The organism is Paenirhodobacter sp., assembly GCF_047600745.1.
GTDB lineage: Bacteria > Pseudomonadota > Alphaproteobacteria > Rhodobacterales > Rhodobacteraceae > Rhodobacter.
Map to the genome: position 1 here is coordinate 224,263 of NZ_JASGKI010000001.1, position 223,874 is coordinate 448,136.

General features: G+C 65.1%; 222 protein-coding genes, 7 tRNA genes and 18 pseudogenes (1 of these 247 running past the window's edge). 133 read left to right on the plus strand and 114 right to left on the minus strand.

Annotated features, from left to right (window positions below; all coding sequences use genetic code 11):
* Entirely contained in the window at nt 1-615 is a 615-nt protein-coding gene (locus tag QM789_RS01190; protein WP_420350157.1) for an enoyl-CoA hydratase/isomerase family protein, read from the plus strand.
* A 1-nt stretch (nt 616) separates the two neighbouring features.
* Here the strand turns inward: QM789_RS01190 and QM789_RS01195 are convergent, their stop codons facing one another.
* Nucleotides 617-958: a DUF2853 family protein gene (locus tag QM789_RS01195; RefSeq protein WP_420350158.1), complete on the minus strand. Its 342-nt coding sequence runs from the start codon at nt 956-958 to the stop codon at nt 617-619.
* Between the two features lie 198 nt (nt 959-1,156).
* On the opposite strand from QM789_RS01195, the gene QM789_RS01200 reads away from it, so the two are divergent.
* Nucleotides 1,157-2,035: a hypothetical protein gene (locus QM789_RS01200; RefSeq protein WP_420350159.1), complete on the plus strand. Its 879-nt coding sequence runs from the start codon at nt 1,157-1,159 to the stop codon at nt 2,033-2,035.
* Nucleotides 2,036-2,092: 57 nt separating this feature from the next.
* Here QM789_RS01200 and ahcY read toward each other — a convergent pair whose 3' ends face one another.
* Nucleotides 2,093-3,484 (minus strand): adenosylhomocysteinase, encoded by a 1,392-nt coding sequence (gene ahcY / locus QM789_RS01205; protein ID WP_420350160.1) that lies wholly within the window; start codon nt 3,482-3,484, stop codon nt 2,093-2,095.
* Between the two features lie 115 nt (nt 3,485-3,599).
* Between ahcY and QM789_RS01210 the strand changes: the two genes are divergently transcribed.
* From QM789_RS01210 to QM789_RS01225, 4 genes and pseudogenes are all read left to right on the plus strand, one after another.
* Entirely contained in the window at nt 3,600-4,199 is a 600-nt protein-coding gene (locus QM789_RS01210; RefSeq protein WP_420350161.1) for an HD domain-containing protein, read from the plus strand.
* Nucleotides 4,200-4,403: 204 nt separating this feature from the next.
* Nucleotides 4,404-4,889, plus strand: a pseudogene (locus QM789_RS01215) (LysR family transcriptional regulator); the annotation flags it as partial.
* Nucleotides 4,890-4,953: 64 nt separating this feature from the next.
* Nucleotides 4,954-5,268 (plus strand): hypothetical protein, encoded by a 315-nt coding sequence (locus tag QM789_RS01220; RefSeq protein ID WP_420350765.1) that lies wholly within the window; start codon nt 4,954-4,956, stop codon nt 5,266-5,268.
* 59 nt (nt 5,269-5,327) lie between these two features.
* Nucleotides 5,328-5,864: a flavin reductase family protein gene (locus QM789_RS01225; protein WP_420350162.1), complete on the plus strand. Its 537-nt coding sequence runs from the start codon at nt 5,328-5,330 to the stop codon at nt 5,862-5,864.
* A 3-nt stretch (nt 5,865-5,867) separates the two neighbouring features.
* Here the strand turns inward: QM789_RS01225 and QM789_RS01230 are convergent, their stop codons facing one another.
* Nucleotides 5,868-6,518 (minus strand): RluA family pseudouridine synthase, encoded by a 651-nt coding sequence (locus tag QM789_RS01230; protein ID WP_420350163.1) that lies wholly within the window; start codon nt 6,516-6,518, stop codon nt 5,868-5,870.
* A 3-nt stretch (nt 6,519-6,521) separates the two neighbouring features.
* Complete coding sequence (locus QM789_RS01235) at nt 6,522-7,142, minus strand: LysE family translocator (protein WP_420350164.1); 621 nt, start codon at nt 7,140-7,142, stop codon at nt 6,522-6,524.
* A gap of 160 nt (nt 7,143-7,302) precedes the next feature.
* Between QM789_RS01235 and QM789_RS01240 the strand changes: the two genes are divergently transcribed.
* Nucleotides 7,303-7,650 (plus strand): STAS domain-containing protein, encoded by a 348-nt coding sequence (locus QM789_RS01240; RefSeq protein WP_420350165.1) that lies wholly within the window; start codon nt 7,303-7,305, stop codon nt 7,648-7,650.
* Nucleotides 7,640-8,143 (plus strand): ATP-binding protein, encoded by a 504-nt coding sequence (locus QM789_RS01245; protein ID WP_420350166.1) that lies wholly within the window; start codon nt 7,640-7,642, stop codon nt 8,141-8,143. Before QM789_RS01240 ends, QM789_RS01245 begins: the two co-directional genes overlap by 11 nt.
* A 1,088-nt stretch (nt 8,144-9,231) precedes the next feature.
* On the opposite strand, the gene QM789_RS01250 is transcribed toward QM789_RS01245, so the two are convergent.
* From QM789_RS01250 to QM789_RS01260, 3 genes are all read right to left on the minus strand, one after another.
* Complete coding sequence (locus QM789_RS01250) at nt 9,232-9,681, minus strand: MarR family transcriptional regulator (RefSeq protein ID WP_420350167.1); 450 nt, start codon at nt 9,679-9,681, stop codon at nt 9,232-9,234.
* 403 nt (nt 9,682-10,084) lie between these two features.
* The gene (gene hrpB, locus QM789_RS01255) at nt 10,085-12,478 is read right to left on the minus strand and encodes an ATP-dependent helicase HrpB (protein ID WP_420350168.1); all 2,394 of its coding nucleotides are present in this window, start codon (nt 12,476-12,478) and stop codon (nt 10,085-10,087) included.
* On the minus strand, nt 12,475-13,188 hold the full coding sequence (locus tag QM789_RS01260) for a DUF3108 domain-containing protein (RefSeq protein ID WP_420350169.1): 714 nt from the start codon (nt 13,186-13,188) through the stop codon (nt 12,475-12,477). Before QM789_RS01260 ends, hrpB begins: the two co-directional genes overlap by 4 nt.
* Before the next feature lie 121 nt (nt 13,189-13,309).
* On the opposite strand from QM789_RS01260, the gene meaB reads away from it, so the two are divergent.
* From meaB to QM789_RS01315, 11 genes and pseudogenes are all read left to right on the plus strand, one after another.
* Nucleotides 13,310-14,308 carry a methylmalonyl Co-A mutase-associated GTPase MeaB gene (gene meaB / locus QM789_RS01265; protein WP_420350170.1) on the plus strand — a complete coding sequence of 333 codons (999 nt, stop codon included), beginning with the start codon at nt 13,310-13,312 and terminating at the stop codon, nt 14,306-14,308.
* A gap of 113 nt (nt 14,309-14,421) precedes the next feature.
* On the plus strand, nt 14,422-15,072 hold the full coding sequence (locus tag QM789_RS01270) for a protein-L-isoaspartate O-methyltransferase family protein (RefSeq protein ID WP_420350171.1): 651 nt from the start codon (nt 14,422-14,424) through the stop codon (nt 15,070-15,072).
* Nucleotides 15,073-15,149: 77 nt separating this feature from the next.
* Nucleotides 15,150-16,517, plus strand: a complete 1,368-nt coding sequence (locus QM789_RS01275; RefSeq protein ID WP_420350172.1) for a TolC family outer membrane protein — start codon at nt 15,150-15,152, stop codon at nt 16,515-16,517.
* A 97-nt stretch (nt 16,518-16,614) separates the two neighbouring features.
* Entirely contained in the window at nt 16,615-17,601 is a 987-nt protein-coding gene (locus QM789_RS01280; protein ID WP_420350173.1) for a hypothetical protein, read from the plus strand.
* Between the two features lie 92 nt (nt 17,602-17,693).
* Nucleotides 17,694-18,110 (plus strand): hypothetical protein, encoded by a 417-nt coding sequence (locus QM789_RS01285; RefSeq protein ID WP_420350174.1) that lies wholly within the window; start codon nt 17,694-17,696, stop codon nt 18,108-18,110.
* A 506-nt stretch (nt 18,111-18,616) separates the two neighbouring features.
* The gene (locus QM789_RS01290; protein WP_420350175.1) at nt 18,617-18,907 is read left to right on the plus strand and encodes a transposase; all 291 of its coding nucleotides are present in this window, start codon (nt 18,617-18,619) and stop codon (nt 18,905-18,907) included.
* 26 nt (nt 18,908-18,933) lie between these two features.
* Nucleotides 18,934-19,119, plus strand: a complete 186-nt coding sequence (gene tnpB, locus QM789_RS01295) for an IS66 family insertion sequence element accessory protein TnpB (protein ID WP_420350149.1) — start codon at nt 18,934-18,936, stop codon at nt 19,117-19,119.
* 206 nt (nt 19,120-19,325) lie between these two features.
* Nucleotides 19,326-20,895, plus strand: a pseudogene (tnpC, locus tag QM789_RS01300) (IS66 family transposase).
* 451 nt (nt 20,896-21,346) lie between these two features.
* Nucleotides 21,347-22,387: a dihydroorotase gene (gene pyrC, locus QM789_RS01305; protein ID WP_420350176.1), complete on the plus strand. Its 1,041-nt coding sequence runs from the start codon at nt 21,347-21,349 to the stop codon at nt 22,385-22,387.
* A gap of 3 nt (nt 22,388-22,390) precedes the next feature.
* Complete coding sequence (locus QM789_RS01310) at nt 22,391-23,068, plus strand: orotate phosphoribosyltransferase (protein ID WP_420350177.1); 678 nt, start codon at nt 22,391-22,393, stop codon at nt 23,066-23,068.
* Between the two features lie 211 nt (nt 23,069-23,279).
* Nucleotides 23,280-24,776 (plus strand): replicative DNA helicase, encoded by a 1,497-nt coding sequence (locus tag QM789_RS01315; protein WP_420350178.1) that lies wholly within the window; start codon nt 23,280-23,282, stop codon nt 24,774-24,776.
* Here the strand turns inward: QM789_RS01315 and QM789_RS01320 are convergent.
* The 11 genes and pseudogenes from QM789_RS01320 to coxB form a co-directional block, all read right to left on the minus strand.
* On the minus strand, nt 24,770-25,120 hold the full coding sequence (locus QM789_RS01320; RefSeq protein WP_420350179.1) for a hypothetical protein: 351 nt from the start codon (nt 25,118-25,120) through the stop codon (nt 24,770-24,772). The two genes, QM789_RS01315 and QM789_RS01320, sit on opposite strands and share 7 nt — an antisense overlap.
* Nucleotides 25,117-26,493, minus strand: a complete 1,377-nt coding sequence (locus QM789_RS01325) for an FAD-binding oxidoreductase (RefSeq protein ID WP_420350180.1) — start codon at nt 26,491-26,493, stop codon at nt 25,117-25,119. The genes QM789_RS01320 and QM789_RS01325 overlap by 4 nt, the downstream gene beginning before the upstream one ends.
* Nucleotides 26,490-27,074: a GNAT family N-acetyltransferase gene (locus QM789_RS01330; RefSeq protein ID WP_420350741.1), complete on the minus strand. Its 585-nt coding sequence runs from the start codon at nt 27,072-27,074 to the stop codon at nt 26,490-26,492. Before QM789_RS01330 ends, QM789_RS01325 begins: the two co-directional genes overlap by 4 nt.
* A 2-nt stretch (nt 27,075-27,076) precedes the next feature.
* Complete coding sequence (locus QM789_RS01335) at nt 27,077-28,336, minus strand: M16 family metallopeptidase (protein WP_420350181.1); 1,260 nt, start codon at nt 28,334-28,336, stop codon at nt 27,077-27,079.
* The gene (thrC, locus tag QM789_RS01340; protein ID WP_420350182.1) at nt 28,333-29,730 is read right to left on the minus strand and encodes a threonine synthase; all 1,398 of its coding nucleotides are present in this window, start codon (nt 29,728-29,730) and stop codon (nt 28,333-28,335) included. The genes QM789_RS01335 and thrC overlap by 4 nt, the downstream gene beginning before the upstream one ends.
* Nucleotides 29,731-29,740: 10 nt before the next feature.
* A complete protein-coding gene (locus QM789_RS01345) occupies nt 29,741-30,406 on the minus strand; it encodes an SURF1 family protein (protein WP_420350183.1) in 666 nt (221 codons plus the stop codon).
* Nucleotides 30,407-30,411: 5 nt separating this feature from the next.
* A pseudogene (locus QM789_RS01350) lies at nt 30,412-31,214 on the minus strand (cytochrome c oxidase subunit 3).
* Between the two features lie 13 nt (nt 31,215-31,227).
* The gene (locus QM789_RS01355) at nt 31,228-31,776 is read right to left on the minus strand and encodes a cytochrome c oxidase assembly protein (protein WP_420350184.1); all 549 of its coding nucleotides are present in this window, start codon (nt 31,774-31,776) and stop codon (nt 31,228-31,230) included.
* Nucleotides 31,773-31,931 (minus strand): hypothetical protein, encoded by a 159-nt coding sequence (locus QM789_RS01360; protein ID WP_420350185.1) that lies wholly within the window; start codon nt 31,929-31,931, stop codon nt 31,773-31,775. Before QM789_RS01360 ends, QM789_RS01355 begins: the two co-directional genes overlap by 4 nt.
* Nucleotides 31,932-32,861: a heme o synthase gene (gene cyoE / locus QM789_RS01365; RefSeq protein WP_420350186.1), complete on the minus strand. Its 930-nt coding sequence runs from the start codon at nt 32,859-32,861 to the stop codon at nt 31,932-31,934. It lies immediately after the preceding gene.
* 8 nt (nt 32,862-32,869) lie between these two features.
* Nucleotides 32,870-33,745 (minus strand): cytochrome c oxidase subunit II, encoded by an 876-nt coding sequence (gene coxB, locus QM789_RS01370; RefSeq protein ID WP_420350187.1) that lies wholly within the window; start codon nt 33,743-33,745, stop codon nt 32,870-32,872.
* Between the two features lie 152 nt (nt 33,746-33,897).
* On the opposite strand from coxB, the gene tldD reads away from it, so the two are divergent.
* Together tldD and QM789_RS01380 are read left to right on the plus strand one after the other, a co-directional pair.
* Nucleotides 33,898-35,319, plus strand: coding sequence for a metalloprotease TldD (tldD, locus tag QM789_RS01375; RefSeq protein ID WP_420350188.1), 1,422 nt, complete (start codon nt 33,898-33,900; stop codon nt 35,317-35,319).
* A 39-nt stretch (nt 35,320-35,358) separates the two neighbouring features.
* Nucleotides 35,359-35,685 carry a DUF2794 domain-containing protein gene (locus QM789_RS01380; protein WP_420350189.1) on the plus strand — a complete coding sequence of 109 codons (327 nt, stop codon included), beginning with the start codon at nt 35,359-35,361 and terminating at the stop codon, nt 35,683-35,685.
* Here the strand turns inward: QM789_RS01380 and QM789_RS01385 are convergent.
* Both QM789_RS01385 and QM789_RS01390 read right to left on the minus strand, forming a co-directional pair.
* On the minus strand, nt 35,666-36,463 hold the full coding sequence (locus QM789_RS01385) for a C40 family peptidase (RefSeq protein WP_420350190.1): 798 nt from the start codon (nt 36,461-36,463) through the stop codon (nt 35,666-35,668). The genes QM789_RS01380 and QM789_RS01385 overlap by 20 nt on opposite strands.
* Nucleotides 36,460-37,833, minus strand: coding sequence for a leucyl aminopeptidase family protein (locus QM789_RS01390; protein ID WP_420350191.1), 1,374 nt, complete (start codon nt 37,831-37,833; stop codon nt 36,460-36,462). Before QM789_RS01390 ends, QM789_RS01385 begins: the two co-directional genes overlap by 4 nt.
* Before the next feature lie 149 nt (nt 37,834-37,982).
* On the opposite strand from QM789_RS01390, the gene QM789_RS01395 reads away from it, so the two are divergent.
* Nucleotides 37,983-38,633, plus strand: coding sequence for a carbonic anhydrase (locus QM789_RS01395; RefSeq protein WP_420350192.1), 651 nt, complete (start codon nt 37,983-37,985; stop codon nt 38,631-38,633).
* Here QM789_RS01395 and QM789_RS01400 read toward each other — a convergent pair whose 3' ends face one another.
* The 5 genes from QM789_RS01400 to QM789_RS01420 form a co-directional block, all read right to left on the minus strand.
* Nucleotides 38,634-40,139 carry a DUF4139 domain-containing protein gene (locus tag QM789_RS01400; protein WP_420350193.1) on the minus strand — a complete coding sequence of 502 codons (1,506 nt, stop codon included), beginning with the start codon at nt 40,137-40,139 and terminating at the stop codon, nt 38,634-38,636.
* A 175-nt stretch (nt 40,140-40,314) separates the two neighbouring features.
* The gene (locus QM789_RS01405; protein ID WP_420350194.1) at nt 40,315-41,337 is read right to left on the minus strand and encodes an aspartate-semialdehyde dehydrogenase; all 1,023 of its coding nucleotides are present in this window, start codon (nt 41,335-41,337) and stop codon (nt 40,315-40,317) included.
* Between the two features lie 67 nt (nt 41,338-41,404).
* The gene (locus QM789_RS01410; RefSeq protein ID WP_420350195.1) at nt 41,405-42,022 is read right to left on the minus strand and encodes a glycosyltransferase family 29 protein; all 618 of its coding nucleotides are present in this window, start codon (nt 42,020-42,022) and stop codon (nt 41,405-41,407) included.
* Nucleotides 42,019-43,038 carry a glycosyltransferase family 4 protein gene (locus QM789_RS01415; RefSeq protein WP_420350196.1) on the minus strand — a complete coding sequence of 340 codons (1,020 nt, stop codon included), beginning with the start codon at nt 43,036-43,038 and terminating at the stop codon, nt 42,019-42,021. Before QM789_RS01415 ends, QM789_RS01410 begins: the two co-directional genes overlap by 4 nt.
* 9 nt (nt 43,039-43,047) lie before the next feature.
* Nucleotides 43,048-44,244 (minus strand): MFS transporter, encoded by a 1,197-nt coding sequence (locus QM789_RS01420; RefSeq protein ID WP_420350197.1) that lies wholly within the window; start codon nt 44,242-44,244, stop codon nt 43,048-43,050.
* A 107-nt stretch (nt 44,245-44,351) separates the two neighbouring features.
* Here QM789_RS01420 and QM789_RS01425 point away from each other — a divergent pair, with 107 nt between their 5' ends.
* From QM789_RS01425 to modC, 4 genes are all read left to right on the plus strand, one after another.
* Nucleotides 44,352-44,711, plus strand: coding sequence for a winged helix-turn-helix domain-containing protein (locus QM789_RS01425; protein WP_420350198.1), 360 nt, complete (start codon nt 44,352-44,354; stop codon nt 44,709-44,711).
* Between the two features lie 63 nt (nt 44,712-44,774).
* Nucleotides 44,775-45,518, plus strand: a complete 744-nt coding sequence (gene modA / locus QM789_RS01430; RefSeq protein ID WP_420350199.1) for a molybdate ABC transporter substrate-binding protein — start codon at nt 44,775-44,777, stop codon at nt 45,516-45,518.
* Nucleotides 45,519-46,214, plus strand: coding sequence for a molybdate ABC transporter permease subunit (gene modB, locus QM789_RS01435; RefSeq protein ID WP_420350200.1), 696 nt, complete (start codon nt 45,519-45,521; stop codon nt 46,212-46,214). It begins immediately after the preceding gene.
* A complete protein-coding gene (gene modC / locus QM789_RS01440; protein ID WP_420350201.1) occupies nt 46,211-47,293 on the plus strand; it encodes a molybdenum ABC transporter ATP-binding protein in 1,083 nt (360 codons plus the stop codon). Before modB ends, modC begins: the two co-directional genes overlap by 4 nt.
* Before the next feature lie 102 nt (nt 47,294-47,395).
* On the opposite strand, the gene QM789_RS01445 is transcribed toward modC, so the two are convergent.
* Nucleotides 47,396-47,845: an Hsp20 family protein gene (locus QM789_RS01445; RefSeq protein ID WP_420350202.1), complete on the minus strand. Its 450-nt coding sequence runs from the start codon at nt 47,843-47,845 to the stop codon at nt 47,396-47,398.
* 226 nt (nt 47,846-48,071) lie between these two features.
* On the opposite strand from QM789_RS01445, the gene QM789_RS01450 reads away from it, so the two are divergent.
* On the plus strand, nt 48,072-48,779 hold the full coding sequence (locus tag QM789_RS01450) for a DUF599 domain-containing protein (RefSeq protein WP_420350203.1): 708 nt from the start codon (nt 48,072-48,074) through the stop codon (nt 48,777-48,779).
* Nucleotides 48,780-48,812: 33 nt separating this feature from the next.
* On the opposite strand, the gene QM789_RS01455 is transcribed toward QM789_RS01450, so the two are convergent.
* Together QM789_RS01455 and QM789_RS01460 are read right to left on the minus strand one after the other, a co-directional pair.
* Nucleotides 48,813-50,525 carry a TRAP transporter large permease gene (locus tag QM789_RS01455; RefSeq protein ID WP_420350204.1) on the minus strand — a complete coding sequence of 571 codons (1,713 nt, stop codon included), beginning with the start codon at nt 50,523-50,525 and terminating at the stop codon, nt 48,813-48,815.
* On the minus strand, nt 50,525-51,091 hold the full coding sequence (locus QM789_RS01460; RefSeq protein WP_420350205.1) for a TRAP transporter small permease subunit: 567 nt from the start codon (nt 51,089-51,091) through the stop codon (nt 50,525-50,527). The genes QM789_RS01455 and QM789_RS01460 overlap by 1 nt, the downstream gene beginning before the upstream one ends.
* 459 nt (nt 51,092-51,550) lie before the next feature.
* Here QM789_RS01460 and QM789_RS01465 point away from each other — a divergent pair, with 459 nt between their 5' ends.
* From QM789_RS01465 to QM789_RS01480, 4 genes are all read left to right on the plus strand, one after another.
* On the plus strand, nt 51,551-53,296 hold the full coding sequence (locus tag QM789_RS01465) for an acetolactate synthase 3 large subunit (RefSeq protein ID WP_420350206.1): 1,746 nt from the start codon (nt 51,551-51,553) through the stop codon (nt 53,294-53,296).
* A 10-nt stretch (nt 53,297-53,306) separates the two neighbouring features.
* Nucleotides 53,307-53,867 (plus strand): acetolactate synthase small subunit, encoded by a 561-nt coding sequence (ilvN, locus tag QM789_RS01470; RefSeq protein WP_420350207.1) that lies wholly within the window; start codon nt 53,307-53,309, stop codon nt 53,865-53,867.
* A gap of 234 nt (nt 53,868-54,101) precedes the next feature.
* Nucleotides 54,102-54,177, plus strand: a tRNA-Trp gene (locus QM789_RS01475).
* 573 nt (nt 54,178-54,750) lie between these two features.
* Nucleotides 54,751-54,826: transfer RNA gene (locus QM789_RS01480), tRNA-Ala, on the plus strand.
* A 229-nt stretch (nt 54,827-55,055) separates the two neighbouring features.
* On the opposite strand, the gene QM789_RS01485 is transcribed toward QM789_RS01480, so the two are convergent.
* The 5 genes from QM789_RS01485 to QM789_RS01505 all read right to left on the minus strand — a co-directional run bounded on the left by QM789_RS01485 (nt 55,056) and on the right by QM789_RS01505 (nt 64,622).
* Nucleotides 55,056-57,026, minus strand: a complete 1,971-nt coding sequence (locus QM789_RS01485; RefSeq protein WP_420350208.1) for a UvrD-helicase domain-containing protein — start codon at nt 57,024-57,026, stop codon at nt 55,056-55,058.
* A complete protein-coding gene (locus QM789_RS01490; protein WP_420350209.1) occupies nt 57,023-59,257 on the minus strand; it encodes an ATP-dependent nuclease in 2,235 nt (744 codons plus the stop codon). Before QM789_RS01490 ends, QM789_RS01485 begins: the two co-directional genes overlap by 4 nt.
* Nucleotides 59,258-59,356: 99 nt before the next feature.
* A complete protein-coding gene (locus tag QM789_RS01495) occupies nt 59,357-61,909 on the minus strand; it encodes a DEAD/DEAH box helicase (protein WP_420350210.1) in 2,553 nt (850 codons plus the stop codon).
* On the minus strand, nt 61,906-63,666 hold the full coding sequence (locus QM789_RS01500; protein ID WP_420350211.1) for a site-specific DNA-methyltransferase: 1,761 nt from the start codon (nt 63,664-63,666) through the stop codon (nt 61,906-61,908). Before QM789_RS01500 ends, QM789_RS01495 begins: the two co-directional genes overlap by 4 nt.
* Nucleotides 63,667-63,905: 239 nt before the next feature.
* Complete coding sequence (locus QM789_RS01505) at nt 63,906-64,622, minus strand: hypothetical protein (RefSeq protein WP_420350212.1); 717 nt, start codon at nt 64,620-64,622, stop codon at nt 63,906-63,908.
* Between the two features lie 633 nt (nt 64,623-65,255).
* Between QM789_RS01505 and QM789_RS01510 the strand changes: the two genes are divergently transcribed.
* The 7 genes from QM789_RS01510 to QM789_RS01540 all read left to right on the plus strand — a co-directional run bounded on the left by QM789_RS01510 (nt 65,256) and on the right by QM789_RS01540 (nt 72,522).
* Nucleotides 65,256-65,492 (plus strand): helix-turn-helix domain-containing protein, encoded by a 237-nt coding sequence (locus QM789_RS01510; protein ID WP_420350213.1) that lies wholly within the window; start codon nt 65,256-65,258, stop codon nt 65,490-65,492.
* A 31-nt stretch (nt 65,493-65,523) separates the two neighbouring features.
* Nucleotides 65,524-66,219, plus strand: coding sequence for a hypothetical protein (locus QM789_RS01515; protein WP_420350214.1), 696 nt, complete (start codon nt 65,524-65,526; stop codon nt 66,217-66,219).
* On the plus strand, nt 66,216-68,351 hold the full coding sequence (locus tag QM789_RS01520; protein ID WP_420350215.1) for a hypothetical protein: 2,136 nt from the start codon (nt 66,216-66,218) through the stop codon (nt 68,349-68,351). Before QM789_RS01515 ends, QM789_RS01520 begins: the two co-directional genes overlap by 4 nt.
* The gene (locus QM789_RS01525; protein WP_420350216.1) at nt 68,344-69,291 is read left to right on the plus strand and encodes a TniB family NTP-binding protein; all 948 of its coding nucleotides are present in this window, start codon (nt 68,344-68,346) and stop codon (nt 69,289-69,291) included. Before QM789_RS01520 ends, QM789_RS01525 begins: the two co-directional genes overlap by 8 nt.
* Nucleotides 69,288-71,093: a TniQ family protein gene (locus QM789_RS01530; RefSeq protein ID WP_420350217.1), complete on the plus strand. Its 1,806-nt coding sequence runs from the start codon at nt 69,288-69,290 to the stop codon at nt 71,091-71,093. The genes QM789_RS01525 and QM789_RS01530 overlap by 4 nt, the downstream gene beginning before the upstream one ends.
* A 581-nt stretch (nt 71,094-71,674) precedes the next feature.
* On the plus strand, nt 71,675-71,902 hold the full coding sequence (locus QM789_RS01535) for a hypothetical protein (RefSeq protein ID WP_420350218.1): 228 nt from the start codon (nt 71,675-71,677) through the stop codon (nt 71,900-71,902).
* Nucleotides 71,899-72,522 carry an IS630 family transposase gene (locus tag QM789_RS01540; protein ID WP_420350742.1) on the plus strand — a complete coding sequence of 208 codons (624 nt, stop codon included), beginning with the start codon at nt 71,899-71,901 and terminating at the stop codon, nt 72,520-72,522. The genes QM789_RS01535 and QM789_RS01540 overlap by 4 nt, the downstream gene beginning before the upstream one ends.
* Here the strand turns inward: QM789_RS01540 and QM789_RS01545 are convergent.
* Nucleotides 72,494-72,886, minus strand: coding sequence for a transposase (locus QM789_RS01545; RefSeq protein ID WP_420350219.1), 393 nt, complete (start codon nt 72,884-72,886; stop codon nt 72,494-72,496). The two genes, QM789_RS01540 and QM789_RS01545, sit on opposite strands and share 29 nt — an antisense overlap.
* Nucleotides 72,887-73,010: 124 nt before the next feature.
* Nucleotides 73,011-73,087, minus strand: a tRNA-Arg gene (locus QM789_RS01550).
* 274 nt (nt 73,088-73,361) lie between these two features.
* On the opposite strand from QM789_RS01550, the pseudogene QM789_RS01555 reads away from it, so the two are divergent.
* Nucleotides 73,362-74,218 (plus strand): annotated as a pseudogene (locus tag QM789_RS01555) (transposase); the annotation flags it as partial.
* 1,276 nt (nt 74,219-75,494) lie between these two features.
* On the opposite strand, the gene QM789_RS01560 reads toward QM789_RS01555, so the two are convergent.
* Nucleotides 75,495-76,262 carry a hypothetical protein gene (locus QM789_RS01560; RefSeq protein ID WP_420350766.1) on the minus strand — a complete coding sequence of 256 codons (768 nt, stop codon included), beginning with the start codon at nt 76,260-76,262 and terminating at the stop codon, nt 75,495-75,497.
* Between QM789_RS01560 and QM789_RS01565 the strand changes: the two are divergent.
* The 3 pseudogenes from QM789_RS01565 to QM789_RS01575 all read left to right on the plus strand — a co-directional run.
* A pseudogene (locus QM789_RS01565) lies at nt 76,183-76,485 on the plus strand (hypothetical protein); the annotation flags it as partial. The gene QM789_RS01560 and the pseudogene QM789_RS01565 sit on opposite strands and share 80 nt — an antisense overlap.
* Nucleotides 76,452-76,598 (plus strand): annotated as a pseudogene (locus QM789_RS01570) (transposase); the annotation flags it as partial. The pseudogenes QM789_RS01565 and QM789_RS01570, both read left to right, overlap by 34 nt.
* 349 nt (nt 76,599-76,947) lie before the next feature.
* Nucleotides 76,948-77,165 (plus strand): annotated as a pseudogene (locus QM789_RS01575) (transposase); the annotation flags it as partial.
* Between the two features lie 374 nt (nt 77,166-77,539).
* Here QM789_RS01575 and QM789_RS01580 read toward each other — a convergent pair.
* Nucleotides 77,540-77,728, minus strand: a complete 189-nt coding sequence (locus QM789_RS01580) for a hypothetical protein (RefSeq protein ID WP_420350220.1) — start codon at nt 77,726-77,728, stop codon at nt 77,540-77,542.
* Nucleotides 77,729-78,149: 421 nt separating this feature from the next.
* On the opposite strand from QM789_RS01580, the gene QM789_RS01585 reads away from it, so the two are divergent.
* A tRNA-Asn gene (locus QM789_RS01585) sits at nt 78,150-78,224 on the plus strand.
* A 138-nt stretch (nt 78,225-78,362) separates the two neighbouring features.
* Here the strand turns inward: QM789_RS01585 and QM789_RS01590 are convergent.
* From QM789_RS01590 to QM789_RS01645, 12 genes are all read right to left on the minus strand, one after another.
* Nucleotides 78,363-80,519 (minus strand): topoisomerase DNA-binding C4 zinc finger domain-containing protein, encoded by a 2,157-nt coding sequence (locus tag QM789_RS01590; protein WP_420350221.1) that lies wholly within the window; start codon nt 80,517-80,519, stop codon nt 78,363-78,365.
* Nucleotides 80,520-80,521: 2 nt separating this feature from the next.
* Nucleotides 80,522-81,268, minus strand: coding sequence for a PP2C family serine/threonine-protein phosphatase (locus QM789_RS01595; protein ID WP_420350222.1), 747 nt, complete (start codon nt 81,266-81,268; stop codon nt 80,522-80,524).
* A gap of 5 nt (nt 81,269-81,273) precedes the next feature.
* Complete coding sequence (locus tag QM789_RS01600) at nt 81,274-81,951, minus strand: vWA domain-containing protein (RefSeq protein ID WP_420350223.1); 678 nt, start codon at nt 81,949-81,951, stop codon at nt 81,274-81,276.
* 222 nt (nt 81,952-82,173) lie between these two features.
* Complete coding sequence (locus QM789_RS01605) at nt 82,174-82,512, minus strand: hypothetical protein (protein WP_420350224.1); 339 nt, start codon at nt 82,510-82,512, stop codon at nt 82,174-82,176.
* A 609-nt stretch (nt 82,513-83,121) separates the two neighbouring features.
* Nucleotides 83,122-85,548, minus strand: coding sequence for a phage/plasmid primase, P4 family (locus QM789_RS01610; protein ID WP_420350225.1), 2,427 nt, complete (start codon nt 85,546-85,548; stop codon nt 83,122-83,124).
* A gap of 38 nt (nt 85,549-85,586) precedes the next feature.
* On the minus strand, nt 85,587-86,006 hold the full coding sequence (locus QM789_RS01615; protein WP_420350226.1) for a hypothetical protein: 420 nt from the start codon (nt 86,004-86,006) through the stop codon (nt 85,587-85,589).
* A gap of 1 nt (nt 86,007) precedes the next feature.
* A complete protein-coding gene (locus tag QM789_RS01620; RefSeq protein WP_420350227.1) occupies nt 86,008-86,250 on the minus strand; it encodes a hypothetical protein in 243 nt (80 codons plus the stop codon).
* Complete coding sequence (locus QM789_RS01625) at nt 86,247-86,783, minus strand: hypothetical protein (RefSeq protein ID WP_420350228.1); 537 nt, start codon at nt 86,781-86,783, stop codon at nt 86,247-86,249. Before QM789_RS01625 ends, QM789_RS01620 begins: the two co-directional genes overlap by 4 nt.
* On the minus strand, nt 86,780-87,409 hold the full coding sequence (locus QM789_RS01630; protein ID WP_420350229.1) for a hypothetical protein: 630 nt from the start codon (nt 87,407-87,409) through the stop codon (nt 86,780-86,782). Before QM789_RS01630 ends, QM789_RS01625 begins: the two co-directional genes overlap by 4 nt.
* Nucleotides 87,406-87,597, minus strand: a complete 192-nt coding sequence (locus tag QM789_RS01635; RefSeq protein ID WP_420350230.1) for a helix-turn-helix transcriptional regulator — start codon at nt 87,595-87,597, stop codon at nt 87,406-87,408. The genes QM789_RS01630 and QM789_RS01635 overlap by 4 nt, the downstream gene beginning before the upstream one ends.
* 104 nt (nt 87,598-87,701) lie before the next feature.
* Nucleotides 87,702-88,406: a hypothetical protein gene (locus tag QM789_RS01640; protein WP_420350231.1), complete on the minus strand. Its 705-nt coding sequence runs from the start codon at nt 88,404-88,406 to the stop codon at nt 87,702-87,704.
* Between the two features lie 128 nt (nt 88,407-88,534).
* Nucleotides 88,535-89,893 carry a tyrosine-type recombinase/integrase gene (locus tag QM789_RS01645; RefSeq protein ID WP_420350232.1) on the minus strand — a complete coding sequence of 453 codons (1,359 nt, stop codon included), beginning with the start codon at nt 89,891-89,893 and terminating at the stop codon, nt 88,535-88,537.
* Between the two features lie 155 nt (nt 89,894-90,048).
* On the opposite strand from QM789_RS01645, the gene QM789_RS01650 reads away from it, so the two are divergent.
* A tRNA-Asn gene (locus tag QM789_RS01650) sits at nt 90,049-90,117 on the plus strand.
* Between the two features lie 129 nt (nt 90,118-90,246).
* On the opposite strand, the gene QM789_RS01655 is transcribed toward QM789_RS01650, so the two are convergent.
* Entirely contained in the window at nt 90,247-90,507 is a 261-nt protein-coding gene (locus QM789_RS01655; protein WP_420350233.1) for a hypothetical protein, read from the minus strand.
* Between the two features lie 294 nt (nt 90,508-90,801).
* A complete protein-coding gene (gene murD / locus QM789_RS01660; protein WP_420350234.1) occupies nt 90,802-92,202 on the minus strand; it encodes a UDP-N-acetylmuramoyl-L-alanine--D-glutamate ligase in 1,401 nt (466 codons plus the stop codon).
* Nucleotides 92,203-92,409: 207 nt separating this feature from the next.
* Here murD and QM789_RS01665 point away from each other — a divergent pair, with 207 nt between their 5' ends.
* A complete protein-coding gene (locus tag QM789_RS01665; RefSeq protein WP_420350235.1) occupies nt 92,410-92,559 on the plus strand; it encodes a hypothetical protein in 150 nt (49 codons plus the stop codon).
* 34 nt (nt 92,560-92,593) lie between these two features.
* On the opposite strand, the gene mraY is transcribed toward QM789_RS01665, so the two are convergent.
* From mraY to QM789_RS01710, 9 genes are all read right to left on the minus strand, one after another.
* Nucleotides 92,594-93,676, minus strand: coding sequence for a phospho-N-acetylmuramoyl-pentapeptide-transferase (gene mraY, locus QM789_RS01670; protein WP_420350236.1), 1,083 nt, complete (start codon nt 93,674-93,676; stop codon nt 92,594-92,596).
* Complete coding sequence (locus tag QM789_RS01675) at nt 93,676-95,121, minus strand: UDP-N-acetylmuramoyl-tripeptide--D-alanyl-D-alanine ligase (RefSeq protein ID WP_420350237.1); 1,446 nt, start codon at nt 95,119-95,121, stop codon at nt 93,676-93,678. The genes mraY and QM789_RS01675 overlap by 1 nt, the downstream gene beginning before the upstream one ends.
* 1 nt (nt 95,122) lies before the next feature.
* Entirely contained in the window at nt 95,123-96,610 is a 1,488-nt protein-coding gene (locus QM789_RS01680) for a UDP-N-acetylmuramoyl-L-alanyl-D-glutamate--2,6-diaminopimelate ligase (protein WP_420350238.1), read from the minus strand.
* A gap of 83 nt (nt 96,611-96,693) precedes the next feature.
* The gene (locus tag QM789_RS01685; protein WP_420350239.1) at nt 96,694-98,484 is read right to left on the minus strand and encodes a peptidoglycan D,D-transpeptidase FtsI family protein; all 1,791 of its coding nucleotides are present in this window, start codon (nt 98,482-98,484) and stop codon (nt 96,694-96,696) included.
* On the minus strand, nt 98,481-98,861 hold the full coding sequence (ftsL, locus tag QM789_RS01690) for a cell division protein FtsL (protein ID WP_420350240.1): 381 nt from the start codon (nt 98,859-98,861) through the stop codon (nt 98,481-98,483). Before ftsL ends, QM789_RS01685 begins: the two co-directional genes overlap by 4 nt.
* A complete protein-coding gene (rsmH, locus tag QM789_RS01695) occupies nt 98,858-99,841 on the minus strand; it encodes a 16S rRNA (cytosine(1402)-N(4))-methyltransferase RsmH (protein ID WP_420350241.1) in 984 nt (327 codons plus the stop codon). The genes ftsL and rsmH overlap by 4 nt, the downstream gene beginning before the upstream one ends.
* Nucleotides 99,838-100,344 carry a division/cell wall cluster transcriptional repressor MraZ gene (gene mraZ / locus QM789_RS01700; RefSeq protein WP_420350242.1) on the minus strand — a complete coding sequence of 169 codons (507 nt, stop codon included), beginning with the start codon at nt 100,342-100,344 and terminating at the stop codon, nt 99,838-99,840. Before mraZ ends, rsmH begins: the two co-directional genes overlap by 4 nt.
* A gap of 796 nt (nt 100,345-101,140) precedes the next feature.
* The gene (locus tag QM789_RS01705) at nt 101,141-101,488 is read right to left on the minus strand and encodes a hypothetical protein (RefSeq protein ID WP_420350243.1); all 348 of its coding nucleotides are present in this window, start codon (nt 101,486-101,488) and stop codon (nt 101,141-101,143) included.
* Nucleotides 101,489-102,955: 1,467 nt separating this feature from the next.
* Nucleotides 102,956-104,086, minus strand: a complete 1,131-nt coding sequence (locus QM789_RS01710; protein ID WP_420350244.1) for an IS110 family transposase — start codon at nt 104,084-104,086, stop codon at nt 102,956-102,958.
* Nucleotides 104,087-104,334: 248 nt separating this feature from the next.
* On the opposite strand from QM789_RS01710, the gene QM789_RS01715 reads away from it, so the two are divergent.
* The 3 genes and pseudogenes from QM789_RS01715 to QM789_RS01725 all read left to right on the plus strand — a co-directional run bounded on the left by QM789_RS01715 (nt 104,335) and on the right by QM789_RS01725 (nt 106,343).
* Nucleotides 104,335-104,424 (plus strand) — tRNA-Ser (locus tag QM789_RS01715).
* A gap of 307 nt (nt 104,425-104,731) precedes the next feature.
* Nucleotides 104,732-105,024: pseudogene (locus tag QM789_RS01720) on the plus strand (transposase domain-containing protein); the annotation flags it as partial.
* Nucleotides 105,025-105,308: 284 nt separating this feature from the next.
* Nucleotides 105,309-106,343: a hypothetical protein gene (locus QM789_RS01725; protein WP_420350245.1), complete on the plus strand. Its 1,035-nt coding sequence runs from the start codon at nt 105,309-105,311 to the stop codon at nt 106,341-106,343.
* Here QM789_RS01725 and QM789_RS01730 read toward each other — a convergent pair.
* The 5 genes and pseudogenes from QM789_RS01730 to QM789_RS01750 all read right to left on the minus strand — a co-directional run bounded on the left by QM789_RS01730 (nt 106,323) and on the right by QM789_RS01750 (nt 112,717).
* Entirely contained in the window at nt 106,323-107,975 is a 1,653-nt protein-coding gene (locus QM789_RS01730) for an Eco57I restriction-modification methylase domain-containing protein (protein ID WP_420350246.1), read from the minus strand. The two genes, QM789_RS01725 and QM789_RS01730, sit on opposite strands and share 21 nt — an antisense overlap.
* A 395-nt stretch (nt 107,976-108,370) precedes the next feature.
* Nucleotides 108,371-110,470: a DnaJ domain-containing protein gene (locus tag QM789_RS01735; protein WP_420350247.1), complete on the minus strand. Its 2,100-nt coding sequence runs from the start codon at nt 110,468-110,470 to the stop codon at nt 108,371-108,373.
* A gap of 94 nt (nt 110,471-110,564) precedes the next feature.
* Nucleotides 110,565-110,948 carry a hypothetical protein gene (locus tag QM789_RS01740; protein ID WP_420350248.1) on the minus strand — a complete coding sequence of 128 codons (384 nt, stop codon included), beginning with the start codon at nt 110,946-110,948 and terminating at the stop codon, nt 110,565-110,567.
* Nucleotides 110,945-112,265, minus strand: a pseudogene (locus QM789_RS01745) (recombinase family protein). The gene QM789_RS01740 and the pseudogene QM789_RS01745 overlap by 4 nt, the downstream one beginning before the upstream one ends.
* On the minus strand, nt 112,262-112,717 hold the full coding sequence (locus QM789_RS01750; protein WP_420350249.1) for a DUF2924 domain-containing protein: 456 nt from the start codon (nt 112,715-112,717) through the stop codon (nt 112,262-112,264). The pseudogene QM789_RS01745 and the gene QM789_RS01750 overlap by 4 nt, the downstream one beginning before the upstream one ends.
* Before the next feature lie 363 nt (nt 112,718-113,080).
* On the opposite strand from QM789_RS01750, the gene QM789_RS01755 reads away from it, so the two are divergent.
* The 26 genes and pseudogenes from QM789_RS01755 (at nt 113,081) to QM789_RS01880 (ending at nt 132,045) form a co-directional block, all read left to right on the plus strand.
* Nucleotides 113,081-114,316 carry a hypothetical protein gene (locus QM789_RS01755; protein WP_420350250.1) on the plus strand — a complete coding sequence of 412 codons (1,236 nt, stop codon included), beginning with the start codon at nt 113,081-113,083 and terminating at the stop codon, nt 114,314-114,316.
* Nucleotides 114,285-114,932 (plus strand): hypothetical protein, encoded by a 648-nt coding sequence (locus tag QM789_RS01760; RefSeq protein ID WP_420350251.1) that lies wholly within the window; start codon nt 114,285-114,287, stop codon nt 114,930-114,932. The genes QM789_RS01755 and QM789_RS01760 overlap by 32 nt, the downstream gene beginning before the upstream one ends.
* The gene (locus QM789_RS01765) at nt 114,910-115,224 is read left to right on the plus strand and encodes a hypothetical protein (RefSeq protein ID WP_420350252.1); all 315 of its coding nucleotides are present in this window, start codon (nt 114,910-114,912) and stop codon (nt 115,222-115,224) included. The genes QM789_RS01760 and QM789_RS01765 overlap by 23 nt, the downstream gene beginning before the upstream one ends.
* A 112-nt stretch (nt 115,225-115,336) precedes the next feature.
* Nucleotides 115,337-115,930 carry a hypothetical protein gene (locus tag QM789_RS01770; RefSeq protein ID WP_420350253.1) on the plus strand — a complete coding sequence of 198 codons (594 nt, stop codon included), beginning with the start codon at nt 115,337-115,339 and terminating at the stop codon, nt 115,928-115,930.
* 28 nt (nt 115,931-115,958) lie between these two features.
* Complete coding sequence (locus QM789_RS01775) at nt 115,959-116,297, plus strand: hypothetical protein (protein ID WP_420350254.1); 339 nt, start codon at nt 115,959-115,961, stop codon at nt 116,295-116,297.
* The gene (locus tag QM789_RS01780; protein WP_420350255.1) at nt 116,297-116,689 is read left to right on the plus strand and encodes a hypothetical protein; all 393 of its coding nucleotides are present in this window, start codon (nt 116,297-116,299) and stop codon (nt 116,687-116,689) included. Before QM789_RS01775 ends, QM789_RS01780 begins: the two co-directional genes overlap by 1 nt.
* Nucleotides 116,689-117,207, plus strand: coding sequence for a hypothetical protein (locus tag QM789_RS01785; protein ID WP_420350256.1), 519 nt, complete (start codon nt 116,689-116,691; stop codon nt 117,205-117,207). Before QM789_RS01780 ends, QM789_RS01785 begins: the two co-directional genes overlap by 1 nt.
* A gap of 103 nt (nt 117,208-117,310) precedes the next feature.
* Nucleotides 117,311-117,985, plus strand: a complete 675-nt coding sequence (locus tag QM789_RS01790) for an ATP-binding protein (protein ID WP_420350257.1) — start codon at nt 117,311-117,313, stop codon at nt 117,983-117,985.
* Entirely contained in the window at nt 117,960-118,169 is a 210-nt protein-coding gene (locus QM789_RS01795) for a hypothetical protein (protein ID WP_420350258.1), read from the plus strand. Before QM789_RS01790 ends, QM789_RS01795 begins: the two co-directional genes overlap by 26 nt.
* Nucleotides 118,170-118,265: 96 nt before the next feature.
* Complete coding sequence (locus QM789_RS01800) at nt 118,266-118,961, plus strand: hypothetical protein (RefSeq protein WP_420350259.1); 696 nt, start codon at nt 118,266-118,268, stop codon at nt 118,959-118,961.
* Nucleotides 118,954-119,244 (plus strand): hypothetical protein, encoded by a 291-nt coding sequence (locus tag QM789_RS01805; protein ID WP_420350260.1) that lies wholly within the window; start codon nt 118,954-118,956, stop codon nt 119,242-119,244. Before QM789_RS01800 ends, QM789_RS01805 begins: the two co-directional genes overlap by 8 nt.
* Before the next feature lie 140 nt (nt 119,245-119,384).
* The gene (locus QM789_RS01810) at nt 119,385-119,612 is read left to right on the plus strand and encodes a DUF6511 domain-containing protein (protein WP_420350261.1); all 228 of its coding nucleotides are present in this window, start codon (nt 119,385-119,387) and stop codon (nt 119,610-119,612) included.
* 9 nt (nt 119,613-119,621) lie between these two features.
* Nucleotides 119,622-120,419, plus strand: a complete 798-nt coding sequence (locus QM789_RS01815) for a hypothetical protein (protein WP_420350262.1) — start codon at nt 119,622-119,624, stop codon at nt 120,417-120,419.
* Nucleotides 120,416-121,165: a hypothetical protein gene (locus tag QM789_RS01820; RefSeq protein ID WP_420350263.1), complete on the plus strand. Its 750-nt coding sequence runs from the start codon at nt 120,416-120,418 to the stop codon at nt 121,163-121,165. Before QM789_RS01815 ends, QM789_RS01820 begins: the two co-directional genes overlap by 4 nt.
* Nucleotides 121,166-121,204: 39 nt before the next feature.
* The gene (locus QM789_RS01825) at nt 121,205-122,329 is read left to right on the plus strand and encodes an ATP-dependent DNA helicase (protein WP_420350264.1); all 1,125 of its coding nucleotides are present in this window, start codon (nt 121,205-121,207) and stop codon (nt 122,327-122,329) included.
* Between the two features lie 10 nt (nt 122,330-122,339).
* On the plus strand, nt 122,340-123,650 hold the full coding sequence (locus QM789_RS01830) for a toprim domain-containing protein (protein WP_420350265.1): 1,311 nt from the start codon (nt 122,340-122,342) through the stop codon (nt 123,648-123,650).
* A gap of 32 nt (nt 123,651-123,682) precedes the next feature.
* Nucleotides 123,683-124,714 carry an AAA family ATPase gene (locus QM789_RS01835; RefSeq protein ID WP_420350266.1) on the plus strand — a complete coding sequence of 344 codons (1,032 nt, stop codon included), beginning with the start codon at nt 123,683-123,685 and terminating at the stop codon, nt 124,712-124,714.
* 73 nt (nt 124,715-124,787) lie between these two features.
* Nucleotides 124,788-125,741: a hypothetical protein gene (locus tag QM789_RS01840; RefSeq protein ID WP_420350267.1), complete on the plus strand. Its 954-nt coding sequence runs from the start codon at nt 124,788-124,790 to the stop codon at nt 125,739-125,741.
* Nucleotides 125,742-125,941: 200 nt separating this feature from the next.
* A complete protein-coding gene (locus tag QM789_RS01845; RefSeq protein ID WP_420350743.1) occupies nt 125,942-127,189 on the plus strand; it encodes a S8 family serine peptidase in 1,248 nt (415 codons plus the stop codon).
* Between the two features lie 604 nt (nt 127,190-127,793).
* A complete protein-coding gene (locus tag QM789_RS01850) occupies nt 127,794-128,315 on the plus strand; it encodes a crossover junction endodeoxyribonuclease RuvC (RefSeq protein WP_420350268.1) in 522 nt (173 codons plus the stop codon).
* Nucleotides 128,312-128,512 (plus strand): hypothetical protein, encoded by a 201-nt coding sequence (locus QM789_RS01855; protein ID WP_420350269.1) that lies wholly within the window; start codon nt 128,312-128,314, stop codon nt 128,510-128,512. Before QM789_RS01850 ends, QM789_RS01855 begins: the two co-directional genes overlap by 4 nt.
* The gene (locus QM789_RS01860; protein WP_420350270.1) at nt 128,505-128,930 is read left to right on the plus strand and encodes a DUF6362 family protein; all 426 of its coding nucleotides are present in this window, start codon (nt 128,505-128,507) and stop codon (nt 128,928-128,930) included. The genes QM789_RS01855 and QM789_RS01860 overlap by 8 nt, the downstream gene beginning before the upstream one ends.
* 432 nt (nt 128,931-129,362) lie before the next feature.
* The gene (locus QM789_RS01865) at nt 129,363-130,715 is read left to right on the plus strand and encodes a site-specific DNA-methyltransferase (protein WP_420350271.1); all 1,353 of its coding nucleotides are present in this window, start codon (nt 129,363-129,365) and stop codon (nt 130,713-130,715) included.
* A gap of 1 nt (nt 130,716) precedes the next feature.
* A pseudogene (locus tag QM789_RS01870) lies at nt 130,717-131,223 on the plus strand (DNA cytosine methyltransferase); the annotation flags it as partial.
* A gap of 319 nt (nt 131,224-131,542) precedes the next feature.
* The gene (locus tag QM789_RS01875) at nt 131,543-131,827 is read left to right on the plus strand and encodes a hypothetical protein (RefSeq protein WP_420350767.1); all 285 of its coding nucleotides are present in this window, start codon (nt 131,543-131,545) and stop codon (nt 131,825-131,827) included.
* The gene (locus QM789_RS01880; RefSeq protein WP_420350272.1) at nt 131,824-132,045 is read left to right on the plus strand and encodes a DUF7220 family protein; all 222 of its coding nucleotides are present in this window, start codon (nt 131,824-131,826) and stop codon (nt 132,043-132,045) included. Before QM789_RS01875 ends, QM789_RS01880 begins: the two co-directional genes overlap by 4 nt.
* Here the strand turns inward: QM789_RS01880 and QM789_RS01885 are convergent.
* The 3 genes and pseudogenes from QM789_RS01885 to QM789_RS01895 all read right to left on the minus strand — a co-directional run bounded on the left by QM789_RS01885 (nt 132,042) and on the right by QM789_RS01895 (nt 133,527).
* Nucleotides 132,042-132,596 carry a hypothetical protein gene (locus tag QM789_RS01885; RefSeq protein WP_420350273.1) on the minus strand — a complete coding sequence of 185 codons (555 nt, stop codon included), beginning with the start codon at nt 132,594-132,596 and terminating at the stop codon, nt 132,042-132,044. The two genes, QM789_RS01880 and QM789_RS01885, sit on opposite strands and share 4 nt — an antisense overlap.
* Nucleotides 132,597-132,711: 115 nt before the next feature.
* Nucleotides 132,712-133,279 (minus strand): annotated as a pseudogene (locus QM789_RS01890) (DUF3489 domain-containing protein).
* 95 nt (nt 133,280-133,374) lie between these two features.
* Nucleotides 133,375-133,527 (minus strand): hypothetical protein, encoded by a 153-nt coding sequence (locus QM789_RS01895; RefSeq protein WP_420350274.1) that lies wholly within the window; start codon nt 133,525-133,527, stop codon nt 133,375-133,377.
* A gap of 228 nt (nt 133,528-133,755) precedes the next feature.
* Here QM789_RS01895 and QM789_RS01900 point away from each other — a divergent pair, with 228 nt between their 5' ends.
* Together QM789_RS01900 and QM789_RS01905 are read left to right on the plus strand one after the other, a co-directional pair.
* The gene (locus tag QM789_RS01900) at nt 133,756-134,316 is read left to right on the plus strand and encodes a hypothetical protein (RefSeq protein ID WP_420350275.1); all 561 of its coding nucleotides are present in this window, start codon (nt 133,756-133,758) and stop codon (nt 134,314-134,316) included.
* A pseudogene (locus QM789_RS01905) lies at nt 134,264-135,570 on the plus strand (phage terminase large subunit family protein); the annotation flags it as partial. The gene QM789_RS01900 and the pseudogene QM789_RS01905, both read left to right, overlap by 53 nt.
* A 20-nt stretch (nt 135,571-135,590) precedes the next feature.
* On the opposite strand, the gene QM789_RS01910 reads toward QM789_RS01905, so the two are convergent.
* Nucleotides 135,591-136,748 carry an AIPR family protein gene (locus QM789_RS01910; protein WP_420350744.1) on the minus strand — a complete coding sequence of 386 codons (1,158 nt, stop codon included), beginning with the start codon at nt 136,746-136,748 and terminating at the stop codon, nt 135,591-135,593.
* Between the two features lie 149 nt (nt 136,749-136,897).
* Here QM789_RS01910 and QM789_RS01915 point away from each other — a divergent pair, with 149 nt between their 5' ends.
* The 28 genes and pseudogenes from QM789_RS01915 to QM789_RS02050 all read left to right on the plus strand — a co-directional run bounded on the left by QM789_RS01915 (nt 136,898) and on the right by QM789_RS02050 (nt 158,335).
* Complete coding sequence (locus QM789_RS01915; RefSeq protein ID WP_420350745.1) at nt 136,898-137,500, plus strand: phage portal protein; 603 nt, start codon at nt 136,898-136,900, stop codon at nt 137,498-137,500.
* Nucleotides 137,452-138,126, plus strand: coding sequence for a phage portal protein (locus tag QM789_RS01920; RefSeq protein ID WP_420350276.1), 675 nt, complete (start codon nt 137,452-137,454; stop codon nt 138,124-138,126). The genes QM789_RS01915 and QM789_RS01920 overlap by 49 nt, the downstream gene beginning before the upstream one ends.
* A 3-nt stretch (nt 138,127-138,129) precedes the next feature.
* Nucleotides 138,130-138,741, plus strand: a complete 612-nt coding sequence (locus QM789_RS01925; protein ID WP_420350277.1) for a hypothetical protein — start codon at nt 138,130-138,132, stop codon at nt 138,739-138,741.
* Nucleotides 138,742-138,799: 58 nt separating this feature from the next.
* Complete coding sequence (locus QM789_RS01930; protein ID WP_420350278.1) at nt 138,800-140,191, plus strand: prohead protease/major capsid protein fusion protein; 1,392 nt, start codon at nt 138,800-138,802, stop codon at nt 140,189-140,191.
* A 76-nt stretch (nt 140,192-140,267) separates the two neighbouring features.
* Nucleotides 140,268-140,603 carry a DUF2190 family protein gene (locus QM789_RS01935; protein ID WP_420350279.1) on the plus strand — a complete coding sequence of 112 codons (336 nt, stop codon included), beginning with the start codon at nt 140,268-140,270 and terminating at the stop codon, nt 140,601-140,603.
* Nucleotides 140,603-140,914, plus strand: a complete 312-nt coding sequence (locus tag QM789_RS01940) for a head-tail joining protein (protein ID WP_420350280.1) — start codon at nt 140,603-140,605, stop codon at nt 140,912-140,914. Before QM789_RS01935 ends, QM789_RS01940 begins: the two co-directional genes overlap by 1 nt.
* A complete protein-coding gene (locus tag QM789_RS01945; RefSeq protein ID WP_420350281.1) occupies nt 140,911-141,492 on the plus strand; it encodes a DUF6441 family protein in 582 nt (193 codons plus the stop codon). The genes QM789_RS01940 and QM789_RS01945 overlap by 4 nt, the downstream gene beginning before the upstream one ends.
* Before the next feature lie 200 nt (nt 141,493-141,692).
* A complete protein-coding gene (locus tag QM789_RS01950) occupies nt 141,693-142,289 on the plus strand; it encodes a DUF3800 domain-containing protein (RefSeq protein WP_420350282.1) in 597 nt (198 codons plus the stop codon).
* Nucleotides 142,204-142,815, plus strand: a complete 612-nt coding sequence (locus QM789_RS01955) for a hypothetical protein (RefSeq protein ID WP_420350283.1) — start codon at nt 142,204-142,206, stop codon at nt 142,813-142,815. Before QM789_RS01950 ends, QM789_RS01955 begins: the two co-directional genes overlap by 86 nt.
* A gap of 122 nt (nt 142,816-142,937) precedes the next feature.
* Nucleotides 142,938-143,357 carry an acyl-CoA transferase gene (locus QM789_RS01960; protein ID WP_420350284.1) on the plus strand — a complete coding sequence of 140 codons (420 nt, stop codon included), beginning with the start codon at nt 142,938-142,940 and terminating at the stop codon, nt 143,355-143,357.
* Between the two features lie 24 nt (nt 143,358-143,381).
* Complete coding sequence (locus QM789_RS01965) at nt 143,382-144,638, plus strand: phage tail tube protein (RefSeq protein ID WP_420350285.1); 1,257 nt, start codon at nt 143,382-143,384, stop codon at nt 144,636-144,638.
* A gap of 2 nt (nt 144,639-144,640) precedes the next feature.
* A complete protein-coding gene (locus tag QM789_RS01970; RefSeq protein WP_420350286.1) occupies nt 144,641-145,078 on the plus strand; it encodes a hypothetical protein in 438 nt (145 codons plus the stop codon).
* Between the two features lie 98 nt (nt 145,079-145,176).
* A complete protein-coding gene (locus QM789_RS01975) occupies nt 145,177-145,305 on the plus strand; it encodes a DUF7697 family protein (protein WP_420350287.1) in 129 nt (42 codons plus the stop codon).
* Nucleotides 145,298-147,356, plus strand: a pseudogene (locus QM789_RS01980) (phage tail tape measure C-terminal domain-containing protein). Before QM789_RS01975 ends, QM789_RS01980 begins: the two are co-directional and overlap by 8 nt.
* Nucleotides 147,357-147,365: 9 nt before the next feature.
* Nucleotides 147,366-147,992, plus strand: coding sequence for a phage distal tail protein, Rcc01695 family (locus QM789_RS01985; protein WP_420350288.1), 627 nt, complete (start codon nt 147,366-147,368; stop codon nt 147,990-147,992).
* Nucleotides 147,989-148,339: a hypothetical protein gene (locus tag QM789_RS01990; protein ID WP_420350289.1), complete on the plus strand. Its 351-nt coding sequence runs from the start codon at nt 147,989-147,991 to the stop codon at nt 148,337-148,339. The genes QM789_RS01985 and QM789_RS01990 overlap by 4 nt, the downstream gene beginning before the upstream one ends.
* Nucleotides 148,332-148,463, plus strand: a complete 132-nt coding sequence (locus QM789_RS01995) for a hypothetical protein (RefSeq protein ID WP_420350290.1) — start codon at nt 148,332-148,334, stop codon at nt 148,461-148,463. Before QM789_RS01990 ends, QM789_RS01995 begins: the two co-directional genes overlap by 8 nt.
* 4 nt (nt 148,464-148,467) lie before the next feature.
* Entirely contained in the window at nt 148,468-149,121 is a 654-nt protein-coding gene (locus QM789_RS02000; RefSeq protein ID WP_420350291.1) for a lysozyme, read from the plus strand.
* 5 nt (nt 149,122-149,126) lie between these two features.
* The gene (locus tag QM789_RS02005) at nt 149,127-149,357 is read left to right on the plus strand and encodes a hypothetical protein (protein WP_420350292.1); all 231 of its coding nucleotides are present in this window, start codon (nt 149,127-149,129) and stop codon (nt 149,355-149,357) included.
* 86 nt (nt 149,358-149,443) lie between these two features.
* Complete coding sequence (locus QM789_RS02010) at nt 149,444-149,674, plus strand: hypothetical protein (protein ID WP_420350293.1); 231 nt, start codon at nt 149,444-149,446, stop codon at nt 149,672-149,674.
* 126 nt (nt 149,675-149,800) lie between these two features.
* Entirely contained in the window at nt 149,801-150,685 is an 885-nt protein-coding gene (locus tag QM789_RS02015) for a DUF2163 domain-containing protein (RefSeq protein ID WP_420350294.1), read from the plus strand.
* A complete protein-coding gene (locus QM789_RS02020) occupies nt 150,682-151,116 on the plus strand; it encodes an NlpC/P60 family protein (RefSeq protein WP_420350295.1) in 435 nt (144 codons plus the stop codon). The genes QM789_RS02015 and QM789_RS02020 overlap by 4 nt, the downstream gene beginning before the upstream one ends.
* A 9-nt stretch (nt 151,117-151,125) precedes the next feature.
* Nucleotides 151,126-155,166: pseudogene (locus tag QM789_RS02025) on the plus strand (baseplate multidomain protein megatron).
* 53 nt (nt 155,167-155,219) lie between these two features.
* Nucleotides 155,220-155,600 carry a hypothetical protein gene (locus QM789_RS02030; protein WP_420350296.1) on the plus strand — a complete coding sequence of 127 codons (381 nt, stop codon included), beginning with the start codon at nt 155,220-155,222 and terminating at the stop codon, nt 155,598-155,600.
* Between the two features lie 75 nt (nt 155,601-155,675).
* Complete coding sequence (locus tag QM789_RS02035; RefSeq protein ID WP_420350297.1) at nt 155,676-156,752, plus strand: DUF2793 domain-containing protein; 1,077 nt, start codon at nt 155,676-155,678, stop codon at nt 156,750-156,752.
* A gap of 49 nt (nt 156,753-156,801) precedes the next feature.
* Nucleotides 156,802-157,179, plus strand: a complete 378-nt coding sequence (locus tag QM789_RS02040) for a hypothetical protein (protein ID WP_420350298.1) — start codon at nt 156,802-156,804, stop codon at nt 157,177-157,179.
* 57 nt (nt 157,180-157,236) lie between these two features.
* Nucleotides 157,237-157,896 carry a hypothetical protein gene (locus QM789_RS02045; RefSeq protein WP_420350299.1) on the plus strand — a complete coding sequence of 220 codons (660 nt, stop codon included), beginning with the start codon at nt 157,237-157,239 and terminating at the stop codon, nt 157,894-157,896.
* A 52-nt stretch (nt 157,897-157,948) separates the two neighbouring features.
* Entirely contained in the window at nt 157,949-158,335 is a 387-nt protein-coding gene (locus QM789_RS02050) for a DUF1036 domain-containing protein (protein ID WP_420350746.1), read from the plus strand.
* Nucleotides 158,336-158,381: 46 nt separating this feature from the next.
* On the opposite strand, the pseudogene QM789_RS02055 reads toward QM789_RS02050, so the two are convergent.
* From QM789_RS02055 to QM789_RS02080, 6 genes and pseudogenes are all read right to left on the minus strand, one after another.
* Nucleotides 158,382-159,125 (minus strand): annotated as a pseudogene (locus QM789_RS02055) (IS5 family transposase).
* 82 nt (nt 159,126-159,207) lie between these two features.
* Nucleotides 159,208-159,564, minus strand: coding sequence for a hypothetical protein (locus tag QM789_RS02060; protein ID WP_420350300.1), 357 nt, complete (start codon nt 159,562-159,564; stop codon nt 159,208-159,210).
* 155 nt (nt 159,565-159,719) lie between these two features.
* Entirely contained in the window at nt 159,720-160,502 is a 783-nt protein-coding gene (locus QM789_RS02065; RefSeq protein WP_420350301.1) for a peptidoglycan-binding protein, read from the minus strand.
* A 17-nt stretch (nt 160,503-160,519) separates the two neighbouring features.
* Entirely contained in the window at nt 160,520-160,849 is a 330-nt protein-coding gene (locus QM789_RS02070) for a hypothetical protein (RefSeq protein WP_420350302.1), read from the minus strand.
* A gap of 1 nt (nt 160,850) precedes the next feature.
* Nucleotides 160,851-161,306: a hypothetical protein gene (locus QM789_RS02075; protein ID WP_420350303.1), complete on the minus strand. Its 456-nt coding sequence runs from the start codon at nt 161,304-161,306 to the stop codon at nt 160,851-160,853.
* A gap of 494 nt (nt 161,307-161,800) precedes the next feature.
* Entirely contained in the window at nt 161,801-162,064 is a 264-nt protein-coding gene (locus QM789_RS02080; RefSeq protein WP_420350304.1) for a hypothetical protein, read from the minus strand.
* Between the two features lie 138 nt (nt 162,065-162,202).
* Here QM789_RS02080 and QM789_RS02085 point away from each other — a divergent pair, with 138 nt between their 5' ends.
* Nucleotides 162,203-163,021, plus strand: a complete 819-nt coding sequence (locus QM789_RS02085) for a recombinase family protein (RefSeq protein ID WP_420350305.1) — start codon at nt 162,203-162,205, stop codon at nt 163,019-163,021.
* On the opposite strand, the pseudogene QM789_RS02090 reads toward QM789_RS02085, so the two are convergent.
* Together QM789_RS02090 and QM789_RS02095 are read right to left on the minus strand one after the other, a co-directional pair.
* Nucleotides 162,999-163,777, minus strand: a pseudogene (locus QM789_RS02090) (IS5 family transposase); the annotation flags it as partial. The gene QM789_RS02085 and the pseudogene QM789_RS02090 overlap by 23 nt on opposite strands.
* Nucleotides 163,778-163,837: 60 nt before the next feature.
* Nucleotides 163,838-164,611 (minus strand): phage virion morphogenesis protein, encoded by a 774-nt coding sequence (locus QM789_RS02095; RefSeq protein ID WP_420350306.1) that lies wholly within the window; start codon nt 164,609-164,611, stop codon nt 163,838-163,840.
* A 1,184-nt stretch (nt 164,612-165,795) separates the two neighbouring features.
* On the opposite strand from QM789_RS02095, the gene kdpA reads away from it, so the two are divergent.
* The 7 genes and pseudogenes from kdpA to QM789_RS02130 all read left to right on the plus strand — a co-directional run bounded on the left by kdpA (nt 165,796) and on the right by QM789_RS02130 (nt 174,854).
* The gene (kdpA, locus tag QM789_RS02100; RefSeq protein WP_420350307.1) at nt 165,796-167,481 is read left to right on the plus strand and encodes a potassium-transporting ATPase subunit KdpA; all 1,686 of its coding nucleotides are present in this window, start codon (nt 165,796-165,798) and stop codon (nt 167,479-167,481) included.
* 55 nt (nt 167,482-167,536) lie between these two features.
* Nucleotides 167,537-169,558, plus strand: a complete 2,022-nt coding sequence (kdpB, locus tag QM789_RS02105; protein ID WP_420350308.1) for a potassium-transporting ATPase subunit KdpB — start codon at nt 167,537-167,539, stop codon at nt 169,556-169,558.
* Between the two features lie 11 nt (nt 169,559-169,569).
* Nucleotides 169,570-170,148, plus strand: a complete 579-nt coding sequence (gene kdpC, locus QM789_RS02110) for a potassium-transporting ATPase subunit KdpC (protein ID WP_420350309.1) — start codon at nt 169,570-169,572, stop codon at nt 170,146-170,148.
* A gap of 8 nt (nt 170,149-170,156) precedes the next feature.
* The gene (locus tag QM789_RS02115; protein WP_420350310.1) at nt 170,157-172,844 is read left to right on the plus strand and encodes an ATP-binding protein; all 2,688 of its coding nucleotides are present in this window, start codon (nt 170,157-170,159) and stop codon (nt 172,842-172,844) included.
* Nucleotides 172,841-173,533 carry a response regulator gene (locus QM789_RS02120; RefSeq protein WP_420350311.1) on the plus strand — a complete coding sequence of 231 codons (693 nt, stop codon included), beginning with the start codon at nt 172,841-172,843 and terminating at the stop codon, nt 173,531-173,533. Before QM789_RS02115 ends, QM789_RS02120 begins: the two co-directional genes overlap by 4 nt.
* Nucleotides 173,534-173,755: 222 nt before the next feature.
* Nucleotides 173,756-174,000 (plus strand): annotated as a pseudogene (locus QM789_RS02125) (IS110 family transposase); the annotation flags it as partial.
* 53 nt (nt 174,001-174,053) lie between these two features.
* Nucleotides 174,054-174,854, plus strand: coding sequence for a hypothetical protein (locus QM789_RS02130; protein WP_420350312.1), 801 nt, complete (start codon nt 174,054-174,056; stop codon nt 174,852-174,854).
* Here QM789_RS02130 and QM789_RS02135 read toward each other — a convergent pair.
* The 7 genes from QM789_RS02135 to QM789_RS02165 all read right to left on the minus strand — a co-directional run bounded on the left by QM789_RS02135 (nt 174,749) and on the right by QM789_RS02165 (nt 183,123).
* A complete protein-coding gene (locus QM789_RS02135) occupies nt 174,749-175,393 on the minus strand; it encodes a PEP-CTERM sorting domain-containing protein (protein WP_420350313.1) in 645 nt (214 codons plus the stop codon). The genes QM789_RS02130 and QM789_RS02135 overlap by 106 nt on opposite strands.
* A 374-nt stretch (nt 175,394-175,767) precedes the next feature.
* Nucleotides 175,768-175,844: transfer RNA gene (locus QM789_RS02140), tRNA-Met, on the minus strand.
* Nucleotides 175,845-176,237: 393 nt separating this feature from the next.
* Nucleotides 176,238-177,347 (minus strand): ABC transporter permease, encoded by a 1,110-nt coding sequence (locus tag QM789_RS02145; RefSeq protein WP_420350314.1) that lies wholly within the window; start codon nt 177,345-177,347, stop codon nt 176,238-176,240.
* Between the two features lie 3 nt (nt 177,348-177,350).
* Complete coding sequence (rbbA, locus tag QM789_RS02150; protein WP_420350315.1) at nt 177,351-180,059, minus strand: ribosome-associated ATPase/putative transporter RbbA; 2,709 nt, start codon at nt 180,057-180,059, stop codon at nt 177,351-177,353.
* A gap of 2 nt (nt 180,060-180,061) precedes the next feature.
* Nucleotides 180,062-181,129, minus strand: coding sequence for an HlyD family secretion protein (locus tag QM789_RS02155; RefSeq protein WP_420350316.1), 1,068 nt, complete (start codon nt 181,127-181,129; stop codon nt 180,062-180,064).
* Between the two features lie 696 nt (nt 181,130-181,825).
* Nucleotides 181,826-182,329 (minus strand): VPLPA-CTERM sorting domain-containing protein, encoded by a 504-nt coding sequence (locus QM789_RS02160; RefSeq protein WP_420350317.1) that lies wholly within the window; start codon nt 182,327-182,329, stop codon nt 181,826-181,828.
* A gap of 605 nt (nt 182,330-182,934) precedes the next feature.
* Entirely contained in the window at nt 182,935-183,123 is a 189-nt protein-coding gene (locus QM789_RS02165; RefSeq protein WP_420350318.1) for a hypothetical protein, read from the minus strand.
* A 255-nt stretch (nt 183,124-183,378) separates the two neighbouring features.
* Between QM789_RS02165 and QM789_RS02170 the strand changes: the two genes are divergently transcribed.
* Together QM789_RS02170 and QM789_RS02175 are read left to right on the plus strand one after the other, a co-directional pair.
* Nucleotides 183,379-183,504 carry a hypothetical protein gene (locus tag QM789_RS02170; protein WP_420350319.1) on the plus strand — a complete coding sequence of 42 codons (126 nt, stop codon included), beginning with the start codon at nt 183,379-183,381 and terminating at the stop codon, nt 183,502-183,504.
* A gap of 30 nt (nt 183,505-183,534) precedes the next feature.
* Nucleotides 183,535-184,044, plus strand: a complete 510-nt coding sequence (locus QM789_RS02175) for a hypothetical protein (RefSeq protein ID WP_420350320.1) — start codon at nt 183,535-183,537, stop codon at nt 184,042-184,044.
* Nucleotides 184,045-184,079: 35 nt separating this feature from the next.
* Here the strand turns inward: QM789_RS02175 and QM789_RS02180 are convergent, their stop codons facing one another.
* From QM789_RS02180 to QM789_RS02205, 6 genes are all read right to left on the minus strand, one after another.
* Complete coding sequence (locus tag QM789_RS02180) at nt 184,080-184,568, minus strand: RidA family protein (RefSeq protein ID WP_420350321.1); 489 nt, start codon at nt 184,566-184,568, stop codon at nt 184,080-184,082.
* Between the two features lie 63 nt (nt 184,569-184,631).
* Nucleotides 184,632-185,036 carry a c-type cytochrome gene (locus QM789_RS02185; protein ID WP_420350322.1) on the minus strand — a complete coding sequence of 135 codons (405 nt, stop codon included), beginning with the start codon at nt 185,034-185,036 and terminating at the stop codon, nt 184,632-184,634.
* An 11-nt stretch (nt 185,037-185,047) separates the two neighbouring features.
* Nucleotides 185,048-186,634 (minus strand): flavin monoamine oxidase family protein, encoded by a 1,587-nt coding sequence (locus QM789_RS02190; protein WP_420350323.1) that lies wholly within the window; start codon nt 186,632-186,634, stop codon nt 185,048-185,050.
* Between the two features lie 441 nt (nt 186,635-187,075).
* A complete protein-coding gene (locus QM789_RS02195; RefSeq protein ID WP_420350324.1) occupies nt 187,076-187,933 on the minus strand; it encodes an oxidoreductase in 858 nt (285 codons plus the stop codon).
* 25 nt (nt 187,934-187,958) lie between these two features.
* The gene (locus QM789_RS02200) at nt 187,959-188,081 is read right to left on the minus strand and encodes a hypothetical protein (RefSeq protein ID WP_420350325.1); all 123 of its coding nucleotides are present in this window, start codon (nt 188,079-188,081) and stop codon (nt 187,959-187,961) included.
* A 35-nt stretch (nt 188,082-188,116) separates the two neighbouring features.
* The gene (locus QM789_RS02205; protein ID WP_420350326.1) at nt 188,117-188,278 is read right to left on the minus strand and encodes a hypothetical protein; all 162 of its coding nucleotides are present in this window, start codon (nt 188,276-188,278) and stop codon (nt 188,117-188,119) included.
* Nucleotides 188,279-188,376: 98 nt separating this feature from the next.
* Between QM789_RS02205 and QM789_RS02210 the strand changes: the two genes are divergently transcribed.
* Nucleotides 188,377-189,270, plus strand: coding sequence for a LysR family transcriptional regulator (locus tag QM789_RS02210; protein WP_420350327.1), 894 nt, complete (start codon nt 188,377-188,379; stop codon nt 189,268-189,270).
* 17 nt (nt 189,271-189,287) lie between these two features.
* Here QM789_RS02210 and QM789_RS02215 read toward each other — a convergent pair whose 3' ends face one another.
* Nucleotides 189,288-189,749 carry an Lrp/AsnC family transcriptional regulator gene (locus tag QM789_RS02215; protein ID WP_420350328.1) on the minus strand — a complete coding sequence of 154 codons (462 nt, stop codon included), beginning with the start codon at nt 189,747-189,749 and terminating at the stop codon, nt 189,288-189,290.
* Nucleotides 189,750-189,898: 149 nt separating this feature from the next.
* Between QM789_RS02215 and QM789_RS02220 the strand changes: the two genes are divergently transcribed.
* The 5 genes from QM789_RS02220 (at nt 189,899) to QM789_RS02240 (ending at nt 193,918) form a co-directional block, all read left to right on the plus strand.
* The gene (locus QM789_RS02220) at nt 189,899-190,219 is read left to right on the plus strand and encodes a DUF2849 domain-containing protein (RefSeq protein WP_420350329.1); all 321 of its coding nucleotides are present in this window, start codon (nt 189,899-189,901) and stop codon (nt 190,217-190,219) included.
* Complete coding sequence (locus QM789_RS02225; protein ID WP_420350330.1) at nt 190,212-191,870, plus strand: nitrite/sulfite reductase; 1,659 nt, start codon at nt 190,212-190,214, stop codon at nt 191,868-191,870. The genes QM789_RS02220 and QM789_RS02225 overlap by 8 nt, the downstream gene beginning before the upstream one ends.
* Complete coding sequence (locus QM789_RS02230; RefSeq protein WP_420350331.1) at nt 191,845-192,615, plus strand: phosphoadenylyl-sulfate reductase; 771 nt, start codon at nt 191,845-191,847, stop codon at nt 192,613-192,615. The genes QM789_RS02225 and QM789_RS02230 overlap by 26 nt, the downstream gene beginning before the upstream one ends.
* A complete protein-coding gene (locus tag QM789_RS02235; protein WP_420350332.1) occupies nt 192,612-192,983 on the plus strand; it encodes a DUF934 domain-containing protein in 372 nt (123 codons plus the stop codon). Before QM789_RS02230 ends, QM789_RS02235 begins: the two co-directional genes overlap by 4 nt.
* 62 nt (nt 192,984-193,045) lie before the next feature.
* Nucleotides 193,046-193,918, plus strand: a complete 873-nt coding sequence (locus tag QM789_RS02240; protein ID WP_420350333.1) for a ferredoxin--NADP reductase — start codon at nt 193,046-193,048, stop codon at nt 193,916-193,918.
* A gap of 75 nt (nt 193,919-193,993) precedes the next feature.
* Here the strand turns inward: QM789_RS02240 and QM789_RS02245 are convergent, their stop codons facing one another.
* Nucleotides 193,994-194,596 carry a glutathione S-transferase N-terminal domain-containing protein gene (locus QM789_RS02245; protein ID WP_420350334.1) on the minus strand — a complete coding sequence of 201 codons (603 nt, stop codon included), beginning with the start codon at nt 194,594-194,596 and terminating at the stop codon, nt 193,994-193,996.
* Nucleotides 194,597-194,698: 102 nt separating this feature from the next.
* Nucleotides 194,699-195,112 (minus strand): large conductance mechanosensitive channel protein MscL, encoded by a 414-nt coding sequence (mscL, locus tag QM789_RS02250; protein ID WP_420350335.1) that lies wholly within the window; start codon nt 195,110-195,112, stop codon nt 194,699-194,701.
* A 276-nt stretch (nt 195,113-195,388) separates the two neighbouring features.
* Between mscL and QM789_RS02255 the strand changes: the two genes are divergently transcribed.
* From QM789_RS02255 to QM789_RS02270, 4 genes are all read left to right on the plus strand, one after another.
* Complete coding sequence (locus QM789_RS02255) at nt 195,389-195,589, plus strand: twin transmembrane helix small protein (protein ID WP_420350336.1); 201 nt, start codon at nt 195,389-195,391, stop codon at nt 195,587-195,589.
* A 7-nt stretch (nt 195,590-195,596) separates the two neighbouring features.
* Entirely contained in the window at nt 195,597-196,169 is a 573-nt protein-coding gene (locus QM789_RS02260; RefSeq protein WP_420350337.1) for a cob(I)yrinic acid a,c-diamide adenosyltransferase, read from the plus strand.
* Nucleotides 196,170-196,323: 154 nt separating this feature from the next.
* A complete protein-coding gene (locus QM789_RS02265) occupies nt 196,324-197,082 on the plus strand; it encodes an electron transfer flavoprotein subunit beta/FixA family protein (protein ID WP_420350338.1) in 759 nt (252 codons plus the stop codon).
* A complete protein-coding gene (locus QM789_RS02270; RefSeq protein WP_420350339.1) occupies nt 197,082-197,978 on the plus strand; it encodes an electron transfer flavoprotein subunit alpha/FixB family protein in 897 nt (298 codons plus the stop codon). Before QM789_RS02265 ends, QM789_RS02270 begins: the two co-directional genes overlap by 1 nt.
* Nucleotides 197,979-198,278: 300 nt before the next feature.
* On the opposite strand, the gene QM789_RS02275 is transcribed toward QM789_RS02270, so the two are convergent.
* A complete protein-coding gene (locus QM789_RS02275) occupies nt 198,279-198,482 on the minus strand; it encodes a hypothetical protein (RefSeq protein WP_420350768.1) in 204 nt (67 codons plus the stop codon).
* A gap of 62 nt (nt 198,483-198,544) precedes the next feature.
* Here QM789_RS02275 and QM789_RS02280 point away from each other — a divergent pair, with 62 nt between their 5' ends.
* A complete protein-coding gene (locus tag QM789_RS02280; protein ID WP_420350340.1) occupies nt 198,545-198,829 on the plus strand; it encodes a hypothetical protein in 285 nt (94 codons plus the stop codon).
* A 10-nt stretch (nt 198,830-198,839) separates the two neighbouring features.
* Here the strand turns inward: QM789_RS02280 and QM789_RS02285 are convergent, their stop codons facing one another.
* The gene (locus QM789_RS02285; protein WP_420350341.1) at nt 198,840-199,103 is read right to left on the minus strand and encodes a hypothetical protein; all 264 of its coding nucleotides are present in this window, start codon (nt 199,101-199,103) and stop codon (nt 198,840-198,842) included.
* Between the two features lie 48 nt (nt 199,104-199,151).
* A complete protein-coding gene (gene cysK, locus QM789_RS02290; RefSeq protein ID WP_420350342.1) occupies nt 199,152-200,123 on the minus strand; it encodes a cysteine synthase A in 972 nt (323 codons plus the stop codon).
* A 273-nt stretch (nt 200,124-200,396) separates the two neighbouring features.
* Between cysK and QM789_RS02295 the strand changes: the two genes are divergently transcribed.
* The 3 genes from QM789_RS02295 (at nt 200,397) to QM789_RS02305 (ending at nt 204,943) form a co-directional block, all read left to right on the plus strand.
* Entirely contained in the window at nt 200,397-201,524 is a 1,128-nt protein-coding gene (locus QM789_RS02295; protein WP_420350343.1) for an efflux RND transporter periplasmic adaptor subunit, read from the plus strand.
* Nucleotide 201,525: 1 nt separating this feature from the next.
* Nucleotides 201,526-204,621: an efflux RND transporter permease subunit gene (locus QM789_RS02300; protein WP_420350344.1), complete on the plus strand. Its 3,096-nt coding sequence runs from the start codon at nt 201,526-201,528 to the stop codon at nt 204,619-204,621.
* An 82-nt stretch (nt 204,622-204,703) separates the two neighbouring features.
* Nucleotides 204,704-204,943 carry a YdcH family protein gene (locus QM789_RS02305; RefSeq protein WP_420350345.1) on the plus strand — a complete coding sequence of 80 codons (240 nt, stop codon included), beginning with the start codon at nt 204,704-204,706 and terminating at the stop codon, nt 204,941-204,943.
* A gap of 32 nt (nt 204,944-204,975) precedes the next feature.
* Here the strand turns inward: QM789_RS02305 and QM789_RS02310 are convergent, their stop codons facing one another.
* From QM789_RS02310 to QM789_RS02325, 4 genes are all read right to left on the minus strand, one after another.
* Nucleotides 204,976-206,370 (minus strand): helix-turn-helix domain-containing protein, encoded by a 1,395-nt coding sequence (locus tag QM789_RS02310; RefSeq protein WP_420350346.1) that lies wholly within the window; start codon nt 206,368-206,370, stop codon nt 204,976-204,978.
* 95 nt (nt 206,371-206,465) lie between these two features.
* Nucleotides 206,466-207,233: an enoyl-CoA hydratase-related protein gene (locus QM789_RS02315; RefSeq protein WP_420350347.1), complete on the minus strand. Its 768-nt coding sequence runs from the start codon at nt 207,231-207,233 to the stop codon at nt 206,466-206,468.
* Between the two features lie 66 nt (nt 207,234-207,299).
* Nucleotides 207,300-207,746, minus strand: a complete 447-nt coding sequence (locus tag QM789_RS02320) for a cytochrome c-type biogenesis protein (protein WP_420350348.1) — start codon at nt 207,744-207,746, stop codon at nt 207,300-207,302.
* A complete protein-coding gene (locus tag QM789_RS02325) occupies nt 207,747-209,699 on the minus strand; it encodes a heme lyase CcmF/NrfE family subunit (protein WP_420350349.1) in 1,953 nt (650 codons plus the stop codon).
* Nucleotides 209,700-209,978: 279 nt separating this feature from the next.
* Between QM789_RS02325 and QM789_RS02330 the strand changes: the two genes are divergently transcribed.
* From QM789_RS02330 to QM789_RS02340, 3 genes are read left to right on the plus strand one after another with little or no spacing between them, the layout of a single operon-like run.
* Complete coding sequence (locus QM789_RS02330) at nt 209,979-210,386, plus strand: META domain-containing protein (protein WP_420350350.1); 408 nt, start codon at nt 209,979-209,981, stop codon at nt 210,384-210,386.
* Nucleotides 210,387-210,417: 31 nt separating this feature from the next.
* Complete coding sequence (locus QM789_RS02335; protein WP_420350351.1) at nt 210,418-210,732, plus strand: hypothetical protein; 315 nt, start codon at nt 210,418-210,420, stop codon at nt 210,730-210,732.
* Between the two features lie 56 nt (nt 210,733-210,788).
* Entirely contained in the window at nt 210,789-211,514 is a 726-nt protein-coding gene (locus QM789_RS02340) for a rhomboid family intramembrane serine protease (protein ID WP_420350352.1), read from the plus strand.
* On the opposite strand, the gene QM789_RS02345 is transcribed toward QM789_RS02340, so the two are convergent.
* Genes QM789_RS02345 through QM789_RS02375 form a run of 7 tightly spaced genes read right to left on the minus strand, consistent with a single transcriptional unit; the run spans nt 211,508 to nt 218,076 of the window.
* Nucleotides 211,508-212,248: an HAD family hydrolase gene (locus tag QM789_RS02345; RefSeq protein WP_420350353.1), complete on the minus strand. Its 741-nt coding sequence runs from the start codon at nt 212,246-212,248 to the stop codon at nt 211,508-211,510. The two genes, QM789_RS02340 and QM789_RS02345, sit on opposite strands and share 7 nt — an antisense overlap.
* Entirely contained in the window at nt 212,245-213,270 is a 1,026-nt protein-coding gene (locus QM789_RS02350; RefSeq protein ID WP_420350354.1) for an aminotransferase class V-fold PLP-dependent enzyme, read from the minus strand. The genes QM789_RS02345 and QM789_RS02350 overlap by 4 nt, the downstream gene beginning before the upstream one ends.
* On the minus strand, nt 213,267-214,010 hold the full coding sequence (locus QM789_RS02355) for an ABC transporter ATP-binding protein (RefSeq protein WP_420350355.1): 744 nt from the start codon (nt 214,008-214,010) through the stop codon (nt 213,267-213,269). The genes QM789_RS02350 and QM789_RS02355 overlap by 4 nt, the downstream gene beginning before the upstream one ends.
* Nucleotides 214,007-214,726 carry an ABC transporter ATP-binding protein gene (locus QM789_RS02360; protein ID WP_420350356.1) on the minus strand — a complete coding sequence of 240 codons (720 nt, stop codon included), beginning with the start codon at nt 214,724-214,726 and terminating at the stop codon, nt 214,007-214,009. Before QM789_RS02360 ends, QM789_RS02355 begins: the two co-directional genes overlap by 4 nt.
* The gene (locus tag QM789_RS02365) at nt 214,726-215,514 is read right to left on the minus strand and encodes an ABC transporter permease (RefSeq protein WP_420350357.1); all 789 of its coding nucleotides are present in this window, start codon (nt 215,512-215,514) and stop codon (nt 214,726-214,728) included. Before QM789_RS02365 ends, QM789_RS02360 begins: the two co-directional genes overlap by 1 nt.
* A complete protein-coding gene (locus QM789_RS02370) occupies nt 215,504-216,487 on the minus strand; it encodes an ABC transporter permease (protein WP_420350358.1) in 984 nt (327 codons plus the stop codon). The genes QM789_RS02365 and QM789_RS02370 overlap by 11 nt, the downstream gene beginning before the upstream one ends.
* Nucleotides 216,487-218,076, minus strand: a complete 1,590-nt coding sequence (locus tag QM789_RS02375) for an ABC transporter substrate-binding protein (RefSeq protein ID WP_420350359.1) — start codon at nt 218,074-218,076, stop codon at nt 216,487-216,489. Before QM789_RS02375 ends, QM789_RS02370 begins: the two co-directional genes overlap by 1 nt.
* A 186-nt stretch (nt 218,077-218,262) precedes the next feature.
* On the opposite strand from QM789_RS02375, the gene QM789_RS02380 reads away from it, so the two are divergent.
* Complete coding sequence (locus QM789_RS02380; protein ID WP_420350360.1) at nt 218,263-219,123, plus strand: L,D-transpeptidase; 861 nt, start codon at nt 218,263-218,265, stop codon at nt 219,121-219,123.
* Here QM789_RS02380 and QM789_RS02385 read toward each other — a convergent pair.
* The 7 genes and pseudogenes from QM789_RS02385 to gatC form a co-directional block, all read right to left on the minus strand.
* A complete protein-coding gene (locus QM789_RS02385; protein WP_420350361.1) occupies nt 219,117-219,329 on the minus strand; it encodes a YgaP family membrane protein in 213 nt (70 codons plus the stop codon). The genes QM789_RS02380 and QM789_RS02385 overlap by 7 nt on opposite strands.
* Nucleotides 219,330-219,484: 155 nt before the next feature.
* Nucleotides 219,485-219,670: pseudogene (locus QM789_RS02390) on the minus strand (transposase); the annotation flags it as partial.
* 294 nt (nt 219,671-219,964) lie between these two features.
* On the minus strand, nt 219,965-220,537 hold the full coding sequence (locus QM789_RS02395; protein ID WP_420350362.1) for a CAP domain-containing protein: 573 nt from the start codon (nt 220,535-220,537) through the stop codon (nt 219,965-219,967).
* A gap of 65 nt (nt 220,538-220,602) precedes the next feature.
* A complete protein-coding gene (locus QM789_RS02400; RefSeq protein WP_420350363.1) occupies nt 220,603-221,277 on the minus strand; it encodes an N-acetylmuramoyl-L-alanine amidase in 675 nt (224 codons plus the stop codon).
* Nucleotides 221,277-221,555: a hypothetical protein gene (locus QM789_RS02405; RefSeq protein WP_420350364.1), complete on the minus strand. Its 279-nt coding sequence runs from the start codon at nt 221,553-221,555 to the stop codon at nt 221,277-221,279. Before QM789_RS02405 ends, QM789_RS02400 begins: the two co-directional genes overlap by 1 nt.
* A 1-nt stretch (nt 221,556) precedes the next feature.
* Nucleotides 221,557-223,035, minus strand: a complete 1,479-nt coding sequence (gene gatA, locus QM789_RS02410; RefSeq protein ID WP_420350365.1) for an Asp-tRNA(Asn)/Glu-tRNA(Gln) amidotransferase subunit GatA — start codon at nt 223,033-223,035, stop codon at nt 221,557-221,559.
* A complete protein-coding gene (gatC, locus tag QM789_RS02415; RefSeq protein WP_420350366.1) occupies nt 223,032-223,319 on the minus strand; it encodes an Asp-tRNA(Asn)/Glu-tRNA(Gln) amidotransferase subunit GatC in 288 nt (95 codons plus the stop codon). Before gatC ends, gatA begins: the two co-directional genes overlap by 4 nt.
* 109 nt (nt 223,320-223,428) lie before the next feature.
* On the opposite strand from gatC, the gene QM789_RS02420 reads away from it, so the two are divergent.
* Nucleotides 223,429-223,874, plus strand: the 5' portion of a protein-coding gene (locus QM789_RS02420; protein ID WP_420350367.1) for a metal-dependent hydrolase. The gene runs 247 nt beyond the window's last position; 446 of the gene's 693 nt are visible here — the first part of the coding sequence; the start codon lies at nt 223,429-223,431; its stop codon lies beyond the right edge, outside the window.

Genomic DNA, 223,874 nt, shown 5'->3' on the forward strand with positions numbered 1-223,874 from the left:
ATGATCCATGTCGAGACCGCGCAGCACATCCGCACCGTCACCATCGACCGCCCGGAGAAGGCGAATTCGCTGACCCGCGACATGCTGGCCACCATTGCGGAGGCCGCCGAAACCGCCCCCGCCGCCGGGGTGAAGGTCTTCGTGCTGACCGGCCGGGGCAAAGTGTTTTCCGCCGGGGCCGACCTCGACGAAGCGCGCGCGGGGCTGGCAACGGATCCGGTCTGGGAACGGTTGTCGGGCGCCATCGCCGCCCTGCCCTGCCTGACGATCGCCGCGCTGAACGGCACTCTGGCCGGGGGCGCGATGGGGATGGTTCTGGCCTGCGACCTGCGGCTGGGAGTGCCGGGTGCGAAATTCTTCTATCCGGTGATGAAGCTCGGCTTCCTGCCGCAGCCTTCGGACCCGGGCCGGATGGCGCGGCTGATCGGCCCGGCGCGGGCGAAGATGATCCTGATGGGCGGACAGAAGATCGAGGCCGAAGAGGCCCGCGCCTGGGGCCTGATCGATCGCATCGTCCCGCCCGAGGCGCTGGCCGAAACGGTCACCGCCCTTTGCGCCGACACGTTGGGGGCCACCCCCGCCCATGCCGGCGCGATCAAGGCGATGATCGGCTAGGTCAGGCGTAGACGGCTTCCTTGCCGAAATGCTTGACCAGCAGGTAATAGACCACCGCGCGATATTTGCTGCGCTCCGACCGGCCGTAGGTCTCGACCACCGCGTCGATGGCATCCATCAACTCCGGCCCGTCGCTCAGCCCGAGCTTCTTGACCAGGAAGTTGTTCTTCACGGTTTCCAGTTCGCCCTTGTCCGAAGCGGCGACGGTTTCGGCATCGGCGTTATAGATCGCCGGCCCGCAGCCGATGGTGACCTTCGTCAGCAGGTCCATATCCGGCGTCATGCCGCATTTCGTTTTCAGATCCTCGGCATATTTGGCAATCAGCTCGTCGCGTTTGCTCATTTCATTCTCCTGCTTTACCTCCAAAGGAGGATAGGCGATGCACGCTGCGGCGCAATCGAAAACACCGCCATTAACCTTTTTCGCGTTAACCTTTTCGCAACATTTAGGCCCGCGCGGTTCGGTTTTCCCTTGATCCGGAGGGCATAATTTTCGCAGATAACGCTACGAAATGTGTAAGTAACCAGTGGAACCTCCCAAATGTATCGCAATGTTTTTGCAAGCGTGCTGGCCACGCTGCTTCTCGGAACTTCTTCCCAGGCCGCCGCGATCCTGACCGATAGCTGGTCGTTCAATGGCGGCAGCGTTCAGACCACCGGCAACAGCTCGGTGACGGGCAACGCCGCGGTGGGGGATTACATCACCTATCACAACATTCTCGGCGACGGGCTCTATGACTGGCGCCTGACCATCGACTACCTGCACACGGCGCCCAATGCGAAAAGCGTCATCGCCGTCAACGCGCCGGTGGCGGCGGTCGCGGCGGCGCCCTTCGTTCTCAACCTCAACGCCGTCCGGGATGCCTCCGTCACCGGGCCGTCGTCGATCTATGCGCTGATCCGGAGCGAGTTCGTCTCGGTCGCGACCGGGGAACTGGTCACGCTCAAGAACGTGAGCTTCGAGGTCTCCGATCTCGACGGCGACAAGGGGGCGAGCTACGCTGACTTCGTGGCCGTCGGCGCGGATGCAACGCTCGGCACCAAGAAGCCGGACACCACCGCCCTCGTCACGTCGTCCTCTGACATCGTGGGCCCGGGCGGCATGACCGCCGTCGCGGCAAAGACCGATGGCAGCTGGAAGAATGTGCCCAATATCAACGGCGACGCGAACTATCAGGCCTATCTGCAATATGAAAGCCTGAGCTCGACCACCTTCGCCGTCGGCACCTACTTTGACAGCATCCAGCCCAACGCACACCGCGGCACCGGCATCTTCAACGCGGAATATGACGCGGTGGTTCTGCCCGAGATCCCGCAGGATCCGGAACAACTCTCGGCGGTTCCGCTTCCGGCGGGCGCGCTGCTGCTGCCCTCGGCTCTGGCGCTTGCGGGGCTGCTGCGCCGCCGCAAGAAGGCCTGATCCCACTGGATTGGACGATGCCGGAAGCCCTGCTTCCGGCATCGGTTCCCGCACCGTTCAGTAACGGTAATGGTCGGGCTTGTACGGGCCTTCGACCGTGACGCCGATATAGGCGGCCTGATCCGGGCGCAGTTGGGTCAGCTTCACGCCGATCTTCGCCAGATGCAGCCGCGCCACCTTCTCATCCAGCGCCTTCGGCAGGATATAGACGCCGGGCTGGTAGTCCGCGCCCTTGGTGAACAGTTCGATCTGCGCCAGCACCTGATTGGTGAACGAGGCCGACATCACGAAGGAGGGATGCCCCGTCGCATTGCCCAGATTCAACAGACGCCCCTCCGACAGAAGAATGATCCGGTTGCCCGAGGGCATTTCGATCATGTCCACCTGGTCCTTGATATTGGTCCATTTGTGGTTCTTCAGCGCGGCGACCTGAATTTCATTGTCGAAATGGCCGATGTTGCCGACGATGGCCATGTCCTTCATCGCGCGCATATGCTCGAGGCGGATGATGTCCTTGTTGCCGGTGGTGGTGATGAAGATGTCCGCGCTGTCCACGACATCTTCGAGAACGACGACCTCGAACCCGTCCATCGCCGCCTGAAGCGCGCAGATCGGATCGACCTCCGTCACCTTCACCCGCGCGCCCGCGCCGCGCAGCGAGGCCGCCGAGCCCTTGCCCACGTCGCCATAGCCGCAGACCACGGCGACCTTGCCCGCCATCATCACATCCGTCGCGCGACGGATGCCGTCGACCAGCGACTCCTTGCAGCCATATTTGTTGTCGAACTTCGACTTGGTGACGGAATCGTTGACGTTGATCGCCGGGAAGGGCAGCAGGCCGTTCTTGTGCAGGTCATACAGCCGATGCACGCCGGTGGTGGTTTCTTCCGAAACGCCCCGGATCGCGTCGCGCTGCTGGGTGAACCAGCCGGGGGTTTCCGCCATCCGCTTGCGGATCTGCGCAAAGAGCGCCTCTTCCTCCTCGGATTGCGGGGTGGCGATCAGCGCGTCCTCGCCCGCCTCGACCCGCGCGCCGAGCAGGACATAAAGCGTCGCATCGCCGCCATCATCGAGGATCATGTTCGCCGTGCCCTCCGCGAAACGGAAGATCCGGTCGGTATAGGACCAGTATTCCTCAAGGCTTTCGCCCTTGATCGCGAAGACCGGCGTGCCGGTGGCCGCGATCGCCGCCGCCGCGTGGTCCTGCGTCGAGAAGATGTTGCACGAGGCCCAGCGGACATCCGCCCCAAGCGCCTTCAGCGTTTCGATCAGCACCGCGGTCTGCACCGTCATGTGCAGCGACCCGGCGATCCGCGCGCCCTTCAGCGGCTGCGCCGGTCCGAATTCCTCGCGGCAGGCCATCAGGCCCGGCATCTCGGTTTCGGCGATGTCCAGTTCCTTGCGCCCGAACTCTGCCAGCGCGATATCCCTGACGATATAATCCTTCATGACAGCTCCTGCGTCCTGTTTGCCCGGAGATAGCACCGTGACGCGCAAACGACAACGGAGGCCCCTTGCCAACGCGCCCCGCCCGCCCTACCGACACCACAACACGGAGCCTTTGATGACCAAGCCCCCCAGAGCCTGGCAGCGGATGCTGTCCGGGCGCCGCCTCGACCTGCTGGACCCTTCGCCCTTCGATATCGAGATCGAGGACATCGCCCATGGGCTTGCCTTCGTCGCCCGCTGGAACGGGCAGACGCTGGGCGATTTCGCCTATTCGGTGGCGGAGCATTCCCTGCTGGTGGAACAGATCCACGCCCGGATCGCACCCACCGCGCCGGTGAAATGGCGGCTGGCCGCGCTGCTGCACGACGCGCCGGAATATGTGCTGGGGGATATGATTTCGCCGGTGAAGGCCGCGATCGGCGCGGGTTACGGCGAGTTGGACGCGCGATTGGCGGCGGCGGTCCATATCCGCTTCGGCCTCCCCGCCGCGCTCCCGGCGACGGTGAAGAAGGCGATCAAGAAAGCGGATGTGATTTCGGCCCGGCTGGAAGCCGAGCAGATCGCGGGATTTTCACCGGAGGAAGCGGATCGGATCTTTGGCCGCCCCGATCCGGGGCTGATCGAGGGGCTGGCGATCCGCCTGCGCCCCCCCGCCGAAGTGCGCGCCGCTTATCTGGCACGCCACCACGAGCTGCTTGCGCAGCTCAGCGGTTGAATTTGTATTCGCCCTTGTGCGCGCTGCGCGGAGCATAGCCACCCATTGCCAGGGTCATGATTTCAGCCAACATGCGGATCATTTTTCGATCCCCCTTTCCATCTGATGATGCCTATTTGTGCGTTCCGAGAACATTTTGCGAGTCAGGAATTCTTCCGGATATGTTAGACTGCCTAACAGATGAGTGACATCGACTGGAAACATATGCCGCCGCTGACGGCCTTGCGTGCCTTTGCCGCCACCGCGCGCGAGGGTGGCTTCAGCGCGGCCGCCCGTCGGCTGAATGTAACCCACGCTGCGGTTCAGCAGCAGGTCCGCGCGCTGGAGGCCGATCTGGGCGTGGCGCTGGTCTGGCGCGATGGGCGGGTGCTGCATCTGACGCCCGAGGGTGAACGGCTGGCCGCCGCGCTGTCGGACGGGTTCCTGATGATCCAGACCGCGGTCGAGGGGCTGCGCGCCCATCACGCGGAAAAGCCGCTCACCGTCACCCTGCCCCCGGCCTTCGCGGCGGAATGGCTGATGCCGCGGCTGTCGCGGTTCTGGAAGCGGCACCCGGAAATTCCGCTGTCGCTCCTGCCTGAACAGCGGGTGATCGACCTGCGGGAGGCGGGGGCGAATCTGGGTATCCGTTTCGGCAACGGGCATTGGCCCGGCGTCACGGCGGAATATCTGACCGATGCGCCGCAGGTGGTGGTGGCGGCGCCCGAGCTTCTGGGTGGGCGCCAGAAGCTTCTCGCTGCGCGAGATGTCCACCATGCCCTGGATCCGCGAGGGCGACTGGCCCGAGCAGATGCAACTGCTGGAATCCATCGGGCTGAAACCCGCCGCGCTGAAATTCGTGGATTTCCCGAACGAGGAACTGGCGCTCTCGGCGGCGCGCGAGGGGATCGGGCTGCATCTGGAAACCGAGGCGCTGATCGAGGAAGACGTCCGTCTCGGCTGGCTGCTGAAGATCCACGCGCTGAAGGACGAAAGCCTGGGCTACTACATCATCCGCCCGCCGGGGCCGCTCAGCGCTCCGGCGCGGATCTTCATCGACTGGCTCAAGGGCGAGGTCGCCACGGGCTGATCGTGCTGGCACTCGCGCGCCGATAGTGGTCTAACCCCGTCAGGACAAAGGAGGTGCCGATGCGGGAAAGTCAGGACATCACCGGGGCCGTCGAAGCGGCGGAGCACCACGCCGGTCCGGTCCCCCTCGACCCGCGCGCCCTGCGCGACGCCCTTGGGCAATTCGCGACGGGGGTGACGATCGTGACCACCCGCACGGCGGAAGGCCAACCCGTCGGCCTGACGGCCAACAGCTTCGCTTCGGTGTCGCTCGATCCGCCGCTGGTGCTGTGGTCGGCGGCGCGGGCGTCGATGCGGCATCAGCATTTCGCCGCCGCGCAGCAGTTCGCCATCCATGTGCTCGGCGCGGAGCAGGAAGAGCTTGCGCGCCATTTCACCCGCAACGGGATGGATTTCACCGGGATCGGCTGGCAACCCGGCGCCGGGGGCGTGCCGCTTCTGGACGGGGTTCTGGCCCGGTTCGACTGCGTGACCGAGGCCACACATGAGGGCGGCGATCACACGATCATCATCGGCCGCGTCACCCGCTTCATGCAGGATCCGCAATCCCGCCCGCTGCTGTTCTGCGCCGGTCGCTTCGTCCGGATCGCGCCCTGACCCTCAGAACGGGCAAGGCGCGGAGAAGGTGAGGAACTGCCCGCCGTCCGGGTGCCGCAGCCGCAGGCTTTCGGCATGCAGCATCAGCCGTGGAAAGTCGCGCGCCGGACCCTCCGCATACAACGGATCGCCCAGGATCGGGTGGCCCTGCTCCTTCATATGCACCCGCAGCTGATGGCTGCGCCCGGTGAGCGGCGTCAGCCGCACCCGCGTCGTGTCCCCCTCATAGCGCATCACGCGCCAATCGGTCTGCGCGGGCCTGCCGTTTTCAGGGTCCACATGCTGGCGCGGACGGTTCGGCCAATCGACGCAGAGCGGCAGATCGACCCGCCCCTGTTTCGGCTCCAGATGCCCCCAGAGCCGGGCGACATAGTGCTTCTTCGTCTGCCGATGCTCGAATTGCAGGCCCAGATGGCGCTGCGCATGCGGCGTCAGGCCAAAGACCATCACCCCCGAGGTATCCAGATCCAGCCGATGCACCAGCAGGATCGTGGGAAACGGCCCGCGCAGCCGGTTGATCAGGCAATCCTCCCGCTCGGGCCCCTTTCCGGGCACGGACAGCAGCCCGGCGGGCTTGTCCACCACCAGGATCTCATGATCGGCATGCAGGATGCGGGGCTGCTCCGCCGTGGGGGTATAGACGAAATCGGTCATCGCTCAGTCCAGAGCCAGCCGGACGGCAAGCCCGCCGAACAGCACCGCCGCAACCCGGTTCAGCGCCCCCATCCGCTGTGCGATCCGCGCGCCCAGCCAGCCCGCCAGCGCGCCATAACCCGCCGTCACCACCGTTCCCGTGCACAACACGATACCGCCAAGGATCAGCATCTGTTGCCAGACCGGACCCCAGGCGGGGTTGGTGAACTGCGGCAGGAAGGCCAGCATGAACAACATCACCTTCGGGTTCAGCACATTGGTCAGCACCCCACGCCGGAAGGCCGCGCCTGGCGTCGGCACGCCCCGCCCCGCCCCGGGCGCCCCCGCGCGCCAGCTTTTCCACGCCAGCCACAACAGATAGCCCGCCCCGAACCAGCGCACGGCGTCCAGCGCCCCGGGATGTGCCGCAACCAGCGCGCCCAGACCGAAGGCCGTGACCCGCGCATGGAACAGCCCGCCCACGCCGACGCCCAGCCCCGCCGCCGCGCCGACCTTCGGGCCGCCCTGCACTCCCGAAGCGGTGGCGAACAGCACATCGGCCCCGGGCGTCAGGTTCAGCACGACCGCCCCCACGGCAAAGGTGGCGAGCGTCGCGCCCGGCATGGCGATGAATGTTTCCCACATGATGCGGCTCCCTTTCCGGTTCCGTCCTACCCTATGGCGCGGCCGCCGTCACCTCGGCCTTCACCGGGAATTCTGGGCGGGATATCCCCTGTCGCCGCAAACCAATTGGTAAGTATTCGCCGATAGGGTCACCCGGATGTCAGGTGGTGGAGTTCAGTCGATGATCCTCAATGCAGAAGCCATTGGCGATGCGCTCGTCGTTCATGTCGGAGAAGAACGGCTGGATGCCGCTATCGCCCTGCGCTTCAAGGACCGCATGCGCGAGGTGACGATCCAGCCCGCGGCACGGGTGATCCTCGACATGTCGCGGGTGTCCTTCCTCGACAGTTCGGGCCTCGGGGCGCTGGTCGCGGTGATGAAGTTCCTGGCCCCGACCCGGCGGCTGGAACTCGCCGGGCTGAGGCCGAATGTCGAAAAGGTGCTGCACCTGACCCGGATGAACACGGTCTTCCTCATCCATTCCGACATCAAGAGCGCAGTCTCGGATGGGCTGAGAAATGCGGGATGAGAGGTCATCTCCTCTGCGAGAGCGACCGGAGCCGGACAGTCTGGCGGCGATTCAGCACAGTTTCGAGGCTCACCCGCAAGCCGTCCGCCTTGCGCTGAAACAGACGCTGGAACGGCTGGTCTCGAAGCTGAGCCCCGAGGAGGCGGGCGCGCTGGAACTCGTTCTGGCTGAGGTCTGCAACAATATTGTCGAGCATGGATATGCGAACCACGCCTCCGGAACGATCGCGTTGTCGATCTACCCGGAAGGCGAATCGCTTCTCTGCACGGTCGGGGATCGGGGCAACGCGTTGCCGCGCCGCTGCCTCGACGCCCCCGATCGCGCGCGCCCCTGCCCTGAGGAATTGCCCGAAGGGGGGTTCGGCTGGTTCCTGATCCGCGACCTCGTGCAGGATCTGCATTACTGCCGCGACGGCAATCGCAACCTCCTCGTCTTCCGCCTGCCGCTGAGACAGGGACCGACCGCGCAGGTCTCGGCTCCGGCAGGGCGCTGAACCGGGCTTGACGTCGATGCCCGATCTGACAGGCCGCCAAGAGGGTGAGCCTCTGCGCCGTGGAGGTCAGGCAGGGTTTTGGCATGCCCACATCCATCACGTCGGGGAGTGGGGGTCAGGGTTTCCGGCAGCGGATCGGCGCTGCCAAAGGGGATGGAGAAACTACAGCCAAGGTCTTGCGGCGGACGGATCCGCCATGGGGCCAACAGGCCACCAATGATTTGCGGGGGAGGTCGGTGCCCCCAGTCCCGTCTTGCCACGCCACCAAGGTTCTGCGGAAGAGCGCCATGACGCCGAAAATCATCAGCGAAAGATGCCGCCAACGGCGAATGGGAACGGGCCGGTTGCGACATCGCGCACAGCAGGGAGCAGCCGACGATCCACAGGACCATGTGCGGCAGGTGACAGGGTTTCTGCATCGCGCGCGAACAACGGCGGGGATGCTTTCGCTCGATATTGTTCTGCGTCGCACCCGGGAACAGCGCCGCAGCGCCCTCCGAACAGGGCGGAATGGTCATTTCTACATCGCGCACGCGGGAACAGCGCAAGCCCGCTCAGGTCAAGACCAAGGCTCTGCCGTTTCCGCGTCGCCCGCACGGGATCAGTTCGGGGTCAACCAAGTCTAGCTCTCCCTCTGACGTTTCCGCATCGCCCGCGCGGGAGCGGCGCTGTCGGCAAGGCCCGCACCCTGCTCGGCTGGGTTTTCGCGTCACCCGCGCGGGAGCAGTCGGTGACACCCAAAGGGAAACTCTGGTCTGACGTTTCCGCGTCGCGCGCGGGGAGAGCAGCGACCCGCTGTCTTGGCGGAATGTTTGACTGGCAGTTTCCGCATCGCGCGCGGGAGCGGCTTCTACAGAGACAACACACACCCAAGATCATGTTTCCGCGTAGCGCGCGCGGGAGCGGCAGCTTGCCAGACAATGCGGCGGCGGGAGTGTTGGTTTGAGCGTCGCGCACAGGAGCAGCTGGGGGGGCGCCGACCGGTAATATCGACCCCGAGTTAATTCCGCGTCGCGCACGGGAGCAGCTTTACCTTGTTCTCAAGCGTTTCCGCTTGGGTGGCGCGGGGCTTGCGCACCCGACGCCCGTCAGCCGTCGTTAAGTCGGTCAGCCACCCCCTTCCTCGTTGTCGCGCCATCTCGGTCTCTTTTTAGGACGCGCGCCAGAAGGGCAGCCAATTCCTCTCCCGCCGGGGAAGCCGGGGTGAGCAGTTGATACTTGGCGTTGTTGGGGTCGGGGGTGGAGTAAATCAGGCCGTATCCCGCCATCGGCTTACCGTCCGCCGCGCGGCGGTAGTGCCGGTTCGACAGGATACCTACATTGCGGGACATGGTGGAAGTTGTCAGGCCCAGTTCCTCGCGCAAATCATGCGCAGAGACACCATATTCAGGGCTGGTAAGGACATGGAACAGAATCATTACCTGCCAAACGTCTAGGTCCGGGTATCGGCGCAAGAGAAGGTCTAGCGCCCTCCGCATTCGCACTAGGCCTGCGCGTTCTTCTATCGTCAGGTCCACTGGTGTTCGCCCCCTTGGCATTAGGGGGCGTTCTGCGGCCCCCGGATCAGGTATGGGCGTGTTCTGCCGCCTCGGCAACGGGCGCGGACAAGCGCATCGTCCGTTCGATCCGGTGGACCTCTTCAGTTTCTGCGTTGCGCGTTCGGGAACAGCCGAGCGAGGGAGACGGTGGTGTCGTTTCTCCGTCGCGCGCGGAACCAGCCCCGCCGCGCAACACGTCTCCACGCTGCTGCGTCGCGCGCAGGAACAGCGCGCGACGCGATCGACTTGGGGGCACGCTGCCGAGGGCCAGCCGAGGGAACACCCACAGCGGAAGCCGATGACAGCGAACAGGCCCTAAGGCGCCCGATCCGGCGGAAGCGGTTCCCGCACGCCCATCGGCGAGCGCCCGTTGCGATTGCCTCGGGCGCACCGTTTGCGGGCCTCAGGTGCCGCGCGGCTTGGCGCGGGTGGTCGGGTCGGCCTCGCGCGGGTTTTCGGGCCAGGGATGGCGCGGGTAGCGGCCCCGCATTTCCTTGCGGACATCGGCATAGGAACCGTCCCAGAAGCCGGGCAGATCCATCGTCACCTGGATCGGCTTCATCCCCGGGCTGAGAAGTTCGATCCGCAGCGGATGGCGCTTCGGCCCGACGGTCGGATGGGTGGTGACGCCATACATCTCGGGCAGTTTCACCTCGATCGAGGGCGCTTCGCCAGAATAGTCGATCGGCACGCGGCGACCAAGCGGCGTGACGAAATGGCTGGGCACGAGGCGGTCCAGCTCGGCCATCTGCTCCCAGGACAGTTGCGCGCGCAGGGCTTCGGTCAGATCGAGGCCGCGCAGGTCGGCGTCGCTGCGCTTGCCCGCCAGATAGGGCAACAGGGCCTCCCCCGCCAGCAGCGCCGCATCCGACAGATCCGGCATCCCGGCGCCGTCCGACCGCAGGATGTCGACCCGGGCCCGGAACCTTTGCGCCGCCGGGGTGAGCGTCAGGCCGATCTGCCGCAGCCCGTCGAGCGCGCCGCGCGCCATCGCTTCGGGCGGGGCGTCGGTCCAGTGCCGGTCTTCGAGCACCAGCGCCCCGAACCGTTCCTGCTTGCGCGCGACCACCCGGCCCTCGCGCTTCGACCATTCGCAAACGTCGTGCCAAGCGATCTGCGGCCCGAACAGCCGCCGCAATTCGGCATCCGCAAGAGCGATCCCTTGCCGCACGCGGGCTTCGCGCGGATCGCCGTCGAGGTCTGTCGCCACGATCAGGCGGTTCTTGCCGAGGGCATCAGTTTCCGCGACCACGGCGCCCTTGCCACCCGACAGGACATAGCGCGGGGCATCCCCCTTCCGCCGCAGGCCGATCCGGTCGGGATAGGCGAGCGCCGCCATTTCGGACAGGCTGAAGCCGCCGCCTTCGGGCACCAGCCGGGCCAGACGTTTCGCTTCGCTGCGGATCCGTTCGACCGTACCGCGATGGGCGGTGTCGAACCGGGCGGGGTTGGCCACAGCCGCGATCCGCAGCGCAAGGTCCGCGGGCGCATCGCGCAGCGGGTCGCGTTCGGCCAATGTCGCCGCCAGCGTCGCCGCCCCTGCCCCGGCGGTGATCAGCATATGGCCCAGCCGGGGATGCAGCGGCAGCGCCGCGAGCGCCCGGCCATGCGCCGTGATCCGCCCGTTGTCGAGCGCGCCAAGGTCTTCGAGCAGGGCCCGCGCCTCGGACAGCGCCGGGGCGGGCGGCGGCGTCAGGAAGGCCAGATCGGACGATCCCCATTGCGCCAGTTCCAGCGCCAGCCCGGACAGATCCGCCACCGCGATTTCCGGCGGCGCAAAGGCCGGGAGGGCGCCCTCCTCCCCCTTCGTCCAGAGCCGGTAGCAGATGCCTTCGGAGACTCGGCCCGCCCGGCCCCGGCGCTGTTCCGCCTCGGCGCGCGAAACGCGTTCCGTCACCAGCCGCGCCATGCCGGAGGCCGGATCAAAGCGCAGCCGCCGGGCGCGGCCCGCATCCACCACCACCTTTATGTCGGGGATGGTCAGCGAGGTTTCGGCGATGGAGGTCGCCAGCACCACCTTGCGCCCCGGCGCGGGGGCCAGCGCGGCACGCTGCGCGGCGAAATCCATCGCGCCGAACAGCGGGCGGAGGGTCACCGGCTGGCCGCGCAGCAGCGCCTCGACCCGCCGGATTTCGCCCTCGCCGGGCAGGAAGACCAGCACATTGCCCTCGGTCTCGGCCAGCGCCTGTTCGACCAGTGCGGCGGTGGCGGGTTCCAGCCGCTGCGTGGCGGGCTTCGCGAGCCACCGGGTTTCGACCGGATAGGCCCGCCCTTCGGAGACCACCACCGGCGCATCGTCGAGCAGCGCGGCCACCGGTTCGGCGTCGAGCGTCGCCGACATCACCACCACCTGAAGATCGGGCCGCAGCGCGCCGCGCGCCTCCCACACCAGCGCGAGACCGAGGTCGGCGTTCAGGCTGCGTTCATGGAATTCGTCGAAGATCACGCAGCCGATGCCGCTCAATTCCGGGTCCGACTGGATCATCCGGGTCAGGATGCCTTCGGTGACGACCTCGATCCGGGTCGCGCGGGAGGTCTTCGCCTCGCCCCGGATGCGATAGCCGACGGTCTGGCCCACGGGTTCGCCCAACGTTTCGGCCATGCGCTCGGCGGCAGCGCGGGCGGCCAGGCGGCGCGGCTCCAGCATCACCACCCGCCCGGTAACCTGGGGCAGAACGGCCAGCGGCACGCGGGTGGTCTTGCCCGCCCCGGGGGGCGCCATCAGCACCGCCCGCCCCTCGGCCTCCAGCGCCGAAAGCAGCCCCGGCAGGGCGGCGTCGATCGGCAGGCCGGTCATTGGCGGGTCAGCCGCCCCCGGCCGATGATCGTATCCGTCTCGATCGACACCACCTGCAAGCGCTTGCCATCCGGGCCGGGCGCATAGGTCAGGGTGAAGGGGAACACGGCTTTTTCCTGCATCTCCCTGGCGGAGAACCCGGCGATTCGGCGGTATTCGCCCGCGCAGACGACACCATTCCCCGAAGGCTTCGGATGCGACAACGTGACCTGCGTCCGTTTCGAGCCGTCATACATATAGGCCGAGAAGGTGCAGGCCTCCGAACGGTCGACGTCGCGCAGCACGGCATAAAGCGCGGTCAGCGGATCGACCGTGCCACCCTGTTTCGCCGGGTCCACATCGGTCGCGCGGGGTTTGCGCGGGGGATTGCGGCTGACGGAAACAGGCACGCCGCCCTTGTAGACCGTCACATATTGATAGCGGTCCGATCCGCGCTGCGCGGTCTCGTCAAAGCGCATCGGGGTGAAGCGGCCGCCGGAAAAGCCGCCGCTGACCTGCGCGTCATAGCGCAGCTTGCGCAGCGCGCCCAGAAGGCCGGTCGTCTCCATCACGCCATTGGCGCCATAACTGCCGCCCTGGATCTTGCCGTTGATGCTGAGCTGTCCGGCGGGGATGCCTTTCAGGCTGAAGCCGAAGACGATTCGGTCGCTCTGGTCGGCAGCGGCAGGCAGCGCGAAAGCGATCAGGGCGGCGGTGAGGATGCGGAGCATATGCTTCTCCGGGATGGGGTTCGGGCTGGACATACACCCTCGGAAGAGGGCATGAAACCGGAACGAGATGCAATTTCAGGTGACCCGCAGGTTACCCCGTCCTTTCAGCGAAGGCCCGCCGATGAACGCTCCCGCCCCCCGTGACACCGCAGAGGATCTGGCGCCGCGCATTCTGGCCGGAGAGCGGAGGGCGCTGGCGCGGGCGATCACGCTGGTCGAATCAATCCGGACGGATCACCGGGCGGCGGCCGTCGCGCTGCTGGAGGCGGTGGGACAGCCGGGGCGGCAGGCGCTGCGGATCGGGCTGTCGGGGACACCGGGGGTTGGGAAATCGACCTTCATCGAGACCTTCGGGCTGATGCTGACGAAGCAGGGGCTGAAGGTCGCGGTGCTGGCGGTGGATCCGTCCTCGACCCGTTCGGGGGGCTCGATCCTGGGCGACAAGACCCGGATGGAGTTCCTGTCGCGCGATCCGAACGCCTTCATCCGCCCCTCGCCGAGCCAGACCCATCTGGGCGGCGTCGCCCGGCGCACGCGCGAGGCCGTGGCGCTGTGCGAGGCGGCGGGCTTCGATGTGATCCTGATCGAGACGGTGGGCGTTGGACAATCCGAGACGCTGGTGGCGGAGATGGCCGATCTGTTCATCCTGCTGATGGCGCCCGCAGGCGGCGACGAATTGCAGGGCGTCAAGCGCGGCATCATGGAAATGGCCGACATGATTCTGGTGAACAAGGCGGATGGCGATCTGAAACCCGCCGCGATGCGCACCGTCGCCGATTATGCCGGGGCGCTGCGGCTCTTGCGCAAGCGCCCGCAGGATCCGGAGGGTTTCCCGAAGGCGCTGGCGGTGTCGGCGCTGGAGGATCAGGGGCTGGCGAAAGCCTGGGAGGAGATGCAGGCGCTGGCCAACTGGCGCCGCGAGACCGGCCATTTCGCCGCGCGGCGGGCCGAACAGGCGCGGCATTGGTTCGAGGCCGAAGTCCGCGAGGGGCTGCTCGCGCGGCTGGAGACCGATCCGGAGGCGCGGGCGCGGATGCGCGCGCTCGGGGCTTCGGTGGCCGGGGGGCAGAAGGCGGCATCGGTCGCGGCTTCGGAAATGCTCGCCACGCTCGGCATTTGAGCTTTTGCACGCGGCAAGGGGGTGCATGTCTTTCCAACCGTTGGGATCTGTTGCTCCCTTCGATTTTCTGTGGCAGAACTCACGCAGGCACACCAGACCGAAGAGTTCAGAAGATGCAAGATTTCGTCACGCGCCGCACGTTGATGGTTGATACTCAGGTCCGGCCAAATGACGTGACGAAGTTCCCGATCATCGAGGCCATGCTGGCGATCCCGCGCGAGGATTTCGTTCCCGCCGCGCTGCGCGAGGCCGCCTATGTCGGGGAAACCCTGACCGTCGCGCCCGGCCGGGTTCTTCTGGAAGCGCGCAACTTCGCCAAGATGCTGGACGCGCTGGACGTGCAGCCCACGGATCTCGCGCTCGATCTGGGATGCGGGCTTGGCTATTCCGCTGCGGTGATCGCCCGGATGGCGGAGGCCGTGGTCGCGGTGGAGGAAGGCGATCTTGCGACTTTGGCCGAGGCAACGCTGTCGCAGGCGGGCGCCGACAATGTTGCCGTCGTTCAGGGAAAAATCAGCGACGGATCGGCCAAGCATGGTCCGTATGACGTGGTGATGATCGAAGGCGGGGTCGAGATCGTGCCGCAAGCGATCCTCGATCAGGTCAAGGAAGGCGGCCGGATCGCCGCCATCTTCATGGAAGGCGCCCTCGGCACCGTGCGCATCGGTCGCAAGATCGACGGCGTGATCGGCTGGCGGGATGCCTTCAACGCCGCGGCTCCGGTCCTGTCCGGGTTCACCGCCGCGCGGGAATTCGTGCTCTGACGCGATCAGCGTCTTGGCGAAATGACGATACCGGCCGCCGGAAGAAGCGGCCCGACGATATTCGGTAAGGACCAGGCATGACGCGCAAGATGAAGCAGCTCTTTCTCGCCTCCGCAGCGGCGTTCGCCCTTTCGGGGGCCGGAGTTCTGGCGGAAACCTTCGCGGATGCCCTGGTGTCCGCCTATCGCAACTCGAACCTGCTGGAACAGAACCGCGCGACCCTGAGGGCGGCGGATGAAGACGTGGCGCAGGCGCTGGCCGCGCTGCGCCCGGTTCTGGGCTGGTCGGCGGGTTACAACTACTCGAACAGCGACATGACGATGTCGCGGGATCTGCAAACCGCATCGGCGCAACTGACCGCTTCGATGACGCTGTTCGATTTCGGCCGCAACCGGCTGGCGGTAGAGATCCAGAAGGAGGCGGTCCTTTCGACGCGGGAATCGCTGCGCAACGTCGAACAACAGGTGCTGCTGAATGCGATCCAGGCCTATACGTCGGTCAAAAGCACGGCCGAGCAGGTCGCGATCAACCAGAATTCGGTGCATGTCTATGGTGAGGACCTGAAGGCGACGCGCGACCGGTTCGAGGTCGGCGAGGTCACCCGGACCGACGTGTCGCAGGCCGAAGCCGCCGAAGCCGCCGCACGCGCCGCATTGGCCGCGGCGAAGGGCAATTACGAGATCGCGCGGGAAAACTACAAGGCCGCGGTCGGGCACTATCCGGTGAACCTCGCCCCGCTGCCGAAGGCCCCGCTCCTGCCGAAAAGCGTGGATACCGCGCGCACGACCGCGCTGCGCAACCACCCGCTGCTGAAATCCGCCCAGCATTCCGTGTCGATGGCGGAACTGTCGGTGAAGGCTGCGGCAGCGCAGCGCCTGCCGGAGGTGGGGGCTTCGGCCGGTTTCGGGAATTACGAGGGCGGGCGGAAGAACACCTCCGCGGGCATCAGCCTGAGCCAGACGCTCTATTCCGGCGGTCAATTGTCCTCGATTCACCGCAAGGCGATCGCGAATCGCGATGCGGCGCGGTCGGGTCTGCAACAGACCGGCGTCGAGCTGGCAAATTCCGTGGCGCAGGCCTGGGCGCAGATCGACGTCTACCGCGCGCAGATCCGCGCCTATGACGAACAGATCGCGGCCGCCCAGATCGCCTATCAGGGCGTGCGGGAGGAGGCGACGCTCGGTTCGCGCACCACGCTGGACGTTCTGGACGCCGAGCAGGATCTGCTGGATGCGCGCGCCTCGCGGATCACGGCTGAAGCCGATTTGCAGGTAGGATATTATCAACTACTTTCCGCTATGGGTTTGTTGACGGTAGAAGACCTCAAGCTCGGGATCCCCACCTACGACCCGGCTGCCTATTACAACGCGGTCAAGAACGCTCCCTATACGAGTGTTCAAGGCAAAAGCCTCGATCGCGTCCTGAAGGCCATCGGCAAGCCCTGAGGGCTGCGATGCGACCGGCTGCGGAGGTGGGAGTTGATTCCTCCGGCGAAAACGCCGGATCCGCAGTGCGAGGTCAGGCGCAGGAGCTGGGAGCACCATGAAGGAAGCGGAAATCGACTTCGAAATTGAGGATGTCCTGTCGTCGATCCGGCGGCTGGTGTCGCAAGACAGCAGACCTGCGCGGGCTCAACGTCTGGCACTGATGCAGCCCGCAGTGCCCCCCCTGGTCGAAGAAGAGTGCCTCGTCCTGACGCCCGCGCAGCGAATCGCCGCCGCCGATGAGGTCGCAGAGGCCGATATTTCCGAAGAACTGAGTCGCCTGGAAACGACGATCGCCGAAATGGAGGCGGCCGTCGCAGACGCAGACGCAGACGCAGACGCAGACGCAGACGCAGACGCAGACGCAGACGCAGACGCAGACGCAGACGCAGACGCAGACGCAGACGCAGACGCAGACGCAGACGCAGACGCAGACGCAGACGCAGACGCAGAGCAGGATCTGCGCGCCGAGGTTGAGGCAACAGAAATCTGTTCTTCCGTGGATCTAACGGATGAGTCGGGGGATGCTGAACCTCCGGCAGAGGTATTGTCGGTTCAGCCTGCGGTCGATCTGCCGGATCTTGATGGCGCCCTGGCAACCGAGGGGGACTCCCCCAGGATGGAAATACCGGATGTGTCTTCGGAATGTGCGTTGCCCGAAGCCGCCGAGGATCCGGAGCCGGAAAGCGCCGCCGAGGAAGATCAGGAACGTTTTGAAGCGTTGAGCGATATCTCCGCCGGGTTCCTGATGGACGAAGCCGCGGCCCCCGAGGTTGTTCCTCCCCGGGTCAGGGAGAACGACGCATTGCGCATTGTACGCCCGGACCGGTTCCGGCATGCCACGCAGCCGGTTCACGATGACCCCTCCCCGCTTTTCGGCGAGACCGAGCCAGCGCATCAGGACGAGGAGGCCCTTCGGCTTCTGGTTGCCCAGTTGATTCGGGAAGAGTTGCGCGGTGTGCTGGGAGAGCGGATCACGCATAATGTGCGAAAGCTGGTCCGGAGAGAGATTCAGCGCGCTTTGGCCGGGCACCAGTTCGACTGATCCATCAGTTGTCGAACGGCATTGTCTCGCTAATCGGGCCAGAATGGTGCTTGGGCGGGCCAAGGCCCGTCATGGCCAGACGGTTTGTGAATATGGACGACCTTGGATCCGCGACTGTCAAGGAAGGCAGTTCGGAGGTCATGGCGCAGCAAGCCGAGTCACTCGCAGATCCCCGGAAGATACGCGCGTTTCACCCCGTCACTTCCACCCGGAGAGAGCACCGTCGAGGGCAGCAGATCTTGGATACCGACCATCTGCCGGAGACGGAGACGGAGACGGAGACGGAGACGGAGACGGAGACGGAGACGGAGACGGAGACGGAGACGGAGACGGAGACGGAGACGGAGACGGAGACGGAGACGGAGACGGAGACGGAGACGGAGACGGAGACGGAGACGGAGACGGAGACGGAGACGGAGACGGAGACGGAGACGGAGACGGAGACGGAGACGGAGACGGAGACGGGAGGATACTATATCTCGGCTGACAAGGCAGTTTCGCCCGATTGAGAACATGCCGACGCGGATCACCCGGGCGCCATCTTCGCGCCTCTCCCTCCCCGGCGATATTCGGAGGGCCGCGGTCAGGCATCTTTCTGCGGCGGCGACAACGCCGAGGACGGGAACAAAGGTCCGCGCGTCAAACCCTGTGAATATGGAGACGACGCCCCGAACGTCCGCATCCCGATCCCGGTCTGGACCCGGGTACTCCTCTGCGCCCACATGGATTCTGTCAAAGCACCCGCCAACACATCACGCACCCGAGTACCCTATCGGTCAGCCTGCGCTGGGTCCTTCCAGACAATGCAAGGCTATCCGCGATGAACGGTAAGCGGTGTGCTCACCCCCCCTTCCTGCTGTTCGGTAAGCTGGGATGCGGCTCCAGGTGGAGATTTGCACGGGAGGTGTCATTGGGCGTCCATCGTGAGCGCCCTATGGAGGCGGTTGGGTTTGTGGAGCTTTTGGCGGCTCCGGCAGCCAAGCGGCGGTGGTCTGACGAGGCGAAGGGGCGGATCGTGGCCGAGACGCTGGTGGCTGGAGTGTCGGTGAACGAGGTGGCACGACGCCATTCGTTGCAGGCGAACCATTTGTCCGCGTGGCGCACACTGGCCCGGCAGGGCAAGCTGGTCGTGCCCGAGAGTGCAGGAGCGGAGTTTGGCGCGCCTGTGGCTTTGCCAGAGCCGTCCGGAACGCCGGTCACGACGCCGATCGATCTGATCATTGGCGCTGTCATGCTGCGTCTGGATGCGGCAACGCCCGCAGCCCGGGTTGCGGAACTGGTTTTGGCGCTGCAGGCCCGCACGTGATTTTCCCGTCGAACCGGGTTCGGATCATGGCGGCGACGAAGCCCATCGACTTTCGCAAGGGCCATGACAGCCTGGCCGCGATGGTAAAGAGCGCGTTGCGCAAGGATCCGTTCACCGGCACCGTCTTTGTGGTCCGCGCGAAGAAAGCCGATCGGCTGAAGCTGCTCTACTGGGACGGCACCGGGCTGGTGATGGCTTGCAAGCGGCTCTAAGAGCACAGCTTCCTCTGGCCTGCGGTGAAGGACGGGCGGCTGACCATGAACCACGCACAGTTCGGGGCGCTGTTCGCCGGGCTGGACTGGCGGCGGGTTCGAGCCATCGAAGCGAGGGCGCCAGAGGCGGTGGAATAGCCCTGTTTTTATGGGGCTCCGCAGCACTTTTTGCGGGTGTTGGCCATGGTGGGCGATAGACTGCGGCGATGCCGGAGACCGCTGAACTACTTGAGGAAATTGCCACGCTGAAGGCGATGCTGATCGCCTCGGAGGCGCATAACCTGCGCAAGGACGCGCGTATCGAGCGGCTGGAAAAGCTGGTCGCGGCCTTCAGACACGCAGCCTTCGGGCGGCGATCCGAGAAGAGCGATCCGGCCCAGTTCGAACTGGCACTTGAAGATCTGGAGACGGCCATCGCCGCGATCCATGCTGAGGAAGATGCGGAGGATCGCGCTGCCAGACGCCGCGACAAGTCGCGCGCTGCCAAGCGCGGATCGCTGCCCAAACATCTGCCGCGCATCGAAGAGGTGATCGAGCCCGAGAGCCTGATCGCATGCGGCGGATGTCTGCATTGCATCGGAGAGGACCGGGCAGAGCAGCTTCTCCATCATCCCGGCCCAGTTCCGCGTCATCGTCACCCGTCGTCCCCAATATGCCTGCCGGTCCTGCACCGACGGCGTGACGCAGGCTCCGGCCCCAGCACGGCTGATCCCCGGCGGCCTGCCGACCGGGGCGACGGTCGCGCATGTGTTGGTCAGCAAGTGAGGGGCGGATGCGCCACCGGTTCGAGCGCCACCCCGAACGCGGACCACCTTCCGTTGTGTCGCCAAAGCCAGATCCTGGCGCAGGCGGGCCTTGAGCTGCACCGCGCCGTGCTGGCCGACTGGGTCGGCGAGGGCGCGTTCCATCTGAGGCCCGTCGTCGACCGGCTGGCCGGGCAGCTGACACGTTCCGGCAAGCTGTTTATGGAGTTCGCAGGGGACCGTGGCGCCAGTGGCGCCGCCTAAGCCCCGAAAAACACCATCGCCCCGGTGCTGGACCCGGGGGCTCGCAAGACCAAGACCGGATACTTCTGGGCGCTCGCCCGCGATGACCGCCCTTGGAGTGGCGCGGCACCACCGGGCGTGGCCTTCACTTATGCGCCCGGTCGGGGCCGAACGGATATTGCAGGGCTTCGGTGGCATTCTGCAGGTCAATGGCCATGCAGGATACAACCGGCTGATTGCGCCAGACCGGATCGGCCCTGGCATCCAGCTTGCCCATTGCTGGGCCCATGCCCGCCGCAAGCTGATCGAGATCACCCGCAACGGTTCCGCGCCAATTGCAGAGGAAGGTGTGGCACTTATCCGCGATCTCTATGCCATCGAGGCCGACATCCGCGGCAACGACCCCGCTACGCGCCTCGCCGTACGGCTGGAACGCTCCGCCCCGATCCTTGCCCGTATTGGTGCCTGGCTATGTCACTACCGCGCCCGCACGTCCGCCAAATCCCCCTTGGGTGAGGCGCTGGCCTGCATCGCCAAATACCGCGACGGTCTCTCCTGACCGATGGCCGCGTCGAGCTCGACAGCAATACCGTCGAGCACACGATCCGCCCCATCGCCCTGAACCGTCTTTGCAGGCCATGACGCAGGTGCCGAAAACTGGGCCGTCGTTACCTCGCTCAGCGAGACCTGCAAGATCAACGCTGTCGATCCGCACGCCTGGCTGACAACCACGCTCACCGCCATCGGCAAAGGCAACAGACAGAGCAAGATCCAAGACCTGCTCCCGTGAAATTACGCACTCACCGTGCGATCAGCATACCGATTACGATGAACGACATCGGGCAAAATGCCCACTGGAATGGCGCAGCCCGCCGCGCAACGCTCTACGGGTGGCTTGACCGGAGAGGGAACCAGATCGTCGCTGCTGAAGTCACCCGCGCGCATGGCTTCGGTAAAGCATGGCCGACAAGCGCCTCTGACCACAGGCGCCATCCCCCGGTCAGAATCATCTCAGGCGCATCGGCGGGGCATCCAAGTATAGGCGACGCGATCAAAACATAGGCCGCTCAATGGGCCGGAACGCGGTCAAACCATTGCTCGCACACCCGCGCCGGGCAGCAGTCGACCACCTCCGGCTATCAGTCGGACCGGCAATCCCAACATCATGAAAGGAAAGGGAAGAACCGGACAGGCGCGAATCCCCGCTGGATTCGTGCGCAGAGGCGGTGTAGGCGGAACCCATGACCCAGATCACTCTTCCCCGCCCGGACGACTGGCACCTGCATCTGCGCGATGGCGCGATGCTTGCGGGTATCGCGCCGGAAACCACGCGCCATTTCGCGCGCGCGATCATCATGCCCAATCTGGTGCCGCCGGTGGTGACCGGCGCTCAGGCCGCCGCCTATCGAGACCGGATCCTTGCCGCCCTGCCCGAGGGTGCGGATTTCGAGCCGCTGATGACGCTTTACCTGACCGAGGAGACCGATCCGGCGGATGTCGCTGCGGCGGCGGCTTCGGGGTTGGTGAAGGCGGTGAAGCTCTATCCCGCCGGGGCGACGACCAATTCTGCTTCCGGCGTGCGGGATTTCGACAAAGTGCGGGGCGTGCTGGAGAAAATGGCCGAAATCGGCCTGCCGCTCTGCGTCCATGGCGAAGTGACCGATCCGGCCGTGGATATCTTCGACCGCGAGGCGGTGTTCATCGACCGCGTGCTGGATCCGGTGCGGCGCGCGACGCCGGGCCTGCGGGTGGTGATGGAACATATCACCACGAAGGACGGCGTGGACTATGCCCGCGCGCAGGGCGATGATCTGGGTGCGACGATCACCACCCATCACCTGATCATCAACCGCAACCATATCCTGGTCGGCGGGATCAAGCCGCATTACTATTGCCTGCCCGTCGCGAAGCGTGAAACGCACCGGCGGGCGCTGGTCGAGGCGGCGACCTCGGGCGATGCGCGGTTCTTCCTCGGCACCGATTCGGCGCCCCATGCGGATCCGGCGAAGGAATCGGCCTGTGGCTGCGCGGGCTGTTTCACCGCGACGAACACGATGCAGCTTCTGGCGCATGTGTTCGAGGCAGAAGGGCGGCTGGAGAATCTGGCGCGGTTCGCCTCGGAAAACGGTCCGGCCTTCTACCGGCTGCCGGTCAACGTCGGCACGATCACGCTGGAAAAGACCGCAGACCCCGCGCAATGGCCCGCGAAAATCCTCACCGGCGCCGGCCCCGTTACCGTTTTCGACCCGGGTTTCCCGGTCTACTGGCATGTGAAAGGCTGATCCATGATCCCGAGTTCCTACCCCGCCAAGGAAGAGATCGCCCGGCTGACGGCGCGGATGCTGCTGGAAATCAAGGCGGTGCATTTCAACGCCGACGAACCCTTCATCCTGGCGTCGGGCCTGCCGAGCCCGACCTATATCGACTGCCGCAAGCTGATCAGCTATCCGCGCATCCGCTCGACGCTGATGGATTTCCTGGCGGTGACGGTGCTGCGCGAGGCCGGGTTCGAGGCCTTCGACAATATCGCGGGCGGCGAAACGGCGGGGATCCCGTTTGCGGCGATGGTGGCCGAACGGCTGGCGCTGCCGATGACCTATGTGCGCAAAAAGCCGAAGGGTTATGGCCGCAACGCCCGGATCGAGGGCGCGATGACCGAGGGGCAGCGCGTGCTGCTGGTCGAGGATCTGACCACCGACGGCGGCTCGAAACTGTCCTTCGTCGATGCGATCCGCGAGACGGGGGCGAGTTGCGCCCATACCGCGGTGATCTTCTACTACGGCATCTTCCCGGAAACGGTGGGCAAGCTCGCCGATCACGGCGTCGCGCTGCATCACCTCTGCACCTGGTGGGACGTTCTGGCCGAAGCCCGGGCGCAGGGCGCCTTTGACGCCGCGACGCTCGACGAGGTGGAGAAGTTCCTGAACGCCCCCCGCCCCTGGCAGGACGCGCGCAAGAAATAATCTGTGGACAACCCTGTGGGCAGGCTGTGGACCAGTCTGCCCGCGAACTCGGCGCCCCTCGCGCCGCAGCGCAATCCATGGTAGGGTTGCGGATCAAGAACCACAACAAAAGCTGTAAGTGCGGCCGCCGCAGGCAAGTTATCCCCAAGGTTATCCCGATTGGGTTTCGCCACGGGATCGGCTATGCGGGCCGCTCATACATGAGGCCGAGATGAACCAGACGACTGCGATCCGCGACGGCGCGGCCCTGCCCGCCGAGGCAGAGGTGGACGCCCTGCCCCATAATATCGAGGCCGAGCAGCAGCTTCTTGGCGCGATCCTGACGAACAACGACATTTTCGACCGGATCGCCTCGGTGCTGCGGCCGGAGCATTTCTTTGAGCCCGTCCACCGCACGATCTATGAAACCGCGATCGCGCGGATCCAGAAGAACGCGCTGGCCTCGCCGGTCACGCTGAAGGCCTATCTGGAGGATGACCAGGGGTTGCAGGCGCTTGGCGGGGCGGCCTATCTGGCGCGGCTGGCGGGGGCGGCGATCTCGGCCTATGCGGCGCGGGATCTGGCACAGATGATCCACGATCTGGCGCTGCGACGCGAACTGATCCGGCTGGGCAAGGATCTGTCGGCTTCGGCGCAGAAGGTCGATGTCGGCGTCGAGCCCGAGGAGTTGATCGTGCGCACCGAGGGCGCGCTTTACAAGCTCGCCGAAACCGGCACCACCGAAAAGGGATTCGTCAGCTTTCTCAAGGCGGTGACCGAGGCGGTACATTCCGCCAACGCCGCCTATCAGCGGGATGGCGGCATGGCCGGGGTCTCCACCGGGCTGCGCGATCTGGACAAGAAGCTCGGCGGGTTGCACCCCTCCGACCTGCTGATCCTCGCCGGGCGACCGTCGATGGGGAAGACCTCGCTCGCCACCAACATCGCCTTCAACATCGCCAAGGCCTACAAGCGCGGCCTGCGCCATGATGGGACCGAGGGCGCGGTGGAGGGCGGCGTGGTCGGGTTCTTCTCCCTCGAAATGTCGGCGGAACAACTCGCGGCGCGGGTGCTCTCCGAGGCGTCCGAAGTGCCCTCCGAACAGATCCGCCGGGGCGACATGACCGAGGCCGAATTCCGCCGCTTCGTCGAGGCGGCAAAGGCGCTCGAAACCTGCCCGCTCTATATCGACGACACCCCCGCCTTGCCGATCAGCCAGGTCGCCGCGCGCTGCCGTCGGCTGAAACGCACGCATGGGCTCGATGTGGTCTTCGTCGACTACCTGCAACTGCTGCGCGGCACCGGGCGGACGGACAACCGGGTGCAGGAAATCGCGGAAATCTCGATGGGCCTGAAGGCGATCGCCAAGGAGCTGAACATCCCCGTCATCGCCCTGTCGCAGCTTTCGCGGACCGTCGAAAGCCGCGAGGACAAGCGCCCGCAACTGTCGGACCTGCGCGAATCCGGCTCGATCGAGCAGGACGCCGACGTGGTGATGTTCGTCTACCGCGACGAATATTATCACGAACGGACGAAGCCGCAGGAAGACGATCCGAAATTCGCCGAATGGATGCAGAAGGCCGAACGCGTCCACGGCAAGGCCGAAGTCATCCTCGGCAAGCAGCGCCACGGCCCGATCGGCACCGTCGAAGTGGCCTTTGAAAGCCGCTTCACCCGGTTCTCCGACCTGGCGAAACCGTGGCAGGGCGAGGCGGTCGAAGGCTACTGACGCAGATCCATGGCAAGGCGCCGTTCCGCATCAATCCGGAGCGTCGCCCCCGTACCAATCGGCAGGCGAACCCCGCGCCGGATCGCATCGGCGACATTTTCGTGGTTCCGGTTCTCGACAAAGAAGAAGGTCGCCTCAGGGTCCGCCGCGACGGAGCGGATATCGTCGATCCATTCCGGCGAAATCTGCACCCGGTCCCGCTGCCGCCTGCCCAAAAACCGCGAATTATGCTCTTCGCGGACATAGCCGAAGGCGCCATCGAGCGGGTATTCCTCATAGCCACAGCGCCGTTGCGACAGATGCGGCTGCCGCCGTTTCGAGAAAATCACATAAAGCCCCGTCATCGCGCAAGCACTGCGCCGGGGTTCAGGATGCCCTTGGGGTCAAGCGCCGCCTTTACCGCACGCATCAGCATCAGCTTCGCGGGATCGGCGTAACGCTCCAGATCGCCGACCTTCAGCCGCCCGATCCCGTGTTCAGCGGAGACCGAGCCGTTGAAGGCCACCACCAGATCATGCACCGCGCGCTTCACCGCCGCGCTGTCATAGCTGTCGCGGCTGCGGCCTTCGGCGGGGAAGGCATTGTAATGCAGGTTGCCATCGCCGACATGGCCGAAGCAGTTCACCCGCACATCCCACCCCGCCAGATGCGCATCCGCTTCGGCGATGAACCGGGGCAGATCGGCGATTGGCACGGAAATGTCATGGCTGCTGATCGCGCCGATCCGGCGGTTGGCATCGGGGATGCTCTCGCGCAATTCCCACATCTGCCGCGCCTGCACCCCGGATTGCGCGATCACCGCATCGCGCACCAGATCGCCCGCCGCCTCGAACAGGGCGCCAAAGGCCGCCTCGATCTCCATCCCAGCCGGAAGGCCGAGTTCGACCAGCACCATCCACTCCGGATCCTCGGCAAAGGGGAAATGCACCTCCGGCCCGACCGCGCGCAGGAAGCGCAGCCCCTGCCGCGAGATCAGTTCAAAGGCCGAGACGCAGCCCGCGAACATCCCCTGCGCCAGCCCCAGAAGCTCCACCGCCGCCGCGGGCGAGGGCACCGCGAACATCGCCACGCCCTCGACCGCAGGCGGCTCGAACAGCCGCAGCGCCGCCGCCGTGATCACACCCAGCGTCCCTTCGGAGCCGATCAGAAGGTCGCGCAGATCGTATCCGGTATTGTCCTTGCGCAGCCGGGTCAGCCCGTTCCAGACCGTGCCATCGGCAAGCACCGCCTCCACCCCCAGGCACAGTGCCCGGGCGGAGCCGTAGCGGATCACATTCACCCCGCCCGCATTGGTCGCCAGACAGCCGCCGATCTGCGCCGTCCCCTGCGACGCGAGCGTCAACGGGAACCGCCGCCCCACCGTTTCGGCGGCCCGATGCACCGCTTCCAGCGTCGCGCCCGCCTCGATCACCAAGCTCTGGCTGTCCACTGCGCGCACCAGTGTCATCCGCTCCAGGCTCAGCAGGATCCGCCCCGGCTCCGGCGTCACCTGCCCGCCGACAAGGCCCGTGCCGCCGCCATAGGGCACGACCCCCACGCCCGCCGCATGGGCCGCGCGCAGCACCAAAGCCACCTCATCCGTGCTGCGCGGCCGCACCACCGCCACCGCCACGCCGGGCCAGCGTCCGCGCGGCTCCTCCAGATAGCGCGGTTCGGGTGGGGCGATGTCGATCCCCTGCCCGCGCAGCCCGTCCAGAAACACCGCATCCGCCATCATCCGACATCCGTCTTACCGCGCCGATCCGCGCGCAGATTGGAATACAGCACATGGTTGCGCCAGCGTCCATTGATCTGCAAATAGGCCTGCGCCACGCCTTCGTATTTGAACCCGGATTTTTCCAACGCCCCGCGCGAGGCGGCGTTTTCGGGCAGGCAGGCGGCCTCGATCCGGCTCAGGTCCAGCGTGTGAAAGGCGTAATGCACCACCGCGCCGATCGCCTCGCGCATGTAGCCCTGCCGCGCGTGGCGCGCGCCGACCCAATAGCCGACCGATCCCGCCTGCGCCGGGCCGCGCCGGATATTGTCGAGCGTGATCGCCCCCAGCACCCGGCCATCCTCGCGCCGGATCATGAAGAACGGCACCGCCGTCCCCGCCGCCTCGGCCCGCTGCGCCCAATAGACCCGGTTGGTAAAGGCTTTGCGCGTCAGGTGATCGGCGGACCAGGCGGGCTCCCAGGGCAGCAGGAAATCGCGGCTTTCCTCGCGCAGCAAGGACCAGTCGCGGTAATCGCCATGCTGCGGCAGCCGCAGCGTCATCCGCTCGGTCTCGACCACGGCCTTGCGGCGGCGCCCCAGCAACATCAGGCGGCGAGCCTCCGCCGCAGCCCCTCCAGATCGGGGGCGTCCTGCGCCGGACCGTAAAGCGCGAGCGCCGTGTGGTCCTGCGAAATCATCTTCTCGGCATAGGCGCGGACGGCGGCGGTCGACACCGCGTCGATCTGCGCCGAAACCTCGTCCAGCCCCGGCACCCGGCCCCAGACCGCCAGATTGCGCGCCAGACGCTCGGCCCGGCTCGATGCGCTTTCCAGCCCCATCAGCAGCCCCGCCTTCATCTGCGCCCGCGCCCGGGCGACCTCGGCCTCGGTCATATCCTCCGTCGCGCGTTTCAGCTCGTCGATGGTCAGGGCGCCCAGTTGCGCCACCTCATCCTCCGACGTGCCGGCATAGATGGTGATCATCCCGGTGTCGTCATAGGCCCCGGCCTGCGCGAAGATCGAATAGCACAGGCCGTTTTCCTCGCGGATCTTCTGGAACAGGCGCGATGACATGCCGCCGCCCATCGCCGTGGCATAGACCTGCGCGGTATACAGATCGGCATCGGTATAGCACGGCCCCTCGAAGGCCAGCGCGAAATGGACCTGTTCGAGCGTCTTGATCTCGCGCCGCTCGCTGCCCTGCCAGCGGGCGACTTGCGGCGCGGGCTGCCGCACCGGGCTGAGCCCGCCGAAGATCGCCTCGGCCTGCTTCACGATGGCATCGTGATCCACCGCACCGGCGGCGGCAAGGATCATCTGATCCGGCCCGTAATGTTCCGCGACGAAGCCCGACAGATCCTCGCGCCCGAAGTTCGCCACCTTCTCCGCCGGGCCGAGGATGGTGCGGCCCATCGCCTGATCCGGATAGGCGGCCTCCTGCAACCAGTCGAAGATGATGTCGTCGGGCGTGTCCAGCGCCTGCCCGATCTCTTGCAGGATCACATTGCGCTCGACCTCGATCTCGCGCTGATCGAAGACCGGATTCAGCACGATGTCCGACACGACATCAAGCGCCAGCGGCACGTCATCCTTCAGCACCCGCGCGTAATAGGCCGTCATCTCGCGCGAGGTATAGGCGTTGATATAGCCGCCGACATCCTCGATCGCCTCGGCGATCTGGAGCGCGCTGCGCGTCTTCGTGCCCTTGAACGCCATATGTTCCAGGAAATGCGCGATGCCGTTCTGTTCCGGGCGTTCGTGCCGCCCGCCCGCCATCACCCACACCCCCACCGAAACCGAAGCGAGGCTCGGCATCGTCTCGGTGATGATCCGCAGGCCGTTCGGCAAGGTGGTGATGCGGATCATGCGCGGCGTTCCTTGCGGATCAGGGTTTCGAGCGCGGCGAGGTCATTCGCCACGCGGGTCACGCGCTCGGGCCGCGTGAACAGGTCGGCCATGCGCGGCGGCAGACCCGGACGCACGCCGGTGGCTTCCTCGACCGCATCGGGGAATTTCGCCGGATGCGCGGTGGCAAGCGTCACCATCGGCGTCGCCGGATCGCGTTCCAGCGCCGCCTGCGCGACCCCGATGCCCACCGCGCTATGCGGGCAGACCAGTTCGCCCGTGGTCTTCAGCGTCTCGCCGATCACCTCCAGCGTGCGGGCCTCGCCCACGCAACCGCTGTCGTAAACGGCCCGCAACGCGCCGATGGCATTGGGCGAAACGGTGAAGCTGCCCTTGGCCTTCAACTCGTCCATCAGCGCGGCAATCGCCGCCCCGTCGCGGCCATAGGCCCAATACAATGCGCGCTCGAAATTCGACGACACCTCGATATCCATCGACGGGCTGATCGACGGCTTCACCCCGTGTTTCGTGTAATCGCCGCCCCGGATGCAGCGGTCCAGAATGTCGTTCTGGTTCGTCGCGATCACCAGCCGCTCGACCGGCACGCCCATTTCCTTCGCCAGGAACCCGGCGAAAATATCGCCGAAATTGCCGGTGGGCACGGTGAAGCTGACCTTGCGCGCAGGCGCGCCCAACGCCACCGCCGAGGTGAAGAAATAGACGATCTGCGCCAGAACCCGGGCGAAGTTGATCGAATTGACCCCCGCCAGCCCCACGTCGTCGCGGAAGGCGAAATCGTTGAACATGTCCTTCAGCCGGGCCTGACAATCGTCGAAATCGCCATCCATGGCGAGGGCGTGGACATTGCCCTCGACCGGCGTGGTCATCTGCCGGCGCTGCACCTCGGACACCCGGCCATGCGGGAACAGGATGAAGACATCGACATTATCCAGGCCCCGGAACGCCTCGATCGCCGCCGATCCGGTATCACCCGAGGTCGCGCCGACGATGGTGACCCGCTTGCCCTGCTTCGCCAGTTCGATCTGGAACAACTGGCCGATGACCTGCATCGCGAAGTCCTTGAAGGCCAGCGTCGGCCCGTGGAACAGTTCGAGCAGGAAATGGTTCGGCGCCAGTTGCACCAGCGGCGCCCGCGCGACATGGCCGAAGCCCGCATAGGCCCGGGCGATCGCGCCCTTCAGCTCGTCATCGGTGAAGGTCTCGCCGGTGAAGGGCTTCATCACCCGGAAGGCGACCTCTTCATAGCTCAGCCCGGCCAGCGCGGCGATTTCTTCGGCTGTGAACGTCGGCACGGTTTCCGGGACGTAAAGGCCACCGTCACGCGCAAGGCCCGTCAACATCGCCTCGCCAAAGCTCAGGACCGGGGCCATCCCCCGGGTGGAAACGTATCGCATCCGTCATCCTTCAGGTCTGTTGCCGCCTGATACGCCAGATCAGGAAGGCTGTCATCCCCGCCCAGACCGCCGCCAGCGAAAACCAGGTGATCGCATAGCCCAGATGGTCGTTCGGGATCCCTTCGGTGCCCAGCGGCACCGGCGAAACACCCTGCGCATCGCCCTCCACCCGCCGCGCGACGATCAGCACCGGCTCCGTGCCGAGCGCCTCGGCCATCGCCCTTGTGTCGCGCGCGAACCAGATGCCGGTGCGCAGGTCGGGCGGCGGGGTATAGCGGTCGGTCTCCTCGGGCCAGTGCAGGTTGCCGGTGACGGTGAGCGGCGTCGCGGGCCGGGGTGTGGCGCGGTCGGCATCGGGGACAAAGCCGCGGTCGACCAGCACCCGGCGGCCCCCGGTCTCGAAAGCCGAAATCACCTCATAGCCCGGCCCCACACCCTTGCGCCCGGTCAGGACCAGGATCTCCTGCCCCGTCGTCCGACCCTCGACCCGGACGGGGGTATATTTCCGCTCGGGCGCGCCGGGCGCAGGCAGGCCCCCGGGCGCGGCGGAAATCCGCGCCTCGATCTGCGCCAGCATCGCCTGTTTCCAGTGCAGCCGCTGCACCTGCCAGATGCCCAGCCCGATCAGCACCGCGCAACCGAGCACGCCCAGAGCCAGCGCGAACAGATACCGCAATCGCCCTACCGCCCCCAGATGTAGATCGAGGCGAACAGGAACAGCCAGACCACATCGACGAAATGCCAATACCAGGCGGCGGCCTCCAGCCCGACATGCTGATCCTGCGTCATCTGCCCGCGCTTCAGCCGGATCATGCAGACCAGAAGGAAGATCGTGCCGATGATCACATGCGCGCCGTGGAACCCCGTCGCCATGAAGAAGCTGTCCCAGTAGATGTTGCCGGTGCCGATCGCCTGCTGCGCATGGGTGTATTCGTAGAATTGCAGCACCGAGAAAAATACGCCAAAATCACCGTCAGCGCCAGCCCGTTGATCGCATCCTTGCGGTTGTTCTCATGCACCAGCGCGTGATGCGCCCAGGTCAGCGTGCAGCCCGACAGCAGCAGCACCACCGTATTGATCAGCGGCAGGTGCCACGGATCGAAGACCTCCGTCCCCGCCGGCGGCCAGATGCCATCGACCAAAGGATATTCCGGACCAAGGGGATACATCGCGTTCTTGATGAAGTTCCAGAACCAGACGACGAAGAACATCACCTCGGACATGATGAACAGGACGAAGCCGTAGCGCAGGCCGATCCGCACCACCGGGGTGTGTTCGCCATGCTCGCCTTCGCGCACCATGTCGGCCCACCAGCCATACATGCAGTAAAGCACCACGATCAGCCCGGCGAAGAACGGAAAGGGCGAGACCTTGTGGATCCACAGCACCGCCCCGAACAGCATGATGAACGCGCCAAGCGCGCTCAGGAACGGCCAGATCGAGGGCGGCACGATCTGATAGTCGTGGTTGCGGACGCCGGACATGAAGCTCCTCCTCTCAATTGACCGTCGCTGTCGTCTCCTCCTCCGGCAGCGGGGTCTCAAAGAACGTATAGGACAGGGTGATCGTTTGGATCCGCGCCGTATCCGGGTTGCGGGCCATGTCGGGGTCCACGAAGAAGGACACCGGCATCTCCACCCGCTCGCCGGGTTGCAGCACCTGTTCGGTGAAGCAGAAACACTCGATCTTGTCGAAATAGGCCCCGGCGGTATCGGGCGCGACGTTGAAGGCCGCAGTGCCCGCAATGGGCCGGTCGGTGGGGTTGAACGCTTCGTAGAACGCCAGCTGCGGCTCGCCGATGCGGACGGTCATGCGGTTCTGCTTCGGGCGGAACTGCCAGGGCATATCCTTGGCGACATTGGCGTCGAACCGGATTTCCACCATCTGGTCGAGCACCTCGCCCGCCGCCTCTGCCCGCTGCGGGGTGCCGCCGTAGCCGGTGGTGCGGCAAAACCAGCTGTAGAACGGCACCGCCGCCCAGGCCGCCGCGCCCATGAACACGACGAGCGCGAGCAGGCGGGTGACGATGCGGCGGTTCGCGCTCATGGCTGCCCCTCCGCCGTGGGGTGATGCGGGGGCACCTTCACCTTGACGATGGTCAGTGCGAAAACCAGCACCACGAAAGCGGCCAGCACCAGCCCAAGGCCCAGATTGCGCGAGAATCGCCGCCGATGAAGCTCGTGTTCCCGCGCGATCGCCATTCAGCCCCCCATTGCGTGCAACACCCGCTCGACCAGCAGGGCGAAGAAATGCCCGAACAGGTAGAGGAGCGAGAACCAGAAGAATTTCTTCTCGGCGCGGTAGCCATCGGCGGCGGCGGCCTCATCAGAGCGCCGCAGCAGCCGGAACGCCCCCGCGATGAACAGCGCGTTCAGCACCACCGCCACCGCCAGATAGACCGGCCCGCCGATCGACGTGACACCGAGGCCGACGGCCACCGGCGCCAGCACCAGCGCATAGCCGAAGATATGCCGCCGCGTGACCCGCCGCCCGTGGGTGACGGTCAGCATCGGCACCCCGGCCTTGGAATAGTCATCCTTCATGAACAGCGCCAGCGACCAGAAATGCGGCGGCGTCCACAGGAAGATCAACAGGAACATCGCCACCGATTCGACGCTGATCCCGCCCGTCGCGCAGGCCCAGCCGATCATCGGCGGAAACGCCCCCGCCGCGCCACCGATGACGATGTTCTGCGGCGTGCGCCGTTTCAGCCAGATCGTATAGACCACGGCATAGAAGAAGATCGTGAAGGCCAGAAACGCCCCGGCGAAGGGATTGGCGGCGAGCGTCAGCATGACGACCGACAGCACCGAGAGCAGCAGCCCGAAGCCGAGCGCATCGCCCTCGGTCACCCGGCCCGAGGGCACCGGACGCGAGGCGGTGCGCCGCATCACCCGGTCGATGTCGGCATCATACCACATGTTCAGCGCGCCCGAGGCGCCGCCGCCCAATGCGATGAACAGGATCGAGGCGAACCCCACCACCGGATGCACCGGCACCGGCGCCACCACCAGCCCGACAAAGGCCGTGAACACGACAAGCGACATCACGCGCGGCTTCAGCAGGGCGAAGAAATCGCCGAACCCCGCCTCGCCCTGGCCCTGCTGCTGGGTGAAGGAAATGTCGCTCATCGCTGTCCTCAGTTCGCCGCCGTCTTGATGGCGCCCGTCAGGCCCGCGTTGATCGTCTCACCGTCCGGGAAGCCAGCCTTCGCACGTTCAAGCCAGCGCGCATAGATGTCTTCGGGAACCACCTTGACGACGATGGGCATATAGGCATGCCCCTGACCGCAAAGCTCCGAACACTGGCCGAAGAAGACGCCTTCCCGCTCGGTGTCGAACCACAATTGCGCGATCCGTCCCGGCACGGCGTCCTGCTTAACCGCGAAGGCGGGAATCGTCCAGCTATGGATGACGTCGAGGGCAGTCAGTTGCATCACAATCGTCTTCCCAACCGGCAGCACGACCGCATTATCGGTGGCGAGCAGGTATTGATCGGGCGTATAGCCATGGCTGGCAAGGTCCGCCTTTTCCAGCGGCATGGCGTCGAAGCTGATCTCCTCGTCGGGGTATTCATAGGTCCAGAACCACTGGTTGCCGGTGACCTTCACCACGATGTCGCCCTTCGGGATTTCCTGCTGCTTCCACAGGGTGGGCAGCGAGAACGCCCCGATCACCACCAGAATCAGGATCGGCACCAGCGTCCAGGCGATTTCCAGCGGCGTGTTGTGGGTAAAGCGCGCCGGGCGCGGGTTCGTCTTCGCGTTGAAGCGGATCATCACATAGATCAGCAGGGCAAAGACAAAGAGGCAGATCGCGGTGATGATCGTCAGCAGCATATGGTCCAGCCATTGCTGATCCTGCGCCAGCACGGAGGACGCGGGCTGAAACCCCACCCCTTTCGCATGCGGCTGCCCGACGGTGGGCAGGCCGAAGATCATGTCCTGCGCGCGCGCCGCACCCGGCAAGGCGATGGCAAGCGCCGCGACGCCGCGGCACAGCTTCGTGATACGCATTTTCCCTCCCTCATGCGGCTCTCCCTGCCGCATTGTCCGATCCGGTGCTTCCCTTCACCGCAGGGGACATTATGTGTAGGGAACAGCATTCGCCCCGATCCGGCAAGAAAAAGCTTCGCTGTGGCGCAGCATAGGCGGGGGGCCAGGAGGACATGATGGACGACCGCTTCGACCCCTTTGCCACTCAGATCGACGAGACCGAGGCGCTGGCCACCTTGCGCGCCGCCACCGCCGGGGCGGAGGATGGCGAATTGTATCTGGAGCGGCGGCGCTCCGAATCGCTGGTCTTCGATGACGGCCGGGTAAAGAACGCCTCCTATGACGCCTCCGAAGGGTTCGGGCTGCGCGCGGTGAAGGGCGAGGTCGCGGGCTATGCCCATTCCACCGAGATTTCCCAGGCGGCGCTGAAACGCGCGGCGGAAACCGCGCGGCTCGCGGTGGGCGATGGCGGCGGCACGATGGCGCCCCCGCCCGCGGGCACGAACCAGCGGCTTTATACCGATGCCGATCCGCTGGCGGATGCGTCCTTTGCCTCGAAGATCGACATTCTGGGCGAGATCGACGCCTTCACCCGCGCGCTGGATCCGCGTGTGGTGCAGGTGACGGCCTCGATGGCGGCCTCGCATCAGGAGGTGTTCATCCTGCGCCCCGAAGGTGGGCTGGTGAGCGACATCCGCCCGATGGCGCGGCTCAACATCAGCGTGATCGTCGAGGACAGGGGCCGGCGCGAATCGGGCGGCCATGGCGGCGGCGGGCGGTTCGGCCTGTCGGGCCTCATCGACCCCGCGCATTGGCAGCCCGTCGCGCGCGAGGCGCTGCGGATCGCCTTGGTGAACCTTGATGCCGAACCCGCCCCGGCGGGGCAGTTCGATGTGGTGCTCGGCCCCGGCTGGCCGGGCGTGCTGCTGCACGAGGCGGTGGGCCACGGGCTGGAGGGTGATTTCAACCGCAAGAAGACCTCGGCCTTTGCCGGGCTGATGGGGCAGCAGGTGGCGGCGAGAGGGGTGACGGTGCTGGATGACGGCACGATCCCGGACCGGCGCGGCTCGATCACCGTGGACGACGAGGGCACGCCTTCGGGCAGGAACGTGCTGATCGAGGACGGGATCCTCGTCGGCTATATGCAGGACCGGCAGAATGCGCGGCTGATGGGCGTTGCCCCCACCGGCAACGGGCGGCGCGAAAGCTATGCCCATGCGCCGATGCCGCGGATGACGAACACCTACATGCTGGGCGGCGACGCGGATCCGAAGGCGATTCTGGCCGACCTGAAGGACGGGATCTATGCCGTGGGCTTCGGCGGCGGACAGGTGGACATCACCAACGGCAAATTCGTCTTCAACTGCACCGAAGCCTATCGCGTGAAGAACGGCGTGGTCGGCGCCCCGGTGAAGGGCGCCACCCTGATCGGCGACGGGCCGACGGCGATGCGCCACATCCGCGCGATCGGCAATGACATGGCGCTCGACCCCGGCATCGGCAATTGCGGCAAGGCCGGGCAATGGGTGCCGGTGGGCGTGGGGATGCCGACGCTGATGATCGGCGGGCTGACGGTGGGCGGTTCCGCCGCCTGAGCCCTTGATTTGCGGGCGGGGCGGTGTCACCCTTTCGTCATGACGATGCAGACGCCCTTCTCCGCCCCTCAGGTGGCCTTCGACCGGTATGAGCTGGGTGTGATCCTGTCGCTTTACGGTCGGATGGTCGCCGCCGGGGAATGGCGCGACTATGCCATGAGCTTCCTGCGGGAGCGGGCGGTGTTCTCGATCTTCCGCCGCGCGGCGGAAAACCCGCTCTACCGGATCGAGAAACACCCCGCGTTGCGCAACCGGCAGGGGATGTATGCGCTGTTCGGCATGGATGGGCAGGTGCTGAAACGCGGCCACGACCTGCCGACCGTGCTGCGGGTGCTGGAACGCAAGCTCATCCGCCCGGTCGACTGATCCCCAGGAACGGCCCCTCTCCCGCCGCCGCGATCCGCGCATGGCAGGCGGCGATGCCCTCATGCGCCACGCTCATCGTATGGCCATTTGCATGGATCAGCCGTTCCGCATCGCAGGCCATCGCCACATGCCCCTTCCAGAACAGCAGATCGCCGCGTTCGGGCCGCGTCCCCTCGGGCAGGCGCGGGAAGGCCGCCGCCTGAAGGTCGCTGTCCCCCGGACAGGCCCGCCCGCACAGCGCCAGCGCCAGTTGCACCAGTCCCGAACAGTCGATCCCATCGCGCGAATTGCCGCCCCACAGATAGGGCGTACCCAGCAGCCGCTCGGCCACCGCGACCGGATCGGTTTCCGGCTGCCCCAGCGGGCGCAGGTGCTGCGCGGGGATGAACCCTTCGGGGGTGACGGCAAAGCCACCCTCCGCCCCGGTCACCGCCACCCGGGCGCCCAGGCTGAGCCGCATCACCTCGCCCCGCTTGATCGAAGCCTCGCGATAGACATGCGTCGCCGGGGCCGAAACCACATGCGTCGCGGGCACGGGCGGCGACAGCGCGGGCTCCACCACCCAGCCGCAATAGCCATCCGCCCGCGCCTGAACAAAGGCCCAGCCGCCACGCCGGTCGATCACCCCCACCTCGGCGCCGAACAGCACCTGCCGGTCGCGCAGCGCGCCGGGTTCGGGGCACAGGTCACAGACCGGCAGGCCGATCCGCGCGGGCTCCTGCCGCGACGGGTCCAGCATCACGCGGCCCGAAAACGGCGTCAGGCGGCGGTCGCTCATTCCGCGATCTCCTCCAGAACCGACAGGATCGCCCGCGCGCCCTGCCCCACGGCGCCCTTCGGCCGCCCGGGCCTGGCGGTGGGCTGCCAGCCGTAGATGTCGAAATGGGCGAACCGCTCCGCCTCTGTCACGAAGCGGCGCAGGAACAGCGCGGCGGTGATCGAGCCCGCCATACCGCCCGAAGGCGCATTGTCCAGATCGGCGATCCCGGGTTCGATCAACGGCTCATAGGGCTCCCAGAACGGCATCCGCCACAGCGGATCGGCCAGCGCTTCGGCCCCGCGCGCAAGGCCCCCGGCCAGATCGTCGCTGTCGGTGTAGAACGGCATCACGTCGGGGCCAAGCGCCACCCGCGCCGCGCCGGTGAGCGTCGCCAGGCACAGGATCAGGTCGGGCGCCTCCTCATCCGCCGCCGCCAGCGCATCGGCCAGAACCAGCCGCCCCTCGGCATCGGTATTGTTGATCTCGACCGTCAGCCCCTTGCGCGAGGTATAGATGTCCTGCGGCCGGAAGGCATTCCCGCCCACCGCATTCTCCACCGCCGGGATCAGCACCCGAAGCCGCAGCCGCAGCCCGAGCGCCATCACCATATGCGCAAGGCCCAGGACCGTCGCCGCCCCGCCCATGTCCTTCTTCATCAGGCCCATCGAAGACGGCGGCTTGATGTCCAGCCCGCCGGTATCGAAACAGACGCCCTTGCCGACCAGCGCAACCTCCGGCCCCACGTCACCCCACCGCAGATCAATCAGCCGCGGCGCGCGCGGCGAGGCCCGCCCGACCGCATGGATCAGCGGATAGCCCTGCGTCAGCAGGTCGTCCCCCGTTACCACCGCCACCGTGGCCCCATGCCGTTCCGCCAGCGCGCGGGCGGCGGATTCGATCTCCTCCGGCCCCATGTCGTTCGGCGGGGTGTTGATCAGGTCGCGGGTCAGGGCCTCGGCCTCGGCCATGATTTCGATCCGCCGGGCATCCAGCCCCTCGGGGCAGACCAGCCGCGCGCCCGGCGCCTTTTGCGGCGCGTAACGGTCGTAGCGGTAGCCCTCCAGCAGCCAGCCAAGCGCCTCCGTCTCGGAACAGGGGCGGCTCAGCGCCCAGTCCCCGGCGGGCAGCAATGCCCGCCCCGCCGCCAGATGAAACCGCCCGCGCCGCCGCGCCGCCTCATCGCCCAGCCCGATCAGCGCGCCCGCAACGCCATCAGCCCCCGGCAGCAGGCAGACCGCGCCAAGCGCCCCCGTGAACCCCGCTGCAAAGGCCCGCTGCGCCGGGCTCAGTGCCTCGGGCAGTTCCTCGCCCGCGGCCAGCGGGTAAAGCGGCAGCCCGGGGCCCGGGGCGAAACGCAGGGCGGGGCGGGGGGGAAGGATATCGGTCATCTCGGTCTCCGGCTGTTCCGCCCGACCCTAGCGCCGCCACCGGCACCCGCAACCCCGTGCAGACGCAGCGGCAGATTTCGCAACCGCAAAAACCCCTCGCGCTGCGGGCCGAGACAGCCTATCACGGGGCGAAAGCCATGGGGGACAGGATGCAGGAACACGTTCGGCCTCTGCCATCGTATCTGGTGAGCCGCTATCACGGCTGGAAAGCCACGACCTATGCGGAAAACAAAAGCTGGTATCGCCGCCTTGCCGAGGACGGACAGCGCCCGCGCGCGATGATCATCTCCTGCTGCGATTCGCGGGTGCATGTCACCTCGATCTTCGGCGCGGATTCGGGCGAGTTCTTCAGCCACCGCAACATCGCCAATCTGGTGCCGCCCTACAACCCGGACGGCGACCACCACGGCACTTCGGCGGCGGTGGAATATGCGGTGAAGTCGCTGAAGGTCGCGCATCTGATCGTGCTGGGCCATTCGCAATGCGGCGGCGTCGCGGGCTGCCATGCGATGTGCACCGGGCACGCGCCGGAGCTTGAGGAAAAGACCTCCTTCGTCGGCACCTGGCTCGACCTGCTGCGCCCCGGCTATGAGCGGGTGAAGGATCTGCCCGATGACGGGCAGGTCCGCGCGCTGGAAAAGGAATCCGTCGTCATCAGCCTCGAAAACCTGATGAGCTTCCCCTTCGTGCGCAATGCGGTCGAGGCCGGGGACATGACGCTGCATGGCCTGTGGCACGACATCGGCACCGGCGGGCTTGAACAGTTCAACCCCGCCAACGGTGGTTTCGATCCGGTCTGATCAGCGCAGAACCTGCCCGGTGGGCCATGACAGGCTGGTTTCCAGCGTGACGGTCCGGGTCTCCCCCGCGGGCAGGTCGAATTCCCAGGCCAGAAGCCCGCGTTTGTCGTCCCAATCCTTTGCCGTGGGCGTGGGGTCGGCCTTGAAGCTCACCGTCAGATCATCCTGTTCCGAATAGGGTACCCGGTCGATCAGCCGCAGCGGCCAGTCCTGCCCGGTCAGGTTCTCGACCGTGATCTCGGCCCGCTCGACCCGCGCGTTGGATTTCATGATCACGCCGCGCCCGCCCGCCGAAGCCTCCGGCACCACGCGTTTCAGCCGCAGCCCCTCGACCGGCCCCATGCCCAGCCGCAGCCGCTCGCCCCCCGCGACGAAGGGCAGCGCCCCCTGCCCCACCAGCGCGCCATTGACGAACAGCGCCGCCGGCCCGGGCAAAAGCGGCTCCGCGCCATTCGTGCCCTCCGCCACGCGATAGGCCGTGTCATCAAGCATCGGCACCGCCTCGGCACGCAGGGTCACCGGGCGCGACAGCGTGTCGAGCCGCAGCCGCAGATCCTCCGCCCCGTCGCGAATATCGACCGGCGCGGGATAGTGCCAGACCAGCACCGGCCCCTGCATCTGCGGCGCGGCGAATTCGGCCATCGTCGCCTTCGGCGCGGCGGCATCCGCCATCCGCATCAGCCGCTGGTCATCCGGCGCCCCGGCGCTCACCAGTTCCGGCCAAAGGTCGCCCGGCGCCGTCTGCCCCGAGGGCCGCGCGGTGGAAAGCGTCACGTCAACGCCGGTCCAATCCTCCCCCGTCGCCTGCCGCACCGTGACATAGCGCCCGATCGCCAGTGCCCCCGCCGCGCTGTCGAGCGCCAGATCATAGGAAGGCGTCCACCCCGCATCGGCCACGAAAGTGGTGATCGTCAGCTCCCCCGCCCCGTCGGTCCGCAACAGCAGCGCATCGGATTTTTCCTGCGCCGCCAGATCCTTCCGCGCGCGGTCGAGCGCCTGTTGATCGGGTTTCAGCGCCGCCTCCGCCACCCGTGCCTCGGCCTCGATCCGCAGCGCCTCTTGCAAAGCGTCGCGCACGCCATCGCCCACCACCTGCGCGAGCCGGGGCAGATCCGCGCCCTGTGTCGAGGCCCCGCGCAACAGATTGGCCCGCGCCCGCGCCGCCTCCGCCCCGGCGCGGATCGCGGCCACGGCATCGGTTTTCTCCGCCAGCGCCCGTTCCAGCTCCGCCACCCGATCCCGTGCCGGACTGTCCGCCGTCTCCCGCGCGCCGATCAGCGTCATCGCGCCGACCGCCACCCCGGACACCCGCAGTTGCGCCGGATCGGTGTTGTCGGGCAGGTTCGGCACCAGAACCTCGCCCCCCGGAACGGTAACGGTGCGGGTCACCTGCGCGCCCTCGGGGAACAGGGTGACGGACACCACCTTCGCGGGGGTCTCGACAGGCGCCGCCAGCACGGCCATGGGCGCCGCCGACAGCAGCAGGGACATCAGGACAGGACGCATGAACTCCTCCGGGTTTTGGCCCGAGGGTCACAGGGTTGGCGGCCAAAGGCAAGGCCCGCCCCCTCACGTTCCGGTCAGCCCCGAAACGGAAACCCCGGCCGCGAGGGGCCGGGGTCGATTAGCAGGCCGAATGCCGAAGCGGATCCCCGACCAAAACCGGAAACCCGGCGATAGCTCAGCCCTTCTTCAGGCAGCGGTTGCCCAGCGTTTCGGCGATCTGCACCGCGTTCAGCGCCGCGCCCTTGCGCAGGTTGTCCGAGACGCACCACAGGTTCAGCCCGTTCTCGATCGTGCTGTCCTGCCGGATCCGACTGATGAAGGTGGCGTAATCGCCCACGCATTCCTTCGGCGTGATGTAGCCGCCGTTTTCGCGCTTATCCACCACCATGATGCCGGGCGCCTCGCGCAGGATGTCGCGCGCTTCGTCCTCGTCGAGGAATTCCTCGAACTCGATGTTCACCGCCTCGGAATGGCCGACGAAGACCGGCACGCGCACGCAGGTCGCGGTCAGCTTGATGTTCTTGTCGAGGATCTTCTTCGTCTCCGCCACCATCTTCCACTCTTCCTTGGTCGAACCATCGTCCAGGAAAACGTCGATATGCGGGATCACGTTGAAGGCGATCTCCTTCGTGAACTTCTTCGGCGGCACTTCGGAGGTCGGGTTGTAGACGGATTTCGTCTGCTCCCACAGCTCGTCCATACCTTCCTTGCCCGCGCCGGAGACCGACTGATAGGTCGAGACCACCACCCGCTTGATCTTCGCGCGGTCATGCAGCGGCTTGAGCGCCACGACAAGCTGCGCGGTCGAACAGTTCGGGTTGGCGATGATGTTCTTCGCGGTATAGCCTTCCACCGCCGCCGCGTTCACTTCCGGAACCACCAGCGGGACCTGCGGATCGTAGCGGTAGAGCGACGAATTGTCGATCACCACACAGCCCTGCGAAGCTGCGATCGGGGCATACTTCTTCGTCGGCTCCGAACCGATCGCGAACAGCGCGATGTCGTAGCCGGTGAAGTCGAAGCCCTCGATGTCCTTGGTTTTCAGGGTTTTGTCGCCATAGCTGACTTCGGTGCCAAGGCTCCGGCGCGAAGCCAGAGCGACAACCTCATCCGCAGGAAACTCGCGCTCGGCGAGAATGTTCAGCATTTCGCGGCCCACATTGCCCGTGGCGCCCGCGACGACGACCTTATACCCCATAGGGACCTCCATGCTCAAAAGCAGACAGCCCTTATCGGAAATACGCCCGGTTGGAAAGGGTTTCCGCTCAAATCACCCGGATGATGCGCGAATCCCGCGCCATCAGCCCGGAAACCCAGTCTGCCTCGGCGCTGAAATCATGCGGCACCTGCTGCGCCGTGCGGCTGCCCGAGAGCGAGAGCGAGGCGAAGAAGTCGAACCCGAACAGCGTCAGCCCCGCCATTTCGGACCGCGCGATCAGGTCGATCAGCATCGCGCCGGTGGTGGGTGGCGCGCCGATCCGGGCCTTCAGCGCGGCGTAATCGGCCTGCGGGTGCAGGTAGAAACCGGGGCTGGTCGCGGTGGCCCAATCCAGCCGCTTGCGCTTGTGGCTCATCCACAGGATGCGGCCCGGATGCAGCCGCGCCCGGTCCTCCGCCCCCAGCCGCACCGCGAGCGCGAGCCAATCCGTCCGCCGCCCGTGGCTTTCGGGCGAAGGCATCGGCGCGCGGTTGATCCGTACCACCACGTCATGCGCGTCGATTTCCGCCCCATGCGCGGTTCCGGCCAGCGACCGGGCATTGCCGACCAGCGCGACCCGTTTGCCCTTCATCCCCGCCAGAAGCTCCGCCTGCGGCACCGACAGCGCGGCGAGCGGCGCCTCCTGCCGCAGGGTCCGGGCGATCAGGAACCCGAGCCGGGTCACGCCAGAAGCCCGCGATAGATCCGCACCAGCGCGGCGGCTTCGTCCTCGATCCGGAACTGTGCCAGCACCCGCGCCCGCGCCGCCTGCGCCGCCCCGGCCCGCAGGCCAGCATCATCCAGAAACGGCACGCAGGCCGCCGCCAGCGCCGGAATATCGCCCGGATCGACCAGCGCGCCGGTTTCCGGTGTCACGATTTCCTCGAACGCGCCGACCCGCGTCGCCACCACCGGCACGCCGCAGGCCATCGCTTCCAGCGGCGTCAGGCCGAAGCCCTCCCACCGTTGCGGCGCCACATAAAGATCGAGCACCCGATACCAGTCCGCCATCCGGTCCACGGTGACCTCGGGCGGGAACAGGATCCGCTCGGACAGGCCCGCCTGCGCCACCTTCGCCTTCAGGCCCGACAGGAATTCCCCCTGCCCCTCCGTCGCGCGGCCCATCACCAGCGCAGTGACCCCGGGGCGCGTGGGCAAAAGCGAAATCATCGCATCGACAAAGGCATCCGTGCCCTTCTGCGCCCGGATCCGGCCATAGCAGCCGACCAGAACCCCATCCGGAAGCCCCAGCCGCGCGCGCAACGCGGCGCGGTCCGTGGGCGGCGAAAACCCCTCGGTATCAATGCCGTGGTGGATCACATGCGCGGGCCGTTCCAGATAGCCCGCCGTCCTGGCCGAGGTCGCCACCACATCGTCCATCTTCGAAATCAGCCATTTCGTATAGCCGGTGTGGCGGCGCTGGCTGGCCGAGGTGAACAGCAGCCGCAGGTCCATCCCCGTCGCCCGCAGCACCAGCCCCAGCAGCATCTCCGTATTGCGCCGCGCGTGCCACACCCGCCTGCGCCGCGGCAGAAACCGCAGCCGCCACAGCGCCACATGCGGCAGGCTGTCGGGCAGGCCCGGCCCGGTGGTGACGATGCCGATCATCCGCGCCTGCACCGGCACCAGCCGGACGATGGTGGCGGTGACGCCCGACAGGCGGCGTTTCAGGTTCGGGGCGATGACGTCGATCTGATCCATGGGTTCGGTTTAGCTCTCCGCGGCGGGCTTGTCTGCCGAGAACAGGTAGAAAACCAGCGAAACCACCACCGGCAGCAGGAAGAACAGGAACAGCATCCGATAGGCGAAGACCGGATCGCCCCCCGCCGATACCGCGCGGAACAGCGGCGCGGAGCCGAACTGTGCCGCCGCCACCCCGCCGATCGACATCAGGTTCAGCACCGTCATCCCCCGCCCGATCATATGCGGCGCGAAATAGCCCCGGCCATGCGCCAGGATCACCGGATAGGAACTGCCGAAGGCCCCCACCGCCGAGAGCGCCACCGCCCCCCACAGGACCGACATCGCGGGCGCCGCCACCAGACAGGCCAGCGCGATGCACAGGCAGATGTTGCCCCACAGCACCACGCGCTTGTGGCTGCCCAGAACCCGATCCGCCGGGCCATAGGCGAAAGTGCCCACCACCATCGCGAGGCTCATCGCCAAAGTGATATGGCCGATCGTCAGGCTGTCCGCGCCATGCACCTGATCCGCCCAGAGCCCCGCCCAGGCGCCGCGGATGCCCGAGGACGCCGCCTGTCCGGTGAAGGCGATCGGCAGGATCAGCAGAAAGGCCGGGTTGCGCAGCACATCGACCAGCCGCCCCTTCCCCTTCGGCCCCGCCGGGACGGGCGCGCGCTCCGGATCGCGGGCAAAGATCCACAGGCCCACGGCGATCACCACCGTCACCGCCATCAGCCCCCACATCGCCGCGCGCCAGCCCCAGGCCTCGACCGCCGCCGCCATCGGCGCCGCGCCGAGGATGTTGCCCAGGCTGCCGCCCCCCAAAAGCGCCGCCGCGAGGATCGAGAACATCTGCGGCCGGAACGCATGCGCGACGACGTAATAGCCCGCCATCAGCACCGGTGAACAGCCAAAGCCCAGAAGCGCCATCGCCAGATAGACACCCCCCGGCCCCTGCGCCAGCGCAAAGGCCGCCGCGCCCCCGGCCCCGCCAAGGCCCAGGAGCAGCGCCGTGGTCCGGCGCGGCCCGTGCCGGTCGAGCGCATTGCCCACCGGGATCTGCATCGCCGCGAAGGCCGCGAACCACAGCCCCAGTGCCAGCGCGAGCTGCTCAGGCGTCATGCCGAGCGCCTGCCCCAGAACCGGGGTCAGCACGGCCAGGAAAACCCGGTAGAACTGGCTCAGCACATAGGCCGCCAGCAGGAACACGATCGTCAGGCGCATGGCTTCCCTCCCCTGCCGGGCCAAGCTGCCCGTTCGGGCGCAAAGGCGCAAGGGGCCACCTTGCCCCCGCGCCGAAGACAGGTCAGGATGGTGTGAAGGAGACCGACATGACCCTGACCCGGATGACGCTGCGCCTGTATTTCGGCGACCTGGCCTTTGGCCCCGGCAAGGCCGATCTGCTTGAAAACGTGGCGGGAGAAGGGTCGATCTCCGCCGCCGCGCGGAAAATGGGGATGAGCTACAAACGCGCCTGGAGTCTGGTCGAGGAAATGAACGCCGCCTTTGCCGAACCGCTGGTGGACAGCACGCGCGGCGGCGCGCATGGCGGTGGCGCGCACCTGACCCCGGCGGGCGAAGCGGTGCTGGCGGATTATCGCGCGCTGACCGCCCGGCTGCTGCGCGACGGTGCGACGGAAATCGACGCGATCGCGGCTCGGCTGCGCCCCGATATATCTGGCGGGAAATAACACTTGCCGCGACGGCGCCGGGCTGGTTATGTTCGCCCGAACATAAGGATCCGGAGCTTTCCCATGCGTCTCGCACCCCTGTCCCTCGGGCTGATGCTCGCCCTCGCCCAGCCCGTTCTCGCCGATCCGGTGATCTTCGCGGCGGCCTCGCTGAAGACCGCGCTGGACGAAATCGCCACGGATTTCACGGCGGAAACCGGGGTGAAACCGCTGATTTCCTATGACGGTTCCGGCGCGCTGGCAAAGCAGATCCTGGCGGATGCCCCGGCGGACATGTTCATCTCGGCCGCGACCGACTGGATGGATAAGGTCGAGGCGGGCGGCTACGTCCTGCCCGGCACGCGGGTGGACCTGCTGGGCAATACGCTGGTGCTGATCTCGGACAAGGACGCGGCGGTCGACCTGCCCGACCTGCCCGCGAAGATCGGCGACGGGCATATTGCAATGGGCCTGCTGGATTCGGTGCCCGCCGGGCAATATGGCAAGGCCGCGCTGACCCATCTGGGCCTGTGGGACAAGATCGAACCCACCGTCGCGCAGGCGCAGAACGTGCGCGCCGCGCTGGCGCTGGTGGCCTCTGGCGAAGCCTCCTATGGCATCGTCTATAAAACCGACGCCGCCGCCGAGCCGAAGGTCCATGTCGTCGCGACCTTCCCGGCGGACAGCTATCCCGCGATCACCTATCCGGTGGCCCTGCTCAAGGCCGGCCCCGATGCCGCCGATGCGCAGAAGTTCTACGACTATCTGACCACGCCCAAGGCGGTGAGCGCGCTGGAAAAACAGGGCTTCGCCGTTCTGAAGAAGTAAGTGCAGATCCTCAGCCCCGATGAATGGACGGCGCTGCTGCTGTCGTTGAAGGTCTCCACCATCGCGGTGGGGGCCTCTCTGCCGCTGGGCGTCTGGGTGGCACTGGTGCTGGCGCGGTCGCGGATGCCGGGGCTGTGGCTGCTGAACGCGCTGGTGCATCTGCCGCTGATCCTGCCGCCCGTGGTTACCGGCTATGCCCTGCTGCTGACCTTCGGACGCAAGGGGCTGGTGGGCGCATGGCTCGACCGGCTGTTCGGCTTCACCTTCGCGTTCCAATGGACGGGCGCGGCGCTCGCGGCGGCCATCATGAGCTTCCCGCTGATGGTGCGCGCGATCCGCCTGGCGATCGAGGCGGTGGATCCCAAGCTGGAACAGGCGGCCTCCACGCTCGGCGCCGGGCGGCTGTGGGTGTTCCTGACGGTGACGCTGCCGCTGATCGCGCCCGGCATCATCGCGGGGATGATCCTCGCCTTCGCCAAGGCGATGGGCGAATTCGGTGCCACGATCACCTTCGTGTCGAACATCCCGGGCCGGACGCAGACCCTGCCCTCCGCGATCTATTCCTTCCTTCAGGTGCCGGGGGCCGAACTCCAGGCCGCCCGCCTTGCCGGGGTATCGGTCACCGTCGCCGTCGGCGCGCTGATCGCCTCGGAATTCGTCGCGCGCCGGGTGGCGAAGCGGATCGGAGGGGCGTGATGCTGGACGTGTCGCTGCGCCACGATTTCGGCAGTTTCGCGGTGGATATCACCTTTACCGCGCCCCCCGGCGTGACCGCGCTGTTCGGGGCCTCTGGCGCCGGGAAGACGACGGTGATCAACGCGGTCGCGGGCCTCTTCACCCCGCGCGAGGCCCATATCGCGGTCAACGATCATACCCTTCTCGACACCGCGAGGGGCATCAACCTGCCGCCACCCCGCCGCCGCGCGGGCTATGTGTTTCAGGAACCGCGCCTGTTCCCGCATCTCACGGTGCGCGCGAATCTCCTCTACGGCGCCCGCTTCGCCCCGCGCGATGCAACGGGGCCGGAGTTCGGGGCGGTCGTCGACATGCTGGGCATCGGCGCCCTGCTCGACCGCCGCCCCGGCGCGCTCTCGGGCGGCGAAAAGGCACGGGTGTCGATCGGCCGGGCGCTGCTCTCAAAGCCCCGCTTGTTGTTGATGGACGAACCGCTGGCTGCGCTGGACACCCCCCGGCGCGAGGAAATCCTGCCCTTCCTCGAAAGCCTGCGCGATGCCGGGCTGCCGGTCCTTTACGTCAGCCATACGCTGAGCGAAGTGGCCCGCCTCGCCTCGACCATCGTGCTGCTGGAACGGGGCGGCGTCCGGGCAGCGGGCCCGGCGGAACAGATGCTCTCGGACCCTTCGCTCGCGCCGCAACTCGGCGGGCCGGATGCCGGGACCACGCTCGCGGCCCGCGTCGCCGGAACGGATCCCGACGGGCTGGTCCGGCTCGACACCGCAGGCGGGCCGATCTGGCTGACCGATGCGCCCCGGACCCCCGGCATGGCGCTGCGGCTGCGGATCCATGCCTCGGACGTGATCCTGTCGCGCAACCGGCCCGAAGGGCTCTCGGCGCTGAACATCCTCACCGGCACCGTCCAGCGCATCGAAGCCGAAAACGACCGCGCCTTCGTGCAGATCCGGATCGGCGAACAGATGCTCCTCGCCCGGATCACACAACGCTCGGTCGCGGCCCTCGGCCTCGCCCCCGGCATCGCCTGCCATGCCATCCTGAAATCCGTCGCCGTCAGCGCGGCCGATCTGGGCCGGGCCTGAACCCGGGGTCCGCGGTGGCAACCGCCCGACCGGGCGCAGCCATGCCACGCGGAGCCCCCGAACGGAAAAAGGCGCGGGACCCCCCCCCCGCGCCCCCGGCCCTCAGGCCTCGATATGCTCCACGGCCCGGCTGCCCGCGATCTCGATCCGGCGCGGCTTCAGCGCCTCGGGAACCTCCCGCACCAGGTCGATGTTCAGCATCCCGTCCCGATGCGACGCCCCCGTCACCTTCATATGGTCGGCCAGCGCGAAGCGGCGCTCAAAGGCGCGGGTGGCGATGCCCCGGTGCAGATAGGTCTTCTCGCCCGCTTCCTCGGTCTTGCGGCCGGAAATGACGAGCGCCCCCTCCTTCACCTCGACGTTCAGCTCATCCGAGCCGAACCCGGCAACGGCGATCGAGATGCGATAGGCATCCTCCCCGAGCTTTTCGATATTGTAGGGCGGATAGGTCGGCTGCGCCACATCGGCGGCCACGACACGATCCATCAGATCCGCCACACGGTCAAACCCGACGGTGGCGCGATAAAGCGGCGAAAAATCAAAACTGCGCATGAGTAGCATCCTCTCTTGAGCGATGTCCGCTGTGCCCTCCCCAAAGGGGCCGGGCGGTTGATCGGCGGGGCCCGTCATGGCACCCCGTGGCCTGAATCTGGGAAGCCCCCGCCCCGCTTTCAAGACTGCTCCCTTTCAAGACTGGCCGCTTTCAAGACCCCGAAACCGGCTCTGGCGCCGCATCCCCGGCCCGGCTATCCTGACCGCCCCTCAACAAGCCGTTATCATGAACCTCCTCACATCGTTCCACGTCGGGCCGCTGGCCCTCGCAGATTTCGCCGCCCTCGTCTTTCTTGTCGGCTCCTGGCTCTGGATCGGCTGGCTGACCGAACATCCGCCGCCGCACCGCCCCTCGATGGGCAAGCTGATGGAGGGGTACCGGCGCGAATGGATGCGCCAGTTCGTCACCCGCATGCCCCGGCTGTTCGACGGTGCGATGATCGACGGGCTGCGGCAATCCACCACCTTCTTCGCCTCCACCGCGCTGATCGCGATCGGCGGCGGCCTCGCGCTGATCGGCAATCCGGAACAGATCACCTCCCTCGCGCAGGAATTCGCCCTCGCCTCCGGCCCGCGGCTGCTGTGGGAGACGCGGATCCTGACGGCGGTGCTGTTCGGCGCCAATGCCTTCCTGAAATTCGTCTGGTCGCACCGGCTGTTCAGCTATGCCGCGATCGCCATGGCCGCGGTGCCGAACGATCCGGCGGATCCGCTGGCCTATCCCCGCGCCGAACAGGCCGCCCGGGTGAACATCAATGCCGCGAAGAGCTTCAACCGGGGTCTGCGCTCGGTCTATTTCGCGCTGGCGACGCTGGCTTGGCTGCTCGGCCCGCTGGCGATGTTCGGGGCGACGCTGTTCACGCTCGGGGTGCTGTGGCGCCGGGAATTTGGCTCCAGTTCCCGCCGCGCGCTTCTGGAAAACCCGCCGCAGTAAAGGAAACGGCGGCCCTTGGGCCGCCGTTCGTCATCAGTTCGCCGGGGCCGGCGTGGGCGGTGTGCCCAGGGGCGGCAACCCACCCAGCGGCGGCAGGCCCATTCCCCCCGGCGCACCCAGACCACCGCCCAGGCTCGGCATGTCGGGCAGCTTCATCTGGATATTCGAGGTATCGACCGGCTTGCCCTTGTAGTGCATCACCATCGAGGGGAAGGCGATGACCGCGACCACCATCAGAAGCTGGATCACCAGGAAGGGCACCGCACCCCAGTAGATCTCCGAGGTCTTGACCGGCGCCATCTTCTTGCCGGTCACCTTGTCGATATAGGGCACCTTCGGCGCGACCGAGCGCAGGAAGAACAGCGCGAAACCGAAGGGCGGGTGCATGAACGAGGTCTGCATCATCACCCCGAGGATCACCCCGAACCAGATCAGGTCGATGCCCAGGCTTTCGGCGGCGGGCGCCAGCAGCGGCACGATGATGAAGGCCAGCTCGAAGTAATCGAGGAAGAAGGCCAGGAAGAACACCAGCAGCGACACCACGATCAGAAAGCCCGTCTCGCCCCCCGGCAGCGAGGTCAGCAGATGCTCCACCCACAGATGCCCGTTCACACCGTAGAAGGTGAGCGAGAAGAACCGCGCCCCGATCAGGATGAACATCACGAAGGCCGAGAGCCGCGTCGTCGCCGCCAGCGCATCGCGCACCACGGCGAAGTTCAGCCGCCCCTTCACCGCCGACAGGATCACCGAGCCCACCGCGCCCATCGCGCCGCCTTCGGTCGGCGTGGCGATGCCGAGGAAGATCGTGCCGAGCACCAGGAACACCAGCGCCAGCGGCGGGATCAGCACGATCACCACCTGTTGCGCCAGCCGCGACATCAGGTTGATCTTCATGGATTTGTCGAGCAGCGCCAACACATAGGAGAAGATCACCGCAGCGCAGAACGCCAGCATCTGCGAATCCTTGCCGTGGTTCTTGTCGATCAGGTTCTCGGCCAGGAAGAACACGCCTACACTGAGCGCGATGGTGACGAGGAGCGAGGTCACGCCCGACCCGAGCGTGCGCGCCTCAAGCGGCAGCGCGGGCATCGACTTCGGCTTCACGATCGACATGATCAGGATGTAGACCGCATAGGCCGCGGTCAGCACCAGCGCCGGGATCATCGCGCCCGCATACATGTCGCCCACCGAACGGCCCAACTGGTCGGCCAGAACGATCAGCACCAGCGAGGGCGGAATGATCTGCGCCAGCGTGCCCGAAGCCGCAATCACCCCCGCAGACAGCGCCCGGTCATAGCCGTAGCGCATCATGATCGGCAGCGAGATCAGACCCATGGCGATGACCGAAGCCGCGACGACGCCGGTGGTGGCGGCGAGCAGCGCGCCCACGATGATCACCGCATAGGCAAGACCGCCCCGGATCGGCCCGAACAACTGCCCGATGGTATCAAGCAGATCCTCGGCCATGCCGGATTTCTCCAGCACGATGCCCATGAAGGTGAAGAAGGGGATGGCAAGCATCGTGTCATTCGACATCACCCCCCAGACCCGATCCGGCATCGCCGTGAGCAAGGGCCAGCTCAGGTTGATCGACCCGCCCGAAAGCGGCGCGAGCTCCACGCCCACGAAGAAGAACAGCAACCCGTTCGCGGCCAGCGCGAAGGCCACCGGATAGCCCAGGATCAGGAAGATGATCAGCGAGGCAAACATGATCGGCGCCATGTTCTGCGCGATGAGTTCCAGCATCAGCGCTTCTCCTCTTCGGTCAGGTCCATCTCATGGCTTTCGGTCGGCGGGAACGGATCCTCGATCAGGCCCATCATCACCGCGATCTTCTTGATGATTTCGGAAATGCCCTGGAAGAACAGCAGCACGAAGCCCGCCAGCAGCAGCGCCTTCGCCGGCCACAGCAGCAACCCGCCCGAATTGTTCGACAACTCGCCCGAACGGAACGACGTCAGCGCATAGGGCACCAGCAGCCAGATCATCAGGCAGACCATCGGCATCAGGAAGAAGACATGGCCGAACAGGTCGATCCAGTGCTGTTTGCGGCGGCTCAGCGCGCCATACATGATGTCGATCCGGATGTGTTCGTTCTGCTTCAGCGTATAGGCGGCGGCGAGCAGGAAGGCCGCCCCGAACAGATACCATTGCAGTTCGAGCCAGGCATTCGACGATGTGTTCAGGATCTTCCGCACCAGCGCATTGCCCGCCGCCACCAGAATGGCGATCAGGATCAGCCAGGACACCGCCTTGCCGATGGTCTCGTTGATGCGGTCGATCAGACGTGAGAGGGCAAGCAGGGCGCCCATCAGTCTTCCTCCCATTGAAATGTGATGCCCTGTCGGGCGGTGCGCGCTCCTTGGCGGCTATTGCCCGAAACGTCAAGAAAATAGGGCTTCTGGGTCAGTTTCGCTGACGGTTCTGGCCGATTCCGGGCCCGAACCGGCCCGCGCCTGCGGCAAAACCGCCCAAATTTCGTTAAATTATCCCGGGATCCCGGTGCGGCGTAATTTTCGATCCGTTTTTCGCGACTCACGGACACTTTATTTTCATTTTTGGCGTTGACGCCCGTTTTCGCCGCCCATAATGTCCGGACCAACGCAAGGAAAGGGACCAGCGATGCTTTCGCTTATCGTCATCGTAGAGGTTTGGCGCATGGGCCGGTGACGGTTTGACCATGATGGTTCCCATGCGCCCCCGCCCGACAGCGGGGGCTTTTTGTTGCGGTTTCGGACGCCCGGACAGCGGGCAAGGGAATGGAGAGACGGATGCAACGGCAGATGACCGGCGCGCGGATGGTGATACAGGCGCTGAAGGATCACGGGGTCGATACGATCTTCGGCTATCCGGGCGGCGCGGTGCTGCCGATCTATGACGAGATCTTCCAGCAAAACGACATCCGCCACATCCTCGTGCGCCACGAACAGGCCGCGGTGCATATGGCGGAAGGCTATGCGCGCTCGACCGGCAAGCCGGGGGTGGTGCTGGTGACCTCGGGGCCGGGCGCGACCAATGCGGTGACCGGGCTGACGGACGCGCTGCTGGATTCGATCCCGCTGGTGGTATTCTCGGGCCAGGTGCCGACCTTCATGATCGGCACCGACGGCTTTCAGGAGGCGGATACCGTCGGCATCACCCGCCCCTGCACGAAGCACAACTGGCTGGTGAAGGACACCGACAAGCTGTCGGAAACGATCCATCAGGCGTTCCATGTCGCCACCTCGGGCCGCCCCGGCCCGGTGCTGATCGACCTGCCGAAGGATGTGCAATTCGCGACCGGCACCTATACCGGGCCGAAGACCGCGAAGGTCAGCCATTACCAGCCGAAGGTGAAGGGCGACGTCGAGGCAATCACCAAGCTGGTCGAACTGATGGAAACCGCCGAGCGCCCGGTGTTCTACACCGGCGGCGGGGTGATCAACTCCGGCCCCGGGGCGTCGCTGCTGCTGCGCGAACTGGTGGAGGCGACGGGCTTCCCGATCACCTCGACGCTGATGGGGCTGGGTGCCTATCCGGCGTCGGGCAAGAACTGGCTGGGCATGCTGGGGATGCACGGGCTCTATGAGGCCAATCTGGCGATGCACGGCTGCGACCTGATGATCAATCTCGGCGCCCGGTTCGACGACCGGATCACCGGGCGGATCGCGGATTTCTCGCCGGGCTCGACCAAGGTGCATGTCGATATCGACGCCTCCTCGATCAACAAGATCATCCGCGTCGACCTGCCGATCCTGGGCGATGTGGGCCATGTGCTGGAAGATGCGCTGAAGATCTGGAAGGCGCGCGGGCGCAAGGTCAACCGCGAGGCGCTGGCGAAATGGTGGGCGCAGATCGACGGCTGGAAGAAGGTCAACTGCCTCGCCTATTCCGGGTCGGAAAAGACGATCAAGCCGCAATATGCGCTGCAACGGCTGGAGGAACTGACCAAGGGCCGCGACCGCTACATCACCACCGAAGTCGGCCAGCATCAGATGTGGGCCGCGCAATACCTGCATTTCGACGCGCCGAACCGCTGGATGACCTCGGGCGGGCTGGGCACGATGGGCTATGGGTTCCCGGCCTCGATCGGGGTGCAGATCGCCCATCCCGAGGCGCTGGTGATCAACGTCGCGGGCGAGGCATCCTGGCTGATGAACATGCAGGAAATGGGCACTGCCGCACAGTTCCGCGTGCCGGTGAAGCAGTTCATCCTGAACAACGAGCGGCTGGGCATGGTGCGGCAGTGGCAGCAACTGCTGCATGGCGAGCGCTATTCGCAAAGCTGGTCCGAGGCCCTGCCCGATTTCGTCAAGCTGGCCGAGGCGTTCGGCTGGAAGGGCATCGTCTGTCACGATCCGAAGGATCTGGACGATGCGATCATGGAAATGATCGACCACCCCGGCCCGGTGCTGTTCGACTGTCTGGTCGAAAAGCACGAGAACTGCTTCCCGATGATCCCCTCGGGCAAGCCGCATAACGAGATGCTGCTCTCGGCCGATGCCGAGGCGTTCAAATCCGGCGCCGTGCTGGTCTGAGGAGGAAGACATGTCCGCTCTGAACATCAAGATTGGCGCGACCTCGCACTCCGCCTATGACCTGCGCGACCACCACCCCGAGGTGGAGCGCTCGCATACGCTGACGGTGCTGGTGGACAACGAATCCGGCGTGCTGGCGCGGGTGATCGGCCTGTTCTCCGGCCGGGGCTACAACATCGACAGCCTCACTGTGGCCGAGGTGGACCACAAGGGGCACCGCTCGCGCATCACCATCGTGACGCGCGGCACCGAGGCGGTGATCGACCAGATCAAGGCGCAACTGGGCCGGATCGTGCCGGTGCATGAGGTCATCGACCTGACCGTGGAATGCACGCCGGTGGAACGCGAGCTCGCGCTGTTCAAGGTCAAGGGCACCGGGGACAAGCGCGTCGAGGCGCTGCGGCTGGCCGACATCTTCCGCGCCAATGTCGTCGATTCGACGCTGGAGAGCTTCGTGTTCGAGATCACCGGGGCGCCGGAGAAGATCGACGCCTTCGCCGAACTGATGCGCCCGCTCGGCCTGTGCGATGTGGCCCGCACCGGCGTCGCTGCCCTGCCCCGCGGCGTCTGAAACAGGAGGCCCGCCCGCATCCGCGCGGCGGGCAACCCCTTGATCCGGATTGGAAACGCAGGGCGGCAGCTACGTTCCCGACGGCCATGCCGGCACTCCGGTCACGGCGAGGCTCCTTTCCCCTGCCCGGCTCAGGTCACGCCTGACCCCATCAAACGCGGGCACCTTCCTTCGGACGAAGCCGCATTCCCCGCTTGACGGCAGAAGTTGAAAACCCTAATGAGGCCGTGGCCTAGGGGTATAGCTCAGTTGGTAGAGCATCGGTCTCCAAAACCGAGGGTCGTAGGTTCGAGTCCTACTGCCCCTGCCAGATGGAATTGAACAACAATTCCGACCGAAATCAGCAAGATTTATCGGATCGCGGATGGCTCAGGCCGTTATGCGGTTTCGCCACGGACCAACGCAGGGCCTGTTTTCGTTGGCCCCTCGGGAGAGACGTCGCCCCGCCCCGCAGAGGGGCTATGCGTCGCCCGAAGGTACCCCCTGCCCGCCGCCACTGCGGATTCGCGTTCTGGGCGTCCTCGAAAACTGTTGGCAAGGCGGGCGCCACCGCATGGCGCATCGACGGGACTCATCCGCGCTGTTCGTGCCCTGCGGGAATTCCGGCGCGCTGGAACATGCGGGCAGCCGCACCCCTCGGCCAGCATCGGTGGATATGCAACTCCCGCCCCGTCGCTCATGGGCCGCTCTGCAACGGCTTGAAAAGGCCGCCCGAACCTGCGGCCAGCGCGGAAAACGTCACGAATACCCACTTCTTCACCCGGCCGCCGTCACCTCGGGATCAGCGCAACATATTTATCCTGTTTCGCGCGAAAAGCCTCTTGCACTCGAATGACGCGCCCCGTATACGACCGGCATCGCGACGATGTCGCCGATATGCAGTGGGGCCATAGCTCAGTTGGGAGAGCGCTTGAATGGCATTCAAGAGGTCAGGGGTTCGACTCCCCTTGGCTCCACCAATTATCATTTGGCAAGTGCCAGATAGATCTTCCATTAATGACAGCGGTTTGTCCATTTTATTGGAAATCTGCGTCTGTGGGCGAGTACGAAGCCGGTAGAGCTTGCTCTGCTGGATTTTTTTTCTGCGCTTTAGCGTGGTCAAGACCCAGCCTCCTCGCCCCCCATCACTAGCCAGCCACGCATCGCCGTGCGACAGATTCGGCTTATAGCGTTCTTTACTGAACTAGTTCAGCGCTTCAGTGTAGCTTCCTGATATGACCCGTGGGTCTCAGCCATCACGATCTCGTCCTCGGTCATCCATTTTTTGGAGATCAAAGAACTGCGGATCGCGTCGGGGGCCTCGGAATAGAGCACAAGCGCGAGGCTCTCTTCTGCGCGAGTACAGGTGACATAGAGCAAGCGGCGGGTGCGCTCGATCGTGGTTTCCTCGCCATTGTCCGCCTTTTTCTGGGAGGCGGCGCTCAGGCGCTTCACGCCAAACAGCGTCTCATACGAGGCAAAGCCTTTGAAGCGCGTGTGGGCGTCGTCGGCGATCACCATGACCCGGGGAAATTCGAGCCCCTTGACCCCTTGGTGGGTGCCATAAGAGCTGCGGTCTTCGACATAGGCGAGGTAGCGCGCCACCTGGGAAAACGGGGCCTCAAGCGCCTGCGTCCAGGCCTCGGTGATGGTGGTTTCGGTGGGTGGCGTGGCCTCGGGCGTGGTCAGGTCGAACTCGTCCAAAAAGGGACCAAGCTCGGCAAGGGTGCCGACCATGTCCTGGGACACGGGACTGTCGTCAGGCAAACAGGGCCGAAGCTGGTCGGGGATTGGGAACAGCCGGTGCTCGGCCACGACCGCTAACACTTCGGCACAACTCGGATCCCGCTCGTCCTTAAATAGCGTCATCAGCGCTGCGACGCCCGCCCGCGCCGCGTCGAGGCCAGTGGCCTGGCCCCCGCGCCCAGCCCGGATACCTCTCTTATCGACCAGCGGTGAGCCGTCGCGCAGCACCGCCATTGCGGCAAAGGCATCCCCATTCCTTTGTGCCGTCACCAAAGGTAAGATCCGGTGGGTGAAAAGCCGCATCGCGGGCAAGGTGCCATCGCGAAACCCGTCCTTGAGCTTGTCGGGCTTGCTCAGGGGCTCAAATAGCTCACTAAAATGAAGACGCGCGGCGGCCATGTGACGCTCGATCGTGAGGGTCTTGATCGCCTCCGCGTTCTGCCACGCGGCATCTCCGGTGATGCGGGCCATCTCCGCCCGGGTGGAGGCTTCAAAGGCTGCGCGATCCGTGCCCTCGCTTGGCGCAAGAAAGACGCGCACGGTGCCACCCGGTTTGTCTTCGCGTGCTCGCTGCTGGCGGCCATCATCGTCGCGCCGGATCGCATTCGCCAAGTCTACGATCCGCGCGCGGCTGCGGTGGTTCATCTGTTTGGCCGGTTGCGCGAAATCCCCAACCCGTTGGTCGAGATCGCGCAAACCATCGGTGTAGATGCGCTGCATTGTGTCCCCGAGCAGCCCTAGGGCGATGCGGCCGCGATGGCGCGCCTCGAAGGTCAAAAGCGCCTCCATCAGTGGTTTCATCGTGTCCTGGCTCTCGTCGATCAGGATGAACGGGTAGCGCGCCAGAACAATGTTCTGGAACGTCTCGCTTTCAGTCAGGAAATGCGCGGCGAGCGCAATGACTTCGGTATGTTGCAGCGCATCGCGGCCAAAATTGTCCCCTACGGGCGCGTAGGTGAAGGCGCGGATCTCGGCCAGGCGCTCCAGCCGCTTTTTCTTGGAGGCCATCTTCTTGGCGCGTTCGTCATGGGCATTGCCCGCCCGGCCATTCGCGTGGTCTGCCTGAATCTTGGCAATCTCTGTCTGCAGGTTGCTCTCCAGCCAGCCCCTAATATCCGCCGTGCGCCCCTCGATGAGCGACCAAGCGAAGCTGTGGATGGTCTGCACCTGAAACACCGGATCGGCCTTGACGCGGCGCGTGATCTCATCTGCGGCGGCGTTGGTATAGGTGATGACGGCGATCTTACGGCTGTGTTTGCGCAAGGTGGTCAGGGTCTGCGTGTCCAACCCCTCCAGTGCGTCCTTGAGAGAGCGCGTCTTGCCCGATCCCGCCCCGGCAAAGAGAAAAAAGCTGCGCGGCTGATCGAGGGACAGGCACGCGCGGATCGTCGCGTCAGCGCCAGCGTCGCGGGTGGCGTCGGTCAGTTCTGTCACGCCGCGCCCTCCCCGCCCGTCAGCGCGCCCGCAAGCCAGATCAAGCCCTTCTCGATATAGGGGGGCGCGCGCAACACCTTGATGTCTTCGATGTACAGAAGATCCAGGGCAAAGGCGGCCTTCTCCGGGTATTTTGCCAACCTATCAAAGAGCGCTGTGGCGAGGTCCTCAGGTGTGGACGCGGTGGAGATCGATTTCGCAAAAGCACGGGTCATACGGCAAGCGAGTTCTGCCTTTGCGGCGTCCGTCACGGCCTCCGCGTTGGCCAGAGCAAGAGCATCCTCGAACGTGCTGGGCGTGATGGTTTGGGTCTGCGCACCCTGCGTCACCTCTTGCGGGGTCTGATAGGCGACGGCAATAGCGCGGGATGCATCGGTATGACAAAGCGTATTTGGCGGCGCGGCCATCAGCTTATCGACCTCCTCAATCCCGGGGAGCCAGGTTTTCAGAACCTGGTTCACGATGGTTTGAGCAGCCCCCGAGCGCGGTCGTGCCGATTGCGTGACATTCTTTCCGTCTATATCAACCTTCGCCACGGCATCGAGATCGGTGATGATCAGCGTCGGCACCTCCAGCGCCTCGATCAAGGGACGCATGCGGTGCGCGTGGCTGCCTCCCAGCTCCAGGAAGGATAGATAGGCCACGGCAAGGTCAGGGTAGTGATGCTGGATCAGATGCGGCAGCAGGATCCGCTCTGCAGCACCCTCGATCACGATGATGGCGTCGGCGAAGAATAGATCAAAATGTGTGCTCAGCAAATAGCGCGTCACGAAGCGACGAGTTTGTGTGTCCGCACCAAAGAGCCCCGTCATATTTGCCACTGTGGCCGTGGGCACAACTCCGTGACTTGGCAGCTCGCGCTTGAAATAACGCAGTTCTTCAAACACGGCGGCGTGCGCGATATGGCCTGAATGGGTACTCACGACCAGCTGCGTGGTAAAAGCCGATCCCTTCTTTTCCAGATCTTCATGGTTGCGCAATACCTTATAGGCCCTAGCCATGAAGACCTGCTGCACCTGCACATGAAGATGCGCCTCGGGTTCCTCGATCAGCACCAGTTGCAGGGGTTCGATGCCCCTGTCGTCTGGGTTCAGCACCTGCGATTTGAACTTGCCTACCTGCATCCAGTCATCGCGGAAACGCATGAGCTGAAATACCATCGAGATCAGGTTCTGGAAGCCCAGCCCATTGTAGCCTTCAGGCAGCTTCACTCCGGATGCGTCGCCCGAGATGTCGTATTGCACCGCCGCTGGGTGATCGAGCCCGTCAACGGGTTTGATCTGCGTGGCAATTGAGATTTTGGGATTGTTCAGTCCGCCTGGGTAGCCGAGATCTTCCAGTTCCTTGATGGCATTGGCGAAGCCATCCTTGAGGCGGTCATTAAAGGTGGTCTCGGCATCATACATCGCCCTGAGCGCTTCGACGTCGTTCGGCGTGGGCGCCGTTTCGGGGTCAATATGTTTACGGAAATAGGGCTGTATCTGGCTTGCAAGCTTGCGGTTGGCGGCATGGACGAGCTTACCATCATCGTCTTTCCCATCACCGACATCGGAGAACCCGCGCTGCGCGTTTATTTCACAAACATGCAGAAGTCCGGCGAAGGGGTTGGGGCCAATCCCCACGGACAAGGGAGGCAAGGGCGGTGGCGCAACCTCTCCGGAAGCTGTGTAAGTTGAAGGGTCCAAGAGATGGGCGTTCAGCTCAAACAGATCCTTCATCCGTTTGTCGAGAAACTCCCGAAAGTCGCGCGGCCATAGCGCAAAACCTTTAGCCGATGTGCCAACCGGCTGAAGCGCTTCGGCGGCCTGGCGCGCGGCAAGGTACCCCGCTTTGATGTCAGCCCCTTTTTTTGGCTCAAGGCGCAAACGTACGCCGAGCAGGCCGCCAGTCCAGGTAAGTGTCGGGATCAGATGAGCGACATGGTGGAAGTCTGACGCCTCAGCATGGAGCCAGACGTCGATGAACGGAAGCTGGGCCAGAAGGGGGGTGAGATCCGCCTCGGCCTCTTGTGTCCAGGCGCCCGCGATCTGTTCTATCTCTTCCCAGTTTGAGGCTGTCACATCACGCGTGTCGATACCGCCGCGATCCTTGAGGAATTTGCGCAGCGCTTTCATGGCCGATGTCTTGCCGCTGTTGTTCGCCCCAACGAGCAGAGTCTGCTTATCCGACATGTCGAGCCGAGCGCCACGCAATTTGCGGAAATTGAAAATTTCAATGCGTGTAAATTTCATAATATGGGTGCCCCCCTCGCAGAAATTGCTGCGCTGTTTTTTATATCCACTTAGCCTACGTTTTTTGTAGATGATCTCAATCGCTAACGACTTCCAAACTTACTGGATCAACACCATGTCCTCGATCTCAAACGGTCCCGCGCCGAAAATTCGATTGTAGGACTGGTTCCAGACAGCTTTCAAGAAAATGCCATCCGTCTCGCGGAACGACCAAAAGACCTTTTTGTACTCGCTGTGCTCGGATCGGATTTTGATCGCATTGCTGTCGGAATGCAGTCGCCCTGTTTCGCCGTCATCCTTGATCTCGACCAGTGCGATGCTGTCGCGGGTGCGTCGCCCGCTGACACCCACGACGAAATCAGGGAAAAACCGCTTGCCGGTCGGCAAGATCAGCCTCGTTGCCCATTTCTCGCTTTCGGGGTTCCGCAGCCACCATTTGATCCGGCCCGTGTCGTCATTGTCGAGCATTTCAACAAAGGCCCGCTCGGGACGGTTATAACGACCGATGAAGGCCCCATAGGCCCCCTTTCTGGCCTTGGCGGCATCCTTCGGGCCGAACTGTTCTGTCGGGATCGGCTCGTTGCTCTCCAGGCGGATGTGATGGCTCTGTGCGATGCGGACGGCCTCTTTCAACGCCTGCGGTTGACGCAGGATGGCCAGGTTGATCGTCCTGCGGATATCGCGACTCGTCGCGGCGATCCCATCCTTCTGGCACAAACGGGCAAGCTCGGCTTCCACCGCGTCACGGATGCGGCGAGGGTCGATGCCGTCATTGAACATAAGTTGCGCCTGCGCCTGTTCCGCGATCCGGGCCGCCGACATCCTGACACTCAGATTACGCTGGTCAGTCTGGTCTGCGTTGAATAAGTCGCGCATCGACAGTTCGGCGTTGCTGTTCACCCTCAGCAACATCGGGGTCATGGGCACCATCCGGCAGAACTCGCGGGCGATCTGCGGGCAAAGGTCGCCTTCGATGTCGAAGAGGTTTGGCAGTTCCTCCCGCACCAGCGCGGACGGAATGCCCAAGTCCATCCGCAGCAGATACTTCACCTGATGCTCTTGCGGCACGGGCTGCGCAGGCGTCACGCGCGGCGACAGGACATCGGGAAGGTTTGGGAACAGCGGTGGGGTAGCCGGTGCCGAAAACCCCTCAACAGCACTCAGGGCACTTTGCTGACGCAGGGGCGAGGCGGTGACATAGTTTGGGTTTAGCAAACCCATCGACACCTGCCGTTCAACACGGTCGGCCTCGGTCTCACCCGGCATGGTCTGCACCGGCGGGGGCGGCAAGGGCGTTGCACCATAGCTTTCAGCCGCCCGCGTATCGTTGCCCAATACATTAACGTCGAGTGTATCGGTCAGAACCGCTATCCCCTCGCGCACCGCTTTCAGATCGGCGGCGGCTTCATCGAGACCAACCTGCAACTCCGGGTCCGACATGAAGACATAGCCCCGGTCCAGCAGTGGCTCTGTCCCATGCAGCGGGCGCACCAGCGGGTGCACCCGCATGATCCGCCCCACGATCTGCAACCCGAAATCTCGCCCGCGCGACGGGCGCACGGAAACCAGCGTCCACGCTCGCGGTGCGTCGAACCCGGTCGCAACCGCCAGCTTGAACACCAGCACTTCAATCTCGGGATCATAGGCCAACGTGTGAAAGGCGGGGTCCGGCTCGCCCGAGGTGTGAACAGCAATCGCCTTCTCGGGCACCCCGATCTCGATCAGCCGCTCCCTCACCCGCGCAACTGGGTCTTCCTTGCCCTCTTGCTGATCCTCGACCTGCACCAGCATCAGGGGCGTCAGGCTGATCCCTTTCTCGGCCAGCTTGTCCTTGATAAACGAATGCTGCGACCATCCCGCCGTCAGAGTCGCCACTTCGGTGTCGATCAGCGCACGGTCCTCTTCCTTGAACCGCAGAACGCCAACCATCAGGCCGATCTTGTTCAGCCCCGCCTTGACGACCGCATCGCGCGAAACCGTCACACGGCTGGCGACCTTCAACCCGGCATCGCGTTCGAACTTTTCCAGCTTGGCATCGTTCGGCGTGGCCGTTGCCAGCACCGTGAAATCGGGCGACAGCACATTGAGGAAGAAATCTGCCGTCGCTACCGCTCCCGAGCCGAAATTCAGGTGTGCCTCGTCGATCACCACGCCGATACGGAACCCGCGTTCGCGCAACTCGGCAATCATGCTATCCACCGACAGCGACGCCTCCTTGTCGGTGCGGACCTTGCGGCTCTCCTTCTTGACCACCGCGACCGAGGCCCAAGTCTGCACGAACACATCGCCATCCCGCGCGGCACTGGCCTCGCGGTCGGCATAGACATCGCGTTGACGCAACGCACCGCATTGCGCTGTCAGGGCACTGCGGGTCTGCATCACCAGCCCGGCATACGGGGCAAACCAGAACCACACCGTCTTCGCGGAAAGCTGCCCTCGCACGGCTTCCAGCGCACGGCCCAGCATCAGGGTCTTGCCCGATCCGGTGGGGGCTTGCAGCAGAATCACCCCCAGCTCGCGCGAAATCCGCTCCCGATGTTCGGGTTCGCGGTCATGCAGGGCGGAAACCGTGCGCAAAGTCTCGGCTATCGCATCGACAGCGTTTTGCTGGTATGGGGCCAGCGACAGACGGAAATCGGCGTCTCCGGTCATTGGCGGAACCTTCCGACCAGTTCAGTGCGGACTGATCGTACGTCCAGCGCATCGCCAAGGGCAGCGGTGATCTGGCCCGGTGCCCAGGCATAGACAAAGGCATTTTCGCGCCGCTCGGCCACGCCTCGCAGGTGCTCAAGCAGCTCCGTGCTAACCCGATCCGCAAAGATCAGGGTCTGTTGCTCTGTTTTGTGCTCCTGCCATGGCGCTTGGGTGTAGCGGGTCATAGGCAGGCGGTGCAGCGTTTCCAAAGCCGTCCAGACCTCGGCAGGTGCAAGGTCTTGGTCCAGGTCTTCAAACTCGATCTCGCGGCAGCGCAGATAGGCGAAATCGGCGGAAAGGTCTGCGAATTTCTTGTCGTCAGAGGCATTCAGGCGGCGGATGCGTTCCGCCGTCACGTCGCGGCACAAGTTCTTGTCGGGTTCATCGGCGGTCGCCTCGGTGGACGACACCATGATGAACCGCCGATCCCCGCCATCCTCGGCGTTCAATTCCATGACGGCTTGGGCCGTGGTTGCGGAACCTGCGAAGAAATCCAGCACCGCGTCGCCAGGTCGGGTTGACTGTTCCACTAAAAGCTTGAGCAATGAGACAGGCTTGGGGTATTCGAACACCGACTGACCAAAGATGTTTCTGATTTGCCGAGTGCCTTCGGCAGTCTGACCAACTTCTTCCGAGTAACTTTCCTCCGAAACAATACCATCGAGCATACTGGAGAGGGGGTTGGGTTCTTCAGTTTTATCCTTGAGGAACTTCTTTATCCGAACGCTCCCGAGGCCGATTTTCTTTCCGATCCATTCCTCAAGGTTGGGGAGGTCAATCCGTGCAAACTTGTGTGCTGACCGATCAGCAATCGCCGCAAGCAATTCTTTCATGGAATCGTAGACGACATATTCGCCCTTTCGCTTAAAAATTATAAGATTTTTAGCGATTAGGTCTTCAATTGTCGGACCAGTAAGTCCCTTGTCGCCTTTTCTACCGACCGACCACACTCGATTAGGATTTGGCGGGTAGAATATACCTGTCTCTTTGTCTTCAATGAAGTAAACGCCGTTCTTTCGCTGCTTATAACTCTTGGGCTGTTGGAGGGGGTCGTCTGTCCAATCGCCACGCCCATCACCGTCCGGGTTACTGTAGTCATCTCGCTGCTTTGCAGAGCCTGCGAATTCGAACTCCGCATTCCTGTAGACCAAGACAAAATCGTGATCCTTCGAATAGTTGCCGCTGTCGTAACCGCCTTTCCTTGTTCGCCAGACAAAGCAGCCAAGCCGCATGCCGGGCAGGACTTCATCCATCAACAGCTCAAGACGCGCCCGCTGCTCATCATTGATAGAAACCAAGATAACGCCAGACGGCGCAAGAAGATCGCGGGCCAGCGCGAGACGCCGGAACATGAACTCCAACCATGTCGACTGCCGATACGCATCCTCAGGATTGATGTAACGGTCATTGTAGACCCAGGTCGTTGTGCCTGTGTTATAGGGAGGGTCGATGTAGATACACTTGATCTGCCCTGCCATCGTCATGCGCAGCCAGCGCAGGGCGTCGTAGTTGTCGCCCTCGATCACCATGTTCCGCCACGGCGCGGGCTTGTCCGACAGGTCGGGGATGATCGTCGCCGCCACGAAGTTGGCGTCCACGGCGTTGTCCGCCTCGATCTCGTCCCGCTCCCAGACCAGACCCAGCTTCTTGGTGCGGTCCCGCTTCTTCAACAGTTCGATCAACTGCTCGCGGGGAAGATCGTCATATTTGCTCATGCCCTGTCCCGTATTCTTGGGGCGAGTATGAGGCCCCGGTCGGCTTGCGGCTGGCGAAGGTGGCCCGCCGTCCGAAGCCACCGCATACACTGCGGCCGCTCATGTCTCAACGCCGAAAGCCATTCCGCGCGCGCGAAAATCTAACTGTAACTACAGGCCTTTCCCCTACACCGCTTTGTACCACATTTCCGAATTAGCGCTTCACCTTCAGTTATGGAAGCAACGTGGGAATCCATTGTTCAGCCTTGCGGCCCATGGTGCGCAGCGGCGGTCATGGCGACGGCCTCTGTCTGGAACGGCAGATGATCGCGGGGGATCGGCTCGGGGCTTTGCCAATCGATCTCGCCAAGCTCCTGAAACCGTAAGATGGCTCCTTCGATCACGGTATGATCGATGAATGGCGCATCGACGATAATTTCCAGCCCGATGCCGTATTGGTATGAGTTGTCCAGCCGGAAAGATTCATGGATCACCGGCGGGGTCTCGCGCAAGATCTCCGAGGCGACCTTCTCCTCATACTCCCTGACGGTCAGGCCATCGAGCGCGGCATGACGGCGCGGTTCGGGCCGGATCACCCGATAAAGTTTTTGCCTGCCGTCATAAAATGCAGGACTGAATTTCCAGCGATATTCCTCTTCCAGTTCTGCCTCCGTCAGGCGGGACCGGGTCTGCTCCGTGGCGAGATCCTCGGCGCATTCCCAGAAACGCAGGTTGCCGGTGGTTATGCTGGCGTTCCAGATGCTGTGACCGTCAAGGCCCAGAAACAGGAAATCGAACCACTGCCTGTAGATATCTGGGCGGCCCGGTTCGTCCAGCACCAGATGGCTGGTGAACAGCCCACCATAGATCGACTTGTCACCCAGAATTTTCCAACGCAAACGCACGAAGGCATCACGCTGCCGGTATCGCGACAGGGAGGAGAAAGGGGTGAAGCGACGGCGGTTCCCGCGTCTCATGGCTGTCATCCTTTTTGCTGCTGCACAGTGATACTATCCAGCGTTGCGGAGAATCTACGCCAAGGCTTGGCATGGACCCACCGGCTATTCCTTCATTGAGGGGTATCATGGCATGCCATGGGCTACGAGCAGCACTTTCAGCGCATTCTGGTCGCATGCAGAGTTTTGTGGCCCGGGACCTTCCTGCCGCCTGAGGTTCAGCATATCATGTATCTCGATACCGCGCCGGGGAGATGACCACCGCCCCGGCCGATCTTGGCGGCACTAGTGCATATGGGGGAACGGTGCCGATTTTTATAATCGGTCATGATTGCACAGTCCTCCTGATACGGCAGAATCAACTTTGCTGGAGCCGAACAGTCAGAGTTGTGGGATTCTGCACGGAGTTCACCAGACGGCTTCCCTTGTCCTGCCGTCGAGCCTTGATCGGGATCACAGCGTAATCGCACGGGTGTTGGGTGATGCCCCAAAACACCGCGCACATGAATCAATCTAAATTCAATTTGATAATTCAAAGGCTTGCGAGACCTTTGTTATTGATTCGCCGAATCACTTGATCCATTTGTGGGACGGGTGATTCGCAAATTTCGTTTCCCAGTTCGCCTGGAACCCCTAGTCTAGCATGGAGTAACAATGACTGTTGATCTGGCGCGCCACGCAGACATCCGCAAACGCTTGAGCGCAGTCGGTCTTTCGATCAGCGCACTGGCAAGAGAGGTTGGGGTAGCGCCTGAGACAATCACGATTGTCAGCCAAGGCTACCGCCGGTCGCGACGAATCGAATCGGAACTAGCATCCGCCTTAGGGACTACGCCAGAACAGCTGTTCCCGGAACGATACACTGAGGAGGAGGGCTCAACCGAAAAATAGCATACCGTCACAAAGGGAAAAGGCCCTCCTGGTGGAACAGGAAGGCCCTTCAGAATTAGGTGTCGATTTCGAGCCGACCCCTATTCTCTCCCCCGAGACGCAGAAAAAGTCAACCCGCCGGAATGGTTTCGGCGGGATCGCCCCTGCATTTTTGAAAGAAGGCGGAAGCGCTTCTTCCCCCGTGCCGAAAGGCAGGGGCATGGATGACCACACGCTCCGAAACCATATGAACCAGACCCTAATCCACCGCGCGCCGGAACCGAGTCGCGCCAGTCGGGACGTAGTGCGTCACTCCAAGGCGAGCCTACGCGGCAGCATGATCGCCAAACTTCCGGCCTACGAGCGCCCGCGCGTCATCCAATTCGAAAGCATGTTGGAATACCGCTTCCTGTGCCTGACGCTGCTGCGCCCGGAGGTACATGACATTCTGGAACAGCCACCTGCGATTCTGTACCGCCGCGCCGATGGCCGCACTGCGAGTCGTGTCTTCGATTTTCTCGTCACGCTGACCAGCGGCGAGCGGATCGCGGTCGCCATCAAGCCGGCGGACCGGGTGATCCGACAGGATTTCATCACCGAGTTGCGCCATATCGCTGCCGACATGCCAAAGCATTTCGCGCATCGGGTCAAACTCGTGACCGACGAGCAGCTTGACCGGAGGGCGGCGGCCGAAGCTGCGCGGCGGATCATGTGGAACCGTTCCGCTTTGACGGAGGTCGCAGCATGAACATGCGCCTCCGTCTCTCCCGCTCAGACCTGCTAACGGCGGGTGGCGTTGCTTATCATCCCATTGAGGTTCAGGCTGAAACCATCACGCTTGAACGCACCGACCAGCCGGGAATCACCGAGAGCTTCACCCATGCCGAGGTTCATGATCTGCTGCAATCCTCCGATACCCGCTACCAAGCCGGGTATTTCGACTTCGCCCGTAGCCGCGACAGGAAAAGCCGTCCGGCTGATATGCTGGCCGAACTCGATGCTGAATCCAGGTCTATGGTCCTCTGGCGGCAGGCGATCTGCGACAGCTTCCTGATGTTCGAACAGGGAGGCAAGGTTGCCAGAACCTATTCATCGGTCACGGCTATCCTGCCTTCACTCGACTACGAGGTTCGGCGGAAATCGGGGCAGATTGCCAATGCCGCCGGTGGACGCCGCGCGGGCGCAAAATTCGTTACCCGCAAGCTCCCTTGCGCCAAAACCATTCTGCGCTGGCTTCGCGCCTATGAGGAAGGCGGCTATGATCCGCTGGCACTTCTGCCCCGCACCCATCGCAGCGGCAATCGCGGCTTGCGCTGGTGCCACCGGACCGAGGCGATGGTGTCAGATGTGATCGAAATCTATGCCAGCACGCAACGCCCGACCAAACGGCAGGCGGTGGTCGAGGCCCGCAATCGGATCAAATCCGAGAACCAGCACAGGCAGGGCGAGGGCATGGCCGAACTGGCACTGCCATCTGAGCGCAGCCTGCTGCGGCGGCTTTCCGAGGCCGACCCCTATTATATCCATGCACGACGCTGGGGCATCGATGCGGCGAACCGGAAATTCAATCTGTTCGAGACGGGTGTCGAGACGCTGTTCCCCGGCGAGCGGGTTGAGATGGATGAAAACCGCCTCGACGTGATTTCGCTGCTGACCCCATCCGGGATTCTAGACCACTTGCCTGCGGAACAGATCGAGCGGCTCAAAGGGCGACGCTGGCTCTATGTCGCCAAGGATTGCGCCACGAAGTGCATCCTCGCGCTTCGGCTGGCGGAAACCCCGAACGCGCAGGATGCGATCCGCACCCTGCGGGATGTGTTCCACGACCGGACGCCCTATGCGCAGGCCGCAGGCTGCGAGAGCCCCTGGGATCAGGTTGCAGGTGTCGGCACGCTCGTCACCGATCAGGGATCAGCTTTCATTTCCGAAGATTTCCGGACAGTCGTGGCCTCACTCGGCGTGACGATGCACTTCCCCCCGGCGGGTCTGCCGCAGATGCGCGGCAATATCGAAAGCTTTTTCCGCACGGTCGGGCACAAGCTTATGCCGCTTCTGTCGGGCCGGACGTTCTTCAACCCGGTCGAACGCGCCGACTACCCCTCCGAACAGCTGGCCTGCCTGGATGACGATGATCTCATCCGCATCCTGCTGACCTTTGTCGTGGATATATACCACAACGAACCCCACGGGTCGTTAAAAGGCGAGACCCCGGCGAATTGCTGGAAGCGGCTGGCATCTGAACAGGGTTTACTACCGGTGCCAGACGGGCTGGTGCTGCGCAAGGCGTTCGGGCGCCCCATGACCCAGCGTTTGCGCGGTGACGGTGTTCTCTTCGCTGGCCTTTCCTACCGCTGCGATGCCCTGCGCGAGGCGTTCCTGCACTCGCCCGAGCGCGATATGGAAATCCGCGCTGACCTTTTCGATCTAGGTTGGATCGCGATCAAGGTCGGCGGGGCCTGGCACGCCGCGACCTGCAACCATCGTGGCTTTGACGGAATGTGCTATAGCGACTGGCAGGAGGCCTGCCGGGCGCTTCGCATGCAACATCGTCGCGCGGCCGCCCTGTCGGAAAATCTCGTGCAGCGGGCCATCGCCCGGATTTCTGAAACCAACCGCGCCGCCGCGCTGCGGATGCAGTTGACACCTTTCCATGTCACCGATGCTGAAATCGCCCGGAACGAAGAAGCCCTGCATTTCTCTCTGACCTCTTCCGGCATCAAGCTGGCTGACGGCGGCCATTCCGGTGATCCGCTGACAGACGGCATCGAAATCCGGCCCCCGGAAGACGCTGAGAAATCCTCGTTCGAGACGCGGGAAGAGACGTTGCCCGCCAATCCCGATGTGCGGCGCGGCAAGACATGGAGGTTTGACGATGAGTGACATCCCCTCAACCATCGCAAGCAAGATTGCCGATTTGCGCGCAAGGTTCATCCTTCACGAGCGGTTCGAGCCCTTGCAGGCGCGGTTCCGCATGCTTTTGGAAAAGCGTCTTGCGGATATTGCCGCCGGGCGCAGCGCAGATGCGCATGGCATTTCCCTTTCAGGCGCATCTGGCACCGGAAAGAGCTGCGCCATGGCGCAGCTCGTCGCACGGGCAAGGGTGGAACTGGCGCACTCATCCTGCACCGAAGCAACGATCATCAGCCTGCGCGTGCCGTCCCCCGCCACGTTGAAATTCCTTGGGCAGATGATCCTGCGTGCACTCGGCTACAACCTCTCGGCCGAACGGCAGGCGTGGTACATCTGGGATCTGGCACGGCATCAGCTGCGGCAGCGCCGCGTCTTGTTCCTGCATCTGGACGAGGCGCAAGACCTCAGTTCCCGTGGCACGACGAGTGAACTCAACGCCGTCGCCTCGATGCTGAAAACCCTAATGACCGATCCCGACTGGCCGGTGGGCATTCTGCTTTCGGGCACCGAGGAGCTTGAACGCATCCTCAACCACGATCCGCAGCTGGCCCGGCGCATGGATGCGGTGCATTTCGCACCGCTATCGCCGGTGGCTCATGCCCCTGATATCGTCGGCCTGATCGGGGATTACGCCACTCGCGTCGGTCTGACTGCCGCCCCAGACAGTCAGACCATCGCTTTGGCGGAACGGCTGATCCATGCGAGTGCCTTTCAGTTCGGGCTGGTGATCGAGATCATCATTGCTGCAATCGAAGTGGCGCTGCTGGAACAGACCCCGGCCTTGCAGGCGCGCGATTTCGCGCTGGCCTATGAGCATAGGTCGTCTTGTTGGGACGCGTTCAACCCCTTCATCGTCACAGATTACCACAGGATCGACGCCCGCAAGGTGTTCATCCGGGAGGCCCAATGATGTTCACCATCGCTGCCCTGCCGCTATCCGTCGAGCCGATTATCGGCGAAAGTGCCACTTCGCTCACCTCGCGCCTCGCTTGGCGGAACGGCGCCCCCCGGCTCATCACATTCTGCTCCGACCTCGGGATAGACCATCGCGAGCTGACCAATGGTGCGGAAAGGGAAATCCGCCGCGTTGCAGCCTTGGCGGGGCTAGACCCAAATCCGCTTCTGTTTTGGACTCCACGTCTGATCGAGCCGGGCTGGTTCCAGGTCGGTCAGGAGCGGATCAAGTTCACCGCCCTGTCAAGAACCCAGATCTATGCCTGCCCGCTATGCCTGGATGAACAGGCGCAGAATGGTCCTCTTGGCATCGGACATCCGGGGGCGTGGCAATTGAACAGCATCCGAAGCTGCGCCCTGCATGGCTGTGCTCTGGTCCCAATGCCGCCCGCGCCCAGCAACAAGGATGTGTTCGATTTCGCGCGGATCATAGAGCGGCACGTTTCAATCCCACCAATGCCGGTTTCTGAAACCAATATGGTGTTGGAGCACTATCTGATCAGCCGCATCTCAGGGGAAAACGATGATGCGGGCTGGCTGGGCAAGCTACCGCTTCATGTCGTTTCCCAGACAGCGGAAAACCTCGGTATCCTCATGCCCCTTGGCCCCGATCCCAAACGCTCCGACATTACTGACCTGCAATGGATCGCGGCAGGCGCTGCCGGTTTCCCTGTCCTTGCCGCTGGCCCCGAGGCCCTGCATCAGGTGTTGGCCGACATGAAGCGCGGCCATGTCAACGATGCTGGCCGGTATCGGGCACGCTATCGTTTCTTCTTCGAATGGCTGCGCTATCGCGACGACGACCGCGATTTCGATATCATCCGCGATCTCGTCCGCGATTTCATCTGGAAGAATTTCCCGGTCGCCCGAGGTGCATTGGTGCTCGGCAAGGAATGTCCACGCCAGTTTGTGCATTCGCTTCCCACTGCCGTTCGCGCGAGCGGGATCACCAAACGCCAGTTGGGCCGTCGCCTCTGTTCGATGGGGCTGGCAACGCCCAATGGCGAGAAGCTGGGTTTCGATATCCACGACTACATACCGGACGGCGTACTCGCCACCATCGCGGCCGAGTTTTCTGGCCTTTTGAACGCGACTGAGGCCGCAGTCTATCTCGGAATCAAGCGTTTCCTATTGACAAAACTGACGCGGCCGGACTTGATCCCGGTCTTTATGCGCGAAGAAAAGGCGCTGCCGCTCTATCAGGTGTCCGCACTTTCGGGATTCATGGATCGGCTCGACAGGTTGCGCGAAACTGGGGACCCGCAACATGGGTGGGAGGACATCGCTACCGCCGCGCATCGCACGAAAATCACCACAGAAAAGGCCACTGCACTAATCCTGCTGCACAAGCTCCCACTGCGCTGCCGTCACAACGAGGCGGCAGGATTCCGGAGTTTTCTGATTGATCCTGTGGTCTTGCGCGAGGCGATCAGCCTGCCCGAAGAGGGCGCCGTCCATCCAAGGAGGGCTGCGCGGCTTCTGCACCTGCCTGTCGCCACCATCACCGCCCTTATTGCGCATGGACATCTCGACGGGGTTCCCGTCAAACGACCACCACCAGCCCGGCCGCAGGTTTACGTGTGCCCGCACTCAATCGACGTATTTCAGGATTTGTTCATATCGCAACGGGATCTGGTTCGAAAAATCGAAGGCCGGCAGAACTTCGTGGGAAGAGATGATCTTTTGCCTGAACACCAACTCGACCTCGGAGAAAAAACCGAACCGATCTATCGGCGGGAGGTCCTTGACTTCCTTTGAAATCGTCCCACCGGCCTTCGGGCCGGTGTTTTTTTGTCTGCCCCGGGACAAGGTTTATGGCGCAAATGGACAAGCAGCTGCGTGATCGGAAATCAGAGGGACTGATTTCATTGAGTTTTCGTGGCAGAAAATGGAACAACTACGAGGTACTTTTCATCATGCAATGATAATTTCCTATTACAAAACAAGTGGTTGGCGGCGATATGCAGTCAACCCGCGTCCGCATTCCAACTAGGTTTGGCCGACGAGCGGCGACCCGATGAGCGACAACGGGACCACACCCGCTGGTTCCCCGCGAGATGATGGGCCGGATCGTGGCATATGTGGGAAAGTCACCCCCCCGGCACAGGCAGCAAAACCGCCCGCAAGCGCCGGTCAATCCCCTCAGCCATGGGTTAGCTAGAGCGTGTTTCTGCCTTTCGGATTCATGCTTCCCAGCTTGGTTGTGTTGTGATTCCCTTCTGTTGAAGCCGATATGGGGGTCGCCGATGGGCAAATCACATCCGATAGAGTTGCGAACGCGAGTTGTTGGGTATGTCGATGGAGGCCATGGGCACCGCGAAGCGGCGCGTCATTTCCGGGTGTCCCCGAAATTCGTCAACGATCTGGTCCGGCTCCGCCATGAAACCGGGTCGCTGGCGCCGCGGCGGCAAGGCAACGGCGGCGGGCAGGGCAAGCTGACGGGCGCGACCGAGTGGATCGAGGCCCGCGTCGCCGCCAAGGGCGAGATCACGCTCGACGAGTTGGTCGCGGAGCTGGCTGAGACGCATGGCATCGCCGTCCACCGCGCCACCGTCTGGCGGGTCTGACACACAAAAAAGATCTTCAGGCGCTTGAACAGAAGCGCAAGGACGTCGCCGACAAGCGACATATCTGGATTGCCAAACGCCAGACATTCATGGCCAATCATCTGGAACGGCTGGCTTTCGTCGACGAAACCTCGATCAAGACCAACATGGCGAAGCCCACCGGCTGGGCGCCGCGCGGGCAGCGCCTGGTCGATCACGCGCCGTTCGGCCACTGGCGAACCCAGACCTTTGTTGCGGCTTTGCGCCATGACCGGCTGGACGCCCCGTGGGTCTTCGACGGCGCAATGAACGCCGAGGTGTTCACCCTTTACATCGAAACACAGCTGGTGCCGACCCTGCGCCCCGGAGATGTGGTCATCCTGGACAACCTCTCAAGCCACAAAAGCCCCGGCGCAGCGACCGCCCTGCGCGGCATTGGCGCCTGGTTCCTGTTTCTGCCGCCCTATAGCCCCGACCTTAACCCCATCGAAATGGCGTTCTCCAAGCTGAAATCCCTGATCCGAAAGGCAGCCGCACGAACCTACGATCAGCTATGGAATGCCGTCGGACAGCTCTGCAACCTCTTCTCGGAAGAGGAGTGCTACAACTACTTCAGAGCGGCAGGATATGAGGCTGATTGACGGAAACACGCTCTAGGCCAGTGCTGCGAACGCATATTGCAACGCGACACTGACGGGATGAGCCCCCTGTCTTCGACAGGCAGGTATCATCATTGACGACCAGAACAACTGCCTCAGCGATCAGCCTGTCGGTCCCGGCCAGAAGCGCAACCTCCAGCGGCCCGCTGCGCCAGACCCCGTCGGCAACGAAATGATGTAGCTGGTCATGACGACGACCGCATCCCTCGCGACCGTTGGCTGCATGCTCTTGCAATCCCCAGGACCAATCAGTCCGGAAACATGCGCCCGACATATCCGTCCGTACGCCTTGCATCCGGGCGCCGCACCAAACAGCACCCGTCAGATTCCAAGACCAACCTGCCATTTCCCATGATCGGCGAGCTACCCTCAAAGCGGGGCCCTGTGAAGCACCCGAAACGAACCCGCCGAATCCAGAAGTTATCGCGTCAGTAAAAATCTGCCAAAGTAGTGATGAGGGTTGACCCTATTGGTGACCCCGAGTGGATTCGAACCACCAACCTGCCCCTTAGGAGGGGGCTGCTCTATCCAGTTGAGCCACGGGGTCACTATGGATCTTTTGTGAGGAAATGCTTACAAAGGCAAGCACATGAAAGAAAAATCCTGAAAAATTTACAGATTTGGGGGCATGATGCTGTCGGACAGACTGACCTTGCGCCCGGTTCGACCAGTTTCTCAGGCCAGAAGATGGAGGCTTATGCCTGAGCATGTGCTTATGGCTAACGTAGAGATCGGCGCCGCTGGAGCGCAGCGGAGTTGACCTTCCGCGGGGATTTTTCCAGCATCTGCGACTAGAGTCCGGCGCATGGCGAGGAGGGGCGATGAAGACGGCACGCCTGACGGAAGAGCAGATCATCGGGATCGTGCAGGGGCCTGAGGCGGGCGCGACGCGTGCCGATCTCTGCCGCAAGCGCGGGATATCGGAAGGCCCGTGTCTTGGCCTAGAAGGCGAAGTATTCCGGGATGACGGTCTCAGAGGCCAAGCGGCTGAAGGCGCTGGAGGACGGGAATGTCAAGCTGAAGAAGCTGCTGGCCGGGTAGATGCTCGACATGGCGGCGATGAAGGAATTTCTGTCAAAAGTGAGGGCGTTGCGCCACCGGTTCAAGCAAAGCCCGAACGGTGAAGCGCGAAGCTGTCGCGCATCTGAAGGCCCATCTCGGGGTGTCGGAACGGCGGGCGTGAGATTGCCGGAGCGGACCGCAAGATGGTGCGCTACCAGTCGCGGCGCACCGGACACGGCCCAGGCGGTTGCGAGATCTGGCGAACGAGCGGCGCAGGTTCGGCTACCGGCGACTGTTCATCCTGCTCAGGCGGGAAGGCGAAGTGTCGGGGATCAACCGCATCTGTCGGCTCCACCGCGAGGAAGTGTTAACCGTCCGTAAACGCAAAGCGCGCCGCAAGGCCATCGGCACAAGGGCCTGATCCTGATCGAAGCGCGGGCCAATGCCCGTTGGTCGCTGGACTTCGCCCACGATCAGTTCGCCTGCGGGCGGCGGTTTCGGGTGCCGAACGTGGTGGATGATGTCACCCGGGAATGCCTCGCCGCGATCCCGTTCGCCATCGGCCTTGAACCGGTGGCGGCGCGATGGCTCACCATCAATCTCGGGCCGCCGCGTGGCGCGGGAACGGACGACGCTGATTGAACGGCGCGGCAGGCCGGGAAGGATCGTCAGCGATCGACGAAGATCGAAAAACCCGGGGGATCGTTGGGCGGCATACAGCAATGCTAAAAGATACGCAATATCAGCATATTGTCCGGAGACTGTCCACCCATCCGGGGATTGTGTGTGCCCGTTGGTGTAACCCCGAGACCTGCAAGGGTGGCGGACAGGGGGGGCATGGGTCCGGCTTTTCAGGGGAACGTATAAAAAGCCCCACCCCGAGCGTGAACGCGGGATAGGGCTCAAGGGGTTGGCAGGGGGATGATCCCGATTGGGATGATATGGTCTGTGGGGCGCTGGGGACGCAGGCTTCGGAAAACCACGGGATACTTGGCCCTTTTCGGCCTATCCTCTCCGGAGTCAGGCTACCGCCTTCCTCGCACTGGCCTAGGCAGGGGTAGCGCCCAAGGTCAGGTCGATGCCAAAACCCCCCAAGTGTCCCGTGATTTCTGACCGGAAAACGGCGATCCCTTTCCGCAGAGGGCGGGCATCTTTCGTCAGCGTTCCCCAGAACCCCCGAAGCCCTTTATGGCGTTCCTCTGTCGAAGGGTGTCACTCCTAGGCCCCTTCCTCTGCCGGAGTCGGGCCCGCACTGGTGCGGAGGTGGAGAACATGCCCTCAGATTTGAGGGGAACTGTGGAGGGAGAGGGCATAGGGAGAGGGCATAGGGAGAGGGCATAGGTGGGGGAGGCTATGCCTCTTCGGAAGAAACTCTGTCGGCGATGTTCTGTCAGGCTCACGCCCTCCCGTTCCTCTGCCAAGGTCAGGCTACCGCCTTCCTCCCCGGACAAGCAATCCCCTTATCCATTAATGCTCAACCGTCCTTGGCCTGACCGTCTTTCTATTCCTCAAACCTCTCCTTTCAAACCAGATGACGGATACTCAATTCCTTCTATCCGGACCTATCCGCTTGTGCTGATCCGGACATGTCAGGATTAGGGATAGAGGGTAAGAGGATATTAGAATATCGGCATCCCGCATGAATGGGTAGGTTTGAGGTGTAGAAGGCATGTCAGGCATAGCTTTGTGCTACTCATCGACCCTACTCATGGTCACACTTTAGGTAGCACTCTGCTTGCTCTTTCAGATAATGGGAGGTGGATCGGGTCTGATTGCAGCCATTTCAGGCAACAATGACCACATATTCCCCAAGGAGCGGATGAACCGTCCTCGTGTCATCAACGCCCTGATCGCCACCCCCCCCCGACACTGCATCCGGACACCCGCAACCCTATTGGTAGTAATAGTTCCGCCATCCCTTATCCCGTAAAACCCGTGCCAAATTACACCAGTCATGGGGGGGCTTTCTCGGGGACAGGGCCTATCTTCTGGGGTTCTTGCTCCGGGATAACCCCCTGACAGGCATTAACCGCCGCTTGGGCTTGGGCAACAATGGCATCGCATCGGGCAAGGTCGTCTTCTGCCGAAGTCCTGTCGGCACCACCCTTGGCGCGGCTTTTGTTGGCCTGCCGTATTACCCCAAGGGCGGCAAGGAATTCCCCAAGATCGCGTCGGACATAGGGCGGAAGGGATTCCTCTTTGGGAGTCCCAGAGTTGGCCCCAAGTTCCCCGAAGGTCCTACCGGCAGGCTTGCCGTTGTCCAGAATGGTTTCCTCTGTCCCAACGCCCCATTCGCTCCGGCAGAAGGCATTCACCATCTGGGCAACGTTCAGGGCCGAAGGGTCTTTGGCATCCCAAAAGAGCTTGCCGATAGCAGACGGATGGAGCGCCCCAAGCAATTGCGGGTCTGTCAGGGTAGCCCGGAGGGTTGCATCCTCCCCCGAGGCGGCTTCAAGAAGTGACAGGATCATGGCCCGTTGCCGGTCAGGGGGCATCCGGTTCAGATCATAGGACAGCCAGCGAACCCTTTCATAACGGCGGCGGTTGTCTTCGTCGGCTTCTCCCGTCCGGTCCCCCCGTTTCTCCGGCGTCCTTGCGCCGTTCTTCTGGCACTTGGGGCTGCAATAGGTCTGGTTGCGCCGCTTGCGGGACGAGTTCCTGAACGAGACGCTGTTCCGCAACCCGGCCCATGCCCGCAGTATGATCACCGCCTGGGTCACCGATTTGCAACACCGCCCCCCTGCCCTCGGCTACCAGACACTTGCAGGCTGCGCCCTGCACCTGACCACCGCAATTGCCCGACCCGCTGCACGCGATGAGAGTTCCGCGCGCCGGGCGATGGCTCAACCTGCGCCGATGGCCGTAAACGACCGGCTCCGGGCGCATCTGGGTGAAAGACCAGTGACAGGTCAGAGAATCTGCGGATCGTCGAGGAGGTGCTGAAGGATCACGCCCGCATATCTATCGTCGCGCAGCGCAATGGCGTGGCGCCGAACCTGTCGTATCGTTGGCGGCGTCTGATGCTCGAAGGGGGAAGCCGTCCAGGTCGCGAGGACGTCGGAGCGGAAGAGGGCAAGGAGACGTTTGGCGCAACGGTCGTGAGACGGAATCAGAGGAACCAGCCTGCAACAGGATGCCTTCGAGCAAGCGGCATTGATTTGAGACATGATCCGCGAACATCATACAGACCCGCGGCATGACGATGGCCGCATCAGGCCGCATACATGTCAGCACCCGACGGCCCGTGACATTGCCTCGAAAAACCTCTTGCGCAAGCGGCCGTTATTCATGTCGCATAAATTCCGTGAGGGATTCCTCTCTTGTGCTCAGCGTGCCATCTGGGACGCATGAGCATACGGACGCACAACCTAGAAGACCAGGAACTGACCGGCGTATGATGAAACGCTGAAGCGCCATGGCTCGCTGACGATCTGGTTCACTCCCGAGATGAATGGGGTGCCGTGCGGACAGGCAGGCGGGGCCGACCGCAGACCTGCCTGCCGATGAAGGTGCACTTCGGCAGATCGTTCTACAGGAATCGCCACTGGTTCGAGAGATCGGGACGAGGCGGCTTTGCCGAAAGCCTGCTGCATTTGGTTGGCCTCGGTTGGACGGTGCCAGATATGTTTCGGTTTGTCTGGCCAGGTTCCGTGCGTTTTCCAAGTGGGTTTCCGCCTCGGTCACGCCGCCAGGGCTTCGGGCATCGGCTGGTTGGAGCCGGCCTGATCCGGGGTTTTCCCGTCAGGCGATGAATGCGAACGGCGGGTATTGCAGAAGCTCAGCTACCGACGGATCGCGGTGCGGGCTTGCGGGACGCTGGCATAGGTCCGCAGATGGACCGCCTCGTATTTGATGCTCCGCCGGAGGCGCTCGGCAAAGGCATTGCCGCGCCGGGCGCCCTTTCCCTCCCTGCTGATCCTGATCTCGCGGGCAGTCAGTACCTCGATGAAGTCGATAGACGCCCAGGCTGTCGGCTGACACTCAACCCGGCGTGGGATCATTTTCCTGCGCGCGCCAACAGGCCCGCCTTGCCGAACGCGCCGGACATCGCAGCGGGAATCGTGGCGCCAGGGGGGCCGCGCAAGTCCTGCGCAGGATCGTTTTCCAGCGTCAGCGCTCCGATCTTCGCATCCAGGGTCTTCACAGCAGCCGGTTCCGGATCGGCTTTCGGGGCTTCGCCGAACACCCCGGCCGCGCCACGGCTTGATCTGGCCCGGATGAACGTCGAAACTCACTTGTCAACGCTCGTGAGCTAAAGGTCGTGCGGCGGGCAGTTAGCGCAATAGTCCGGTTGGTCTTACACCAGCGCTGTGACTTCGCGACTGCTGCGAACCAGTTTATCAAGCCGCCTCCACGAACCCACCCCGGGCGCCCAAACCGGAAAAGGAACGCAGGGCCTCTCACCGCGCCGCAGACCCTTCCCCAAGTTCCGGAAATTGCAATGAAATCAGATCATTGCCATGCCGATTCACCTTCCCCTTCGGATACGGCCAAGATCAACCCTCTCGCCCTCATGCCGGACAGCAATGTTCTGCGGCATTTGCGGAAGATTTTTCAGCTGAGCCCTTGCGCCCGTTTTCACTCATGGATATACACGCCTCACAAGTTCCGGCGTAGCTCAGCGGTAGAGCAGTTGACTGTTAATCAATTGGTCGTAGGTTCGATCCCTACCGCCGGAGCCAAAATCCTCAAATAATATCAGGATGTTGGCAGATCATTGCCCTGCGGGGCGGTCTGTCATGGAAGCCTGAATCATCACCGAGTCATCACCGTGACGGAAATCGTCGAGGTGTGGCCGTTCCCCGATTGCGGGGGATACGCTAGATTTGTCTCGTGCCGCGACAGGTCGGATAGCGTGAGCATCCCCAGAACGCCCCGTATCGACCGCTCCTGCGGTGCATGGCCGAGCCGCAAATCGGGCAAGATGGGGTCCCGCCAGTCGCGCGAGGTCTGGGCGTTGGCGCGATAGGTGGAATCGCTGCAACGGGCGGCGGCACAGGGCGAGGTGTAGCCGTAACCCTAAGTGCGACCTTGGATGACGGAACACTCGCCCCGAGCAACCTCAAGTCCTGTTCCGCCCGCGCCCGTTCCTCAAGGGCTTGCATCAGCGCCGTATCTCCCCGGACACGCGAGGGCAGCGCATCCAATCGCGGTTTAGCGGTGCGAAGCGTGGTCAGGCCGCCCCGGATAGAGGCTTCGAGCTTCGCCTTCTGGGTCGCATACTTCGACCGAAGCGCACGCTCGTCGGTTACATCCTGTGCGTTCGGCGCGGGATTATAGCGGAACCTTGTCTCGTGCGCGTTCCGCCATTTCACCAACTTTTGGGTCATGACATCGCCGAAGCCCGGCACGGCGCGGACTGCGGACCAATCCACATCGGCAGCGGTCTCAATGCCGAAAGAAATCAGTGTCGCAGTCTTGGCAGGTCCTATGCCGGAGATATTCGCCCGCCGAACCTGAAACTGGTCGAGGTATGCCGCACGCTGGCGAGCCTCACGAGTAGATTTGAAGTTGCGCAGTTCCCGGGCAAGGTCATCGTCGATTCTCTTGTATGCCGTGATTTCCGCATCCAGATCGGCGCGAACCTGCACAATCTCTGTCAGGTTGCTCCGGCGCATGAAGGCGTCAAGCTCGGCCTGCACCCTGCTATCGGCCTTCTCGAACCGATCTACAAAGGGACGCTCCGACACGTTCCGGTCGCCGAATCTCGCCACCCCCCAACCAGCAAGCCCAAGCCAAAGGAACCAGACCGGAGTTGCAAAGATAAGTCCGGCAGCGGCACCCGCGACCATCAGAAGAGCCGTGAGGACATGACCGCGCTTCGCGATCTTTGCTTCTTGCAATGCCGCACTAGGGCCGGGCGGAACAGAAATGGAAAGCGACAGGACTTCCGATGCGGTCGGGAAGTGAAATGCGAGAATCTCCCGTATCGCCTCTTCCGTGCCGCGCACATCGGTCGGAATGTCCGGGGTGACGGAAGACAGGTCCGGGAACATATCGAAGCCGCCTCTCGCGGCCAGACTGCACCAGACGCACCCCTTGGCGTTGCTTGGGTAATAGTGCGACTTCACCTTGCCGCAGCGGCTCAAGGAGCCTTCCAGTTTCGTGAGCGCATCCACCCATTCCGACGCACTCGGGCGGGACGAAGCATTCAGCCCAAAGGCGCGCTCAAAAGCTGAACTGACAGGAGCCCGGAAAAGATCAAGAGGCAGAGCCCCGGGCGGCGGGCTGGTCTGCGTTTCGGATCGGCGAAGCGTGGAAAACGCGAACCTGTTCTGGGCAATAGACTCGCCCATCGACAAATCCGGTCCCTTGTAAACCCCTGCGTAGGGGTGCCGCCCCATGAAGAGAAGGTGAAAGATCGCAACCGCCAGACCGAAATTGTCATGCTGAAGCGTCCGCGTGACGGTGCCGAGGTTGATGCCATGAAGCTCGGGCGGGGTGAAATCCTCCACCCCAACAAGGCAAGGATAGGTCTTGCCGTTCAAGCTGAACTGAAAGCTGTCCGCGTCGATCAGTGCGACGGTCGCCTCCTGCGACACCAGCACCCCCGAGTGGTTCAGATCTCCGATGACACATCCGGTCTGATGCACCTTGCCAACAGCGCGCGCGACATTCAGCGCCGCCCGCACGACGAAGCGATAATCGGCTTTCGGAAAATGGCGCTGCCGAGATTTCGGGCTGTAAAGCTCATGCAGGGGGCGGTATCCCGACACGAGGCGCATCAGGAATCCGAGGAACTTGCCGCTCGGGTCGGTCGCTACCTCTCCCGGATAGGCGACAAGATCGGTCTTGGCGGCAAGGCCACCGAGGACCATCGCCCGCACTTTGCTTTCGCGGGATGCCCGAAGACCGGCACCGTAAATCTTCACCGCTTGCCCGTTCCGGCCAGTGACCGCGAAAACCTCGCCCTCTCCGCCGCCGCCTATTCTTTCGCCAAGCTGAAACCGCGATGTGCCGACCATAATCTCCCGCATGGTCACGCACCCGACAGGAGAACCAGCGTTTTATCATCGTCGGTTCGTTCGCAGACGGACGGTCCTGCGAGATAGCTCCGCAGCTTTCTGGATAGCTCTGGGAGCTTCCCCGAGGCGAGCGCGCTATCGACGGGGCGCATCATAGGATTGAAGAACCCGGGGTGTGCCCGCCTCTCCCTGACAGAAAGCGCCAGATCGCCAACACCATCGGAAAACAGGGCGAAGGCATCATGCTGCCGCTCTTGCCGGATGATGTTCAAACGGGGCTCGGGATCATCGGTGATGAAGAATGTGGTTGAGGCATAGTCCCCGTTTTCAGGCCAGCAGATCGCATTCCATTCCGATCCGCAACGCCCGACAATCGCGCTATCCCCGATGTGCAGAGCAAGAATTTCCGTCGGTGTAATCAGAAGGGCCGCCAATGTCGCGGCGAACTGTCGTGGCGAAGTCTCCCGCCGATCCGCCGCCATCGAAATCCGGTCTCGAATCTCGTCAATCCAATCATTCAGCGTATCGTCATCCGGCAAAGCCGCGTTTAAGGAAAGCCATTCCCGGAATCGAACCTTGAGCACGCGGCACGAAAGCCATGCGCCGGAGAATCCGAACTTCGCGCTACCGGCCCCATCCGACACGACGGAGAGCACGCATCCATTGCCGACGGCCGAGACGGTAAAGGCATCTTGTAGCCTTTCACCTGACCGAATGTGCGAAGTGCCTATCTCGGACGCGGCCGCCCAACGCCACGCCATTCCGATTAACCTGCGACGGCCCAACCGTCCGGTGCGGTCGGATTCGTCAAGGCTACCTGATCCCCGGGATTGGATTGCGACACGGCGCTAAGCGAACTGGATAGCCATTTGAACAGTTCTTTGAAGGCCAGCCCTTTGAGCTTGAGCGGCTGTCGCGTGGCGATCTGTGACAGGATGCCCATATCTGCACCTTCCACACCCACAGCATAGAACATGAACTCCTTGCGCTCTTCGCCGTCATGAACCCGGCGCTTCGCTTCATTCCAACTGTCGGTCGGAGCGCCATCGGTAATCAGGAAAACCCAAGGCCGAAATATCTTGAGACCATTTGCGCGGATATGGTCTTTGCGAGTGCGAAGCATATCCAAGCCTGTGACAATCGCCTCGCCCAAGGGTGTTGCGCCGGTCGGTTGCAGCGTTTCGGGATAGAACTGATCCACGGTGGCGAACTCATGCCGCACTTCCACCGGGCCGAAAGTTACCATCGCCAGTTCGACGCGCTTAGCAGCAAGGGAATCCCCGAGAAGTTCTTGACGAAGGGTGGCGAGCCCTTCGTTCAATTCGGAAATAGGCGCACCGCTCATAGAACCCGATGTATCCAGCAACAGAAGAACCGGACATCTCGGCTCGGGGTTCTCGGCAAGTTGTGCGTCAAAAAACGGTTCTTGTTCAAAATCGGTCATCGGCGATCCCTCGTTCTTGGATGCTCTTCGCTCGTGCGGCATCAACAGCCATAGCATAGCACGGGCAAATATGAAGCCTCCGCACGCGCCTCCCGGACGCGAGATGCAGGATTCCGATTTCGATTTTTCTGCACAGGGCGAGGTGCCGGGGCTCCGCGTCCCCCGCAACGCCAGCCGCCCGGGAAGGACCCGAGCACGGCCGCAAGGGCGCGACAGAGGCCGCTAGAGCCTCCGCCCGCCTTCCCGGCCCCGCCATGTCAGATCGGCCACCCATGCCTCTGCCAGCGCCTTGCGGCGGGCCTCTGTGGCCGGGGCATCGCGCAGGGCCTGCACCTCGGCACGCAAGGCCGCAAGCTCGGCTTGCAGGGCGGCCACCTCGGCCGGATCGACCGAAGGCGCGGCAGGTTCGAGCCGGGCCGCTACGGGCTTCTGTGCGGGCGCTGCGGCCGCCTTCGGACGCGGGGCAGCCGGTGCCGGTCGTGCGCTCGCTTGCCGCCTCGGCCGGGCTACGGGGTCGAAGGTCGAGAGGTCAAACGAGGCAAGGTTTGTCGGGTCGATCATGGCGGATTCTCCTTGTCGGATCATAGCCGGTTTCCGGCTTCGGGTCGAGGATCAGGCGGGCGGCATGGTAGCGCCCCCTTGGCGGTGAAACCGTCCGCCGGGATCGGGCGGGCCGAATTGATCGGCCGCAGGGTCCGGGGCGGCGGGGGCGATCCCTGGCCGCGCGACAGGCGGCCGAAGTGGGGGCAATCCCGAGCCGGTGTCGGGCGACCGATCCCTGTGCGGCGCGGTGGCCGGAGACACGGGCGCGTGCACCACCGGGGAGACAAGCCGGGGCGCGAGACGGGCAGCCGTGCGTGTGTGCTTCCGGTTGTCCGGGTCGCTCGCCAACCTCCGGCACATCGTCGCTCCGGGTCCTTCCCCGAGGGGGTGCCCACCGGGGGGTGCGCGGAGCCCCGGGTCTCCACAGTTCTCGGAGTCTCTATAGCCCATCTTTTCGGATTCCATGCCGTGTTCGGCGGAGGCTTGGGGCGCAATTGGGGCGCATTTACCCCGGAAATATATTAGCTCTAAGGAAATCTCCCTCGCGGGGATTTTGGGAAAAACCTCTGAATGCGCCCCAATTGCGCCCCAAGCTCGATTTTCTGCCGGATCGGGTTTCATGGTGTTTCAGATCAACCGGGAAAAATCGTCCGCATCATCGTCGAAATCCTGCCGCAAACGCTCGCGCAGACGGAATCCCATGAACCTGCGGCCACCCGATCCCTTGTGCGGATCACGCTTCGCCCCGCGCGCCGTCATTGCACGAGAAAACGACATAGCGGTGCCAGCGTTCGCGCCGAGCGAGCGGCAAAACTCCTCGTAGTCCCGGAACGCTTCCGCTACCGGCACCCGCATCTGCGGGTCGCGTTGCGTCCGCTCGGCAATCCACTGGCCGAGCAAATCCGTCTCTTCCCGGTAGGTCTCCACCTCGCCCCGGATCGAACGCGGCACCTGCAACCCGCCGTGCGCCCATGCCACCGCACCGGCCACCGCCCAATTCAGCACGCCAGAAAGCTCGGCCGCGATAATCTGCCGATCCAGATCGGGCACCCGGCTTTCCGCCGGAATCTGCGCCGTGAAGGGGATCGGCACGCAGCGCCGCCAGAATCCGTCACCGGCATCAAGCGAGCCCGGCAAGTGATTGGTCCGAATCCAGAGCTTTGCCGTGGGCGTGAAGTCAAAGGCTTCCTTGTGCAGCAGGCGGGCAGACATGCGCTCGCGCGATGCCAACTCCTTCATGCGGCCGCTATCCCACAGATCGCCGACTCCCGTTTCATTCACGAGGGCCAGCCGCAAGCCCGGCAGACGGGCAACCATGCGGTGCGCCTCGTTCTCGTGCTTTTGCCGTGTGACGAGCGCCGCGCCGAAACTGCCCGAGAACTCGCCGAGCATCGCAGCGATGACATTGGCGAAGACGCTCTTGCCGTTCGCCCCGATGCCGTGCGCGGGGAAAAACACCTCTTCATCCACAGAGCCGGTCAGGGTGTAGCCAACGGCACGCTGCACAAACGCCCGCACCTCGGAGTCGGGGATCACAGTTTGCAGGAACCGTTCCCAGACCGACGCGCGGGCGGCAGGATCGAATGCGGCCCCGGCCAGCTTCGACACGAGGTCATGCGGCCGCGCCTGCCGCAGTAGCCCGGTTCGCAGATCGAGAATCCCGTTCTGGCAGGTCAGGTCCAGCGGGTTCGCATCGAACTCGGCCGGGCTGGCAACGTGCATCTCGCGCTCCGATTGCGCCATCTCGACCATTCGCGCGAGGGCGGCCGCGCTGCCATGCAGGGCCATCGCCTTCGCCATGCGCCCCTTTGCCAGCCCGCCCGGATCACGCCGAGCCTCCCTTGCGACACGGGAAACCATCGCCGCCGATGTGGCCTTGGCATCGCGCATCACGTCTTCGGGCGTCTGCGCCGCCCAACGCGCCCCGGACCATGCTAGCCATTGACGGGTTGCCGAGACATAGCGGCGGCGGCCCCGGACGCGATCCGCATGGGCGGCACCGTTGGCAATATCGCCGAACTCGGCCAGCCGATCCGCCGCCTCGCGCTCCGCAAGCTCCGCCTCCTCCTCGTCGGACGGCATGTCATCGAAGGCGGAGAGGAGGCGTTCGCGCTCGGCTTCAACGCGTGGATCGGTCCAGCCATCGCGCCGGGCATAGAAGATAATTGTGCCTGCGCCCGCACGCGGATCATGGATCGAGTCCCAGACGCGGGCGAACTCGTTCGGGTCGTGATCCCCCTCGGACCACGTTGCGGACCACGCCTCTGCCGCCTCGCGCCCCTCTTCGCCGAGGCAGTTGCGCACGGCGGCGATTACCTTCACCCACGGGTCTCGCACGAAACGCGCATTGTTCTGAATAGCGGTCAGGGCGCAGATCAGCACTTCGCGCGGCACCTCGCCCTCTTCGGCCAGAGCGGGCAGAACCTCGCCCTCAACCGGGAACGCGCCGGGCTCGGGCCACACCTCGGCCGGTTCGCCTTCGATCCATTCGGCCAGAAACTCCGCGCCGGGTGCATGTCGGGGAAGGAAGAAGAGCCGCGCCGGGTCCATTGCCGCAGGGTCGGCAACGAGTCCGAGCCGTTCGGCCAGATCGGCGATCCCGGTCTTGAATGCGCGCGCGGCCGCGCGGGTGTCGGCATAGTCTGTGGCCCGCCACGGCCGAGTCGGGAACAGGATCACCCGCACCTTCGGATGTTCGGGCCGGTGCGAATGCGAGGTGTGCAGGATTGCCGCCAGACCGGCCGCCCGGATGCGTTCGGCTATCTCCGCAACTGGCTGGCCGGAATCGAGGTCAAGAACCGCCACCTGCACCTCCCCGGCGGCCGCGCCGGATCGCCGGTTGCCGGTGAAGGTTGCGGGCATCCAGCACGCCCCGGCCTTCGCACCTTCGGCATGGTCAAGGAGAAGCGCCCGGAAATCGGGCAGCGGCAGCACTTGCCGACGGACCTTGGCGGAGGTCTCCGAACGCCCAAGCGAAAACACAACTTCGACGGGGAGGGAAACAGGATGAAACCCGAGGATGGTCGCAGTTTCTTGATTCATAAGGGATTTCATGCGATCCTCGACTTGCGCAATGACGCGCATTTGTTCGGTCAGTCTTCTTGCGCGGCCCGGGGTTCGGTTCCCCGGGCCGTGACGTGTTCCAGAGCTACCGCATCCGCGATCACCGACTCGAACTCCCGCCAGCACGACGCGCCCGCCGCGACGGCCTCCGGGCACGCCCGCTTCAGCGCGAGATAGCCGCGCAAATCGTCCAGTGTCCTGATTTCCGGTCTCTGCGGGTTGCGGGTATATTCAAAGGCGAAGTCGCCTGCGAAATCGCCGCGCGGATCATCGGTGATCGGACGTGCTGCGACATACTCGGCGAACTCCACCCGTGCCGCCTCCTTTCGCTCGGCGCGAGCAACCGCACGCACGAGGGCGAGCCGCCGCGCCCGGACGTGGGAAAGCCCCGCCGCCCGCAGCACCTGCATCTCGGCCGGATTGGCGGCCGGTTGCTTCTTCCGTGCCATGTCACCCCTCCCGCGCCTTACGGATAGCCTCTTCGGCTGCCTCGCTTCCGGCGGGCGCGGCGGCCCGGTTGCGGATCAGCGCGGCAGCCGTAGCATGATCGGCGGTGAACGCCTCGCCGGGCAGGATCGGGGCGGATTCCGTGCGGAAAATCGGGGTGCCGTTCTCGTCAACGTCGCCGGTGGCAACTTGGGTCGAGCCCTTTTGCCCAAGGATTTCGCCCAGGGCGATCAAGTTCATGGTCATGGTGTTACCTTCCTGCGTGATGAATTCTCGGTCGGGATTTCGAGGAGTCCGCCATTGCGCCAGATATATGCACGGTCGAAACCGTGCGGCGTGGCGAACGAGAAGAGAGGAACGGCGGCCGGATCGGTGGCCCAGATGGCTTCGGCCTCGGCTTTGTCCCGGAAGCGGGCGCGGAAGCCGCCACGTCCCGGCCCGAGTGCGGCGTCAACCGGGCACCAGTAGCCGCCTTCCTGTGTCGCGTGCCACGGCCTGACACCCTGCACCGCAAGCCCGGCCAACGCTGCCGCCAGAGGAGTTTCAGCGGACAAAACGGCAGCCGCCAGCGCCGCGAGCTTGTCGGAGAGGCGCGCCGGTTCGGCAACGCCTTCGGCGATCAATCTGGCCTCGATCTCGGGAGACTCCCGGGCAATCTCGTCCTTGCCGCGCGAAGTCACAGGATGCCGAACGATTGGGGTGCCGTCTTTTCGGGGTCCCTCCACGATAGCGGCTTCGCCGGTCTGGTAGGTCGTGAACCGCTTGAATTTGATGATCATTCGGAACCTCCATTAATCTTTGCCGCAAGCGCGAACGCACCGCGTTCGATTCCTTCGGCCCATCCATGCGGCGTGAACCGTGCAGGCATTGCCGCGACCAGTGCAGAAACAAGGGGATGCGGCTGCCAGAGGTCTGCGGGCGGGTGCCGTGCCGGATCGAACACAAACCGCCGTCCGGTCAGGGCCTCGCGCGCAAGGTCGGCGGCCAGAAGGCGGGCGAGCGCGAACCCGAGAGCATCAACAGCCGCCAGCACTTCACGGTGCTCTGCATCCCGTTCCGAGCGGAAGACGGTCAAGGCCGCATCCACAATCGCGCTCTCCGCACCAGCGAGCGCGCGTTCGAGCACGGGGATTTCGGCTTCGGCCATTTCGGCACCGCGCCGCGCGGCAGCGGCTTCGCGCATGGCGTCGGCACCGGGCTCGGCCTTTCGTGCGGCGGGCTTTCCGCCATCGGCCATCATGCGCGCATCGGCTTCGGCAGCGGCATCACGTTCAGCCTCGGCGCGCACTTCGGCATTGGCGGCGCGGGATTGCAGATCGGCGGCGCGCTTGCGCAAACCTGCGATTTCATGGGCAATGCGATCCCGCTCGGCGCGCTTCGCTTGCAGATCGGTGCGAGGACTCATTGCTCCGACTCCCGATCCGCTGCCCACGCTTCCAAATCGGAGACACGATAGCGAACGGCACGCCCGATCCGCACAAAGGGCGGCGCGTCGGGGACACGGTGAAAGCGATATTTTTCGAGTGTCGAAAGCGACAGGCCAAGCCGTCGCGCGGCCTCGGCGGTGTCAATGAAGATCGGTTCGGCGGCCATTGCCGGGGCTCCTTTCAGGGATCACCCGACGAACATGCGTCCCGCCTTCGCAAAATGATGCACCTCGGCCAGAGCCCATGCCAAAACTGCGGCCGGTGCCAAAATCAGGTGCCGACTTCTTTCAACCACGCGGCAACATACTTCCGCACTGTGTCAAATTTCAGGATTTCGCTTTCAGGTGCATCCTCACCCACAATTGCTTGCATGGCCTCTGTCACCTCTTTGGCGATCTTGCCTTGATGCGGCCGCCCGCTTTTCGTCCGCAACCCCTCGAAACTCGAGTCGCGGGCGGCGATGAAGGCGGTGCGGCCTTCATCGTTCAACAGCTTCACCGCGTCTTCCGTTTCATGCTGTCCCCTGCGGCGCGCGCTTTGTGCGGCTCGCATCCGGGCTTCCTGCCACGGAATCGGAATGCCCTCGCGCTGGACACGATCAATCCAGCGCGAGGGCGGGGCGGTTTTCAGGCCGAGGCCGGTCAACAGGCCAATGTGCTCCTCTGCCGTCACCAGTAGCTGCATCCTTTCGTGCCGATCCCGAGGAAATGAAGAAAAGCCATAGAAAGTAAGAGCCCCGGGCAGAAGCGCCCAACCAGCCGCGTCGGCATCCGCGCTTGCTTCGGGATCAATCCCGGCGAGGATACACACCCCTTCGGGCCACGCCAGCGGGCCAACCGGGTTGCGCGCGCCAGACCAAAGCGGCCTTTCGAGCCATCCTTGCAGCCGTTCCATCGCTTTCCCCTCCCGAGAAAGCGGCAGGCTTGGCTCTCCGGTCAAGGCGGCAATCGGGTCATCATCATCCGGTTTCGTCATTGCAGCGCCTCCCTATGAACTCGAAAGAGTCAGATCATATGGCCCAACGCATCTATCTGCGGGACATGGTGCGATCAGCGGCCCGGATGCGGTGCAACCCGCCAACGCCAGCAGGAAAAGCCCCGTCTTCATGCCCGCCCCCGCCGCTCGGTCATGTCGATCACCTCGCCCCCGATGCCGAGCGCGGCCGCAATCTCGTTCCCGATCAGATCGGCCGCCCGCCGTTGTGGATCGGCGGCAAGGTGTGCATAGCGCCGGGTTGTGCTGGCCTGACTATGGCCGAGCAAGCCGCCAATCTGGTGCAGAGACAGACCAGCCCCGGCCCCTACTGCGGCGTTGGAATGCCGCAGGTCGTGCAACCTCGTGCCCTCTATCTCTGCGACACGGCAGGCCGCGCGCCAGAGGCGATTCACATCCGCGCGGGGCTTCTCGTCCTTCGTCCCGGCCGAGGTGGAGGCAATCACATAGCGACCGATTCGGGGCAGCCCGTCCAGCACCGCCAGAGCCGCGCCGCCGAGCACAATCACCTTGGCCCCCGTCTTGGAGTCCGGCAGTCGTAGCATCCCGCGTTCCCAATCCACACACCACCATTCCAAATCGAGGATTTCGCGGACGCGCGCGCCAGTCAGAAGAAGAAGGCGGATCGCTGCGACCGAATGAACGTCGAACCGCACGCGCCGCCGCTCGGGCGCTGGCAGGTGCTTCGCACCCGGGGCCGCCTCGTCAACCTGCCACGGCAGCCCTTCGCCCTCGGCCAGCGTCAGGGCCTCGCCGAGCCGGGCCATCTCGTCCGATGACAGGAACCGCTCCCGGCCTTTCTCCTTGAACGCCTCAACCCCAACGGCAGGATTCGGCGTGCCCTTCGGGAGCAACCCCAGATCAATCGCCCATCCGAGCATAGCCTTCAGCACGGCCAAGGCCCGGTTGGCGATGATCGGCCCGCCGCGTGTCTTCTGCGCTGCGGTGCGCTTGGCATCAGCTTTCTTGGGACCGCGTGCCTTGCCTGCGATGGCACCGTGCAGTCGGGCCACATCCTGCCGCGTCAGCGTGACGGCCTTCCGAGTGCCGATGGCGGGCAGAATATGGGTATCCAGCACCACGCGGTAATGCTTGGCTGTGGCCGCCTTTCGCTTCGGTTCAACGTGCCGGGCAAGCCATTGGCCTGCGATCTCCTCAACCGTCTCTGCCGCGCGCTCCTCGGCCCGGGCCGCCGCCGGGTCAGCGCCGAGCCGGACCTTGGCGAGCATTTCCTTGGCAGCCGCGCGCGCGGCCTCCGGGGTCATGGTCTCGGGATCACCGATGACCACTTGTCGCAGCGTGCCGGAGCGGCCACCAGCACCGGCCCGATAGCGGACGATCCACGAGCGCGCCCCGCTCGGTCGCACCGTCAAACCAAGCCCGGCAATGTCAGCGTCCCAGAAGGTGACGGGCTTCTCGGCGGGCTGGATCGCCGCGAGCGCGCGACGGGTCAACTTCATGGTCGGCATGTCCGGTCTCCTCGTCGCGTCGGTGATGACTCGAAAGCGGAATCATCACCAAGTCATCACCCTGACGTAAAACCAGACGATACCCTTTGCGGGGAAGTGAGGCAATATGAAAGCAATATCAGTCAGTTAATGATACTCTATCTGGCCCCATGAAACCCGATGAAAGGCCATTTTTATGACTGTTAATCAATTGGTCGTAGGTTCGATCCCTACCGCCGGAGCCAAAATAAAATAAAAGCTACAAGGTGTTGTCAGGTCACCATTTTGATGGCCTTCGTGCTTGCAACGCGGTAGTTTTTTGGCTTGGCTTGCAATGCCCGTAGCCCATTCAGACATCATATTCCTCGCTTGGTTCACGCGTGATTGATGGCACAGCAGAACTCATCGCACTCAGAAGTGGCCTCATGTGCATCAGCGAGCAGCCAACTCGTCAGGTGATCGCAGGTGAGATTCCATGCCATCACGATTGCAGATCTGTATGCCTTCACTTTGTAGCAACTGATCGCTTCGTTCCGGAAGTCGCGCTCCGCATCGTTCGGCGCCTTTGCAGGAAGATCAGACAGCAGCTTCGATACGGCAACAATCGAGGGATTGCCGAGAGTTGGCTGCGTCAATCTGAACACCCTGGGTAAGTGGATTTTGCGAGCAACGGCGGCGTGATGGCGCGAGCGAGGAGAGAAGCATCGGCAGAAGACCGCGCCGGCATTCAGGGCAAAGGTGGCGTCAGCCGCAATCAACGAGAAGACGCTGATCAGGTTGGCACAGGATTCGCGTCAGAAATGGCGTAGACTGCCAGATGCGTGCCCTGCTGCGGCAACGCAGGATATGTGGAACAGACTTCGCCGACCATATCCCCAGCTCCGCTTGCGGGCCAAAAGGCTGCCCGCAAGTGAGAGAGATGTCCGGGATCACTCCGGCAGGGCGACCACCAGCGCGGCGAAATGATCGCCCCGCTTCTCGAAATTCGGATACTGGTCGAAGCTCGCGGCGGCGGGAGCGAGCAGGACGGTATCGCCCGGCTCGGCATCTTCGGCGGCGCGGGCCACCGCGCGTTCCATCGTTTCGCAGATCTCGTGATCGAGACCCTCCAGCTCCAGCGCGAAATCCCGCCCCGAATGGCCGATGAAATAGGCCTTCTTCACATGCTCCAGATGCGGGCGCAGGCTGGACACGCCGCCCTCCTTGCCCAGCCCCCCGGCGATCCAGCGGATGTTGCGGAAGGCCTCCAGCGCCTTTTCGGCACTGTCCACATTGGTCGCCTTGGAGTCGTTGACGTAGCGCACACCGGCTTTGATCGCGACGGTCTGCGAGCGGTGCGGCAGGCCCTGAAAGCTGTGGAACGCCTCCTCGATCAGCTTCGGCGCAAGGCCGAGGCTGCGGCAGGCGGCATAGGCGGCGCAGGCGTTCTGATGGTTATGCGCGCCGGGCAGGCCGGTCACCTCGCGCAGGTCGATCGACGCCACCTGCCGCCCCTTGCGCCACTCCGCCAGGAACCCCTTGCGCGCGAAGACCGACCAGCCGAAATCCCCCAGCTTGCGCGAGACGGAAACCCGGATCACCCGGTCATCCTCGCGCGAGGTCGCGATCTGGTTTGCCAGATAGACCCCCTCTTTCTCGTCCACGCCGATCACCGCGCGATCCGGCCCGCCCTCGGCGAACAGCCGCCGCTTCGCCGCGAAATAGCCTCCCATGCCGCCGTGACGGTCCAGATGGTCGGGCGAGAGATTGGTGAAGACCGCGATGTCGGGCGTCAGCGCGCGGGCCAGATCGGTCTGATAGCTGGACAGTTCCAGCACCACCACCTCGCCATCCCGTGCGGGGTCGATGTCCAGCACACCGCGGCCGATATTGCCAGCCATCTGCGTCGGGCGTCCGGCATGGGCGAGGATGTGATGGATCAGCGCCGTGGTGGTGGATTTGCCGTTCGAGCCGGTGACGCAGACCGTGCGCGGCGTGACCTCGAAATCGTCCCAATCGGCGCTGGCCCAGGAGCGGAAGAACAGGCCGATGTCGTTATCGACGGGGATCCCCTCCTCCATCGCGCGGGCGATGACCCGGTTCGGCTGCGGATACAGATGCGGGATGCCGGGCGAGGTGATCAGCGCCGAAACGCCCGTGAAAGCGCCCTCGCGCATCAGGTCGTGGCAGGTCCAGCCCGCCGCCTCGGCCCGCGCGCGGCTTTCGGGGCTGTCGTCCCACAGGAGCGGCTCCGCCCCCCCCGCCCGGAGCGCCGCAGCCGTTGCCAGCCCCGACCGCCCGAGCCCCAGAACCGCCACCTTGTGACCCGCATAGCCCTGAACCGGAATCATGATGCCCTCGCCTCGTTCCCGGGAATACCCTGCCCCGGGTCATATTTTACGCCTGGCACCGGGGAAAGACCTTTCCGCCGGGTTTGCCGCTGTGCAGCATGGCCGCCCTTGCTTTCTTGCTGCACCGCACTAATCTGAGGAATGCTAGCGGTAACCGCGCGCATGAGGCGCAGCGGTTCCACCATTTTCACAGATGAGGAGAACTGGATGCGCGTCAAAGAGGCTGTCCTGACTTTCGTCGCCATGGGTGGGTTCGCCGTCCCGGTGCTGTTCCAATCCCCGGCTTCGGACACTACCAGCGCCGAGACGCCGAGCGTCACGGTGCCGGACAACCGGCAGCCGCTCCGGAAAGCCTGAAGACAGACGGCCGGGTCACGCCCCGGCCGTTTTCCTATCGGATCTTCAGCGTCGCCAGACCGATCAGCGCGAGAACCAGCGAGATGATCCAGAACCGGATCACGATCTGCGCCTCGCCCCAGCCCTTCTTCTCGAAGTGATGGTGGATCGGCGCCATCAGGAACACGCGCTTGCCGGTGCGCTTGAAATAGGCGACCTGAATGATGACCGAAAGCGCCTCGACGACGAACAGCCCGCCGACCACCGCCAGCACCAGTTCGTGCTTGGTGCAGACCGCGATTGCGCCCAGGGCACCGCCAAGCGCCAGCGAGCCGGTATCGCCCATGAACACCGCCGCGGGCGGCGCGTTATACCACAGGAAGCCCAGCCCCCCGCCGATCAGCGCGGCGCAGAATACCAGCAACTCCCCCGTCCCCGGCACGAAATGCACGCCCAGATATTGCGTGAAGTCCGATCGGCCCACGACATAGGCAATGGCCCCCAGCGTCCCCGCCGCGATCATCACCGGCATGATCGCCAGCCCGTCGAGCCCATCCGTCAGGTTCACCGCATTGGCCGCGCCGACGATAACGATCATCGCGAAGGGGATGAAGAAGACGCCCAGATTGATCAGCGCCGCCTTGAACACCGGCAGCGCCAGTTGCCCCGACAGATCCGCCGGATGCAGCCAGGCCGCCGCCGTCCCGGCGATGGCTGCGACCAGCAGGCCGAGCAGCAGCCGCACGCGGGAACTGACGCCCTTCACGTTCTGCTTCGTCACCTTGGCATAGTCATCGGCGAACCCGATCAGCGCATAACCATAGGTCACGCCCATCACGATCCAGATATAGCCATTGTCGAGCCGCGCCCAGAGCAGCGTCGAAACCAGGAGCGCCGACAGGATCAGAAGCCCCCCCATCGTCGGCGTGCCCGCCTTGGCCAGGTGGGTCTGCGGCCCGTCGGTGCGGATCGGCTGGCCCTTGCCCTGCGTGCGGCGCAGCATGTTGATCAGCGGACGCCCGAAGATAAAGCCGAAGATCAGCGCCGTGAAGAACGCCGCCCCCGCCCGGAAGGTGATGTAGCGGAACAGGTTGAACAGATCCCCGCCGCTCGACAGGTTGGCGAGCCAATACAGCATTACTCTTTTCCCTTGAACAATTCGGCGGCGCCCGGCTGGCCCAGCTTGCGCAGGGCGGTCACGACCAGGCTGACCTTCGAGCTTTTCGAGCCCTTGACGAGGACGACATCGCCCGTGTCGATCAGATGCGGCGCGCGCTCGGCCATATCGGCGGCGGTGGCGAACCATTCGCCCCTTTGCCCCGGCGGCAGCGCCTGCCACAGGTCGCGCATCAGCGGCCCGGCGCAATGCACCACGTCGATCGCGGCCATCGCCGGATGATCGGCGATCGCGGCATGCAGCGCGCGTTCCTCGGGGCCGAGTTCCAGCATGTCGCCCAGAAAGGCCAGCCGGCGCCCGCGCGCGACCCGGCCCACGCCATCGCGCGGCTGCGCCCCGGCCAGCACCTCCAGCGCGGCACCCAGCGAGGCCGGATTGGCGTTGAACGCATCGTCGAACAGATCGAAGCTCTGCGCTTCGTCCAGAATATCCATGTAGATCCGCTCGCGCGTGCCGCGCCCGGCGGGCGGCTCCCAGTTCAGCAGATCCATCGCCGCCATCGCCGGATCCACGCCAAGCGCAGCAACCAGCGCCAGCGCCCCAAGCGCGTTCATCGCGAAATGCCGCCCCGGGGTCAGCACCTTGAACAGCAGCGGCGCACCGTCATGTTCGGCCTGCACCACCGTCACATCGCCCGAAATCGTGGCCGAAGTCATGCGATAATCCGCCCCGGCATCGGCGCCGAAAGTGACGATCCGCTCCGCCCGTCCGCGCGCATGGCCGAGCAGGATCGGGCTGACCGGCAGGTCGGAGGGCAGCACGGCCACGCCACCGGGTTCCAGCCCCTCGAAGATCGCGGCCTTTTCCGCGGCGATGCCCTCGATCGCGCCAAAGGCTTCCAGATGGGCGGCGGCGACGGTGGTGATCATCGCCGCATGGGGCCGTGCCAGACGGGTCAGCGGCGCGATTTCGCCCGGATGGTTCATGCCGATCTCGATCACCGCGAAATCGGTGTCCTCCGGCATCCGGGCGAGCGTGATCGGCACGCCCCAATGGTTGTTGAAGCTGGCCTCGGCGGCATGGATATGGCCCTGATGGGCGAGCATCGCGCGCAGCATCTCCTTGGTCGAGGTCTTGCCGACCGATCCGGTCACCGCGATCACCTTGCCCCGCACCCGCGCCCGGCCCGCCCGGCCCAGATCCTCCAGCGCCTTCAGTACATCCGGAACGACCAGCAGCGGCGCATCCGCGCAGCCCTCCGGCACCCGGCTGACCAGCGCGGCGCCCGCGCCCTTGCGCAGCGCATCGGCAACGAAATCATGCCCATCGCGCACATCCTTCAGCGCGACGAACAGGTCGCCCGGGCGGATCGTGCGGGTGTCGATGGAAATCCCGTTCACCGCGAAGGGCCGGGTGACGCGCCCCGAAGTGGCGGTGGCGGCGGCGTCAGAAGTCCAGAGTGTCATGTCAGATCGTCCCGTCCAGCGCGGCCACCGCAATCGACGCCTGTTCCGCATCGTCGAAGGGGAAGACATCAGTGCCGATCACCTGCCCGCGTTCATGCCCCTTGCCCATGATCAGCAGCGCATCCCCCGGCGCCAGCGCATCGACCCCGCGCAGGATCGCCTCGGCACGGTCGCCGACCTCCTGCGCCCCGAGGCCGGCGCCTTCGAGAACGGCGGCCCGGATCGTCGCCGGGTCTTCGGTGCGGGGGTTGTCGTCGGTGACGATCACCTGATCGGCACAGGCCGCCGCCGCCCGCCCCATCAGCGGGCGCTTCGTGCGGTCCCTGTCGCCACCCGCGCCGACAATGGCCACCAGCCGCCCCATCACATGCGGGCGCAGTGCCTTCAGCGCGGTCTCCACCGCATCCGGCGTATGGGCGTAATCGACGAAGACCGTCGCGCCATTCGCCCGCGTCGCCGCGAGCTGCATCCGCCCGCGCACCGTGGTCAGCCGGTGCAGCGCGTGGAACACCTCCTCCGCCCCCGCCCCGCAGCCGATCACCAGCGCCGCCGCCGTCATCACATTCATCGCCTGGAACCCGCCGATCAGCGGCAGCCGGACCATATGGGCCCTGCCCTCCCAGCTGAACCGCAGATCCTGCCCCGAGGCATCGAACCGCTGATTCATCAGCCGCATCTCGCAATCCGCCGCATGGCCGATGCGGATCACCCGCTGACCACGCGCGATGGCGTAATCGACCAGTTCCAGCCCCTTCGGGTCATCGGTATTGATCACCGCGATCCCGTCTTCGGGCAGGACGCGGGTGAACAGCCCGGCCTTGGCGGCAAAATACTCGTCAAAACTGGCGTGGTAATCCAGATGGTCCTGGGTGAAATTCGTGAACGCCGCCGCCGAAAGCTGCACCCCGTCCAGCCGCCGCTGCGCAAGGCCGTGCGAGGAGGCCTCCATCGCCGCATGGGTCACCCCCGCCCCCGCCATCTCGGACAGCAGCCGGTGCAGGGTGATGGGTTCCGGCGTGGTATGGGCGGAGGGCGCGGTGAAGCTGCCCTCGACCCCGGTGGTGCCGATATTCGCCGCCTCATAGCCCAGAAGCTGCCAGATCTGCCGGGTAAAGGTCGCGACCGAGGTCTTGCCATTGGTGCCGGTCACGGCGACCATTGTCGCGGGCTGCGCGCCGAACCACAGCGCGGCAGCATAGGCCAGCGTCTGGCGCGGATCCTCGACCACCACCAGCGCGACATCGGTGCCGCGCAGCAGCGGCGGGGCGATCTCCTCGCCCGCGCGGTCGGTCAGGATCGCCGCCGCGCCGCGCTCCAGAACCGCGGGCAGATAGGTCGCGCCATGGGCATGGGTTCCGGCCAGCGCCGCGAACAGGTGGCCGGGCCTGACCAGCCGCGAATCGACCGCAAGGCCGGTCACCGCCACATCCCCGCCATGCTGCGCGGTCAGGCCAAGGTCGCTCAGCGTCTTCGTGGTGATCTCGGCCATCGGAGCCCCCTTCGGTTGTCGCCCGCGCTTTACGGGAAAGCCGGGGAAAAGGTCAACGCGGGCCGTTACGCCCGCGTTGATCATCAGTTCTTTTTCGCCGACACGAGCTGAATCCCGGACAGGCTTTCCATCGGTGTCGGATCCGGGCGCAGGCCCAGAAGCGGCGCGACCCGGCGGATCACCTCGGCCGCCACCGGAACGGCGGTCCAGCCCGCCGTGCGGCGGTCCTCGCCCGCGACGAAGGTCGAGGGTTCGTCGAGGCTCAGCACCAGCACATATTTCGGATCGCTCGCCGGGAAGGCACCGGCAAAGGTCGCCATCACCTTGTTGTCGTAATAACCGCCGGTGGGTTTCACCTTGTCGGCGGTGCCGGTCTTGCCCGCGACCTGATAGCCCTTCACATCGGCAAAGGAGGCGGTCCCCCGGGTGACGACCGCGCGCATCATCGCCACCGCGCGCTTCGCGACGGTTTCCGACATCACCTGTTCGCCCGGATGGTGATTGGTGTCATGCACGAGCGTCGGCGTCACCTTGCGCCCGCCATTCGCGACCGTCGCATAGGCCGCCGCCAGATGCAGCGGCGAGGCCGAAAGCCCGTGGCCGTAGCCGATCGTCAGCGACGAAATCTCCGACCATTTCGCGGGCAGGATCGGGCGGCCCGTCGGCGCCTCGGTCAGTTCGACCGCAGTCGGCGCGAGGAAGCCGAGCTTGTTCAGGAACTCCTTCTGCCGCTGCGGACCGATCATCTGCACGATCCGCGCAGTGCCCGGGTTCGAGGATTTGACGATCACATCGGTGACCGAATTCACCTTGCCGTTGTTGTGCATGTCGCGGATCCGGAACCGGCCCCAGACCAGCGGCGTGGTGTCGATCGGCGTCGTCGGCGCCACCAGCCCGAGCTCCAGCGCCTGTGCCACGGCAAAGATCTTGAAGGTCGAGCCGAGTTCATAGACCCCCTGCACCGCGCGGTTGAACAGCGGGCTGTCGGACGGATCGCCCTTCGTCAGCGGGCGCGGACGGTTGTTCGGGTCGAAATCCGGCAGCGAGGCCATCGACACGATTTCGCCGGTGTGCACGTCCATGATGATCGCGGTGGCGCCCTTGGCCTGCATCAGCTTCATGCCGCCCGCAAGGATTTCCTCCACCGCCGACTGGATCGTCAGGTCGAGCGACAGTTTCAGCGGCGCGCCGTTGTTGGCCGGATCACGCAGCCAGCCGTCGAACGCCTTTTCGACGCCTGCGGTGCCGATCACCTCGGCCGAATTCACGCCCTCCTGCCCAAAGCGCGCACCGCCCAGCACATGGGCCGCGATCGCGCCGTTGGGGTAAAGCCGCATCTCGCGCGGGCCGAACAGCAGGCCGGGGTCGCCGATGTCATGCACCGCCTGCAACTGCTCGGGGCTGATCTTCTTCTTGATCCAGACGAATTTGCGCCCGGTGGTGAAATCCTTGATCAGCCGGTCATGGTCCAGATCGGGGAAGATCTTCACCAGCTTGTCGGCCACGCCCTTCGGGTCGATCATCATCGGCGGCTGCGCGTAAAGCGCATGGGTGACGAGGTTCGTCGCCAGCACCCGACCTTCGCGGTCCACGATATCGGCGCGTTGCGCGAGAATCGCGGGGGCATTGCTCCGGCCCTCGGGCTCCTGCGGCTGCGTCGCCGCAAGCGTCCCCATCCGCAGCCCCACCGTCAGGAAAGCCGTCACGAACAGCAGCCCCATGACGAACAGCCGCCCCTCCGCCGTCGCGCGCGCGCGTTCGCGGATGGCTTCGCCCCGGATGCGGATGTTCTCGCGCTCGATCGCGTCGGGGTTTTCGCCCTTGGCGCGGGCAGAGAGGATACGGGCCAGCGGACGCAGCGGCGTGCGGATCATTCCACATCCTCCACATGCGCGACGGGGATCACGCTCGGCCGCTTCGGCGGGGCCTTCAGGCTGCCGGTCAGGGGGGCTTCGGGTTCGGGCGGCGCCGGATAGGCGACCTGCGCGGCGGACCCGAACTGTTCGGGCGCAAAGGGCAGCAGCCCCAGTTGGCCGAAGTTCAGGTTGACCAGTTCGCGCAGCCGGTCCGGTCGGTTCAGATAGGCCCATTCGGCGCGCAGCACGCCCAGCCCCTCCTGCAACGATGCGATCTCGTTCTTCAGGTTGCGCAGGTCCGTCTGCCGCCCCTGCGTCGCATAATTCACATGATAGGCCCAGAAGGCGAGGCCCATGACACAAAGTGCGGTGGCAAGATACAGGATCATTCTCATCGGCTGCGTCCGGTGCTGGGAAGAGTCGGCAGGCCAAGCGCCGAACGGTCGGCGTGGCCCGCAGGGGTATCGGTTCGCCGCGCAACCCGCAACAGTGCGGAGCGCGACCGGGGATTTTCCGCCAGTTCGCGGTCGTCGGGGCCGACGGGCTTGCGGGTCAGCAGGTCGAACGCCGGGGCCTGCGCCGCCTGCGCGGGGGCATAGCGCGACCCGCCCGCGGCCCGCCCGGAACGTTCGAGGAAGAAGCGCTTCACCACGCGATCCTCCAGCGAGTGGAAGGTGACGACCGCCAGCAGCCCGCCGGGTTTCAGCGCGCGCTCCGCCGCCTCCAGCCCTTCGATCAACTGGCCGAATTCGTCGTTCACCGCGATGCGCAGCGCCTGAAAGCTGCGGGTGGCGGGGTGGCTCTGCCCGGGTTTCGGACGCGGCAGGCAGCGTTCGATGGCGGCCACCAACTGGCGGGTGGTCTCGAAGGGCGCGGTCTTTCGCGCCTCGGTGATCGCACGCGCGATCCGGCGCGAGGCGCGTTCCTCGCCGTAATGATAGAGAATATCGGCGATCGTGGCTTCGTCTGCGGTGTTGACGATATCGGCCGCGCTGTCGCCCGACTGCGACATCCGCATATCGAGCGGGCCGTCCTTCATGAAGGAAAACCCGCGTTCCGCCTGATCGAGCTGCATCGACGACACGCCTAGATCCAGCACCACCCCGTCGAGCAGCGCGCCCGCCAGCGTGTCGAGATCGGAGAACGTGCCCTCGACCAGTTCCAGCCGCTCGCCATAGGGCGCGCGCCAGGCGGCGGCCATGTCGAACACCATCGGATCGCGGTCGACGCCGATCACCTTCGCCGCGCCCGCTTCCAGCAGGCCCCGGCTGTAGCCCCCTGCCCCGAAGGTGCCGTCAAGCCAGACCCCAGAGACAGGCGCGACCGCCTGGAGGAGCGGCCGCAGCAGAACGGGAATATGCGGGGCGTCGCTCATGCCGCTGGCCCCTTCGGCGGCAGATGGATCAATGGGTCATAGCGCTCGGGCCGGGTTGCGGCGCGCTCGGCGGCGATCGCCGCCTGATCGGCGGCATAGGTCTCGGGATCCCAGATCTTGAACGACGTACCGGCCGAGGCGAAATAGGCCTCCGTCGTCAGGCCGATCTTCTCGCGCAGCTTCTGCGGCAGGACCAGACGGCCATCCGCGTCAATATCGGTCTGATGCGACTGCGCATACATCAGTTCCTCGATATCCGCCCGCTCCGGCGTGCCGCGCTGCATCGCGTCAATCTGTTCGTCGATTTCGTAGACGGCTTCCATGGTAAAGACTTCGAGGTATTTCCGCTCTGCCCCGCCATAGACGATAAGGATGTTCGGGCGCTGGCCGGGCTGCCAGTCGGGATCACCGGCCTCGATCACGCGGCGGAAGGAGGCGGGGATGGAAACGCGACCCTTCGCGTCCACCTTGAACGTCTCCGAACCTCTGAACCGCCGTGCCAAGACTGGCGCTCCTCTGTCCCGTCCCCCGGTGTCCCGTTGCCGGGGCCCCTCAAAGGAAAACGGCGGATCGGGCTGCTGCCACTGCCCGATCCGCCGCCCTCGTCCCATCACTGGGTGTCCGACTGCGCACGCCACCTGGGGGATGACTGCTCGTCACGCGCCGGATCTCGTTCTTCGTGAAGCGGGTGCCTGTATGAAGCTGCTCTTTTCGCCGTGGGGTCTTGATGCCCCCTTCCCGTCTTCCCGATGACGAAGGGATGCCATGGGAGGACATGGGAAAGCAAGGGAAAAAGCGGGCAAACATCCCCCACCGAGCCCGCAGATCTTGATTAAGAAGGGTTAACGGAACAAGGGCTTGTGGGAAACTCTGTGGATAAGTCACACAGTTTGGGTTATTACCAATGTGTAAACACAAGATATGGGTGTTCGGAATTCCGCCCAGCCATTCCCGGAAAATCCCAGTGCGACTCGGCAGCGTTGCCCTGAATCCACAATCAAGGGAATTTGCCTCTCGAATCACACACCGTCACACGCCCGTGATTCGAGACACCTCCCCACCCGAGTCCCGGCATGGCCAATGGCTTCCGCTGCCAGCAAGGGCGAACGGCTCATCGCCATGCGGAGCGCCTTGCAGGCACCTCCACCGTCACGCGGCGCCCGGACTGCCAAGCGCACGAGATCGTGCCCGGCTTGCGCCCAATGGAGCGGATGCCGCTCGTGCATCAGGCGTGCCGTGCGATGCCGCCCGAACTCATAGCCCTCATCGACGAGATCGCGGTGCAAGCGCGGACGGCCATTAGGCGTCATGCGATAGCGCGACGGTCGTACGGATATGCGCCAGACAAACCAAGTCCTGCCGCTGGCGGCGACAGGCAGGCCGTTCCCGCCAGACGAAAAAGCCGCTCTGGCTGACACCCAGAACATGACACATCCGGCAGATCGGGAAGCTGGCCTTCTCTGCATCAATGAAGGCAAACTCACCGAGTTTCGCCCCTCGCGAAGAAGGCCGTGGCTTTTTCAGGATGTCGCGTTCCTGTTGCAGGGCCGCATTGTCCCGCCGCAGATGCTTCAGCTCGGCATGCAGATCGACAGGTGCCGCACCAGCATCGCACTCCTGGCTCAGCCATCGCATCAATGTCGACAAGCCAACACCCGGATCCTCCGCGTCCAGCCGCTGGTCAAGGCCAGCCGCACCGCTTCACACCGAAACTCGGGCGTCGGTCTGTCACCGTTTCTCCTAGAACACCTTCTGGTTCCTCAGTTCGTGCTCTCCATATTTTCCGGGTAGGTCCAACCGAGATCGCGCAGGGCGAACGGGGTGGCGGGGTCTGCCACTGGGGGATGGTGCCGCTCCGTCCGGATCAGACCCGCAAACTGGTTGAGAAGCTGGAGGCTTTGGGGGCGCAGCTGCATTTTTGCCATGAGTGAGGATCCCCGCGGATATCGCCTGCACCCCCAGCATGTCGAGATGAGGCACGACAGTATCGTGGCGACACCCGCCCAGAAACTGAGAATGGCCGCGTAAATTCCACGTCCAATCCCCCGTAAAAACGGGGGATTACCGCTGCACCAGCGTCCGGCGGGGCGGAATTACCAAGGCGGGCAGCGGTTTTGCCCGGCGCGTGCTGATTGAAGGCACCTGGACCTATCGCATGCAGGCTCGCGTGAGCCCAAATCTCCTTGCCCGATTGGAAGCGTTGCCGCAGGCTGTCCGCGCCATCGCCTGGAAAGGACATCTCAGGATGTGCCAGCGCCACCGCCATCTGGCCGCAGTCGGGAAGGCGAAGGTGGTGGTCATCACGGCCATCGCCCGCGAGATGGTCGGATTCATCCGGGCGATCGCCAGAGCAGTGACGGCGCCACCGGCGCGAGGGCTCACAGCGCCGACCCAAGAAGAACGATCCTGGCCCGATCAGCCCGATGCGCAGGGTTGGGGGCGGAACGCGGCGGGAACCCTCGTCGCCTGTTCTGGGTGACACCTTCGACGCCCGATCCTTGGCGCGAGGCAGCCTCGGGACGAAACCACGGTCATGGGGGTCATCCAACCCGCACATGAGAGCCTGCTCAACTGTCATTCCGGTTCCGTCTCCGACCCTGCGCACCCACATCAAGCAGCGCCCGGTCTTGCCGGTATACCGGTTATGAAACAAAGGGTTGACTGCGATCATGAGAGCAGGCCGCTGAAAAAGTCTTGGACGGCAGCCTACCCATCGTCCCTAGAGGAATATCCTTCCTCGGGTGGAATGTTTCTTGCGACATGGCGGCGTTCCGATGTCTGATCCGGGAAATCGTTCCGCATGAAGCAGGCCCAGAAGACTTTTTCAGCAGCCTGCTCTCATGACCGCTGTCAAGCCCTTGTTCCATAGCAAATACCCTGGCGGGGCCGGGCGTGGTTTGGTGTAGATGCGCAGGGCAGGAGACGGAACAGAGACGACGGTTGAGCAAGCTCTCATGCGCGGGTTGGCTACCGCATGACCGTGGTTTCGTCCTGGGCTGCATCGCTCTAAGGATCGGGCATCGGCGTAGCCGGCCCATAACAGGCGACGAGGGTTCCCCACCGTGTTCCGCCCCCAACCATGCGCATCAGCCTGATGCGGGTGCGTTCTGTCTCTTAGCCTTCGCGGACCTCTGTGTTCCCGGGAGGGACGGCCACTGCCTTTGCGATGGCCCAGAGGAAGCCGACCATTTCGCGGGCGATCGCCGTGATGACCACCACCTTTGCCTTTCCGGCCGCAACCAGATGGCGGTAACGCTGGCACATCCTGAGTTGGCCTTTCCGGGCGATATCACGCGCGCTTTTGGGCAGTGCCTCCAGACGAGCGTAGAGCTTCGGGCTGACACGGGCCTGCATCCGGTAGCTCCATGCGCCTTCGATCAAAGCGCGGCGAGCAAGGCCACTGCCCGCCTTGGTGATGCCGCCCCGCCGCACGCTGGCGCCGCTGGAATGTTCCGATGGGGTCAGCCCCAGATAGGCCATCAGTTGCCGTGGATTGTCGAAGCGCTGGAAGTCCCCGACCTCGGCCACCACCGTCACCGCGACGATGAACCCGACGCCGCGCATCGCCTGAACCGCGTCCACGACCGGGGCGAGGCTCCAGGTTGGCAGAAGATCCGCGATCTGCCCTGTCAGACGCTCGACCCGCGCCTCGGCATCGGCGACGGCATCAATGTAGTCCTGAAGGACGATCTGTTGCGCCGGATGCGTGAACCGCACCATCGCCAGCCAGCGCCGGTAGGCACCCGTCCAGCCCTTCTTGCCGGGATGGATCCGGCCGTGGCGCAGCAGAAAGCCCTGCAAGTGTTGGCGGGCCTTGCCCGTCACGCGCATCGCCGTAGCCCGCGCCCGGACCAGATCGCGCATCGCCTCATGCGCGGCATCCGGAACCCAGACCGCAGTCAGTTCGCCGACCCGGTGCAGCTTTGCCAGCATCACAGCATCGCGGCGGTCGGTCTTCACCCTGTCGCCCGTCTTCACCGAGATCAGCGATGGCGCCACCACGATGCAGTCGTGCCCCATCTCGACAAGCTGGCGGTAGAGGTCATAGCCGCAGGGACCCGCTTCATAGCAGAGATGCAGCCGTGCCCCACTGGCCGAAAGCTTCTCGACCAGTTTGCGGACATGATCGGGACGGTGCGGCACCGTCCCCCAGTGGCGGACCTCGCCGCCACGTTCGCCTTGCGCAACCGCAACAGATATCGTTGCCTTGTGGACATCCAACCCAATGAACGTGCTATCCTGCATGTGGTCTCTCCCCCATTCCTGAGGCTCGGCACCGGCCCGTCCGGCGCAACCCTCGAACGGAGAATGCCGCGGGAGAGGCCACCGGCCCAGTCAGCTCACAACGCGATCATGGGGTCTAGGTCTTTCATCAGCATACCCCCGCCCCTCGCCCCCCCCGCGGAAGCCCCTCCCGGCGCAGGACCCAGATTCGTGCGGACGCCTCCGTTCAGGACTTGCCAACGCCGCACGCATGATAAATAAACAGCGCCGGACGGGTGGCCGAGTGGTCGAAGGCGCACGCCTGGAAAGTGTGTAGGCGGGGAACCGTCTCGTGGGTTCGAATCCCATCCCGTCCGCCACTCGCCCCTGCGAAAGCGTTCTCCCGATCCGGCTGAGGCCGGATTTTTCCGTTGTTTTCGAGGGTTATGCGGGTGGGGCTGAGCACTGGCCCCGGTGCCAGGAGGGCTGGAAGCGGTCTCTCCGGGCCGATATTCTCTGGACCTCATGACTGCGCTGATTTGGTGAATAGCTTGTAACAAACTGAAGTGGCGCTGTTTTGTTCGGCCTTGGCTGAGCACTTCGATGCCAGTGGCGTTCGATTGAACGGGCCATAAATCCAATTTCTCCGCCCACCTTGCCGCCCCGATCGTCGCCGCCTTCCGCCCCGGGCTCACCCCCTTCCTCGAGGACGGCCGGCTCAAGCTCGACACCAACCCGGTCGAGAACCGGATCCGTCCGATCGCGCTGACACGGAAGAACGCCCTCTTCGCCGGTCACGAGGTTGGGGGCTCCACTGGGCAATGCTCGCCTCCCTGATCGCCACCTGCAAAATGAGCGATGTGAACCCCATCGACTACATCGCCAGAACCCTGCGCGCGATCCTCGATGGCCATCCGCAGAGCCAGATTGAGGACCTCGTGCCTTGGAGCTTCGGTCGGCCCTCAAGCATCGCCGCATAGGGCATCGGGAAGGCGCTTACAGTTAATGATGGTCATGTGTCGGTGACACTGGCTGCAATGGCCTCCATGCCGGGACCGCGCCCTTCACGAGCAGGGCTACCATTCCGGTGTTCATCACGGGTGCTGAGGAGCGCCGGATTTCCTGGGCCACAGGAGACGCGCGCGACAAGTGCAGGCACCCCCTTGGGCACAATGTTGAGCCGCCCCGGAGACCCGTAATCTGAATCTAGTAGATCACTAGCCTGGCTGCTAATCTCGACGAAAAGACAGTGGATTGAGGCGAGATGGGCAAGAACTACAGTCAGGCAATCGCGGCAAGCGGGCTCACTATCTATGATCCTATTGAAATGGGCGACCCGGACCTATGGGTCCCGACGCCCGAGCTCGAAACACTCCTTGACGCGCGGCTGCGCGGCATCAGCCTTGCCGGGCTCGCCCTTCGGACGCGCTCAAAGGTCGTCAAGGAGCATGTCTGCCGCGCCCTTGGCTACCCCGTGCCTCGGAGCTTCAGGAAGACGCAACCTCGCTTTGTCGGCCAGATGTTCGATACCTACGCCCAAAAGTCGAACAATCTGCAAGTCTGGAATGAGGAACTGTCGCCGTCGCGTCGGTATGTAATCCTGCGCGTTGACGAGGCAGATCAGATTGCGCGCGTGAAGGTTGTCAACGGTGAGGAACTGGCGCAGCTCGACACTACCGGGACGCTCACCCAGAAGTACCAGGCTCGGCTCATTCCTGGGGATGTCTCGCACGAATTGATTGCGACCGAGGACACCGACACGCTCCTGCCGCATGTCCGCGCTGGGGCGAACCTTGCAGAGAACGTCAGCCCAGTTGGCCACCCGGCGCACGGGCTGCTATTGCCCATTGCGGAAGTGTTCGAGCGGCTGAGTCCCGCTGTGGGCCGCGCTTTCCGGGATGCTGGTTGGGATCAGGAGCGCAACCGTGGCGCTGCGCTTCATCGAATCGTCTGCGAACTTCTGGGCTATGCTGACTACCGCGACGACGGGCGCTTCCCGGACGTCCGGAATCAACTCCTCGAAGTCAAGTTGCAGACTTCCCCGACCATTGACTTGGGTCTGGTGCGCCCCGCTAGCGAGGAGCCGCTGGACGTGCCGCAGATCGCCGGGACGCAGATTCGCCACTGCGATGTTCGGTACGCACTTTTCTATGCAAAGACCGATGGGGTCGAGGTTATGCTGACGCACTTTTACCTGACCACAGGTGCAAGCTTCTTCACGCGCTTTCCTCAGTTTCAGGGCAAAGTCCTGAATAAGAAGCTGCAAATTCCGCTGCCGTCAGACTTCTTCTACAGGTAGCCCGAACGCGCTCCACACCAACTCATCAACGCGATGCTCGGCCTCGGGCTGCGGCCCGTCCTCAATTGCGGCATACAGGTCGCGACAAGCCGCAACGATCTGCCGAGCCACACTGCTCTCCGGGTCCGGGAGCGGGAACTGCTCGACATACTGCGTGATGAAGCGCCGCCGCCCGGCGTAGAGCTTGTTGTTGAAGCGGCGGTCATAGAAGCGCTCGATGAAGGTGGAGTTAGCCACGCCCATGGCGAGCCACAGCAGCTCCTCCTCGCCCGTCAGCCAGTAGCAGTCTCCGTTCACCACCGTCCCCTCCAAGTCCATCCAGAAGGTCGGCTGCTCGGAGATGTCGCGGAACACGAGCTTCGGCGCGGGCCAGTCTCCGGGGTTCTGCGGCACCCAGATCTCATACCATTGCCGCCCTGCCTCGATCACATAGCTCCGCCCCTCAAGGGTCTGGCGGTGCTCTTCAAGGTAGGCGCGGCTGGCCGGAAACTGTGCCAAGTCCACCGCCCGCTTCCTGCCGTCAACTGTGTGGTGAGGGTATAGGACCTGCCGGTTGGGTGGCTCGGGTCGGAAGCGCCGTGCCGTGTGATGCGTAGTCAGTGGCCGGAGCAGCTCAAGCTCGCGGTCCCATCGCTTGGGAAGGAACACCTTGTCGGCACAGGTCTTGATACCGACCCTGATCTTGCCAATGTAGCCGAAGGTTCCCCAGGTGTTCGCGTCAACGGTCGCAAGCCAGCTCTCTACCCCATCAGATGCCAGACGCCAGATGCCCGCCGGATCGCCGCCATTGTCGAGTGACCCGTGTTGAACAAGGAAGGCCCGGCCATCGGGAAGCTTCACAACCCCCTCCAGTCCAAGGGCGGACAGCGGGTTGGTGGCAGAATGCGTCGGCTCTGCCCTAGTCTCGTAGATTGATGAGAATGAGGGCTTAGCGGGCTCTGCTCCCGTTCCCCGCGCAATGATGACTGCGGGCAGGACAGCGACGTCAAACAGTTTGGTGTCACCCAAGTCATAAACCTCGAGCAGCTTGAGCCCCCTGATCATTCCGGCCCTGACTGATGCGCCGCCCTTTGTCGTCATGAAGCGGTTGGAGACAATGAAGCCTGCCGCGCCGTCGGGTGCCAAGACTGTTGCCATGCCGAGGAGGAACGCGTGGTAGAGGTCAACGCGCCCGGTCAGGCCGAACTGTTGGGCGAGTTGTTGCGCGCGGTCGGCACCGATGATTTGCGTCCTTACATATGGCGGGTTGGCGATTATCAGGTCATAAGGCTCTGCTGCGCCGAACAGCCCCCCGGTGAAGTCATCAAGGACATGGTCAAGGAAGCTGCCGAGGCGGAGATTTAACCTCGCGCCGGGATGAGCAGCCGCGATGCGCTGCCTCGCCTCGGCCAGTGCTTCGGCGTCAGTCTCGAAGCCGTGGACCTCAACAGGGCCGTCAAGCCGGGACAAGAGCGCGAGGAGCAATTCGCCGTGCCCAACGGCAGGATCAAGGACGCGCACGGCACGGCCAGATGGCAGGTGTTTGGTTGCGACGATGCGGTCAGCGACGAAATCGGCAAGCGCTCGAGGTGTGTAGGTCACCCCGTCAGATTTGGTCTCGCCAACGTCCCCATACCGCTTCGCAAACCTCACCGCCCCTGTCATCCGCTCGACCCGTTCTGTTATTGTTCGTGTCCGAATCTACCTTCAGTCGATTTTCCCGTCCATTGCCCGTAAAGTCCATACACGGTCTTTTTAGACCTTACTTCGAAGGGCAGCGGAGTATTCGCCCTGCTGGCCACGCCCCCGACAACGGCTCAAACACCCGCGTTAGCGCCACCTCTGGCCACTGTTCGCCGTATAAGATCGCCTCAACCGTGTCAGGCGCCAGAATCGTTATGTGAAGGATAGGGTGATGTCTGAGGGCGCGATCCCTTCGTGCGCGGCCAGTTCGCTTACAGTGGCCAACTCGCTCGATCCCGGCATTTACGGCCTCCGAAACTTACATGAGTGATGCCTCACCGTAACGTGGTTAGCCGTCACAATGATTACCTAGGACTTGGCTGGACCGGATCGCTGCGTCTTTTCGGGGCGGCGTGTATTCCGCGGAAGCTCCCGCGCTGCGTCCGTGTCTCTACGACGACGTCACCTGCATCGACATATGCCCGCCGGATGGGGGCCTTTGTCAATGCGATTCCCAACCGCCGACCATCTTCTGTGAAGACACGAATGCCCTTGCCTTCGACCAATAGAACCATGCCTTCGATGACAAGCAGATCGCATTTGGGTGAACAGTCCTCGATCGCCATCAGGCGGTTGCCATCCAGCACGTAGAGGCGGGTTGTCGTCATCACGTAGAGAAAGGCTTCGGTCTCGACGATCCGGATCGGCATTGAGCCCACGTCGTAGATCGTGATCGGTGTGCCATTTCGATCCACGCGAACCACCCGCCCGGCATAGGTACCGAGCAGAGCGGTTTGCCCGGTCCCGGAAAAGGCTGCGGCATAGATCCAGTCCGCCTCGGCTGCGGGACCGAAGCTGATCACGATTTCGAAGCCGTCGTCACCTCCACCACTTCCATCAAGCTGTTCAGGATCAAGGCCAGTTAGCTGCTCGGATGCGACGTTTACGGCCTTCATCCTCTCTTCGTTTCCAGGATTGACATCGGGGTGCAGTTCCCGAACTAGCTGCCGGTAACGCTTGCGGATTTCGTCGGGCGTAACGGGCATTGCGAGCCCCATCACATCGAGCGCCTGATCGATTTCGATCGCGGTTCCGAAGCTTGCGCCGTCCACCTTGCCGCCCACCTTGATGCGGGTGGGTTCTTTCGCCGGCATCCTGAGGCCCCATAGGCACTCTCCGTCCCGACTGATACACCACGCTTCGTCGACGTGTGTGAAGAGGTAACGATCCCGATCCGGAGTCAGGGCGATGCAGCGCAGTGCGCGATGCGCCTCGCTCTCTGCCAGCCCGAGGCGTTCACGGTTGGCAGCGACTTCCGGGGCGGCCTCGAGGTCGGCCTCGAAGTCGATGCTGAGATCGCCACGATAAACCGTAAGTACACCGCTTTTCGAACGCAGCGCAAAGCCATCGCCCTGTGGGTGAACCGAGATGTTGTAGGCGTCGCGACGAAGGGGCGCTGGCGTCCCGGAGCGTCCTTGCACGTCGCTGAACATCACCGCTCCTGCAGCCCCCAGGCTCTCTTCCGACTTCGCAAGGTCGTCGAACGAGAATGCGCCGCCACGCGTACTGTAGTGCCTTCGAAAGGCCGGATCTGGCCGGTCCGATTTCGCAATCGGCTCGATGACGATCTCGCTCCAGGCACCGTCGGGGTCTGCGAAGGCTTCCTCCGTGACAGGCAATTCGCTCGATCGCTCCCACGCATTCGGTGACGGCGGAAGGGGTACGATGTTCACACGCTTTGGGTCGAGTTCGTGCGGGCGCGCGGTATTGCGGCCGGGCCTGTGCGACCCCGGCCTCGCTGGCTCCTTGTAGATCGTCGCGACCGCAGCCTCGGGCATGTCGACGCCGGCGATGTAGAGTTCATAGGTCTTCCCGCTCTTCGCGCGCCGGACTTCCCCCGACTTCTCGAGGTAGGAGATGAGCCGACTGGCGCGGCGGCCGTCGCCAATGCCCAGTTCGGCCTTAATCCGGTCTTGTAGGACGCCCGGCTTGCTGCGGATCACTTTCCGAAGCCGGTCGAAAAGGTCGAGATCGACGAAATGCTCCTCCGCCTCTTCTCGATAAGCTTTCAGATGGTTGAAGTCATGAACCAACTTACACAACTCGCAGAGTCCGGCTCGGTCCCCGACGATGGCCAGCATCGTTCCGCCTTGCGATAGCGCCGGAATCCGGATGTCGAGCTGTTGCCCATCTCCGCGTGGGTCGTTAAGCCAGTTGCGCAGCAGCGGCAGACTTGCGCGCGCCGCAACAGCAGCCGCCGAGTAGTGCCTTGCTGAAACCGAGGAGGTAAGCCGTTCGAGTTGCGCGAAATAAAGCGGCCCGGGCAGAGAGGGGTTCGCCGCGCGGACGATTTCAGGCTCCGGCTCGGCAGCGGTCTTCCTGCGATGCTCGTCTCGCACGGTCGGCGCGTTCTGAGTATCACGAGCAGAGGAACCGCCGAACAACCACCGAAATATGCCGGCCATGATATGCCTCCAAATACCTGCTTTATCTCAGGGTCTTCTGAAAGCCGCGCCACTGCAATGCCCGAACCGTTGCGAACGCCATGTTACAGGGTTCTCAGGGCCGCAACGCTATCTGTGCGCACCACTCCACCGGGAACCGCTCCAGCGCCCGCGCCAGCGTAACCTCCGGCCCCTGCTTCCCGTCCAGGATCGACTCAACTATGGCGGGCGCAAGCAGGGTCAGGCGCATGACGCGGGTCATGTAGGACGGTACGATCCCCTCCCTCTCGGCCAGTTCGGCGATGGTGGCGAACTCGCCCGAGTCCAGCATGCGCTTCCAGCGGAAGGCGCGTGCAAGCGCCTTGACCAGCGTATTGTCGGCCTTGCACTGCTGAGGCACGCCCTCCGGCAGTTGCATCTCCTTGCGCCCGCTGCGCTTCACGAGACGGAACGGGACATGGATGGTCACGGTGTCGGGGATCAGCGTGGCGCGCGTCATGCGGCTGCTCCCATGTCGGTGGTGATTTCGCGCGCGAGCCCGGCCGCCCGTCCATGCGCAGCCGCACGTTCAGGCCCTCGGTGCCGATCTCGACGCGCTCGACCAGCAGGGTCACGATGCGGGCCTGTTCGGCGGGAACAGTTCGTCCCACAGTGGATCCAGTTGCTGCAGGGCGGCCCGAGCGTCGACTGCGGTGATGTCGCCGTCCTGCATCCGCGCCGCTTTCCACGTCCCCGCCACGATCTCTGGCTGGCGGAACACGGCGCGCAGTTGGTCGATGACAGCGGCCTCGATCTCGCCTGCGGGCACGCAGCCCACGGGGCAAGAACCGGCACCGTGCTTCAGCACTGTCTGGCTGACATAGTAGCGGTAGAGCCTGTCGCCCTTGCGGATGTGCGTCGGCGAAAACGCTGCGCCATCGGGGCCGAACAGCAGCCCCTTCAGCAGCGCCGGTGTTTCAGCGCGGGTGCGGGCGGCGCGCTTGCGCGGGCTTTCCTGCAGGATGGCGTGGGCGCGACCCCACGTTTCGCCGTCGATGATGGCGTCGTGCTCGCCGGGATAGCTCTCGCCCTTGTGGACCGCCTCGCCGATATAGGCGCGGTTGTTGAGCATCCGGTAGAGGTACTTCTTGTCGATCCGGTTGCCGCGCTGCGTGCGGATGCCGCGCGTGCCGACCTCGCGCGCGAGTTCCGTGCAGGACCCAATCTCGAGGAAGCGGGCGAAGATCCAGTGCACATCCGCGGCGGCGGTTTCGTCGACCACCAGCTTCCTGTTCTCCACCCGGTAGCCGTAGGGCGGCACCCCGCCCATCCACATGCCCTTCTTGCGGCTGGCGGCGACCTTGTCGCGGATGCGCTCGGCCGTCACCTCGCGTTCGAACTGGGCGAAGGACAGCAGGATGTTCAGCGTCAGCCGCCCCATCGACGTGGTCGTGTTGAAAGACTGGGTCACCGAGACGAAGGTCACGCCGTTCCGGTCGAACACCTCGACCAGCTTGGCGAAGTCGGCGAGCGAGCGGCTTAGACGGTCGATCTTGTAGACCACCACAACATCTACCAGCCCGTCCTCGATGTCTTCCAGCAACCGCTTCAGGCCGGGGCGCTCCAGCGTGCCGCCCGAAATGCCACCGTCGTCATACTGATCGCGGACCAGTACCCAGCCCTCGGACCGCTGGCTGGCGATGTAGGCTTCGCATGCCTCCCGCTGGGCGTGGAGGCTGTTGAACTCCTGCTCCAACCCTTCCTCGGAAGATTTCCGGGTGTAGACAGCACAGCGCGCCTTGCGGACGACCTTCGACTTTTCTGGCGGCTTCGTCATGTCCGGCCCCTGTGGTTCCTGAGGCCGAAGAACACCCAGCCGTTCCAGCGGGTGCCGGTGATGGCGCGCGCGATGGCGGACAGCGACTTGTACGGCCGCCCCTGCCATTCGAACCCGTCGGCGGTGACGGTGACGATCTGTTCGACGCCCTGCCACTCGCGCAGCAGCCGCGTGCCCGTGATCGGGCGGTCGCGGTCGGCGCGGATGCCGCGCTTCGCCCGGTCGCCGCCATCCAGTTCCTCGCCCAGCCGTTCCAGCCGCCGGATCGTCTCCGGCTTCAGCCCGCCATAGGCGAGTTCCTGAATGCGATAGGCCAGACGGGATTCAAGGTAGCGCCGGTTGAACGGCGGCGGCTCACTGTCGAACAACTCGCGCCACTGCTGCTTCAGCTCGGGCGTCGGCGTGGTCTTCAGCGCGGCGAGGCGTGCGGGGATGGGATCGGGCTTGTTCATGCATTTCTCCGGTGAGTTGGAGTTGCATGACGGCATTGGTCGGGCGGATAGTGTAGGCAATGTTCTCCAATTACGTCAGATACTTCGCCTTCATCCCACATCTGCAACCGAACCAGCGCGAGCGCCAGCAGACCGCACAACTCGGCGCGGCGCTCTGCGGGCGTCATCAGGTCGGGTGAGAGCGGGTTGGGGCGTTTCATGAAGGGCAATTTCCGTGCTGACCTGCCCTGTCTCTACTCACCCGGTTCGTGGATCGTCCCACGATGGCGGACTGCGACAATGTGCGCCGATGGGACTCAACTCACGGTTGTTTGATCGGCTAGAACATAATAAGAACATGCCGGTCGTTTGCAAGGTATTCCCGTGGGTTCCGATCTCAAGAAATTCGTCAATCCGAAGTTTCTGAAAACCGTCGATCCGGAGCTGATGCGGGCCCTGTTCGTCCGTCATTTCGGCAAGGAGGCCAGCCCGGTCGCTTTTGACGGCGATACCGCGGAGGTCCGGGCGGCGCTCGCGAAATATTTCGAGGAGACGATCACCACCTGGAATGAGGGGCTGGTGGCCGATCTGCATCGGGTGGCGGATCTCGGCAGCAACGAGGGGATGCAGATCATCCTGAACAAGGCGCGGCGGCAGGGCGTGGTGCTTTATCCAGATCCGGACCCGGACGAGGACAATCCGGCCCCCGCGAAGCACGACCCGAAGCATGTCGCGCTGCACACCTATCTGCATCACCATCGCGTCTTCGAGGCTGCGGCGGATTTTCAGGCGCTGCGCGCGCCGACAGCGCTGGCCGAGTTCCGCGGTCCCGATCGCGATGTCGGCGCCGATCTGACCAAGGGAATGACGGCGGCGTTCAAGGGCGCGGCGATGAAGCTCTTCGCCCGCGACCTTCAGGGCGAGTACTGCCGCCTCGGGCCCTACGAGGAGGATGGCGAGATCAACCTCGTGGTCAGCCACGGCGCGCCGGTCGCGGCGACCCCGGTGGTGGACGGCGATCGCGAGCGGATCATCCCGCTGCGCGCTGTGAAATACGCCACGCTGCGTTACTCCCCGGCCGAAGCGCGGCTGTTCATCGGCGGGGTCGTGAAGGCTCAGCAGGCCGATCTCGCCGAGATCTTTGCCAACCACGTGCTCGGCCGCCCGGGTTTCTTCTCGGGCAAGGACGCACGCGACCTCTACACGCTGGACCCGATCAGCGACGCGGGCCCGGATTTCGCCTTCGACCATCGCTACGACGAGCGCATCCTCGAAGTGCGGATTGTGGCTGCAGCCGCCGACCACTTCGAATGGGATGATGAGGAGGCGAAGTGGCGCTACGTCCGGACATGGGAGTCGAAGGATGCGGCGGGTGCCCTGCGGCACTTCCGGGGCAGTGAGGTCCAATTCGGCAAGGGCTGGCGCCTCGGCGAGATTACCTTCAGGGCGTTCTTCAATACCACTTCGAAGCGGCCGGCGCGGGTCACCGTGAAGATGAAACCGCCTGGAACACTCGCCTTCCGCCGGACCCGGTTCGAGAAGGCGATTCATACGCTGATCGCGCGCAACGGGCTGGAGAAGGACCGCGATGCTGGCGCGGTTGTGGAAGCGGCTGAGTGACGGCGGCTCGCAGGTCACGATCTCGGGCCGGGCGCTGCGCCGATTTCCAGAGCGTGAGGTCGACGGCCTGCTGCGGGCGCGGGTGCTGATAGAACAGTGGAAGGCAGACAGCTGGTCGGTCTGCCCGCATTGTACCTGCGGCCTCGATGCCCGCCCGATCCGGCAGGTCGGTGGCGAACTGCACGCCTGCTGTCCGCATGACGCCGCCGAGGATCTGGTGCTCGATGAGCAGGACATATCGCGATTCAGCGTCAATCCCGAACGCCTGGCGGCACAAATCGGGGCAAGCGGTGATATCGCTGGCGCGACCGTCCGGATCACCGAAGGCATCTGGCTGTTGGGAAATACCTCTTCCGGCCATGCCGTCGCCCTCTGCCGCGACCCCGACGATCTATGTGCGCCGGGCACCATTCTGGTGATCAAGGCCACCGCCAGACCGTATCCGCTTGTCCTGATCGCCCGTGCGTTCTCGACCGCAGTCTCCATGCGGTTGCGGGAAGCAGGGATCGAAGTCCCGCCAGCTTGGCGACGTTTTTCAGGCGACGCCCGACAGCAGGGGGCCCCTCGTTTTGAACATGGCTTCGACGCCGGCGATGGTGCCGCGTCTCGTTCTTGACCGGTCGGCGCAATCGGCGACTCTCGACGGAATCCGGCTCGATCTGCCGATGCAGATGTTCGCGCTGTTTCGCCTGCTGACCGAGCAGGCCGTCCAGCGCGATCCGCTCTTGAAAAAGCAGGAAATCGAGGCGCAGACGGGCCGGCCCGCCAATGAAATCGTCCGCGACCTGCGCAAGGCACTGGTCTCCGGCGGGTTGCCCGACGCGCAGGCGAAAGCGCTGATCGCAACGGTTCGAGCACGTGGCTATCGACTTGGCCTCGAGCCGACAGAGGTCTCGGTCGAGGGCTGACGCCCGCAGCACACACAATCCGCACACAACAACCACACGCCAAACACACCGGCGTCGGCGGTCCATCCGGCAGTTTCGGAACAACAGCAATGATGTTCCGAGGCTCCACGACATGCATCCCCCGATTACCCCCGCCGACCTTGCCACGCTGATCGACGAGGCTGCGATTGCCGCGCGCCGCCTGCATCGCAAGCTGCTCCTGCCCGCCGCCGATCTCGACGATCTCCGCCAGGACCTGCTGGTCGATCTGATCTGCCGTCTGCCCAGCTTCGACGCCCGGCGCGGCGGCGTCGGCGCCTTCGCCAACATCGTTCTGCGCAACCAATCCTCGCGGATCACGATGCGCCATCACCGTCGGCGGCGGGCGCAGGGCGGGACGGTACTGTCGCTCGATGCGCCCGTTGCCGGCGGGATCGAGCCGCTGGGCTGCCTGCTGGCGGAAGCCGAAGGACTGGCCGCATGGCACGGTCAGGACCGGTGCGCGACCGAGGGTGGGGAGCTTCGTCACGACCTCGCCCGTGTGCTGGGCGATCTGCCCGAGGATGCCCACGAACTCTGCGCGGCGCTCGGCACCTGCGCCATCGCCGAGATCGTCGGCCGAACCGGCATCTCCCGCTCCGCCCTTTACCGCCACATCGCCCGGCTGCGGCTCGACCTCGCGATGCGCGGGCTCGGGGCGCGGTGGGACGGTTCGCGCGCCGCGTGAGTAGAGGCGAAAGGAGGAGACCATGTTCATGCCCGCCACCGCATTCACCTCGATCCGGCCCCGGCCACTTACCGATATCGAGTTTTGCGCCTGGATCGGCCAGGCCGTGCCCGGTGATCGGCTGGAATACCATCGCGGCTTTCTCGGCATCGACACCACGGCGATGATCTCGACCCTGCCGGAACCCGAGCGCCGCCTTGGGGCGCTGGCCAGTGCCGCCTACCGCGCCTTCGACGCCGCATTGATCCATCTGGTGCAGATCCGCGTCGGCCCCGACCGCTTCGCCTATCTCGCCATCGCGCGGACCAAGCCGCGCAATGCGCCGATCTCGTTCACTCAACTCATCGCCACCGAGGAGGCCGCCTGATGCGCGCCACGCTTGCCTGGATCGGGGATCGGCTTCCGCCGTCCCTCTACTTCCTTCTGGCCGGAAGTTCGGCCGAACCCCAGACCGGAGATCCCGTCATGACCGAACTTCCCGGCCCTCTCGCGCGCCTGCGCCAGTCCTTCCACAGCTTCGAATGCCTGCCGGAGGTGATTCCCGCCGCGTGGCGGCCCGGCAATACCACCGAGCCGCTGCCATTCGAGGCTGCGAGCGTTGATGATATCGCGATAGCAATCGTCGCCGCGAATGCCGAACTCTCGGCGGCCATCCAGCGGTCCTCGGCGCTGGAGAAACTGCACCGTCTGGCCCGCGAAGCCGGGGCGGTCGGGACGGACCGCGCCGTGGATGCGGCGCTGACGCGGGAGGGGCACTGATGGCCATGCCGTTCGTCACCACCGATGTTCCGGCCGGACCGCAACTCGGCAATGCGCCCCGCTTCGACGACCTCAAGGGCCTCGCCATCGGCGATATCGCCGCCCTGCCGCCGGACATGTTGCTGACCCTGCAGGAGGCGGCATTGGCGGAGACCGCGCGCGTGAAGCGGCTACGCGACCGGCTGGAGGCCGGCATCGGCCAGCGTTACGAGGCAGCCGCCGCGACCGCACGCGCCGCGCAGGGCAAGACCTCGGGCACTGTACGGATCGAGGACGACGGCATCACCGTCATCGCCGATCTGCCGAAGAAGGTGTCCTGGGATCAGGACCGGCTCGCCGCCATGGCCGCGCGCATCGCTGCGTCCGGCGATGATCCGACCGAATATCTCGAGATCGCCTATCGCGTGTCCGAGCGTCGGTTCGGTGCCTGGCCCGAGGCGATGCGGGAGGGCTTCGCGAGCGCGCGCAGCGAGACCACCGGCAAACCCGTGTTCCGGCTCGAGACCCGAGACCGGTAACGCGCGGCGGCGGGACGCCCGAGCGGCAAAGCCGGGCAGGCTCCCCTTCGGCACCCGGTCACCCCCGCCGCCGCGCAGCTTCACAACCCATTCGGAGAACCCCATGGCCTTCCGCATCATCACCGCCGACGAGCGTCTCTCCTCGGCCGAGAACAAGACCTCGCTGGCGATTTTCGGCCCACCCGGCGTCGGCAAGACCACGCTGCTGAAATCGCTGCCGGCCGAGGAAACCGTCTGCCTCGACCTCGAAGCCGGGATGAAATCGGTGCAGGACTGGCGCGGGGCGTCGATCCCGGTGCGCAGCTTCAGCGATTTCCGCGATCTGGCGGTGCTGATCGGCGGGCCGGACCCGGCGCAGCATCCGCAGTCCTGGTACGGCACCGAACGGCACGCCTGGCTGCAGGCTCAGCACCGCGACAGCGGCATCGAGGCATTCCTTGCGTCGAAGCGCATCGTCTTCGTCGACTCGATCACCGATCTGACCCGGCAGGCGATGGCCTATGCCCGCCAGCAGCCCGAAGCGTTTTCAGCCCGGACCGGCAAGCCGGATGTCCGCGGTGCCTACGGGCTTCTGGGGCGCGAGGTGATCCAGGCGCTGAAACACCTCCAGCATGCGCGCGGCAAGACCGTGATCTTCGTCGGCGTGCTGGAAAAAGGTCGCGGAGGAGTTCGGCACGGTCACCTGGCAGCCGCAGATGGAGGGCTCAAAGGCCGGCCGCGAACTGCCCGGCATCGTCGATCAGGTGGTCTCGATGCAGCTTTTCGCCCGCGATGCTGAAGGTGGCTGGCTGCTGGACGAGACCGCCGCCGAGCGCCGCCTCGTCTGCAAGTCCGGCAACCCCTGGGGCCTTCCGGCCAAGGACCGCTCCGGCCGGCTCGACATGACCGAACCGCCCGATCTTGGCGCACTGCTCGCCCGGATCGACGACCGCACAGCCCTCCAACCCGAACTCGCCTCCTGATCACAAAAAGGAAACTGACATGAGCTACGATCTGAACGACGCCCAGCCGCAGATGGCCCCATCGGCGAGCTGATCCCCGACGGCACCTTTGCCAAGGTGCGGCTGACCATCCGCCCCGGTGGCGTGAACGGCGCGGCCCCGATGGATGCGGGGGTTCTGAAGGCCTCGCAATCCAGCGACGCGAAGATGCTCGATTGCGAGTTCACCGTGGTCGATGGCCCGCACGCCCGGCGCAAGTTCTGGCAGAGCTTCACCGTGGCCGGCGGCAAGGTTGACGAGAAAGGCCAGTCCATCGGCTGGAAGATCTCGAAGTCCACCTTTCGCGCCATGGTCGACAGCGCTCTCGGGCTCGATCCCAGGGACGAAAGCCCTGCCGCCAAGGCCAAGCGGGTGCTGCCCGGGCTCAAGCATCTCGACGGCATCACCTTTGCCGCCCGGATCATGGTGGAGCCCGCCTCCAACCCGCAATACCGCGACCAGAACCGGATCGCCAACGTCGTTCTGCCCGACGATGCGAGCCATGCCGCGATCATGCGTGGCGAAACCGTTCCGCCCGAGCCCGTCAACGCCCCGCCGCGCAAGGCCGCGAGCGTCGCGGCGCCGGGCTGGCAGGCACCGACGCCGGCATGGGGCTCAGCGCAGCCGTCGCCCGCGGCCCCGAACTGGGGCGCGCCGGCCGCCCCCGCGACTCCGGCAGCCTCGGCCCCGGCACAGGCGCCGACACCCGCGCCGCAGCAACCCACCGCTGCCGCTACGGGCGCACCCGCGATGCCCGCCTGGCTCAATGGCTGAGGCGCAACCCGCACGGCAGGCGCGGGGGCCCAAGACGCAGCGCCGCCCGCCCAGCGAGGCAGACCAGTGGCAGGCGCATGTGACGCGCGAGGCCGCGCTGGAGATCGGAAAATGGCTCGAGGCCCGAGGAAGACTGCACCAACCCGTCGCAAGCCTCAGCCTCGGCGACCTCGAGGCCATGGCCAGCAACGCGATCTCGCGCTGGATCGTGCTGCAGTCGGAGCGCCTTCACCGGGAAGATTGGCCGCAAGAGGACCCGATCGCGACGCTCTTGCTCGGGTGACGATCTGCGCCGTCTGCGCGCGGGAAGCCCGGGGCTTCGGCTACGTCCACCGCCTTCAGCACGACCGGTATCCCTATCACCGCTTCTGCTCGCGCCGTTGTCAGGACGCGGGCAGCGCAATCGCCCAAAGGATGAACGGCATGATCGACAAGACCGCCCGCGAGGCACAGGCAATCCGCGATGCGCGGGTGCTCTTTGCCGAAACTCTGACCGACCTGGGGCTGATGGCCCCCTTCTTCGACCGCAGCGCCACCGACATCGACCGGCTGATCGAGGCGGCGGTCACCGGCTACATCGACAGCATGCAGGACCAGGCCGCGCGCAAGGAACGCACCGGCACCGTCCTCGACGACGAGATTCCATTCTGAGGGGCCGCCATGATCGATCTCAACCACGGATCTGGCTGCATCTATGGCACCGGCGCGCCGCGCCCGCCAATCGCGGAAGCCGTGTCCGCCGCCATCGACACCGCTCTTACCGCACGCAATCGCGCTGAACGGCCGCGTACCTATGTCAGTTCCTCGGGCCTCGGACGCGACTGCCTGCGCCAGATCCAGTACGACTTTCTGGCCGTCCCCAAGGACGATGGCCAGGGGCTCGCCCCGAAGACCCTGCGCATTTTCGAGGCCGGGCACCGGGCCGAGGATATCGTCGCGGGCTGGTTCCGGATCGCGGGGTTCGATCTGCGCACCGAACGCCCCGATGGCCGCCAGTTCGGATTCGAGGCGCTGTCCGGCCGGTTCAAGGGCTATATCGACGGCTGCTTCGTCTCGGGGCCCGTGGCCATGGATTATCCGGCCCTCTGGGAGAACAAGGCACTCGAGGCATCGAGCTGGAAGGACGTGGTCAAGTGCGGCGTCAGCATTGCACGCCCCGTCTATGCCGCCCAGATCGCGCTCTATCAGGCCTATCTGGACCTGCCCAACCCGGCGCTCTTCACCGCGCTGAACCGCGACACGATGGAACTGCACAGCGAACTCGCGCTCTTCGACGCCCGGCTGGCGCAGGAGATGTCCGATCGCGCCGTCATGGTCGTGCAGGCCTCCGAGGCCGGCGAGTGGCTGCCGCGCGCGGCAACCGGGCCCACGGCCGTCCTCTGCCGCGGCGGCATGGCGGCGGGCAAGTGGCACGCGCCCTGTGCATGGGCCAGCAGGTGCTGGGGTGAGCGGCCATGATCCCCGATGCTTACGCCCTCAAGCGGATCATCCGCGCGCATCGCGCCCGGTTCTGGGCCGCCGACCAGCTGGACGGCTTCGAGTTCGCACCGGTCTGGCGCTTCGAGGATCAGGAACGGTTCGATGCCGATGACGTCGACGCGCTGGCCCGTCGCCTCGCGGCCGGTCCGCAGCGGCTGCCGCATCCGCAGACGATCTTCGAGTTGCGTGATCGCAGTCCCGACCTGCGCTACCAGATCGTCCATGCCCGCCAACGGCCCGACGGCATCGACGCGGTCTGGCTGGCGCTGTGGCGCAATCCGCGTCGCTGGACCGATGTGCATGTCCGGTTTCGGATCGCCGATGGCGGCATCGCCGAGTTCGAAACCAACCCGGCCATTCCGGACCCCGCCTTCGCCGGGCAATGCGGTGAGGCGGCCGCCGCGATCGTCTGGCGCGCGCTGGCGATCCTCGCCACCTCGGCCGAGGTCAGCGAACGCCGGATCGCCCGGCCCCAGCGCAGGTCGTTCGCCCGCGACGGCGTGCGTGGCTGGGTCTGGCATCATGTCGCCATCGACCCCGAACGGATGCGCAGCGCCTCGGCCGATCCGGGCGGCAGCCATGCCAGCCCCCGCTGGCATCTGCGGCGCGGGCATTGGCGTCAGCTGGCCGACGGTCGGCGCGTCTTCGTGCGGCAATGCGAAGTCGGCGATCCCCCGCGCGGCGGGGTGGTCAAGGATTATGCTGTGGGAGCCCATGCCGAATGACCACCTTCACCCCATCGTAGCGCGAAGGAAGGCTCCTGCGTGCCGGGCGTCGTCACCGCGACCTTCACCGGCAAGGCCGCGCTGGTACTGACCCGCAAGGGCACGCCCGCGCGCACCATCCACAGCCTGATCTATTCGGTGATCGAATCGACCGAGGAGGAGATCGTCGCGGCGGCGGTCAAGGTGCAGGAGGCCGAGGCCGCCGCCCGCAGGCTGACCGGCTTCGACAGGACCGCCGCCGAGGCGGGGATCGAGGCGATGCGCCAGGCGCTTTCCGCCATGAAACATCCCCGCTTCGCCCTCAACCCGCAGAGCGACGCGGCGGATGCCAGGCTCATCGTGCTGGACGAGGTGTCGATGGTGGGCGAGGAGATGGCACGCGATCTCATGAGCTTTGGCAAGCCGATCCTGGTGCTGGGCGACCCCGGCGAGCTGCCGCCGATCAAGGGCGAAGGCGCCTTCACCCGCGATGCGCCCGACGTGATGCTGACCGAAATCCACAGGCAGGCGGCCGAGAGTGCGATCATCCGCCTCGCCACCATGGCGCGGATGGGCGAGCCCATCGGTTTGGGCACCTACGACGCCCATGTCGCCAAGCTGCGCAAGGGCGACATCACGCTGGATCAGGCGCTGCGCGGCGGGCAGCTGATCTGCGGGCTGAACGCGACGCGGCTGCAGATCGACAACGCCATGCGCGCCGCCGCGGGGCTGGGTGGGACGTATCTGCCCACGGGCGCGGCCGAGAAGATCATCTGCCTGAAGAACGAAAATGCCCATGGCCTGATCAACGGCATGTTCCTGACCCTCGAGGATATCGTCGATGAGGGCAGCCTCTACTTCTCGGCCGTGGTCCATGACGAGGACGGACGGCGCGTCGGCCCGCTCGATCGCGATGGTCGCCCGGGTCGGTTGCGCATCTACAAGGGGCATTTCGAGGATCACATCGCCTATGACGGCAAGCGCCATGACCGCGACTGGAAGGAGAAGCGCAAGCTGACCGAGGCCACCTTCGGCTGGGCGATCACCGCCCACAAGGCGCAGGGTTCGCAATGGGAGAATGTCATCGTCTGGGACGACGGGCTTGATCGCAGCGACCTCGACCGCCGTCGCTGGTTCTACACCGCGATCACCCGGGCCGAGCGCGGCCTCGTGCTGCTGGCCTGACGGGGTTGCGATGATCGACCTGAACGATGTCGGCACATCCTCGCCCCGCCATGATCTGGCGGCGGTGCGCGATCGGCTCGCTGTCACGGCCGCCGACTGGCTGCCGGGGATGTTACCCGAGGCGCAGCTTGCCCACGACCGGCGCGCGCTGCGCTGTGCCGATCTGTCGGGTCGCCCGCCGCGCAAGGAGGGGTCCTGCACCATCCATCTCGACGGGCCCTATGCCGGCTTGGGTTTCGATTATGCCACCGGCGAACGCGCGGGGCCGATCGACCTGATCGCGCAGGCGACCGGCCTTTCCGACAGCGCGCTGTTCGACGAGGCCGCGCGGATTGCCGGCATGGACCATCCGGCACCCCGGCCGGCTCCGCGCCCGAAGCCCGACCATTCCGCCGAGATCGCGCGGCTGGTCGCAGGCGCGTTCGCGCTAGCGGGCACGCCCGGCGAGGCCTATCTGCGCGCACGCGGGCTCAGCGACCCGGCATCGCCCGATCTGCTGTTTCATCCGGACCTGCCGGATTTCGACAGCCGTCGCGGCTGGCCGGGACTGATCGCGCTGGCGCGGTTCGCAAACGGTGATCGCGCCCCCGGCATCCACCGCACCTTTCTGCTCGACGACGGCAGCGCCAAGGCCCCTATGGGCAAGAAGATGCTGGGATCGGTCGTGGATGCCGCCGTGCGGCTGTTTGCCATGTCGGAAGATCGCCATATCGGTGTGGCCGAAGGCATCGAGACGGCGCTTGCGGCCCACGCGCTGTTCGGCACGCCAGTCTGGGCGGCGCTCTCGGCCGATGGTGTCGCTCGGTTTCAATGGCCGGAGGACATCACGCGCGTCACTATCTACGCCGATGCGGGAGATGCGGGGCGTCAGGCGGCGGCAACCCTCTCGGACCGGCTGAACCGGGCGGGTATCCCGAACGACATCGTGCTGCCGCTGCATGGCGACGATTTCAACGACGATCTGATGCGCGGGGTGCGCGCCGCAGACTACCCTATTGAGGCGGACCCCGCGCCCATTGCGGATACTGCCCAAGTTCCGATCGTCTCTACCGGGAACGATGCCGAGACACTGATCGCGGCAGCCGAGGCGCTGACCAACCCGCCCGACCTTGCCGCGCTCGGTCAGCTTCTGGGCCGCGCCGCGCTGGCAAAGCTGGACCCGCTGCCCGAACGCCAGATCCTCGCCCGGATCAAGTCCGCCACCGGCATCTCCATGTCGATCCTCGACAAGCAGGTGCAAAATGTCGATGTGTCTTTTGGGCTGCTTCTGGAGATCGTTTTTCGAGAGCAAGAATGCCGTCTTTTTGTGGGCCCGACGTAAAAGGTGGTGCATCGTGGTGGATAAGGTCTGACATGGCGCGGAGCGATCTTCTTGTGTCCTTGATTCGCGCGGGTGCAACCGGCGATCAGGAGATGCTGCGCTCCACCACCGAAGCGATGGTCGCGGAAGAGCGCGCCAAGAAGCATTTCATCGTGGCCGACCGCATGCAGCGAGCCTTGTCGGCTGTCCCGATCACACCTCCTGCCCTTACGGCAAGCTCGCCTCGCCTGGCGGACCCGAACGGGCGCGAGGCCATACTCGAGGTCACGCCGCAGCTCCAGCTCGACGACATCCTGCTTCCTTTGCCAGCGAAAGAAAGTGGCCGCCAGCTTCTTGAAGAGCATCGCAGAGAGGATGTTCTGCGCGCGAACGGCTATGAACCACGGCACCGGGTCTTGCTGTCGGCCCCCCCGGGCAATGGCAAGACGTCGTTCGCCGAAGCAGTCGCTGAGGGCTTGGGCCTGCCCTTCTTCGTTGTCAGATATGACGCCTTGATCGGCAGTTACCTCGGTGAGACGAACGCGCGGCTCCGCAAACTCTTTGACTATGTACGAACAACTCCAAGCGTTCTGTTCTTCGATGAGTTCGATGCCATCGGCAAGGAACGCGGCGACACACATGAAACGGGAGAGATCAAACGGGTTGTCTCTTTCCTGCTCATGCAACTCGACCAGCTTCCCAGCTACGTCATCGTGGTCGCGGCTACCAATCATGGCGAGTTGCTTGATCGCGCTGTCTGGCGCCGTTTCCAGATGCGGCTGGCATTTCCGGCTCCAAAGAAGACCGAGATTACGGTGTTTCTGGACCGGGTCATATCAGGCTGGCCAGATGCACCCAAAATGGCGCTGAGTCGACTGGCCGGCCGCCTCGGAAATGTGAGTTACGCAGAAGCTCTCGACTTCTGCCAGAATGTCAGACGACGGCAGATTCTTGGTTTAGGGGAGGTTTCGGTTGATGCGGCATTGCGCGCGGAACTGGATCTTTGGACTTCGCGCGTCACGCCAGAGTTCATAAATGCCGAGCGATCCAACAAAACCTCTCCTGAGACTGACGCCGAGAGCTGATCAGCCCCGCCCTATAGGTCGCGCCCGACCCATTCCCTCGCCAGATGCCTTTCCGCGAGACCGGCAGACGGGCGTGTTCGGCCCAAAGTTTGCGCGCCTCGCCGAAATTCTCGCGCGTGGTGATGGGGCACTTGAACTGCGCGCAGACCCTGCCGGCCTCGCCCCGGAACGGCTGTTGGTATTCGAAGTCCGCGGCGCCATCAGTTCGTTTGCCCCGTCCATCCGTCAGGTGGGCGGGCTGGAATTGGTGAATGAGGACGAACTCGACGGCGACGAGGAAGATAAGCAACCCGTCGCCTACCTTCTGGTCCCTGACATGGTGGCTTTGCGAAGTCTGGAGTCGCTGTGGCGGCGCTGGCAAGCCGGACAACTGGTCAGAGGGGAAACACCTTGGGCGACTGTGTTCGAACACCTCCGGGACCTGCGCGCGTGGGGGCCGGACGACCGCGTTCAACCATCAGATCGGGCCGTTCTCTCCGCAATCCTCGACGGCCACCGGGACAACGATCTAATCCGACTGGAGATCGAACTGGTTTTCAGGGCCAATGAGGCAGCCGCTCGGCTCAGCGAAGAGGAGACGACACAGGCGCTGACGATCCGCGGGGGTCAGGTTCTGTCTCGCTGCCGCTTACCCGATATTTCCTACCATGCACTCCTTGCCGATATCCCGGCTTGGGCCGTGCACGAAATCATCGAACGGCAGATCGAAGGGATCGCCGGCTTGGATGCCGTAATGCACATCCGTCCGCAATCCGAGGCCACGACCGTCGAGATTGGTGATCCTGAAGACAGCCCACAGGTCGGGGAGCAGATCGAAGAACTCGGTGAGCCGATCCTTGCGGTGCTCGACGGCGTCCCTGTCGGCGGCCACCGGCGCTTGGCTGCCCACATCGACCTCGACGATCCTTTCGATCTTGAGCCGGACGCCCTCGTCGCGTCCCGGGCGCATGGAACGGCGATGGCATCTCTCATCATTCACGGGGATCTCAATCGCGGGAGGCCCCACTGCCGCGAAAGATCCACATGATCCCGGTCTTGGGGAACAATGATGCCTTCCCTCCCGACAGACTGATTGTCGACATTATCTACCTCGCGGTCACCAGGCTTCGCGAACAGCGCCCCGGGATCGTGATCGTCAATCTCTCCATCGGAAATCGCTATCGGCCATTCCACAATCACCTTTCGCCCTAGGCCCGCCTACTGGATCGCCTGGCCTATCGCTTCGGCCTGCTCTTTGTGGTGAGTGCCGGCAATCAGGTCCTCCCGTTCGGCATGCCGGACTATGCAATCAGCCGAGACTACGAGGCTGCAGACGCGGCAAGCCGCGCGAGATCAATGATCGCTACGCTGCATGGCGTCATGGCGGACCGTCGCCTTCTATCGCCGGCAGAAACCGTGAACGGCATCACCGTCGCTGCCGGAAATATCGATGCTGTCGGTCCTGCGGATCGCGCATTGGCGCGAACCTTGATCGATCCCTTTCCGGCTCACGTCGCGGCGAACTCCTCGAGCAGCCTGGGACCGGGCTTCGCCAGATCAGTCAAGCCGGACATTCTGATGCCCAGCGCCAAGGAACATATGACCTGTGTCGGCAATCACAGGCACATCGACGTCCGTCCGGCAGGGGCATCGCGCGGCGCCGGTCTCAAGGTCGCGGCACCACCACGTGCGGGTCGGGAGAACCTTGACGGATATTCGAATGGCACTAGCGCAGCAACGGCGCTTGCATCGCGTACCTGTCACCGCATTCACGATGCCCTTGAGACGGCCTATGGCGAGGCGTTTCTGCAGATCCCACCCGTAGAGCGCGCGGTTCTGCTGAAGGTCCTTCTGGTCCATCCGGCGCAGTGGCCGCAGGAGACTGCCGAACTCATCAAGTCCACACTTGGGCCTACGGGTCGCGGCCAGGCGTCGAAGCAGAAGGACAATATTCGGCGCTTCCTCGGCTACGGCTATGTCAATGCTGATGACGCGCTCGCCTGCGCAGCGGATCGAGCCACGTTCTTCGCGACAGGAGTCCTGAGGGCAGATCGCATCGCAACCATCGACGTGCCGGTTCCGGTTGCAATCGGAGGAAAGGCAAGACCGCACAACCTGTCAGCGACCATTGCGTGGTTTTCGCCGGTCATGCCGGGCCGCAAGAGCTATCGCAGCTGTCGGCTGAAGATCCTCACACCGGCAGAACTCGACGCTCTCGCCGTTTCGGCGGAGCGTTGGCATCCAGACGAGAACCAGAGCAATCGCGGGACTGTCAGCTCGCGGCGCTGGAGCGGAGCAAATGCACCCGTCGTCACGCCCAACATGACGATACCCTTGGTGGTGCAGCGCGATCCCGATCAAGGCGCGCCAGTTGATGAGGCGATACCTTTTGGATTAGCCGTGACAATCTCAATGGCGGGTGAAATCGGCATCTACGACGAGGTGCGTGCCCGCCTCGCACCGCCAGTCCAAGCGCGTCCGGCCGCAGGGGCTTGACGCTACAACTTGGCACAGACGGTTGCCGAATTACGTCCCGCTTCTGCCGGTAGCAGCGCGTCACAGCTCAACGGCGTCGCAGATACGCGAATGACGCAGTTGCCTGCTGAGGTTTGAAAGACAGTATTCTTCCCTCCGCTGCCGATCCTCGGTTTTTCGGTGCCGTCCCGGCTTTCGTCACTGTGCGTCCCAACCTTCGCGTGGTCCCAACCCTGTCCCAACATCCCGAGGGGGTTAGGGACACGAAAAGCCTCGCAAAAACAAAGGTGTCCCCAACCTCACCCCGTGGTCCCAACCTTTTGCTACACATTCATGTGGGAGAACGGAAAAGGTCGGGAACATGCTTTTCTATACGAAAAGAGAAGGATCCCCGTTGGGGACACCGAGGTTGGGACCACATCCGGTCAAGTTATTGTATGGGAAAGATAAAGGGCTGTCCCAACCCCCTCGAAGGTTGGGACCACACGCTTGGAGGTTGGGACTGGGGCGGGTCGAACGTTGATCGCCGCCGCGCTCTTGATCGTTTTCGCTTTGGCGCCGGTCCGCCCGGTGCTAAATGTTGCGGTGACCAAAGCCGAAGGCCCACAGCTTGTGAGCCTTCACGATGAACACACCGATCTCTGCGCAGGACGTCCGCCCCGAGCCGGGCGCAATCTCTCGGTCTTGCATTCTCGCCCTCGACCTCGGCACGACGACCGGCTGGGCCTCGCGTGGCTATGACGGGCTGATCACCAGCGGCACGGTCAGCTTCCGGCCCGGCCGCTTCGACGGCGGCGGGATGCGCTTCCTGCGCTTCACCAACTGGCTGACCGAACTCGACCGGCTGTCGGGTCCAGTCGCGGCGATATGGTTTGAGGAGGTGCGCCGCCACGCCGGCACCGACGCCGCCCATGTGTTTGGAGGTCTCCTCGCGACGCTGACGACATGGGCCGAGTTGCGAGGCGTTCCCTACTGCGGCGTTCCGGTCGGTACGATCAAGAAGCACGCGACAGGCCGCGGAAATGCACCCAAGCAGGACATGATCGTCGCGGCACGCACTCGCGGTTTCTCCCCTGCTGACGACAACGAGGCCGATGCCATCGCCATCCTCCTGTGGGCGATCGAGACGAACGGGGGCTTGGGATGAGATGGTATCCGAGAGGCTATGGCGGCACGTGCCGGGATCCTGATCGCGTCAAGCAGGACGGCTGGCACGACCATGGGTTACTGGCGGTGTCCGTCGACGATGACCGCCTGACATGGCCGGAGCGCGAACTGGTCCGTCAACTCGGCGAGAAGCTGTATGGCCAGCGTACCGATAGCCGAGAGGCCGCCAATGGCTGACTGGACACCCACCATGGTCGAGGACCGCCTAGAGAGCGCTGCCGATGTCTTCCGGACGCTGCCCGAGGTGAAGCCGCACGGCTATTTCAACGCGTGGCCCGAGTACTTTCACAGCTTCGCCGACCAAGTTGGCCAAGAGCCGCAGATGCGTCGTCCGCGTCCGGGTCCGCACCAGATCACAGAGGCCGAGGATACGCTTCTCTGGCTGCGCTGGCTCGACCCGGCCGACGCGCGCGTGCTCTGGCTCCGGGCGAACCGCAAGCCGTGGAAGCCGATCTGCTGGGAGCTGGGCATCAGCCGCGCCACGGCCAACCGGCGCTGGCAGTACGGGATCGCCATGATCGTCTGGCGGCTGAACGGGAAGCGGGTGCCGCGAAAGCGGTCGATGGAATTCGTGGTGGCAAAGGTCACACCCTAGCCCTGTCAAGTATCGTCGCGCAAGCGAGACACTTTCATGCGAGACACCGGACGCCAAGACAACCAGCCACTCCGACGCTATCAATCAGGGTATACTCGGGAGAGGAGCGCGCAGGTAGTAGCCGCGCCGCTGGCCTCCGGGGTCCAGCGAGGGAACCAGTCGGGGTCCGATTTGCCAAGCCTTTGATATCTTGGTTCCTTCCTGGCGATATTCGTATACTGGCGGGCGAAGCGCGGGACATCGCCAGCGACAGGGTCGGATTTTTGGGAAGCCATCCGGAAGCCAGGTCCATCTGACCCCGCGCAAACACCAATGAACGCTGGCCTTCCGATCGGACATCCCTGGTAGCCGCTGGACCCCGCTTGGAGTCCGGCCCGGCATCCGGAGTCCGAAAGCCACCGGCATCCACCTGACCGAGGAACCTTGCCCACCATGACGCTGAGCTTCGCCCCGGATGCGATCGAGACGTGGCCGCTGTCGCGCCTCCAGCCCTACGCGAAGAATGCGAAGGTGCATGGCGCCGACCAGGCCGCGAAGATCGCCGCCAGCATGGCCGAGTTCGGCTGGACCGTGCCGTTCCTCGTCGGCGAGGACGGCGAACTGATCGCCGGCCACGGGCGGGTGCTGGCCGCCACGCAACTCGGGCTGCTTGAGGCTCCGGTGATCGTGCTGGGGCATCTGACCGAGGCGCAGCGCCGGGCCTACCGCCGGGCCTACCGCATCGCGGACAACAAGCTGACTGAACTTTCGAGCTGGGACGAGGCGCTGCTGTCGGCCGAACTGAACGACCTGCTGGCCGAGGATTTCGACCTGTCGCTGGTCGGGTTTTCCGACGGCGAGTTGGACAAGCTGCTGGCCTACGTCGCGGAAGACGACGGTGAAGAAGGTGGCGCCGGGGGCTCCGTGCCGCCGGTGACCATCCCCGAACCGCCGCGTAACCCGGCGTCCCGTACGGGCGATCTGTGGATCCTCGGCGACCACCGTCTGCTCTGCGGTGACAGCACCAGCGCTGCCGACGTGCGCCGCCTGATGAATGGCGAGCGGGCGATCCTTTTCGCCACCGATCCGCCGTATCTGGTGGACTACGACGGCTCGAACCATCCGACCCGGAACAAGGACTGGTCGGCGTCCTACGGCACGACCTGGGACGACAGCTCGCAAGGCGCGGAACTCTACGACGGCTTCATCGCCACAGCCATTGCCGAGGCGATCACCGAGGACGCCGCCTGGTATTGCTGGCACGCCTCGCGTCGCCAGGCGATGCTAGAGGCCTGCTGGGAAAAGGCCGGGGCCTTCGTTCACCAGCAGATCATCTGGGTGAAGGACCGCGGCGTCCTGACCAGGTCCCACTACCTCTGGAGACACGAGCCCTGCTTCATAGGTTGGCGCCGCCCGAACCGCCCGCCGAAGGTGGCGGAAGAGACATTGCCCTCAACCTGGGAGATGCCGAGCTTCGCGAGGGACGAGCGGCCGGATCACCCCACACCGAAACCGCTCGACGCCTTCGGTATCCCGATGCGCCAGCACGTCGCGCGCGGCGGGCTCTGCTACGAGCCGTTCTCAGGCTCCGGCTCGCAGATCATGGCGGGCGAAGCCAATGGCCGGCGCGTCTTCGCGATGGAGATCAGCCCGGCTTATGTTGATGTCGCCGTTGAACGCTGGCAGGCCGAAACCGGCCGAGAGGCGATCCTCGATGGTGATGGTCGGACGTTTGGAGAGGTGAAGGCCGAGCGGCTGGGGGATACCTCAGTCGAGCCCCAAATCCTCCCCGAAACCGCCGTGTGACATGCATGACCTGGCTCTACCTTCCTCCGGATGTGCTTCCGGAGCCGGAGACGCATGCCTGTTCGGCCTCTCCCTCTGTTCCGGCGCGGGTGAGCTCGATCTCGGACTCGCCATCGCCATCCCCGGATATCGTGCTGTGGGCCATGTCGAGCGGGAAACCTACGCCGCAGCCATCCTCGTGGCGCGGATGGAAGACGCGGCCCTGGATCGCGCGCCTGTCTGGGACGATGTTGCCAGCTTCGACGGCCGCCCTTGGCGCGGCACGGTGGATATCGTCACTGCGGGCTATCCGTGCCAGCCATTCTCCGTCGCGGGCAAGCGCCGGGGCGCCGACGATCCGCGCCATCTCTGGCCTCATGTCGCCCGCATCATCGGCGAGGTCGAACCTCCCTTCGTCTTCCTCGAGAATGCCGCCCATCATCTCCGCCTCGGTTTCCCCGAAGTCGCCGCAGGACTGGTCGGCATGGGCTACCGTCTTGCGGCAGGCCTCTTCACGGCGGCGGAAGTCGGCGCGCCCCACAAGCGTGAGCGGCTCTTCATCCTCGCCATCCGCGAGGGCGACGAGCTGGCCGACCCCGCGCGCCTGCTCTGGCACCCGGTCGAGTGGCGGGAACCGGACGGAACTGCTGCGCCTCTGGCCGACGCCGAGGGCCAGCGCCAACGAGAACCGACAGACGAAGCCAACGCCGTCGCAGGAAGCGGGCCAGCACGGCATGAACCTCGCGACCACGGCCGCAATGTGGCCGACGCCGATGGCGAACGATGGCTGCAAGCCGAGCGCGGGCAATCGCCGCTCGGCCGACCTGACCCACTCAGCGGGGATGTGGATGACGCCGACTGCCCGCGATCACAAGGATGGCGCGACGAGCCTTGCCAACACGCCGGTGAACGGCCTGCTTGGCTGCCAGGTCCTTGTGACGCCGATGGTTGGGCGCGATACCTCCGATGCGCGCCGGACCTTGAACCCGCTGTTCGTCGAGGCGCTGATGGGCTGGCCCACCGAGTGGACCGGCGTCGCCTCTGTGGCAACGGCGTTGTCCCCCTGGTTGCGGCGCATGCGCTGCGAACTCTGGCGGCTGAACTGCTGGCCGATGGATGAGGCAGCGGCATGAAGCAGTCCCGCCTCATGTCGCTGGTCGAGTCCGTCGCCAACGTGATCGTTGGCTACGGCGTCGCGGTCGTGACACAGCTGATGGTCATCCCATGGTTCGGTCTGCCCGCGCGTCTCGACGACGCGCTGGCGATCGGGGCGATCTTCACCGTCGTGTCGATCGCGCGTTCCTTCGCCCTGCGGCGCCTGTTCGAGGCAATCCGGATGCGGGGCGACTAGATGGAGTAGGTGCCGAAGGGCTTTCCGAACTTCTCAACGCCCGACTTTCCCAGCAACGTCAGCTTGTTGTGCAGCTTGTGGCCGGGAGAAGCGTTTCGGGCCTCGCGAGCCCAGACCTTGGCGTCAATTTCCCAAACATCGAAGTTCGTTCCGTCCGGGGTGAAAGCACAGAGAACGACATTGATCCGCTCGAGAAGAGTGTTGAGACATCCCCATTGGGTGTTGCGTCCCTTCGCTGTGCGCAGCGTAGCTCGCCGACCGTCAGGTAGTTTGAGTTCTGTTGCCACAGGGCTGACGAGGTCGCCGATTTTGCTCGCAAGTGCCCGGCCAGCTGAGATGCCAAACTCATACCCCTCGCGGCCGGTGAACTCGTCCTGTCCGCCGCCCGGCTTGGAGGGTTTCGTCGATACGACCTTGGGAGCCTTCGGCAGAAATTCGTCCAAGGCACGAACCGCAACGGATGCGGCCGATAGACTAGGGTTCTGAGTCAAGAATTCGCCGAGACGGGATGCCAGATTGGGATCCAGTCTAACCGTGATCGAGTCGACCATGCGCGCCACCTTTCAAGAGGGTTGACGCACATATCTTGCAAGCCAACGATAGGAGTCGTCAAGAGGTATGATTCATACCTCTTGACGTGTTGTAATTCCGCGAAGCTGCGTCCAGTCAAGCGATGCGGTAGACCCGCCCCCGGTTCTCGACCTTCTCCGAGGTCACCTCGAGACCGAGCTTCTTCTTCAGCGCCCCGGCCATCGCGCCGCGCACCGTGTGCGACTGCCAGCCCGTCGCGGCCATGATCTCCTCGATGGTCGCCCCCTCGGGCGCGCGCAGCATGGCGATCAGGGTGGCCTGCTTGGTTCCCTCGCGCGGCGTGCGCGTCTTGGGCGCGGCCTTCCGCTCGGTGGGGGTGTCCCGCGCGGGCTCTTCGGTCGGCGCGTCCGTCGCGCCCGCAGGCGCGGTGTCCGCGTCTTCGGGCTCGATGCCGATGGCGGCGAGGCCTGCGTCGGTGGCGACCAGCGTGACGCCGTGGCCGTCGCCGGTCTCACGCCACATGGGCTCGCTCTTCCGCAGGTCGGCGTCCACCTCCTGCAAAAGGCCCTTGGCGATCATTGCGCCGACCACCTTCGAGGCAGCGCCGCCGCGCAGGCTTCTCGGGCAGCGGCAGGGCGATGCGGTCCTCGCGCTGTGCGGCGGCGCTGAGGATGATAGCTTGGGTGTCAGAAAGCTTGGTCATGGGGTTGTCTCCGTATTCGGGCCCGCATCATGCGGCGCCTTCTACGACCCCGAGCCGCGCAGGGCGCGCGGCGAGAGTTCCGGCGGTGCCGGAGATCAGCGGGCGTGTTCGCCCTCGCCGAAGGCGCTGTCGGTGATGCGCTTGAGCAGGCTGGCGTAGTATTCCAGCGTGCCGACCATCGCCCAACCCGCCTCGTCGGGGGCGCAGTTGAAATGGTTGTCGCTGAGCGTCTGCAGGCGGTCGAGCATCTCGTCGATCTCGGCCTTTCTTGACGATGAAGGCGGCGAGTGCGTTCGCCCGGTTCCTCGAACCGGTGGCGGAATCGGGCTCACCCTTGTTCCGGCGCGCCTTATCTGCGCGGAGCTCAAAGCGCGGGGTGGTGATCGGGTTCAGGCGGGTGGTCATCGTCGTGGCTCCGTGATCGAGGCTTATCAACTCCATAAGATCATGATTCTTAATGATAATCTGAGTTGTCGATGCAGGGCATAAGCGAGCGCCAGTACGCCGCCCATGTCGGGCTGTCGCGCGGCGCGATCCAGAAGGCGAAGACCGCCGAACGGCTGGTCCTCTATCCCGACGGCAGCATCAACGCGACCGCCAGCGATGCGCGGCGGGCGGAGACGACGGACCCGTCCAAGACCCGCAAACCACCCACGTCCAAGCTGAAGCCCGTTCCCGAGGCGGCCGTGGCCGCCGTCGGCGACACGCTGCGCGAACAGGGGCTCGCCGCGCCGCTCGTCGGCGGGGGCACGACCTTCCTGCAGGCCAAGACCGCGAACGAGGTGCTGAAGGCGCAGGAGCGGCGCATCCGGCTCCAGAAGCTGAAGGGGGAGCTGATCGACCGGACCCGGGCGCTGGCGCTGGTGTTCCGGCTGGCGCGGGAGGAACGGGATTCATGGGTGAACTGGCCTGCGCGCGCGGCGGCGCTGATGGCGGCCGATCTCGGCGTGGAGCCTGCCGCGATGCAGAAGGCTCTGGAGAAACATGTACGCGCCCACCTCGACGAACTCGCCGAGGTCCGGCCCGACTTCCGATGATGGCGAGCATGGTGACGATGGGCTGACCGGGTTCGACGGCGCGGCGGAGATCCTGCGTGCCTGGGGCAACGGGCTGCGGCCCGACCCGGACCTGACCGTGTCGGAATGGGCGGACCGGCACCGGATGCTCTCGGGCCGCGCCTCGACCGAACCCGGGCGGTATCGTACGACCCGCACGCCCTACATGCGCGAGATCATGAACCGGCTGTCGCCGGGCGATCCCGTGCAGCGGATCGTGTTCATGAAGGCCGCGCAGGTGGGCGCAACCGAGGCGGGCAACAACTGGATCGGCTTCGTCATCCATCAGGCGCCGGGGCCGATGCTGGCCGTCCAGCCGACGGTGGAACTGGCCAAACGCAACTCACGCCAGCGGATCGACCCGCTGATTGAGGAAAGCCCCGATCTGCGGGAGAAGGTCAAACCCGCGCGGTCGCGCGATGCTGGCAACACGATGCTGTCCAAGGAATTCGCGGGCAGCATCCTGATTATGACCGGCGCGAACTCGGCGGTCGGGCTGCGCTCGACCCCGGCGCGTTACATCTTCCTCGACGAGGTCGATGCCTATCCGGCCTCGGCCGACGAGGAAGGCGATCCGGTCACGCTGGCCGAGGCCCGATCGCTGACCTTCGCCCATCGGCGCAAGGTGCTGCTGGTTTCGACTCCCACGATCCGGGGGCTGTCACGCATCGAGCGCGAGTTCGAGGCGTCGGATCAGCGACGCTACTTCGTGCCGTGCCCGCATTGCGGCGTGATGCAATGGCTGAAGTTCGAGCGGCTGCGCTGGCAGAAGGGCCGCCCGGAAACGGCGGAGTATCACTGCGAGGGCTGCGAGACGCCCATCGCGGAGCATCACAAGACGGCGATGCTGGAGGGTGACGAATGGCGGGCGACCGCCGTGGCCGCCGATACGACCACAGTCGGCTACCACCTCTCGGACCTCTATTCGCCGGTGAGCTCGCTGAGCTGGCTGCGGATCGCACGCGGCTGCGAGGCTGCCCAGGGATCAGACGAGGCGATCAAGGCGTTCCGCAACACGATCCTCGGCGAGACATGGATCGAGGCCGACGAAGCGCCCGCCTGACAGCGGCTCTATGACCGCTGTGAGGCATGGCGGCCCGGAACGGTCCTGCGAGTGGCCTGTTCCTGACCGCCGACGCCGACGTCCAGAAGGACCGGATCGAGATCGACGTCTGGGCCTTGGGCTCGAAAGTTGGCTCATCGATCACATCGTGATCGAGGGCGGGCCATCCGATGGATGGCCCGATAGAGTCGCATTACCCGGCAAGGCGCGCGAAAATGCTGGTGACCTGAAGAATGTGGGAATAGCACGCTTTGCTCTTCCCCATTGTCTGCGGATTGTGATCGGCCATTTCCTTGTAGGCTTGGTCTGCTGCGCGGATCAGTTCATCGTCCGTCAACACCTTGGGCGGCTGCAACTGCCAGCGCAAGCCGTTGTACTTGATGAAAACCGAGTTCGCGGCGATGATCGGGAAGATCAGGCCGTCTGGCACTTCCTTGATCTGCCGCCCTTCCCTTTCAATCGAACGGATACCTGTCCCAACAAAGCCCTGATGCACTTTCCATTTAGCGTAAAGCTCCCAAGCGAGCGGCGCTACGTCAAGGAAGCACTTGTAGACATCCTGATTTTCTTGGTCATCGACCAAGCGCTGAAACAGTTTCAGGCAGCGCGTTTTCTGACTATAGGAGAATACCTTATTTTCGGGGTCAGCCTGCGCGCCGAACTTCTTCATCATTTCTGCGGGCAGCAGTGCGAATGTCACCTGAATGAGTTTCTCCGTGTCAAGGCTGCCGCCCGTGTCGTTCTGGTCGCTCTCGGATTTCTGCAACTCGACGCCCGGGAACTTAGTCCGCATATGGGCTTCCAACTCATCTAGTTGGCCCCGCCGCCCCGCGATAGACAACGCCCGGACATCGTTCTGAAAGTTGCGGGCGATAGAAATGTCCGCAATCAGATCATCATCGTCCGTTACGATGATCTCAAACCGTATGCTCGGCTCGATGTAATCGGCATTGAAGGTCTTGGCGAAGAAGCGACGGAGTTCGCCCTGAGTTTGGGACCCATTGATGATGCTCGGCTTGAGCAACGTCATCTGCTTCACCTTGTCGTCTACCTCTGCATCACGGGCAACGATCACGATGCCGCCGTTGAGGATCGAAAACAACTCGGTGTTCGCCTCCAACGTCTTGCGGATCGCTTGGTGAACAAGCGTCGGGGTCTTCTTCTGCTTTCCTTTAGCCTCGACCAGATACTCGCGGACGTTTTCATTGTCGTCGAGTTCCAGCACCGAACGGGCGGGAGCCGTGCCGGAATAAACTTTACGACCCGCCGATTGATCCTCAGGCGAACTGATATTCCGACAATTATGATAGGGAAACGCGAACAAATTCGTGGCTGCGCTCGCAGACATCATGGTAGTACCTCATTTTCCGCTGTCCGCCACCAAAAGGCGCGTCCACCTGGACGACCCCGACGAGACAACATCACATTGATAGCACAACGGAATATGCAGATCAACAATATCGTCGGCGCGAGGATCATGCCGCAAGCGGCGACGAGGCGCTGGACCGCCGCGTCGACGATCTCTTCGAGCGATGGGCCGAGGCCTGCGATGCGGACGGCCAGCTCGATTTCTACGGGCTGCAGACCCTGATCTGCCGGGAGATGATCGAAGCGGGCGAAGTGCTGGTGCGCCGTCGCCTGCGGCGATCCTCGGACGGTCTGCCGGTGCCGTCGCAGCTTCAGGTGCTGGAGGCCGATTTCCTCGATGCCACGAAATCCGGCGTCCTCGGTGCGGGTCGTCTCGTCCAGGGGATCGAGTTCGACCCGGTCGGCAAACGCCTGGCCTACTGGCTGCACAGCGAACACCCCGGCGATGCCTATAGTGCCCTGCGCGGCGGGTTCGACAGCCACCCGGTCCCGGCGACCGACATCGTCCATGTCTACGAGAAGCAGCGCACGCAGGCACGCGGTGTTCCCTGGGGTGCGCCGGTGATCCGGGCGCTGCGTGATCTCGACGATTACGAGGTCGCCGAAATCGTCCGAAAGAAGACCAGGCCGGCGTCACCGCCATCGTCTTCGGCGACGACGAGGCGCAGCAAGGCATCGCGCCGTCCGTGGTCGATGCCGATGGCAACAAAGTCGAGCAGTTCGAGCCGGGGCTGATCGCCTATGCGCGGGGCGGCAAGGACATCAGGTTCAACCAGCCTTCGGCCACCGGCGGCTACGGCGAGTACAAGCGGGCGAGCCTGCACACGATCTCGGCCGGGTTCCGGGTGCCCCACGAGCTGCTGACTGGCGACCTCAGCCAGGTCAACTATTCCTCGATCCGGGCCGGGCTCGTGGAATTCCGCCGCCAGATCGACGCCGTGCAGTGGCAGTTGTTCATCCCGATGTTCTGTGCGCCGGTCTGGCGTTGGTTCACCGAGGCCGTATGGGCCGCAGGCCAGATCCCGTCCCCGGACGTGCCCGTGGAATGGTCGCCGCCCAAGTTCGACGCCGTCGATCCCTACAAGGACACGATGGCTGACCTGCTGGCGATCCGCTCGGGCACGATGACGCTGGCACAGGCCATCTCGCGGCAGGGTTACAGTCCCGATGCGGTGCTCGAGGAAATCGCCGCGACCAATGCCAGGCTCGACGAATTGGGCCTGGTCCTCGACAGCGACCCGCGCCGTGTCACCAAGACCGGCAGCGCGCAGACCAATGATTCCACGAACGATCCGGCCACCAGCACCACCGCCGATGTGGAAACCGATCCGGCGCAAGCCGCCGCCGACCAACAGGACTGACCCATGGACACGATGATCGAACTGCCGGCCATGCGCCGGTCGGCGGAGCTTGCCCCGAACACGGCCGATGCCGACGCCCGCACCGTCGAGGTGATCTGGTCGGCGGGCGCGCGCGTGCGACGTGCGACATTCTTCGGCGAGCCCTATGACGAGGAGCTGAGCCTTGACCCTGCCCATGTGCGGCTCGACCGGCTGAACGCGGGCGCGCCCTTCCTGAAGGTGCACGAACTCGACACGCTCGACGCGGTGATCGGCTCGGTGGTGCCGGGTTCCGCCCGGATCGAGAACGGCCGGGGCATCGCGCTGGTGCGGATCTCCGAGCGCGCAGACGTCGAGCCGATCTGGCGCGACATCCAGGCCGGGCACATCCGCGCGGTCTCGATCGGCTACCAGGTCCACCGCTTCGAGGTCTCGAAACCCGAAGCAGCCCGCGAACTCTGGCAGGCAGTGGACTGGACACCCTTCGAGGTCTCCGCCGTCGCGGTCGGCGCCGACCCCGCAGCGTGCTTCCGCGCCCAGCATCCCCTTCACGACTGCGTCCTCCACCGCCGGGACGCCCCCACAGAGCAAGGAGCATCCCCGATGACCGATAAGACCGAGAAGCCCGGTGAGTGACGCCGCACCCCCCGCCAGCAACCAACCGACCGAGCCGGTCGAAGCCGAGGACACCATCATGACCGAGCCGAAACCGGCTGCGCCCGACTCGAAGGTCGCCGCCAGCGAGACGCGCAACCAGCCGAAGCTTCCAAAAACTGATGCCCCCGCTGCGCCCGACACCGAAGCCGTCGCCACCCGCGCCCGCGAGGCGGAGCGCGACCGCGTCTCGACCATCTACGATCTCGCGGGCCGTCTGAACCTCGAGCGCAGCTTCGCCGAGGATTTGGTCAAGCGCGGTGTCGGCATCGACGAGTCCCGCCGCCTGATCCTCGATCAGGTCGCTGCGAAGTCGGACGAGACCCGGACCTTCCCGCATGTCTCGATCCCGCTCGGCGGCCAGGATGAACGCATCACCCGCCGTGACGCGGTGGCCAACGCGCTGCTGCACCGCTACAGCCCGACGCTGTTCCAACTCGCGGACGCCGCGCGCCAGTACCGTGGCATGACGCTCCTGGAACTCGCCCGCGAAAGCCTCGGCAATGCCGGGGTGAACACGCGGGGCCTGTCGCGCGACGAGGTGGCGACGCGGGCACTGCATTCGACGTCCGACTTTCCCGAGATCCTCGCCGCTGTCACCAACAAGACGCTGCGGCAGGCCTACGAGGCCTATCCCCGCACCTTCATGCTGTTCTGCCGCCAGGTGCTCGCCACCGACTTCAAGGCGATGCACCGGGTCCAGCTCGGCGAGGCGCCGCAGCTTCTGGAGGTCGGCGAGAGTGGCGAGTTCAAGCGCGGCACGCTCGGCGAGTCGAAGGAGAGCTACAAGGTCAAGACCTATGGCCGGGTGGTCGCCATCACCCGCCAGGTGCTGATCAACGACGATCTCGACGCCTTCACCCGGATCCCGGCGATGTACGGCAACTCCATCGCCCAGCTCGAGTCGGACGTGGTCTGGGGCATCATCACCGCCAACCCGGCGATGGCCGACGGCAACGCGCTCTTCCACACCACGCACAAGAACCTCGCGGGCACCGGCGCGGCGCTGGCCGTCGATGCGGTGGGGGCGGCCCGCGCGGCCATGGCCAAGCAGACCGGCCTCGACAAGAAGACGGTGCTGAACATCCGCCCCGCTTTCCTGATCGTGCCCGCCTCGCTGGAACTGAAGGCCGAGCAGCTGGTCGCGCAGAACCTGGTGCCCGCGTCCAGCAGCAACGTGGTGCCGCAGTCGATCCGGATGCTGGCGCCGATCAGCGAGCCCCGGCTCGATGCCGCCAGCGAAACCGCCTGGTATCTGGCGGCCTCTCCGGCCCAGATCGACACGATCGAGTACGCCTATCTCGAGGGTCAGCAGGGTGCCTACATCGAAACCCGCAACGGCTTCGACGTCGACGGGGTCGAGATCAAGTGCCGCCTCTTCGGCGCCAAGGCCATCGACTGGCGCGGCCTCTACAAGAACCCCGGCGCGTAACCCTAACCCGATGACGAACCCTGACATGCAGGCGGTCCTGACGGGCCGCCCTTCGTCTTTCCACGAGGATTACCCCATGAAAAACTACGTCCAGCCCGGCAACACCATCACCCTGACCGCGCCCTATTCCGTCGCCTCCGGCGATGGCCTGCTCGTCGGCTCCATCTTCGGCGTCGCCGCCGGAGCGGCCGCCCTCGGCGAGAGCGTCGAGACCGCGCTCGTCGGCGTCTTCGACATCACCAAAGTCGGCTCGCAGGCCTGGACCGTGGGCGCCAAGGTCTATTGGGACGACAACAACAAGCGCTGCACCACGGTCGCCACCGACAACACCCTCATTGGCGTGGCGACCGTGGCCGTGGCGAGCGGCGAGGGCGACACCATCGGCCGGGTCCGCCTGAATGCGACGTTCTGATGAGCGCTTTCGCCGCCGCCTTTGGCGCGCTCTTCGCCGATCCGAACATCGGCCGGGACGCTGTCTATATCGCTGACGGCGGCGCGCCCATGCTGGTGCGCCTCGTCGCCCGGCGTGCCGACGCGGTCACCGACTTCGGCGATGCGCGGCTCTGGTCCGAGACCACCCGGATCGACCTGCGCGTGGCCGAGGTGGCGAACCCGCGCCCCGGCGACCGCATCGAGATCGATGGCGACGCCTTCCTCATTCAGGGCGAGCCCGTCCGCGACCGCGAGCGGCTCGTCTGGACGGTCGATCTGAGGCCCGCGTGAAACTGAAGCTCGACATCGATCCCGACATCGTCGCGATGATGCAAGCGGAGGTGGCAGTCGGCGAACGCGCCGTGACCACCGCCATGCGCGAGGCCGGGACCGGGCTGAAATCGGCGTGGCGGCTGCTGATCACCGGCGCGGGGCTCGGGCCTCGGCTGGCCAACTCGATCCGGAGCCAGAACTTCCCGAGGTCGGGCGAGAGCCTGGACGCCGCCGCGCTGGTCTGGTCGAAGGCCCCGGTCATCGTCGGCGCGCACGACACCGGCCCGTTGATCCGCTCCAAGAACGGGTTCTGGCTGGCGATCCCGCTGCCTGCCGCAGGCAAATCCCTGCGCCTGCGCTTCGTCTATCGCCGCACGGGTCCGAGCCTGCTGGTGGCGGAGGGCCGGCTGAACACCAAGGGCCAGGCGGTGGTGTCGCGCTCGAAAACCGGGCGCGGCAAGGTCACCGCGCCGATCTGCCTGCTGGTGCCGCAGGTCAAGCTGCCGAAGCGGCTGGACCTCGCGCGGGATGCAGACCGGGCGTTGGACAGCGTGCCGGGGCTGATCGTGGCGAATTGGGTGGAGGATAGAATGTGATGTCTACTTTCCCAACGGGGTAGTCGTGGTCCGCAGGCGTCAAAAATGTCTCTGGCGAAAAGACATAGGCGTAAACCGGCATCCGGCGATGCCAGGGTTCCAGTGCAACAAGAGCGGCTGTAGTTGACCACGACGGCGTGTTCGGTGGAAGGTCGAAATCTACGGTCTCACGTCTGACGCCTAAGGACAGTTGAACGAAAATGTACTGCTATGTAGACGAAAGCGGCAATACTGGGGCCAACCTATTTGATCCGGCTCAGCCCGTCCTCTATTATGGCTTAGTCACCTCCAAGACGAACCTCGACGTCACGGCCGAGCCTCTCCTGCGGGCGGCTCGCGCGAAGCTCGGCGTCGAACGTCTCCATGCCAACGCACTCGGCGTCGGTCGGCTATCGGAGATTGCCCCAAGCCTCGGCCGCTTCGCCGTGAAGCGCGATGTCCGGTTCTCGCTCTATAAGGTCGTGAAGCCCGATTATGCTGTGATTACCTTCTTCGACCAGGTGTTTGATGCTGGTCTCAACGACGCTGTTCCGTGGCACCACTACTGGACACCACTGCGATATGTCCTCGTTTTCAAGGTCGCCCATCTCTTCGACGTGGAGACGTCGAAGGCAGCCTGGGCGGCGCGGCAGGAGACGAACCCGGCAAGGGCCGCTGAGGCTTTGCGCACAATTTGCACCACCCTGCAGGGGAGGCTTAATCGGCTACCGGATGCTCGCTCTCGAGAAGCTGATCTCCGGCGCTTTAACCTGGGCAGCTGCGAACCCGTTCGAGATCAGCTATGGAGCAGGCAATAAGGACAGCGCACTTCAGATTTCCCCAAATCTGGTCGGCTTCCAGCAGGTCCTACAGTACATCGCTATTCAGGCGCGGAAGCAGTCAAAGCAGGTACGTCAGATCACTGTCGATCGGCAGACGCAATTCAATCGAGCACAAGGTGAGTTGTCGGATATCTATCGTAGGCTACGAGGCCACAAGCAGAGTATGGGGCCGGGGATGCCAGAGATGGACATGACGAACATGCCTGAGGTCCCGCCTGTATTCCGTCCTGGCGACGAGAGTGCCGGCCTTGAGATGGTCGATGTCGTGCTGTGGGTCGCGAAGCGGCACGCGGAGGGCAAGCCGATCTCGGCGGAACTGGCGGAGATGCTCAACGCCTTCGCCAAGCGCGGCAGGACGGACGAGGTCTCACTACGCGGCCTCGAACGTCGGTGGAGCTTCCTCCTCGACCTACCGGAGCCCGAGGTGCCCTTGCCTGAAGACCTGGCAGCTCGGATCGAGAAGTGGGAAGAAGATCGGCGAAGAGCCGTAGAAAGTTGCTGACACTGACGTTGCAGAAGATCGGAGTTTCTCCCTGAACTTGCAGGCTTTCGAAAGCGCATCTCAGCGCCGGGTAATAGGGTTCGAAGCGTTCCTTCTTTGCATGCGCGCGATAGCAGGAAACCATGTCCACCCCTCGTGAAACCATCCTCGCCGCGCTGCACGCGTGGCTCTCGGCGCTGCCCGCGACCGCCCTGCGCGGTGAGGTGCTGCCCGAGCGCGTGCCGGCCGAGGGCCTGCTGATCCTGCGCGACGGTGAGCCGGGCGAGCCGGAGGTGACGCTGTCGCCGCTGACGTACCACTACCAGCACCGGGCCGAGATCGAGGCGGTCGTGCAGGGTTCCGACCGTGACGCCGCCTTCGACACGCTGACCGCCAGCATTGGTGCGGCGCTCGCCGCCGACCGCACGCTGGGCGGGCTCTGCGACTGGGTCGAGGTGGAAGCGCCGCGACCGGTCGATCTGCCGGTCGAGGGCGCGGCCAGCCTGAAGGCCGCCGTGATCCCGGTGGTGCTGCACTATTCCACGGCCGATACGCTCGGCTGATCCCGACAATCCGAGGAGAACACCATGGCGCGAGCCCAGGGGGCGCGGGCGCTGATGGCGCTTGCGTTCGAGACGACCTATGGAACCCCGCCCGCCAGCGGCTTCGCCCGCATGCCCTTCGCCAGCACCTCGCTCGGCGCCGAGCAGCCACTGATGAACTCGGAACTGCTCGGCTACGGCCGCGATCCGCTGGCGCCGGTCAAGGATGCGGTCACAGTTGATGGCGATGTCGTGGTGTCGCTCGACGCCGAGGCTTTCGGCTTCTGGCTGAGAGCCGCCTTCGGCGCGCCGGTCACCACCAGCACGGCGGCGACCGGCACCATCGCCTTCGCGGCCAATCCCACCGAGGGCGATACGATCACGCTGGGCGGCGTCACCTGGAGTTTCGTGGATGACAGCCCCGGCACCGGCGAGACCGCGATCTCGGGAACCCTGTCTGCCACGCTGGCGGCGCTGGTCTCGGACCTGAACGGCTCGGCCGACCCGGAGGTCGGCAAGGCGAGTTACTCCAATCCGCTCGGCACCGATGAGCTGCTGATCACCTTCGACAGTGCCGGGACCAGCGGCAACGCCTTCACCATCGCCGCCTCGGCCGCGACCGCATCCGGGCCGCAGCTGACCGGCGGCGGCAGGATCCACAGCTTCCAGTCCGGGTCCTGGACGCTGCCCAGCATGTCGATCGAGACCGGCATGCCCGAGGTGCCGCGCTATGCCATGTATTCCGGCTGCGTGCTCGACCAGCTGACCTGGCAGATGCAGCGCTCCGGTCTGCTCACCGCCACAGCGCGGCTGGTGGCGCAGGGCGAAACAGTGGGCACGACGACGAGCGCTGGAACACCCGCCGCGCTGGAACTGAAGCGCTTCGGCCATTTCAACGGCGCGATCACGCGCAACGGCTCAGCGCTCGGCAACGTGGTCTCGGCCGAGATCACCTATGCCAACAACCTCGACCGCATCGAGACGATCCGCTCGGACGGCCGCATCGACGGCGCGGACCCGTCCATCGCCGCGCTCACGGGGCGGATCGAGGTCCGCTTCGCCGATCAGACGCTGGTGACGCAGGCGATCAACGGCGAGGCCTGCGAGATGGAGTTCGCCTATGTCCTGCCTTCGGGCGAGAGTTTCACCTTCACCGTCCACGCCGTCTACCTGCCGCGCCCGCGCATCGAGATTTCCGGGCCGCAGGGCGTGCAGGCCAGCTTCGACTGGCAGGCCGCGCGCGACAGCGCGGTCGGCCGGATGTGCACCGCCACCCTGATCAACGACATCGAGGAATATTGAGTATGCTCACGCTCGACCTGACCAACGCGCCCCGCTGGCATGATCTCGCCCCCGGCGTGCGGGTGCAGTTGCGCCCGCTGACCACCGCGCTGATGGTCGGCACGCGCAGCGATCCGGCCGTCGAGGCGGTGCCGGATGAGGCCAGCGACGAGGAACGTGCGGTCGCTTTCGCCAAGGCGCTGGCGCGACGGGCCGTACTCGCCTGGGAGGGCATCGGCGATGCAGACGGCAATCCCATCAACCCGAGCCCCGAGGCCATCGACGTGCTGCTCGATGTCTGGCCGATCTTCGAAGCCTTCCAACTGACCTACGTCTCGAAGGGGCTGCTGCTGGAACAGGAAAAAAACGCCTCCGCGCTCTCGCCGAATGGTTCTTCGGCGGGGGCGACAGGTATTGCCAAGCCTGCGCGCAAGCCTGCCCGGACTGCCCGGCGCGGCTGAACCGTCCGGAAACGCCGGAGGGTTGGCAGGTCTGGGACCTGGTCGGTCGCCTCGGCGGCCAGCTGCGTGTCCTGCCCGGCGCCGTGATCGGCTGGGACATGTCGGCGGCGCTGGCGCTCGGGAACGCGCTCGGCGTGCCGCCGCTCGCCATGGCCGAACTGCTGCCTGTCGTCGAGGCCGTGATGGTCACCAAACTCAACGAACAGATGGATCACTCCCATGGCTGAGAAGAGGGTCAGCGTCCGCCTCGCGGCCGTCGGCGGACGGCAGGTGCGCGCCGAACTGGAAGGTGTGGGCGAAGCTGGGTCGCGCGGCTTCGGACGGCTGAACCGGGAGATGGAAGCAGCCAATACCCGGCTCGCAGCCTTCTCGCGCCGGGCACGGATCGCGCTCACCGCAGCGTCGGCTGGCGTCACCACCGCGCTCGCCGCCATGACCCGCGCGACGATCCAGGTGGCCAATCAGACGCAAGCCTTCGCGCAGGTGGCCAACACCGCTCCCGAGGCGTTCCAGCGATGGGCGGGGGCATCCCGCACTGTCGGAATCAAGCAGGAAAAGCTCGCCGACATCCTCAAGGACGTGAACGACCGGGTCGGCGATTTCCTGAGCACCGGCGGCGGTCCGATGGCCGATTTCTTCGAACGGGTGGCGCCCCGGGTCGGCGTCACCGCCGATCAGTTCGCGCGCCTTTCCGGCCCAGAGGCATTGCAGCTCTATGTCGACACGCTGGAGCGCGCCGGTCTCAGCCAGCAGGAGATGACCTTCTATCTCGAGGCCATGACCTCGGCGCGGTGCTCGATGCCGGCGCCATCCAGGCATTGCAGCGCACCCAGATCGCGCTGGTGGGCGTCGGCCAGGTGTTCGAGGGCATCCGCAACCGGATCGGCGTGGCGCTGGCCCCGGCGGTCGAGGGGCTGGCCAACGCCTTCGTCGGTCTCGCCTCCGAAGGAGGCACGCTCAGGATCGCCAATATCGGCCGGCTCGCCACCTATGCCGCAACCTTCGCCGCCTTCATGGCGGGCCGCTGGGTGGCGAGCCTGGCGGTTGCCGCCGTCTCCGTGCGCGGCCTCGCCACCGCGCTGGTCGTCCTGCGCGGCGCGCTGATCGTCGGCGCGGGAGAACTGATCTACCAGTTCAGCCAGCTCGTCCGGGGTGCTGGCGGGTTCGGTGCCGCGCTCGAGCTGATGGGCAATGTCGCCAGGGCGGTCTGGGACGGGATCAAGGCCACGGCCGGGTCCTTCGTTGATGACTTCCGGGCGCTGCGCGCCGATGTCGAGGCGATCTAGCTGCGGCTGATGGCCTTCCTGTCGAACAAATGGGCCGATTTCCTCGGCAGCATCGGGCCGACCTTCAACGCGGTGGCGGAGACGATCGGTGCGGATGCACAGATCGACTGGTTCGGCGCGCAGTCCTACGCCTCGATGCTCGACCATGCCGCGAGCAACGCGGGTGTGATGGCTGACCGCTATCGCCAGCGCGCGATCGAGACCCGCGCCGGAGCCTTCGACGGTGTCGGCCCGGCGATGCAGGCGCTCAGCGATGCCATGCGCGGCGGAGATGAAGTCGGGGCGGACGCGCTGACCGAAGCCACCGGCGCGGCAGAGCGGTTCGAGACTGCGCTCGAGTGTGCAGGGAGTGCCGCAACGGGAGCAGGTACGGCCGCTGCGGCTGCAGCAGCAACGCCTGGCACCGAAGCCGCCGTACCGGCTGGCAGGCGGTCACAGCAGCACTCTCGGACTACGCCGGCAAGGCCCGCGAGATCGGAGGCGATATCGGCCAGAGCCTCGTCGGCGCCTTTCAGTCGGCCGAGAATGCGTTGGCCGAGTTCGTGAAGACCGGCAAGCTGAACTTCGGCGATCTGGTCACCTCGCTCATTGCCGATCTGGCCAAGCTCGCGGCGCGGTGCTTCATCCTCGGGCCGATCGCCAATGCGCTCTCCGGCGTGCTCGGCGGCGCGGGCGGCATCTTCGCCGACATCCTGCATGCGGGCGGGATGGTCGGCTCCGCCGGTCCCTCGCGGATGGTTCCGGCCATGGCCTTCGCCGCCGCGCCCCGGATGCATGCAGGCGGCATGGCCGGACTTCGCCACGATGAAGTCCCGGCGATCCTGCAGCGCGGAGAACGGGTGCTGTCGCGGCGCGAGGCCGCAAGCTACGGCGCGGGTGGCGGAGTCAACGTCACGATCATGGCCCGCGATGCCGAGAGCTTCCGGCAGTCCCGCACGCAGGTCGCGGCCGACATCGCCCGCGCCGTGTCGCTGGGCCGCAGGGGGATGTGAGGATCCGTCATGGCTTTCCACGAGGTCCGGTTTCCGGACGACATCAGCCGCAGTGCGCTCGGCGGGCCGGAGCGGCGCACCCAGATCGTCGAACTAGCCAGCGGCGACGAGGAGAGGAACGCCAGCTGGGCCAACTCGCGCCGTCGCTACGACGTCGCCTACGGCATCCGCCGCGCCGACGACCTTGCGGCACCGGTCGCCTTCTTCGAAGCGCGCAACGGTCGCCTGCACGGCTTCCGCTTCAAGGATTGGGGCGATCACAAGTCGTACCTGCCATCGGGCATGCCATCGCCAACCGACCAGGCGATCGCCACCGGCGATGGCGCCACAACCGCCTTCCAGCTGGTGAAGCGCTACGCCTCCGGCGCGCAATCCTGGACGCGCGCCATCGCCAAGCCGGTGGCAGGCAGCGTGCGCATCGCGCTGTCGGGCGTCGAGCAGCCTTCCGGCTGGTCCGTCGACACCACGACCGGCGTTGTCACATTCAGCATCGCACCGGCCTCCGGCGTCGCGATCACCACGGGCTTCGCCTTCGACGTGCCGGTCCGCTTCGACACTGACGCGCTCGACGTAACGCTCGACCTCGAGCGGCTCGGCTCGATCACCTCCATTCCGCTCGTGGAGACCCGGCGATGAACGACGAGACCGGCTTCTTCGCGGCAGTCCTGCGCGACCTTCTGGCCTCGACTGCGGTGATCCTTGCCGCCTGGGGCGCCCTCGGCGGCGCGACCAATGCGCTGACCACTCGGATGCGGTTGCGCGATGCGCTGCGGCACATCCTGCTCGGCGGGCTAATCGCGGCGGGGATGGGAAGCCTCTCGATGGCGCTCGTCACCCGCTGGCTCAGCCTGCCGCCCGAGGCCATCCCGGCCGGGGGTGCTGCAGGCTCGGCGGCCTATCTCGTCGGCGTCTTCGGCCCTGCCTTCATCGAACTCGTTCTTGTCCGGCTGCGTGGCGCGAAGGGAGGGACCGACGATGAATGAGCTTCTGCGTTTCGCGCGCACCCTCCGTTGCGACGCGACCGATCCCGGCCAGGCTTTCGGTCACCGCCTGCGCATCGGCCTCGCCATCGCCGCGCTGATCATGATCCTCTCTCTTCTCGGGTAATCCCATGCACATGACCGACCGGGGGCTGCTGGCCCTCACCCGGCACGAGGGCATCGTGCCGGCCCCTTATCGTGACGTGAAGGCCGTCTGGACCTTCGGTATCGGCCACACGGCGGCGGCAGGGCCGCCCGATCCGGCAAGGATGCCGCGTGGCATGCCCGCCGATCTCGATGCCGGGATCCGCGAGGCGTTTCGGGTCTTCAAAATCGACCTCGCGCGCTACGAGGCGGCTGTCCTGCGCGCGGTGAAGGTGCCGCTGGCGCCGCACGAGTTCGATGCGCTGGTTTCGTTCCACTACAATACCGGTGGTATCGCCAAAGCTGCGCTGACGCGTCACCTCAATGCCGGGAATCGCGTTGCAGCAGCCGTCGCGTTTCTGAACTGGCAACGCCCGGCGGCGATCATTTCCCGCCGGGAGGCCGAGCGCGACCTGTTCCGCCATGGCCGCTATCCCAGTGGCACGATCCCGGTCTGGTCCGTGGATCATGCAGGCCGCGTGGATTTCTCCCGGCCGATCAGTCGCCTGACCGAGGATGAGGCGCTGGCCCTTCTGCGGCCGTCGCCGCTGCCGCCTGTCCTCAAACCTGCACTCAACGCGTCGACTAGCTGGCTCGCCCGGCTGACCTCTTTTTTCTCCACCCTGATCCGGAGGGCCTGATCCCCATGCGCTACCTTCGCCCCACCTCGCTCACCTGGTGGGCGGGAGTCCTCGCCATGCTCACCGGCATCGCCTCGCTCGCGCTGCCTGCCACTGGCCCGCTCGGCGAGCTGTCCCGCCTCGTCGCGCTGCTTGCCGGCTCGGGGGATGCCTCGCCGGCGGGGCTCATCTTCCTCGGTCTCGGCCTCATCGGTCTGCGCGACCGGATCGAGCGCGGGTTCCGCGGCGATGCTTGAGTTCTTCACCGGTCTGGTCGCGGGCGGCTGCCTCGGTGTCTTCATCGTCGCCCTCTGCGTCGCCGCCGCGCGCGGGGAGCAGGACGATGGCTGAGATCCTGATCTGGCTGGTCGCGGCTCTGGGCGCGGTCGGGGGCGTCGCATTCGGCCGGGTCTGGGGGCGCGCAGAAGGAGAACGCGCGGGCAAACGGGAGGCGGAACGTGATGCCATGGAAGAGACGATCGGACGCATCGAACGCGGGCGCGACGCGCTTCGCGATGGCTGCGGCGCCGGCGATCCTGCTGACCGGCTGCGCCGCAACGATGGGCGCTGGTGACGCCGGCTGCGCCTCCTATGCCGAGGCCCGGCTCGCCCGACCGCCCGCCGAAACGGTCGCCGCCGTTCCGCCGCACTGGACGAACTGGATCGCCGATCTCGATGACCGAATGACGGGAACCTGCCGATGAAATCCCTCTCGCCAGCCCTGCAGGCCCATCTCGACGAGGGCACGACCAAGCTCGCCTGGTGCTGGCGGATCACGCACGCCGACGGCGTCACCTTCGGCTTCACCGACCACGACCGGACGCTCAGCTTTGACGGGACCGATTTCGAGCCCGAGAGCGGGTTGACCGCCTCGGAGGTCCGTTCTGGTTCGGATCTCTCGGTCGATGCGCAGGACGCCGAGGGCGTGCTGACCTCGGACCGCATCACCGAGACCGACATTCTCGACGGCCGCTGGGGCAACGCCGAGGTCGAGGTCTGGCGGGTGAACTGGGCCGACACCGGCCAGCGCGTGCTGATGCGGCGCGGTGCCATCGGCCAGATCCGGCGCGGCCGGCTGGCGTTTGTCGGCGAAGTGCGCTCGCTCGCCCATGTGCTGGGGCAGACGGTCGGGCGGACCTTCCAGGCGATCTGCGACGCGGCGCTCGGGGATGCGCGTTGCAGCGTCAATCTCGAGGACCCTGCCTTCAAGGGCGCTGGCGCCGTGATCGATCTGCTGCGCGACCGAGCCTTCACCGGCTCGGGCCTCGGCGGTTTCACCTCAGGCTGGTTCACCTTCGGCACGCTGGAATGGACCTCCAGCGCAAATGCGCGGAGACGCACCGAGGTGCTGGGCCATGACGTGACGGACGGGGTGGCGATCCTGACCCTGCTCGAAGCGCCGGTGCGGGCGATCGCCGAGGGCGACGGCTTGACCATCCGCGCCGGCTGCGACAAGCGCATGGAGACCTGCGGTACCAAGTTCGCGAACACCGCCAGTTTCCGCGGCTTCCCGCATATCCCCGGCCAGGACGCGGTGCTGCGCTACGCCACCAAGGATGGCGGGCATGACGGGGGCGTGTTGTGACGCCCGCCAACTCGAACGCGGTGATCGCCGCTGCCCGTGCCTGGCTCGGCACGCCGTACCATGACCAGGCCAGCCTGCGCGGCGTCGGCTGCGACTGCCTCGGGCTAGCCCGGGGCGTCTGGCGCGAGGTCGTCGGCCCCGAGCCGTTCCCGATCCCGCCCTACAGCCGCGACTGGGGCGAGTCCGGGTCGCGCGAGGTTCTCGCCGACGGAGCGCGGCGGATGATGATCGAAGTTGAACCCGCCGCCGCTGGTCCCGGCGCGCTGGTTCTGCTCCGCATGAAGCCGGGCGCCATCGCCAAGCATGTCGGGATCCTGACCGGTCCCGGCTCCTTCCTCCACGCCTACGAGCGGCTCGGCGTGATCGAGGAACCGCTCACCCACGCCTGGCGGCGGCGCATCGCCTTCGCCTTCCTGTTCCCGCAACGCTGAGACCAGACCATGGCCACCCTCGTCCTCGGCGCGGCCGGCGCCGCCATTGGCGGCTCGATCGGCGGCGCGATCCTCGGTGTCAGCGCCGCGACCATCGGCGGGTTCATCGGCTCCACCATCGGCTCGGTCGTCGACAGCTGGATCGTCTCGTCGCTGGCGCCCACGCAGCGCATCGAGGGCGCGCGGCTCGACACGCTGCGCATCACCTCCGCCACCGAGGGCGCGGTCATCCCGCGGCTCTACGGCCGGATGCGCATCGGCGGCAACATCATCTGGGCGACGGATTTCCGCGAGGAGACGAAGACCACCACGCAGGGCGGCGGCAAGGGTGGCGGGGGCGGCAAGGTCAAGACCACCGAGTATCTGTACTACGCCAGCTTCGCCGTGGCGCTTTGCGAGGGCTCCGAAGCCGGTCCCGCAGGGACCATTCTCTCCGGTGGAGAGAATGGAGGCGGAGGAGGCGCGGCAGGGCGGGGAATCACCGGCATCGGGCGCATCTGGGCGGACGGCAAGCCGATGGACCTCTCCGGCGTCACCTGGCGCTGGTATCCTGGGGACGAGGCGCAGAGCCCCGATCCGTTCATCGCCGCGAAGATGGGCGCGGGCAGCACGCCCGCCTATCGCGGCACCGCCTATGTGGTCTTCGAGGAACTGGCGCTCTCGAGCTATGGCAACCGCCTGCCGCAGCTGTCCTTCGAGGTATTCCGGCCGCTCGCGGATCCCGACACCGCCGAAGGGCTGACCCGCGCCGTCACCATGATTCCGGCCTCGGGCGAGTTCACCTACGCAACGCAGGCGATCCGGAAGACCGATGGCGGCGCGACGGTGCCCGAGAACCTGAACGCGCTGCCCGACTCCACCGACATGGTGGAGGCGCTCGACCGGCTGCAGGCGATGGCTCCGGCGGTCGAGAGCGTCAGCCTCGTGGTGGCCTGGTTCGGCGACGACCTGCGGGCGGGATCGTGCAAGGTGCGGCCGGGCGTCGAGGTGTCGGCCAAGTCGACCACGCCCGCCAGCTGGTCGGTCAACGGCGTGAGCCGCGCGGGCGCTTTCATCGTCAGCCGGGACGATCAGGATCGCCCCGTCTATGGCGGCACGCCGTCCGACTTCGCGGTGGTGCAGGCAATCCAGGAGATGAAGGCGCACGGGCTGCGCATCACCTTCTATCCCTTCATCCTGATGGACGTGCCGCCCGGCAACACGCTGCCGAACCCGTATTCCGACAACACCGCCGAGATCGGCCAGCCCGCATTCCCGTGGCGCGGCCGGATCACCTGTTCGCCTGCAGCGGGGTTCGCAGGATCGGTGGACAAGACCGCCACGGCGGCGAGCCAGGTCGCGGCGCTGTTTGGCGCGGCCACGCCCGCGAGCTTCAGCGTCTCGGGTCAGTCGGTTTCGTGGACCGGCGCTCCCGGCGACTGGGGTCTGCGGCGCATGGTGCTCCACTACGCCCATCTCTGCGCGGCAGCGGGCGGAGTCGATGCGTTCCTGATCGGGACCGAGATGCCCGGGCTCACGACGATCCGCTCGGGCGCCAGTACCTATCCGGCGGTGCAGGCCTATCGAGATCTGCTGGCGTATGTGCGCTCGATCCTCGGGTCCGGTTTGAGCCTCGGCTATGCCGCCGACTGGTCGGAATACTTCGGGCACCAGCCGGGCGACGGCAGCGGCGACGTGTTCTTCCACCTCGATCCACTCTGAGCCGATCCGGAGATCGATTTCGTCGGCATCGACAACTACATGCCGCTGTCGGACTGGCGCGACGGGTTCGAACATGTCGACGCGGCCGAGGGCTGGCCCGCGATCCACGACCGAGGCTATCTGCAGGGGAACATCGCGGGCGGCGAGGGTTTCGACTGGTTCTACGCCAGCGCGGCCGACCGAAGCGCGCAGGTGCGCACCCCGATCACGGACGGCAGCGCCGGAAAGCCGTGGGTCTTCCGCTACAAGGATCTGCGCGCCTGGTGGTCGAACCCGCATTACGACCGCCCCGGTGGGGTCGAGAGCGGCACCCCGACCGCATGGGTGCCGCAGTCCAAGCCGATCTGGTTCACCGAACTCGGCTGCCCGGCGATCGACCGGGGCACGAACCAGCCGAACGTCTTCTTCGACCCGAAGTCGTCGGAGAGCTTCACGCCGCATTTCTCGCGGGGCTGGCGGGACGACACGATCCAGCGCGCCTATCTCGAGGCGACCTGGCTCTGGTGGGGCGATGCCGCGAACAATCCGCTGTCCTCGGTCTATGGCGGCCGGATGGTGCATGTGCCGGAGTGCGCCGCCTGGACCTGGGACGCACGGCCCTATCCGTTCTTCCCGGCGCTGACCGACGTCTGGACGGACGGCGCGAACTGGCGGCTCGGCCACTGGCTGACCGGGCGCCTCGGCGCGGTGTCGCTGGCCGCACTCGTCCGGCATCTCTGCCTGCGCGCCGGGCTCCCCGAAAATCGCATCGACGTGACCGACCTCTGGGGTGCAGTCGAGGGCTACGCTATCGGCGCGCTCGAGTCCCCGCGCGCCTCCATCACCACGCTCGCGCGCCACTTCGGGTTCGACGCCGTCGAGACCGAGGGCGTGATCCGCTTCCGTCTACGCGGCCGGGCCTCCGTCGCGACGCTCGCGCCCGACGATCTGGTCGCCGCCCGCGAGGGCGACCTGCTGGAACTCACCCGCGGCCAGGAGACGGAACTCCCGCAGGCGTTGAAATGGCAGGTCGCGCGGGCGGACGAGGATTACGACGCGGCCCTCGTCGAGGCGCGGCGCATCACCGTCGACACGACCCGGATCGCATCGGAGTCCTTCCCGATGGCCGTGCCGCCCGAAGAGGCCGAGCGCCGCTGCCGCCGCGCGCTGATGGAGGCGTGGGTAGGCCGCGAGACGGCGGCCTTCCGTCTGCCGCCCTCGCGGCCCGCGCTCGATCCGGCCGATGCGATCCGGCTCGCCCATGACGGGCGACTGATCGATTTGCGGCTCGTCTCCATCGCCGATTCTGATGCCTGCGGCATCGAGGCGGTCCGCCATGACCGCGCAACCTACGACCTGCCGCCCGGCGATCCCCGCGCCGCAGCCTCGCTGACGCGCGCCGTCGTGTTTGGCGCGCCGGATGCGATGCTGATGGACCTGCCGCAGCTGACCGAGGATCAGCCCGCGCACCGGCCGCTGGTCGCCGCGCACGCTGTACCGTGGCCTGGCGAGATGGCGGTGTTCCGCAGCCCTTCGACGGACGGCTTCGAGCTGCTGACCACCTTTGGCAGCCGCGCCCGGATCGGGGCGCTGGTCTCGGACCTCTACGCCGGGCCCACCTCGCGCTTCGATCTCGGCAATGCTCTGGTGGTCGATCTGCTGACCGGCACGCTGGAAAGCGTCACCGATCTGACGCTCTTCGGCGGCGCCAATGCGCTCGCGATCGAGACCGCTCCCGGCATCTGGGAAATCGTGCAGGCGGGCGCGGCCGAACTTCTGGCGCCGGGGCGGTATCGCCTGACCCGGCTCCTGCGCGGGCAGCGCGGAACGGAAGGCGCCATGGGCAATCCGACCCCCGCTGGCGCACGGGTGGTGGTGCTCGACGACAGCCTCGCATCGCTGCCGATCGCCGAAGCCGATCTCGGGATACCGTGGAACTGGCGCATCGGCCCGGCGAGCCGCCCGGTCAACGACGAGACCTATGTGGCGCAGGCCTTCACGCCTTCAGGCGCCGGGCTGCGGCCGTTCTCCGTCGCCCATGTCGAGCAGCCATGGCGCACGCCGCGCACGCCAGGCGATCTGACCATCCGCTGGACGCGCCGGTCCCGCGCGCTCGCGGCCGACAGCTGGGGCGGGCTGGAAGTGCCGCTGGCCGAGGAACTGGAAGCCTACGAGGTCGAGATCCTCGACGGCGCCACCGTGAAGCGTGTGCTGAGCGCGAACACCACCAGCGCCGTTTACACCAGCGCCCAGCAGACCGCCGACTGGGGCGCGCCGCTCCGCCCCCGCGACACGCTCGACGTCCGCATCTCCCAGCTCTTCGCCCTCATGGGGCGGGGTGCACCCAAGGCTGTCACGCTGAGCTTCTGAGGGGGCGCAATGAGTTCTGGCAGGGCAAGCATCCTACGGCGTAAGCTTGGGACATGCGCCCCGAGGACGAAGACCGGATTGCCGCCCAGCTTGCCAGAGTGATGGCCGTGGCCTGCGTGCGAAACACGCAGCTCGAGACCCTGCATGCCGGCCTCACGCCCGTGTCGCACACGGGTGATGGCAGCGACGTCATCGTCGAGGACGCTGCGGGCAAACGCATTCCGTGGTCCGAGGTCTCGCGGATCAATGACGACGAAATGCGTGCGCTGATGCGCGAGATCGTGGACCGGCTCTACACCTTCCATCTGCGGATCGACGATCCGGCATTCCGGGCGGAGATCGATCGCTGGGCCGCGATGACCGCGAAGTGGGATGCGCCGAAGCCCGATCCGGTTCTCTCGGCCATCCCAGCGAAGACGCCCGAACGCGGGTAGCCCGCCACCGCCAATCGCCGTGCCATTGTTCGCCGCCTGCCATGCAGGCGGCGTTCTTCGTTCTGGAGACCGCCCATGTCCGACGCCACGACCCATCTCCTGCTGCCCTACATCCTGGCGGCGCAGGCCCAGAAGCACGTCACCCACAACGAGGCGCTGCGGCTGCTCGACGGGCTGGTGCAGCTCTCGGTTCACGACCGGAACCTGACGGCGCCACCCGCCAGCCCCGCCGACGGTTACCGCTACATCGTCAGCTCGGGCGCGACCGGCGACTGGGCGGGCTGGGATCTGAACATCGCGATCTGGACCGACGGCGCCTGGCTCCGCCTGCCGCCGCGAGTTGGCTGGCGGGCGTGGGTTGAGGACGAAGGTCTGCTGCTGGTCTACGACGGCTTCGGCTGGGTCGACACAACGCCGGCCGCGCTGCAGAACCTTGCGCTGTTGGGGCTCGGCACAACGGCTGACGCCGCCAATCCCTTCTCGGCCAAGCTGAACGCCGCACTCTGGACGGCCAGGACCATCGCCGAAGGCGGCACGGGCGATCTGTTCTACACCATGAATAAGGAAGCTGCGGGCGATGATCTCGGGCTGACGCTGCAGACCGCCTTTGTGACCAAGGCGCTGATGGGCCTCTTCGGCTCGGACCGGTTCCGCCTCGCGGTCTCCGCCGACGGCAGCAGCTTCTTCGACGGGCTGATCGTCGACAACGCCACCGGCATCGTCGACCAGCCCCGGTTGCCGCGTTTCAAGGCCTACACCAACTACGACAACTACGTCGCCGTCGATACCTGGACGAAGATCGGTATCAACAACACCGACTATAACGATCAGGGCGCCTTCGACGCCGGAAACAACCGTTTCGTCGCGCCGGTCGCCGGCACATATCAGTTCGGTGCAACGCTGCTCTATAAGGTCAACGCCAGTACCAATGCCCGCATGCGCGGGCGGCTGGTGCTGAACGGTGCGACTGAAATCCGGGGATCGCGGGGCGAGATTTCCGGGGCGCATGCCTCCGAGGCGACGACACTCTGGCTGCAGACCATAGTGCTGCTCGCCCCGGGCGACACGGTCGAGCTTCAGGGCACCTTCCGCACGGCCGACGGATATTTCGCCGCCGACCACACCTCCTTCTGGGGCTGCAAGGTCGGCTGAGCAGCGGAAGGTCGTGGCCAGACGAGATGGCGCAGGATAATCTCGTCCCATGAACAAGGACGCCGAAAAACGGATCGCGGCCAAGCTCGCCAAAATCATGGTGATGCTTTGCGTGCGCAACACTCATATCGAAAACATCCACGCAGGTCTCACGCCTGTAACCCATACCGGTGACTGGAACGACGTCACCGTGGTCGATGCCGATGGCAGGCGCATCCCGTGGACTGAGGTGTCACATATCACCGACGAGGACATGCGCGAGCTGATGCGGCAGATCGTCAACCGACTCTACACGTTCCACCTCTGCGCGGACGACCCGGAGCTGCAGGCCGAAATCGAAAAGTGGATGGCTGTCGCGGGGAAGTGGGACGAGCCGGAAATCGACCCGAGGATAGTCGGGCGTCGTGAAATCCAACCCGGAACCTGAAGGCCGCGATCAACCCTCGCATGCGCCGGGCGCATAGATGATCGCGATCGCATCGAAATGTGGTATGTTACTTCCTCGAATCAGGCGCAGTTCGCATGGACTGCATGGGCACGATTTTATGACGGCGCGGGAAGGATTGCGAGAAGATTGAAAGAATATATTGGATCGGCCGTCATTGGGATTTCTATTTTATTGGCCTTTGCGCTGATTTTTGTTTTATTTTTATCTGACAGTATATTTACAAATGAAAGCACTCTCGGTGATAAATCCATCGAGGATTTTAATGATATATCAAATTACCTCGAGCATTATAAAGCGGAGTACATTGTGTGGGCAATGGGCGAGCAGGTGCAACACCATGAGTGGAATCTGAGGAGTACAAAATTTCTATTTTGGCTTTCAACTCTAGTTTCTGTATCTGGAATTGCATTCTCTTTCTGGCAGTTTACAAAGGCTGATGAATACGACAAAAGAGCATCAGAGGCAGACGAGGTCACACTGAAGAATTCTGTCGCCGAGTTATCGTTCAAATCACGCTCGATTGCTTCGTTTATTCTGTCGCTCAGCCTGATATATCTTTTTGTTTACGTTAAATTCCTTTATCCTATTCAGAATCTTCCTGAGCGGCCAAAATTTGAGGCCTCTGTCGACGCCCCACAGGATGACAGTTCGGTTTCTTCCGAAGCAAGGAGCGATGGCGATGTTGCGAGCGACTAGTGGGGCATTGAGTGGCCTTTTGTTCTGCATAATTAAATTTGCAACTCCAGCGATGGCGCAGTCTGGATCCGCAGATTTTCCATCGTTTGCACCTGGCCTTCCAGAGGTTAGTTCTGGCGTTCAGTTTTGCAACAAGAGTCGTGGGAGCGATTTTATCTGGGTCGCAATAGGCCATTACGAAGACGGAAAATGGTTTAGAGAAGGCTGGTGGAAGATTCCATTTAATGATTGCAGGGTGGTGTTATCTGGAGTTGCAAATCGGTACATGTATTACTATGCCCACAATGGCGATGGCAGAATCTGGGGGGGAGATGATAGGCTATGCATCAGGTCAAGTGCCTTCAAAATTGAAAGTGATTCATGTAGCTCCGAGAATATTAGAGGATTCAAGAAATTGGATTTGGCGAACTCAACGTCTTTCCGAATGACATTGGAATAGGCTTACAGGGAGACCTTGTTGCGCAAGGCTCAGGACTCGTTCTGGATCATAGCCAGAACAAGACGGTTGCGGCGAGCATGATCGCAGAGAAGAAGGTTTCCGGGCACCGGTCGTATCGGGTAGCAACGCGCCGCCAGTCTTTGAGCCTGCCGAACATGATTTCGATGCGGTTGCGGCGTTTGTCGTATTTGACGGGCTTCTTTCGGGACTTCCGACCGGGGATGCAAACCTTTATCCCTTGTCTTTCAAGGCTTCCCGGAACCAATCGGCGTCATAGCCCCGGTCGGCCAGAAGCCACCCCGCCTTCGGCAGACTGCCCAGCAGAGCCGCTACGCCGATGTAATCGCTGACCTGGCCGGCCGACATGAAGAACCCGATCGGCCGCCCCTTTGCATCGGCGACCGCGTACAATTTGGTGTTCATGCCACCTTTGGTCCGCCCGATCTGACGTTCACGCCCCCTTTTTCACCCGCAGGCTCGACGCCGTGCGGTGTGCCTTGAGATAGGTCGCATCGACCATGATCGTCTTGTGTTCGGCGCTCTCGGTGGACAGGCCCACCATGATCCGGGCGAAGACGCCATTGTCGCTCCAACGCTTCCACCGGTTGTAGAGGGTCTTGGCCGGGCCGTATTCCTTCGGCGCATCACGCCAGCGCAACCCATTTCGATTGATGAATATTATGCCACTCAGGACGCGACGATCATCGACGCAGGGCTTGCCATGGCTCTTCGGAAGGAAAGGTTTGAGGCGCTCCATCTGGGCGTCGGACAGCCAATAAAGGTTGCTCATCGTTCAGGTCTCCTTGCGGGGCCTGAATCATGCCAAAGGCCTGAAATCAATAGGTCCTGAGTCTAAGCAGCGACCAGTCTGGCTACGGGCCTGACAGGCTGTCGAGCGCGTCGCTGAGCGAACTGTTGAGCTTCGCGAGGCGGCCCGGACTGGCCGAAGCGGAAACGAAAGCGCGCCTGCGCTCCAGAGTCACCCGGTCGTTGCCAGTCATGCTGATAACGTGGCCCACGAAGCCCGCACCGTCGACCGCAGCCCAAACCATGTCCCGCTCGGGGTCGAAGTTGAGTAGGCCCGCGCCGAATTGATGCATCGCATTGAGCAGATCATCCTGCATCGACCGCACGTCTCCTGCCTCACGAAGAACGGGCCAGGAGATATCTTGGTCGGTGACGATCAATACGTCGGGCTGGCCTGCGTCACCAGCGCAGACGATCACCATGGCGTGGAGCGACGCCTCGTCTGGCCGCGCCTCCGCGTTCGCCGGTGAGCACGATAGCGGCGTCAACTTGATATCCGCCGGACCTGCCACCACGCAGCCCGCGCCTAGCGCGAGGAATGTGGTCCCGAAGAGCGCATGGGGGCGGGACATCCAACTCACAGCTTAAGTGCGGCCTTTGTTTTTGGGCCTACAATCCCATCCACTGTGAGGCCATTGACCCGCTGGAACTCCATCACGGCGGCCCGCGTAGCGGGCCCAAAGATCCCATCGACATCCATGTCGAGCCCAAGCAATAAGTTCAGCGCTTTCTGCAAATCCTCGACTATCTGCCCGCGGTCGCCAAAGTCGGTCAGACCGTTGTCGAAGCTGGGACTTCCCTTCGTGAGTTTGCCCTCGTCCGCCCATTTTCGGATCAGCTGCTCGGAGGCTTCAAAATGCATCGAGTCCTCAGTCGGGAAGGCCGCGCCCCAGAAGAGGCCATGATCATTGAAAACCTTATAGATCTTAAGCAGGCCTTTTTGGGTACGTTCGTCGCCGCGCCTGTCGAGTCGTCCCTCGAGTGTGAGGTCGATGGCGGTGCCCCACGAGTGATTCGAGATCGCCGACCGTGAATCACGAACGTAACGGCAACAGAGCATCCCCATATGGCCGAGCGCATCGTAGACCTCGCGCTCCTGCGCGCGTATATCGGCCAAGATCGACCGAAGCGTCTCGACGGCAGGCTTAAGCCCTGAAACTTGGAAAGGGCCGACGTCTTCACTGACGACCTGCGAAAGGATCGCTTGGTTGTTGGGCCATCGGCAGTCGTCGTCGTAAGTGCCACGCGGGCTACCGAGTAGCGACAGCATCGTCGAGTTCCGCGCGCCTGACAGATTTCCGTTGATGCTCCGCCGATCTATCCCGAGCGAGGCGAATGTTACTGTTTGAGAAAGGCTCATCAGTCTCTCCATCAAGTCTAAGGAACTACGTCGAAAGCGCTATCAATTAGGAGGCTGATCAGGCCCGACCGAAACCGCTCGAGCGAGTTTTGCGTTACGCCGGCGGCCTGCAGGGCGTGCATCTTCATATTGCTCCGCCGCGCAGCAATCAGTAACTCAAACTCGTCGCGCTCGAGATCACCCTTGGCAAGCGCTCGAGTCCAGCGCTCAAGCTTTTCACGCGTGTCGCGGAGGAATGTCTCGGTGTCCTTTCCGGCTTGATCTACGGCATCTTTCACTGTCTGTGCAGCTAGGAGGCGCGCGCCATCCAGCACGTGCTTGCTGAAATCATCCCACTGAAAGCTCATGTCATTGGCCCCCTTGGTCGGGCGAACAATCGTCAGCGGCCTTCTTTGTGATCTCGACGCAGATCAGCGTGTCGAAGGCAAAGGCGATCTCACCGGCGAATTCTTCGCGGAAGACGGAACCGAAGCGCTCACGCCGTGCCCATTCCGCAGCGAAGGTGCCGACTAGTCCGGCGTTGGGATCGCGGATCATCCGCCACTGCTCGGTGACTACCTCATTGCGCGGCAGTCCACGGGCATATTCGTAAGCGGAATCAATGTCGGTCAGAAGCGACGCGACTTCCTTACGACGTTCGAGGAATGGTTCGTCAGAGGATACTACCAGTGCTAAACTGCGTGCTTTCAAGCTGGTGGCGTTTCGGTATGCCTGTTCCGAAAACGGACTGGCAAGCGGTGTGCAGGCAAATATAGCAAACGCCAGTCCGAGCGCGAGCCATCGCGTCTTGAACAGTACAAGCAAAGTTGCACCGTCGCAGGTGCAGGTGTTCCTTGACCTCAACTCAACGTCTCCGCGACCCGCTAATCACTATCACGATAGCACAGTTTTGAGCGTGCTGGCTGCAAAACTGCTGCGAGTTCCACTATCACTGGTAGACGCTATCCCACACTCTCACCCCACAGCAGAGCGGTCACGCCGGACGCTTCGAGCAGGCGGCCTGCCGATAAATTAATAAAAACATGGTATTAGCGGTGGAGAAGGTCCGATTTCAGGCCCATCCCCTCCGCCACTTGCCCTCGCGAAAGCGTTCTCCCAATCCGGCTCCGGCCGGATTTTTCCGTTGTTTTCGAGGGTTATGCGGATGGGGTTGTTAACCGGCCTTGGCGGCAGTAAGTCCGAAAGCGTTTTCTGTGGGCCAGTATTCTCCACACCTGTTAACCGCGCGCGTTCCGGTTAAGCACCGAAACTCATTGATAAATCACAAGATATTCTCTGTCATTGTCCGCACAGGTTCGTCAGTCCGTGCGGGAAGAGAATGGAACACATATCGAACCCGTCATTCCGACTTGCGCCACCGTCACCGTAGCGCGGCTTCTCGCAGTCTGCACGCTGGCATCGTCCTCACTGACCAAAGCCGCGAACCGTGCCAGTGCTTCGGTCACGATGCGGCCCTGGTCGTGGATGCTCTGGATGATCTCGGCAGCCGAGCGGTCGTCGAATCTTGCGACGGTGCTTGGATTGACCGCCTTGAGGTCGAAGACGGCGGCGTCAATGGCCAACGCTTGCGCCTCCAGTTCCCGCGCCGCCCCGTCCCGTATATCACCATTGCCCCCAACGAAATCCGGGGGGTGAAGACGGAGGAATCCGTCCGGAAGGTGCCGCTTGTCGGGGAAGCCCTGTGGGCGGTCGGACAGGCCATGACCACCGAAGGCCCCTACCTGTTCCCCGTGTTCCAGCCCAAGCGACCGGGCAAGGCGTTCAATGCCGAGACGGCATCTGCGGCGCTCATTAAGTGGCTCAGGGAAAACAATCTGGCGACGGAGCGGCAGGGGATGCACAGCTTCCACCATACGCTTGCAGACCGCCTCAGGAATGCCGGGGTTCCCAAGGATGTCCGGGAACAGGCCAGTGCCGCCGGACACCGCTCCCAATTGAATGCCTGCCTTGATTACGTCCGGGAAGGGGATGTGCTCGTGGTAACGGCTTTGGACCGGCTGGCCCGGAGCATTCATCATCTGAGCGGCATTGTCCGGACCTTGGAGACCAAGGGAGTTTCCCTGCGCATCCTGAATCTTGGGGTGGATACCTCGACCCCGACCGGGCGGCTTATGCTGACCCTGCTGGGCGGTGTTGCTCAGTTCGAGCGGGAAGTGATGCTTGAGCGCCAGCGCGAAGGGATCGCCAAGGCCAAGGAAGCCGGGAAATACAAAGGCCGGAAACCCCGCCGTGTCCATATCCTCGTGAAGCCCACGCGGCCGGACATTTCCACCAACCTTGTCGTCACCACCGACCGGCGCACCTACATGATCGAGCTGCGCGCGCGGGAATCGCTCTACATGCCGACCGTGGCATGGGCCTATCCGGCACCGCCTGTCGGCCAGCGCCAGACGGTCCCGGCCGCGCCGATCATTCCGGCCGAGGCGGCGCGGAACTATCGTTACGCCTTGCAGGTGCAGGGCGACAGCCCGCCATGGCGGCCGGTTTCCGTCTTCGACGATGGCAGGCGATGTCGATGAAGCCGAGGAAACTGTCTGAGGTTTTGTCGTGGCGGGCTGCCAGGCGGCGACTGTTCTTGAGTTTGTTGAAGCACCGTTCGACCATATTGCGCAGCGTATAGATCGTCATGTCGATCACCTTGCGGTTCTTTTGCATCGGGATCATGGGCGGCGCATTACGGCTCTCGATGTCTTCTCGAATTTCAGCTGCATCATAGCCCCTGCCGGCGACCAACACGGCAGGTTTCCGGCCATCACCAGGTCATGGCCCGTATAGTCTGAATCCTGTCCGGGCGTGTGCTCGGTCCTCATCGGGAGGTCCGCGCCTTTGACGCGGAGTTGGATCCTGGTCGAGAACCCACCTCTTGAACGGCCAAGAGCCTCTTTCGGAGTCCCCGTTATCGGGTCGAAATGCCCACCGGGCGTTTCTTGGCCTCAAACTGCGTCGGCCGCATGATGGTGGCCCTGATCACGGGGCTGTCGATCATCTGGAGCTTGTCGGGCGCAACACCGGCGTGGTTCAAAGCATCCAGGATGTCCTCCCACAGCCCGGCGAGCGTCCCGCGCCGGAACTGCCGGCGGACGGAGGACGGAGGACCACCTGCCAAACTCCTCTGGCAGGTCCCGCCAGGGTGCACTGCTCCGCGCGACCCAGAAATGCCACAGAACGAGTCGATGGTCCGCAGGCTTGCGCCCGTTCGAATGCCGGACGGCTCGGATGAAGCCCCCAAGGAATGCCCATTCGTCGCCGGACATCAGGTTGCATGCCAAGGTCACATCTAGGGATGACCTCGAATCACAGCCGACCGCGCAGGGAAATCCTTTTTCCAACATGACTTACACGCGCCCCTTGCGCGCGGGGATGGCGATTGTGCCCCCGAACTGGTGGATGGCGCCGTATGGGATCCGCTCCATCACGCCCACCCGGGCGCTATCGTCATCTGCCGCCATGGTGTGGAGCCCCGCAGGGCGGATCCGGATTTGATATTCGAGGACAGGATTTATCGGCACCTGCCCCATCGCGGTGCGCCTTCGGATCGTCGCCGCCTTCAGCTTCTTCCAGGGGGTTCCGTCGGGCGCGGCCTGCCGCTTGAAGTTTGTCATCGCCGACGACCGCAGCAGCTCGGCGACAGACGTATAGAACCCGCGCCGCTCCTCCATGCGCCGGATGATCCCGGCCAGTGCCGCGCGGGCCTCCTGGTCGTTGACCTCGATCGTGAACGTGCCTGGCATCTGGAAATTCTCGTGCTGAACGGCTATGATTGAAGCGCGTCGGTAATCCGAAGAACGGTGATGTTCCTGGTAGGCCCCCGACGCTGCCGCCGGATCACCCCGGCGGCTGTATTCTTTCGACCAAACGAGCTTCCCACCGCGCCGCAAAGCCAGCAGGCCCAGATCCGCCTGACGGTTCTTTTTCGTCGGATTGCAGGCCGTAACCGCCTCCCACCACCGTCGGCCCACCTCGAACACGACGATCAGGCCGGTATCGCCATCCGTCCGGATATAGCGGCGATCGACGAGGAGTTTCTCCTCGCCCGATTTCCAAATCGCGCAGGTTGAGCGGGAGCGGCTTCGCCATGAAGGGGCGGAATTTGGAGAGCAGATCCGCAATGGGCTCCGGCGTGTCGATCCTGACCGCATGGCGACCGTCGAGCGTCAGACCGCCCGCATCATCTTCGAGCTTCGGCGGCACGAGGCCGCGCTCCCAGAGGTTCCCGGGCTGATAATCCCAGCCGAAACCCACGCCCTCGGGCTGATCGACCATGCCGCTGGCACGGTGATGATAAGGCCGCGTGATCGTGGCGGGTGCGGGCGCATCCCAGCGGGGTTGCAGCCCGGCGTTCCGACATCGCCCGCACGCCGCAACTGCACATCCAGTCGTTGGGCGGAAAGTGGATGTCCCACCATGGATCGCCCCACCGCAGCACCAGCCTGTCCCAGAAGAGGTGCTGCGGGCGCGGAGCCATCGGCGTCCGGCTCTCGGCATGGATATATTGCCACCAGGGCTGAATCCTGACGACATCCGGATCGCGCATCATCGCGAGGCGTCCGGCCATGTAGCTTGTGCGGCTGTTGGTCGCGAAGATCGTCCGGATCCGCCATTGCAGGACCAGCCGTATCTTTCGACGAGCCGGTCGAAATCCGCTGCCAAGGCGGCATAGCCAGCCATTTCCGGTTCGATCGGTCGGCCTGGAAGTCGCGGTCCCTGGCCTCGTCGGTTCACTTGAGCCGGTGGCGTTCACCGGTCCGATGTCAGTGATGGCCGGGCGCTTTCCACCATTCCCGGGCGTTCCGCCGTACCGTGCGTACCCTCAAAGCATTGATCCACATCGATCTTTCGATCCGAGCCCCTGGGCAGGTCCGTTCTCACCGGCACGGCCAGCCACATCAAGGGCAAGTCGGCGCCACACCCGAAGCCTCACAGCCCCGATCCCGAACCCGCGGTCGAACTTCCGCCTCGCTCCGGCTCCCCACTCACCCACGAAACACGCAGAAGGTCAGGGGCGGGAAATTTATGCGCGCTTTACGCGACATGCGTGGATTCACATAGCCCGTTTACGCCCCGAGGCACGATCATGCCCGCATCGAAACCGTGGGAGACCTGCAATGGCAGACCTCATCTATCTTTCCCTTGGCCTCGGTGGCTTTGCCCTTTTCGCAGGGGCTGCGCGTCTGATCGGCGGATTGTGAGGGAGCGATGTTCGACATTGTTCTGGGGCTCGCCGCAGCGGCGGGCATCTTCGGCTTTCTGATCCTGGCGCTGCTGCGCCCGGGCCGGTTCTGAGGGGGCGGTGATGCAGGTTCTTGCCGGATATATCCTGTTCTGCGCGGTGCTGACGGTGGGGGGCTGGTTCCTTGCTGCGGCCATGATGCGCATCTATTCGGGCGAGCGCACGGTGCTTTCCCCCATCCTCGGCCCGGTCGAGCGCGGGTTCTACGCATTGGCCGGGGTGAAGCCCGATCAGTCGCAGGGTTGGATGACCTATGCGATGGCGGTTCTCATCTTCAACCTTCTGGGTTTCCTCCTCCTTTACGCGATCCTGCGGTTACAGGGCCTGTTGCCGCTGAACCCCGACGGGATTGCAGCCATGGCACCCGATCTCGCCTTCAACACGGCGGTCAGCTTCGTGACCAACACCAACTGGCAGGCCTATTCGGGCGAGGCGCAACTCAGCTATCTCAGCCAGATGGCCGGGCTGACGGTGCAGAACTTCGTCTCGGCCGCCACCGGGATGGCGGTGGGCATCGCGGTGATCCGCAGTTTCACCGGGCCAAAGGGGGCGGGCCTCGGCAATTTCTGGGCGGACATGACCCGTTCGGTTCTTTACATCCTGCTGCCGCTGTCGGTGGTCATCGGGCTGGTGCTGATCGTGCAGGGCGTGCCGCAGACGCTGCTGGGGGCGGCCCATGTCACCACTCTGGAAGGCGCCGATCAGGTCATCGCGCGCGGCCCGGTGGCGGCGCAGGCCGCAATCAAGCAGCTCGGCACCAATGGCGGCGGCTTCTTCGGCGTGAACGCGGCCCACCCGTTCGAGAACCCCACGGTGATCGCGAACATGGTGCAATGCCTGTCGATCCTGCTGATCCCGGTGGGGTTCTGCTTCCTTTTCGGGCGTATGGCGCGCGATGCGCGGCAGGGCTGGGCGATCTTCGCCGCCATGGGGGTGATGTTCCTCGCGGGGCTCGCGGTGATCCATTGGGGCGAGACCGGGGGCAATCCCATCCTCGGCGCGGGCGCGAACCTGGAGGGCAAGGAAATGCGCTTCGGCGCCACCCTCTCGGCGCTCTGGGCCGAGGCGACCACCGCGGCCTCGAACGGCTCGGTCAACGCGATGCACGACAGCTTCATGCCGCTCTCGGGCATGGTCGCGATGCTCAACATGATGATCGGAGAGGTGATCTTCGGCGGTGTCGGCGCGGGGTTGTATGGGATGCTGCTTTATGTCGTGCTGGCGGTGTTCCTGGCCGGGCTGATGGTGGGGCGGACGCCGGAATACCTCGGCCGCAAGATCGAGGGGCGCGAGGTGACGCTGGCGATCCTCGCCTTCCTGTCGATGCCGCTCGGTATCCTGCTGGGCGGGGGGATCTCGGCCACGGTGCCGGCGGCGCTGACCTCGGTGCAGGAGGCAGGGCCGCACGGGCTGTCGGAAATCCTCTATGCCTATGCCTCGGCTACCGGAAACAACGGCTCGGCCTTCGCGGGCTGGGGCGCGGCGACCCCGTGGCAGACCACCGCACTGGGGCTGCTGATGATCCTCGGCCGCTATGCGGTCATCGTGCCGATGCTGGCCATTGCCGGGTCGCTGGCGGCAAAGCAGCCCGCGCCTGTCACGGCGGGCAGCTTTCCGACCCATGGGCCGCTCTTCGTAACGCTGCTGGTGCTGACCGTGGCAATCCTCGGCGCGCTGACCTTCTTCCCGGCGCTGGCGCTTGGCCCCATCGCGGAACAGACGGCGCTGATCGCCGGGCAGCGGTTCTGACCCCTCCGGCGGCCCCGCCCGGGCCGCCCGTTCCCCCCATCGAAGGACAAGGGAAATGTCCACCGCAACGGCCCAAGGCGGCCTCTACCTTTCGGCCTTCAAGGCCGGTTTCGCGAAACTCCATCCGCGCGCGCTGATGGGCAATGCGGTGATCTTCGTCACCGCCGTCACGGCAGTGCTGACCACCCTGCTGTCGCTGCGTGATCTCGCCATCGGGGCCGAGGGCTGGGGCGTCAGCCTTCAGATCGCCTTCTGGCTCTGGATCTGCGTGCTGTTTGCGAACTTCGCCGAGGCGCTGGCCGAGGGTCGCGGCAAGGCCCGCGCCGACAGCCTGCGCGCCACCAAGGCGGAAACCATGGTGAAGCTGCTGGCGCATGAGGGCGATCCGTCCCCGCGCGAGGTGCCCTCGTCCTCCCTGCGCGCCGGGCAGTTGGTGCTGGTCCGGGCGGGCGACCTGATCCCCACCGATGCCGAGGTGATCCGCGGCGTCGCCTCGGTCGATGAAAGCGCCATCACCGGGGAAAGCGCGCCGGTGATCCGCGAATCCGGCGGCGACCGCTCATCGGTCACGGGCGGCACGCGGATCGTTTCGGACGAACTGGTGCTGCGCATCGTCGCCGAACCGGGCAAGAGCTTCCTCGACCGGATGATCGCGCTTGTCGAGGGGGCGGAGCGGCAGAAGACCCCGAACGAGATCGCGCTGAACATCCTGCTGGCGGGGCTGACGCTGATCTTCCTGTTCGTGGTGGTCACGCTGGAGCCCTTTGCGCGCTACTCCGGCTTGGTGATCCCGGTCATCACGCTGGCCGCGCTGTTCGTGACGCTGATCCCCACCACGATCGGCGGGCTGCTCTCGGCCATCGGCATCGCGGGCATGGACAGGCTGGTGCGGGCCAATGTCATCGCAAAATCCGGCCGCGCGGTCGAGGCGGCGGGGGATGTGGATACGCTGCTCCTGGACAAGACCGGGACGATCACCTTCGGCAACCGCATGGCGGATGCCTTCGTGCCCGCGCTTGGCATCGGCGAGCGGCAGTTGATCGAGGCGGCCTTCCGCGCCTCGCTGTCGGACGAGACGCCCGAGGGCAAGTCCATCGTGGATCTGGCGCGGAAACTGGAGCCCGGGCTGGCCGCCGATACGGCGAGGCCGGGGGAACCGATCGCGTTTTCCGCCCAGACCCGGTTGTCCGGTGTGGACCTGTCCGGAATGCGGTTGCGCAAGGGGGCGGTGGATGCGGTCGAGCGCTTCACCGGCACGCAGGCCGACCCAACGCTGCGGGCGCGGGTCGAGGAGATCGCCCGGTCGGGCGGCACGCCGCTGCTGGTCGCGCAGGACGGCACGATCCTCGGCGCGATCCACCTCAAGGACGTGATCAAGCCCGGTGTGCGCGAGCGTTTCGCGGAGCTGCGGGCCATGGGTATCCGCACGGTGATGATCACCGGCGACAACCCCCTGACCGCCGCCGCCATCGCCGCTGAGGCCGGGGTGGACGACTTTCTGGCCGAGGCGACACCCGAGATGAAGCTGGACTACATCCGCCGCGAACAGGCGGGCGGGCGGCTGGTCGCCATGTGCGGGGACGGCAGCAACGACGCCCCGGCACTGGCACAGGCGGATGTCGGCGTGGCGATGAACTCGGGCACGCCCGCCGCCAAGGAGGCCGCGAACCTGATCGACCTCGACAGCGACCCGACCAAGCTGATCGAGGTGGTGATGGTGGGCAAGCAACTGCTGATCTCGCGCGGGGCGCTGACCACGTTCAGCATCGCCAACGACGTCGCGAAATACTTCGCCATCCTGCCGGCGCTGTTCGTGGCGGCCTTCCCCGGCCTCGCGGTGCTGAACGTCATGGGGCTGGAGAGCGCGCAAAGCGCCATCCTGTCCGCGGTGATCTTCAACGCGCTGATCATCGTGGCGCTGATCCCGCTGGCCCTGCGCGGGGTGCGCTACCGGCCTGCGAGCGCTGCGGCGCTGCTGCGGCGCAACCTGACGATATACGGTCTGGGCGGGCTGATCACGCCCTTCCTCGGCATCAAGGCCATCGACATGGCCGTGACCGCCCTCGGCCTCGCCTGAAGGAGAATGCCATGCTGACCCAGCTTCGCCCCGCCCTTGTGATACTCGTTGCGATGACCGTGCTGACCGGCCTTGCCTATCCGCTGGCGATGACCGGCATCGCGCAGGTGATCGCCCCCGACACCGCCACCGGCAGCCTGATCCGGCGCGATGGCCGCGCCATCGGTTCGGCCCTGATCGCGCAGCGCTTCATGGGGGCGGGCTACCTGCACCCGCGCCCCTCGGCGGGCAACTATGACCCCATGTCCTCGGGCGGCTCGAACCTCGGCCCGACCTCGGCCGCGCTGGCGGCCGCGGTCGCCGCGCGCCGCACGGAATGGGAAACGGCCAATGGCGGCACGGCGCCGGTCGATGCGGTGACAAGCTCGGGCTCCGGGCTCGATCCCCATATCTCGCCCGCGAACGCCCGGGGGCAGGCCGCGCGCATCGCCGCGGCTCGGGGTGTGCCAACCGCCGAAGTGCTGCGGATCGTTACCGATCATATCGAAACCCGCTGGCTCGGACTTTATGGCGAGCCGCACGTCAATGTCCTGCTGACCAATCTGGCGCTTGACGCGGCCCTGCCGCTGCGGCCTGCTGGCGGCAGTTGAGGAGTGCCATGCCCGAGCCCCTGCGCCCCGAACCGGAAGCCCTGCTGACCGAGGCCCGCCGCGAGGGGCGCGGGCGGCTCACGATCTTCCTCGGGGCGGCGCCGGGGGTGGGCAAGACCTATGCCATGCTGGAGGACGCCCGCCGTCGCGCGGCGGAGGGTGTCAAGGTGCTGGTCGGCGTGGTCGAGACCCATGGCCGGGCCGAGACCGAGGCCCTGCTGCGCGGGCTGGAGGTGCTGCCGCGCCGGGCGGCCTATCACAATGGCCGTATCCTGCACGAGATGGATGCGGAGACGCTGATCGCCCGTCACCCGGGCCTTGCCCTGATCGACGAGCTGGCGCATTCCAACCTGTCGGGTGGTCGCCACGACAAGCGCTGGCAGGATGTCGAGGACGTTCTGGCCGCCGGGATCGACGTTCATACAACGCTGAACGTCCAGCATGTGGAAACCCTGAACGATACCGTGGCCCGGATCACCGGTGTCCGGGTGCGGGAAACCGTGCCCGACAGCGTGCTGGAGATGGCCGACGAGATCAAGCTGATCGACCTGCCGCCCGACGACCTGATCCAGCGGCTGCGCGCCGGCAAGGTTTATGTGCAGGATCAGGCGGCGCGGGCGGTGGCGAATTTCTTCACCAAGGGCAACCTGACCGCGTTGCGTGAACTCGCCATGCGCACCGCCGCCGACCGGATTGATGCGCAGTTGCAGCAGCATATGGCGGCGAATGCCATCGAGGGGCCGTGGCCGACGCAGGAGCGCATCCTCGTGGTGCTGCCCGAAGGCGCGGTGGGGCGCGACGCGGTGCGCATCGCCAAACGGTCGGCCGACCGGGCGCGGGTCGAATGGCTGGCCGTGGCGCTTGCCAGCCTCAGGGCGGAAACCCATGCCGACGACGGGCGCGACAATGGGGCGGTGGCCCTGCGGCTGGCCGAACGGCTGGGGGCCGAAGTGACCCTGTTGCAGGTCGAGCGCGACCCGGTACAGGAGGTGCTCGAATTCGCGCAGGCCCGCAACGTCCGCCGCATCGTGCTGCCGCGCCCGAAGCCGCGCAATCGTCTGGCCCGCTGGCTCCTGCCCACGCCGCACGAGATCGCGGTGGCGGGTCTCCTGCGCGGGGCGACAAGGTTCGAGCTGACGCTGGTGACCGACGACGAAGGCCCCGCCCGCCAGCGACGCAAGGCCCCTCCGCCGGACGTCCCCGCAGCCCTGCGCAGCTTCGGGATCGTCGCCGCAGCCGTAGCGCTGACCACGCTCGTCGCGATGACCGCCGATCGCCTGATCCCGGTTCTCAGCCTGTCGCTCATCTATATGACGACGGTGGTGGCGGTGGCGGCAAAGCTCGGCCGCTGGTCATCGGTGACGGCCGCGGTCCTGAGCTTCTTTTCCTATAACCTGCTCTTCACCGCCCCGCGCCTCACCTTGCATATCTGGAACCGGGGCGAGTTCCTGACGCTGGCGCTGTTCCTTGCCGCCTCACTCCTCACCGGCAACCTCGCCGCCCGTCTGCGCGACCGGGCCATCGCGCAGCGCACCATCTCGGACCGTACCCGCAAGCTCTATGATTTCTCGCGCAAGGCGGCGGCGGCGGCTTCGGTCGACGATGTGGTCTGGGCCGCGGTCAGCCATGTCGCGGCGGTGTTGGAATGCGAATCAATCCTGCTGATTCCCGACGACACCGGGAATCTGGTGATCGTCGGAGCTTTTCCGCCCGAGGATCGTATGGACACACGCGAGCTTGCCGCCGCCCGCTACGCCTTCGACCACGGCGAACCGGCCGGGCGGGGGTCCGCCACTCTGCCCACCTCGCGCTGGCTGTTCCTGCCGCTTACCGCCGCCGATCGGCGGATCGGGGTTCTCGGGCTGACCTATGCCGACGGGCGCGAGCCCGCCCCCGGCGACCGGGGCCTGGTGGAGGCGCTGGCCGATCAGGTGGCGCTGGCGCTCGAACGGGTGCAGTTGGCCGACGACCTCGCCCAGGCCCGGGTGGTGGGGGAGACGGAACGGTTGCGCTCCGCCCTTCTCTCTTCGGTCAGCCACGACCTGCGCACCCCGCTGGTCTCGATTCTCGGCGCGGCCGAGGGGCTGGAGCGCGCGAACCTGTCGGCGCAGGGGCGCGCGGTTATGGTCGAGACGATCCGCGAAGAGGGGGAACGGCTCGACCGTTACATCCAGAACCTTCTCGACATGACCCGGCTCGGCCACGGCGCGCTGAAGCCGAAGACGGTCGCCACCGACCTGCGCGAACTCGCGGGCGCAGCGCGCAACCGGCTGCGCAGCGTGTTGAAAGGCCATCCGGTCGAGGTGGCGATCCCCGCCGACATGGCGCCGGTCGAGGTCGATCCGGTGCTGATCGAGCAGGTTCTGGTCAATATCCTCGACAATGTTCGCAAATATGCCGGCCCCGGAAGCCCGATCCGCATCGCCGCCCGGATCGAGCGCAGCCGCGTGATCCTGTCTGTCGAGGATGACGGGCCGGGCCTGCCGCCGGGCACCGCCGACCGGGTGTTCGACATGTTCTGGCGCGCGGAACAGGGCGACGGCGGGCAGACGGGCACCGGGCTCGGCCTTGCGATCTGCAAGGGCATCGTCGAAGCCCACGGCGGCACGATCCACGCCGAGCAGGTCCACCCTGATGGCCGTGGCACAAGGATCGTCATCGAACTGCCCCTATGGAACCCCGAGGTATCGCATTGAGCGTCGTTTCCGGCACCCGCATCCTGATCGTGGAGGACGAAGCCCCGATCCGCCGCTTCCTGCGCGTGGCGCTGGAAACCGAGGGGCATGTCGTCTCCGAGGCCGCCACCGCGCGCGAAGGGATCGCGCTTGCCGCGCGCGAGGCGCCATCGGCGATGATCCTCGATCTGGGCCTGCCCGATGCCGATGGGATTACGGTGTTGCAGGCGGTTCGGGAATGGTCGCAGATGCCGGTTCTGATCCTGTCGGTGAGGAGCGACGAGGCGGGCAAGATCGCGGCACTTGACGCCGGTGCGCAGGATTATGTGACAAAACCCTTCTCGACCGGCGAGCTTCTCGCCCGCCTGCGCGGCCTCTTGCGCGACCGGGCGCGCGAGGCCGCCCCCGCGGTGCTGACGCTCGGCCCGCTGGTCATCGACGCCACCGATCACCGCGCGGTTCTCGACGGGGCCGATCTGAAACTGACCCGCAGGGAGTTCGATCTTCTGTGGCTGCTGGCGACCCACGCCGGGCGGCTGGTGACGCAGGCGATGATCCTGAAGGCGATCTGGGGGCCTGCCCATGCCGAGGACAGCCAATATCTGCGCGTCTATATCCGGCAGCTGCGTGCCAAAATGGGCGACGATGCCGCCGATCCGCGCTGGATCTTCACCGAGCCGGGCGTGGGATACAGGTTGTCGGATCAGTGAGGGATGGTGGCGCATAGGGCCGGCTTCCAAGGCCGCCATCGACCTGCCGGGCCGTTTCGGTAACGACGACTGACCGTAGGCCCGACGGGCAGGATGGAATGCCCCAAACCCTCACGGTGCAGGTTTCGCCTGCCGCGCGATGGCGGTGGGTGCTTCGATACATGTTGGAGTGGGTGGCCCCCGACCGGCATCGAAGGTGCCAAAGTGAGTCGTTGAGATTTCATGCAAAGGGAGCCGTCCGCGCACAAGATCATTCGTATCGGCATGGAGACGTCAAGGCACGTTTTTCAACTGCATGGCGTGAACAATCCGGTTTTACGCAGGAAGCTGCGCCGCAAAGAGATAGTCGACGTCTTCACGACCTGCCCGCCGACCGTGATCGCCATCGACGCCTGCGGAGGTTCCCATCACTGGGCCACAGGGTGAGGATGATCGCGCCGCAACCGGTGAAGCCCTATGTCCGGCGGAAATCCTGACCTTCCGGCACAATATCATGCTGTCAACCGCAGCGACGAGCAGCATGATACATATTGCAACCACGAACGCCTTCATCGCCGACAACCTGCATATCATCCCGGATGTGCCGCGTTTTGTCGGAAATGTCGCGTATTCGACATATTTTGATCTGTCGACGCAGGGATCGAGTGGTGGTCCTCCCGCGCCGATCGACCCGTCGATGTATGAGGGCCAGATCTGGATGCAGAACAACACCACGCTCGATCTGCGCCAGAACGTAACGGATTCGACGCGCGCGCCCTATCTGTCGGCAGGTGATGCTGCGGCAGCGCGCGGCATTGCGGTGCATGTCGCGGACAATGCCCTGTTCATTCCGAACCGGTCGCCTGCGGATGTCGGCGGGCCCTATATGGACGATCCGGAGGTCAACCTGGCGCAATCGGCGCTGGCACCGCAGTTCTGGGGCCTGCGGCAGCGATATTCTTCGCGCAGCGTGAAAGATTATCCGGAGGCCCTGAACGATACCCTCGTGCTCGACCCGTCCTATGCCACGCCCGCGGATGCGGTGAAGATCCCGGTGCCCGGCGAGGGTTCCGTCCTGCGCGCGGGCGTCGAACTGACGCCAGCCGAGGCAACCGTGGCGGATCTGTTCGGGGTTCGGAAGACATCGCCGATCAGGGGGCGGTCTCGGCCTAGTCTCGCGAGGCGGTTTCTCGCCTCACGGCCCCGCTCTGTGCGTGGCCGTGAGAGAAATCGGGATTATCCGCGCCGCCGCCGCAGCGCGGCCAGTACAAGGAGCCCGCCCGGCAGCAGCGCCATGGTCGCAGGCACCGGCACCTCGGGGACATCTGGAATCACGGTGTAGCTGTAGCTGAGGGCCGCGAACTCGGATTTGGTATATCCCCACTGCGCCCCTATCAGGCGACCATCCCTGGTCACGAAACCTTGCGGGTCTTCGTACCACTCGTTGAGATCGAGTCCACCTGCGCTGGCGGATATCCCAACTGTCTCCCAGGCAATCATGTCCACACCGCTGCTGGTGACACGGGGGGCATAGGCGTTATCCACGAAATACTCGCACCCGACGCCAGGCAGGTCGCAGGTCAGAATTTTGGTGAAACCGTCGCTGTCCTTAGTTGCGGACAGCCGGAAGGTCGTCACCTGTCCCGGCGTCAGACCGTTGGCCACAAAGGGGATACCCCACGGGTCATCCGCAGCATCCAGCGTGTCAAAAAAATAGTAGGGTATCTCGTCATCCTGATTGTCGAAGACGTAGAGGTGGTTAAACGTCGTCCCGACATACTGGAGCGTCATCTCGATGACCTGAATCGGCGCAGCCAGAGAGGGGGTGGCGGAGACCGCGAGGGCTGCGGCACCCGCGAGGGCGATGGATCTGAGGCTCATGATTTTCCCGAAAAGTTAACGTCTTGGCAAGCATTGTTGCGCAGACCCATGAGAGCAACGATTCGCGGGAAATAGTCCAGATGCCGCACGGCTTTGCGCGTCCATCCCGGTTGGGCAGGTCAGCGATGCAAGGCTCAGGTCGCAATCCGACATGGGGGTAGGTTTACCCGGGTCATAACGGGCGTGTGAGTCAGGGCCGTTCCTGACGGCGGAAAAAATTTGGTCCGGAAGCTGATGCGCCGCCACAGGATCGGCTTGGGTCACGTTGAAACCAAGCCCCGATCGTCTGTCCGCCGGGTCAGAATGCCGATGCGGGTCGACTGCGCACACGGCCAACCGATTGATCCCGTGCAGTTATTTCACATCTGAAAAATTGGTGGCGAGGGGGGGACTCGAACCCCCGACCCCGTGATTATGAGTTACGTGCTCTAACCTGCTGAGCTACCTAGCCACAAGACGGCTTGCTATGCGAATAGGTGTGCGCCGTCAATAGATGATTTGAGACGTTTTCCCGGCGGATCGGGCACCATTCGCCATTCGTGACCTGTTCAAAATTCCCCTGCCTCCAGAGGAACTTGCCCCCGCCTTCGTGCTGCACCGGGCGGAAGCGTTGTCGTGGTAGAACACGACGCCCCGATCAAGAGACGGCAAGCTGACGATCGAACCGGATCATGGCGAGCTTCACTGCCGAAGGGTCTGACCCCAGCCCGCCCTGTTATCGGGCCGGTGGGCTTTCTCTGACTTCGCGGCTCGGATCACGCCCCGGCACATTTGCCCTGCGGTTCAACGCCGAAACCCCACGGAATATCGACGCTCCAACGCCGCGCAAACCGGCCATCCCAGCCTATCGCAAAAACTTGCGGAACCGGTCCAGCGCCAGCCGGAACAGCACCGTGCCGATCACCGCGAGCGCCACGAACTGCGGCCAGACGACATCGAACCCGGCTCCGCGGAACAGGATCGCCTGCGACAGGATGATGAAATGCGTGTTCGGCGCGGCCAGCATCACGGTCTGGATCACCTCGGGCATGGATTCGCGCGGCGTCATGCCCCCCGACAGCACATTGAGCGGCATCAGCACCAGCATCATCAGCAGCGCGAATTGCGGCATGGTCCCGGCGATGGTCGCCATGAAGATGCCGAGTGCCGTCATCGCGAACAGCATCAGCACCACCCCCGCCAGGAACAGCGCGACCGATCCCTGCACCGGCACCGCCAGCAACCCTTGCACCACCGCGATCAGCGCGAAGGACGAGCCGAGCAGCACCACCAGCCCCATCGACCAGATCTTTGACAGCATGATTTCCGCCGCCGTGACCGGCATGACCAGAAGATGCTCGACCGTGCCATGTTCCTTTTCGCGGATCAGCGCGGCGCCGGTCAGGATCAGCGACAGCATGGTGATCGACTGGATCACGCTGTTGATCGCACCGAACCAGCCCGGATCCAGCCCCGGATTGTAGCGTGCCCGCAGGGCGAGCCCCACGGGCAGCGCGCTTTCCCGGCTGCCGGTGACGAATTCCGAGACCTCGCCGCTCACGATCTGCTGGATATAGCCGCTGCCGGTGAAGGCCTGGCTCATCCGGGTCGCATCGACATTCAACTGGATCGCCGGGACGCGCCCCGCCAGCACGTCACGCTCGAAATCCGGCGGGATGTTCAGCGCGAAAGTATCCGTCCCGGCATCCATCCGGCGGTCCATCTCGGCGGTGGTGATCAGTTCGGGCGTCATGAACCACGGCGGATAGAAGGCCAGCGCGATGCGGGAGGACAGATGCGACTGGTCCTCATCGACGATGGCGATGGCGGCCTTGTTCAGCGCCTCGGGCATCGCGCGGGATTCGGTGTAGATCGACAGGCTGAAGGCATAGACGATCAGCACCAGCATGATCCAGTCACGCCACAGCCCGCGCAGTTCCTTCACGCCAAGGGTCCAGACATTGCGCAGGTTCATCGCCTATTTCTCCTGCTTCTTCAGGAAGAACACGGCAAGACCGAGGATCACCGGGACGGCGGCCGCCATCGCCAGCATCGGCCCGACCAGTTCCCACAGACCGAAAGCCTTCGAGAAGGCGCCGCGCGCGGCGGTCATGAACCACGATGTCGGATAGACTTCGCCGATCACCCGGCCAAACCCCTGAAGCGAGGACACCGGGTCGATCATGCCGGAATACTGCGCGGCGGGGATCATGGTCAGCATCGCCGTGGCGAACAGCGCCGCCACCTGGCTTGTGATGAACACCGACACCAGAAACCCGAGCGCCGTCGTCGCCGTGACATAGACCAGCGCCGCCAGCGCGAAGGCCGCCATATCGCCGCTGAACGGCACGCCGAAGAAGGTCAGCGCCAGCACCATCATCAGCACGAAGTTCAGCATCGCCAGAATGATATAGGGCAGTTGCTTGCCCAGCAGGAATTCCAGCCGCGTCACCGGCGTGACGTAGAAGTTGAGGATCGAGCCCAGTTCCTTTTCCCGCGCCACGCTGAGCGTGGTCAGGATCGCCGGGATCATCATCAGCAGCATCGGGATCACGGCGGGCACCATGGCGACGATGCTGCGCACATCGGGGTTGTAGCGGAACCGGGTGACCAGATCGAAGCTGCCGGAGAGCGCGCCGTCGCCGTAAAGCTCGCGCGCCTTGCGCATGATCCAGTCGGCATGCATCCCCTGGATATAGCCCTGCACGGTATTGGCGCGGGTCGGATTGGCGCCGTCGAACCAGGCGCCGATCTCGACGCTGCGGCCGCGTGCGACATCGGCGGCGAAACCGGGCGGGATTTCGATCGCCAGCCCAAGATCCCCCGAGCGCATCCGCGCATCCATATCGTCATAGCCGGTCAGCGGCGGCTGTTCGGTAAAATAGCGCGACCCGGCAATGTCATTGACATAATCGCGGCTGGTGGTGGTCTGGTCGCGGTCCAGCACGGCGAAGCTCAGATCCTCGACATCCATGTTGATGCCAAGACCGATCACGATCATCAGCAGCAGGCTGCCGACCAGCGCCATCGCCAGCCGGATCGGATCGCGCCGCAGTTGCAGGCTTTCCAGCCGGGAATAGCTGAGCAGGCGTTGCAGGCTGAACCCGCCCCGCGTTTCGCTCCGTTCTTCGGAGGTGGCCATTGCCGCCGGGGGCGGTTCCTCGCCGATCGCCTCCCGCAGACAGGCGATAAAGGCGTCTTCCAGCGTTGCGGCGCCCTTGGCGGCGGTGATCGCCTGAGCCGTGTCGCTGACCAGAACCTTGCCCGCATGCATCAGGCTGATCCGGTCGCACCATTCGGCTTCGTTCATGAAATGGGTCGAAACGAAGATCGTCACGCCATCCTTGCGCGACAGCTCCGCGAGGATCCGCCAAAAGCCGTTGCGCGCCACCGGATCGACGCCCGATGTCGGCTCGTCGAGGATCAGGATCTCCGGCCCGTGGATCATCGCGACGGCGAGCGACAGCCGCTGCCGGATGCCGAGCGGCAGCGCATCGGGCAGCGTATCCACCGCTTCCTCCAGCCCGAAGCGCGCGATCATCTCCTGCACGCGGGGGCCGATCCTGGCCGCCTCCATCCCGAACAGCCGCGCGTGCAGATCAAGGTTCTGCCGCACCGTCAGTTCGGGATAGAGCGAAAACGCCTGCGACATGAAGCCGACGCGGCGGCGGGTGTCGATGTCATTCGCATCGACCGGGCGGCCGAACAGCTTCGCAGTGCCCTCGGTCGGCTGCAACAGCCCGGTGAGCATCTTCATCGTCGTGGTCTTGCCGCAGCCGTTGGAGCCGAGAAAGCCGAAGATCTCGCCCTTGCGGATGCGGAAGCTGACGTCATCCACCGCGGTGAAATCACCGAACCGCATGGTCAGGTGTTCGGCCTCGATCGCGATCTCCTCCCCCGCGCTCTGCGGCGGGATGGTGACGGCGGTATCCCCACCCCGGTCAGCCTCCGGCAGCAGCGCGATGAAGGCGGCGTCCAGATCCTTCGCCCCGGTCCGTTCCAGCAGTTCGGCAGGCGTGCCGGTGGCCAGCACCTTGCCCGCGTTCATCGCCACCAGCCAGTCGAACCGCGCCGCCTCCTCCATATAGGCCGTCGCGGTGATCACGCTCATCCCCGGACGGGAGGCGCGGATCCGGTCGATCAACTCCCAGAACTGCCGCCGCGACAGCGGGTCGACCCCGGTGGTCGGTTCGTCAAGGATCAGCAGGTCCGGGTCATGGATCAGCGCGCAGCACAGGCCGAGCTTCTGCTTCATCCCCCCCGACAGGTTCGCCGCCGGACGATCACGGAAGGCGGACATGCCCGTCGCCGTCAGCAGTTCACCGATCCGATGTTCGCGCTCCGCCTTGCCCTGCCCGAACAGGCGGCCGAAGAAATCCGCGTTTTCAAACACCGACAGCGTGGGATAGAGGTTCTTGCCCAGCCCCTGCGGCATATAGGCGATGCGCGGGCAGACGCGGGCGCGGTGTGCCGGGTCGCGCATATCGCCGTCCAGCACCCGGACATCGCCGTCCTGAATCACCCGCGCGCCGGACAGAAGCGCCATCAGGCTGGATTTGCCCACCCCGTCCGGCCCGATCAGCCCGACCATCCGCCCCGCCGGAATCTCCAGCGTGACATCGGCGAGCGCCGCGACCTTGCCATAGCGCAGGCCCAGCCCCTTTACCGAAGCGACGGGCGCGGACATGATCACTTCACCACGTTACCCAGGAAGGCAGGCCAGTCCGCCGCCGGGTCGATCTTCACATAGGCCATCCCCGGCAGGCCGGTCTTCACATAGTCGATGTATTTGCGCAGGATTTCCGGGTCGATCCGGGCGCGGATGCGGAACATCAGCTTGGCGCGCTCGTCGGCGGTTTCCACCGTCTTCGGCGTGAACTGCGCCACATCGGCGACATAGGAAATGGTGGCCGGGATCACCGCATTGGGCGCTGCATCCATCACCAGCCGCGCCTCGGCCCCGGCCTGCACCCGCCCGGCCTGATCGGTGGGCAGGAAGAAGGTCATGTAGACATCGCCCAGATCGACAAGGCTGAGGATACGGCCCCCGGCGGCCACGACCTCGCCCTCCTGCGCGATGCGGTATTGCACCCGCCCGTCGCGCGGCGAGGTCAGCGTGGCATCGTTGATCGAGGCGGTCACGGCTTCGATCGCGGCCTTCGCGGCCTCGACCGCCGCGCGCGCATCCACCACCTGCGCCCTGGCCGAACCGATCCCCGCCTGCGCCGCCGCAAGCGATGCGCGGGCCGAAGCCAGCCCGGCGCGGGCTTGCCGCTCGCGGGCACGGTCATCGTCCAGAACCTGCTGCGACAGAGTGTTGCTACGCGCAAGCTGTTCCGACCGCGCCAGCCGCTGTGCCGCGGCATCCAGCATCGCCTGCGCCTGATCGACCGAAGCCTGCGCCGCATCGCGCTGCGCCTCGGCCTGCACCACCAGACTTTGCGCGGTATCCACGCCGATCTCGGCGCGCTGCAACTGTGCCTCGGCCTGCCGTTTCTGCGCGGTCAGCTGAACGATATCCATCTGCACCAGCACCGCACCCGCGCGGACAAAATCCCCCTCGGCAGCGGTGATTTCGGCGATTCGCCCACTCGCCAGCGCGGCGATGTCGATCTCCGTCGCCTCGACCCGACCATTTCCGGAGGCGATCCCCGCAGGCAGGCCGGGATGCGCCAGCTTGTTCCAGGCGAAATATCCCACGACCCCAAGCACCACCACCGCGGCCACAAGAAACCGCTTTCCAGTCCACCGTTTCATCTTCGCCAATCCAAACCGCGCCGTTCAGTTTTTACAATAGGGCGATAAGCAGGACACGCACAAGGCATATCGGGAAGGGTCCACCCCGTCCGAAGGGGCTGGATCTGATGAGCAGGCAGGGCGGATTGCGCCAAACGCGGCTCCGATCCGGGTGCGGGACGCCAGCCCTTGGCGCAGGGGCGACACTCCGGCAGGTCGCCTTGGGCAATGTTCAGAGCGGCTGAATTTCAGAAAAACATCAATTATTACAGTATGTTTTGTTTTTTCCGGAAATTCTGAATATTTTGGAAGAAAACATCTGTTCATGCTTGCCGCCGCCCTGCCCGATAGAACGGAAGCCATTAGGAAACCCCGGCAGGGCTGAGAAATATTGGGGGCAATGGGCGCGTCAGGCTGCGAGTTGGCGTATCCCACGCCGTTGTTACGATCTTGTCAAAGGGCAGACCTCCGGCATCGGGGACATCGCATTCCGTTCAGGCACCCTATAATTCGAGGTCGAAAGGATCGACCGATAAGAGACGGTGCCAGCCGGGCGTCATTAACCCACAACGGGCACCCGGCGGCGCGCCCAGCTCGCGCCTGAAACGGGTCAGCAGGATCGGCAGGACGAAACCGCCGCGTGTACTGGAACGGGCCGGTTTGTACTGGCCCCTGAAACCCAAAGACGCCGCCCGAAGGCGGCGTCCCGAGGGAACCTTAGCCCTTCTTGCGGCGCTTCGCGGCGCCGAGGCCGGCGAGGGCGGAGACCAGCAGCATACCGGCGGCCGGGACCGGCACGGCGGCGGGGGTCGCGGTGAAGGTATAGGTCGCTTGCAGGTCCTGCGTGCCGGCGGCGTCATAGGCCATCGAAATCGCAAAGCTCTTGCCCGCGTCGATCGCGAATTCGTCGCTGTAGGAGAAGCCGAAGGTCACCTTGCCGCCCGGAACGGTGATATATTCCCAGGTGGTGCCGGTAAAGCCATTGCCCTCGGCCAGGACCTTTTCGATATTCGACTTGACGACCGTATCGAGCCCGGCGCCATTCAGCGTATAGCCGATTTGCGAAATGTCGAAGGCCTGCCCGGCATTCCAGACCGTGCTGTGGGTTTCGCCCGGCTTCAGGGTAAATGCCTCGCCGTTCGAGCCCGCCGTCACCGTGGCCGCATTAACCGCGACCGGAGCCGCCAGAGCCAGAACCGCCGCCGTGAAAGCCATCTTCATGTTCATAACGTTTCCCTCGTTACTGTGCCCCGACCGGGGGCGAACCATTTTCAACTTTGTCCCGATCCGGAGCGAACTCATTCGGAACAAGGGCTTTTTAGCCGGTCCGGGCGGGCTGTGCCATAGGCTTGTTTTATGCCAAAGGGGCGGTAACCAATTCCGTTACGGTTAAAGAAGCGAAATCCCGTTGCGGATCAACGTTGCATTAAAATGGTGTTAAGATTAATGCCACAGGCGGGCGGGGGAGTGATTCCGGCGGGGAATTGGTAAATGTTTTCTTATCAATGACAATGCCGGAAAGAATCAGCAGGAAGACAGGCCGCCTGTCGTCTATGTTCACCACGAATGCAGCCCACTGGATGGTTCTATCCCCCACCAAAAGATTCGCGCGATCGTCAAGGTCATGGCTCCGGCGGATCACTCCCCGATGACATGCGGTTTGCATGCGGGTCACCGGAGCGGCAGGGGGATGTCGCCATGGAAAACGGATCGCGCCGAACGTCCGCGCCTGCCCTGGCAGATCGACGGTTGGGTCGGGCTTGATAAAGTGCCGCTCTCTTCGGGCGGTGCACCGGGCATAGCGAACGCCCGGACAGCTTTTCGCCTCATTCCATGCTATCGCGCTGTTTTAAAACCCATTCCTGAAACGCGACGATATTTGGTTGTACGGTAGGAGCCTGCGGTCGCACCAGCAGGGAATAGCCGAAATCCTTCCGCACGGTCACGCGCGACAGACGAATCAGGTGGCCCGTGCGACGGTCGGGGCGGATCATCGCGCCCGGGCATAGCGCCACGCCCTGCCCCTCCAGCTATCACAACATCAATTACTATCCGGATTTTCTGTATCTCCAATTCGGACGGCGCCATGGGTTGGTGGCCGATCATGATATTGCCACCACAGTCAGCGCCGGAATAGATGGCGGTCAGCCGTGGCGACGGACATTTGGCGGACGGAACCTGACCTACACCGACCAGTGCAAAGATAATTATTTCCACACCATTCGGAAATTGGCAGCAGGATGAAGCGGTTGCGGATAGAATTCAGCCATGTGACTATCGACCTTTTGAATTTTCTGAAGACCGAATTCCCCGGCATGGATTTCGTGGACATCGGCACACCCGCGATGCGACTGTGGATGGTGAAATCCACCGAAGAGATTGCACATAAAAAATGACCCGCATCGCCGATAACGGCGGTGGTCGAAATGCCGGAGCACGCAGTCGCACTGTATTCCGCCACAATAATGGCGCGCGAAATCGCCCGCATCTGGCCGCATGTCGAATTTCTGGGCACCTGGACCTGCCCCCAATCCAGCCTGAACACCGATGGCGCGCAATCCGGTGACCAGCCGGAGGATCGAGCGCGGGGATATCCTGTCGCTCAACTGTTTCCCGATGGTCGCGGGCTATACGTCACGCTGGAGCGCACGCTGTTTGCTGAAACGGCGGCGGAGAAAAACCTGCGTCTGGGGGAGTTCAATTCCCGCGTAGACGGGTCGTTTCCGAGCCCTGTCCCTCACAGATCCGGACGTGCGGATTTCCCGCATCCGGTTCCTCATGGACCAGTTTCGCTCATGCACGGTTCAACGCTCTCGCGCCTCGAACCGGCCCTCCCGAATGACGCGGGCCTCTCAATCCGAAAAACCAGACCGGGACACCCGCATGGGCATCCCGGCCAGAAATGTGTGGAATATCACTGGGCCGAAGGGCAATAGCGCGCGGCACACACTGCGCTGCTATCGTCGGGCTATCAGGGACGGACAGCCGTGACTTCCAGTTCGACCAGCCATGCGGGGCTTACCAGCGCATCGACCACCATCGCCGAACGGACCGGCAGGTTCGGTTGCTCGGCGGTGCCGAAGAACTGCGAATAGCCCTTCATGAAGCCCGCGAAATCCACCGGCTTGCCCTCGGGCGCCACAAGGAATGCCTGCATCTTGATGATGTCGCCGACGGACATCCCCATGCCTTCGAGCTGGGCCTTGATCCGGTTCATCACCGAAACGGTCTGCTCTTCCATGCTGCCATAGGCCTCGACGCTGTTCTTGTCGGCACTTGCGTTGATGACCGCGGGCACGGTGCCGCTGAGATAGACGGTGGTCTTGCCCGCCGGGACTTCCACGGCCTGAAGGATCGGGAAATCCGAATTCGGGATCGGGTGGCGCACCACCTCTTGCGCCATCAGCGGGGTCGCGCCCAGCAGGAGGGTGGCCAGAACGGCGGATTTTGCAAAATTCATCGGTTTATCCTTGTCTTGAGGTCATCGTTTACGGGCGGGCCGCAGCCCACCCATCATGGCGGATCAGCGCGCCGCCGCAACCGACTCCGGCGTGGCCGGATCTTCGGTGTAATTGTTGCCGAAATGCGTGCGGATATAGTTCACCACCGCGGCAACCTGCGCGTCGTCCAGCATCTCGCCGATCGGCGGCATCGCCTTCTGCCCGTGGGTGATGACATGGACGGGGTAATCCGCCCCGGCCAGCATCTCGTTCTTCGCCAGCGCGGGATAATGCCCGGCGCCCACGGCCCCCTGCCCTTCCGGCATGTGGCACGCGGCACAGACAGCGCGGTAGATCGTCTCGCCATCGGTCTGTGTCAGCCGCTCGGGGTCGGCGAACCAGCCGGTGGTGTCGGGGCGGGCCTCGTCGGCCATCACCGGCAGAGAGGTCAGGCCAAGGACGGCCAGCGGATAGAGAATGGCTTTCATCATGGCTCTCCTCAGGCTTTGGTGACGGTGGCGTGCAGGCGTTCCACGGCGTCCAGCGCCGACAGGATCGCGCCTTCCATCCACGCCGGCAGGTAGGAGATATGTTCCCCCGCCATCAGCGTGCGGCCATCCATCGCACAGGCGTCGTCGTAATCGGCTTCGCGGTCCTTCCAGATCCCGTGGCAGCCCAGAACCCACGGCACCCGGTGCCAGCCCACGGCCACGCCGGACAGGAATTCGTCCTTGTATTGCGGGTGGATCTGGCTGCCGTAATCCAGCGCCTTCGCGACCCGCTCGTCCGCCGGAAGGGCGTTCCACTGATAGGCGAACGGCCCCCAGGGATAGGCGCCAAGCAGCACGCCCGGACCATCGCTGAAGAAGCCGGTGTTGGGATAGGCGATCAGCGTGATCGGCAGGTTGGTGTAGCTGATCCCGCCGTAGATGTGTTCGTCCTGTTCCCAGAAGCGGCGCTTGAACTCCAGCCCGACCTTGAAGGCCGATTCATAGGGCATGTTGTCGATGACTTCGGTCATGCGCGGCGAGAAGTCATGCTCGATCTGCCCAAGAACCGAGAACGGGATGGTGCAGATGCAGTAATCCGCCGTCTCGGTGGTTTCCGGGCCTTCGCCATGGCTGGGGATCCAGGTTGCGGTGACCTTTTTGCCCTCGTGTTTGATCTTCGTGACCTTGGCGTTGTAGGTGATGACGTCGCCGACCTGCGACTCGAAACCCTTGGCGATCATGTCCATGCCGCCGATCGGCTGGAAGATCGTCGATTGCATGTGCAGGTTGTCGCCCGCCGTCAGACTGCGCCACAGTTTCGATTGCAGCACGACCGAAAGCGAATGCGGCTCCGAGGGTTCCGGCTCGCCGCTGAGGCCACCGCCTTCGGCCTTTTCAAAGCCGCGGAAAGAGGAGGTCTTCTCGCCCTTGACGTATTTGAAATCGTCATCCAGCGCGCCATAGCGTTTCAGCGCCGCCAGCAGCAGTTCGGCATCCGCCTCGGTCACATCGGCATCGAGCGCCTTTTGATCGACGCATTTCGCCAGCAGTTCGGCGACATGGCCCCGGAAATCGGTGGAGATTTCCTTGAACCGCTGCGGCTTGCCGTCGAAGGCTTCGGTATTGTGCAGATAGGCGTTGTAATTGACCTGAATGAAGGGCTCCAGCTTCACGCCGAAGCGTTTGCAGTAGTCCAGCACGGCGAAGTGGTCGGAGGGGATCCGCCACGGGCCGGGGTTGATGTAATTGCCCTCGGCGAATTTGACTTCCTGCGTGAAGCCACCCAGTTCGGTGTATTTGTCGCCGCCGCGCAGGGTCCAGCAGCGCCCGCCGGCCTTTTCGCGGTATTCCAGGATTTTGACGGTATATCCGGCGTTGCGCAGTTCATAGGCTGCGGTCATCCCGGCAAGCCCGCCGCCGAGGATCAGCACCGAGGTGCCCTTCGGATCGCCTTCCAGCTTCAACCGGCCTTTCCAGGTCGAGGGCTTCGCGAGGCCCATCGAGCCCATGGCGCTATACATGGCGGCCGCCCCCGCCACCGTGCCGATCATCCCGAGCAGGGACCGCCGGGAAATTCCGTCTGGATTGAATGACATAAAGACCTCGCTGCGTGTCCGGCGGCCCATGCGGATCCTCCGGAATTCGTGACATGGCCTTCCTTCCGCCTGTTTTGACCAAAAGGTAAGGGGACGGCAGCGCGCGCGGGATGTCGAAAATATCAACGTATATGAATTGAGCTATATTTTTCATGTATGCACGAAATACCGGCAAAACATGTATCGTTTCACACCAAAACCCGGATTTCCCGCAACATTGCGTCCGTATCGTGAACGACAGACTCACCCCGCCCCGCGCCTGGAGGGTGTTCAGAGTTCGCTATCGCGGCACATTTGCATAGGGTGTGCTTTCCGGCATCCGCGCGTTCGCCCAGACGACCGAAACCGGCGCGCCCGTTCGCCGGGTAAGCAAACCCGGAAGCGGATACCTGCCCTGATGCTGTGTGGCGCCGGGCCGCGATCCACGGCCCGGCACCCTTGTCACAGCGCCTGAACGGGGTTCTTCAGCGCGCCCGGAATCGCCGTATCCTCGCCGCGTGCGCGCCACACCGCCAGATCGCGGCTGCGCGAGGCAACGGCGCTGTCCCACAGCTGATAGGCATCCTCGCCCAGCATCAGCCGCACCGGGGCGGTGTCGCTGTCCACCATGTCGATCAGCACCCGCATGCCCTTGACGGCATCGCCCATCTGCTGACCGTTCTGGGTGGCGTAATACTCCTCCATCCCGGCATCCAGCGGCGCGTAATCCGCGATCCGGCCCTCGGCGCGCATCGCCGCGCTGCCCGCGAAACCGGTGCGGAAGGCGCCCGGCTCGACCAGCGTCACGCGGATGCCGAACGGCTTGACCTCGTGGTGCAGCGCCTCGGTAAAGCCCTCCAGCGCGAATTTCGACGCGTTGTAAAGCCCGCTGCCCGGGAAGGCCACCAGCCCCGCGATACTGGTCAGGTTCAGGATATGGCCCGATTTCCGCGCCCGCATCTGCGGCAGAACCTCGCGCGAGAGTTCCGCGGCGGCGAAGAAGTTCAACTCCATCTGTGCGCGGATCTGCGCCGGGGTGAATTCCTCCAGCGCGCCATAGGAGCCCGCGCCCGCGATATTGGCCAGCACGTCGATCCGGCCGAATTTCGCCGTGGCCTCGGCCAGCGCAGCCTTGCGCGCATCGGCATCGGTCACATCGAGTTGCAGCGCGAGGGCGCGCCCGCCATAACCCGCCGCGATCTCTTGCAGCGGCTCCAGGCGACGCGCGGTCAGCACGGCACTGTCGCCCCGGGCCAGAACCAGTTCCGCAAGCGCCTTGCCAAAGCCGGACGATGCGCCGGTGATGAACCAGATTTTCATGTCAATCTCCTTGATGAGTTTCTGCTCAAAGTTTTGCCCTGAAGAACGGCCCAAGCGCCGCCATCGCCATGTCGGGCCCGTCATACAGCGCGATATGCGAGGCGCCCGGCATAATCAGCAGGCGCTTGTCCTTGCTCGCGGTCGACATAGGGCAGCGTGGCCAGGTAATCGACCGCGGCACTGTTATCCTCGCCCCGCGCATGGGGGGGCGAGGGGCCGCCGCTCGCCCTGATACGACGCGTCAAAGGCGATGGCGGCATGGCGCTTCACCGCATCGAGACCTGCGGGGAGATACAGGTTTGCGGCCATGTCGATGGCGCCATTCCTGAAGGTCACGGATTTCATCGCAATTTCCCTTCCCGCTTCTGAAAATGAGTATAGCGGTCCCGGAGGCTTCCGATTAGGCTGCTCAATCAGCATGCCGCGATTAGCAGGACTTATGAATGCAGAGCGAGAACCTGCGCGATCTCAACGCTTTCGTCGCCGTCGCCGACGAGGGCAACTTCACCCGCGCCGCCGCGCGGCTGGGCCTGTCGCAATCCGCACTCAGCCAGACGGTGCGCAACCTCGAAGAGCGCATCGGCATCCGCCTGCTCAACCGCACCACGCGCAATGTCGCGCCGACCGAAGCGGGCGAGCGGCTGCTCGCCGCCGTCCGGCCTGCGCTGGAACAGATCGACCGGGGTTTTGTCGGGCTGGGCTCGCTGCTCGACCATCCCTCCGGTACGCTCCGCCTTTCCGCCGATGAATATGCGGTGCAGAACCTGCTTTGGCCCGCGCTCGAACGCTTCCTACCCGCCTATCCCGAAATCAACGTCGAACTGGTGACGGATTACGGCCGCACCGACATCGTGCGCGACCGGTTCGACGCCGGGGTGCGGCGCGGCAAGCTGGTCTCGAAGGACATGATCGCACTGCGCATCAGCCCGGATCTCCCCATGGCCGTCGTCGCCGCGCCCGCCTGCCTTGCCGCGCGCAAGCCGCCCCGGCGGCCGCAGGATCTGGCCGATCACGACTGCATCAACCTGCGCCTGCCGACCCATGGCGAGGTCTTCGCCTGGACCTTCAGCAAGGGCGGCAAGGATCTGCGCGTCACCACCACGGGGCGGCTGATCTTCACCAGCATCATGCAGGTACGTGCGGCCTGCCTTGCCGGGTTCGGGCTGGCCTATCTGCCGCGCGGCTATGTGGCCGACCATATCGCACAGGGCGCGCTGATCGAGGTGCTGGCCGACTGGCGCAAGACCTTCGAGGGCTATCACCTCTACTACCCCAATCGGCGGCAGCAATCCCCGGCCCTGACCGCATTGATCGGCGCGCTGCGACACAGGGAATAAGCCACCCCAGGGCGCCCCTACAACGGCAGCAGGGTGGTGGACTTGATTTCCTCCATCGACAGCAGCGCGGTGACGTTGTGGATCTTCACCTCGGAAATCAGGGCCTGATAGAATTCATCATAGGCGCGGGCGTTCTTGACCCGGACCTTCAGGATATAGTCGATGTCGCCCGCCAACCGATGCGCCTCCAGCACTTCGGGCCGGGCGCGCAGCGCGGCGAGGAAGCGGCGCTGCCAGTCGGCCTCATGCTCGGAGGTCCGGATCAGCACGAAGAAACACGCCTCCAGCCCGAGCGCATCCGGATCCAGCAGCACCGTCTGCCGCCCGATCACGCCTTGCTCCTTCAGCCGCCGAATCCGGTTCCAGACCGGCGTCTTCGACGACCCCACCTTGCGCGCGATTTCGTCGAGCGACTGGCTCGCGTCCTCTTGCAGCTGCGAGAGGATTTTCCGGTCAAGCTCATCCAGGCGGACGGTCATTCGCGTATTCTCCGATCCTTGGGAAAAAAGCACATGCACCGCCCAGATAAGGAACAAGGTTACTTATTCGCAAGGGGATATGGTCCTGCCTGGGGAAAATTTCCTATATTGCAGGCTCAAACGCAGCCCGCCAGATTCCGGAGGGAAACATGGCCCGCAAATTCACGCCCAAAGTCCTCACCGCCAACGACCTGCGGATGGGGGATGTAGTCTATATGACTGCCTCCGGGACATGGACGCGATGCCACCGGGAGGCCGAGCTGCTGGAGGACGAGGCCGATGCCGAACTGCGCCTGCTGAGCGCGCAGGGTCAGGCGGATGTCATCGTCGGCCCCTATCTGGCCGATGCGAAGCCCGGGCCGGACGGCCCCGAGCCCGTCCACTTCCGGGAGGCGTTCCGCACCCGCGGCCCCTCGAACTATTCCCATGGCAAGCAAGCGGACAGCAAGCGGGAGACGGCCCATGTATGAGTATTCGGATTTCGACGAAGGCTTCGTGCGCACCCGCGCGGCGCAGTTCCGCCAACAGGTGGAACGCCGGCTGGATGGCTCGCTGACCGAGGAGGAATTCCGCCCGCTGCGCCTGATGAACGGGCTCTATCTGCAACTGCATGCCTATATGCTGCGGATCTGCATCCCCTATGGCACGATCTCGCCCCGGCAGATGCGGCAACTGGCGATGATCGCGGAGCGGTGGGACAAGGGCTATGGCCATTTCACCACCCGCCAGAACATCCAGTTCAACTGGCCGAAGCTGGTGGATGTGCCCGATATCATCGACGCGCTGGCCGATGTGCAGATGCACGCGATCCAGACCTCGGGCAACACGATCCGCAACACCACGACCGACGTTTTCGCCGGTGCCGCCGCGGATGAGATCGAGGATCCGCGCCCGATCGCGGAACTGATCCGGCAATGGTCCACCGACCATGCGGAATTCCAGTTCATGCCGCGCAAGTTCAAGATCGCCATCACCGGCGCCACCACCGACCGCGCGGTGATCCGCGCCCATGACGTGGGGTTGCAACTGGTGCGGCGAGGCGATGAGGTCGGGCTGAAGGTGCTGGTCGGCGGCGGGCTGGGCCGGACGCCGATGCTCGGTCAGGTGATCCGCGACTTCCTGCCGAAGGCCGACCTGCTGCCCTATCTGGAAGCCATCGTTTCGACCTGGAACGTGATCGGGCGGCGCGACAACAAGTATAAGGCACGGATCAAGATCACCGTTTTCGAGAACGGGTTGGAGAATTTCAAGGCGCAGGTCGAGGAGGAGTTCCACCGCATCCGCCCGCATTTCACCGGCGTGGATCAGGAGATCCTGCGCGGGATCGCGGCGCATTTCAACCCGCCCGCCTTCAAGAACACCCCGACGGAGCATCACGAAAAGACGCTCGCGGTGGATCCGGTCTATCGCCGCTGGGTTACGCGCAACGTCGCGCCGCACCGGGTCGAGAACCACGGCATCGTCACGATTTCGCTCAAGGAACACGGGGCGACGCCGGGCGATGCGACGGCAGACCAGATGCGGGTGATGGCCGATCTGGCCGAACGTTACGGCTACGGCGAGCTGCGGATCAGCCATGAGCAGAACGTGGTGATCCCGCATGTCGCGCTGTCCGACCTGCCCACGGTGCATGCCGAACTGCTGCGCGCGGGGCTGGCGACGGCGAATGCCGGGCTGCTGTCCGACATCATCGCCTGCCCGGGGATGGACTATTGCGCGCTGGCGACGGCGCGGTCGATCCCGATCGCGCAGCAACTGGCGGTGCATTTCCGTGACATCGGGCTTGAGGACGAGATCGGCAATCTGAAGATCAAGATCTCGGGCTGCATCAACGCCTGCGGGCACCACCACGTTGGCCATATCGGCATTCTGGGGCTGGACCGCGCGGGGGTGGAGAATTACCAGATCACGCTCGGCGGCGATGCGGGCGATCAGGCCGCGGTCGGCGACAAGACCGGCCCGGGCTTTGCCTATGACGAGGTGGTCCCCGCGATCGAACGGATCCTGCGCGCCTATCTGGCGGTGCGGTCCGAGGGCGAGGATTTCATCGACACCTTCCGCCGTCTGGGCGCCGCGCCCTTCAAGGAAGCGCTGTATGACGAGGCCCGCGATGCAGCATGACGTGATCCCCCGCCCGAGCGACATCGAAACCCGGGTCGCCAATCTCAACGCGCGCTACAAGCATCACGCGGCCTTCGCGGTGATGGAAAAGGCGCTGCGCGACCCGGAGGTGGGCAATGTGGCGCTGGTCTCGTCCTTCGGGGCGGAATCGGTGGTGCTGCTGCATATGGTCTCGGTGATCGCGCCGGGCACGCCGGTGCTGTTCGTCGATACGCTGATGCTGTTTCAGGAAACGCTGGACTATCAGCGGGATGTGTCGCGCTCGCTCGGCCTGACCGATGTGCGCACGATCATCGCGGAACAGGCGGCGCTGGACCTTGAGGATCCGGACGGCACGCTGCATCAGTTCAACACCGATGCCTGCTGCACCCTGCGCAAGACCGTGCCGCTGGAAAAGGCGCTCTCGGGCTTTGACGCCTGGATCACCGGGCGCAAGCGGTTTCAGGCATCGACCCGCGCCGCGCTCGACTTTTTCGAGGTCGAGACGCCGACCCGGATGAAGATCAACCCGCTTGCCCATTGGGGCCGCGAGGATCTTGAGGAATATATGGTCGAAAACCGCCTGCCCCGGCATCCGCTGGTGGCGAAGGGCTATCCGTCGATCGGTTGCGCGCCCTGCACCTCGCCGGTAAAGCCGGGCGAAGACCCGCGCTCGGGCCGCTGGCGCGGCCAGCAAAAGACCGAATGCGGGATCCATTTCATCGGCGGAAAGCCGGTGCGCGTGAAGAAGGACACGGCAGCATGAGCGTGATCGTGCGCGACGACGGCTTCCATGCCGAGGATTTTACCGGAACGGCGGTCGAAATCGCCCCCGAGACGAAGACCGAAGAGGTGCTGCAACTGGCCTCTGGTGCCGATATGGTGCGGATCGTGTTCCCGTCGTTTTCGGACGGGCGCGGCTTCACCCACGCGCGGCGGCTGCGCGATGCGGGCTATCAGGGGCGCATCCGCGCCGTCGGCCCGGTGATCGCCGACCAATATGCGATGGCGCGGCGTTCGGGCATCGACGAAGTGGAAATCCCCGACGCGCTGGCCGCACGCCAGCCGGAGGAACAATGGAAGTTCCGCGCCAATTGGACCGCCTTCGACTACCGCGCGCGCATGAAGGGCTGATTCCCGGTTCCCCGGCACGTCTTATGCGCGTAAACACGCTTCCAGCCGATTGAGCCAGATCCATGACCCCGCCCGTGGGGGACGCAGCGTTGCGCCCTCCCGGCCCCAGACAGAGTTTGCCCGTGACCCAGACCGCAACCGCGCCCGCCCCGAAACACCTGCCCGATGCCCAGACCGTGACTTCGGTCAAACACTGGACCGACCGGCTGTTCTCCTTCCGTGTGACCCGGCCGCAGAGCCTGCGGTTCCGCTCGGGCGAATTCGTGATGATCGGGCTGATGGGGGACAACGGCAAACCGCTGCTGCGCGCCTATTCGATCGCCTCGCCCGCCTGGGATGAGGAACTGGAATTCTACTCGATCAAGGTGCCGGATGGCCCGCTGACCTCGAAGCTGCAACATATCCAGGTCGGCGACGAGATCATCCTGCGTCCGAAGCCCGTCGGCACGCTGGTGATCGACGCGCTGCTGCCCGGCAAGCGGGTGTGGTTCCTCGCCACCGGCACCGGCATCGCGCCCTTCGCCTCGCTGATGCGGGAGCCGGAGACCTATGAGAAGTTCGAGGAAGTGGTGATGATGCACACCTGCCGCACCGTCGCCGAACTGGAATACGGCCGGAAGCTGGTCGAAAGCCTGAAGGACGATCCGCTGATCGGCGAACTGGTGGGCGACAAGCTGAAATACTACCCCACCACGACGCGCGAAGACTTCCCCCAGATGGGCCGGATCACCGACAACCTGTCCTCGGGCAAGGTCTTCGCCGATCTGGGCATCGCGCCGATGGATGCGGAACATGACCGGGCGATGGTCTGCGGCTCGCTCGCCTTCAACAAGGACGTGATGGAAGTTCTGGAAAGCTTCGGCCTGCGCGAGGGCGCGAATTCGGAGCCGAAGGAATATGTCGTCGAAAAGGCCTTTGTCGGCGACGGGATCTGACCCCGCGCGGAGTCGGCTTCGCCATATCCAGCCGATGCCGGACAGCGCCGCCCTCTGTGGGGCGGCGCTATGTGTTCAGACGAGCCCTTCTTCCTTCAGCGCGCGCTGTGCCGCCGGGCGGGCCATGACCTGCCCCCGCAGCGCGGCGGCCTTCGGCCAGCCCGCAAGGTCAACCCCCAGCATCGCCGCCCAGCCCAGCACCACCGCCGCATAGGCATCCGCCTGCGTGAAGGCGCCGAGCCAGTAGCTCTCGCCCCCCGGCAGCATGGCCTCAAGCTGATCCAGCCGACGGGTGATCTTTTCCATCACCCCGGCCTTGGCCTCGTCGCTCAGGTTCGGGGTGAACAGCCCGCCAACGGCGGTGTGCAGATCGCCGCAGAAGCCGAGCGCCTCTTGCAGCCGCGCCCGTTCCAGCGAACCGGCGGCGGGCTTGAACGCCGCGACATCCGAATGATCGCCCAGATATTGCAGGATCGCCGCGTTCTGCGTGATCACCGTGCCATCATCGAGTTGCAGCGCAGGCACCGCACCGCGCGGGTTGATCGTCAGGTAATCGGCGCCGGTCTCGGTCTTCTTGGTGGCCAGATCGACGGCTTCCAGCGTGTAGGGCTTGCCGGTTTCGATCAGCACGATGTGATCGGCGAGCGAACAGGCGCCGGCCTTGTAATAAAGCTTCATGGAATTCCCTCCGTGTTTCGCCCGGACGGGCGATGACCGCGGTGTATCACCCCGCGCCGCCAGGGCAATCGCCCCCGGTCGTCCAACCGGGGGCGCCGTAGATCACTTCTGCAAGGCGTCGCGGATTTCCTTGAGCACGTCGAGTTCGGTCGGCCCGGCGGGGGCTGCCTCTTCCTGCTTCACGGCCGCGTCCTTCACCTTGTTGACCGCCTTCACCAGCAGGAAGACGACGAAGGCGATGATCAGGAAGTTGATCACCGCAGTGATGAACGAGCCATAGGCGAAGACCGGCGCCCCGGCATCGCGTGCCGCCCCGAGCGAGGCATAATCCCCGCTGCCCAGATTGACGAAGAGGTTGGAGAAGTCGATCCCGCCGGTCACCACACCGATGATCGGATTGATGAGATCGGCCACCATCGAATTGACGATCGCGGTGAAAGCCGCGCCGATGATGATCCCGACGGCCATGTCGACGACATTGCCCCGGGCGATGAAATCACGAAATTCCTTGATCATGTTCTGTTCCTTTGCCGCGCGGCATCCGCGCCCTCGCATCCGGCATATAGCAGCCGGACGCTGAAATCCGTCCACGGCGGGGCATTGCGCGGTGGTCGCGCCGGAACCTCGCCGGGCCGCATACTGAAACGTTCCCCGCGCCAAGTCCACATCCCGTTGCCGCCAAATTGCTGCACCTGCATGCCCGCCGAGGCCGCGGCAAAAAGGCGGGCTCCGGCGCGCGGCGATTGCATTCCTGCCCGCGCAGGTTACTGTGCCGCAAAGCCGGGAGGGGGCATGTTCAGGGATCCGTTGTTCATCGTCGCGGCCGTGGCCTGCCTTGCGGTGCTGGCGGTCCTGCTGTTCGGGATCGGCAGCTTCGGCATCGGCGGCGATTTCAACCGGCGCAACGCCAACCGGCTGATGCGCTGGCGGATCGGGGCGCAGGCGGTGGCCATCGCACTGATCGTGCTTTTTGTCTGGCTGCGCGGAAAGTGAGGGGAAGATGGTCGTTCTGAACAGAATCTACACCAAGACCGGCGACAAGGGCGAAACCGCCCTTGGCAATGGCACGCGGGTGCCGAAACATTCCCTGCGCGTGGGTGCCTATGGCACGGTGGACGAGCTGAACGCGACGCTGGGCCTCGCACGGCTGCATGCCGGGGCGGATCTGTCGGAAGCGATCGGCCGGATCCAGAACGACCTGTTCGATCTGGGCGCGGACCTCGCCCGCCCCGAGATGGAGAAGGATCACACGGCGGGCTACCCGGTGCTGCGGATCGTCGAAGCGCAGGTGTCACGGCTGGAGGCGGAGATCGACGCGATGATCGCCCGGCTCGAACCGCTGCGCAGCTTCATCCTGCCCGGAGGATCGCCCTTGGCCGCGCATCTGCATCTGTGCCGCACCGTCGCGCGCCGGGCCGAGCGCGAGGCCGTGGCCCTGGCCGCCGAGGAAGCGGTGAACGACTGGGCGGTGAAATATCTCAACCGGCTGTCCGACTGGTTCTTCGTCGCGGGCCGGATCGCCAATGACGAGGGGCGAACCGATATTCTGTGGGTGCCGGGGGCCAATCGCTGACCGTTAGCGCCCATAATCGCCGCGACGTGACGTAGCCGCATAAAAACATGTCCATTTTGCACTGTCCCTGACGTTTTTGGTCTAGTAACAAAATTGCCGAACCACTGACCCGCCCGCGAACAGGGTGGAATTGCAAGGAAGGGAGACGCCGCCGATGAAAGTCCTGGTGCCAGTCAAGCGAGTTATTGACTACAACGTGAAGGTTCGCGTGAAGGGGGATGGGAGTGGGGTTGATCTTGCGAATGTGAAGATGTCGATGAATCCTTTTGACGAGATCGCGGTCGAGGAGGCGATCCGGCTGAAGGAGGCGGGCGTTGCGAGCGAGGTTGTCGTTGTCTCGATCGGCGTGAAGCAGGCGCAAGAGACGTTGCGGACGGCGCTGGCGATGGGGGCGGACCGGGCGATTCTGGTGGTGGCGTCCGAGGATGTCGCGACGGATATCGAGCCGCTGGCGGTGGCGAAGATCCTGGCGGCGGTGGCGCGGGACGAACAGCCGGGGCTGATCATCGCGGGCAAGCAGGCGATCGACAACGACATGAACGCGACGGGGCAGATGCTGGCGGCGCTGCTGGGCTGGCCGCAGGCGACCTTCGCGTCGGAGGTGGTGGTCGCGGGCGACCGGGCGAAGGTCACGCGCGAGGTCGACGGCGGCTTGCAGGTGATCGAGGTCGCTCTGCCGGCGATCGTCACGGCGGATCTGCGGCTCAATGAACCGCGCTATGCGTCTTTGCCCAACATCATGAAAGCAAAGAAGAAACCGCTCGACGAAAAGACCGCGGCCGATTACGGCGTGGATGTGACGCCGCGGCTGACGGTGGTGAAGACGGCCGAGCCCGCGGGGCGTTCGGCCGGGGTCAAGGTCGGCTCGGTCGATGAGCTGGTCGCGAAACTGAAGGAAGTGGGGGCGCTCTGATGTCGGTTCTTCTGATTGCGGATGTGGGTCTGGACGCGACGGCAAAGGCGCTGACGGCGGCGGCGAAGCTCGGCCCGGTGACGGTGCTTGCGGCGGGGGTGGACCCGGCGCCGGTGGCGGCGCTGGCGGGCGTGACGAAGGTGCTGGCGGTGGAGGACGCGGCCTGCGCGCATGGCCTGGCGGAGCCTCTGGCCGCGCTGATCGTGTCGCTTTCGGGCTACAGCCACATCGTCGCGCCGGCGACGGCGGTGGCGAAGAACGTGCTGCCGCGGGTGGCGGCACTGCTCGACGTGATGGTGATTTCGGACGTGACCGGGGTGGTCGACGGCGAGACGTTCGAGCGCCCGATCTATGCCGGCAACGCGATCCAGACGGTGCGGTCGTCGGATCCGGTGAAGGTTCTGACGGTGCGCACGACGGCGTTCGAGGCGGCGGGCGCGGGCGGCCCGGCGCCGGTCGAGGCGGTGGCGCCCGCGGCGGACACGGGCGTTTCCGCCTGGGTCGAGGACCGGGTGGCGAAGTCCGACCGGCCCGAGCTGACCTCGGCCAAGGTCGTGGTTTCGGGTGGCCGCGGCGTCGGGTCGGAGGAGAATTTCGCGCTGATCGAAGGGCTTGCGGATAAATTGGGCGCCGCCGTCGGCGCGTCGCGCGCCGCGGTGGACAGCGGCTATGCGCCGAACGACCGCCAGGTCGGCCAGACCGGCAAGGTCGTCGCCCCCGAGCTCTATGTCGCCGTCGGCATCTCCGGCGCGATCCAGCACCTCGCCGGCATGAAGGACTCCAAGGTCATCGTCGCCATCAACAAGGACGAAGAAGCCCCCATCTTCCAGGTCGCAGACTACGGCCTGGTCGCGGATCTCTTCACCGCCGTCCCGGAATTGACCGCGAAGATCTGAGGGCCTGCGCCCGGAAAAACAGGCCCCGCCGGAAACGGCGGGGCCTTTTGCATCGCCGACCGCGCGGCACCACAGGCACTGGCGGACCTTTTGCCCGGCCGACCGGGCTGCACGGTATTCCAGGCGCCGGCGGACCTTCTGCCCGACCGACCGGACCGCGCGGCACAACAAACGGCAGGCCGGGCCGGACGCCCAAGGCCCCGCCGACACGGGCGCCCGCACCATCCCGAAACAGGATCCCCCAGAGCGTGAGAGCCAGGAAGCCCCCTCCGCCCGAGACGGAAGGGGCCATATGTGTCCTCAGAAATGCACCGAATGCGAAACCGCGGGCTTTTCCAGCGGCGGCGCAAAACGCGTCAGGTCAATCCCCTCCACCGCAGCCCGATACTCCTCCGCCGTCGGCGTCCGACCAAGAATCGCGGACAGAACAACGACGATCCGCCTGTGATCGCGTGCGGTGCCTGCCGCCGTCCTGATCGGAATGTGATCGCGCCCGGCCTTCACGGAGAAACGTCTTTTCCGATAGACGCGGCCATTCTACACTCGGCCAACGAAAGGACTGACCCATGAAAGCATATCTCATTCCCGCGGCGGCGGCCTTGGCCATTTCCGGTTGCACGCTTGAGGCGGAAAAGACCCCGGACACCACCGCGACCTGCCGTCCGGAGGCTGCCGCGCGTCTGGAAGGGAAAGCGGCGCCGAGCGATCAGGAAATCATGGCACTGACCGGCGCCTCTGTCGTGCGGCGCGCGCCGGAAGGCCAACCGCTGACCATGGATTTCCTGCCGTTCCGCATCACCGTGCTGACGGATGCGTCCGGAAAGAAAATCCTGCGCGCAAGTTGCAGCTGACCGGCGGGTTTCAGCTACCTGGATAGCTGCGCCACCCGCCGTCGGCGGATTTTCTCAGCCGCCAGCGGCGGGCGGTGACGGTATGGTTCCGCGCCGTCCGATAGCCCGGGATGTCGAGCGCGATCTCCGGCCCGTCGCGGTGCCATTCACCGATCACCGTGACGCCATCGCTGAATTCCACCAGACAGGCCGGGGATGGCTCTGCCGATGTGTCTTCGTGCAGGGTGACCCGGCTGCCGGGGAAGACGTGGCTATGGGTGAAGACGAAACGCAAACGAACCTCCCTGCGGTTGTGCCGGGGCACCCTGCCCCGGCCGCCTCCTCAGGCCGGGGCGCCGGCCCCATCGAAAATGCCCTCGAACAGGGCCGAGGACAGGTACCGCTCGCCGGAATCGGGCAGCACCACGACGATCGTCCTGCCCGCATTTTCCGGCAGGGCCGCCAGACGCAGTGCGGCTGCCGCCGCGGCGCCGCCGGAAATCCCGGTCAGGATCCCCTCCTCCCGGCCCAGGCGCAATGCGGTGGCGATCGCCTCCTCATTGCTCACCGTCTCGATGTCGTCGACCAGCGACAGGTCGAGAACCGCCGGGACGAACCCCGCCCCGATTCCCTGGATCTTGTGCGGGCCGGGCTTCGGCGGTTCCCCCGCGCGGACCTGGCTCAGTACCGGGCTTGCCGCCGGTTCGACCGCGACGGAGCGCAGCGGCAGGCCCCGGTCCAGCTTCAGATATTGCGACACCCCGGTGATGGTTCCACCGGTGCCGACACCCGCGACGAAAACGTCGATCTTGCCACCGGTGGCCGCCTCGATCTCGGGGCCGGTGGTGGCACGATGGGCCGCCGGATTCGCCGGATTCGCGAACTGTTGCAACAGAACGTATTTCGGATCCGAGGCGGCGATCTCCTCGGCCCGGGCGATGGCCCCCGCCATCCCCGCCGGGCCTTCGGTCAGCACGAGCTTCGCGCCATAGGCGAGCAGGAGCTTGCGGCGCTCCAGGCTCATCGTCTCGGGCATCGTCAGGGTGATCGGGATACCACGCGCGGCGGCCACGAAGGCCAGCGCGATGCCGGTATTGCCCGAGGTCGGCTCCACGATCTCGGACCCCGGCCTGAGCACGCCGCGCGCCTCCGCATCGCGGATCATCGCCGCGCCGATCCGGTCCTTCACCGAACCCGCCGGGTTGCGGCTCTCGATCTTGGCAAGGATCGTCGCGCCGGTCCCCGCTGCCAGGCGCCCGAGCCTGACCAGGGGCGTGCCGCCGATGCTTTGTGCATTGTCCTCGAAAATCGCCATGACCGCCTCCGTTCGTGCCGCGCCGGGATGCCCGGCGTCCGGAGAAAGGTTAGGCCGACTGGCCGGGCATGACCATGCCAAACTTCACTGGGCCGGCAGAACAATCTGCTCCCGCGCGCGGAACCCGGCCCCCGTGGAATTTGGTCACCGGATCATCGGCTCACGCAAGGGTGAGGGTCGGAAACCGTTTTGCCAACCGTTATGTCCGGAATAAGGGTGACCCGCTCCGCGCTTCGCCCTATCAGTGGACCAAAGGGGCAGGACGGACAGCGGATGAATTTGGCGAAGCAGTTCTGTGTGGCGGTATGGGCGGTTGTGGCGGTTCCGGCGGCGGCGCAGCAGGCAGCCCCGGTCGAGGTTGGCGTCATGACGATGGCGCGGCAGGAGGTGCCGCAGGGGTTCGACCTGCCCGGTCGCGCCGTGGCCTTTGAACAGGTCGCGATCCGCCCCCGGGTCGGCGGCGTGGTGACGAAGATCCTGTACACCCCCGGCACCGAGGTGCAGGCCGGTGACCCGCTGTTTGAACTGGACGATGCCGCCTATCGCGCCGCGGTCGAAAGCGCGCGCGCCACGCTGAGCACGGCGGAAGCCAACCTTCCGGTGAAGCAGGCGGCCTATGACCGGGCGAAGCGGCTGGTGAATCAGGGCTCGACCCGGGTCGATGTCGAAACCGCGGAATACGAATTGCAGGCGGCGAAGGCGGCGCTGAACGCGGCGGCGGCGGCGCTCGACTATGCCCGGACGCAGCTCTCCTGGACCACGATCACCAGCCCGATCCGGGGCATCCCGGAGGTGCAGGCGGTTTCCGTCGGCGATCTGGTCACCGCCGGACAGGCGGGGGCGATGACCACCGTCACCCGGCTCGACCCGATCTATGTCGACATGCTGGAACCCTCGACCCGCCTGCTGGAGATCCGCCGCCGGATCGAGGACGGCACGATGACCCCGAACCAGAGCGTGGACGCGACGCTCGTGCTGGAGGATGGCGAGGTCTACAAGGGCACCGGCGCGCTGGTAACGCCCTCGGCCGTGGTGTCCACCACCACCGGCACCGTGTCGGTACGGTTCCGTTTCGAGAACCCCGACCGCAAGATCCTGCCCGGCATGTTCGTGCGCGGCTTCGTCACCCTCGGCACGATGCAGGCCCATCTGGTGCCGCAACGCGCGGCGGTGCGCGCGGCGACCGGGGCGCTGACCGCCTTTGTCATCGCGGATGGCAAATCGAAGAGCGTGACGCTGACCACGAGCGGCAGCTATCGCAACAACTGGATCGTGACCGGGGGCCTCAGCGATGGCGATCAGGTGATCCTCGACGGGCTGAAGTCGATGAGCCCCGGCAAGGCCGTGAAGGGCGTGCCCGCAAAGGTGGATGCGACCGGCCTCGTCCAGGACGTGGACTGAGATGGCGAAGTTCTTCATCCATCGCCCGGTTTTCGCCTGGGTTCTGGCGATCATCGTGATGCTGGCGGGCTGGTTCGGGCTGTCCACCCTGCCGGTGTCGCAATATCCGCAGATCGCGCCGACCACGGTGCGGATCAACGCGACCTACACCGGCGCCACCGCCTCGACGGTGCAGAACTCGGTCACCACGGTGATCGAGGATGGGCTGACCGGGCTCGACGGGTTGATGTATATGACCTCCTCCTCCTCGCAGGGGCGCGCGGGCATCACGCTCGTCTTCGACGATACGGTCAATCCGGACATGGCGCAGGTGCAGGTGCAGAACAAGCTGCAACTGGTGCAGGGCAACCTGCCTCAGGCAGTGACGGCGCGGGGGGTGTCGGTCACGCGCTCGACCTCCTCGATCCTGATGGTCGGCGCGCTGACCACGGAGGACGGCTCGAAGAGCCAGGCGGAACTGGGCGACCTGCTCGACCGCGTGGTCCGCGACCCGATCCAGCGCACCGAGGGCGTGGGCTCGATCAACCAGTTCTCCTCTCCCTATGCGATGCGGATCTGGCTTGATCCGTCGAAGCTCTACAAATACGGGCTGACGCCGAATGACGTGACGGCCGCCGTTTCGGAACAGAATTCCAACGTCACGGTGGGCAACCTCGGCTCGCTGCCCGCGGTCGAAGGTCAGCAGATCACCGTGCCGCTGAACGCGCAGTCGCAGCTCGGCACGGTGCCGGAATTCGAGAAGATCGCCCTGACCACCGCGAAGGACGGCTCCACCGTCTATCTGGCCGATGTCGCGCGGGTGGAGATCGACTCGCAGGATCTCGCCACCGCCTCGCGCTACGATGGCCGCCCCGCCGCGGGCTTCGGCGTCAATCTCGCTGCGGGGGCCAATGCGGTCGAAACGGCGAAGAATGTGCGCGAAACCATCGCCAGGCTGGGGACGTCGCTGCCCGAAGGGGTGCAGGTGGTCTATCCCTTCGACACCTCCCCCTTCGTGCAGCAGTCGATCGAGCGGGTCTATCACACGCTGGGCGAGGCGGTCGTGCTGGTGTTCCTCGTCATCCTCGTCTTCCTGCAAAGCTGGCGCGCGACGCTGATCCCCACCGTCGCGGTGCCGATCGTGCTTCTGGGCACCTTCGGGGTGCTGTCGGTCTTCGACATGTCGATCAACACGCTGTCGATGTTCGCGCTGGTGCTGGCAATCGGCCTGCTGGTCGATGACGCGATCGTGGTGGTTGAAAACGTCGAGCGGGTGATGGAGGAAGAGGGCCTCGGCCCGGTCGAGGCGACGGAACGCTCGATGGGCGAGATTTCCACCGCCCTGGTCGGCATCGTCCTCGTGCTCTCGGCGGTGTTCCTGCCGATGGCCTTCATGTCGGGCGCGACCGGGGTGATCTACCGGCAGTTCTCGGTCACCATCATCTCGGCGATGGTGCTGTCGCTGTTCGTCGCGCTGATCCTGACGCCCGCGATGTGCGCCGCGCTGCTGCGGCCCAGCCATGAAACGAAATTCGGCCCGGCCCGCGCCTTCAACCGCGGGATCGACCGGCTGACCGGCGGCTATGGCGAGACCGTCCGGCGGCTGCTCCGGCGGCCGTTCCGGATGCTGGTGGTGCTGGCGGCGATCACGGGCGGGATCTGGTGGGTCTATCGCGACCTGCCCGGCTCCTTCGTCCCGCCCGAGGACCGTGGCACGCTGATGGTGCAGATCTCGATGCCCGACAACGCCATGCGCGCCCAGACCGAGCAAGCGGTGAAGGCGGTCGAGGACTATCTTCTGAACGCGCAGGGGGACACCGTTGCCTCGGTCTTCGCCGCGGTGGGGTTCAGCTTCGGCGGCACCGGGCAAAGCCGCGCCATGATGTTCGTGCGGCTGAAGGATTTCGATGAACGCCCGCTAAGCGCGGCGCAGCTTGTCCAGGCGGCCAGCGCGCATTTCCGCGACAACCGTATGGGGCAGTTCGTCTTTCTGCAACCGCCCGCGATCCAGGGCATGGGCTCTTCGTCGGGCTTCAACATGTATCTGGTCGATGGCGCGGGCAACGGCAACGAGGCACTGCACGCCGCCGCCGATACCCTGGTCGAACAGGCGCGTGCCTCGGGGATGATCACCGGGTTGCGCGGCAATGACGCCGCCACCACCAGTTCGCTGCAACTCGACATCGACCTGCAAAAGGCGCAGGCTTTCGGGATCTCGCTCTCGACGCTGAACCGGATGCTGTCCACGATCTTCGCGGGGACATATGTCAACGATTTCACCCTGAACGAAAAGCTGCGCCAGGTGATTGTGCAGGGCGATGCCCGCTGGCGGATGCAGCCCGAGGACATCGGCATGTGGTATGCCCGCAACGAGTCCGGCGAGATGGTGCCCTTCGAGGCGGTGATCACGCAGACCTGGAAGGCGATTTCCTCCACTCTCTACCGCTATGGCGGCACCGGCGCGATCGAGATCACCGGCGATGCGGTCGAAGGCGTCTCCACCGGCGAGGCGATGGCGAAGATGGAAGAGATCGTCGCCGCCATGCCCGGCAATTATTCGGTCGCCTGGGTCGGTCTGTCGCTTCAGGAACGCATCGCCGGCAATCAGGAACCGCTGCTCTATGCCCTCTCGGCGCTGGTGGTGTTCCTGTGCCTCGCCGCGCTTTATGAAAGCTGGACGGTGCCGTTCTCGGTCATGCTGTCGGTGCCGGTGGGCGTGCTGGGCGCGATGATCACGGCCAAGCTCTTCGGCCAGTCGAACGACGTCTATTTCAAGGTCGGCATGCTGACGACGATCGGCCTCGCCGCGCGCAACGCCATCCTGATCGTCGAATTCGCCCAGACCCTGCGGCAGGACGGCATGGGCCTGACCGAGGCGACCGTGATGGCCGCGCGTCAGCGGCTGCGGCCGATCCTGATGACAACCTTCGCCTTCGCCCTCGGGATCCTGCCGCTCGCCATAGCGACGGGCGCGGGCGCGGCGGCGCAGCATTCGATCGGCATCGGCATGCTGGGCGGCATCGCCTTCACCGCGCTCTTCGGCATCGTGATGGTGCCGGTTCTTTATGTGGCGGTGATGCGCGGGGTGGCCCTTGTGCGGCGCGAAAAGGACACCTGACATTCGTCATTTGATTGAGGTCAAAGTTTAGGCAGAATCAAAACGCTAAGGTCATATCGAAGACAAGGAAAGGGAGAGACCTATGTCCAACACCCCGCACACGCTCGATGAGGAATTCCCCTTCGAAATGGACAAGTTGCGCGCGCTGAAGGTGTCGAACGCCCGCTTCGCGAAACTGCTTGAGGATTACGACGAGGCGAACGACAAGGTGCATCGCGCCGAAACGCGCGTGGATGTCGTGGACACGCTGGTCGAGACCGCCCTGCGCAAGCAGCGCACCGCGATCAAGGACGAGATCGCCCGGATGCTCGCCGAGGCCTGACCCCTCCAAAGCCCCGCAAACGCGGGGCTTTTTCATGCGATCTCATAGGGCAGCAGGCCGCGCGCATCCGGATTCACCTCCAGCCGCCGTTCCAGTGGTGGAACCGAACGTTGGTGGCAGTTCCGCCGCTCGCAGATCCGGCAGGAAATCCCGATCGGCTGATAGGCGCGCGGATTGGTCAGTTCCATGTCATCGGCATAGACCAGCCCGCGGGCATGGCTGACCTCGCAGCCCAGACAGATCGCATAGCGCCGCACCGGCGCGGTAAAGCTGCCCCCCCGCTTCGACACATCCCGCGCCAGGCACAGATAGCGCGCCCCGTCCGGCGTTTCGGCCAGTTGGCGCAGGAATTTCGTCGGGGTTTCAAACGCCTGATGCACGTTCCACAGCGGGCAGGAACCGCCGAAACGGGCGAATTGCAACCGCGTGGCGGAGTGCCGCTTGGTGATGGTTCCGGCCTGATCGACGCGGACGAAGAAGAACGGGATCCCCTTGGCGCCGGGCCGTTGCAGCGTGGACAGCCGATGTGCCACCTGCTCGATCGAAGCGCCGAACATGTCGGCCAGTCGTTCCAGATCGTGCCGCGTCTCCTGCGCCGCCTCAAGGAAGGCGCGATAGGGCATCAGCGCCGCCCCCGCGAAATAGTTCGCCAGCCCGATCTTCGCAATCGCACGCGAGGTTTCCGACTGGAACCGCGCAAGGTCCAGCGTCGCTTCCAGCAGGTCGTCCTGCGTCGCCAGCGCAACCTGATGCAGAAGCTGGAACGCCTGGGTCGAGCGCGCCGCATGGCTCGAAATCCGCAGCACGCCATTCGAGCGTTCGCGCAGCGCCGGAATGTCCGCGAACTGCACCGAAACGCCGCGCCGCGACAGCGCCCCCACCGCATTCTGGATCGGGTCCGCCCGCTTGCCCTGCGGACAGGCGAAACGTTCCGCCGAACGGTCCACCGCGTCGATGTAATTGTCGCAATAGTGGAAGAAGTCGCGCACCTCCTCCCACGGGCTGACGACGGTGTGCCCGGTGGTGCGGCCAAGCGCCTCGTCGAGGGAGGCCAGCCGTTCATGCACCTGCCGATAGGCGCGATGCAGTTCGAGGAAGGACCGCGCGAGCGCCGGGGCATTCGACGCCGCCAGCCGCAGATCCGCCAGCGGCGGCGCGCCATCGGCAAAGACCGGATCCGCCAGCGCCTCGCGCATGTCCGAGACCAGCCGCTCCGCATCGCCCGCCGAAAGCTCGGTCACATCGAGCCCGAACTCTCCCGCCAGCGCCAGCACCACCGAAGCGGAAACCGGCCGGTGGTTGTTCTCCATCTGGTTCAGATAGGGCAAAGACACGCCCAGCCGCCCGGCAAATGCCTTTTGCGTCAGTCCCAGCCGCCCGCGCGTTTCGCGCAGCTTCACCCCCGCATAGAGTTTCTGAGTCGCCATCGGCTGCCTCCCTTTGCAAACCAACTGGTAGCTTTGCAATTTGCAGCCGTCAATTTCGCAATAGCCATCCCGCCGGAAAGGCCCCTCCGGGCCCTTCAGTGGTTCCCGAACCGCGCCGCGCGTTTTTCAAGGAAAGCCGCCACGCCTTCGCGGAAATCCTGCGTCGCGCCCAGTTCGCCCTGCAACTGCGCCTCCAGCGCGAGCTGCGTCCCGTAATCGTTCGACGAACTCGCCCGCAGCGCGCGCTTCACCGCGCCATAGGCCCGCGTGGGACCGTTCGCCAGATGCGCGGCGCGCGCCCGCCAATGCGCCGCGAACCCGGCATCGGGGACGGCTTCCCAGATCATGCCCATCCGCGCGGCTTCCTCGGCCTCCACCTTCTCGGCGAACAGCGCAAGGCCCATCGCCCGCGCCGCCCCCACCTGACGCGGCAGCCAGTAGGTGCCGCCCGCATCCGGCATCAGGCCGATCCGGGTGAAAGCCTGTAGGAAGACCGCCGATTGCGCCGCGATCACCACATCCGCCGCCAGCGCGAGATTGGCCCCCGCCCCTGCCGCCGCGCCGTTCACCGCCGCGATCACCGGCAGGGGGCTGTTCTCGATCGCCTGCAACAGAGGTTCGTATTCCTCGGACAGGATCCGCTCCAGATCCAGCGCCTCGACCGACGACGCATCGCCCAGATCCTGCCCCGAACAGAACGCCCGCCCTGCCCCGGTCAGCACGATCACCCGCGCCTCGCCCTCCGCCCGCGCGATCGCGGCGCGCAGATCCCGCCGAAGCTGGCTGTTGAGGGCGTTCATCACCTCGGGGCGGTTCATGGTCAGTACCGCGATGCCATCGGTGCAGTCGTAAAGAACGGTCATCGGCTCCTCCTTGCCTGTCCGCGCCAGACTAGCCGAGGCGCGCGGCAGGGAAAGCGGAACCCCGCGTCACTTCTCCAGCAACTCCTTCAGCCGGGCCTGTTCCTCGGGGCTCAGCGCCTGCACCGGCGCCTCTGCCCGCCGACGGCGCAGCCAGACCGCGACACCCCCGAGCGCCAGCACCAGAACCGCCGGGCCGAGCCAATACAGGATCAGATTCGCGCCCCGGCGCTCGGGCCGGAACAGCACATATTCGCCGTAACGGTCGACCACATAATCCACGACCTGATCGTTGCTGTCCCCGGCCAGAAGCCGTTCGCGCACCAGAAGCCGCAGATCGCGCGCCACCCCGGCGTTGGAATCGTCGATATTCTCGCCCTGACAGACCGGACAGCGCAGATCGCGGCTGATCTCCCGCGCGCGGGCTTCGAGCGCGGGATCGGACAGGATTTCGTCGGGCTGCACCGCCATGGCGGGCGTGGCGAGCAGCAGGCACAGAAGGAAGGCACGCATCATCTACTCCGCCGGTTGGGCCACGGCACGGCGCGCCCCGGCCGCCACGCGATAGCGCCGATCCGTCAGGCTCAGCCCGCCGCCAAGCGCCATCAGCCCCGCCCCGATCCACAGCCAGCTTGCAAAGGGCTTTACATAGGTCCGCACCGCCCAGCCGCCGTTATCCTGCGGATCGCCCAGCACGAGGTAGATGTCGCTGAACAGCCCGTTGCGGATCGCGGCCTCGGTCGTGGGCATCGCCTGCACCGGATAGACGCGCTTTTCCGGATGCAGCACGGTCACCACCCGCTCGCCCCGGCGCACGGTCATCGTGCCCACGGTGGCGGTGTAGTTCGGCCCCGGCACATCGGCCACGCTGTCGAGCGTGATCGTATAGCCCGCGACGGTAAAGGGTTCGCCGACCTTCGCCACGCGAATATCCTCGATCTGCCCCGCCATCAGCAGGCCCACCGCCGCGATCACCACGCCAAAGCCCGCATGGGCCGCGGCCTTGCCCCAATCGGCGCGCGGCAGGCGCCCGAGCCGCGCGGGCGTGCGCCCGGCCCGGACCCAAAGCTCCGCCATCGCGCCGAAGACGATCCACGCGCCCAGCCCCGCCGCCACCAGCGCCAGCACCGGCCGCCCCGTCGCCAGCGTCCAGGTCAGCCCCGCCACGGCCAGCGCCAGCACCATTGCCGGAGCCAGCGGGCGCAGCAGCCGCGACAGCACCGCGCGTTTCCACGGCATCATCGACCCCAGCGGCAGGATCAGCGCGAGGATCACCATGAAGGGCGTAAACGCGGTGTCGAAGAACGGCGCGCCCACCGACAGCTTCCGGTTCCAGAACATCTCCGCCACCAGCGGCCAGATCGTTCCGACAAAGACCACCAGCGCCGCAACCGCCAGCAGGATGTTGTTCATCACCAATGCGCTTTCGCGCGACACCAACCCGAAGATCCCCTTCGCCTGCATCGCCCCCGCCCGCGCGGCATAAAGCGTCAGCGCACCGCCGATGAACACCGCGAGGATCGCGAGGATGAACACCCCCCGCGACGGATCCGACGCAAAGCTGTGGACCGAGGTGATCACCCCCGAGCGCACGATGAACGTGCCGATCAGCGAAAACCCGAAGGCGAGGATGGCAAGCAGGATCGTCCAGCTTTTCAGCGCCTCGCGCTTTTCCACCACGATCGCGCTGTGCAGAAGCGCCGCCGCCAGCAGCCAGGGCATCAGCGAGGCATTCTCGACCGGATCCCAGAACCAGAACCCGCCCCAGCCCAGTTCGTAATAGGCCCACCACGAGCCGAGCGCGATGCCGATGGTCAGGAAGATCCAGGCCGCCAGCGTCCATGGCCGGACCCAGCGGGCCCAGGCGGCATCGACCCGCCCCTCGATCAGCGCGGCGACGGCGAAGGAAAACGCCATGCTCAGCCCGACATAGCCGAGGTAAAGGAACGGCGGATGGAAGGCCAACCCCGGATCTTGCAGCAGCGGGTTCATGTCGCGCCCGTTGAAGGGCGGCTCGGCCAGCCGGGTAAACGGGTTCGAGGTCAGCAGGATGAAGCCCAGAAAGGCCGCCCCCACCGCCGCCTGCACGCTCAGCACCCGCGCCCGGAGCCGCGGCGGCAGCGCACCGCCGAACCAGGCCGCCGCCGCGCCGAAAAGCGCGAGGATCAGCACCCAGAGCAGCATCGAACCCTCGTGATTGCCCCAGACGCCGGTGACCTTATACAGCATCGGCTTGTCGGTATGCGAATTCTCATAGACCAGCAGCAGCGAGAAATCCGAGGTCACGAAAGCCTGCGTCAGCGCCGCGAAAGCCGCCGTGATCAACAGGAACTGTGCCGAGGCCGCAGGTTCCCCCACCGCCATCCAGCCCGCCCAGCCCTTCTGCGCACCGATCAGCGGCACGACCATCTGGATCAGCGCCACGCAAAACGCCAGGATCAGCGCGAAATGTCCAAGTTCTGCGGTCATGGGTGCCTCCGGTGCCTTGCCCGATCATAGGCGAGGCCGCGCCCGGGGCCAAGGCGAATGCGTGTCGCAGGATCGCACGGACCATGCTGGCACCTCCCCCCGCGCATGGGGGCTGCCTTTTGCCGCCTCCGCTGCCCCGGACCCAGCCAGTCGAGCCCTCCCGCACGCACCGGACCGCGCGGGGCACTTGCACCATGTGACACCCGGGCCACGCGGCAGGCACCGCTTGCCACCCGGCGCGCGCGGGGCCACAGTGCGGGCGAATGGAAAGGACCGAAGATGCGTCACCTGACCCTGGCCGCGATGGCCTGCCTGTCGCTCGCCGCCTGCAAGCAGGACGCGGCGGCTCCGCCGGACGTTCTGGGCACCGGCACCGAATGGACCGTGACCGAGATCGCCGGCACCCCCGTGCCCGAGGGTGTGACGGTGACGATGCAGCGCCCTGAGCCCGGAATGCTCGCGGGCACATCCGGCTGCAACCGTTATGGCGGCCCGATCCGGGCCGAGAAGGGCAGGATCCATATCGGCGCCCTCGTCGGCACCCGGATGATGTGCCCCGACCCGCAGATGACGGTGGAAACCGCCTTCCATTCCACCATCGGCCGGGTCACCGGCGCGCGGAAGTCGGGCACGGTGCTGGAACTGACGGATGATGCCGGGACGGTGCTGATCCGGGCGCGGCACTAGGCGGATGCCGGAGGACGCCCCAGCCACACTCATGCACCTGCGTGCCCGCTATGAACAGGCCGTGCGGGATCTGCGTGACCGAGCGGCCGAAATGCAGCGCAACGGCGCATCCGCCGAAACCATCGCGCGCAGCCTGCATGCGGAGCGCCAGAGACTGGCCGCGTTCTTCAAGCAGCAGACGCCCGAGCCGTATCGCCTCCGCATCCTTGAACGGAATGTCAGGGTCTACGGCAGCGAATCCGGCCCTTCGATCGAGTTCCTGCGCGCGGCGGGCCGGTCCTGGGAGAGGATCATCGACGGCGCGACGCGTCCGGGGCCGCCGGTCGGGATGGAACCGGACCCCTGACCGGCCCGACGGACCCCGCGCTTGACGTCCGGGGCGGGTTGGGGAAGGCTGTGCCGATGTTCCCGATCCGCGATCACAACCCTTCGGCGCGACTCCCCTGGGTGACCCGGGGGATCATTGCGCTCAATGTGATCGTCTATCTGCTGACCGCGCCCTGGGCGGGCAATATGGAAGGGCTCTGGGTGCAGAACGCGCTGTATCCGGTGGCGGTGACACAGGGCGCGTGGCTGCATGGGCTGGTCACGCATATGTTCCTGCATGCCTCGCTGATGCACCTGTTCGGCAACATGCTGTTCCTGTGGGTGTTTGGCGACAACCTCGAAGACCAGTTCGGCCATGGCGGCTTCGCGCTGTTCTACCTGCTGGGCGGGCTGGCGGCGGCGGGGGCGCAGATCGCGGCGGATCCGTTCAGCGATGTGCCGATGGTCGGGGCCTCGGGCGCGATCGCGGCGGTGATGGGGGGCTATCTGCTGCTGTTCCCCCGGGCGCGGGTCGATGTGGTGGTGATCTTCGTCATCTTCTTCCGGATTTTCACCATCCCGGCCTTCGTCGTGCTGGGGCTGTGGTTCGGGATTCAGGTCGTCAGCGAACTCGCCACCCCGGATGCCGGGGCGGGGGTCGCCTATCTCGCGCATATCGGCGGCTTTGTGGCGGGGGTGGCGCTGGCCCTGCCGCGCTGGCGCAGGCTGGGGTTTTGGCAGCGCACCCATGGCCTGCCGCCCCACCCCGCCACACACTACAGCCGCAGCACGATCCCGGTGGTCCGGCGCAGGCGCTATTGAATCAGCGCGGGCAGGTCGGTCAGCGCGGCGGCCCGCGCGGCGGCGCCTTCGGGCGTGGGGGCGGCCGCATCCTCGCTGTAGAACACCGCTGTGAGGCCAAGGCGCGCGGGCGCCGTCACATCCCAGACCGGATCGTCCCCCACCATCATCGCCCGGCCCGGCGCCGCCGACAGGGCCGACAGGATGCCGCGATAGGCCGCCGGATCGGGCTTGCCCACACCGGCCTCCTCCTCGATCCGAATCGCGGCGAAATGGCGCGCAAGACCGAAGCGCGCGATCTTGCCCCGCTGCCGCGCCGTTGACCCGTTGGTGAGCAGACCGAGCCGGATGCCTCGCGCGGCCAGCGCCTCAAGCACCTGATGCGCATGGGGTTTCAGGGTGATCGTCTCTTCGAGATAGGTCTCGAACCGGTCGGCGATCCAATCGGCATCGACGCCATGCAGCGGTTCCGTCCCCGGCGGGCGCGCAAGGTTCAGCCGGTGAAAGGCCGAGCGCACCACCCGGCGCCGCGTCGCATCGCCCTCCAGCCGCCAGAGCTTGCGCCCCTCCTCATCCGCCAGAAAGCCCAGAACGCGGGCCAGAACCTCCGCCGTGATCCAGCGCGGATCGTGTTCGCCAAGCGCCCCGGCATGTTCCGCGATGATTGCGGCCCAGGTCGGCCCCGGATTGCGATAGGCCGTCAGCAGCGTATCGTCGAGGTCGAAGATCAGCGCCTCCGGTCGCGGCAGGGTCATGCGTGCCAGGCCCCCTCCGCCGCCGCAAGCGCCGCGCCCGGCGCCACGCCAAGCGCCCGGCCCAGAACCGCGAGGTCGCCCAGAACGGCATCCAGCCGCGCCCGGGGCCCGGTATGGTTCAGCCGGATCAGCCGCTCGCCCCCCGGCCCGACCCCGGCGCTCAGCTCCCCCTGCGCAAGGCCCGCCGCCGACACGCCCTCGGGCAGCGCCACCGCCGTGACCAGATTGGACGCGCGCTCCGGCGCCACCCATTCCCGCCCGGTCAACGCAAGCGCCCCCGCCCGGGCCGCCCGCGCCGCGCGGGCATGACGGGCGCGGATCGCGGCGATCCCCTCCGCCTCGGCGCGCTGAAGCGCCTGTGCCAGCGCGTGAAATTCCAGCGCCGAGGGTGTGCCCGGCAGCGCGCCGCGCCCGGCATCCAGCCACAGCGCCCGCTGATCGGCCAGCGACAGGATCGAGGGCGCCGGGCCGCGCGGCGCCACCCGCGCCCAGGCGGCCGGGGACACAGACACAGCCGACACTCCCGCAGACCCGCCAAGCGCCTTTTGCGGCCCGATCACCGCCACGTCGATGCCCAGATCGTCCACCGCCAGCGCATGCCCGCCGACCGAGGCCACCGCATCCACCACCAAGAGCACCCCCCGCGCCCGGGCCAGCGCGGCGATCTCTTCGAGCGGGTTGAGGATGCCATAGGCGCTTTCGGCGTGGACCAGCGCCAGCATGTCATAGCGGGCCGCGAGCGCCGCCTCCACCGCCCGCGCCGTCACCGGCTGACCGGGTTCGGGCGCCAGATCGGTGACCTCCGCCCCCGCCCGGCGCAGCCATTCCCCCAGCCAGCGCCCGTAAAGCGAGGTCACCACATTCAGCACCCGCGCCCCCGCGCCAAGGGACGCCGCCACCGCCTCCAGCGCGACGGCGGCCTCGGCCTGGATCAGCAGCACATCGTTGCGCGTGCCGAGGATGCGCCCGATGGCATCGGCCAGCGGCGCATAGCCCGTGGGTGGGAAAACGCACTCGCTCATGGTGTTCCTTTCAGCTGCGGCACCGCCGCGATCAGGCGGCGGGTGATATCGCTTTGCGGTGCGGCGAGCAGGCGCTCCGCCGGGGCGGTTTCGACGATCCGGCCCGCCTCCATCACCGCAATCCGGTGCGACACCAGCCGCACCACCGCCAGATCATGCCCGACGAACAGATAGGACAGGCCAAGCTCGCGCTGCAACCGCACCAGCAGATCCAGCACCGCGCCCCGCACCGAAGCATCGAGCGCCGAAGTCGCCTCGTCCAGCACGATCAGCTTCGGTCGGCAGGCAATCGCCCGCGCGATGGCCACCCGCTGCCGCTGCCCGCCCGACAGTGCGGCGACCGGACGCGCCGCAAGATCCGCCGAAAGCCCCACCTGTTCCAGCAGGCCGGGCACTGATCCAGCCGGATTGTGCAACGCCAGCGCCTCGCGGATCGCGCCGCCGACCGTGGCGCGGGGGTGGAAGGCGGCGGCCGGATCCTGAAACACCATCTGCATCGCGCCCCGCGCCCGGCGCAGCGCGGCACCCCGCAGCGACAGCCAATCCCGCCCGTCGAACCGGATCTGCCCGGCATCGGGCGCGATCAACCGGGTCACCACCCGCGCCAGCGTGGATTTGCCGCAGCCCGACGGCCCGATCAGGCCCAGCGTCTCGCCCTCCGCAAGGGTCAGCGCCACATCGTCCAGCGCCGTCCCCTGACCAAACCGCTTCGTCAGGCCGGAGATGTCGAGCAGGCTCATCGCACCAGCCTCGGCGTATCGAGCCCCACCGTCGCCGCCAGAAGCGCGCGGGTATAGGCGTCGCGCGGCGCGTCCACCACCTGCCGCGCCGGGCCGGTCTCGACCAGCCGCCCGCGATACATCACCGCGATCCGGTCCGCCAACCCCGCCGCGAGCGCGATGTCATGCGTGATGAACAGCAGCGCCCGCCCCTCGGTCACCTTGCGCAGCAGGGCGGTAATCTCGGCCTGCACCAGAACATCGAGCGCCGAAGTCGCCTCATCCGCGATCAGCAGGCGCGGCCCGGCGGCAATGGCAAGCGCGATCGCCACCCGCTGCTTCTGCCCGCCCGAAAGCTGATGCGGGTAGCGCTTCATCACGCCGGGCAGCGCCACCTGCCGCAGCAGATCCTCGGGCCGGGCGGGCGAACGGGTGGCGCGCAGCGTCTCGCGCAGATGGGCGCCGATGGTCAGAAGCGGGTCCAGACTGCCGCCCGGATCCTGAAACACATAGCCGATATCGCGCCCCGGCCGTGCGGGCCGGTCCCAGCCGATCCGCCCCGTGACCCGGCTGCCCGCGGGCAGAAGCCCGGCGATGGCGCGCGCGAGCGTGGATTTCCCCGACCCGGATTCGCCGATCAGGGCCAGCCGCTCCCCCGCCTTCAGGTCGAGCGTCACCCCCCGCAGCGCCGGTTGCCCGCCCGGCCATGTCACCGACAGATCATGACAATTCAGCATCAGCGGCGCCTTTCGGTCAGGGCCTCGCCCAGCAGATAGGTCGAGATCACCGTCGCCACCAGCGCCAGCCCCGGGATCAGCGACAGCCACGGCGCGGAGCGCAGCTGGTTCCGGCCCTCGGCGATCATGCCGCCCCAGGTCACCGCATTCGGATCGCCCAGCCCCAGAAAGGACAGCGCCGCCTCGGTCAGCACCGCCCCCGCGACGATCACCGCCGTCAGCGCCAGCACCGGCGGCAGCGCCAGCGGCAACACCTGAACCGCCGCGATCCGCACCGGATGCACGCCCAGCACTCGCGCCGCCGCGACGAATTCCGCCTCGCGCAGCGCCAGAACCCGCGCCCGGGCCAGCCGCGCGGGCGCGGTCCAGGCCCCGAGCGCGATCGCCAGCACCACCATCGGCAGCGACGGCCCCGCGACCGAAACGAAAGCCAGCGCCAGCAGGAAGCCGGGGACGATCTGGAACGCCTCGACCACGCGCATCAGCGCCTCATCCACCAGCCCACCCGCGAAACCCGCCGCCGTGCCGACCACCATCCCCGCCGTGATCGCCACCAGCGCCGTCGCCAGCCCCACGGTCACCGAGGTCCGCGCGCCATGGATCAGCCCCGCCAGCAGATCGCGGCCCAGCCGATCCGTGCCCAGGGGATGCTGGGCGTCATGGAACGGCAATAGCAACGGCCGCCCCACCATCGCCAGCGGATCGCCGGGCGCCAGAACGGGGGCCAGCACCGCCACCGCCAGCAGCGCCAGAAGCACACCGCCCCCGATCCACAGGCTAGGCCGCATCGCGCCCTCCGATCCTCGGGTCGAGCGCATGGCTCACCAGATCCACCAGCAGGTTCGCGATCACCACCATCACCGCCGAGGTCAGGATCACCCCGAGCAGAAGCGCCGCATCGCGCCCGGCCACGGCCTCCTGCGCCAGCCGCCCGAAACCGGCCACGCCGAAGACGCTCTCGATCACCACCGAACCGCCCAGCATCGCCGCCGCCTGAAGGCCCAGCATCGTCACCACCGGCAGCATCGCATTGCGCGCCGCATGGTTCAGCGCGATCCGCCAGCCGGGCACCCCCCGCGCCCGTGCCGCAAGGGTATAGTCCTGCGCCCAGGCCTCGACCATGCCCGCGCGCATCACCCGCAGGAACAGCGCGGTATAGATCAGCCCGAGCGACAGCACCGGCAGCGCCAGATGCCAGGCGATGTCGCGCGCCCGCGCCGCCCCGCTCAGGCCGGAGGCGATCGTCTCCACCCCCGACACCGGGAACCAGCGCAGTTGCACCGCAAAGACCAGCGACAGCACCAGACCCAGCCAGAACCCCGGCACCGAATAGATCAGGATCGAGCCGCCCGACAGCAGCCGGTCCAGCCATCCCCCCGGCCTGCGCCCCGCCACGATGCCGAGCGCCGAGCCCAGCACGAAGGACAGCGCCGTCGCCGAGCCCATCAGCCAGAGCGTCACCGGAAGCCGCTCCCACACCACGGCGCCCACGGGCCGCCCCATCGCCACGGACCAGCCCAGATCGCCCCGCGCCAACTGCCCCAGCACGAACCACAGCCGCGCCAGCACCGACCCGTCCAGCCCGTAATCCGCCCGCAGCCGCGCCGCCAGCGCCGCATCCCCACCGCCGAGCGAGGCGAGATAGGCGTCCACCGCATCGCCCCCCGCCGCATTGAGCAGCAGGAACACCGCCACGGTGACGATCAGCAGCACCGGGATGCTTCCCGCCAGCCGCAGCACGATCAGGCGCAGCACAGCCATCAGGCCGTCAGGCCGATGTCCGACCAGTTCGACACCGCCCACCGCGGGTTCGTCGCGACATGCTCCACCCGGTCCGAGACGACGGAAGTGAAGCTCCAGTCCACGACATTGATCAGCGGCAGATCCGCCGTCACCAGTTGCTGGAACCGATGGTAGATCGCGATCCGCTGCGCCGGGTCGAGCGTCACCAGCCCCTCGTCGATCAGCGCATCCAGTTCGGCATTGGCATAGCCGCCCTGATTGGAAAACGGCACCCCGTCCGGAATCCCCGAGCGCACGAGGATCGTGGTCGAAATCGCCGGATCCGCGCGGAACACCGTCGGCGCGATGGCAAGGTCGAAGGCATGGTCGGTATAGACCGCCTTCTGATGCCCGGCGCTGTCATGGGCGACGATCTTCGCCTCGATCCCCACCCTTGCCAGCGCCTGCCGCAGGTAATCGCCGAACTGCGTGGTTTCGCTGAAATAGGGCGCGGGCAGCAGGGTCAGCCGGAACCGCACGCCATCCGCCCCGGCGGGATAGCCCGCCTCGTCCAGAAGCGCGGCGGACTTCGCCGGATCGAACGCATAGGTGGTGACGTCCGGGGTGTAGAAGGTGGGGTCATTGGCCGGAACCGGCCCGGTGGCCTTGGCCGCATAGCCGAGGAAGATCGCATCCAGCACGAATTGCTTGTCGATCGCATGGGCGATCGCCTGCCGCACCTTCAGGTTCTTCAGGATGTCGTTGCGGTGGTTGATCTCGACCGTCAGCTGATAGGTCAGTGCCTCATAGCCCTTGGTCACCACCTTCAGGCCGGGCACCGCGGCGATCCGCTCCAGATCGGTGAGCGGCACCATCGAAAAGGCCGCAAGCTGCACCTCCCCCGCCTCCAGCGACCCGGCGGCGGCAGCACGGTCGGGCAGCACGCGATAGACCAGCTCCTCCACCCCCGGCGCGCCGCCCCAGTAATCGGCATTCCGGCGCAGCAGGTAATATTGCCCCGCCCGGTATTCGCCCCAGACGAAAGGCCCGGTGCCGACCAGCGCCCCGTTCGCCGGATTCTGGGCGATGTCGGTGCCTTCGTAGATGTGCTTCGGCAGCACCGAGGACACCACCGGCAGCGCATTGGCGATCAACTGCTCCGGCGTCGGCTTCGAGAAGCGGAACACCGCCGTCAGCGGATCGGGGGTCTCGACGGCCTCAAGGTTCGCGAACAGACCCCGGCCGATGTTCTGCAAGGGCTTCCAGACCTCCATCGCCGAGAAGGCCACATCCGCCGAGGTGAAGGGCTTGCCGTCATGCCATTTCACCCCCTCGCGCAGGGTGAAGGTGATCGACAGCCCATCCTCCGACCCCTGCCACCCCGTCGCCAGCAGGGGCCGCAGCCCGCCCGCGTCATAGGAGGCTTCGGCCAGCGGCTCGACCACCTTCGACGCGATGAAGAACACCCCGTTCGTCGCCGCGATCGCCGGGTTGAGCTGGCGCGGCTCGCTGTCCGACGCAACGGTCAGCCGCGACCCGGCGGCCAGCGCCATCCGGGGCACCGCGCCCAGAGCAGCAAGGGCGACCGTGCCGGCCAGAAAACCGCGGCGGGAAACTGCGAAGGGCATCGTCGTCATCCTGTATTGATCTGCGGTTTCAGGCTGTCACCACGGCGGCGCGGACACAAGCGCGTTCCCCGGGACGAAAGGAGAAATATCGTCTCCCGGGCGCGTCCTCTCGCATTCGTGCAATTCGGTCGTTGAGCCCGGAAAACGGCTTGTGCTACCGTGAAGGGAAAGCAACTGGAGTCCGGAATGGATCGTCGATTTCTTCTGACCGTGGCCGCGGTCCTGCATTTCGGAGCCTCGCCTGCGCTCGTCCTTGCGCAAACCGTCGGCGAAACCGCACCCGATACGCCCGCCCCGGCGCCTATCGTGGCCGTCGAACCGCCCCCGCCTGCGGTGGTGCCCGTGGAGCCTGCGCCCGCGGTGGTGCCGGCGGAGCCTGCGCCCGCCGCCCCTGTGGTGGCCGCACCCGAGGCCACGGTTCCGCCGCCGCCCACCGCTGAGCCCGCAACGCCCGATATCCCCGCAACGCCCGACGTCGCCGTGGTCAAACCGCTGGTCGAAACCCCCGCTCCGGTCAAGCCGAAGCCCGCCGCCGCGCGTCCGATCAAGGATCCACCGCCGCAAACCAGCTGGCCGATCGCGAAGCGCTACTACCCGACCGAGGTCAACGTCCGCCCGGATCTGAAGGTGGGCTCGATCATCATCGTGTCGGACAAGTATTTCCTTTACCATATCATCGCCCCGGGCAAGGCGATGCGCTACGGCGTCGCCGTGGGCCGCGACGAGCTGAAGTTCCGCGGACAGGCCGTCGTCGCCCGCAAGGTCCGCTGGCCGAGCTGGACCCCCACGCCCGAGATGATCGAACGCAACCCGAAGGCCTACAAGAAATACGCTGACGGGATGCCCGGCGGGCCGGGCAATCCGCTGGGGGCGCGGGCCCTCTATCTGTTCCAGGACGGGCGCGACACGGCGATCCGCATCCACGGCACAACGGAGCCTTCGTCGATCGGCCGCGCGGTGTCGAACGGCTGCCTGCGGATGGTGAACGATCACGTCATCGCGCTGTTCAACGCGGTGCCGATCGGCACGCCGGTGACCGTTTACTGAGCCCCCCTGAAGGCGCAACCCGCCTTCAGCCCCATCTTCGAGAAGATCCAGGCCGCCGGACAGAAGCGGGTGAAGGCCGCCTGGATCAGGTTCACCCCGACGAACACCGTCAGCCAGACGAACAGCGGCGAAACATAGAGGCTCAGCAGCACGCTGATCAGGATCAGGCTGCCGACAAAGGCAAAAACCGCGCGATCGACACTCATTGGACATCTCCATGCCTCAGGGGTTGATGGAGGGCGTCTTATCATCGCGAGCATTCGCATTCAAGTTATAGAATGTATTTATCCGGGCGGCCCGCCCCGCATCGGCAGGGAACAGACGGAAGACCCGATGGCCAGAACTGCCCTAGAGTCAGGATTCATAACCAGTAAATGACGGTTGCGGCTAGGGCGATGGCGGAGAGGAATACCTTCGGACAGCGGTCATAGCGGGTTGCCTCGCGCCTCCAGTCCTTGAGCCTGCCGAACATGATCTCGATGCAATTTCGCCGCTTGTATCGCCGCTTGTCGTATCTGACGGGTGTCTTGCGTTGCTTTCGCCCGGGGGAGGCATGCGTGTAGCCGCCACCCACAATTTCTCGCAAAACGGATCCTGTCTCAGCCGCAGCAGATGCCCGGCCTCACGCCTGCGGGCCAATACCGTTGAAACAAAAATCCCGACGAAGGCCGGGCACATTCAGAGGGAAATCCGGCGATTTCCATCCTCCGGCATGCCCTCCGCGAAGACTGGGTGCATTCCCTGGCCAAGCCGCCACGCGACCTCGCCACGTTCCGGCAAACCCAAGACCGGGCGGATGCGGCCCAGCAATCGAACGCAGGACAGAGCTCAGATCCTGCCCTCAACGCGGCGCGGCATAGACCGAGGCCCAGAACACCGTCTTGCCATCCGACGCCAGCGCATGGCCAATACCGAATTCACTTACCTGCCCGATCAGGATATTCGCCCGGTGCCCCGGAGACGCCGACCATTCCGCAAGCGTCCGGTCCAGCCCGAACCGGCCCGCCGCGATATTCTCGGCGATCAGGCGCGGGCGGTAGCCCTGCTGCTTCGCGCGCGCCATCGGGCCCTTGGTCGTGCTGCCCTCATGCGTCATCGCCCCGCGCGCGGCCATATCGCAGGCATGCAACTCCGCCACACGCTGCAACACCGGATTGGTCCGCAACGGTGCCAACCCATGCTGCGCGCGCACGGCATTCGTTGCGGACAGCGCTGCCGCCGCATCGCCGCGCGCTGTGGCGGGACAGTTCGCCGCGCCCGCGGCGGCCAGGTTGACCGCCCCGTGACCATCGGTCCAGACCACCCGGCCCGGAAGCGGGGCAATCGCGCCCCCCGGCTGCGGAGCGGTCGGAACCTGCTGCGCGGCACAGCCGCCCAGAATCACCGCAACCATGGCGACAAGAAGCATCCTCATCCGTCGGTCCTCCGCAAAGCCTCGCCATCCTAGGCGCCAATCCTTGCCAATCCGATAACCGCCGCTCATTCCGCCCGCCAGGCGCCACCGTCATCGCCGAACCGCGCCGCCAGATCGGCGACCAGCGCCATGTCCCGCGCGTCCAGCGGCCCCTCCACCCCCGGACGAAACCGCAGCCGGAACGCGGGCAGAACGGTCTCCACATCCAGATCGGGATAGCCAAAGGCCGTTGCCAGCGCCATGAACCGCCCCGGACCGAGGCCAACCGTCCCGGCACCCGGCCAGACCGACAGCCCCTGTTCCGCCAGCCGCCGCCAGTCGAACCGTGGGCCCGGGTCGATCTTGCGCCCCGGCGCCATGTCGGAATGGCCGATCACCCCCTCGGCGGGGATCCGCCAACGGGCCATGATGCCGCGCAACAGCCCCTCCAGCGCGGCCATCTGCGGCTCGGGAAACGGTTGATCGCCCGGACTGGCCAGTTCGATCCCGATCGAGCGGGAATTCACATCGCCCAGCCCGCGCCACGATCCGGCCCCGGCATGCCAGGCACGCATTTCCTCGGGGACCAGCGCCTCGGTGGTGCCATCCGGCGCGATCAGCCAGTGGCAGGACACTTCCGCCGCCGGATCGCACAGCCGCGCCCGGGCGGCGGCGCAATCGGCCATGCCGGTGTAGTGGATCACCACCAGCTCCGGCCGCAGCCCATCCCGGCGCGGACCGTAATTCGGCGAGCCCGGCATCACTGCCCGGCGGTGGGCGCCGTCCGTTGCAGCGCGGCCAGCGTATCGACCGCGATCGACCCTTCGGGCGTGGCCGAAGGCGTCACCACAGGCGCGGCGCCATAGCTGCCGTCCTCGGTCATGACCGGTGCGGGCGGCGCCGTCGGCACCCGCCCCTGCTCATGCGCCTTCATAAAGGCGTCATAGCTGGGATACCCGCCCGTGCCGGTTTCGCGCGCGGACTGGTCACAGCCCGCAAGTGCCAGTATCAGAACCAGAAACGCGCCCCGTTGCATCATCTTACCACCATTTCGCCGGCTTGTGCGTGAACCCTGCCGCGCGCTCCAGAACAAGGGCGTGGTTGAGCAGATCGCCCTCGGCCCAGGGCCGCCCGATCAGTTGCAGCCCCATCGGCAGCCCCTTCGCATCCAGCCCCACCGGAACCGAAATCCCCGGCAGACCGGCTAGGTTGACCGTCACGGTGAAGACGTCGTTCAGATACATCTCCACCGGCGAGGCATCCGCCATCTCCCCCAGACCGAAGGCCGAGGACGGCGTGGCGGGCGTCAGGATCGCATCCACCCCGGCCTCGAACGCGAGGTCGAAATCGCGCTTGATCAGCGCGCGCACCCGGCGGGCCCGGTTATAATAGGCATCGTAGAACCCGGCAGACAGCACATAGGCGCCGATCATCACCCGGCGCTGCACCTCGGGGCCGAAACCTTCGGCGCGGGTCTTTTCATACATCTCGACGATGCCATCCCCGGCGCCCAGCGTCGCGCGGTGACCATAGCGCACCCCGTCATAGCGCGCGAGGTTCGAGGACGCCTCCGCCGGCGCGATCACATAATAGGCGGGCAGCGCGTATTTCGTATGCGGCAGCGAAATATCGACGATCTCCGCCCCCGCATCGCGCAACATCGCCGCGCCATCGGCCCAGAGCTTTTCGATCTCCGCAGGCATGCCGTCCATCCGGTATTCCTTCGGAATCCCGATCTTCTTGCCGCGGATATCGCCGGTCAGCGCCGCCTCGAAATCCGGCACCGGGATCTCGGCCGAGGTCGAATCCTTCGGATCGACCGAAGCCATCGCGCCCAGCATGATCGCCGCATCGCGCACCGTCTTGGTCATCGGCCCGGCCTGATCGAGCGAGGAGGCAAAGGCCACCACGCCCCAGCGGCTGACCCGGCCATAGGTCGGCTTGATCCCGACGATGCCGGTAAAGGCCGCGGGCTGCCGGATCGAACCGCCAGTATCCGTCCCCGTCGCGGCAAGGCACAGATCCGCCGCCACCGCCGCCGCCGAGCCGCCCGAAGACCCGCCGGGGGTCAGCTTGCGGTCGTCGATCTTCCACGGGTTCACCACCGGGCCATAGCAGGCGGTTTCGTTCGACGAGCCCATGGCGAATTCGTCCATGCTGAGCTTGCCCAGCATCACCGCGCCCGCATCCCACAGGTTCTGCGTCACGGTCGATTCATATTCCGGCCGGAACCCTTCGAGGATCCGCGATGCCGCCTGCGTCGCCACGCCCTTCGTGCAGAACAGATCCTTGATGCCCAGCGGAATGCCGCACATCGCCGGGGCCTCGCCCGCCTTGATCCGTGCATCCGCCGCCCGCGCCTGCTCCAGCGCGATCTCCGGCGTCTTCGCGCACCAGGCGTTCAGCGCCCCTGCGCCCTCGATCGCCGCAAGGCAGCTTTCGGTGATCTCGACCGAGGTCACATCGCCCTTGCGCAGCGCGTCGCGGGCTCCGGCAATCGTCAACTGGTTCAGGCTCATTCGACCACCTTCGGCACGGCAAAGAAGCCCTCGCGGGCATCCGGGGCATTCGACAGGATCTTTTCGGGATAACCGCCATCGGTCACCACATCCGTGCGCCGCTTCAGGCGCATCGGCGTGACCGAGGTCATCGGCTCGATGCCCTCGACGTCAACCTCGTTCAACTGTTCCATGAAGGTCAGGATACCCGAAAGCTGACCGGCCAGCTTCGGAAGGTCCTCCTCGGCCACTTTGATGCGCGCCAGATGCGCCACCTTGCGGGCGGTGTCGATGTCGATGGACATGGCGGTCTCCGATTGTCTCGCCTGCGGTTTAACGCCCATGGCCCCGCGCTGCAAGCGCGCTTGCCCCCGGCGGCATCGGCGCTACTGTGGGGCGAAAAGGAGGCATCCCATGAAACTGACCTGGCTCGGCCATTCCGGCTTCCGGCTGGAAATCGAAAACGCGGTGATCCTGATCGACCCGTGGATCAGCGGCAACCCGGTGTTTCCGGCGGAGCGCCGCGCCGAGGCGATCGCGGGGGCGACGCATATCCTGCTCACCCACGGCCACGGCGACCATTCCGCCGATGCGCTGACGATCGCGAAGGAGCTGAACATCCCGGTCGCCGGCATCTACGACCTGATTGCCTATTGGCAGGAAACAGAGGGCATCGCGGGCGTCGGCTTCAACAAGGGCGGGACGGTGGACCTGAACGGGGCGAAGGTGACGATGGTCCCGGCCAGCCATTCGTCTTCGATCTCCGGCCCGAACGGCCCGGTCTATGCGGGGAGCGAAGTGGGCTACATGATCGCGGGCGAGGATCAGGTGATCTATCTGTCGGGCGATACGACGATCAT

Bases quoted from the DNA above. Each gene is read 5' to 3' on its own strand.
- QM789_RS01190 (WP_420350157.1), top strand. From the start codon at position 1: ATGATCCATGTCGAGACCGCGCAGCACATCCGCACCGTCACCATCGAC.
- QM789_RS01195 (WP_420350158.1), bottom strand. From the start codon at position 958: ATGAGCAAACGCGACGAGCTGATTGCCAAATATGCCGAGGATCTGAAA.
- QM789_RS01200 (WP_420350159.1), top strand. From the start codon at position 1,157: ATGTATCGCAATGTTTTTGCAAGCGTGCTGGCCACGCTGCTTCTCGGA.
- ahcY (WP_420350160.1), bottom strand. From the start codon at position 3,484: ATGAAGGATTATATCGTCAGGGATATCGCGCTGGCAGAGTTCGGGCGC.
- QM789_RS01210 (WP_420350161.1), top strand. From the start codon at position 3,600: ATGACCAAGCCCCCCAGAGCCTGGCAGCGGATGCTGTCCGGGCGCCGC.
- QM789_RS01220 (WP_420350765.1), top strand. From the start codon at position 4,954: ATGCCCTGGATCCGCGAGGGCGACTGGCCCGAGCAGATGCAACTGCTG.
- QM789_RS01225 (WP_420350162.1), top strand. From the start codon at position 5,328: ATGCGGGAAAGTCAGGACATCACCGGGGCCGTCGAAGCGGCGGAGCAC.
- QM789_RS01230 (WP_420350163.1), bottom strand. From the start codon at position 6,518: ATGACCGATTTCGTCTATACCCCCACGGCGGAGCAGCCCCGCATCCTG.
- QM789_RS01235 (WP_420350164.1), bottom strand. From the start codon at position 7,142: ATGTGGGAAACATTCATCGCCATGCCGGGCGCGACGCTCGCCACCTTT.
- QM789_RS01240 (WP_420350165.1), top strand. From the start codon at position 7,303: ATGATCCTCAATGCAGAAGCCATTGGCGATGCGCTCGTCGTTCATGTC.
- QM789_RS01245 (WP_420350166.1), top strand. From the start codon at position 7,640: ATGCGGGATGAGAGGTCATCTCCTCTGCGAGAGCGACCGGAGCCGGAC.
- QM789_RS01250 (WP_420350167.1), bottom strand. From the start codon at position 9,681: ATGCCAAGGGGGCGAACACCAGTGGACCTGACGATAGAAGAACGCGCA.
- hrpB (WP_420350168.1), bottom strand. From the start codon at position 12,478: ATGACCGGCCTGCCGATCGACGCCGCCCTGCCGGGGCTGCTTTCGGCG.
- QM789_RS01260 (WP_420350169.1), bottom strand. From the start codon at position 13,188: ATGCTCCGCATCCTCACCGCCGCCCTGATCGCTTTCGCGCTGCCTGCC.
- meaB (WP_420350170.1), top strand. From the start codon at position 13,310: ATGAACGCTCCCGCCCCCCGTGACACCGCAGAGGATCTGGCGCCGCGC.
- QM789_RS01270 (WP_420350171.1), top strand. From the start codon at position 14,422: ATGCAAGATTTCGTCACGCGCCGCACGTTGATGGTTGATACTCAGGTC.
- QM789_RS01275 (WP_420350172.1), top strand. From the start codon at position 15,150: ATGACGCGCAAGATGAAGCAGCTCTTTCTCGCCTCCGCAGCGGCGTTC.
- QM789_RS01280 (WP_420350173.1), top strand. From the start codon at position 16,615: ATGAAGGAAGCGGAAATCGACTTCGAAATTGAGGATGTCCTGTCGTCG.
- QM789_RS01285 (WP_420350174.1), top strand. From the start codon at position 17,694: ATGGACGACCTTGGATCCGCGACTGTCAAGGAAGGCAGTTCGGAGGTC.
- tnpB (WP_420350149.1), top strand. From the start codon at position 18,934: ATGGCGGCGACGAAGCCCATCGACTTTCGCAAGGGCCATGACAGCCTG.
- pyrC (WP_420350176.1), top strand. From the start codon at position 21,347: ATGACCCAGATCACTCTTCCCCGCCCGGACGACTGGCACCTGCATCTG.
- QM789_RS01310 (WP_420350177.1), top strand. From the start codon at position 22,391: ATGATCCCGAGTTCCTACCCCGCCAAGGAAGAGATCGCCCGGCTGACG.
- QM789_RS01315 (WP_420350178.1), top strand. From the start codon at position 23,280: ATGAACCAGACGACTGCGATCCGCGACGGCGCGGCCCTGCCCGCCGAG.
- QM789_RS01320 (WP_420350179.1), bottom strand. From the start codon at position 25,120: ATGACGGGGCTTTATGTGATTTTCTCGAAACGGCGGCAGCCGCATCTG.
- QM789_RS01325 (WP_420350180.1), bottom strand. From the start codon at position 26,493: ATGATGGCGGATGCGGTGTTTCTGGACGGGCTGCGCGGGCAGGGGATC.
- QM789_RS01335 (WP_420350181.1), bottom strand. From the start codon at position 28,336: ATGATCCGCATCACCACCTTGCCGAACGGCCTGCGGATCATCACCGAG.
- thrC (WP_420350182.1), bottom strand. From the start codon at position 29,730: ATGCGATACGTTTCCACCCGGGGGATGGCCCCGGTCCTGAGCTTTGGC.
- QM789_RS01355 (WP_420350184.1), bottom strand. From the start codon at position 31,776: ATGAGCGCGAACCGCCGCATCGTCACCCGCCTGCTCGCGCTCGTCGTG.
- QM789_RS01360 (WP_420350185.1), bottom strand. From the start codon at position 31,931: ATGGCGATCGCGCGGGAACACGAGCTTCATCGGCGGCGATTCTCGCGC.
- cyoE (WP_420350186.1), bottom strand. From the start codon at position 32,861: ATGAGCGACATTTCCTTCACCCAGCAGCAGGGCCAGGGCGAGGCGGGG.
- coxB (WP_420350187.1), bottom strand. From the start codon at position 33,745: ATGCGTATCACGAAGCTGTGCCGCGGCGTCGCGGCGCTTGCCATCGCC.
- tldD (WP_420350188.1), top strand. From the start codon at position 33,898: ATGATGGACGACCGCTTCGACCCCTTTGCCACTCAGATCGACGAGACC.
- QM789_RS01380 (WP_420350189.1), top strand. From the start codon at position 35,359: ATGACGATGCAGACGCCCTTCTCCGCCCCTCAGGTGGCCTTCGACCGG.
- QM789_RS01385 (WP_420350190.1), bottom strand. From the start codon at position 36,463: ATGAGCGACCGCCGCCTGACGCCGTTTTCGGGCCGCGTGATGCTGGAC.
- QM789_RS01390 (WP_420350191.1), bottom strand. From the start codon at position 37,833: ATGACCGATATCCTTCCCCCCCGCCCCGCCCTGCGTTTCGCCCCGGGC.
- QM789_RS01395 (WP_420350192.1), top strand. From the start codon at position 37,983: ATGCAGGAACACGTTCGGCCTCTGCCATCGTATCTGGTGAGCCGCTAT.
- QM789_RS01400 (WP_420350193.1), bottom strand. From the start codon at position 40,139: ATGCGTCCTGTCCTGATGTCCCTGCTGCTGTCGGCGGCGCCCATGGCC.
- QM789_RS01405 (WP_420350194.1), bottom strand. From the start codon at position 41,337: ATGGGGTATAAGGTCGTCGTCGCGGGCGCCACGGGCAATGTGGGCCGC.
- QM789_RS01415 (WP_420350196.1), bottom strand. From the start codon at position 43,038: ATGGATCAGATCGACGTCATCGCCCCGAACCTGAAACGCCGCCTGTCG.
- QM789_RS01420 (WP_420350197.1), bottom strand. From the start codon at position 44,244: ATGCGCCTGACGATCGTGTTCCTGCTGGCGGCCTATGTGCTGAGCCAG.
- QM789_RS01425 (WP_420350198.1), top strand. From the start codon at position 44,352: ATGACCCTGACCCGGATGACGCTGCGCCTGTATTTCGGCGACCTGGCC.
- modA (WP_420350199.1), top strand. From the start codon at position 44,775: ATGCGTCTCGCACCCCTGTCCCTCGGGCTGATGCTCGCCCTCGCCCAG.
- QM789_RS01445 (WP_420350202.1), bottom strand. From the start codon at position 47,845: ATGCGCAGTTTTGATTTTTCGCCGCTTTATCGCGCCACCGTCGGGTTT.
- QM789_RS01450 (WP_420350203.1), top strand. From the start codon at position 48,072: ATGAACCTCCTCACATCGTTCCACGTCGGGCCGCTGGCCCTCGCAGAT.
- QM789_RS01455 (WP_420350204.1), bottom strand. From the start codon at position 50,525: ATGCTGGAACTCATCGCGCAGAACATGGCGCCGATCATGTTTGCCTCG.
- QM789_RS01460 (WP_420350205.1), bottom strand. From the start codon at position 51,091: ATGGGCGCCCTGCTTGCCCTCTCACGTCTGATCGACCGCATCAACGAG.
- QM789_RS01465 (WP_420350206.1), top strand. From the start codon at position 51,551: ATGCAACGGCAGATGACCGGCGCGCGGATGGTGATACAGGCGCTGAAG.
- ilvN (WP_420350207.1), top strand. From the start codon at position 53,307: ATGTCCGCTCTGAACATCAAGATTGGCGCGACCTCGCACTCCGCCTAT.
- QM789_RS01490 (WP_420350209.1), bottom strand. From the start codon at position 59,257: ATGAAATTTACACGCATTGAAATTTTCAATTTCCGCAAATTGCGTGGC.
- QM789_RS01495 (WP_420350210.1), bottom strand. From the start codon at position 61,909: ATGACCGGAGACGCCGATTTCCGTCTGTCGCTGGCCCCATACCAGCAA.
- QM789_RS01500 (WP_420350211.1), bottom strand. From the start codon at position 63,666: ATGAGCAAATATGACGATCTTCCCCGCGAGCAGTTGATCGAACTGTTG.
- QM789_RS01505 (WP_420350212.1), bottom strand. From the start codon at position 64,622: ATGAGACGCGGGAACCGCCGTCGCTTCACCCCTTTCTCCTCCCTGTCG.
- QM789_RS01510 (WP_420350213.1), top strand. From the start codon at position 65,256: ATGACTGTTGATCTGGCGCGCCACGCAGACATCCGCAAACGCTTGAGC.
- QM789_RS01520 (WP_420350215.1), top strand. From the start codon at position 66,216: ATGAACATGCGCCTCCGTCTCTCCCGCTCAGACCTGCTAACGGCGGGT.
- QM789_RS01525 (WP_420350216.1), top strand. From the start codon at position 68,344: ATGAGTGACATCCCCTCAACCATCGCAAGCAAGATTGCCGATTTGCGC.
- QM789_RS01530 (WP_420350217.1), top strand. From the start codon at position 69,288: ATGATGTTCACCATCGCTGCCCTGCCGCTATCCGTCGAGCCGATTATC.
- QM789_RS01545 (WP_420350219.1), bottom strand. From the start codon at position 72,886: ATGGCAGGTTGGTCTTGGAATCTGACGGGTGCTGTTTGGTGCGGCGCC.
- QM789_RS01590 (WP_420350221.1), bottom strand. From the start codon at position 80,519: ATGCGGGAGATTATGGTCGGCACATCGCGGTTTCAGCTTGGCGAAAGA.
- QM789_RS01595 (WP_420350222.1), bottom strand. From the start codon at position 81,268: ATGGCGTGGCGTTGGGCGGCCGCGTCCGAGATAGGCACTTCGCACATT.
- QM789_RS01600 (WP_420350223.1), bottom strand. From the start codon at position 81,951: ATGACCGATTTTGAACAAGAACCGTTTTTTGACGCACAACTTGCCGAG.
- QM789_RS01605 (WP_420350224.1), bottom strand. From the start codon at position 82,512: ATGATCGACCCGACAAACCTTGCCTCGTTTGACCTCTCGACCTTCGAC.
- QM789_RS01610 (WP_420350225.1), bottom strand. From the start codon at position 85,548: ATGAAATCCCTTATGAATCAAGAAACTGCGACCATCCTCGGGTTTCAT.
- QM789_RS01615 (WP_420350226.1), bottom strand. From the start codon at position 86,006: ATGGCACGGAAGAAGCAACCGGCCGCCAATCCGGCCGAGATGCAGGTG.
- QM789_RS01620 (WP_420350227.1), bottom strand. From the start codon at position 86,250: ATGACCATGAACTTGATCGCCCTGGGCGAAATCCTTGGGCAAAAGGGC.
- QM789_RS01625 (WP_420350228.1), bottom strand. From the start codon at position 86,783: ATGATCATCAAATTCAAGCGGTTCACGACCTACCAGACCGGCGAAGCC.
- QM789_RS01630 (WP_420350229.1), bottom strand. From the start codon at position 87,409: ATGAGTCCTCGCACCGATCTGCAAGCGAAGCGCGCCGAGCGGGATCGC.
- QM789_RS01635 (WP_420350230.1), bottom strand. From the start codon at position 87,597: ATGGCCGCCGAACCGATCTTCATTGACACCGCCGAGGCCGCGCGACGG.
- QM789_RS01640 (WP_420350231.1), bottom strand. From the start codon at position 88,406: ATGACGAAACCGGATGATGATGACCCGATTGCCGCCTTGACCGGAGAG.
- QM789_RS01645 (WP_420350232.1), bottom strand. From the start codon at position 89,893: ATGCCGACCATGAAGTTGACCCGTCGCGCGCTCGCGGCGATCCAGCCC.
- murD (WP_420350234.1), bottom strand. From the start codon at position 92,202: ATGATTCCGGTTCAGGGCTATGCGGGTCACAAGGTGGCGGTTCTGGGG.
- QM789_RS01665 (WP_420350235.1), top strand. From the start codon at position 92,410: ATGCGCGTCAAAGAGGCTGTCCTGACTTTCGTCGCCATGGGTGGGTTC.
- mraY (WP_420350236.1), bottom strand. From the start codon at position 93,676: ATGCTGTATTGGCTCGCCAACCTGTCGAGCGGCGGGGATCTGTTCAAC.
- QM789_RS01675 (WP_420350237.1), bottom strand. From the start codon at position 95,121: ATGACACTCTGGACTTCTGACGCCGCCGCCACCGCCACTTCGGGGCGC.
- QM789_RS01680 (WP_420350238.1), bottom strand. From the start codon at position 96,610: ATGGCCGAGATCACCACGAAGACGCTGAGCGACCTTGGCCTGACCGCG.
- QM789_RS01685 (WP_420350239.1), bottom strand. From the start codon at position 98,484: ATGATCCGCACGCCGCTGCGTCCGCTGGCCCGTATCCTCTCTGCCCGC.
- ftsL (WP_420350240.1), bottom strand. From the start codon at position 98,861: ATGAGAATGATCCTGTATCTTGCCACCGCACTTTGTGTCATGGGCCTC.
- rsmH (WP_420350241.1), bottom strand. From the start codon at position 99,841: ATGAGCGACGCCCCGCATATTCCCGTTCTGCTGCGGCCGCTCCTCCAG.
- QM789_RS01710 (WP_420350244.1), bottom strand. From the start codon at position 104,086: ATGCAGGATAGCACGTTCATTGGGTTGGATGTCCACAAGGCAACGATA.
- QM789_RS01725 (WP_420350245.1), top strand. From the start codon at position 105,309: ATGGGCAAGAACTACAGTCAGGCAATCGCGGCAAGCGGGCTCACTATC.
- QM789_RS01735 (WP_420350247.1), bottom strand. From the start codon at position 110,470: ATGGCCGGCATATTTCGGTGGTTGTTCGGCGGTTCCTCTGCTCGTGAT.
- QM789_RS01740 (WP_420350248.1), bottom strand. From the start codon at position 110,948: ATGACGCGCGCCACGCTGATCCCCGACACCGTGACCATCCATGTCCCG.
- QM789_RS01750 (WP_420350249.1), bottom strand. From the start codon at position 112,717: ATGAACAAGCCCGATCCCATCCCCGCACGCCTCGCCGCGCTGAAGACC.
- QM789_RS01760 (WP_420350251.1), top strand. From the start codon at position 114,285: ATGCTGGCGCGGTTGTGGAAGCGGCTGAGTGACGGCGGCTCGCAGGTC.
- QM789_RS01765 (WP_420350252.1), top strand. From the start codon at position 114,910: ATGGTGCCGCGTCTCGTTCTTGACCGGTCGGCGCAATCGGCGACTCTC.
- QM789_RS01770 (WP_420350253.1), top strand. From the start codon at position 115,337: ATGCATCCCCCGATTACCCCCGCCGACCTTGCCACGCTGATCGACGAG.
- QM789_RS01775 (WP_420350254.1), top strand. From the start codon at position 115,959: ATGCCCGCCACCGCATTCACCTCGATCCGGCCCCGGCCACTTACCGAT.
- QM789_RS01780 (WP_420350255.1), top strand. From the start codon at position 116,297: ATGCGCGCCACGCTTGCCTGGATCGGGGATCGGCTTCCGCCGTCCCTC.
- QM789_RS01785 (WP_420350256.1), top strand. From the start codon at position 116,689: ATGGCCATGCCGTTCGTCACCACCGATGTTCCGGCCGGACCGCAACTC.
- QM789_RS01790 (WP_420350257.1), top strand. From the start codon at position 117,311: ATGGCCTTCCGCATCATCACCGCCGACGAGCGTCTCTCCTCGGCCGAG.
- QM789_RS01795 (WP_420350258.1), top strand. From the start codon at position 117,960: ATGCAGCTTTTCGCCCGCGATGCTGAAGGTGGCTGGCTGCTGGACGAG.
- QM789_RS01805 (WP_420350260.1), top strand. From the start codon at position 118,954: ATGGCTGAGGCGCAACCCGCACGGCAGGCGCGGGGGCCCAAGACGCAG.
- QM789_RS01810 (WP_420350261.1), top strand. From the start codon at position 119,385: ATGATCGACAAGACCGCCCGCGAGGCACAGGCAATCCGCGATGCGCGG.
- QM789_RS01815 (WP_420350262.1), top strand. From the start codon at position 119,622: ATGATCGATCTCAACCACGGATCTGGCTGCATCTATGGCACCGGCGCG.
- QM789_RS01820 (WP_420350263.1), top strand. From the start codon at position 120,416: ATGATCCCCGATGCTTACGCCCTCAAGCGGATCATCCGCGCGCATCGC.
- QM789_RS01830 (WP_420350265.1), top strand. From the start codon at position 122,340: ATGATCGACCTGAACGATGTCGGCACATCCTCGCCCCGCCATGATCTG.
- QM789_RS01835 (WP_420350266.1), top strand. From the start codon at position 123,683: ATGGCGCGGAGCGATCTTCTTGTGTCCTTGATTCGCGCGGGTGCAACC.
- QM789_RS01850 (WP_420350268.1), top strand. From the start codon at position 127,794: ATGAACACACCGATCTCTGCGCAGGACGTCCGCCCCGAGCCGGGCGCA.
- QM789_RS01855 (WP_420350269.1), top strand. From the start codon at position 128,312: ATGAGATGGTATCCGAGAGGCTATGGCGGCACGTGCCGGGATCCTGAT.
- QM789_RS01860 (WP_420350270.1), top strand. From the start codon at position 128,505: ATGGCTGACTGGACACCCACCATGGTCGAGGACCGCCTAGAGAGCGCT.
- QM789_RS01865 (WP_420350271.1), top strand. From the start codon at position 129,363: ATGACGCTGAGCTTCGCCCCGGATGCGATCGAGACGTGGCCGCTGTCG.
- QM789_RS01875 (WP_420350767.1), top strand. From the start codon at position 131,543: ATGACGCCGACTGCCCGCGATCACAAGGATGGCGCGACGAGCCTTGCC.
- QM789_RS01880 (WP_420350272.1), top strand. From the start codon at position 131,824: ATGAAGCAGTCCCGCCTCATGTCGCTGGTCGAGTCCGTCGCCAACGTG.
- QM789_RS01885 (WP_420350273.1), bottom strand. From the start codon at position 132,596: ATGGTCGACTCGATCACGGTTAGACTGGATCCCAATCTGGCATCCCGT.
- QM789_RS01895 (WP_420350274.1), bottom strand. From the start codon at position 133,527: ATGCTCGACCGCCTGCAGACGCTCAGCGACAACCATTTCAACTGCGCC.
- QM789_RS01900 (WP_420350275.1), top strand. From the start codon at position 133,756: ATGCAGGGCATAAGCGAGCGCCAGTACGCCGCCCATGTCGGGCTGTCG.
- QM789_RS01910 (WP_420350744.1), bottom strand. From the start codon at position 136,748: ATGATGTCTGCGAGCGCAGCCACGAATTTGTTCGCGTTTCCCTATCAT.
- QM789_RS01925 (WP_420350277.1), top strand. From the start codon at position 138,130: ATGGACACGATGATCGAACTGCCGGCCATGCGCCGGTCGGCGGAGCTT.
- QM789_RS01930 (WP_420350278.1), top strand. From the start codon at position 138,800: ATGACCGAGCCGAAACCGGCTGCGCCCGACTCGAAGGTCGCCGCCAGC.
- QM789_RS01935 (WP_420350279.1), top strand. From the start codon at position 140,268: ATGAAAAACTACGTCCAGCCCGGCAACACCATCACCCTGACCGCGCCC.
- QM789_RS01940 (WP_420350280.1), top strand. From the start codon at position 140,603: ATGAGCGCTTTCGCCGCCGCCTTTGGCGCGCTCTTCGCCGATCCGAAC.
- QM789_RS01950 (WP_420350282.1), top strand. From the start codon at position 141,693: ATGTACTGCTATGTAGACGAAAGCGGCAATACTGGGGCCAACCTATTT.
- QM789_RS01955 (WP_420350283.1), top strand. From the start codon at position 142,204: ATGCTCGCTCTCGAGAAGCTGATCTCCGGCGCTTTAACCTGGGCAGCT.
- QM789_RS01960 (WP_420350284.1), top strand. From the start codon at position 142,938: ATGTCCACCCCTCGTGAAACCATCCTCGCCGCGCTGCACGCGTGGCTC.
- QM789_RS01965 (WP_420350285.1), top strand. From the start codon at position 143,382: ATGGCGCGAGCCCAGGGGGCGCGGGCGCTGATGGCGCTTGCGTTCGAG.
- QM789_RS01970 (WP_420350286.1), top strand. From the start codon at position 144,641: ATGCTCACGCTCGACCTGACCAACGCGCCCCGCTGGCATGATCTCGCC.
- QM789_RS01975 (WP_420350287.1), top strand. From the start codon at position 145,177: ATGTCGGCGGCGCTGGCGCTCGGGAACGCGCTCGGCGTGCCGCCGCTC.
- QM789_RS01985 (WP_420350288.1), top strand. From the start codon at position 147,366: ATGGCTTTCCACGAGGTCCGGTTTCCGGACGACATCAGCCGCAGTGCG.
- QM789_RS01990 (WP_420350289.1), top strand. From the start codon at position 147,989: ATGAACGACGAGACCGGCTTCTTCGCGGCAGTCCTGCGCGACCTTCTG.
- QM789_RS01995 (WP_420350290.1), top strand. From the start codon at position 148,332: ATGAATGAGCTTCTGCGTTTCGCGCGCACCCTCCGTTGCGACGCGACC.
- QM789_RS02000 (WP_420350291.1), top strand. From the start codon at position 148,468: ATGCACATGACCGACCGGGGGCTGCTGGCCCTCACCCGGCACGAGGGC.
- QM789_RS02005 (WP_420350292.1), top strand. From the start codon at position 149,127: ATGCGCTACCTTCGCCCCACCTCGCTCACCTGGTGGGCGGGAGTCCTC.
- QM789_RS02010 (WP_420350293.1), top strand. From the start codon at position 149,444: ATGGCTGAGATCCTGATCTGGCTGGTCGCGGCTCTGGGCGCGGTCGGG.
- QM789_RS02015 (WP_420350294.1), top strand. From the start codon at position 149,801: ATGAAATCCCTCTCGCCAGCCCTGCAGGCCCATCTCGACGAGGGCACG.
- QM789_RS02030 (WP_420350296.1), top strand. From the start codon at position 155,220: ATGCGCCCCGAGGACGAAGACCGGATTGCCGCCCAGCTTGCCAGAGTG.
- QM789_RS02035 (WP_420350297.1), top strand. From the start codon at position 155,676: ATGTCCGACGCCACGACCCATCTCCTGCTGCCCTACATCCTGGCGGCG.
- QM789_RS02040 (WP_420350298.1), top strand. From the start codon at position 156,802: ATGAACAAGGACGCCGAAAAACGGATCGCGGCCAAGCTCGCCAAAATC.
- QM789_RS02045 (WP_420350299.1), top strand. From the start codon at position 157,237: ATGTGGTATGTTACTTCCTCGAATCAGGCGCAGTTCGCATGGACTGCA.
- QM789_RS02050 (WP_420350746.1), top strand. From the start codon at position 157,949: ATGGCGCAGTCTGGATCCGCAGATTTTCCATCGTTTGCACCTGGCCTT.
- QM789_RS02060 (WP_420350300.1), bottom strand. From the start codon at position 159,564: ATGGTGATCGTCTGCGCTGGTGACGCAGGCCAGCCCGACGTATTGATC.
- QM789_RS02065 (WP_420350301.1), bottom strand. From the start codon at position 160,502: ATGAGCCTTTCTCAAACAGTAACATTCGCCTCGCTCGGGATAGATCGG.
- QM789_RS02070 (WP_420350302.1), bottom strand. From the start codon at position 160,849: ATGAGCTTTCAGTGGGATGATTTCAGCAAGCACGTGCTGGATGGCGCG.
- QM789_RS02085 (WP_420350305.1), top strand. From the start codon at position 162,203: ATGACCACCGAAGGCCCCTACCTGTTCCCCGTGTTCCAGCCCAAGCGA.
- kdpA (WP_420350307.1), top strand. From the start codon at position 165,796: ATGCAGGTTCTTGCCGGATATATCCTGTTCTGCGCGGTGCTGACGGTG.
- kdpB (WP_420350308.1), top strand. From the start codon at position 167,537: ATGTCCACCGCAACGGCCCAAGGCGGCCTCTACCTTTCGGCCTTCAAG.
- kdpC (WP_420350309.1), top strand. From the start codon at position 169,570: ATGCTGACCCAGCTTCGCCCCGCCCTTGTGATACTCGTTGCGATGACC.
- QM789_RS02115 (WP_420350310.1), top strand. From the start codon at position 170,157: ATGCCCGAGCCCCTGCGCCCCGAACCGGAAGCCCTGCTGACCGAGGCC.
- QM789_RS02130 (WP_420350312.1), top strand. From the start codon at position 174,054: ATGATACATATTGCAACCACGAACGCCTTCATCGCCGACAACCTGCAT.
- QM789_RS02135 (WP_420350313.1), bottom strand. From the start codon at position 175,393: ATGAGCCTCAGATCCATCGCCCTCGCGGGTGCCGCAGCCCTCGCGGTC.
- QM789_RS02145 (WP_420350314.1), bottom strand. From the start codon at position 177,347: ATGAACCTGCGCAATGTCTGGACCCTTGGCGTGAAGGAACTGCGCGGG.
- rbbA (WP_420350315.1), bottom strand. From the start codon at position 180,059: ATGTCCGCGCCCGTCGCTTCGGTAAAGGGGCTGGGCCTGCGCTATGGC.
- QM789_RS02155 (WP_420350316.1), bottom strand. From the start codon at position 181,129: ATGAAACGGTGGACTGGAAAGCGGTTTCTTGTGGCCGCGGTGGTGGTG.
- QM789_RS02160 (WP_420350317.1), bottom strand. From the start codon at position 182,329: ATGAAGATGGCTTTCACGGCGGCGGTTCTGGCTCTGGCGGCTCCGGTC.
- QM789_RS02175 (WP_420350320.1), top strand. From the start codon at position 183,535: ATGCCGGAGCACGCAGTCGCACTGTATTCCGCCACAATAATGGCGCGC.
- QM789_RS02180 (WP_420350321.1), bottom strand. From the start codon at position 184,568: ATGAATTTTGCAAAATCCGCCGTTCTGGCCACCCTCCTGCTGGGCGCG.
- QM789_RS02185 (WP_420350322.1), bottom strand. From the start codon at position 185,036: ATGAAAGCCATTCTCTATCCGCTGGCCGTCCTTGGCCTGACCTCTCTG.
- QM789_RS02190 (WP_420350323.1), bottom strand. From the start codon at position 186,634: ATGTCATTCAATCCAGACGGAATTTCCCGGCGGTCCCTGCTCGGGATG.
- QM789_RS02195 (WP_420350324.1), bottom strand. From the start codon at position 187,933: ATGAAAATCTGGTTCATCACCGGCGCATCGTCCGGCTTTGGCAAGGCG.
- QM789_RS02200 (WP_420350325.1), bottom strand. From the start codon at position 188,081: ATGTCGACCGCGAGCAAGGACAAGCGCCTGCTGATTATGCCGGGCGCC.
- QM789_RS02205 (WP_420350326.1), bottom strand. From the start codon at position 188,278: ATGAAATCCGTGACCTTCAGGAATGGCGCCATCGACATGGCCGCAAAC.
- QM789_RS02210 (WP_420350327.1), top strand. From the start codon at position 188,377: ATGCAGAGCGAGAACCTGCGCGATCTCAACGCTTTCGTCGCCGTCGCC.
- QM789_RS02215 (WP_420350328.1), bottom strand. From the start codon at position 189,749: ATGACCGTCCGCCTGGATGAGCTTGACCGGAAAATCCTCTCGCAGCTG.
- QM789_RS02220 (WP_420350329.1), top strand. From the start codon at position 189,899: ATGGCCCGCAAATTCACGCCCAAAGTCCTCACCGCCAACGACCTGCGG.
- QM789_RS02225 (WP_420350330.1), top strand. From the start codon at position 190,212: ATGTATGAGTATTCGGATTTCGACGAAGGCTTCGTGCGCACCCGCGCG.
- QM789_RS02230 (WP_420350331.1), top strand. From the start codon at position 191,845: ATGACGAGGCCCGCGATGCAGCATGACGTGATCCCCCGCCCGAGCGAC.
- QM789_RS02235 (WP_420350332.1), top strand. From the start codon at position 192,612: ATGAGCGTGATCGTGCGCGACGACGGCTTCCATGCCGAGGATTTTACC.
- QM789_RS02240 (WP_420350333.1), top strand. From the start codon at position 193,046: ATGACCCCGCCCGTGGGGGACGCAGCGTTGCGCCCTCCCGGCCCCAGA.
- QM789_RS02245 (WP_420350334.1), bottom strand. From the start codon at position 194,596: ATGAAGCTTTATTACAAGGCCGGCGCCTGTTCGCTCGCCGATCACATC.
- mscL (WP_420350335.1), bottom strand. From the start codon at position 195,112: ATGATCAAGGAATTTCGTGATTTCATCGCCCGGGGCAATGTCGTCGAC.
- QM789_RS02255 (WP_420350336.1), top strand. From the start codon at position 195,389: ATGTTCAGGGATCCGTTGTTCATCGTCGCGGCCGTGGCCTGCCTTGCG.
- QM789_RS02260 (WP_420350337.1), top strand. From the start codon at position 195,597: ATGGTCGTTCTGAACAGAATCTACACCAAGACCGGCGACAAGGGCGAA.
- QM789_RS02265 (WP_420350338.1), top strand. From the start codon at position 196,324: ATGAAAGTCCTGGTGCCAGTCAAGCGAGTTATTGACTACAACGTGAAG.
- QM789_RS02270 (WP_420350339.1), top strand. From the start codon at position 197,082: ATGTCGGTTCTTCTGATTGCGGATGTGGGTCTGGACGCGACGGCAAAG.
- QM789_RS02280 (WP_420350340.1), top strand. From the start codon at position 198,545: ATGAAAGCATATCTCATTCCCGCGGCGGCGGCCTTGGCCATTTCCGGT.
- cysK (WP_420350342.1), bottom strand. From the start codon at position 200,123: ATGGCGATTTTCGAGGACAATGCACAAAGCATCGGCGGCACGCCCCTG.
- QM789_RS02295 (WP_420350343.1), top strand. From the start codon at position 200,397: ATGAATTTGGCGAAGCAGTTCTGTGTGGCGGTATGGGCGGTTGTGGCG.
- QM789_RS02300 (WP_420350344.1), top strand. From the start codon at position 201,526: ATGGCGAAGTTCTTCATCCATCGCCCGGTTTTCGCCTGGGTTCTGGCG.
- QM789_RS02305 (WP_420350345.1), top strand. From the start codon at position 204,704: ATGTCCAACACCCCGCACACGCTCGATGAGGAATTCCCCTTCGAAATG.
- QM789_RS02310 (WP_420350346.1), bottom strand. From the start codon at position 206,370: ATGGCGACTCAGAAACTCTATGCGGGGGTGAAGCTGCGCGAAACGCGC.
- QM789_RS02315 (WP_420350347.1), bottom strand. From the start codon at position 207,233: ATGACCGTTCTTTACGACTGCACCGATGGCATCGCGGTACTGACCATG.
- QM789_RS02320 (WP_420350348.1), bottom strand. From the start codon at position 207,746: ATGATGCGTGCCTTCCTTCTGTGCCTGCTGCTCGCCACGCCCGCCATG.
- QM789_RS02325 (WP_420350349.1), bottom strand. From the start codon at position 209,699: ATGACCGCAGAACTTGGACATTTCGCGCTGATCCTGGCGTTTTGCGTG.
- QM789_RS02330 (WP_420350350.1), top strand. From the start codon at position 209,979: ATGCGTCACCTGACCCTGGCCGCGATGGCCTGCCTGTCGCTCGCCGCC.
- QM789_RS02335 (WP_420350351.1), top strand. From the start codon at position 210,418: ATGCACCTGCGTGCCCGCTATGAACAGGCCGTGCGGGATCTGCGTGAC.
- QM789_RS02340 (WP_420350352.1), top strand. From the start codon at position 210,789: ATGTTCCCGATCCGCGATCACAACCCTTCGGCGCGACTCCCCTGGGTG.
- QM789_RS02345 (WP_420350353.1), bottom strand. From the start codon at position 212,248: ATGACCCTGCCGCGACCGGAGGCGCTGATCTTCGACCTCGACGATACG.
- QM789_RS02350 (WP_420350354.1), bottom strand. From the start codon at position 213,270: ATGAGCGAGTGCGTTTTCCCACCCACGGGCTATGCGCCGCTGGCCGAT.
- QM789_RS02355 (WP_420350355.1), bottom strand. From the start codon at position 214,010: ATGAGCCTGCTCGACATCTCCGGCCTGACGAAGCGGTTTGGTCAGGGG.
- QM789_RS02360 (WP_420350356.1), bottom strand. From the start codon at position 214,726: ATGCTGAATTGTCATGATCTGTCGGTGACATGGCCGGGCGGGCAACCG.
- QM789_RS02365 (WP_420350357.1), bottom strand. From the start codon at position 215,514: ATGCGGCCTAGCCTGTGGATCGGGGGCGGTGTGCTTCTGGCGCTGCTG.
- QM789_RS02370 (WP_420350358.1), bottom strand. From the start codon at position 216,487: ATGGCTGTGCTGCGCCTGATCGTGCTGCGGCTGGCGGGAAGCATCCCG.
- QM789_RS02375 (WP_420350359.1), bottom strand. From the start codon at position 218,076: ATGCCCTTCGCAGTTTCCCGCCGCGGTTTTCTGGCCGGCACGGTCGCC.
- QM789_RS02380 (WP_420350360.1), top strand. From the start codon at position 218,263: ATGGATCGTCGATTTCTTCTGACCGTGGCCGCGGTCCTGCATTTCGGA.
- QM789_RS02385 (WP_420350361.1), bottom strand. From the start codon at position 219,329: ATGAGTGTCGATCGCGCGGTTTTTGCCTTTGTCGGCAGCCTGATCCTG.
- QM789_RS02395 (WP_420350362.1), bottom strand. From the start codon at position 220,537: ATGAGGATGCTTCTTGTCGCCATGGTTGCGGTGATTCTGGGCGGCTGT.
- QM789_RS02400 (WP_420350363.1), bottom strand. From the start codon at position 221,277: ATGCCGGGCTCGCCGAATTACGGTCCGCGCCGGGATGGGCTGCGGCCG.
- QM789_RS02405 (WP_420350364.1), bottom strand. From the start codon at position 221,555: ATGATGCAACGGGGCGCGTTTCTGGTTCTGATACTGGCACTTGCGGGC.
- gatA (WP_420350365.1), bottom strand. From the start codon at position 223,035: ATGAGCCTGAACCAGTTGACGATTGCCGGAGCCCGCGACGCGCTGCGC.
- gatC (WP_420350366.1), bottom strand. From the start codon at position 223,319: ATGTCCATCGACATCGACACCGCCCGCAAGGTGGCGCATCTGGCGCGC.